Consider the following 227,649-nt stretch of genomic DNA (forward strand, 5'->3'; position numbering starts at 1 on the left):
CTTTTTGTTGTTGTCTTCGTGTCTTTCCGCGGTGTCCCCGCCCCCTCTCCCCCCCCCCGCCCGCGGCCCCCGCCCCCCCCCCCCCCCGCGGTTCCCTTGAGGGGAGACTTATGACGGTCACCGAGACCGAGGTCGTTCTGGAGGCCGAGGGCCTCACCAAGCACTTCCCGGTACGACGGGGCGTCCGCGACCTGCTGTCCCGCGAGCACAAGGTCGTGCACGCGGTCGACGACATCAAGCTCACGCTCCGCCGCGGCCGGGTGACCGCGCTGGTCGGCGAGTCCGGATCGGGCAAGTCGACGGTCGCGCGGCTGATGGCCCAGCTGTACGGGCGCACGGCCGGCGACATCCGGCTGCACGGCGAGACCGTGACGGTGCGCGGCGGCCGCAAGTTCCGGGCGTACGCGCGCCGCGTGCAGATGATCTTCCAGGACCCGTTCGCCTCGCTGAACCCGACGCACACGGTGCGGTACCACCTGACCCGATCGCTGCGCATTCACGGTCGCGAGGGCGAGCTCGAGCAGAACCTCCGCAACCTGCTGGAGCAGGTGCAACTGACGCCCCCGGAGCGCTACCTCGACAAGTTCCCGCACGAGCTGTCCGGTGGCCAACGGCAACGGGTCTCGATCGCCCGCGCGCTCGGCGCCGACCCCGAGGCGCTGCTCGCGGACGAGCCCGTCTCGATGCTCGACGTGTCGATCCGGCTCGGCGTACTGAACCTGTTGCGCGATCTGAAGGAACGGCTCAACCTCGCGATCCTCTACATCACCCATGACATCGCGTCGGCGCGCTACTTCGCCGACGAGACCTTGGTGATGTACGCCGGCCGCCTGGTCGAGGGCGGCGAATCGGAGACCGTCACGCAGAACCCGGCGCATCCGTACACGCAGCTGCTGATCGACAGCGCGCCCGACCCCGACCGACTCGGTGAGCTCAGTACGCCGGAGGACCAGGCCGGCGGCGAACCGCCCAGCCTGATCGCGCCGCCGACCGGCTGCCGGTTCCACCCGCGCTGCGTACACGCGATGCCGAAGTGTTCGACCGAGCTTCCACCCCGCTTCGACCTGCCCGTGCCCGGCCATTGGGCCGCGTGCTGGCTCTACGAGGAAGGGGCCGCACGATGAAGTTCCTTCTGCAACGGCTGGCGTTCTACGTCTTCACGGCCTGGGCCGCGCTGACGATCAACTTCTTCATCCCACGCCTGATCCCGGGCGACCCGGTCACCTCGCTGATCAACAAGTTCCAGGGCCAGATGAGCACCGAGGCGATCAACTCGCTGTACGTGCTGTTCGGCCTGGACAAGAACGCGTCGCTCTGGAGTCAGTACGTCGACTACTGGGGTCAGGTCTTGCACGGGGACCTCGGGCTGTCGTTCACGTTCTTCCCGACGCCGGTCGCCGACATCCTCAAGCAGAGCCTGCCGTGGACGATCGCGCTCGTCGGCATCACGACGTTCGCGAGCTTCATGATCGGTACGTCGCTCGGCGTCGTCGCCGGCTGGCGGCGGGGTTCGATCATGGACGGCTTGTTGCCGGTGACAACCTTCCTGTCGTCGATCCCGTATTTCTGGCTCGGTCTGCTGGCGATCACGCTGCTGGCCGGTCCGGACAGCTTCTTCCCGTCGTCCGGCGGGTACGAGCCCGGCCTGGTGCCCGGCTGGACCGGGTCGTTCATCGGCAGCGCGATCCAGCACAGTCTGCTGCCGGCGCTGACGATCCTGATCTCGTCGGTCAGCGGCTGGATCCTGACCATGCGGAACATGATGGTGACAGTGGCCTCGGAGGACTACATCACCGTCGCGCACGCGAAGGGCCTGTCCGAGCGGCGGGTGATGGTCAGCTACGCCGCCCGCAACGCCCTGCTGCCGAACGTGTCCGGCTTCGCGCTGTCGCTCGGCTTCATCGTCGGCGGCACGCTGCTGGTCGAGATCGTCTTCTCCTACCCGGGCATCGGCTACAACCTGTTCCAGGCGGTCGGCGCCAAGGACTATCCGCTGATGCAGGGCGTCTTCCTGGTCATCACGCTGTCAGTCCTGGTAGCCAACCTGCTGGCCGATGTCGCGTACCTGCTCCTCGACCCGCGTACCCGGAAGGAGGGCTGACCGTGTCCGCACCTACGAGCACCATCACTGCGGTCACGCCGGAAGGACCCGAGGTCGAGGCCGCACCGGCCAAACGCCGCCGGCTCCGGTTCGTCGCCAACCCGAAGGCCGCCACGGGTCTCGTCGTACTCGCGTTCTTCTGCGTGATCGCGATCATCGGCCCGTGGATCGCGCCGTACGATCCGTCGGCTCGCAGCAGCGACCTGATCCAGCCGCCGTCCGGCAAGCACTGGTTCGGTACGACGCACCTCGGCCAGGACATCTTCAGCCAGGTGCTCGTCGGCACGCGTGGAGTGATGTTCGTCGGTCTGCTGGCCGGCCTGGTCGCGACCGCGTTGTCGATCCTGATCGGCGTCAGCGCGGGCTTCCTCGGCGGCGCCGCGGACGACGGCCTGTCCGCCCTGTCGAACGTCTTCCTGGTGATCCCGGCCCTGCCGCTGATCATCATCGTTGCCTCGACCATCCCGTCGGCCGGCGACCTGATGGTTGCTCTGGTCATCGGTTTCACGTCGTGGGCCTGGGGAGCGCGAGTGCTTCGCGCGCAGACGTTGTCGCTGCGCCGGCGGGACTATGTGGAGGCTGCGCGGGCGACGGGTGAGAGCACCTGGCGGCTGATCACGTTCGAGATCATGCCGAACCTGACCGCGATCATCGCGTCCGGTTTCGTCGGTACGGTGATCTTCGCGGTGATGTCCGAGATCACGCTCGCGTTCATCGGCATCTCGACGATCTCCGATTGGAACTGGGGCACGATCCTGTTCTGGGCGCAATCCCAGCAGGCATTGGCCCAAGGCGCGTGGTGGTGGTTCGTCCCGGCCGGTCTCGCGATCGCGGTCCTCGGTACGGCGCTGTCGCTGATCAACTTCGGGATCGACGAATTCGTCAGCCCGCGGTTGCGGTCGAGCGGTCACACCAAGGTGAAGACCAAGGACGGGCATTCGGTGCGGATGCGGGTCGGGTTCACGCCGGTTCTGTCGTCGTCGCGCGAGCCGGTGACGCCCGTCGTACGGCGTCGTGCTGAGGAGGAGGTCGCGTGAAGGCGCCCGTGCTGGAGATCAAGAACTTCCATGTCGACTACGGCCTCGGCTCCGAGGCTGTGCAGGCTGTTCGCGACGTCACGCTGACGCTGCACCGCGGCGAGGTGCTCGGCCTGGCCGGCGAGAGCGGCAGCGGCAAGTCGACGCTGGCGTACGGCGTGACGCGACTGCTGCCGCCGCCCGGCGTGATCAGCGGCGGCTCGGTGATCTACCACCCGCCGACCGGCGACGCGTACGACGTGATGGCGCTGACCGACGCGGAACTGCGGAAGTTCCGCTGGGCCGAGACGTCGATCGTGTTCCAGGGCGCGATGAACTCGCTGAACCCGGTGCACAAGATCTCCACCCAGATGATCGACGTGATCAAGGCGCACGAGCCGCAACTGACTCCTTCGGCACGGGTCGCCCGGGCGCAGGAGATGCTCAAGCTCGTCGGGATCTCGGCCGACCGGATGGACGCGTACCCGCATCAGCTGTCCGGCGGCATGCGGCAGCGTGTGATGATCGGCATGGCGCTCGTCCTCGAGCCCCAGGTCGTGATCATGGACGAGCCGACCACCGCACTCGACGTGGTGATGCAGCGACAGATCCTCGCGCAACTGGTGGAACTGCGCGAACGCCTGGGCTTCTCGGTCCTCTTCATCACCCACGACCTCTCCTTGCTGGTCGAGTTCTCCGACCGGATCGCGATCATGTACGGCGGCCGCATCGTCGAGCAGGCTCGCTCCGTCGACCTTTACAAGGACTCGTTGCACCCGTACAGCGAAGGCCTGCTCAAGTCGTTCCCCGCGCTACGCGGCGAACGCCGGGAGCTCGCCGGAATCCCGGGCTCCCCGCCGGACCTCCGAGGAATGCCCTCAGGGTGTTCGTTCCATCCGCGTTGTCCGCAGGCCTTCGACCGCTGCTCCACGGAGATTCCCGTTCTCGGAATCCCGGCAGCACGCAACGACCCCAACCGATCCGTCGCCTGCTGGCTTCCCGGCCGCGTTCCGATCTCTGTCGAAAGGTGAACATGAGCACAACCTCTGTCTCGGGGGCGGCCGACCTGGTCGCGGGACTTCCGTCCGGATTCCGCTGGGGCGTCGCGACGTCGGCGTACCAGATCGAGGGCGCGATCACCGCGGACGGCCGCACGCCGTCGATCTGGGACACGTACTGCCGGGTTCCCGGTGCGATCGACAACGGCGACACCGGGGATGTTGCCTGCGACCACTATCACCGGATGCCGTCCGATGTTGCCCTGATCAAGGATCTCGGTCTCGACACGTACCGCTTCTCGGTCGCGTGGCCGCGGGTCCAGCCGCACGGCAAGGGTCCGGTGAACCCGGCCGGTCTGGGTTTCTACGACCGGCTGGTCGACGAGCTGCTTGCCCAGGGCATCGATCCGTGGGTCACGCTGTACCACTGGGACCTGCCGCAGGAGCTCGAGGACGCGGGCGGCTGGCCGGTGCGCGACACGGCGTACCGGTTCGCGGAGTACTCGATGCTGGTCTTCGACGCGTTGAAGGACCGGGTCGGCACCTGGACCACGCTGAACGAGCCGTGGTGCTCGGCGATGCTGGGGTACGCGTACGGCGCCCATGCTCCGGGCCGGCGCGAGTACCCGGCCGCGATTGCCGCCGTACATCATCTACTGCTCGGGCACGGGCTCGCGACGTCGCAGATGCGGGAGGCGGCGCCACGACCGCTGGATATCGGCATCACGTTGAACGTCGCGACGGCGTACCCGGCATCGGATGCCGAGCCGGACGTCGACGCGGCCCGGCGTGCGGACGGGATGGGCCGGCGGATCTACCTCGATCCGCTGGTGCACGGCCACTACCCCGCCGATGTCGTCGCCGATCTCGCCCACGAGGGTGTCGAGCTGCCGATCGTGGACGGCGACCTGGAGATCATCTCGGCGCCGATCGATGTGCTCGGCGTGAACTACTACTTCAGTCAGAAGTTCACCGGGTACGCCGAGGACGGCAGCACCGTCGACGCGAGCGGTCTCCCGATCAGCCGCGACGTACCACTCGGCAAACCGCGCACCGCGATGGACTGGGAGATCGTCCCGGAGGGCTTCACGGATCTGCTGCTGAGCATCGCCCGTGACTACCCCGGCCTCCCCATGGTCATCACCGAGAACGGGTCCGCTTTCGAGGACGTCCCCGACGCCAACGGTTTCGTCGACGACACCGACCGTACGGCGTACTTCACCTCCCACCTCACCGCCGTCGCCGACGCCATCGCCCAGGGCGCCGACATCCGCGGCTACCTCGCCTGGTCCCTGATGGACAACTTCGAATGGGCCTACGGCTACGTCAAACGCTTCGGCATCGTCCGCGTCGACTACAACACGCAGCAACGCACCCCCAAGGCCAGCGCCCTGTACCTGAAGGAACTGGCTGCCCGGTATCGCGATCGCTGAAACTGTGGAGTGGCGGCTCGTCATGACGGCCGCCACTCCGCTCCCGGGTCCTAACGGTTCAGGCCGGGGTCGGCGACGAGGGCTAGGAGCTGGGATTTGGTGATCGCACCGGCTGGACGCTCGGAGCCCGGGTAGAGAACTCGGACCGAAGCGAGATCGCCGTCGGACTGCTTGTAGGTTGCGCCCACGACGTACATCGGGCCGCCCTGGTACTTGCGGGAGCCCTCGGCGTATTCGGCGGTGCCGCCGTCAGGGAGCTTGGCAGGGGTGCAAGTGGGCATGGACAGCTGGGCGGCGCAGGTGCTGGCCAGCGGAGCTGCGTCGAGACCGATCTCGACTGTGGCCGTCACGGATGACTTGGTCCACTTGTCGACCACGGTGAGCTCACCCGGCGCATCCTCGACATGATCGGGCTGAAGCCGGCCGCCCAGCTTGCCTGCGGCAACAGTCTCGATCTGTGCGGGTGTCGGCGCGAAGTCCTGTAGCGCTGCCTCTTCGGCTTGCTGCGCACTGGTGAGCGGAGGCAGTTCCAGTGCCGGATCGGTGACGAAGGCAAACAGTTGCGCGTCGGTGATCGCCACCTCCGATACCGGGACCGTGGTGTTGTTCCGGAACACCGGATCGATCGCGACGTACACGAACTCGCCGTCCGGCCGCAGATAACTGAGCTCCAGCATCTTGCCCTGCCGGCCCAGCATCGCCGGACGGCCATTGGGCAGCGTCGCCGGGTGGCAGACGACCGGGTTGGCCGAGTACTCGAAGTAGGAGCCGCAGGTGTTGCCCGCGCTTTTGGCCGAACGCGACAGGCCGATCAGCAGCATGGCCTGGCCCTTCTCCCCCGGGATCTTCCAGCCGACCTTCTGCTGCGTCCCGTGGTGACCGATCTGCGGGTCGACCCCGAACGGCCCGGTGCCGAAGTCGAGGTGTTTCCCGCCAGGGTCGAAATGCTTGGTCAGCAAAACCTTCATCAGTCTGTCGAAACCCTGGATCTTCGCCGCCGCGGCGGCGTCCTGCGCGGCCGCTGCATCGACGGGCATACGGCGACCCGCTGCCGGAGCCTCGTCATGCGCCGCGTCGCGGACCACGCCCGTGACACCGACCGAAGCCGCCGCGACCAGTCCTGCCGCGGCCAGCGCGGTAACGCCGGTGAGCAATCGGTGCCTACGGAGGCGCCGGCGACCTCCCGCGAGGTCGTCGGCCAGAGAGCGCGGCAGCAGCTCGTCCTGCGCCGCGGCGGCCTCGGTGAGTCGATCCTGCAGCACCTTCTCGTCGATCATGCGCGGTTCCCTCCCACAGCCCGGAACTGGGCGATCAGTAGGTCGTTGAGCCGAGCGAGGGCTCGTGAGCTCTGGCTCTTCACGGTGCCGGGGCCACAGTTGAGATCCGCCGCCGTCTCCTCGATCGTCAAGCCGAGGAAGAACCGCAGGACAACCACGCGACGCTGCCCGGCCGGCAACGCGGCGAGCGCCTCCATGAGCGCCCGCCGGTCCTCCGGCGCGATCCCTTCGTCCGCCTCCGGATCCAGCCCGTCGAGTCCGACCTGCTCGCGGCGCCATGGCCGGCGGCTCTCGTCGATGCCCGAATTGACCAGGATCCGGCGGGTGTAGGCGTCGACGTTCCCGCTGCGCTGCACCCGGTTCCAGGCGACGTACAACTTCATCAACGCCGTCTGGACGAGATCCTCGGCCTTGTGCACGTCGCCGCAGAGCAAATAGGCGATCCGGCGCAGCTGGGTACGCCGCTGAGCGACGTACGCACTGAACTCCTCGTCCCGCGATGCTCTCGCCATTCCCCAGTCCCCTCACTCATTCCGTCACCGATGAGTACGGAGCTCCCGCCAGAACTGTTGTCATCCAGTCTGGTCCAGACAAGAATCATCACTCTACGTCACAGCAGGATGGCGTTGGTCGCGGAGCGCTGCCACCGCTCAGCCGGTGTGCAGCCGACGTTCAGCCGAGGCCGGGAGGATTCGGTGGTACCCCGATGCCGACTGTTGCCGCAGACTCGTCCAATGAGCCTTCCCGTGATCCCCGCACCGATATCCGAGACCACCGCCGACGGCACATTCACCATCACAACTGCCTCGGGCATCGACGCACCCCCACCCGAGCTCGCCGGACTCACGGCCCGCTTCACCGAGGACGTTCAACTCGACACAGGCCTCACTCTGACCGGCTCGTCGGGCATCACCGTGACGCTCGGCGCGGCGGACGAGGTCGCGCCCGTCGCCGGCCTTCGAGCTGACGGGGCAGAAGTCGACGAACGCCATGGCGTGGAGATCAGCAGCGAAGGCATCCGCGTATGGGGCCCGACGCCGGAGGCGGTTTATCGCGGTCTCACCACGCTCCGGCAGCTGATCTCTGCGTATCTGAAGGACGGCACCGCAGTCCTGCCTGTTGCCCGGATCGTCGATGGGCCGCGGTTTGGTTGGCGGGGGTTGTCGCTTGATGTGGTGCGGACGTTTCACGGGCCCGAGGACGTACGGCGGGTGATCGACATGCTCGCGTTGTACAAGCTCAATGTGCTGCATCTGCATCTGACGGACGATCAGGGGTGGCGGATTGAGGTGCCGGCGCGGCCGTTGTTGACCGAGGTGGGGGCGGCTGGGGCGATCGGGGATCGGCCGGGTGGTTACTACACGCGGGCGGAGCTTGCCGAGCTCGTGCAGTACGCCGCTGACCGGTACGTGACCGTCGTACCGGAGATCGACATGCCGGGGCACACGTCTGCGGTGTTCAAGGCTTATCCGTCGCTAGGACCCGACGAGATCCGTAGCGTCGACCTGGGCAACGGCGACAGTCTGCAGCTGAACACGCTCGACCCCGGTCGCGACGAGACGTGGGCGTTCGTCCAAGACGTGCTGGATGCTGTAATCCCGCAGTTCCCGCAGACCGCATACGTGCACATCGGTGGTGACGAGACGTGGGGCATGTCCGACGAGGACCACGTGGCGTTCGTCGAGAAGGCGGCCGCGCTCGTCCGCGCCCGCGGTAAGAAGGTTGTCGGGTGGCAAGAGATCGCCCGCGCCGACCTCGACTCCGCGGACGTCGTGCAGTACTGGCTGGACCTCGACGTCGACTCGATGGTCCAGAACCCCGACCTCCCGACGCCGCCCGAGGACCTGCTGCCGATCCTGGTCGAGGGTCTCCGCAAGGCGAAGTACGACGCCCCGAAGGCGCTCGAGCAGGGCACCAAGCTGATCGTCTCCCCGGTCACCTGGCTGTACTTCGACCGCCCGCACGCCGACGCATCCTCGGACCCGGACCAGGAGGAGGCCCGCAAGCGTCTCGGGCTGGAGTTCTACGGCGCCGCCTCGATCGAGCACGGCGTCTCGTGGGACCCCGTCGACAGCCTCCCCGGCGTCGACTCCGCCGACCAGATAGCCGGCATCGAGGCCGCAATCTGGTGCGAGTCGATCATCACCCCCGAGGACCTAGAACTCATGCTCCTGCCCCGCCTCCCCGGCGCAGCCGAGAAGGCGTGGTCCCGGCCGGGCACCGAGTGGGCCGACTACGCGAGCCGCCTCGGCCCGCAGTCCGCGAGCTGGCGCAACCGAGCCTGGACCTGGCTCCAGTCCACCGAAGTCGACTGGGCCTAGCCATCCGGGTCAAGGCGCGGACCTGCACCACTCACCAACCGCAGCCCAGGGCCGGCCCTGACCCGGCGCCAAGCGTGTCCGAGCGGATCCCGGGGTTCTTGGTGAGTGCCGCAGGTCCGACTCGTCCGTCGGTCGATGCCGGATCTGGCCATCCCAATCGGCTGCCCGCGGCTCAGCGCCGCGGGCAGGGCCGGGAGTACGGAGATTGTGATGGGCTGGCGATCCGCCCCCAGCCCGGGGACGTGGGTGGACCGTGGCCGGTCCACCCACTTCGTCAGCAGGTTGCGGTGGGTGCGGCCCAGTCGGCGCGGTCGTTGTAGCCGCCGTCGCCTGCGTCGCCGACGACCAGGTCGAGGACGCGTACGCCGGTCAGGTCCACGTCGAACTGCTTCGGGGTGAAGCGGTCGACGATGCCGCTGTCGAACAGGACCTTGCCGTCGCCGACGATCTGGAACGTAGACGTGCCGCCCGCCGTGTCGACGTTGCTGACCACGTCGTCGATACCCGCCACACCGGTCAGCCGCGAGCACGACTTGCCGAGGTAGTAGCGGATGAGCGACGGAGAGGCGACGCCGATACCGGTCGGGTACGTCGTGCCGGTGAGCTTGATCGGATTACCGCCGCCGACGCTCTCGTCGATGGTCGGCGACATCCACCCACTGGTCGCCGTGATCCAGTCGTGGTGCGACAGCGGCACGGTCCCGCTCGGCGGCGCCGGTGCAATCACGATTGACGACAGCGCGGTCGTCTGCTTTTGCACTCCATACAATACCGTTTGGTATGCCGTCTGCGCGGTGACGCTCGCCGTGCCGGGAGTCGTACCGGCAGGCAGCTTGACCGTGAAGGTGAAGTTCGCCTGCTCGCCACCAGCAAGGACCGCGGGTGCCTTGGACAACGGCTTGACGATCCACCCGTTGCCGCCGGCAACAATGACGGTCGGCTTGAACACCGGCGTCACGCCGTCGTTGCGGACGTTGACCTGAATCGTCAGCTCGTCGCCACCGGCAACTACCGGAGCAGCATCCTCCGGCTGAGGATCCGTCCCGACCTTCGTCACCTGCGGAATCCCGGCCGTCACATGCGGAACCCCCGGTACGCCGCGAGCCGGCTCGAGGCGGAACAGCGCCGTACCGTGCGCCGGAACCGCCGCGCTGATCACGCCGGCGCTCTCGGTCACCTTGTCGGTCCATGCGTTCTTCAGCGTGAACCGCGAGCCCTGCAGACCGACTGCCGACGCGGTCGTGGTCAGAGTCTTCGCGCTGTCGCCCCGGTTCAGCAGTACGACGGCGCGACTGCCGTCAGCGAGCCGCTTGACCCACGTCTCCGTCGTACCAGCCGGGCCGACCCGCACAGCCTGTACGGCGGCCTTGTCCTGGTTGATCGCGACAACGTCGGGATCGGTCAGCATCCCGATCGTCGTCGCGGACAGCTTCCGTACGTCGCTGCCGACGACCAGCGGAGCTGCCGCAACGGCCCACAGCGTGAGCTGGGTCCGGAACTCCTCGTCGGTCATTCCGAGCTCGGGGGCCAGATAGTCCGGGTCACCGAATGCGCCCGGCTTGACGACCTCCGGGTGTCGGGCGTTCGCGTCGTAGTTGCGCAGTACGTCCTTGAACTTGATGTCGCCCTGGAAGCCGACATCGGTGTATGTGCGCCACGACTGCGCGATCGCCGGCGCGTACGACCAGGAGTTGGTCGACTGCTGGGACTCCGGGTAGTTGCCCCAGTCCGGCGACGTGACCGGGTTGCAGAGGTTGAAGATCATCGGCCGGTGGCTCGCGTTGTTCCGCAGCGCCTGGGCGAACTCGGTGTAGACCGTCTTCGGGTCCAGGTTGGCCGCGATGCCACACAGGTAGTCGACCTTGACCGCGTCGAAGCCCCAGGCGGCGAAGGTGTCTGCGTCGTGCTGGTAGTAGCCGCCGCTGCCGAGACCGCATTTGCCCGGGATGTACGGACCGGCGTCGGTGTAGATGCCGGCCTTCAGGCCCTTGCTGTGGATGTAGTCGACGAGCGGCTTCAGACCGTTCGGGAACTTGGCCGGGTTCGGGACCAGGTCACCGGCCGCGCTGCGGGACTGGTCGGCTTGCCAGCCCCCGTCCAGCCAGACGATGTCGTAGCCGGCCTTCGCCAGCCCGCGGCTCACGAGTGAGTCCGCTACGGACTTGATCGTGTCCTCGGTGAAGTCACCGCCGAGACCGTAGTACGTGTTCCAGCCCATGTACGGCGTCGGGCTGAGCACCGTAGCTGGCGCAGTAGCTGCAACTGTGGCCTGAGCCGCCACAGCCGGGGTCGTGGTGGCCGCGAACGCGCCGGCCACCAGTGCCGCCGCGATCACCCCACCCAGGAATCGCCTCATCAGTTGTCCCCTTCAAGAGAAAGCACTGTCGTTGAGCGGAACGGGTCAGTCGAGTGCCTCGACGATCAGGCACTGCGAGTCGGCCGGGCCGTCGAACGCGACCCCGACCTGCAGCAGATAGCTGCCCGGGTGAGTCTCCGATCCCACCCGGTAGTTCTTCGCCGGATCCAGCCCGGCCAGCGGCACCCGCCGCGGCCGGGTCGGCAGCGTGCCACGCACGTTGCCGTCACCGGTCTCCCACAGGAACACCACGGACCGCTCGGTGCCGACGTACTGCACGCCGGCCGCCAGTCCATAGATCTTGCTATCGGCAATCAACTCTCGAAAGCCCTTGTACTGCTCGATATGACGAGTTGCCGTCTTCAACTGCTCGTCGGTCCACCGGGACAAGTCAGCGCCGATCCCGAGTACGCCGGCCATCGCGACATGGAACCGGAAGTCGAGGGACCGCTCGCGGCCGTCATGGGTGCCGATGGCATCTGTCACCCACGAACTCATCAGGTGCGGCGCGAACCCGGTCCGGAATCCCTCCTGAATCCTGCGCCGATCCAGCGGAGCCGTGTTGTCACTCGGCCACAAGGTGTCGACGCGCGAGGCCATCCCCAGATCGACCCGAGCCCCACCACCAGCGCACCCCTCGACGTACACCGACGGGTGCCGGTCCCTCAGCCGATCCAGAATCGCGTAGAGATTCGCCACCACCCGGCCGTCCAGATCGCGGCGTTGGTCCCCGGAGTCCAGCCGTGGCCGATTCGCGTCCCACTTCAGGTACTTGATGTCGTACGTCGACAGCAGCCGGTCCAGCGTGCTCCAGATGAACTCGCGGACATCGTCCCGGCTCAGATCGAGCAGCAACTGGTTCCGCACCAGCACCGGCTCCAAGCGATCCGTCCGCAAGATCCATTCGGGATGGTCCTGGGCCAGCTGTGCCTTCGGACTGACCGACTCCGGCTCGATCCACAAACCGAAATCGAGACCCAGTCCGCCCAGTCGGGTGATGAAACCGTCCAGTCCGGAGGGGAACTTCTGCGGGTCGACCTCCCAGTCACCGAGCCCACCTGTGTCGTCCGACCGCCCGACGAACCATCCGTCGTCCACCACGAACGTCTCGACGCCGATACTCGCGGCGCGCCGCGCCAGCTCGAGCTGATGCTCCGCCCGGATGTCGAACTCGGTCGCGAACCACGAGTTGTACAACACGTGCGGCAGCCGCTTCCGCGACGCCGCACGCTCATAGTCGTGGAAAGCGCGCGCGAGTCCGTCGGCGCCTTCAGCGCTACAGGCCCCGACAGCCTTCGGCGACTCCCACGTCTCCCCCGGCGCGAGCGCGATCCCCTGGCTCGACGACACGCGCCCCGCCTGGATTCGAAGCAGTCCGGTGGTGTCGACGTCCGCCGACATCTCCCACGACCCGGACCATGCAAGCTGTACGCCGTACGCCACATCGCTCTCGGTCGCGAGGAAGGGCGAGTACGAGTGCCCGGTGATCCCCTGCGCACTCCCGATCGTGAACCGGCCCCGCGGCAACGTCACCGAAGCCTGCTGGAACTCGCTGTTCCACTCGCCCCACAGGTACTTGATCGTGTTCCCGCCGGGCACCACGAACCCGGCCGAGTCGTGCCGATGCAACGTCAGCTCGTCGGCGCCGTCGTTCTGCACAGTGACCCACCGCTCCAGCACATCGCCCACCATCCGGTAGTGCAGGACGAGCCGGATGGTGTCGACGAACTCCAGCTCCAACCCGTCGTCCTCACGAGCCTCAACGAAGACAGGACGGAACTCGTCCGTTCCCCAAGGAGCGGAAACGACCAGGTCCACCGGCGCCGTGTACCTGACCCCGCGGACGGCGTACTCCAGCGGCTCGACATCCGCTCTGGGGACGAAGTGTTCTGTGCCGACGATCTCGACGGGTGCCAGACCCTCATGCGGGCCCCAGGCAACCAGCTGCGCCCACTGACCATGCGAGGGGACGCCGACGACGTACGACGTCGTCGTACCGCGGAGCGTCCACGTCCTCACTTCACGGCTCCGATCGCCAGCCCGCCCACGAAGTGCTTCTGGAACCGAAGGAACACTGCCACCGTCGGCACGGCCGCGATCACAGTGCCGGCGGCGATCACGTTCCACGACGACACGAACAGGCCCTGCAGGCCGAGCAGCGCCGGCGTGACCGGCATCTTCTCGCCGGACCGGATCACGGTGATCGACCACAGCAGATCGTTGAAGATCCACGTGAACGACAGCGCACCGAGCGCGGCCAGCGCCGGCCGCGTCAACGGCAGAATCACACTCGAGTAGATGCGCCCCGGTCCGGCGCCGTCGATCGTCGCCGCCTCCTGGATCTCGCGCGGCAGGTCCCGCATGAACCCGTGCAGCACGAACGTGTAGAACCCGAGCCCGAACCCGACATGGACGGCGATCAGCGCGATCAGCGTGTCGTAGTACCCGATCAACTCCACGAACCGGGAGATCGGGATCAGCAGGATCTGCGGCGGCAACAGGTTGCCCATCAACATCAGCAACAGGATCGTCCGCCGGAACGGGATCGAGTAACGCGCCAGCCCGTACGCCGCGATCGACGCCAGCCCGAGGCTGAGCAGCACCGCCGGGATCGTCACGAGCAGACTGTTGATCAGCGCCCGGAACTCATCCGCGTCCTCCCACGCCGACTTGTACGTCGAAAACGTGAACGAATGGGGCAGCGATCCCAGCCCGTTCGCCGCGACGTCGTCGAAGCTGCGGAACGAGATCACGATCACCCACAGGATCGGCGCGACCCACAGGAACGACACGATCGACATCGCCACGTGGTAACCCGTACGGCGAATCACGATTCCTCCCGGAAGGCGCGGATCAGGTAGCCGAGGATCACGGCCAGGGCGAGCAGGAAGATCACCACAGCGAGCGCCGACGCGTAGCCGAGCTGCGTGGACTGGAACGCGGTCGAGTACATGTACGTGCTGAGCAGCTCGGACGAGTGGTACGGCCCGCCCCTCGTCATCGACCAGACGATGTCGAAGGATCGCAGCGAGTCGATCACGATCACCGACAGGACGACGGAGTTCACGCCCTTGAGCTGCGGGATCGTCACGTACCGCGTGCGCTGCCAGGCGGATGCGCCGTCGACCTTCGCCGCTTCGTACAGCGCGGGATCGACCGCTTTCAGGCCGGCCAGGTACAAGACCATCACGTACCCGATCTGTCGCCAGAGCGCCGGCACGATCACGGCGTACAGCGCGGTGTCGGGGTCGGCGAGCCACGGGCGGACGAAGTTGCCCAGGCCAACGGTTCGGAACACCGTGTCGACAAGTCCATCCGGCTGGTAGAACACGCGCCAGATCAGCGCGGTGACAACCAGCGAGAACACGACCGGGGTGAACAGCGCGGCCCGATAGATCCCGACCCCACGGCGCTCGCGCTGCAGCAGCAACGCCATCCCGAAGCCGCCGATCACACTCAAACCACCGAACAACACCAGCCAGATCGCGGTGTTCTTCAACGCGGTCCGGAAGATCGGGTCCGAGACCATGTCGGAGAAGTTGCCGAATCCAACGAACCGCGGAGCCGACAACCCGTCCCAACTCGTCAACGCCAACCAGAACCCCTGCAACGCGGGCCAGAACACCCACACCGCTTCGATCAGGAACGGCACCAGCACGAACGCCAGGATCAACGGCGACACCCGTCGCGGACCTGACCGCTTGGTACGACGCGATCCGGCCGCCGGACCGTTTCCGGTCCGGCTCCGTGGTTCCACAGCTGTAGCGGTCACGCCTTGAAGACCTTCTGGGCTGCGGCTTGCCAGTCGGCGAGGATCTTGTCGATCTGGTCGGGCTTGTCGAGGAACTTGGTGAGGGCGGCGTCGGCGGTGGGCTGCAGTGCATCGCTCGAGTCGCGGTTGAAGAACTGCGTGATCTCCGCGGCGCCCTCGATCATCGCCTTACCCTTCTTCACCAGCGCGGTGTCGGCCGACTTCCCGTCCGGGTTCGCCGGAATCGCCGTACCGGAGGAGCTCTGCACGTAGATGTTCTGCGCCTCCGGCGTCGCCAGCCAGGCGAGGAACTTCTTCGTACCCTCCGGATCCTTCACCTTCTTCGAGGCGAAGTACCCGTCGGTCGGCGCCTCCTCGGCAACCGGTACGGCGGGATCGATGATCGGGAACTGGAAGAAGTCGATGTCGTCCAGCGCGTCCTTGGGAGCAGAGTCCGCGAAGAACGTCCCGATCAGGAACATGCCGGTCTTGCCCGCGAGCAGCGCCGACGTCGCCTCCTGGAACGGGAACGACTTGCCCTTCGGGTCGAAGTACGGCAGCACCTCGCGCCACTTGGTGAAGACCGCCTTCACCTTCGGATCGGTGAAGTCGCCCTCGCCGGCCAGCAGCTTGCGGTGGAACGGCGCGCCGTTGATCCGGATGTTCAGGTAGTCGAACCACGCCGACGCGACCCACGGCGTGTCACCGAGCCCGATCCCGATCGGCGGGATGCCCTTGCTCTGGATCGTCTTGCACACGGCAACGAACTCGGCCCAGGTCTTCGGCGGCGTCACGCCCCACTTGGCGAAGTTCGACTTCCGGTAGAACATGCCCCACCAGTAGTAGCTGGTCGGCACGAAGATCTTCTGCCCCGCGCTGCTCGTCGACAGCGACTGCATCGCCTTCGAGTAGTTGCCCATGCTGTCCCAGACGCTGGTCACGTCGAGCAGCAGGTCCTTCTTCGCGTACGAGTCCGCGACCGACCCGGCGTACCAGGTGTAGACGTCCGGCGGGTTCGCCGACGTCAGGTACGTCGGCAGCTGGGTCCGGAAGATCTCCGCGGCGACCGTGTTCAGCTTGACCTGCGACCCGCCGGTTTTGTTGTACGCGGCAACGAGCTTCTCCATCGCGGCCTTGGCCTGCTCGCTGGAGAGGTTGGACTGCAGCGACAGCTCACCGCTCGCCCCGCTGCTACTGCCCGGACTCTTCGTCGATGTCGCGCACCCCGGTACCAGGGTCGCTGCCCCGAGCAGTCCGAGTCCCTTGAGGAAAGTCCGCCGATCCGATGCCGGTACTGCCAGACCCGTCATGCCCACTCCTGAGTTCTGCTCGACGGTGATGCCAGTCGAGTACGTGGTCCTTGTTGCCGACGATCTTGCGGCGAGCCGTCCCGAGTGTCAATATTAATTCGTAAATTACGAGCAAATCGCTTGACGGGACAGCGGCGTCACGGTCAACTGATGGCTCGTTCATCGTTGGAACGGGCCTGCCTGCGTGCTTGGGTAGGGGTGACGTGAGGAGGCGCGGGTGCGGCTGGCTGGGCGGGTGATCGCGGTGACCGGGGCCGCGTCGGGGATCGGCGCGGCCTGCGTCGAACGGGCGCTGACCGAGGGTGCGCAGGTCGTGCAGGTGGACATCCACCCGTGCAAGGAGCTGCCGGGCAAGGCCGTCAGCGTGGTCGGCGACGTCGCGTCGCCGGACACCTGGGCCGAGGTCCGGTCCCGCGGCCGCGACGAGCTCGGCCCGATCGACGGCCTGGTCAGCAACGCGGTCGTCGTCGACGTGAAGCCGGCCCACGAGCTGTCGCCGGCGTCCTGGCAACGCCAACTCGACGTCAATCTCACCGCGGCCTTCCTCGGTTTCCGGACGCTGTACGACGACCTCGTGGCGAACGCCGGCTCCGTCGTACTGGTCTCGTCGGTGCACGCGATCGCGGGCCTGCCCGGTCATCCGGCGTACGCCGCGACGAAGGGCGCACTGATCTCGCTCGGACGTCAGCTGGCCGTCGAATACGGTCGCTCGATCCGGGTGAACACCGTGCTTCCGGGACCGGTCGTGACGGCGATGTGGGACCGCGTCGATACAGAAGGGCGCGAGCGCAGTGCGCAGGCGACTGCACTCGGGCGGCTCGGCCAGCCGGACGAGGTAGCTCAGGCGGTGGCGTTCCTGCTGTCGTCCGAGGCGTCGTTCGTGACGGCGGCCAGCCTGGTGGTCGACGGCGGATGGTCCGCGGTGAAGGACTCGGCTTGACGTCCTCCTCGCCTTCAGCAGACGAGGATTCCAACTACTACGCGGAGGTAGCGTGTTGAGGTTCACGCTTCGACGAGACCCGTACGGGCGTCTCTCGGCGCGCTCTGACGGCCCGCCCGGCCGCGATGTTGATCGCTGCATTGACGTCCGCGTTTCCCTGGAATCCGCAGGCCTGACATCGGAAGTCCGCTTGGCTCTCGCGATTCTCCCGTGCGCAATGCCCGCAGACGCTACAGGTCTGCGACGTACACACCGCACTTACCTTTTCGACCCGACCCTGCGCCTTGTCTTCGAGACGCTCCACGAGCACGCCCCAGCTATTTGCCAGGATCCCGCGATTCAGTCCGGCCTTGGCCGCACGACCGTTCGGCAGGTACCGGCTTGGACGTTCCACGTCGAGTCTTGGTTTGGGACGCCTGGCCATCTGAGCGACATGCAGATCTTCGACGCGAATGACGTCGAACCGTCGGGCCAAGTCGGTGCTCGTCTTCTCGACCCAGTCCTTGCGGCGGTCCGCCGCACGGGCATGCAGCTTGGCGATCGCAGCCTTGACCCGCAGACGCCGGTTGGAGCCGCGACAACTGCGGGCGAGAGTCTGTTGCAGGCGTTTGAGTCGTTGCTGTTCGCGTTCCGACAGCCCCGGGCACAGCAGGAGCGCACCAGTGGACAGCGCCGCCGAGACCGCGACACCGCGGTCCACGCCGACGACCCTGCCATTACCGGGTGCGGGGATCGGGTCGGGGACGACGGTGAGTGCCAGATGCCAGCGGCCTGCGCGGTCGCGAGTGATCCGGTACGACTTCGACTCCGGCAACGGGCGGGACAGCCGGAACCGGACCCAGCCGACTTTGGGCACGAGCGCGCGTGCCCATTTCCGACCCGATCGGACGAGTCGAGATGCCTGGCCACCGACGATACGGAAGCCCTCATTCAGCCCGGCCTTACGCCAGGTCGGCCGGCGATGCGTCCCTGCATAGAAGTTCCTGACTGCCTGATCGAAGTCCCGCAACGCCTGCTGCTGCACGGTCTGCGACCCGGATCGCAACCAGTCGAACGTCGCCCGCGCCTCGGTCAGCTGGCGAGCCTGGTCGCCGTACCCAGGCGTCGGGCCTCTGTCGCGGTTCCACATCGCCCACTGCTCGAGCGCGAGGTTCCAGACGTACCGCGCGTGCGCGCAATGATCCACCAGCGCAGCCTCCTGCGTTGGCGTCGGATACATCCGGAATCGGGACACGGTGTCCATCCAATCAACAGCAACCGACATTCTTCAGAACCTGAGGAGAGGGAGTCTCAGTTCCTTTCCGGAGCTGGACGACGGGATCACCCCGGGACAAATCTGATGGCAGGGAGAGCAAGGTGACGGGGATTCAGCGCGGGGTGTCGCGCGGGCTGCACGGGCAGATCGTGGAGGTGATGGCCGACCGCATCCTGTCCGGGCAGATCCCGGAGGGCGCGACCATCAACGTGACCGAGCTGCAGTCCGACCTCGGCGTCAGCCTGACCGCGGTCCGTGAGGCGTTGAAGGTGCTGACCGCGAAGGGCCTGGTCGACGCCAGGCAGAAGCGCGGCACGTTCGTCCGGCCGCGGTCGGACTGGAACCTGCTCGACGCGGACATGATCCGCTGGCACTTCAAGGACGCCGACTCCCGGCCCGAGTTGCTCGAGGAGCTGCACGAGGTCCGCGGGATCGTCGAGCCGGCCGCGGCCCGGCTGGCCGCGCTGCGGTCGGACGACTCTGATCTTGCGGCCCTCGACGAGGCACTCGCGGGGATGGAGTCGGCGGACGACAACCTCGCCGCGGCGGCCGCGGACCTCGCGTTCCACCGGGCGTTGCTGGCGGCAACCGGCAACGAACTGCTGACGAAGATGGAAGTGATCATGGAGACCGGGCTCGCCGACCGCGACCGGCTGGTGCACACGGTGAAGCCGTCGGACGATCCGATCCCGAGCCACCGGCTCGTCGTGGACGCGATCCGCGCGCACGACCCCGAGGGCGCCGAGCTCGCGATGCGGGAACTGCTGGCGAAGGCTGCCGAGGACCTCACCGAAGTACGTGGATCGACTCGTCGGCGGCGCCGGTGAAGATCGAAAAGATCGAGACGTTCCTCGTCCCGCCGCGCTGGTTGTTCTGCCGGGTCGAGACCAGCGACGGCGTCGTCGGCTGGGGCGAGCCGGTCGTCGAGGGCCGCGCGGAAGTTGTGCGGGCCGCGATCGACGTACTCGCGGAGTACCTGATCGGCCAGGACCCGCTGCAGATCGAGCGGCACTGGCAGGTGTTGACCAAAGGCGGGTTCTATCGCGGCGGGCCGGTGCTCAGCAGCGCGGTCGCCGGCCTCGACCACGCTTTGTGGGACATCGCCGGGAAGGTGTATGGCGCTCCCGTCGCGGCACTGCTCGGGGGACGAGTCCGTGATCGGGTCCGCGTGTATGCGTGGGTCGGCGGGGACGAGCCGGCCTCGATCGGCGACGCCGTCGCGGAGCAGGTCGCGGCCGGTATGACAGCCGTGAAGATGAATGCCAGCGGTCAGATCCAGACGTCGCCATCGGTTGCCGAGGTCAACGACATCGTCAACCGGCTCGCCGCGGCGCGTGAGGTGCTCGGCGATTCTCGCGACGTCGCCATCGATCTGCACGGGCGCGTCGGCGTTGCCGGCGCGCGGCGGATCCTGCACGCGGTCGAGGGTCTGCAGCCGATGTTCGTCGAGGAGCCCGTGCTGCCCGAGCAGATGGCACATCTGTCCTCGGTGGTGGAGGCCTCGACCATTCCGGTCGCGCTAGGAGAACGGCTGTACCACCGGGCCGAGTTCATGGCCCCGTTGAACGCGGGCGTCGCCGTCGTACAGCCGGACGTGTCCCATGCGGGTGGGATCTCCGAGTTGCGACGGATCGCCGTACTCGCGGATGCGCACGGAGCGATGCTCGCGCCGCATTGTCCGCTCGGGCCGATCTCGCTGGCGGCTTCGTTACAGGTGTCGTTCGCGACACCGAACTTCCTGATCCAGGAGCAGAGCCGCGGTATCCACTACAACCTGTCGAGCGACCTCACGTCGTACGTCGTGGATCCGGCGCCGTTCACCTGGGTCAATGGGCACGCGGAGTGGAATCCCCTGCCCGGCTTGGGGATCACGGTCGACGAGGACGCCGTGCGCGCAGCCGACAAGATCGGTCACTCGTGGCGCAACCCGGTGTGGACCCACGAAGACGGCTCGTTCGCCGAATGGTGACCGAGTACGCCGCCGACCGGCTCGTGACCGTCGACCCGACCGACGGCGGTCGTTGGACGTCCCTACAGCTGGCCGGGCGGGAGTGGCTCTGGCCCGGGCCCGGCCTGGTGACCGGATCGCGGGCCGGCCTGGCCACCTTCATCGACGCCGGCGGCCTCGACGAATGCTTCCCCACGGTCCGCGGCACGCCTGACCATGGCGCCCTGTGGAACCAGTCGTGGGACGGATCCGTCGAGTACGACGGCGCGGTGCTGACCCGGGCCTTCACCCCCGGGACTGACACGCTCACCGTCGACTACCACCTCGAAGCAGTCCCGGGCTATCGGTTCATCTGGGCCGCCCACGCGTTGCTCGACTGTGCTGCAGGGGCCGTCATCTCGCCACCGCCTGGGACTCAATGCAGGCTGTACCCCGAGGCCGCTGCTCTGCTGCCGTGGGCCTGGCCGGATGATGCACGGTGGGTCACAGCCGTGTGGCCGACTCCGTTGGATCTGGCGGCCTTCGGCGACTCCGACGGGACTGCGGTCGGCGCGGTTCTGGTGGACTGTCCAACGGTTTCGGTGCGGGATCGCGGCGCCGAGCTGACGATGACGTTGAGTTGCCCGGGGCAACCAGTCTCTACTGCGTTGTGGCGGAACCAGGGTGGCTTCCCGGCCGATGCGCCGTACCGGAGCCTCGGAGTGGAGCCGATGCTCGGCCGGGTCTTCGACCTCGCGGAGGCGGGGCCTGACGACGCCGTGGTCGTGCCGGCAAGTGGTGAGCTGGCCTGGCGGCTCACGCTGTCCGCCAGGCCGGTGTGATGTCACCCGAGCGGCAGATCGAGTACGACGTTCGGCACCGTCGTGCTGTTGGTGGTGCGGATGCTGTTGATCTCCGTCGCGGTCAGCGCGCGTTTGTAGAGGCGAACCTCGTCGAGCGAGCCGTCGAAATGATGGGCGCCGTCGAGCCGCTGACCGACGTACATCTTGAACGGGCGGCCGGGACTGACCGAGCCGCTCGGTGCGGTGACACTCGCGGCCTGGGCGCCGTCGACCCAGATCGAGAGTGTGCCGGCCTTGCGTTGCAACGCGACGTGGTGCCAGGCGTTGTCGTTGTAGGCCTTCGTCGTCTGCACGGCCGCGGTGTTGCCGCCGGTCGTGATCAGACCGCGGATGCGCCCGTCCGCGGGTTCGGCCCGGAGCCAGAATTGCGAGAACTCGTTGATGTTGTAGCCCCAGAAGATCGCCTGCGGCGTGGTGCTCGCGCCGTACTTGATCCAGGCCATCGCGGTGAAATCGCCCGCGCCGACCGCGAGCGACTCGGCGTACGGGAGCTGGAGCGCATCGTCTACGCCGTCGAAGTCTTTGGCCTGGCCGAACTTGCCCGTGGTTGCGGTGGGTCCGCCGCGCAGGTAGCTGTCGTTGTGCAGGCCGCTGACGTCGGGTGTGGTGGCGCCGAGCGGTGCGTCCGGGTGACCGATGTCGTTCTCGGTGAAGCGGGCGAAGCGGATCTGGTCACGCGCGTCGACCGTACCGCCTTCGTACAGCAGGCCGATCTCGCCGGTGTCGAGGATCGCCATGTCGGAGTACCCGGACCAGTCGCTGGTAATTCGGGTGCCCTGAGCAACGGTCTGCCAGGTCTTTCCCTCGTCGAAGCTGGAGCGGATCGTCATATACCGTCGGCGATCGGGATCCGCCGGGGCCGCGAACAGGATCCGGTTGTACTTGTCGCCCTGATCGGTCGCGCGGAGACGCTGCAACGATCCTTGCACCACAGGCGTTGTCAGCCCGGAGATCGTCGCGAACGGCGCCGCGAACGTCTGCCCACCGTCGTTGCTGACCGCGGCCATCCGGCTCGCTCCCGACGTACCGGCGTTGTTGCGAGCGCCGGCGTACACGCCGCCGTCGACCTTCTCGACCACGCTGATCTCCTGCGGCGTCGCGTCCGACCGGAGATCCGTCGCGCTCTTGTGCCAGGTCTCGCCGTGGTCGTCGCTGTAGACGAGCTGGCCGGCGTTCTGACCCGCGCCGTTGTCGTAGTTCGTGCCTGCGACCAGCCGGCCGGCGTGGGCGCCGCGGGTGAGCTGGATGCCGTGCACCGGACCGGTCGCGTACCAGCCCCAGGCCGGGTCGTCGATCTGGTCGCCGATGTTCTTGGCCTTGCTCCACGTCTTCCCGTCGTCATCACTGAACTGGACGTACGGCGTCCGCGGGCGGCTCGTCGTACCGGGGTCCATCGTGGACAGCAGCACGATCCGGCCGGTCTCGTAGTCCACGATCGGGGCCGGGTTGCCGCGGGTGGCGACCGCCGCGGGGTCAGAGTCGGTGCCGGACAGTACGGTCTGGGTCGCCGGCCAGGTGCGGCCGTCGTCCTCGGAGCGGCGCAGTACCAGGTCGATCTCCTGGGAGTCGGCGCACCATGCACGCCGGGCCTCGGCGAACGCGAGCAGCGTGCCCGCCTTGGTCTTCACGATCGCGGGGATGCGGTAGCAGCCGTAACCGGCGTCCCCTTTGTTGAACAGCACGGTCTGGGTGATGGCGGCCTGCGCCGGAGTTGTCGGGATGCTGAGCGCGACCAGGGCCAGCGCCAACAGCACGGGTTTGAGCTTGGGCATGGGCGGATGCCTCCTGAAAGTAAACAACGGGGCGGTTGTTCACTTGGTAATTTAGCCACAGATCTGGCGCCTGGGCTAGAGCTCATAGGACGTCCTATCCCTGAAGCCATCACCTAAGTTGGAGACCATGGACCTGCTTGCCGAACTCCGCACCCGGAAGCTGCTCGCGATCATCCGCGCCGATGGGGCGGATACTGCGCTCGCCTGCGTCGAGACGCTCGTCGAGGCCGGTGTCACCACGCTCGAGATCTCGCTCACCACGCCCGGCGGCGTGGAGGCGATCGCGAAGGCGCGTTCGCAGTACGACCCGCACATCCTGATCGGCGCCGGCACAGTCGTGACCGCGGCCCAGGCCGACGAGGTCGCCGCGGCTCGCGCCGGCTTCGTCGTCACTCCGGCGATCACGCGTGGCGCTCATCGCGCGGTTGAGCTCGGTCTGCCGCTGCTGTGCGGCGCGCTCACTCCGACCGAGGTCGTCGCCGCGCTGGACCTCGGCGCGACCGCGGTGAAGATCTTCCCGGCGAAGCTCCACGGCCCCGGGTACTTCAGCGAGCTGCTCGCCCCGCTCCCCGACGCGCCGCTCATCGCTGTCGGTGGGGTCGACGCCCAGTCCGCGCCGAAGTATCTGTCCGCCGGGGCACTCGCCGTCGGTGTCGGCTCGCCGCTGCTGGGCGACGCGGGAAACGGCGGTTCGCTGGCCGAGCTCGCGATCCGCGCCAGCACGTTCCGCACCCAACTCGACGTCTGATCACCGCGCGCCCGGACAGCAGACCATACGGTTTGGTATGGCACAGTCGGGGCGGCGGGTCAGCCAACCTCGGAGAACCCAGATGACCGACCTCCTCACCTTCGGCGAGACGATGGTCTCGGTGCGCACTGCTCGCCCGATGCGCCTCGGCGGCGACGCGCACCTGTCCGTCGCCGGCTCCGAGAGCAACGTGGCGATCGGGCTCGCCCGGCTCGGCCACGATACCGCCTGGTTGGGTGCCGTAGGCAACGATGAGCCGGGTCGGCTGATCCAGCGGACCTTGCGCGCCGAGAACGTCGACACGACGTACCTGCGGTTTTCGGACGACTCGTTCACCGGCTTCATCGCGTTCGACCAGCCGTCGCACGACATCACCAGGGTCAGCTACCACCGCCGCGGTTCGGCCGCGTCCACGCTCACCGCTGCGGAAACCACTGCGGCTCTGACCGCGGCGAACCCGAGGCTGCTCCACGTCACCGGCATCACGCCGGCGCTCTCCGACACCGCGCGGGCCGCGACGTTGGCCGCCGTACGCACGGCATCCGCGGCAGGCGCCCAGGTCTCATTGGACGTGAACTACCGGGGCCGCCTCTGGTCTCGTGCCGACGCATCCATTGCGGTCCGGGAACTGCTTCCCCACGTCAACACGGTCTTCACGTCCGACGACGAGCTCGACCTCCTCACCGACGCGAGCAACGCAGTGGCCGATCTGCTCAAGACCGTCGACACCCTTGTAGTGACCGCTGGCGGGAAGGGCGCATGGGCCCATACCAAGAGCGCCGGCTCGGCCGAGGTGCACACCATCCACCGCCCGGCTCTCGCCGTCACCGTGGTCGACAGCATCGGCGCCGGCGACGCCTTCGTCTCCGGCTACCTCTCCGCCACCCTCGACAACCTCTCCACCGAAGCCCGCCTCGAACGAGCCACCACATCCGGCGCCTTCTGCGTCACGGCGTACGGCGACTGGGAATCGCTCCCCACCCGCGAAGACCTCAGCCTCCTGTCCCACACCCAGGGCACCGCCCTGCGCTGAGGTCACGCGCTGTCTGCCGGAGAGCGGCGGAACTGGGAGCGGTACTCGCCCGGCGCCTTCCCGGTATGCCGCCGGAACAGGCGGCTGAACGAGGCGGGGTCCTTGTACCCCACCTCACCGGCGATACGGGACACGGTCTGACCGGTTGTCTCCAGCAGTCGTCCGGCTCGGCGTACCCGAGCCGCCTGCAGATACTCGAGCGGCGTCGTGCCTGTTGTCTCGCCGAACCGGCGGAGCAGAGTCCTGGAACTGACATGAAGCTCAGCAGCCAGTTGCTCCAGGTCATAGGCAGCGTTGAGATGCTGGTCCAGCCAGCGCTTCACGTCGTCCGCGAAGGACGAGCCCGCCGCCGGAAGGATCGCCTGGTCGACGTACGGCGCCTGGGAGGTCCGGGCGTCGTCTACGAGCGCGATCCGGGCCGTGGTCCGCGCGATGGACTCACCGCTGTTCCGGCGGATCAGCGTGAGGGCAAAGTCGTACATCGCGCTGAAGGCGGCGGTCGTAGTCACGCCGCGATCGGTGACCACGAGTTGGTCGGCTCGGACATCTATCTTTGGATAACGGCGCGCCAACTGATCGGCGTACAGCCAGGAGGTGGTGGCCCTGCGGCTGTCCAGCAGACCGGCCTCGGCGAGTAGGAACGCTCCGATGCACAGGGAAACGACCGCGCCGCCACCGGCCGCGAAGGCGCGGATGGCCGCGAGCTCCGGGCGGAGACGTGCCAGGACACCGTCCACATCCACCGCCGCCCCGACCTCGAACCCAGGCACGACCAGCACGTCCGACGGCCGCAGCGGTGCCACATCGATCCGCCCACCTCCGGAGGCAAGCACCCGCCGCCGAGGCGACACGATCCGCACGTCGTACGCCGGTTCGGCCGTCCCACGCGCCTGCGCGACCCGCGTCGCCATCGTCAGCAGATCCGGAACCCCATGCACCTCAGACGCAAAACACCCCGGATACCCAAGCACCGAAACCCGAAGCGCCACCACCTGGCGAGATTAACCACCTCCTTGGCGATCCCGCCAGTAGCCACCCAACCCCCTCCAACGAAACCCTCAACCATGACCACACCCCGCCGCTCGCTGGACGACTCTCTCGATGACTTTGAGCATCGGGTGGTGGAGGTTGGTGGGGTTGCGAAGACGGTGCACGTGACGGGCTCCGGTCCGGCTGTGGTGGTCATGCCGGAGATGCCGGGGATCAGCCCGGATGTGGCGCGGCTTGCGCGGTGGGTGCGGGATGCCGGCTTCACCGTGTTCGTGCCGTCGTTGTTCGGGGTGGACGGCGCCTACCCGACCGCCGAGCACGGCGAGGCGATCATCCGGAGAGCTTGTGTGAGCGCGGAGTTCAGCGCGTTCGCCGGCGGCGGGACGAGCCCGGTGAGCGGATGGCTGCGCGGTCTCGCCCGGATCGCGCTCGACGAAGCCGGTGGGCCCGGTGTCGGCGCAATCGGGCTCTGCTTCACCGGCAACTTCGCTCTCGCCATGGCGCTCGAGCCGGCGGTGATAGCGCCCGTCGTCAACCACCCATCGCTTCCGCTGGACGCCCCGGGCGAGCTCGAACTCTCGGCCGCCGACGCGGACGCACTGGCGGAGCGGTTCCGCCGCGAAGACCTGCAGGTGCTCGCGTACCGATTCCAGGGCGACCGCTGGTGCACCGGCCAACGATTCGCGGCGTACCAGCGACTCCTGGGCGACGCCTTCCTCGGACGCGTCCTCCCCGCGGACGCCGCGAACCCGGACCCACCGCCGTTCTTCCGGGACGTCGTGGGATGCGCGCACAGCGTCGTGACAGCCCACTTCGTCGACGAAGCCGGCCACCCCACGGTCCAGGCCCGCGACGAGATCCTGGCATTCCTCACCGCCAAGCTGCTTGTCCCACGCGAAGGCACCAGCTCGTCTTAGCCCCGACCGGTTCGAGCGGGAGGTACGACAAGAACAGATGGGACGAACTGCCCGAAGTGCGCAGCCTGGCCGAGCTAGATCGACAATGCCGTCACCTGGTTGCTCTCGGCAACCAGGTGACGGTGACCAGGTGAGGGCGGCTCAGGACAGCAGGGCCGGGTCGGACTCCAGTTCGCGTTCGGGGTCGAGGGGGAGCACGATCTTGAAGACCGTTCGGCCGGGCTCGGACTCGACGCGGAGGTCGCCGTGGTGCTTCTTGACGACGATGCGCCACGAGATGTCGAGCCCCAGGCCGGTGCCCTCGCCGATCGGCTTGGTGGTGAAGAACGGCTCGAAGATCCGGCGCCGGATCTCTTCCGGGATCCCGGGGCCGGTGTCGCCGATCTCGACGACCGCGTAGGCGCCGTCCCGGTGGGTCCGGATCGTCAGCGTCCCGGATCCACCCATCGCGCTGACCGCGTTGTCGATGATATTCGTCCACACCTGGTTGAGCTCCGCGGCGTACGCCGGGATCGGCGGCAGCTCGGGATCGAAGTCCTTCACGACCTCGTACCCCTGGAGCTTGCCCGACATCATCACCAGCGTCGACTTCAGCAACTCCCGCAGGTCAACGGTCTGGTACGGCGCGCGGTCGATCTGCGAGTACTGCTTGGCGGCGCCGACGAGTGTCGAGATGCGGGTGACCGAGTCGTCGATCTCGTTCATCAGCGACTCGGTGTCGATCGTGTACATCAACCACCGCACCGCACCCTCGAGGTACTTCGGCCCCACGGCGGTCAGCACGTTCTCCATCCACGGCACGTCCAGCCCGGCCGCGGCCAGCACCGGTGCGATGTCCCAGCTGGCCTGCACGTCGTGGTCGTCCAGCCAGTCCGTCAGTGCGTCCTCGCGGTCGGACAACTCCATCGGCGGGACGTCTTTGTCCTTGTTCTTGTCCAACCGCTCGACCGCGTCGTCCTGCAGAGCGACGATCTGGTGCAGTTTGGTCGCGTCGAGCGTGCCGTCGGCGAGCATCGCCAGCTTCGATCGCATCCCGGAGACCCGCTGCCGCAGTGTGGCCGCGGCCCGGACCGCAGCGGCGGCCGGGTTGTTCAGCTCGTGGGTCAGGCCGGCGGACAACGAGCCGAGGGCGAGCAACCGCTCGCGCTCCCCCAGCGTCTCGTTGGTCCGGCGCATGCCCATGACGAAGCCCTCGATCAGGTGCACCGCCATCGGGAACCAGGTGTTCATCATCGTCGCCATCGTGTCCGCGCCGATGACGAAGAACTCCGCGGGCTGCGTCACCTGCATCGTCGCCGTGTACGACTTGTGGTCAGCTGCACCGAAGAACGCGTTGAACGCCCCGGAGTACACCCCGCGCTGGCTGGTCCGGTTGATCTCGACCAGTTCACCGTGGGACAGCTTGCAGAGCCGGATCTCGCCGGACAGCAGGACGTAGCAGCAGGTCGCCTCGTCACCCTCGTTGAAGACGATGCCGTCGTGCCAACTCTCGACGTAGCCGGCCTCGGACAGCCACTTCAGCTGCTCGTCGGAGAGGCTCTCGAAGAGGAACAGCGTGCGCAGCTCGTCGGGAGTCAGCCGCCGCGGCTCCACAGCTTGATCAGTCATCAGAGCATCTCCAGGTATCGGTGCACCAGTGTCACGGCCATCGCTCCGTCGCCGACCGCCGAGGCAACGCGCTTCACCGACTCGGCCCGCACGTCGCCCGCGGCGAACACGCCGGGCATGCTCGTCTCCAGGTGGTACGGCTCCCGCTCCAGCGGCCAGCCCGGCGGTCTGCCGGGCAGGTCGGGTCCGGTGAGGACGAAGCCTCGATCGTCGCGGAGCAGGTCACCGGGCAGCCAGTCCGTCCGCGGAGCCGCGCCGATGAACACGAACATCCATTCCGTGTCCACCTCGCGCTTCTCCCCGGTCTCGCTGTTGAGCAGGGTGAGATGTTCCAGGTGCTCCGAGCCCATACAGGAAACGACCTGCGTGCAGGTGTGCACCTCGATGTTGTCGATCCCGTCGATCTGGTCGATGAGGTACGACGACATCGTCGCGGTGAGCGATGGTCCTCTTACCAGCATATGCACGCGCTTCGCATGCCTGGAGAAATAGACCGCCGCCTGACCGGCGGAGTTGGCTCCGCCGATGATGTAAACGTCCATGCCGGCGCAGGCCGGACCCTCTGTGGTCGCCGAGCCGTAGTAGATGCCGCGGCCGCACAGCTCGTCCACACCGGGCGCTTGCAGCGTCCGGTACGAGACGCCGGTCGCGAGGATCACCGAGTGTGCGGAGATCTCGCTGCCGTCGGCGAACCTCAGCCGCCGAGCGTTGCCGAGCGTCTCCAGCCCCACAACCTGACGCGTCGTCAGCAGCTCCGCGCCGAAGCGGACTGCCTGGCGCCGGGCCCGGTCCGTCAGCTGCGCACCGGACACTCCGTCCGGGAAGCCGAGGTAGTTCTCGATGCGGCTGGACTGCCCGGCCTGGCCACCGGTCGCCAGCTGCTCGACCAGCACAGTCCGCAGGCCCTCGCTGGCGCCGTACACAGCTGCTCCCAGCCCGGCCGGACCGCCGCCGACCACGACCAGGTCGTAGAAGTCCTTGGCCGGCGCCGTGGACAGCCCGACCTTGTTGGCCAGCTCGGTCTCGGACGGCGCGACCATCACCGTGCCGTCCGGAGTGATCACGACCGGCAGCGTCGAGCCGTCGACCTCGGCCGCGTCGAGGAGACGCTTGGCCTCTTCGTCGTCGACGTTGAGCCAGCGGTACGGCACTGCGTTGCGGGCGAGGAAGTCGCGGGCCGCGAACGACGGCGCCGACCAGCGGTGACCGATCACCCGCGTCTCGTCGCCGGACGGCTCCGGGGTCGACTTCCACAGCTCGAGCATCGCGTCGACCACCGGATACAGCTTCTCTTCCGGCGGGTTCCACGGCTTGAGCAGGTAGTGGTCGAGGTCGACCACGTTGATGGCCTGGATCGCCGCATCGGTGTCGGCGTACGCCGTCAGCAGCACGCGGCGGGCGAGCGGGAACAGATCCATCGCGGCTTCGAGGAACTCGATGCCGGACATCTGGGGCATCCGGTAGTCGGCCAGCAGCAGGGCGACCGGCTCGCCGCGGAGCTTGAGCTCCTTCAGGGCGTCCAGCGCCTGCGCCGGATTCTCCGCCCGGACGATGCGGTTCTCCTCGCCGTACCGACGGCGGAGGTCACGGGCGATTGACCGGGAAACGCCGGGATCGTCGTCCACGGTGAGGATCACCGCGCGGGTCGTTGACGCTGTCATGCCTCCTTCATACCAGCGGAAGGCCATAAACCGGGATCGGTAATCCACAGGCCCACGCCCGGTTCGCGAGGGGCTGATCCGCGAACCGGGCGCGAGGGGCGGCCTACGGGAGGGCGTCGAGGTACGGCGCGTGGTTGTTCTGGAACTCCCAGTTGTAGTAGTGGTCCCAGTTGATCGACCACGTCATCAGCCCGCGGAAGCCCGGTGAAGAGCCGCCGCGGAGGCTGTAGCCGCCGCAGTTCTGGCCCTTCACCAAGCAGTCGAGCGCCTGGTGTACGGCTACCGGGGCGGTGTAGCCGTTACCCGCGCTGACTGCTGCCGGGAGCCCGATACCGATCTGGTCGTCGCGCAGTCCCGGGAATGTCTGGCCGGTGTTCGCCACCGGGAATCCGGCCTTGACCATGTCGGTCATGGCGATGTGGAAGTCGGCGCCGCCCATCGTGTGGTACTGGTTGTCCAGCCCCATCACCGGACCGGAGTTGTAGTCCTGGACGTGCAGGACCGTCAGGGAGTCGCGCAGCGCATGGATGACCGGCAGGTACGAACCGGTCCGGTTGTCGCTGCCACCTGAGCCGCCGTAGAACTGGTAGCCGACCTGCACGAAGAACGTCTCCGGCGCCATCGTCAGCACGAAGCGGGACCCGTACTTCGCCTTCAGCGTCTTCAACGCCGAGATCAGGTTGACGATCACCGGAGTGGTCGGATTGCGGAAGTCGGTGTCACCGGCGTTGAGGTACAGCGAGTGCCCTTCGAAGTCGATGTCGAGCCCGTCCAGGCCGTAGCGGTCGATGATCGAGCTGACGGAGCTGACGAACGCGTCGCGCGCGGCTGTGGTGGTGAGCTGCACCTGCCCGTTCGCACCGCCGATCGAGATCAGCACCTTCTTACCGGCGGCCTGTTTGGCCCGGATCGCTGCGATGAACTCCGCATCGCTCTCCACATTCGGACACTCAGACGCAGGGCACCGGTTGAACCGGATATCCCCCGATGTGACGCTGGTCGGCTCTCCGAAGGCCAGATCGATGATGTCCCACTGGTCCGGTACGTCGGCCATCCGCACGTACCCGGACCCGTTCGCAAAGCTCGCGTGCAGGTAGCCGATCAGCGCATGTTTCGCCAGACCGGTACTGGTGCAGCCTCCCGTCGTACCGCTGGTAGCTGCTGACCTCGGCGACTCACCAACGCTGTTGTACGCCGCCACCGAGTAGCTGTGGCTACTACATGCCTGGAGCCCGCTGATGGTGGCTGTAGTTCCGGTGACGGTCTGGACGACGCTGGTGCCCTCATAAACCCGGTAGCCGGTGACAGTGCCTGTCGCAGCCGGCCAGCTCAACGAGATGGCGGAGTTGGTCGCACTGGTGACAGTCGGCGTACCAGGAGCGCTCGGGGCACCCGGCGTACCGCCAGGCCCGTCCAGACTGAAGTCATCGGCCTGGTACGCCGGTTGCCCGTACCAGCCGTGCACGTAGATCTGCGCGGACGTCTGACTCGCTCCGGTCGTGAAGGAGAGGCTCAGCTGCGTGAAGCTCGCCGCCGACGGCGTCCAGGTGGACGAACCACCTGTGACTCCGAGGTACACGTACGAGCCGCGCACCCAACCCGACAAGGTGTACGCCGTGTTGGGCTGCACCGACACCGTCTGACTGCACTGGGCGTAGTCGGAGCTCGTCACCGCACCGTTCAACGCAAAGCCACCACTGCGAGTCGGACTGCTGACCACCGACCCACCCGAGCAGCTCCATCCACTCAACGACCCGGTCTCGAACCCCGGGTTGCTCAGGATGTTCGCCGCCTGCGCCGGCACCGTGACCCCGGCGAGCAACACCCCAACCACCACAGCAAGCCACCGTGCACGCATGAAACCTCCTCGACGATGGATTTAGTAGAGAGCCTCCATAAATCCACGTCAATGCATCACCCGCGGCGGGAACCCGACGCTGTCGGAATCCGGCCTAGGCTGACCCGGGTGAGCGACATCGACTGGGGCCAGGGGACGTACGAAGCGACGGCGGCCGACCTGTGGCCGGCGGCCCGGGAACTGGTGGACGCGGCGCGGATCAAGCCCGGTGAACATGTGGTCGACGTCGGCGCCGGCACCGGAAACGTCGCCCTGCTCGCCGCTGACCTGGGCGCCCGCGTCACGGCGGTCGAACCGGCCGCCCGTCTCCGTGAGGTCATCCAGGAAACCGCAGGCGCCCGCGACCTGACCGTCGTCGACGGTACGGCGGCGTCGATCCCACTCACCGACGGATCGGCCGACGTCATCCTGTCCAACTTCGCTGTGATCTTCGCGCCCGACCCCGCCGCTGCGATCGCCGAGCTGTCCCGCGTCGCAGCCCCGACCAGCCGCATCCTGCTCACCAGCTGGCTGCCCGGAGTGATGGGCAAACTCGTCGGCGTCGTCGTCAGCGCAGTCCAGGAAGTCACCGGCCAGACCTCCGCGAACGGCGCCACCAACTGGCACGACCCGGCAACTCTGTCCGCCCTCCTGTCCCCGCACGGGTACCAGGTCAGCACAGCCACCCTGGAACTCTCCGTCGTCGCCCCCAGCCCGGAGCACTACTGGGAAACGCGAATCGCGAACCACCCACTAGGCGTCGCGACCTTCCCGCTCCTCGAGCGAGCAGGTCGCCTGGACGAGGTCCGCACCCGCTTCCTGCAGACCCTGGCCGACAACTGGACCGACGCACGCGGCCAGGTCCGCCTCCCTGCGCAGTACCTGCTCGCAACAGCCACCCGCTGAGTGGCAGGTTTTCGCCAGCGGCCAGTTGGAGCCAAAACGGTGTAGTCGGAGCGGCCAATTGGCAGGCTCTTCCGCGTCCGGGCTCGGGGGCGGGCGGCCGGGGCTACAGCCCACGGCCAGGACAACATGCCGTGGAGGCATCACGTGAACCATCCCAACCTGCGCAGGCGTGCCGCACTCTTGGCAGGCGCCGCGCTGATCACCACCGCCTTGGTGGCTCCACCAGGATCAGCAACACCTCCCCCCACCCCGCAGGGCCGGTCGAGCTTCGCCCCCGGCCGGTACGTCGTGACGCTGGCCGACAAGCCGCTGGCGACGTACCAAGGTGGCGTTACCGGGCTCAAGGCCACCAAGCCGGCGGCTGGTCGCAAGGTCGAGGTCAACAGCAGCAATGCGAAGGCGTACCGCTCGTTCCTGACCGGCAAGCACGCACAGGTCGCTGCAGAGGTCGGAGCCAAGGTCGACCACGACTACTCGACCACTCTGAACGGCTTCGCCGCTTCTCTGACCTCCAAGCAGGTCAACGAGCTCAGCAAGACGCCTGGTGTCGTGTCCGTCGTACCTGACCAGCTGCATGTCGCTCTGGACGACCGCAAGCCGACCGACTTCCTCAAGCTGTCCGGCCAGACCGGCGTCTGGAACGCACTCGGCGGTACGGCGACCGCCGGCCAGGGCGTCGTCGTCGGCGTCGTCGACACCGGCATCTGGCCGGAGAGCGCCTCCCTGTCCGGCCCGAAGCTCGGTACGATGCCGCCGACCGCGGCAGACCCCTACCGTCCGTACCTCTCGGGCACGACGACCATCATGGAGAAGGCTGACGGCAGCACCTTCACAGGTAGCTGCGAGGCCGGCGAGGACTTCACCGCCGACCAGTGCAACACCAAGCTGATCAGTGCGAAGTACTTCGGCGACGGCTGGCTCAACCTGGTCCCGCCGGACCAGCGGGCCGACTACGTGTCACCGCGCGACGGTGAGGGTCACGGGACCCACACTGCGACCACCGCGGCCGGCCGGGCCAATGTGGACGTCTCGGTCGGCGGTGTCGGCTTCGGCACGGTCACAGGTGTCGCTCCGGCCGCGAAGATCGCTGTGTACAAGGCGCTCTGGTCCGGCAAGGACGGACAGAACTCCGGCGGCCTCACCTCCGACATCCTCTCCGCCATCGACCAGGCGATCGCGGACGGCGTGGACGTCATCAACTACTCGGTCGGCTCGATCTTCGAGTCCGAGCACACCGATCCGATCCAGCTGGCATTCCTGTCGGCCGCGTCGGCCGGTGTCTTCGTCTCCGCTGCCGCCGGCAACTCCGGTCCGGACGCGTCCACGCTCGACAACACCTCCCCGTGGGTGACCACGGTCGGCGCCAGCACAGTCGCGCCGTACGAAGGGACCGTTCTGCTGGGCAACGGCCAGAAGTACGCCGGCCTCAGTACGACGGTGGCGATGCCGACCGGTAGCAAGCCGCTCGTCAGCCCAGCCGCGGTCAAGAACGCGGGCGTGAGTGACGCAGACGCATTGCTCTGTATGGCGAACACTCTGGACCCGAGCAAGACGGCCGGGAAGATCGTCGCTTGCGAGCGGGGCGTCAACGCCCGGGTGGACAAGTCCACCGAGGTGAAGCGGGCGGGTGGTGTCGGGATGGTGCTGCTCAACCTGTTCCCGCAGGACGTGGTCGGCGACTCCCACGCCGTACCGACCGTGCACCTCAACGCACCGGACGCGCTGTCGGTGAAGTCCTACGCTGCACAGGCCGGCGCAACAGCTGAGCTCGTGCCGGGCAACACAACTGCTACCCAGACGCCGTACCCCCAGATGGCCGACTTCTCGTCGCGCGGTCCTTCTCTGGCGAGCCACGGCAACCTGTTAAAACCCGATCTCGCTGCACCTGGTGTGAACGTGCTGGCTGCGGTCGCACCGCCCACCAACAACGGCCAGAGCTACGCGTTCCTCTCCGGTACGTCGATGGCCGCACCACACGTGGCGGGCCTGGCAGCGCTCTACCTGTCGAAGCACCCGGACTGGTCGCCGATGGCGGTCAAGTCAGCCCTGATGACCACTGCTGGAACTGTGCTCACCTCGAGCGGAGCTGTCGACACCAACCCGTTCGATGCAGGTGCCGGCGAGGTGCAGCCGTCCAAGATGCTGGACCCCGGTCTGGTCTACGACTCGGGTGACGCGGACTGGCTCGGCTACCTGGAGGGCAGTGGGGTCAACACCGGCACCGGCGTCCCTGCGATCAACCCGAGCGACTACAACGCTCCGTCGATCGCGGTCGGTCAGTTGCTGGGCACTCAGACCATCACCCGGCGCGTGACCGCTGTGACTCCGGGCCTGTACCGGGCGACGGTCTCCGTACCCGGGATGAAGGCAGTGGTGACACCGTCGATCCTGAACTTCACGGAGGCCGGTCAGACCAAGACCTTCAAGGTGAAGCTCACTCTGGACACCGGTGACTCCGGTGCGACCACCAACGGTTGGCTGACCTGGCAGGGCGCTGGGAAGACAGTCCGCAGCCCGATCGTCGCCGTACCGACGTCCGTGCTCGCTCCGACCGCAGTGTCCGGGTCGGGCGCTGCCGGCTCGGTGTCGTTCACTGCCACCTCCGGCAAGGCCGGCGCACCGATCCGCTCGTACGGCGTGGTGTCGGCTCCTCTCGTGGCCGGTGCGGTGCCCGCAGGTGCCGCCGACGCCGATCTGCCGGATTACCCGGTGACGGCGACCGCGCAGACGAAGGCGGTGCAGTGGAACATCAAGACGGTGGACCCGGCCGGCAGCATCTGGCTGGTGCTCTACAAGGTCGTGAACGGTCAGAAGCAGTTCCTGTCGTTTGTCGGTGACGGCTCGAACCAGGCGTCTGCCAGTGTGCCCGCGCCTGCTCCCGGCGTCTGGGGTGTGCTCGCGATCACCCTGTCCAACCCGCCAGGTGCCGACACGACGGAGTACACGATGCAGACCAACGTCGTGACCGCGTCGTCGGGCAGCACGCTCAAGGTGTCGCCTCCGGTGGCTCCGGCCGCGTTCAAGCCCTTCCAGGTCACCGCGTCCTGGTCGGGGCTGCCGACCGACAAGCGCTCCACCGGCTTCGTCGAGTTCCCGAACCGGGCCGGGACGGTCGTGACTATCAACTAGATCCAGCGGCGGCGGGCGGCTTGAACGCCCGCTTGGAACCGGGTCTGCGCGCCGAGCGCATCCATCAGCGCGCGGACCCGGCGCTGGGTCGTCCGGGGACTGATCCGCAACCGTCGGCTGATCGTGTCGTCGGTCGCTCCGCCGGCCAGCAACATCAGCACGTCCCGGTCCGGAGCTCGCAGTGCCGCGACTTCACCGGTGGCATCGAGCTCCGGCATCGGCACGGCCAGTCCCCACAGCATCTCGAACGTCGCGATCAGACCGTCGAGCAGACCGGTCGACCGGATCAGCAGATGGCACTCCGCCGGCGCCCGCTTCGTCAGCGCGACCAGCGCCATGTTGTCGTCGCCCAGCACCATCTTCATCGGCATCTGCGGCAGCACCCGGCTCTGCTCACCCGCCGATCGCAGCTCCGGCAGCACCGACATGACCTCCTCGGACTCGAAGACCTCGAACCCGTAGATGGCCCGGTACACCAGACCCTCACCCAGCCGCTCCAGCTCGAGCTTCTGCTGCGACGCCGGCGGCGCGGAGTACGGCCCCCGATCGAGCGCCCGGATCTGCTCCCGGCAACTCCGCTGCATCTCCTCGTACGCCGCCAGCAGCGTCGGCCCGTCCTCGATCAGCTCGACCTGGTCCCCGCTCAGCACCGGATTCGCCCGGGCCGACCGCAACTCGTCCGCCACCGACCGAAGCCGAGCCACCTGAGCATCCAACTCATCCAGCGGGTCTACCACCACCCGGATCACCCCTCACCAACCCAACCCAAACCCCCTCACACTAAACCGCGTCAAGTAATCCCTGACAGCGTTGTCTCAAAGACGACGAACCTGCCCGGACAGCTGGTGTCCGACTCAGGACCCTAAGGACCGCAGCTGAGGCAGGGCCAGGGTTGGCCGCAGCGGGAGCAGAGGCCCCCGGGGGTGGCGACCGGCAGCCAGACTGTCTTGACGGGGTCGGCCGGTGGCGGTGGGGCTGATCTTCTGATGTCTGGTGTGGTGGTGAGCCAGCGGAGGGTCGTGTGGCCGGCTGTGGCGTGGACTTCCAGTAGTGCTTGGACGCCGCCGTCCCAGGTGGAGGTGCTTGGGTGAGGGGCGCGCCAGCGCAGGGCTGCCGTGCCGTCGGACCACTCGACACCTTCGGCGAGGGTGGTGGTTTGGTGGACCAGGTGGAAGAGGCGAGCCTGTCGCTGCAGTGTGTTCACCTCTCCAGACTGCCCAGAGGGGGCTGCGTACAACAGGTGTGGGCTGTGGGCTGTGGGAACAGCCCACAGCCCACATGCCCTTGTTTTTCACGGTTTTTGTCGGCGAGGGCATGTAGCGTCACGGCACGCACCACATGAGCTCGAAGCGCGAACGGGGTGGTCCTGTGACCGAGACATCTACTACTGAGGCAAGCAGTGCCTTCGGGACGCACTTGCGGCAGTCCAGGCAGGCGGCCGGCCTGAGCCTGCGGCAACTGGCAGCCCGCGTTGGGTACGACCACAGCTACCTGTCGCAGGTGGAGCGCGGGCAGCGGCCGGGGTCTGCGGACTTGGCCCGGCTCTGCGACCGTGAGCTCGGCACCGGCGACCAGCTGACCGTCACCTTCGAGCGAAGGCCCTCCCGCACCGAGCGGCCCGGGCAAACAGCCGACCCGTTGGAGCCGGCCCGGCAAGGGCTGGTCGCAGCCGCCGATGTTGCGGACCAGGCGATTGCGCTCGACGACTTCCGCAGCACGCCGCCGGGTGCGCTGCTGCCCGATCTGGTGAGTGAGCTGCAGCTTCTGCAGGCTCGGGGCGGTGACGAGATGCAGACGGTCGAGCTGAGCATCCTCGTCGCAGAGACCCTCACCGGGCTTGGCGAGCGACGTTCGGCGAGGCGCTGGTGGTTGGCCGCGCATGCGTCGGCAGTCGGTGCCGGAGAGGCGCTGGTGTGTGCCAGAGAGGCGATCAGCGGTCTCGCCGAGCGACGTCCGTTGCCGCCCTTGCTGGAGCTGGCCGACAAAGCCTTGGCGCACCATTCACCGACCGCGGTGTCCCATGCGGCGCGGGCGCTCGTCCTGGCCGAGCTTGGGCGGAGCGAGGAGGCGCATCGGGCGCTGCAAGTGCTTGTGGGCATCGGCGACGAGGGCCTCGCCGCGCGACCGGCGGACTGGATGCCCTACCAGCTGCATTGGGCCGAGGGACGGGTGTGCGCGCGATTGGGATATGGGGTCCCGGGCTGCATCCTGCTCGAGCGAGCCAGAGAGCTCTGCCCGGAGCGCTGGATCGGCGAACGCGCCAAGATCGACCTCGCCCTGGCCGAGAGTCTGGCTGTTGCCGGAGAGGTCCCGGCCGGCCTGGCCACGGCTCTGCGGGTCCTGGTCGAGCTGCCCGACGAGTGGCGCGACCTCTGGGTGCACGACGCTGCCGATCGCGTGCTCCGCGTTGTGCCCGAGAGCGAGCGCGGTGCAGTGGAGCTACGCAGACTGCTGGGGACCAAGGGCCGGAGTGTGGGCAGTGGGTCGAGCTGGAGGTGAGCGCAGGGGTAGCGTGCGGTGGGTGACAGGTGAACAGCGGACAACGGCAGTGGCAGACAAGTGGGACTTCGCAGTCGAGCTGCGCAGTGATCCGGCCAGCGCAGAGGCTCGGGCGGCCGTGCTCGCGGATCCGGCGTTCGGGCAGTCGTTCACCGACCACATGGTGGTTGCCAACTGGTCACTGGATCAGGGCTGGCATGACGCCAAGGTGACGGCGTACGCACCGCTGAAGCTGAGCCCGGCGGCTGCTGTCTTCCACTACTCGCAGGAGATCTTCGAGGGACTCAAGGCGTACCGGCACCCGGACGGCTCGGTGTGGGCCTTCCGCCCCGACCGGAACGCAGCCCGGTTCACTGCGAGCGCCGAGCGGCTGGCGTTGCCGCAGGTGCCGGAGGACGAGTTCGTCGCAGCACTGCGCGCGTTGGTGACCGTTGACGAGGCCTGGGTGCCGTCAGCCGAAGCCAGCGAGACCAGTCTGTATCTCCGGCCGTACATGATCGCCACCGAGGCCGCACTCAGCGTCCGGCCGTCGCACGAGGTGCTGTTCGGCGTCATCGCATCACCAGCCGGCCCGTACTTCAACACCGGCCCCAAGCCCGTCTCCATCTGGCTGACGACCTCCACCATCCGAGCGACGCCGGGCGGGACGGGCGCAGCCAAGTGCGGCGGCAACTACGCGTCCAGCCTGGCCGGTCTGGCCGAGGCAGTGGCCAACGGCTGTGAGCAGGTCGCGTTCGTCGATGCGGTCGAGCGCAGGTGGCTCGAAGAGATCGGCAGCATGAACATGTTCTTCGTGTACGCCGATGGCCGCATCGCAACGCCCGAGCTGAACGGTTCGATCCTCGAAGGCGTCACCCGCGCATCCGTGCTCGAGCTCGCCGCCGACCTCGGCCACCCGGTCGAGGAGCGCCGGATCTCCGCCGACGAGTGGCGCGACGGCGTACAGAACGGTGAGATCACCGAGGTCTTCGCCTCCGGCACCGCAGCGGTCATCACGCCGATCGGCCGAGTCGCCTGGCCCGAGGGCGACCTGACCATCGGCGACCACTCCGTCGACTACGGCGTCGGCCCGGTCACCGCGAAGATCCGGTCCACGCTGCTCGACCTGCAGTACGGCCGCACTCCCGACACCCGCGGCTGGCTTACGCGGCTGGCTTGATGCCGTTTGTCCCCGGCGCCGGTTAGGTTGGCACCATGGCCGAGTCCAAGGGCAAGTCGCCGGCGATCGAGCTCGAAGTCGGGGAGCGGACGGTCCGGATCTCCAACCCGGACCGCGTGTACTTCCCTGCCCGCGGCGAGACCAAGCTCGACCTGGTCAACTACTACCTGTCCGTCGGCGACGGCATCGTCAACGCGCTCCGCGAGCGCCCCTGCATGATGCACCGATTCCCCGAGGGCGTCGCGGGCGAGAAGGTCCACCAGAAGCGACTGCCCCACGGTGCGCCGCCCTGGATGGAGACGGTCCGGGTCAAGTTCCCGCGGTACAACCGGACCGCCGACGAGCTGTGCGTCACCGAGATCGCGCATGTCGTCTGGGCGGTGCAGATGTCGACGGTCGAGTTTCACCCGTGGAACTCCCGTCGCGCCGACACCGAGAAGCCCGACGAGTGGCGGATCGACCTCGACCCGATGCCCGACTGCCCCTTCGACCGGGTGCGGCGGGTCGCGCACGTCGCCCACGAAGTGCTCGAGGAGCTCGGTGCGGTCGGCTATCCGAAGACGTCCGGCGGTTCGGGGATCCACATCTACGTTCGCGTCGAGCCGGCGTACGGCTTCTCCGACGTACGGCGTGCGGCGCTCGCGTTCGCCCGTGAGGTCGAGCGGCGTGCGCCGGACGACGTGACCACGACCTGGTGGCGCAAGGACCGCGACCCGAAGAAGCTCTTCGTCGACTACAACCAGAACGCCCGCGACCACACGATCGCGAGTGCGTACTCCGTCCGCGGCAACCCCGAAGGCACCGTGTCGACCCCGATCCGCTGGGACGAGATCGACGACGTGAACCCGAAGGACTTCACCATCGAGACCGTCCCGGCACGGTACGCCGAACTCGGCGACCTGCACGCGGACATCGACGACAACGTCTACTCACTGGACACGCTGATGGAGTGGGCCGAGCGTGACGAACGGGAAGGTGCCGAAGCGCCGCCGGAGGACGAGTAGCAGTCACAGCGGTTCCGCGCTCAGCATCGCCGCCAGCTTGAAGATCGGCAGCGTGATCTGCCGCAGCAACCAGTACGCGATGACCGCACCGGCCACCAGTGCAACCAGCAGACACCCGATCAGAATCGCCACCGCCCGCGTCGCCGAGCCGGGCAGCCAGTTCGTCGCGGACTGCAGTGAGCTCTGGCCAAGACTCCGGGTCTGCTGCAGCGAGTCCTCGTACTGTTTGCGCAGCGCCCGATCCGCGCCGACCGAGGCCGCGATCGCCGCCTGTTTATCGCCCGCCTCGTACGTCGCGAACTCGGCCCGCGTGGCGGTCCACCAACGCTCGAAGCCCGCACTCGAGTCACTCGCTGCGCTGCGTTCCTCGTCCGTGATGGCGGCCTGTACCGCGGCCGCAAAGTCCAGGCGTGCCGCGGCCACACGCTGGTCGGCTTCTCGCAAGTACATCGCGTCGCCGGTGAGCAGGAAGCCGCGTTGGTCGTTGGCCACGCTCTTCGCGTCCAGCGACGCGGAGGCGATCGCGGTGGAGTACGGCACGTCGTCCTTCACCCGGGCCTCGCCCTGGCTCAGATTGACGACGAGCGCGATCGCCACCCCGGTCACAATCACGAGCAGCGCCAGCAACGCACCCAGTCCGGCGCGCACCTTGCGCCCGAGCGGAACTCTGCGTCGTGCGGACTTGATCTCGGCCACGATTCCTCCCCCACCAGATGCTCACATTGTGCACATCCGGTACGCCGAGCGTCAGCGCCTCAGGGGCCAACCAGGCCGTGGTGCAGCAGGCCGCTCAGGGTGGCGATCGCGGTCTCGTCGGTGACCCGTCTGTCCCTTGGCCGACCTCGCTTAGGATCCCGGGGTGCAGACCTTGGACTCAGCCGCCGCCTACGATCGCGCTGTCGAGCTGGCGACGCGGGGGCGGCGACAGATCTTGGGGATCACCGGGGCGCCGGGGGCCGGCAAATCGACGTACGCCGAGCAACTTGCCGCGAAGCTTGCCGGTGACGGCCATCAGGTCGCGCTGGTGCCGATGGACGGCTACCACCTCGCGCAGTCGGTGCTGGAGGAGCTCGGGCTCGCTGACGTGAAGGGTGCACCGCAGACCTTCGACGGCTACGGCTTCGTCGCGTTGCTGAAGAGACTGAAGGAATCGCCGGACGAGCAGATCTGGGCGCCGCGCTTCGACCGCGGCATCGAGGACTCGATCGCCGCGAGCATCGGCGTCGCACCTTCAGTCACCCTGGTTCTCACCGAGGGCAACTACCTGCTCCTCGACGAGCCGCCCTGGACGACCGTCCGCACGCTGCTCGACCAGTGCTGGTACGTCGAAGTGCCTGAGCCGCTGCGCCATGAGCGACTCGAAGCCCGGCATCTCGCCTTCGGCAGATCGCCTGAGGAAGCGCACGAGCGGACCCATGGCTCCGACGAGCGCAACGCCCACCTGATCGCCGCGACCGCATCAGCGGCCGACGCGATCATTCACCCTTGACGCAGACCCGGTCGATGAACGCGGCGACGCCATCCAGGTAGAGCTGCAGACCGAAGTCGAAGTCGGCCTCGTTGTCCTCCTCGAAGCTCCCGACCTCGTCGAACACGCCGGCCTCGACAGTCCGCGCGACCGCCGGATAGACCCGCGGATCCGCGACCCGCCGCAACGTCGAGCCGAACCGCTGAAAGGCATCCGGGTTGTCCGCGTACCCGGCGGCGAGGTCGAACGCCATCCGGATCTGGCCCTGCACGTAGGTGATGAGCCCCATCACCACGCCGACCTTCGCCTCCTCCGGCAGGCCGGTGTCCTTCAGTACGCCGAGCGCGGAGTCGAACCACGCGAGGTTGTTCGGACCGGCAGGCGGCCCCGAAATCGGAACCTTCGCGTACCACCGATGCCGACGGATCGCGGTGAGTACGCCGTCCGCCCAGAACGTCAGCCCGGTCCGCCAGTCGACACCCTCGGGCATCGGGTCCGGACGCTCGAGCGCCGCGTCCGACATGATTACGAGCAGCTCGTCCTTGCTCTTCACGTGCCGGTAGAGCGCCATCGTCGAGTTGCCGAGCCGCTCCGCGACGCGAGCCATGGAGACAGCCGCCAGATCCTCCGCGTCGGCGATCTCGATCGCGGCCCCGACGATGTCGTCAAGCGTCAGCGACGGCTTCGGCCCGCGCCGCGGGGTCTCCCGCAACCGCCACATCGCCGCGATATCGGCCGGCAGCTCATCGTTCTCCACCGGCTCAGTTTAGGGCTTGCTCGGCGATACTGCGTAGATGCTACGCTATTTAGCGTATTCAATACGCAGTAAGGAGGGGACGATGATCATCGAGGCAATCGGGCTTCGGAAGTCGTACGGCGCCAACGACGTACTGACCGGGGTCGACCTGAGCGTCGAGGAGGGGTCGGTGCTCGCCCTGCTCGGTCCGAACGGTGCCGGCAAGACCACTGCGGTGCGCATCCTGACCACGCTGACCAGACCCGACTCCGGTACGGCGAGCGTCGCCGGTTACGACGTACTGCGCGAGCCAGCTCGGGTCCGTGGGGCGATCAGCCTCACCGGGCAGTACTCCGCGGTCGACGAGAACCAGACCGGTCGGGAGAACCTGGTGATGGTCGGACGGCTGATGCATCTGGGCCGGCGCGCTGCACAGCGTCGTACGGCTGAGTTGCTGGAGCAGTTCGGGCTGACTGACGCGATGGACCGGCGAGTGAAGACGTACTCGGGCGGAATGCGGCGCAAGCTCGATCTGGCGATGAGTCTTATCGCCCGGCCCCAGGTGATCTTCCTGGACGAGCCGACGACCGGACTCGATCCGGCGAGTCGATCGGCGATGTGGGACGCGATCGTCAACCTGGTCCGCGACGGTACGACGATCCTGCTCACCACGCAGTACCTGGAGGAGGCGGACCGGCTGGCAGACCGGATCCTGCTGCTGGACCACGGCCGGATCGTCGCGAGCGGTACGGCCGATGCGCTCAAGGCCCAGATCGGCGGCGAGCGGATCGAGTTGCGCTTCGCCGACGAAGTCCAGCTGCTGAAAGCGACCGGTGTACTGGACGGAGTCGCCGACGAGCTGGTGCTGAACGTTCCGTCCGACGGTACGGCGGCGCACCTGCACCACGTGCTCGACGTTCTCCGGGACAACGGACTGGAGCCGGAGCGGGTCTCGTCGCACCGGCCGACGCTCGACGACGTGTTTCTCGCTCTGACGGCCTGAGGGGTTTGCTGATGTCACACCAGGGAGTTATCGCCGCGTGGTCGGACGCCGCGACGATGATCGACCGCAGCGTGCGGCTGGCGCGGCGCAACGTCGACACATTGTTCGCCTCGATCCTGCTGCCGTTGCTGATGATGGCGCTGTTCGTCTATGTGTTCGGCGGCGCGATCAACACCGGCACGGAGTACGTGAACTACGTCGTACCGGGGATCCTGCTGCTCACGACCGGGTACGGCGCTGCGTCGACGGCGATGGTGGTCGCCGACGACATGAACAGCGGGATGATCGACCGACTGCGATCACTGCCGATCCACAGCTTCGCCGTACTGACCGGGCATGTGGTGGCAAGTGTGGCGCGCAACGCGGCGTCGACCGCGATCGTCATCGTCGCCTCGCTCGCCATGGGGTTCCGCCCTGGCGGCGGAGTGGTCGACTGGCTCGCGGCTGTCGGTCTACTACTGCTCTACGTCGTCGCTCTGTCCTGGCTGGCCGCCGGTCTCGGTGTGATCGCCAAGTCGGTGGAGTCGGCCAGCACTCTCAGCTTCTTCATGCTGTTCCTGCCGTACCTGAGTAGTGCGTTCGTACCGCCGGAGTCGATGCCGTCATGGCTGCAGCCGGTCAGCGAGCACCAACCGATCACACCGGTCATCGAAACGATCCGCAGCCTGCTGATCGGGACACCGATGGGCAACAGCGGCCGGCTCGCTCTGGCCTGGTGTTCTGGTCTGCTCCTGTTCTCTGTCGTACTGGCGACCTCGCTGTACCGCAGACGCAACAGCCGCTGAGCGCAGGACTTGTACCGTTCGGCGAACGGCGCGCGCTGAAACTGCCGAGCGTGACCCCTTGGGCGAGTTAACGTCAAAGTCCCCCCCAACGTGTGGTGGTCCCACTCCCCCCGGGACCCACACGGACGAGCGCCCCGATCACTGATCGGGGCGCTTTGTTTTTCCGGATTTTTCTTCGAGGCGGTGTCGAATCCGTCCCTCCCGGTTCGACGTATCAGTAAGAGCGACCAAGGGAGAGGGTCAGAATGAACATCACCACCGACACCCGGAACATGATCATCAACATGCTGGCCGAGGGCAGCCCGGTCTGGTACGTCGCCGGCATGGTCAAGATGCGCAACCACGACGTCTACGCAGTCGGTCGAGAAGCCGGCTATCCGGACAAAGCGCAGCTGCGGCGGGCCGTCTGGGCCGCCCGGAACCGCGCACTGCAAGCAGCCTGACCACCTGTCCCAGGCCGCTCGAGCCGCTGCCTGCCCCTTTGTTCGGGGCGGACAGCGGCTTTCGCTTGTTTAAGGTGTTCGCGTGGATGATGTCAGCGTTGTGGACTACCACACGGCCGGCGAGCCGTTCCGGATCGTGACGTCCGTGGAGATCCCGGGCGCGTCAGTGGCCGAACGCCGGGTCGCGGCGCAGTCGTCCGAAGAGATCGACGCCGTACGGCGGTTGCTGGTAAACGAGCCGCGCGGTCATGCGGATATGTACGGCGGGTTCGTTGTACCGGCTGATGACGACGGCGCTGACTTCGGCGTCGTGTTCTGGCACAAGGACGGGTATTCGACCGCGTGCGGGCACGGGACGATCGCGCTGGCGACGTGGGCGGTCGCTACCGGTCTGGTCCAAGCGCCTGACGTTGTCATCGATGTGCCGTCCGGGCGGGTCACTGCGCGGGTGGATAGTTCAGGCGTTGCCTTCCGCAACGTTCCGTCGTACGTGCTGAAACGTGACGTGCCGGTGTCGACCGCTCGTGGGAATGTCCTGGCGGACATCAGCTACGGCGGTGCGTTCTATGCCTCGGTGCCTGCCTCGTCGGTCGGCTTGTCCGTGACGCCGGAGTGCTACGCGGACCTGATCGCCGTCGGCCGCGAGATCAAGTGGGCGCTGGACCCCGTCGCTGTCCATCCTCACGATCCTCGGCTGAGTGGTCTGTACGGCACGATCCTGTACGACGACCTCGGGACAGTCGACGGGGGTCCACACCAGCGCAATCTCGCAGTTTTTGCTGACGGCGAGGCGGACCGCTCCCCCTGCGGCTCAGGTACGTCGGCCCGCCTGGCCCTCCTGCATGACGAAGGACGCCTCGGACCCGATCAGGTCCTCCGCCACGACTCCATCGTCGGCACGACGTTCCTGGGCCGAGTCGTGGAGCAGACCGAGGCCGGCGTGATCACCGAGGTCACCGGGTCCGCCTATCGCACCGGGACCGCCACCTTCACCCTAGATCCCCGCGACCCGCTGGGCACCGGCTTCACTCTCCGCTGATCTCAGATTGCGACCGTGCACCGGCACCGCGACGGCTAGCATCGGTCGCGGTCCCATCGATCCAGCGGAGGAAAGCCTGATGATCTTCATCACCGCCAAGTTCCGGGTGAAGCCTGAACACGCCGACAACTGGCCGTCCATCACCGCCGACTTCACCACCGCGACCCGCTCAGAGCCGGGTTGCCTGTGGTTCGACTGGTCCCGCTCCCTGGACGACGCGAACGAGTACGTCCTGGTGGAAGCCTTCGCCGACGACGACGCCGCGAGCCACCACGTCACCTCGGCCCACTTCAAGGCGGCCCAGGAACACCTCCCGCCCCACCTCGTCGAGACGCCGCGAATCGTCAACTTCAAGGTCCCCCAGGACGACTGGTCCGAGCTCGGCGAGCTCGCCGTAAAGTAGCCTCTCGACCGCGTAGGGTGATCGAGGTCGGTCACCCTACGAACCGGCAAGAGCTATCGGACCAACGGCTGTCCGAGCGGAAGCGCTTTGCCGCCGGTCGCCTGCGAACCCGAGCTGAAGAACAGGTACACACCCACCGCGGCGAAGACGAACACGACCACGCCGGCCACCTTCAGCACGCCGGCCGATTGCTGCAGCGTGCCGATCAGGACGAGCACCAACGCGATCTCGATCAGGGCGAACAGCACCGTGTACGCAGCGGGCAGCCGGAGGGTCGCCAGGGTCAGCATCTCGATCACCACCAGCCAGGAGATCAGGTACAAGCCCTGTGTATGAAGGGCATCCGCGGCAACGATGCCGAACCAGTTGTGCGTCAGACCCAGGACGAGCATGCCATAGCTCAGCCAGAATCCCGCGAAGATGCCGAACACGCCGGCCACGGCACTCTGACCGACGGCTGCTGCCCAGACGGCCGCGATCGCCAGGCCGAGGCCAGTGGCTGCGACGATGATGGGAAGCGATGCTCCGACTGCCGCCGCAGGCACGTAGCCGACAAGCACGAGACCGAGCGCGACCGATCCCACGATGAAGCTCGGAAGACCGATCAGGGCCGGATCTCCGGTCACCGCTGGGGCCGCCGCAGCAGGTTGGGCGAGTTCCTCTTGAGCGCTGTGGGCGTCGATGGTCGTCATGGCGAACTCCCTCTTTGGGGTGCATCCCCGGCTGTGCTCAGTTTCACCACTTCGCCTCCGGCGGCATGTCTCGATTTGAGAGGCCGCCCGGCCACCGCTCAGCGCAGGTGTCTCAAGATGAGATCCGCACAGGCCCGCGGCGATGTGACCATCCGTTAGGTGCCGGTGCGCGCTCCTCGGTGCCGATCGAGTCACCCGCGTGGCCGACGAGAATGGGAGTACAGATGAAGGCTCTCGTGTACCACGGACCTGGCCGGAAGGCATGGGAAGAGGTTCCGAACCCCGCGATCAAGGACCCGACCGACGCGATCGTCAAGGTCGAGGCCACCACCATCTGCGGTACCGACCTGCACATCCTCAAGGGTGACGTTCCCGCCGTGACGGATGGCCGGATCCTCGGCCACGAAGGCGTCGGGGTGGTCACCGAGGTCGGCTCCGGCTGCAAGAACGTCAAGGTCGGCGACCGGGTGATCATCTCCTGCATCAGCAAGTGCGGGACATGTGACTACTGCAAGGCCGGCCTGACCTCACACTGCAAGACGCTCGGCGGCATCGGCTGGATCTTCGGTCACCTCATCGACGGGACCCAGGCCGAGTACGTCCGCGTGCCGTACGCCGACAACGGCCTGATCCCACTGCCCCAGGGAATCTCTGCCGAAGCAGGAACCATGCTGAGCGACATCCTGCCCACCGGCTACGAGATCGGCGTCCTGAACGGCGCCGTCAAGAGCGGTGACATCGTCGCCGTCATCGGCGCCGGACCGGTCGGGCTCGCCGCGATCATGACCGCCCGTACGGCCGGCGCGGCGACCGTCATCGCCGTCGACACCAACAAGTTCCGGCTCGACCAGTCACGTGATTTCGGGGCGACCGAGACTCTCGAGGTGAGCTCCGGCCAGGACGTCGCAGCCGCGCTGCGGGAACTCACTCCCGACGGGCTGGGCGTCGACGTCGCCATCGAGGCGGTCGGCGTGCCCTCAACCTTCGGCACCGCGCTGGAGTCGGTCCGCCCCGGCGGTCATGTCGCCAATGTCGGCGTACACGGCGAGAGCGTGGAGTTCCCGATCGAGCGGCACTGGATCAACAACCTCACCATCACCACCGGCCTGGTCAACGCCACCACCGCCCCCGAACTCCTCGAAAGCATCAAGACAGGCGCCATCGCCCCCGAGAAGTTCGTCACCCACCGCTTCACCTACGACCAGTTCGACGAGGCCTACAACACCTTCTCCAACGCCGCCGAACAAGAAGCCCTCAAGGTAATCATCACCAACACCCACTAACCCCGAGACAAGACGAAGGCCCGGACCTGATGGTCCGGGCCTTCTGTGGTAGCGGGGGCAGGATTTGAACCTGCGACCTCTGGGTTATGAGCCCAGCGAGCTACCGAGCTGCTCCACCCCGCGCCGTTGTGTCTTTAGTTTAGAGGATCCGGGCTGAGCAACCAAATCGGTTCCCGGAGTGCCGAAATCCCGTGTTCGTCGGAGGCGGATCGGCGTACCTTCCGAGTATGTCCCGACACGTCATCCGTCCGTTCGAGGAGGCGGATCTGGCAGCCGCCGCCAGTCTGCTCGCCCAGCGGCATCGGATGCACCGCAAGCGTCACCCTTTGCTTCCGGCGGACTACGAGGACGAGCGACTTGCTCTCGTCGAGGTGACCGGGGCCTGGGAGACCGAGGGCGCGTCCGGCGCCGTCATGGTCGAGGGTGGGGAAGTCACCGGCTATCTGCTCGCAGCGCCGAAGCCGTCGGCGGTCTGGGGTCCGAACATCTGGGTCGAGGCAGCCGGCCACGCCGTCCGTGAGCCGGAGCACATTCGCGACCTGTACGGCGCTGCCGCGGCCCAGTGGGTCGAGGACCGCCGCATCGCGCACTACGTGCTGGTGCCCGACGACGCCGAGCTGATCGACGCCTGGTTCCGCCTGGCGTTCGGTTCGCAGCACGCGCACGCGGTCCGCCCGGTGCCCGACACTCCGTTGCCCCCGGCACGCGATCTCGCCGTACGCCGTGCTGCCCGCGCGGACATCCCGATGCTCGCGGAGCTCGATCTCGTGCTGCCCCGGCATCAGGGCCTGTCGCCGGTGTTCTCGTCCGGGGGGATCCCCACGCTCGAGGAGGCAGTGGCGGACTGGGAGGAGTCGATCGACGACCAGGACTACGTGACCTTCGTTGCCGAGTTCAACGGTCAGGTCATCGGTTCTTCGATCGGTTGCTCGCTGGACAAGTCGAGCGCGCACAACGGGCTGGCCAAGCCGGACAACGCCGGTTTCCTCGGGTTCGCTGCTGTACTGCCGTCGGCGCGGGGGCTCGGCGCCGGACGCGCGTTGGGCGAGGCCGTGCTGCAGTGGTCGGCCGACACCGGGTACACCTCGGTCGTGACCGACTGGCGGGTGACGAACCTGTTGTCGTCGCGGGCCTGGCCTCGGCTCGGGTTCCGTCAGACGTTCCACCGGCTGCACCGGCTGATCGGTCACTGATTCCTCGTTGTCCACAGGATCGAACTCGCGTGTTCCGGCGCGTGCCGATCGCTGCATCTTCTTGGGCGTAAGGCGTCTCGCAGCAGGCGAGGCGCTCCCTTCCCCAGGAGGCAGTCATGTCGCGTTCACCGCTTCGTTCCCGAGTCGTGCCGTCCGCCCGTCGTATCGTGATCGGGAGCGCGGTCGTCCTGGCCTCACTCGGGCTCTCGGCGACCGTCCCTGCCTCAGCAACTTCGGCGTACTCCACGTCATCTCCATCGATCGAGCAGAGGGCTGGCACCTTGGACGGCTTCGTGATCGAGAACCTTCCCGACGGCATCGGCACGCCGAGCGACTTCGAGTACGAGTGGGAGGACGTGTCCTTCCACAGCCGGGTCTGGGAGACCGGCCCGGATCCGGACGGGGCGCACAAGGTCGATCTCACCGTCAAGACGATCCGCGGCGAGAAGCTCACCGACCTCGAGGCCCTGCACAACTTCCTGGTGGAGTACGAGGAGAAGGAACCGGGATCGTGGCAGCTGACCCCGGTCAAGGTCGGTGGGTACGACGGTCTGTTCTCCGGCGACGAGGTGTTCTACTTCATCGCGCCGGGGGTCGCGGCCGAGGTGACGATCGACCACGACCGCTTCACCGACGAGGACGTGCTCGACACCGCGGCCGGCTTCCATCCGGAGTCCACGACCTGATGCCCTAGGCAACAGACTGGTGGCAACAGACTGGTCCCAACGGAACGGGGCGGCGACGCCGACTGGTGTCGGTGTCGCCGCCCCGGGAAGCTCCCTGCGACTCAGCCTGACGGCGAGCTCGGTGGGCTTGTTGGTGTCGATGCCGGTGGAGACGCCGGTGTCGACGGGCTCCCGGACGGCTTCGCGGTGGGCGTCGGCGTCGGGCTCGTCGTCGCTGCAGCAGCTGCGGCAGCTTTGTCGAGCGCCGCCTTCATCTGGTTGACGTTGTCCTGGTAGCCCGCGAGATCACCCTTCGTCAGGGCAGCCTGCGCCCGGGTGTACGCCGCCTGCGCGTCGGCCAGCGCCTGCTTGACGGTCTGGTTCGGCTGGTTTGCCGGCGGCGTCTTGGTGCCCGGTGGTTGCTCGCCCGTGTCGACGTTGGTGTTGAAGACCTTGCCCAGGGCTTCCTGGAGCGTGGAGCCGTAGGCAACGCGATCACCGAAGGACACCAGGACGTAGCGCAGGACGGGATAGCTACCGGGCCCACTGGTCCGCACCGAGTAGACCGGCTGGACATAGAGCAGACCACCGCCGAGTGGCAACGTCAGCAGGTTGCCGTACTGCGCTCTGGCGCCGCTGCTCGGCTGGTTGATCGGGAGCAGGGCCTGTCTGATGCCTTCGTCGGTCTGGAACTTGTTGTAGACCTGCCCCGGCCCAGGTATCTGCAGGTTGCCGGGCAATCGCAATATTCGGAACTTGCCGTAGTCCGGGGACGTCGCCTCGGAATCGACGGCCATGAAGGCAGTGAGGTTCTCCCGTTCGGCGTTCGGGACGTAGACCGATGTCAGAGAGAACTTCGGATCGGTCTGATCGGGCATCCGCAACGAAAGATAGAAAGGAGGCTGGCTGATATGAGTCGTCGAGTCGCCGCCGGACGTGACCGCGGTCGGGTCGTCCGGGACGCGCCACAGGTCGCTGTTCTGGTACCAGGTGGTGGCGTCGGTGACGTGGTACTTCGCCAGCAGATCGCGCTGCACCTTGAACATGTCCTCCGGGTACCGCAGGTGCGACATCAGGTCAGGCGAGATCGCCGAGCGCGGCTTGACCGTGTTGGGGAAGGCCTTCATCCAGGTCTTCAGGACCGGGTCGGTCTCGTCCCACGCGTACAGCTCGACCGAGCCGTCGTAGGCGTTGACCACGGCCTTGACCGAGTTGCGGATGTAGTTGATCTTCTCGCTCGGCTGCTGCGCGATCGTGCCGCGGCCGGTGGTGGTGTCGCGGGTGCTGACGTCCAGGGCGACCTTCTCGGAGTACGGGTAGTTGTCCGAGGTGGTGTAGCCGTCGACGATCCAGACGACCTGCCCGTCCACGATCGCCGGGTACGGGTCACCGTCCGGTGTCAGCCACGGCGCCGCCTTCTCGACCCGCTCGCGCGGGGTGCGGTCGTAGAGGATCTTCGAGTCGGAGTTCACCCGGCTCGACAGCAGGATGTTCGCATCACGGAACTTGGTTGCGTAGAGCAACTTGTTGCCGAACGACCCGATCGAGACACCACCCTTGCCGTGGTAGGTGTTCAGCGTCGGGTCGCCGCCGCTCTTGCCTTCGGGCGTGTCGAGCTCGACCGGCTGTCCACCTTCTGGGCCACCGACGATCGAGTAGTCCGGCGACTGCTCACCGAAGTAGATCCGTGGCTCGTAGTCTCCGAGCTGACCAGTCGGCGGCAGGTCCTTCTCGGTCCAGACCGGCGTACCGTCGGGAGCCCGTTGGTTGCCGTTCGCTGCGACGACGCCGTAGCCGTGGGTGTAGACGGTGTGGTCGTTGTTCCAGTTGCGCTGACCGGCCGGCAGCCGGTCGACCTGGACCTCGCGGACCGCGATGACGGTGTCGTTGACCTTGCCGCCGATCTTGTACCGGTCGACGTCGAGATCGGTGGGGAACGAGTAGAAACCACGCACCTGCTGGAGCTGCTCGAAGGTCGGCCCGACAACGCTCGGGTCGATCAGCCGAATACCTGGCAACACTTCGGTGTCCTGCACCAGTTCGGCCGGCGTCGCCGTCGTCTTTGCCGGGTAGTCGGTGATCTCGGTCGCGGCGAGCCCGTAGGCATCACGCGTGGCCTCGATGTTCTTGGTGATGTACGGCCCTTCCTTCACCGGCTCGCTCGGCCGCACCCGCAACTGCTGCAGAGCTGCCGGCCAGAGAGCGCCGAGGAGGATCGCCGACAGGATCAACACCACCGTGCCGACACCGGGCAGCAGCCAGGTCCGGCGGACCACATTGGCGAAGAACAGACCGGCACACAGGACCGCTATGACGGCCAGGATCTCTTTGCTGGGCAGGATCGCGTTGTCACCGGTATAGGAGATACCGGTGAACAGCCGACTGTCCGACGTTGTGAGGCCGAAGCGGTCCAGCCAGTAGCTGAAGGCCTTGAGCAGCACGAGCAGACCGAGCAGGACGGAGAACTGCACCTGCGCCGCGCCGGAGGCCTTCTGCCCCTTCGCGGACGGACGGAAGCCGCCGTACAGGTAGTGGGTGATGATCGCGGCGACCAGCGACAGCAGGACGATCGAGTAGCCGAAGCCGAGCAGTACGCGCAGCCACGGGTAGTCGAAGACGAAGAATGCGATGTCCTTGTTGAAGTGTTTGTCGGTGACGCCGAAGGGGCTGCGATTCTTCCAAGCCAGGAAGACCTTCCACTCCCCCGACGCAGCCGAGCCGCCAAAGACCAGCATCAGGGTCGCGACCACGCCGACCGCGATCTTCCCGTGCTGCTGCAGCAGGTCGCCGTACCGCTCGAAGCCCGGGCTGGGCGACGGCGCAAGCGCGACCCGTGGACGGGTGCGGAAGGCGACGATGATGTTCGCGACGACAGCCCCGGCCATCAGCAGACCGACGACCACGAACAGCAGGACCCGGGTCCCGAGCACGGTGCTGAAGACCGAGCCGAGGTCGACCGAGCGGTACCAGAGGCGTTGGGTCCACACATCGGTGAAGACGCTGAAGAGGATCAAGAGGACGATCAGAGTTGCGATCGTCGGCAGCAGGGCCCGGGGACGTCCGCCTGGTCGCCGCGATCTGCGGGCCGGCTCCTCCGGCATGTCGTAGACGCCGTCGCTCATCGTCGCTTCTCCTCGTCGTCACTCATGCCGTCGACCCCAGGACCATCGGCCGGCCGGCTGCCGACCGAAGGCTCGAATGTCAATGACAGTACTTCGCACAGCGTGGGGACCAAGTCGACGCCGGAAAGCACCGCGCTGTCCTCGTCGTGCTCACGGAGCCGGACAGCGCCGAACCGGCCGCCGTCCCGGAGCACCGCTGCGACCATCCGGACCTCGTGCCGGCGCGGATCGCTGCCGGCCAGCTGGGCCAGTTGGGCGTCGGACTCGACGTTGGACAGACCTGCCTCGGCCGACGCCGGGAGCACGATCCGCTCGATCGCCAGCGCGCAGCCGGCGACTCCGTCGGGCCATTCGATCCGGCCGAGCGCATCGGCCAGGTTGTCGTCCTCGAGACCGCCAGGAAGCTCACCCTGGGCGACCGGGGTGAGCGGCTGGGAGGCGTCGTCGGCGCCGAGCTGCGCGGCCAACTGGGGTTCGGCGCGGAGCAGTTCCTCGGTCGGGACCAGCGCGAACAACTGCGCGGGCTGGTCCCAGCCCGCGCTGCTCACGTGCTTCTCGATCTCGATCACCGCGCGGTTGAGCGCGTCAGGAGGCAGCGTGCCTACGGATTCCATGCCGGCAGGTCTTCCCTTCGGGTCACCGGGACGTACGGTTCGCTCATCAGCTGCACGACGGGACATCTCCCTTGCCGCTGCCGACCGCCTGCAGCGCGCTGATCGCACCGGTCAGGGTGCTGATCTTCACAAGCCGGATATCCTTCACGTCGGCGTGCAGCGCGGCTTCGCAGTTCGGCGCCGGGACCAGGAAGACCGTGGCGCCGTCGTTTTTGGCGCCGGCGATCTTCTGCTGGATGCCGCCGATCGCACCGACCTCGCCGAGTGCGTCGATCGTGCCCGTGCCGGCGACGTGCTTGCCGTCCAGCAGCGGGCCCGGGGTCAGCTTGTCGTAGATGGCCAGGGCGAACGCCGTGCCGGCGCTCGGGCCGCCGATGTCCTGGCCGAGGTTGACCGTGACCTTCACCTGCGAGTCGACGCCGATCGTGATCCCGACCATCGGGCGGGTCGCGTCACCGGGAGTCGCGGCGGTCTTCAGCTGGACGGTCTGCTCCTCGGTGCCACGGCGGATCAGGAAAACGACGTTGTCGCCGACCTTGTGCTTGCGGACGAACTCACCAACCTGCGGGACCTGGGTCACCGTCTGGCCGTCGACAGCCAGCACGATGTCGCCGGGCTTCAGCTTGCCCTGGGCCGGCGACTTGTCCGCGACCGTCGACACCTTCGTGTGGAACGGGACCTTCGCCGCCTGCAGCGCGGCCGCGACCGCGCTGTCCTGCGAACCGGTCATCTCGGCGGTGTTCTGCTGCTGGACCTGGTCGGCGCTCTGGTCCGGCGGATAGATGATGTCGCGCGGGAACAGGTCGTGGTGCGGGTCGAGCCAGTTACGCATCGCCTGCGGCAGGGTCAGCTGACGGTCGGGCGAGGTGACGGACACCGTGGTCAGGTCGAGCTGCCCGGTAGTCGGGAACGTCTCGTGCCCGGTGATCTCGATGACGGGCTTGTTCTTCGACGACCCCAGGGTGTCCTTCACCGGACCCGGGCTGAACGAGACGAACGGCACCGGGAACACGGTCACCAGCCCGAGCGAGACGAGAAGCACGACGATCGAGGTGACCAATGTGGCGGTACGACGTGTCACGAACCCTGCCCTGCGATCTTGGTGGAGGCCTGCTGATGATTACGACGACCCAGGCCCCGGCGACGTTCCGGAGTGGCCCGCGGACCGGGCGCGGCGATTGCGGCGTTGAAGCGGCGGAAGTCCTCGACCGAGGCGAACGCGCCGCCGGACCGGCGCCGCTCGCGGCTGCGCCACCCACGCCAGCCCGCCCAGCACATCGCCAGCAGCGTGGCGACCAGCGGGAACGCCAGCCACGCCAAAACCTTCATCCGGCCACCTTCATGCGCCCAGCGTACGGGTCAGTGAGCGCCGACCCACTCGCTGCCACCGTCGATGAAGTGCTGGTGTTTCCAAATCGGGACCTCGGCCTTGAGGTCGTCGATCAGCCGCCGGCACGCGGCAAAGGCGACGTCCCGGTGCGACGCCGCCACCGCGACGATCACGGCGGCGTCACCGATCTTCAGATCCCCGGTCCGGTGAACGGCGGCCAGCGCGGTCACGGCGGGGTCGTCACAGATACGCTCCGCAACCTTCCGCAGGTGGTCCAGCGCGTCGGGATGCGCCTCGTAGGCCAGTTTGTCGACCGGCTTCTCGTGGTCGTGGTTGCGCACAGTGCCGATGAAGATCGCGGTTCCACCCGCTGTCGGGTCAGCAACAGCAGCCAGCACCTCGTCGCTCGACAACGGGCTCTCCCGTATGTCCAGCAGCCTGATCGCGTCGCTCATCCATCCCTCATTCCCGCCGGTCCCCCGGGCTCACTTGCACACCATCGCATCCCCCGTCGCGCAATTCTCCCTCCCGAGCCCCTCTCTCCACACATCCCCTCCCCTCCTTGCCTTGATTCCGGCGTACCGCGGGCTGCGGTGCGTGGTGCGCCGCGCACCCGGAGAGACTGTTGCCTTCCTCACCTACCGGCGAATACGAGCGGTGATGCGTTCGCCGGTGGAGGAACTGATGGACGGAACCAGTACGTTGGAGTTGTACGCCCCACCCGCACAGGAAGGTCCTCCGATGAGCGACGAACCGGACAACCCGGACAACCCGTTCAAGGGAACGCCGTTCGAGGCCATGTTCCAGCAGTTCTCCGGTGCGGCCGGCGCGGGCGGCGCCCCGGACCTGAACGCGATCTTCGCCCAGGTCCAGCAGTTGCTGAGCGGTTCGACCGACGGCAAGCCGGTGAACTGGGACCTGGCCAAGGACATCGCCCGCAAGACCGTCGCCACCGCCGGGGACCGGTCGATGACGACTGCCGACGGCGACCGCGTCGCGGACGCGGTCCGGCTCGCCGAGCACTGGCTGGACGAGGCGACCACGCTGCCCGAGGTGTCTGCCACCTCTGCGGCCTGGAGCCGCGCCGAGTGGGTCGAGAACACGCTGCCGGTCTGGCAGACGGTCGTCGACCCGGTCGCCGAGCACGTCGCGGGTGCGATGGGCAATGCGCTGCCCGCCGAGGCGCAGCAGTTCGCAGGCCCGATGGCCGGGATGCTGCGGCAGCTGGGCGGTTCTGTCTTCGGAGCCCAGGTCGGCCAGGGGCTAGGGGAGCTCGCCAGCGAGGTCGTGAGCTCGTCCGACATCGGGCTGCCGCTCGGCCCGACCGGCCAGGCGATCCTGCTGCCCGACAACGTCGCGAAGTTCGCCGAGGGGCTCGGGCTGACCGACGAGGACGTCCGGCTGTATCTTGCGCTGCGCGAGGTAGCGCACCAGCGCCTGTACGCCGGGGTCCCGTGGCTGCGGCAGCACCTGCTGGCCGCGGTCGCCGACTACGCGGCCGGTATCGAGGTCGACACCGGCAAGATCGAGCGCGCGATGGCCGACATCGACCCGCAGAACCCGGAAGCCATGCAGGAGGCGCTCGCGGGCGGCCTGTTCGAGCCCGAGGATTCCGAGCAGCAGAAGGCCGCGCTCGTCCGGCTCGAGACCACACTCGCGCTGGTCGAGGGCTGGGTGGACGACGTCGTACGCGAGGCCACCAAGGATCGGATGCCTTCGGCGATCCAGCTGTCCGAGACGGTACGGCGTCGTCGGGCGGCGGGCGGTCCGGCCGAGCAGACGTTCGCGACTCTGGTAGGTCTTCAGCTCCGACCGCGCCGGCTGCGCGACGCCGCCAACCTGTGGGCCGCCGTTCGTGACGCTCGCGGAGTCGATGGCCGCGACAACCTGTGGTCCCACCCTGACCTGATGCCGAGCACTGCTGACCTCGATGACCCGATCGGGTTCGCGCAGCACGCGGGCGAGCTCTCCAACATCGACATCTCCGACTTCCTGACCGAGGAAGACCAGCCGACCGACTCCACCTCAGACGACGGCGACGGCGACGGCGACGGCCCCAGCAAGTAGTCGTTCCGGGGTCGCGGGGAGACTTGCGGGGTGCTGCATCGGAATGCGGTTGAGGTCTTAGAGGGCTGGAGTGCGCCCGACGCGGAGCAGGAGGAGCTGCGGGCGCACTACCTGCGGCATCTCGCCGCGCATCCGGATGGGATGTGGCGGAGCTGTCGGCCTGAGCATGTGACGGCTAGTGCGCTAGTGGTTGATGCGGCGGGGCAGAACACGCTGCTGACATTGCACAAGACCGTTGGGCGGTGGCTTCAGCTCGGCGGGCATTGCGAGCCCGGCGACACGACGTTGCCGGGTGCGGCGCTGCGCGAGGCGACGGAGGAGTCGGGCTTGTCGGGTCTGACCATCGGTCGGGAGCCGCTGCAGCTTTCGCGGCATCTGCTTCTTGGTGGAGGATGCGCGGGGGCGTACCACCTCGACGTGCAGTTCCTGGTGACCGCGACGGCCGGCACGGAGTACGTCGTAAGCGAGGAATCGCATGATCTCGCGTGGTTCCCGCTCGACGGGCTCCCCGCAGACACGGATCATTCCGTCCAGGAGCTCGCGGCCCGCGCCCGGCGCCAGCTCTCGCGCGCCTGACGGACCGCAGCACCTGCGATCACCTCAGCAGAACCTGTGGGCCGACCCAAGCGGCCGGCCCACCTCCCCACAGCAGGGCACCAACGTCCCCCAGCCCAGCTATCCCTCCCACCAACCCCGCGATCCCCGCCGCTACACCAGTCCCCGTTCCGCGTCCGGTACTGCAATCGCCCATTGGTAGTTGGTACTGCGATCCCCCGTTGCTACCACGATCCCCGTTGACACTGCGATCCCCGTTGACACTGCGATCCCCGTTGACACTGCGATCCCCGTTGGCACTGCCGCCCCGTCCGCAATCCCCCGTTCACAATGCCCCCGTTACATGCGGTCCCCGTGCCCCACGTGTGCTGCGTCCACCTGTGCTGCGATCCCCGTTCGTACTGCGATCCCCGTTCGTACTGCGATCCCCGTTCGCAATGCCCCCCGTTGCATGCGGTCCCCGTGCCCCACGTGTGCTGCGTCCACCTGTGCTGCGATCCCCGTTGGTACTGCGATCCCCCGTTGGTACTGCGATCCCCCGTTGGTATTGCGCCCCGTTCGCAATGCCCCGTTGTACTGCGATCCCCGTTCGTGCGCCCGTACTGCGTTCACCTGTGCCGCGATCCCTCGTGATCCCCCAGGTCCCCGTGCACCCGCAGGTACAGATGGTCCCCTGCGATCCCCGTCCCCAACGTGTGCTGCGTCCAACTGTGCTGCGGCCCGCCGTGATCCCCCCGGGACCCGTGAGTCCCGCGCAGGTACAGCTGTTCCCCGCGATCCCCTGGCCCCGGTGGTTCAGCTGCATCCCCGCGCCCCCCGGACCCGCGAGTCCCCGCAGGTACAGCTGTTTCCCCTATCCCCGTGATCTGTCGTGCTGTGTTCATCCCCCGTGCGGTCCCCGTTGTACTGCGATCCCCGTTCCCCCGCGCGTGCTGCGTCCAGCTGTGCTGCGATTCCCCGTGATCCCCAGGACCCGCGAGTCCCCGCAGCTACAGCTCTCCCCCGCGATCCCCTGGCCCCGGTGGTTCAGCTGTAGCCCCGCGCCCCCCGGACCCGCGGGTCCCCGCAGGTACAGCTGTTTCCTTTGTCCCCGGTGATCTGTCGTGCTGTGTTCGTCCCCCGTGCGGTCCCCGTTGTACTGCGATCCCCGTTCCGCCGCGTGTGCTGCGTCCACCTGTGCCGCGATCCCCCGTGATCCCCGTGCTGCGCAGGGACAGCTGTCCCCGTGATCCCCCGGGCCCTGGTGGACACAGCTGTGCCCCGTGTCCGCCCGGACCATGAGTCCCCCGCTGGTACAGCTGTTCTTCGTGATCCCGGACCCGGAGGGTACAGCTGTACCCGTGTTCGCCTGGACCCGTGAGTCCCCCGCTGGTACGGCTGTTCCCCGTGATCCCTCCGGGCCCCGGTGGGCACAGCTGTTTCCCCGGTTCCCCCCGACTTCGCGATCCTCACTGGTACAGCTGTTTCCCCGTGTCCCCCCGTGACCTGTCGTGCTGTGTTCATCCCCCGTGCGGTCCCCGTCGTACTGCTTCGCCCATTGCCGAGGCTGGCCGCATCCCCCTGGGTGCGGCCGGCAGTGGGCTGATGTCGGGTGCCGCCCCTGAACGGCATCGGCTATCAGCTGGACTTCCCCCGAAGTCCCCCGCCGCATGATGAAACGAGCCGCCGGCGAGAAGGTGACGGGTCAGACGTGAAGAAGTTTCGAAAGCCTCACGACTTCGGCTCGATCAGCCCGCGCTGGAGTGCCGTCATGATCGCCTGAGCCCGGTTCGACACCTCGAGCTTCTCGTACAGCCGCTCGACATATGTCTTCGCCGTCGACACGCTCACCGACAGCGCCACCGCGATCGCCCGGACCGACAAGCCCTGCCCGAGCAACTCGAGCACCTGCGCCTCACGCGGACTCAGCAGCGCCTGGGCGGAGGGCTGGTCGCGGCGAGCCATTGCGGGCCCGAGCCCGGTCGCCGTGAAGGAGGTCGGCGCGACCGCGGCGTGCCGGATCGCCGCCAGGATCTCGTCCGTCGGCGCAGTCCTCGCGACGAACGCGGACACGCCAGATTCGAGCGCCTCGAACAGCACGCTGTCCTGGCCCTCCGGCGCCAGCAGGACGATGCCGAGCTCGGCATACCGGTTGCGGAGTTCGCGAGCGATCCGCAGACCGTCCTGGTCGGGCGGAGCCACATCGAGTACGACGACGTTCGCGCGGGTCGACAGCACCATGCCGACCGCGTCGGCGCGCTGGCCGGTATCGCCGACGATCTCCAGATCCGGTTCTTGGTCCACCAAACCGGTCAGGCCGTAGCGGACCAAGGTGTGGTCGTCGATCACGACGACCCTCACGAAATCATGCATGGCTCCCCCCGCGGACCAAACTACGCAGCGTGACGCAGTTGCGATAGAGATTGTCGCCTCTGCCGCCTGAAGATCTGGTCGCACCAGACACAACCCCATCAGCCCGGCCGCCACCATCCGAGGACCGTGACCGCGCGCCGACCCGCGACGGGCGCGGACGGATCGGCGTCGACCAGGCCGATCCTCGCCTGCAGCGCGGGCCGGCCGCCGGCCGGGCAGATCAGACCGCCGGGGCAGATGTACGCCGTGAGTTGCACCCCGAAGGTGAAGGCGGGCGAATCATCGGGCAGGTCGATCACCACACCGGAGAGCGTGCCGACTGCAGTGAGGCGCAACGCGCGAACCACCGCACCAGCTCCCACTGCCGGCGTCCCTGGCCCCACGCTGAGATCGAGGACCGCAGCCGGTGCGTATGCCGTGCCCAAAACCGACAACCGACCTGAGACCATCGCGCAAGCGCTTGTATTACTGGGATATGGCCCCTCGACCACACATCCGTCCGCAGCGCGCAGAGCAGGTGGCGTGTAGCTGAGCTCCAGCCGCACCGCATCGAGGTCCTCGGTGTCGCCTTTGACCGGCAGCCCCGCGGTGAGGGCCAGACTCGCTCCAGTGAAGGTCCCCGCATAGACGGCCTGCGCCAGCGATCCCGTGCGGCTCGCGTCGAGCGGCACGGTCTCGGTCCGGTACGACGTTCCGCCCGCGGCGCCGGTCACCGACGCGGTCAACGGCGTACCTGATCCGACGTCGAGCGACACGTCCAGCTTGTCCGTCGACGCGACGTCGCTGTGTCGATGGGTGATCGTCAACGCGGCGGACCGCAGCACCGAGCCGGGCGGGATCGGAGTAGACGGAGCGAAGCCGTTGATCGTGACCGCAGCGGTGTCGTTGGCCACCGAGCTCTTCCAGGTGGCCGCGACGCCGTCGACCGTGGACAGGCGGGACGGTGTCGCGGTCAGCCCGAACTTGCTCACCAGCGAGACCGCGGTCGGCTTCAACGCGCTCGCCCCGGTCGAGTCGACCGAAGACTCGGCCCCGCTGGTGAGTCCTCGGAGGGCGATCGGTGGCTCCGTGGGGGAATAACTGCCGCAGAGCACCGCCTTGCCCGATTTCACGTCGAGACGGCTGTCGCCACCGAAGATGAACTGCACCCCGGCGGTCGCACCGTCGAGCGGACTCGCACACGAGTTGCCCGACAGCGTGCCGCCGACCAGGTTGCCACCGTCGACCGTCCAGACGTTGGCGCCGCTGTCGAGCAAGGGGTTCGACTCGTTGTGGAAGTCGAAGTAGTAGATGCCCGGCTTGAACCACCAGGTGCTCCCGCGGCATGGGCTGTCGCTCTTCATCATGGCGCTCAGCCCGACCGCGTCGTCGTAGTAGCCGGGCAGAAACGCGACAACCGAGCCGGGCGTCGTACACGCCGGCAAGGCTCGCAACGGAGGCACGCCGCTCAGTGGCGACGGGTACGCCGGATCGTCGCCACCGGGGAGCGAGGACAGGTTGCAGAGCGGATTCCCCAACAGGTCCCCGGAGCATCCACCCCGTGCGGACAGTGCGCCGGCGTTCAGCTTCCCGGCAGCCACGTCGACGGAAGAGTTGGACATGACCTTGCCGTGGATCTGCAGGGTGGAGCCGGCCGGCTGTTCGACCGCTAGACCGTCCTCGCCGGGTATCTGTCCGAGCGTAAGCAGTGCGTTGTCCGGCCGATTGCACTCGCTCGCGACCTGGCAGTGCACCACTACCTGCTTCGGGTCTGGCTTGCACGTCACCGTGGCGGAGTCGAGTCCGTTGAAGAGGATGAGCGACAGGGTGTCGGACAGCCCGAAGCATCGCTGCCCGGATTCCCCGTTGTACCTGCTGTTGCGCAGGTTGTTGATCGCGGCCTCCATGGCACCATCGGCCGCGTACGACGCCTCGGTCTGATCCCGGAGACTCGCAGACACCCGTTCCGCGGAGTCGGTCCGGGACAGCAACGCCGAGAGCGCCAGTCCGATCACCGTGATCACCACAAGGACCAGCAGCAACGAGGACCCACGTTCGTCCCGGCGCCTCACGACTGTCTCCGCAGACCGCTCAGAGCGACCGCGTAGTCGCCGGTGGACGGCCTGGACATCACCAGTCGCAAGGTGATGCCCTCTGGAAGCTCAGCAGAGTCACACGCACTCGAGCAGGTGACCGCCAGGCTGCCCGGCTTCACGTTCGACGCAAGCCGTAGATCGGAAGACGGAGTAGTACTCGGACCCAGGCAGCGCGCCCGGTGCAGCTCTCCGGCCTCATTCACGTAGTACGCGACGACCGCCGTACGCCGGACCGCCGGCGTGACAGAGGTGTCCCAGTAATCCGACAGCAGCCGAACTGCGGCGTCCGGCAAGGGACCGCAAACCACGCCCGCGGCCGAGTCGGCGGCGTCGAGCTGCACTGATGGTTCGAACGGCAGCGATCCGTCCACAGCGACCGCTCCGTAGTCGCGCAGGCCCACCGCGGCGACGTCGCGGGCGAAGTACGTCGCGCCGAGCTGGGCATCTTGCACCATGTCCAGCCGATCCGACGTCGCACTCATCTCGCGCAGCGCGTTGACCACGAGATCAGCCAGGCCGACCGTGACGACTCCCATCAGCGTCATGGTGATCAGCAGCTCGATCAGCGTGAAGCCTTGCTCGGTACGTCTCACCCGCACGGCGGATCCCCGAGTCGGCAGGGCTTCCGCAGTACGACGTCCAGCGTCTCGGCCGCACGCCCGTCTGTACTCGCCACTGACACCCGCAGTCGCTGTAGGCCGCGATCCGGCAGGCAGAGCGGCAACCACAGCACACCGGTCCAGTACTGCACCGACCCGCTCACCACGCGAGCCGTGAACCCGGTCGGCGGAGTGAAGCCCGGCACGACGTACGACGAGGCGCAAGGGACGTAGTGACCATCGGCGACGTACTGCTGCAACGCCTCGGCGTAGTTGCCTACCGTCGTCACCGCTGTCGCCTGTTTGCGCTGGGTGTCCGACATCAGCACTGTCGTCGTCAGACCTGCCATCACTGCGACGACCGCAACGCCCATCAGAGCGATCGCGACCACGAGTTCGAGCAGGCTCTCGCCACGTTCCCGCATCAGCCCTGCACCTGCCGGAAGATTCCGTACATCGCGGACACCAGCGCGATCGCCACGAAGCCGACCACACCACCCATGAGGACGATCACCGCTGGCTCGAACAGGCCGATCAGCTTCTTCAGCTTGTAGTCCAGCTCACCCTCGTAATACTGCGCAGTGACCTCGAGCTGGGCGTCCATCGTCCCGGTGTCCTCACCGACCCGGATCATCTGGGCCGCCGTGGCGGGGAACAGCTTGGTGGCCGCGAGCGGCCGGGCCAGCCCCTCGCCCTGCAGCATCGCCTCCATCACGCCCGCGAGCGACCGGCGATAGACGCGGTTCGGCAGCGAGCCGGTCGCGACGCGAAGCGCCTGGGGCAGCTGGACGCCGGCGCTGACCATGGACGAGAGGATCCGGCAGAAGCGTTCGACCAGCGCGAACTGGATGGTCGGCCCGATCACCGGCACTGCGAGGACCAGGCGGTCCCGCAGATACCGGCCGGGCGTCGTGCTCAGCACGTAGACGAGCAACAGCGTCAGCACGCCCAAGCCGATCATCAGCGCCCACCACCAGCCGGTGAGGAAGTTCGTGATCGCGAGCAGGATCCGGGTCGGCAAGGGCAGTCGGGCTCCGAGGCTGGCGAAGAAGGCCTGGAACCGCGGCAGCACGAAACCGGCGAGCACGACCAACGTCACCACCGACATCGCCGCGACGACCGCCGGATAGATCGTGGCCTGCTTGATCCGCCGGCGAGCCTCGAGATCGCGCTCCAGGTAGCGCGCGAGCTGGCCGAGCGCGGTGTCGAGCCGGCCGCTCAGCTCGGCGGACCGGAGGATGCCGCGGTAGAACTCCGGGAAGATCCGCGGATGCCGGTCGAAGCAGTCCGACAGCCGTTCGCCGTCGCGCAGGCCGTCCTCGACCTCGAGCATCATCCGGCGTACCGACGAGTTCTCCGCCTCGCGGCCCAGGCTGTGCACCGACTCCGTCAGCGGGAGCCCGGCCCCCACGAACGCGCCGAGCTGCCGGGTCAGGTGCATCACCTCTTCCCGCTTCACCCGTCGCGCGGTGATCTCCAGCTGCAGCAGGCCCGGCTTCTCGGACAGCCGGATGTTCCGCAACTCGCGCTCGTACAGCGCCAGCTCGGCCTCCTCGCGGCTCTCGGCCCGCGTCGTACCGCGCTTGGTACTCCCGTCGGGCTTGGCCGCGACGTATGCGTATCTCGTCATCGCATCCCCGTCGTATAGATCGACCGGACCACCTCGGCGACCGTGGTGACCCCTGTCTGCGCCAGCCGGGCGCCCTCCTCGTGCAGCGTGCGCATGCCCTCGTAGCAGGCGACCTTGCGGATCTCGGCCAGTGGTGCGCGATCGACGATCAGCTCGCGGATCGGATCGGTCACCGGCAACAGCTCGTACACGCCGGTCCGTTCCAGATAGCCGGTGTGCGCGCAGAAGTTGCACCCCGCGCCGCGGATCAAGCCGGCGACCGGCACCTCGGCGCCGGTACTGCGCAGGAACGCCAGCTCCGTGGCCGGTGGTTCGTAGTACTCGCGGCAGTTCTCGCAGACCTTGCGGATCAGCCGCTGTGAGATCACCGCGCTGACCGACGAGGCGACGAGGAAGTTCTCGATTCCCATGTCCAGCAGGCGATGCAGAGCCGTCGCGGTGTCGGTGGCGTGCACCGACGACAGCACCAGGTGCCCGGTCAGGGCGGACTGTACGGCGATGCGAGCGGTCTCCGCGTCCCGGATCTCTCCTACCAGGATGACGTCGGGGTCCTGCCGCAGGATCGACCGCAGCCCGGTGGCGAAGGTGATCCCGGCCGCCTCGTTGATCTGGATCTGGTTGATCGAGGCGTAGCTGTACTCGACCGGGTCCTCGATCGTCATGATGTTGCGCTCGGGGCTGTCGATCTCGCCGAGCGACCCGTAGAGCGTCGTGGTCTTGCCGCTGCCGGTCGGCCCGGCGCAGATGACCATCCCGTACGGCGTTCGCAGCAACGCGGCGTACCGTTCGGCCAGCTCGGGAGGCATCCCGAGTTGCTCGAGGCGGTACAGCGGCCGGCTCTTGTCGAGAAGCCGCAGGACGACCTTCTCGCCGCCGACGACGGCTGCGGTCGAGACCCGGATGTCGACATCTCGGCCTTCGACCTGCATCCGGATCTGGCCGTCCTGGGAGCGGCGCCGCTCGACGATGTTCAAGTCGGCCAGCACCTTGATCCGGCTGACCACCGCGGGCCCGATCGCGCCGGGCAGGTCGAGCTGGTCGCGCAGCGCCCCGTCCACCCGGAACCGCACCCGGACCCGGTCGTCGTGCGGCTCGATGTGGATGTCGGAGGCCCGGTCGCGCAGGCCCTGGGTGATGATCAGCTGGACCACCTGGACAACGGGCGCGTCCTCGTTCACCACCAGCTCGTCGGGCTCGAGCGCAGTACCGCGGGCCTGGAACAGCTTGAGCGGCTCATCGATCCCGGCCAGGGCACGGAAGCTGTTGTCGATCGCGCGGACGATGTCGGGAGCCGCCGCGAGAGCGAGCCGCACCGGGCGCCCGAGCGCCTCCTGGACCTGCAGACCCAGCGCCGGATCCGCGAGTACGACGAGCACCTCATCCTCGCGGATCGCCAGCGGTAGCGCGGTCAGTCGTCGGGCCGTCTGCTCGTCGATCAGGGCCGTCGCTCCTGCCTGCGGGGTGACGGTCCACAGGTCCACCAGCGGAATGCCGTGCCGCTCGCCCACCTGTGCTGCCCGTCGTCGTTCGGCCGGAAGATCGACGGACACCGGCTGTTTTCCCTCTCCACGGTGCCTCATGCCTGCACCGCCCCGGAGCGAATCCTCGGCCGGAGTTCGATCTCGTTCGGGTGCGAGCTGCGGGAGTAGGCATCCTCCGGCCGGATCTGGCCGGCGACGATCAGTTCCGAGAGGGACTGCTCGAGCGTGATCATGCCTTCGCGCCGACCGGTGACCAGCGCGTTGCGCAACTGATGCGTCTTGCCCTCCTTGATCAGGTTGCGGATCCCGGCGTTCGCGACCATCACCTCGAACGCCGCCACGAGTCCGCCGCCGACCCGCGGGATCAGTCGCTGATGTACGACGCCACTGAGCGCCGCGGCGAGCTGGACCCGTACCTGCGACTGCTGCTCGGGCGGGAACACGTCGATGATCCGGGCCAGCGACTGGGCCGTGTCGTTCGTGTGCAGCGTCGCGAAGACCAGATGACCGGTCTCGGCGATCGTCAGGGCGAACCGGATCGACTCCAGGTCTCTCATCTCACCGACCAGCAGTACGTCGGGGTCCTCGCGCAGCGCGGCCCGCAGGGCATCGGGGAACGACGCCGTGTCGCTGCCGACCTCGCGCTGGTTCACCGCCGAACGGCGATGTTCGTGCACGTACTCGATCGGGTCCTCGATCGTGATGATGTGGCAGGCCCGATCGGTGTTGATCTGGTGGATGACCGAGGCCAGGGTGGTCGACTTGCCGGATCCGGTCGGCCCGGTGACCAGGACCAGGCCCTGGTGCAGCCGGGCGAACGTTTCGACCACCGGCGGCAACCCCAGCTCCGACATGGTCGGAATGCTGCGCGGGATGACGCGAAGTGCGAGCGCGGTGTCGCCGCGCTGGGTGAAGGCGTTCGCGCGGATCCGGGCGTTGTCCCGCCAGGAGAACGAGAAGTCGTGCTCGTACGTCGTCTGCCAGACGTTCGAGCGGTGTGGGTTGAGGATCTCCGCGAGCATCGCGTCGGTGTCCCGCCGGGTCAGCGGGGTCTTGTCCGCCGCCGGTCGCAGGACACCGTGGACACGCAACTGCGGCGCCATCCCGACGGTGAGGAGCAGGTCGGTGCCGCCGGCGTTCCAGAGTTCTTCGAGCAACAGATCCACCCGGCTGCCAGGCACGGGAATTCTCATGACGTCCCTTCGGCATGATCGTCGGACCGGAAACGACGCACCGTGGACGGACCGGGCCTCCTCTGACCGGTCCGTCCCTGCGGGGCGACCTCAGGTGCAGGCGCCGGACGCGGTGACCAGGCCGTTCACGCCGAGGGTGATGGTGTAGCCGTCGCCGGCCGGGCGACTGCGCAGCAGCTGGTTGGTTCCGACGGTGAGCTCCAGCCAGCCGGGATCACCGGCGGGCGGGTAGGTGCCGTTCTTCGCGTAGTACGCCTCGACGGCGACCTCCACGCTCTTCTTGTCGGTCTTGCAGGCGGCCGCGTTGCCGCGGTCCTGGATACCGGAGACCGCGAAGACGACGACCCCGGACAGCACGCCCAGGATGACGATCACGACGAGCAGCTCGATCAGGGTGAAGCCGGACTGGTTTCTGCTGCGGGTCCGAGCCGTGCGGTTGCGGGCACGCCGGACTGTTCGGGCGGCAAGGGCCCGAAGCGGGTAATTCATGCTGCTTTCCTTTACAGATGCTCCGGCAAGCGACGGAGACGGGGTCTTCCAGGCGCGGCAGCCGCGAACGACGACCCGACTCGACCCCTGTAAATCCAGCCGGATCCGCCTCACACATCCCCCCGGATGATGCTTGCTGCCGCGTCAAAGACTCGCCTCTGCGAGCCTCGCGTCACAGCGGGTGAACGCCCGACGTCCCTGGCCACCCGACCGACAGCTGTCGGTCGTTCTACCGACAAGCCCTCAGGAATGGCGCAACAGCGACCTGGTCGCGTCCCAGCCCTCCAGACCGGGATCCAGCCGCGCAATGTCAGCAGCGGATCGCAGCCGATGCCAGCCAGGGCCGATCGCCACCGCGTGCCGGCGTGGCTTGCGCGCTTCCAGGACCGACAGTTCCGTGTCGAACGTTGGCGCGACCTCAGCGACCCAGTCCGCGACCGGCGTCTTGGTCCCGATCGCCGCGAGGGTGCCGTCCTCGGCCGGAGTGACAGCGATGTCGGCGGTGCTGAGGGCGCGGAACAGCTTGCCGATCAGCAGCCCGGGCAGATCCGGTACGTCGTGCGACACCGCAACGACCGCGGCCGCCGGCCCGGCGAGCTCCACTGCGTTCAGGACTGGGCGATCGGGATCCACGGCGTACGTCGGAGTGCCCGGCCACGTCAGCGCACTGACCTCGGCTACCGACTCCTCGTCGCCGCCTGCGACCGCGACCGCCACCTCGACGCGATCCAGGCCTGCGAGTACCTCGTAGGTGTCCTCGGCCAAGGCCAACCGCCACGCTTCAGGATCCCGGCCGGGCGGCGCCCAGGTGCCTGCGGCCGGTACGACGACAACGACAACCCGCCGGTCCCCGGTCACGCTGGGGTGCTCACGTTGTCGTAGCAGGTGCGGGCCTCGTGCACCTCGGGCATGTGGGTTTCGGCCCAGGTTTTGATGGCGGCGATGAGAGGCATCAGAGTGCCGCCCAGGGGCGTGAGTTCGTAGTCGACGCGGACTGGGACGGACGGCGTGACGGAGCGGGTGAGTAGGCCGTCGCGTTCGAGGGAGCGCAGCGTTTGGGTCAGCATCTTCTGGCTGACGCCGGCGATGCGGCGGGACAGGTCGGAGTACCGCTGGGGGCCGTCTGCGAGGGCGGTGAGGATGAGTGTCACCCATTTGTCGCTGATGCGGTCGAGGAGTTGCCGGGCCGGGCAGGTCGCGAGGAATGCGTCGTACTCGCGGGCTGCCTCTTCGCGGAGCTCGGCTGCGGTGCGGGTGGGCATGGCTCTCCTCGTCGTACGGTAGGCACCCTGAAGTGCGTACTTCCCGATAGAGAGTAACTCTCCCACAGTGGGTCCGAACCCACACGCAAGGAGAGAAACGATATGCGCGCACTAGTCGCCCGCCGCCTCGACGGGCCGGACGCGATCGAGCTGATCGAGACCGCCTTACCCGAGCCCGCCGCGGGCCAGGTCCGCATCAAGGTCGCAGCGGCCGCGGTCAACCCGGTGGACGTGGCCATCAGCACGGGAGCCCTCGTGGAGTTCGGGCTCACGGCGGCTCGCGAGCAGTTCGGTCTCGGCTGGGACGTCGCCGGCACCGTGGATGCCGTCGGCCCGAACACGTCAGCACCAGCGCAGACCGTGGTCGGAGTGGCTGACCTGCTAGGTCGGGCTCTCAAGACGCACGCCGAGTACGTCGTACTCGACGCGGACGCCGTGGTGCGAGCACCGGAAGGTGTCGACCTGGCCAGTGCCTCAACGTTCGGCCTGAACGGTTTGACCGCTCTGCAGGCCGTCAACGCGCTGGAGGGACAGACGGTGCTCGTCACCGGAGCCGCAGGAGGCGTCGGCGGGTACGCCGTTGAGCTGGCCAAGCACCGTGGTCTGACAGTGATCGCCAGCGCCCGAGCACACGACGAACAACTGGTAGCAGACCTAGGCGCGGACCATTTCGTCAACCGTGACGACGACCTCGCTGCAGCGGTACGACGAATCGTGCCGGCCGGCGTTGACGGCGTGATCGACGCTGCCGTGGTCGGAATCGCAGCACAAGAGGCAGTGCGCAACGGCGGCCGCCACGTACACCTGCAAGGAGGCCCACGCCCGCCTCACCTCCGCGGCATCACCGTGGAACAACACTTCATCCACACCAACCAGCAGGACCTGAACGAGCTGGTCCGCCTGGTCGAGGCCGGTGTCCTCTCGGCACGGCTTGCCGACACCTATCGCCTCGACGAGGCCGCGATCGCCTACAAGCGCGTCGCTGCAGGCGGCGTACGAGGCCGAGTGGTCCTACTGCCCTAGACCAAGAGCGGAGTGGAGACGGAGTGCTACCTGGACGTCTAGTGACCGGTCGGCAGACAGCCAGCCGTCGCCGAGTAGGGCGGTGACGCGGTCCAGTCGTTGCTGGACGGTGTTGGGGTGGATGTGCAGAGCGGTCGCGGCGCGGGTCGGGCTCTGGCCGGCGGCGAAGTAGGCCTGGAGGGTGCCGATCAGGTCGGTGCCGCGCTGCGTGTCGTAGTCGATGACCTTGCCGAGAACGTGGTGCACATGGCCGCGAACGTCTACATCGGATGCACCGACCAATCCAGCAACGCCGAGATCGTCAGGTGTGGCGGACTCGCCATGGCGCCCTAGGCGGAGCATGGTGCCGACCACCCGGGCGGCCTGGCGGTGGGCTTCGATCAGGGGCTCACCCCAGGAAGCAGGACCGGTCACAGCGATCGTGACGCCGCCACGCTTCGCCACCTCAGCCAGCTCACGGGCCGCGCTACCAGGCGTCGTACGGGCCAACAGCAGCACCAGGTCCCCGCCGTACGGTCCGGACAGCACGAGTCTGTCCTCCAGCGGTGCGGAGAGTCGTGCGCGTACGGCGGTGTGGTCGCCGCGGCAGACTGCTATGACGAGGCGGTCGTGGCGATGGTTCGGTGCGAGCAGCCGGAGTCGATCGGTCAACGTGCGTGGATCGGCGCTCCCACTCAGGACGTCGGCCAGCAGATCGGCTTGTGCGCGTTGGGATTGCTCAGCGGACTGCCGTCGGAAGAGCAGAACCAGTGCGGTGACAACAGCAGCACGTTCGACGATGCGACGGTCTGCACCGGACAGGTCGTCAGCGCCTCCGATCACGAGCGCACCGAGCCGTTCACCCTTGGCAGTCGCCGCGACGACCCAGCAATCACCGATGCGAGTCAAACGACCGGACTCGGACTCCTGCCAGGGCACTGCTTCAGGGACTGCTCCGGCGACCGCAAGTTCGTTGCCAGCGGCATCGACCAGCACGACCCACACGCCGAGCAGCTCGGCCAGTGCGGCGGCGATGGCGTCCACATCGCCGCCGGACAACACGATGTCGGCGAAGCGGTCATGCGCGGCTGCTGCGTGTTCGACACCGGCATGCGCGGCGGACAGTTGGTCCAGCGCAGCAGCTGTCTCGGCGGCCGCGCGTACTTGGACGATCGTTACCGCCGCCAGCGTGGCGAGTGAACCGAGCAGCGACACCTCATCGCGACTGAAAGGCCGTGCTGTCCGGTTTGACGCGAACAGCACGCCGACGAACGCTCCGTCGACGATCAGCGGCGTACCGCAGATCGCCACGAGCCCCTCCTCGCCGACCGCATCGTCGATCGGCATGGTGTGGCGGAAGCGTCGGTCGGACGGGTAGTCCGCGGTCCAGTACGGCTTGTACGTCTCCGCTACCAGTCCGCCGAGTCCAGCACCCAGAGGCAATCGCAGTTGCTGAAACGCAGCCGACACGGAGCCGTCAGTGGCACGCATGTACGTGTCGCCACGCGTCTCGTCGTACAGCGTCAGGTATGCGACGTCCGTCCCGATCAGAGTGCGGGCGCGGTGGACGATCGTGTCGAGTACGCCGCCTGGATCGCGCGCGGACGCCAATTCGCGCGCTACGTCGACCAGTGCGGACAGCTCGGCCTCACGCTTCTTGCTGGCGTCCATGCCGGCCCGGATGCGCAGGGCGAGGTCGCGCGCCACCGCGTCCTCGCCCGCCGCCCGGGCCAGCTCGCTCCCGGGCGCATCCTCGGCCAGCAGCCGCAGAAGCTCCTCCATGGTTCTACAGAGTAGTGAGATCCCGGCGGTGCGTTTCGGAGTACGACGTCACTGCGACCACCGAGATCACTGCACACGCTGCGACGTACACGGCGATCGCATAGCCCGAGTCGTACGCCTTGAGCAGCGCCACCGCGATGAACGGCGCCAGACCGCCCGCGATGATCGACGCGAGCTGGTAGCCGACCGAGACTCCGGAGTACCGCACACGTGTCCCGAACAGCTCGGTGAAGAACGAGGCCTGCGGTCCGTACATAGCACCGTGCAGGATCAGACCGACTGTCACGGCCAGCGTGGCCAACGCGAAGTTGCGGGTGTCGATCAGTGCGATGAAGACGAACACCCAGACACCCACGCCGACAGCACCGATCAGATAGACCGGCCGGCGACCGATGCGGTCCGACAGAGCGCCCCACGCCGGGATCGCGAAGAAGTGGATGGCAGCACCGATCAGTACTGCGTTGAGAGCGAACGACTTGCCCATCCCGAGCTGTTCCTTCGCGTAGGTCGCGATGACGATCGTGAAGATGTAGTAGCTGACGTTCTCCGCCATCCGCGCCCCCATCGCCGTCAGCACCTCGCGTGGGTACCTCGTGAGCACCTCGAGCAACGGCAGCTTGTCCGCAGGCTCCTGCTTGGCGCGGGCCTCCTGGAACACCGGCGACTCCTCGATCCGCAGCCGTACCCACAGACCGACCAGCACGAGCACTGCGGACAGCAGGAACGGAATGCGCCAGCCCCAGGCATTGAAGTCAGCATCCGACTGGAACGCAGCCAGCCCCGCCAGCACGCCGTTCGCGATCAACTGACCCGCCGGCGCACCGGCCTGCGGCCACGACGCCCAGAAACCGCGCCTGGCCGGATCGCCGTGCTCGGACACGATCAGTACGGCGCCACCCCACTCGCCGCCGAGCGCGAAGCCTTGGATGAGCCGCAGTACTGTCAGCAGGATCGGTGCGAGCGAGCCGACCTGTGCGTACGTCGGCAGCAGGCCGATGGCGAAGGTAGCGAACCCCATCATCAGCAGCGACAGCACAAGCAGCTGCTTGCGTCCCAGTCGGTCACCGAAGTGCCCGAACACCACGCCGCCGATCGGCCGCGCGAAGAAGCCGACCGCGAAGGTGGCGAAGCTCAGCAAGGTCCCGCTGAGCTCCTCGCCCTTCGGGAAGAACAGATCGCCGAACACCACCGATGCGGCGACGCCGTAGAGGAAGAAGTCGTACCACTCGACCGTCGTACCGACGAGACTCGCTCCCACCACCCGCACGATCGACGTACGGGTGCGGACCGGTTCTGTAGCTGTCATTGGGCGGGCTCCTGAGTTAGTGGGCGGTCCAGCCGCCGTCGAGTACGAACGAGCTCCCCGTGATGGAGGCGGATGCTGGGCCACACAGCATGGCCACGAGCTCCGCCACTTCGGCCGGTTCGATCAGCCGCTTCACCGCGACCGGTTCGAGCAGGACCTTGTCCAGCACCTCTGCCTCGGACAGGCCGTGCGTCGCGGCCTGGTCCGCCAGCTGCGCGGTGACCAGCGGCGTACGGACGTAGGCCGGGTTGACGCAGTTGCTGGTCACTCCGTGCGCCGCGCCTTCCAGTGCGACGACCTTGCTGAGGCCCTCCAGCCCGTGCTTGGCCGCGACGTACGCCGCCTTGAACGGACTGGCCCGGAGACCGTGGACCGAGCTGATGTTCACCACGCGACCCCAGCCGGCGCCGTACATGTGCGGAAGCGTCTGCCGGATCAGCCGGAACGGCGCCTCGAGCATGAGCCGGATGATGTAGCTGAACCGCTCCGGCGGGAACTGCTCGACCGGTGCGACCTGCTGTACGCCGGCGTTGTTCACCAGGATGTCGACGTCGGCCGGCAGCTCCGACAACCGCTCCAGATCGGACAGGTCGGTCAGAATCGTCTCGACGCCGTCCAGCGCGTCCAGACCGGCCTGGTCGAAGTCCACGCCGATCACGTGGACGCCGTCCGCGGCGAGGCGTTGGGCGCAGGCGGCACCGATGCCTGACGCGGCGCCGGTGACGAGGGCTCGACGGGTCTCCATGGCCGATGACTGTAGAAATCCAGGCCATCGCGCACTATGGGATGGGGCCACACAACCCGCTGGCGTCGCATGGCTCGACACGCCACTTATCCACAACTGTGCCTATCGAACCTGCGGCTGCCGATAGGTGGACCTATGGTTGAAACATGGTCGATATCGAGCACCCGAAGAAGAAGGCCGCGGGCGTCCCCGCGGTGCTCTCGTCGTTCAAGTTCGGTTTCCGGGAGATGGGTCCCGCGCGGACCGGCAAGGTGTTCCTGAAGATGAACCAGGACGGCGGGTTCGACTGCCCGTCCTGCGCCTGGCCGGATCCCGACCACAAACGCAAGCACGCGGCCGAGTTCTGCGAGAACGGCGCGAAGGCGGTGGCCTGGGAGGCGACCCGTAAGCGGGTCCCCCGGGAGTTCTTCGCCGAGCACTCGGTCGAGGCGATGAACGAGATCTCGGAGTTCGAGCTCGGCAAGCTCGGCCGGATCACCGAGCCGATGCTGCTCCGGGCCGGCGCGACCAACTACGAGCCGGTCGGCTGGGACGAGGCGTTCCAGGTCGTCGCGCGGCACCTGAAGGCCCTCGTCGACCCGAACGACGCCGTGTTCTACACCTCCGGCCGGACCAGCAACGAGGCCGCCTTCCTCTACCAGCTCTTCGTCCGCGCCTACGGCACCAACAACCTGCCCGACTGCTCGAACATGTGCCACGAATCCTCGGGTACGGCGCTGTCGAAGGTGATCGGCAGCGGTAAGGGTGCCGTCACGCTGGAGATGCTGGAAGAGGCCGAGCTGATCGTCGTCGTCGGCCAGAACCCGGGCACCAACGCACCGCGGATGCTCAGCCACCTCGAGATCGCCAAGCGCAACGGCGGCGACATCGTCTCGGTCAACCCGCTGCCCGAGCCCGGCCTGATGAACTTCAAGAACCCGCAGGCCGCGCGGGGCTGGATCGGCAAGGGCACGAAGCTCGCCGACCAGCACCTGCAGATCCGGCTCGGCGGCGACCAGGCACTGTTCCTTGCCGTCGGCCACCTTCTGCTCCAGGCCGAGGCGGCCAACCCGGGCACCGTTCTGGACAAGTCGTTCATCGACTCGCACACCAGCGGGTTCGAGCTCTATGCGAAGCACAACACCGAGATCGACTGGCCGGCGGTCGAGCAGGCGACCGGACTGCGGCGCGCCGAGATCGAGGAGCTCACCCAGCGGTTCATCAGGTCCAAGGCGACGGTGATCTGCTGGGCGATGGGCCTGACGCAGCACCGCGAGGCCGTCGCGACGATCAGCGAGATCGTCAACGTCCTTCTCCTGCAGGGCAATATCGGCAAGCCGGGCGCCGGCCCGTGCCCGGTGCGCGGTCACTCCAACGTGCAGGGCGACCGCAGCATGGGCATCTGGGAGAAGATGCCGGACGAGTTCCTGGACAAGCTCGACTCCGAGTTCTCCTTCACCTCGCCGCGCGAGCACGGCATCGACGCGGCGGAGACGGTCAAGCGGCTGCGCGACGGCGCCGTCCGCGTGTTCTTCGGGATGGGCGGGAACTTCGCGTCCGCGACGCCGGACACCGAGGTCGTGCACCGCGGTCTGCGTGCCTGCGATCTGACCGTGCATGTGTCGACGAAGCTCAACCGGTCGCACACGATCACCGGTCGCGAGGCGCTGATCCTGCCGACGCTCGGACGCACTGACCACGACCACACCGCGGCCGGTCCGCAGTCGGTCACCGTCGAGGACTCACAAGGCGCCGTACACCTCTCGACCGGCAACCTGATTCCCCCGGGTCCGGAGATGAAGTCGGAGATCGGCATCATCTGTGGGCTGGCGCGGGCTGTGGTGCCCGACGTCGGCGAGATCCCGTGGGCCGACTTCGCGGACGACTACAGCCTGATCCGGCAGCGGATCGGGCGGGTGGCCGACGGGTACGAGGATTTCGAGGACCGCCTGCGGGCGAACGACGGCGGCTTCCTGCTGGCGCACGCGGCGCGGGACAAGCGCGAGTTCAAGACGTCCGACGCGCGGGCCCAGTTCACCGCCAACGACCTGACCTGGTTGCCGACGGAGCCGGGCCGGCTGCTGCTGCAGACCATGCGCAGTCACGACCAGTTCAACACCACGATCTACGGTCTCCAGGACCGCTACCGCGGCGTCAACGGGACCCGCGAGGTCGTCTTCGTGAACCCGGACGACCTGGCCGAGCTCGGTCTCGAGGACGGCGGGTACGTCGACATCGTGAGCGAGTTCCGTGGGGTCGAACGGCGCGCCTCGCACTACCGGCTGGTGTCCTACCCGACGGCTCGTGGTTGCGTAGCGGCGTACTACCCGGAGACCAACGTGCTGATGTCGGCCGACGACGTCGCGAAGGGCAGCAACACGCCCGTCGCGAAGGGCCTGACGGTCAGGCTGGAGCCAGTCGCTTCCTGAACCACGGCTGGAGTATTGCGAGTGCGACCGCGACAGCTGCGCTTGTCAGCCAGAGCCCTGTCGGGCCGGCGCTCTCCAGGAGTTGGGTGACTGTGAGCGGGGCGATCGTGGTCGCGATTCCCCAGCTCAGTCCGAAGACGGCCAGGTACCGGCCGCGGGCCTGATCGGGCGCCAGACCGGAGGCTTGCGTGAGGTAGCGGGTCAGCAGGAACAGGTCGCCGAGGCTCCAGAGGATCGCGGCAATCACGAAGACCGCCAAGGTGCCGGCGACTGCGCAGACAACCAAGCCGGCGGCGAGCAGGACGTAGCCGATGCTGATGGATCGGAAGTCGTCGAGGTGCTGGACGCGGAGCAGGCGTTGCGCGGCGATCAGGGTGGTCGCGGAGATGGCCAGGATGATTCCGATGCCGGACTTCGGGAGACCCTGTTCGAGCAGCGTCAGCGGCAGACCGATGATGATCTGCATGTAGACGGTGGCGAAGATCGTTCCGCCGGCGAGGAGCAGGAGCAGTCGGCGATCGCGCCATACCGACACCGTCGAGGTGGGCGCTTCCTCTGCGTGCTGCAGGTCGGTTCGAAGGACGAGCGCGACCAGAGCGGCGCAGGACAGACACGTGATCGCGTCGGCAACGAAGAGCCACCGGAGATCCCAATGGCTGAGCGCGGCAGCGAGTAGGCCGGCCAGCACACCCGCAGCAGCCAGCGCGGCGCTGTAGAGACCGTAGGCGGCGGGCCGGTCGGACGGCTCGGTGACGTCGGCGATCATCGCCTGGCTCGGCGGCTCGTAGATCTCGAACGCGAGGCCGAGCAGGATCGTGGCAAGTACTGCCGACCACAACGTGTGGCTCAGCGCGATCCAGAGTTGGGCGATCGCGCAGCCGCTGAGGCCGAGCACGATCGTCAGGCGCCGGCCGAGGCGGTCGGCCAACTGGCCGCCGAGCAGCCGGGACGGGATCGTCGCGGCGCCGAAGACCGCGAGGATCAGGCCGGTCTGACCGAGCGAAGCACCGAACTCGACCGTGAGCACAACGCCCAAGAACGGGAGCGTGAACGCGCCGATCCGGTTCACCGCGCGGGCGACGACCAGGATCCAGACAGTCCGGGACAGCCCACGCCAGGGTCCGGTCAGCGTGGCAGCAGCGCTCATCACAACTCCATGACTGTCTAAACGGATATGATCGGTCACGCGAGAGCCTACGGAGAGGACCCATGACCGGTCAAGTGTCTTTTGATAGTCACGCCAGGAGTGTGCTGGCGGCGTCGGTCGAGTACGTGAACCGGCTGACCCCCGGGTACTCCGGCGGCGTCGCGTACGCCGCGCCCGCCGACGATCCCGCAGTGATCACCGAAGCCGTGGCACAGGCCCTGACCGCGATCGGTCATCCCCCGAAGTCGGTGCCGGTGGACGACGCCCGCCGCCTCAAGCAGTTGGCCGGCCGGATGCGGCTGATCTTCGAAGCCGCCGCAGCCGACGACCTGGACACCGCCGCGACCGAGATCAACGCGCTCCTCGTGGACACCAACGCCCGTCCACAGCTCGACCGCGGCCGGGACCGCCCCTGGAGCCTCCACTTCCACGGCCCCGACGAACAACTAGCCAACGGCTGGGCAGCCGGCTGCGCCGCCGGCCTGGCCCTAGCCGTCGGCAGCGACCTAGCCGGCCGCCTGGGCGTCTGCGCAGCCCCCCAATGCGACCGCGTCTTCGTCGACCTGTCGAAGAACGGTCAACGCCGCTTCTGCTCCCCCCAATGCCAAAGCCGAGTCAAAGCCGCCGCCCACCGCGCCCGCCAGCAGCTGAGCTGACGAGTGTGATCTGCAGCTCGACAGGTAGTGCGCCGCGCGACAGCGTACGCGTGGGACATGCTCACGCTCAGGTGCACTAGAGAGCTACCCGACACCTCCTGTCCGCATGCAGATTCACTGCTGGGCACGCGTGATGATCGGATACGCCGGATCCTCGTTGTCCACCACCAGTTGGGCGCGGTCGGCGGGGTGGATTTCGTTGACGTACCTGCGTTCGCCGGGGATGTATCTGGTCAGGTAGCGGTGCTCGGCGGCTGCAGGCGAGTCCTTCCAGGCCTGGTCGCGGGCGGTGCCTCGGTGGAGGACCGTGTCGAAGCTGACGTGGATGTAGATGCGGAGATCCCAGTGTGCGTCGAGCTCAGGTCGTTGGAGGAAGGCGCCGTCGGCGAGGAGGACGGCGTCGGGAGTGGCGGTCCGGGTTGGTGAGTCGAGGGCGGAGCGCGCGGAGGTTTCGCGGACCCCGACGACGTAGCGACGGTTGCCATCTGGTCCGAGTGGCAGCAGGAGCTGATTGCGGACCGCGTCGTAGTCCCACCCGACTGCGAAGAACCCTTTCCCACTTCGGTCGCTGCGCGCAAGCAAGTTGCAACAACCTGCAACAGGCTTGCGCAACGGCAGGCGCCCCACCCGATGGTTTCGGGTGAGGCGCCTGGGGAGTGGTCAGCCGACCGGGGTCAGTTCGCGTTCCTCGTCCGGGGCCGGGGGGAGCGGCGAGCCGTGCTTGGCGCGCTTGCCGCGTAGCCACTTCGGGGCCCACCAGTTGGTGTCGCCGAGGAGGATCATCACGCTCGGCAGGACGACGGCGCGGATGATCGTCGCGTCGATCAGGATCGCGACCGCCAGACCGACTCCGAGCTGCTTCATGTCCAGCGTGCTCAGCGTCGCGAAGACCGCGAACACCCCGATCATCACCGCCGCCGCGCTGGTCACCACGCCGGCCGACCCGGTGATGCCCTCGGCAACAGCCTGCCTGGTCGGCACGCCCCGCAGTACGGCCTCACGGATCCGGCTGACGACGAACACGTGGTAGTCCATCGACAGACCGAACAGCACCACGAAGAGGAACAGTGGCAGCCAACTGACGACCGCGCCGTTCGACCGGAAGTGCAGCAGCCCTTCGGCCCAGGTGTTCTGGAAGACCGCGGTGACGACGCCGTACGCCGCTCCCGCGCTCAGCAGGTTGAGCCCGATCGCGGTGACCGCGACGACCACCGAGCGGAACGTCACCATCATCACGATCATCGTCAGCAGCAGGACGAACCCGATCACCAGCGGCAGCTTCTCCCGCGTGTGCGCCGCATAGTCGACGTCCGCGGCCACGAACCCGCCGACGGCATACTCGACACCCGGGACCTTGCCGACCGTCTCCGGCATCAGTTCCTTGCGCAGCTTGGTCAGCGAGTCCCGAGCCTGCTGGCTGCCACCCTCGTACGGCGTGGCGACCTCGAGCGTCGTCACCGTGCCGTCTTTGGAGACCCGCGGCTCCTCGAGACCGTCCGCCGCGAACAGCTTGTCGTCTTTCGTGCGCTGCATCAGGTCGGCCAGCGCGGCCTTCACCGCGGGCGCCTGGTTGGCCGGCGCTCGTACGGCGACCTCGTGGCTCGTGCCCGTGCTCGGGAACGCCGCGGTCAGCCGGTCGTACGCCTTCATCACCGACGTCGTCCGGGGCAGGTCCTCGGTGCCCGGGAACTTCAACTGCATCCCCAGCGCCGGCGAGGCAACCGCGAGCAGTGCCGTGACGGCGACGAGCAGCGTGGCGACCGGGTGCTTCAGCGCCGGCTTCAGCACGGTAGGCCAGAACCGCGGCTGACCCTTCGATGCCGTCAACCGCCACAGGAGCGGGATCCGCGGCCGGTCGACCCACCGACCGAGCTTCGCCAGTACGGCGGGGAGCACGGTGAGCGAACCGACGACAGCAACCGCGACGACGAGGATCGAACCGACCGCGAAGGACGAGAAGACCGCATCGCGGGCGAGGAAGAGTCCCGCCATCGAGATGATGACCGCCGTACCCGAGACGACGACCGCATGTCCCGACGTCGCTGCGGCGATCTCGACCGCCTCGACGTGACCGCGACCCTTCGCGCGCTCCTCGCGTTCACGGCGGAGGTAGAAGAGCGAGTAGTCGACGCCGACCGCCATACCGATCAGCAGGATGACGCTGTTGACCGCGTCGACCGCGGGTACGAGCTGTGATGCCGCGGCCGCCAAGCCGATCGCTGCGGCTACGGCAGACAGCGCCAGCAGCAACGGCACCGACGCGGCGATCAGTGCGCCGAACGCGATCAAGAGGATCGCCAGCGTCACCGGCAGGCTGAACATCTCCGCCCGCTTGAAGTCCCTGCCCAGCGTCTCGTTGAGCGCCTTGTCGATGGACAGTCCACCGACCTCTTCGATCCGGAGATCCGGATACTGCTTCTGCACCTGGGCGGTGGTGTCGAGCAACGGCTGCACTCGCGCATCGGCGTCGGCCCCTTCGGCGGCGTCCTTCAGGGTGACCCTGACGATCACCGCCTCCTTCTTCGGCGACGGCATCGGCTGCGCCACTTCCGCGACCCCACCGAGGGCGCGCATGCGCTGGATCACGACGCCGGCGGCCTTGGTCGCCGCGGTCTGGTCGAGCTGTCCGGACGGCGCCGTGATCAGCACGCTCTCCACGTCCGGGTCGTCGAAGTTGCCGGACTTGACGATGTTGTCCGCCCGGGTCACCTCACCGATATCGCCCTCGTTCTTCGACTCCTTGGTGCCGGTGATCGAGCCGAGCGCGAAACACGCGACCACGACGACAACCCACATCGCGATCGCCCGCCACGGATGGGTGGCACTCCAGCGCGCCGCCCGTACCGTGATCTGTCCCCTGGCCATGCTTCCCTGCCCCTCTGCGCCCCCTCGGGCACCCCACCCAGCGGTCCTGGCGTGACGCTGGCTACGGGCAAAAGCCTGACCGGCCGGGACCGGTCCCGGCCATGGAGGAAGCCACCCAGTCGACCCTGGGGGTAGCCCTACCCCACCCTTTCCCGTACGCCGTACGAGCCGGGGTGATCGGAGGTCAGAAGTCCTCGAGGTTGAGCGAGGAGGCGGCTGAAACGCCCTCCAGATACCCCTCGGCGCGCTCGGCCTTCGGATACCGGTGGACGAGGTCCCAGAAGGTGGCGTTGTGGGTCGGCTCGATCAGATGAGCGAGCTCGTGGACCAGCACGTAATCGACGACCCAGGCCGGCATCGACTGCAATCTGGCCGACAAACGGATGGATCTGTCCGCCGGAGTGCAGGATCCCCAGCGTCTGTTTTGGTTCGAAACCCACCTCACAGACGCAGGTTCGGGCACTTCTGGGAGGTGGCGACACGCGAGTTCGTGTGCTCTGGCCAACAATTTTTCGTCCGACACGCGCGACCGGCTGCGCTGCTTCTCGAGCCGCGCCAGCATGGTCTCGACCCAGCGCGCCTCTTCGGCGGCGGACAACCGGTCGGGCATCAGCACGACCACCCGCTCACCGTCCCGGTACGCGCTGACCGTGCGCTTGCGGCGCTTGCTGCGCCGGATATCCACGTACGGCGGGATCGGGCGCGGTGGGGAGTCGGCCATGGCTCAAAAATGTACCCCCCGAATCCGACAACTTTCTTCGGTCCACATCCTGTGCATCGGCGTTTCCGCAGGTCAGGTGCCAGATCTTGAACCTGCCGACCCGCGTTGTTCACATCCTGTTCCCCCGCCCGTCCACAGCGTCGAGCGGCGCGTCCCACAGGTTGCGCACAGAGTTATCCACAGGGGTGGACAACGCGGGCTTGCCTGCACGGCCGTCGCCTCCTAGCGTCATCTGCAACAGGCTCCCGGACCGCCTCCGGGGCCGCTCGGAGGGGAAGCCGAGCTGCTCCGGAGGCGGATCACCGGGAGCCTGTTCCGTGCCGGCGAAAGTTTCGGTAAGGGCTTTCCCCCCGGGATTCAGGCGGCGCGCTGACCGTGAGGTGCGCTTGAGCCTGCGCCAGGAGGCCGTAGGGTGAATCCCGACTGGGCCGCACGGCCTACGGCAGGACGGTCTGCCGTTCAGCATCCAACGACTGCCCGGGGCGAGACCCCGGGCTGGAATTCAAGCAAGGAGAGGGCCCTCATGGCAGAGACCTGGAGCGGCGAGTTCTACTGCGTCAAGTGCAAGGCCAAGCGCACCGCCGACGGCGAGGTCAAGGTCAACGACAAGGGCACGCGCATGGCGAAGGCCAAGTGCCCCGAGTGCGGTACGAACCTGAACCGGATCCTCGGCAAGGCCTGACGCACCACGTCGTAGGGGCGGTGCCCGGCACGCTGGCTGTGCCGGGCACCGCCCCTGGTGCGTCCCGGCTTGGGCGACCGGACAGAATGGAGGTGTGTCGGACCTTCCTCGCAAAGCGCTGAGCCGGACCGCGAAACTTGCCAGCCTCCCCCTCGGTGCCGCCGGGCGGGCGACGGTCGGCCTGGGCAAGCGCATCGGCGGAGCTCCCGCCGAGGCCGTGTTCGCCGAGTTCCAGCGGCGGACGGCCGATCAGCTGTTCGCCGTCCTGGGTGAGCTCAAGGGCGGCGCGATGAAGTTCGGGCAGATGCTCAGCCTGATGGAGTCCGCGATGCCGGAGGAGCTCGCGGCGCCGTACCGGGCGACCCTGACCAAGTTGCAGGACTCCGCCCCGCCGATGCCGGCCTCGACCGTGCACACGATCCTGTCGCGGGAGCTGGGCAAGCGCTGGCGGGACCGGTTCGAGGAGTTCGACGACCTGCCCGCGGCGGCCGCATCGATCGGTCAGGTGCACCGCGGCCGGCTCAAGGACGGCCGCGAGGTCGCGGTCAAACTGCAGTACCCCGGGGCCGCGGAGGCGCTCCGCTCGGACCTCAGGCAGCTGGGGCGGTTCGCGCGGACGATCGGCGCAATGGTCCCCGGTCTCGAGGTGAAGCCGCTGGTCGCGGAGCTCCAGGAGCGGATCGGCGAGGAGCTCGACTACGACCGCGAGGCGCAGGCCCAGCAGCAGTACGCGGACGCGTTCAAGGACCACCCGGAGTTCGTCGTACCGCGGGTCATCAAGCACTCCCCCACGGTCATCGTGTCCGAATGGATCGAAGGCCGCCCGCTGTCGTCGTACATCACCGAGGGCACGAAAGAGGAGCGGGACGCGATCGGGCTGAAGTACGTCCGGTTCATGTTCAGCGGGCCGAAGTACGCCGGTCTGCTGCACTCGGACCCGCATCCGGGGAACTTCCGGGTGATGGCCGACGGGCGGCTCGGCGTGGTCGATTTCGGGTTGTGCGCGCGGCTCCCGGACGGCCTGCCGCCGGCGATCGGGCGGCTGCTGCGGATCTCGCTGATGGGTGACGGCGAGGCGGTCCGGGACGGGCTCAAGGCCGAGGGCTTCATCAAGCCGCGGATGGAGATCGACCCGGAGCAGCTGATGGACTACCTGGCGCCGTTCGCGGAGCCGGCCCGCGAGGAGACGTTCCAGTTCAGCCGGGCCTGGATGCGCGCCCAGGCGAACCGGACCGGTGACTTCCGGTCGCCCAACGCGTCGCTCGCTCTTCGCCTCAACCTGCCCCCGTCGTACCTGCTGATCCACCGCGTCTGGATCGGCGGCATCGCCGTACTGTCGCAGCTCGAGGCGGAGGCCCCGTTCCGCACCGTGCTGGAGGAGCTGCTGCCCGGCTTCACCGACGACTGAGGGCCGGGATCGCGCGCAGCGTCACGGCCAGCAGGACCGCTACGGCCGCCAGGGCCACAGCGGTGATGCCAGCGGCCAGGTGGAGACCGCTGGTGAAGGCGTCGCGCGCCTGGTCCAGCAGGTCCCCCGTGGCGCCCTGGGCGATCGCTTCGCCCAGTGAGTTGCCGCCGCGACCGTCCATGTGGCCGCGGTACGCCGCAGTCACCACACTGCCCAGTACTGCGATGCCGAGCGAGTAGCCGAACTCGTTGCTGGTCTGCGTCAGCGCACCGGCCGAGCCGGCCTTCTCCGGCGGGACCGAGCCGATGACCAGGTTCGTGCCGAGCGTGACGAGCGGCGCCGGGCCGACGCACTGGATCGCGAAGGCGATCGCCAGAACCGTCGTGGACGTCGCCAGCGACGTCATGACCATGCCGACGACCGTGAACGCGATCCCCGCCGGGATCAGCACGCTCGGCCGGATCCGCTGGGCCAGCCGGGGCGCCAACTGGAAGGCGACGGTCGTCGTCAGCATGCCGGGAACCAGTGCGAGCCCAGCGGCCAGCGGAGTCATCCCCTCGACCAGCTGGAAGTACTGCGCCACGAACACCATCACGCCACCGGACAGCATCGAGAAGGCGAGCATGCTCCCGAGCGTCACGCTGAACGTCCGCCGCGTGAACAGCCGTACGTCGACCAGCGGGTCGTCCAGGTGACGCTGCCGCCGTACGAAGATCCAGCCGAACACCACCCCGACCACCAGCGCGCCGATCGACTGCACACCGGCGCCGTGCGACGCGAGGTGCTTCAGACCGTGGATCGCCGGCAGAATCGCCGCCAGCGAGAGCAGCACACTCGGTACGTCGATCCGCCCGGCCCTCTCGTTGCGGTACTCCGGGAGCAGGAACGGCCCTACGACGAGCAGCACGACCATCGCCGGTACGCCGATGAGGAACGCCGAGCCCCACCAGAAGTGGTTCAGCAGGACACCGCCGACGATCGGGCCGACCACCGCGCCGACCGTGAAGCAGCCGGCCCAGACGCCGAGCGCCTTGGCCCGCTGACGCTCGTCCGGGAACAGCGTGGAGATCAGGGACAGCGTGCAGGGCGCGATCGCCGCGCCGGCGATGCCGAGCACCGCGCGAGCCCCGATCAGCATGCCGGGATTGACCGAGTATGCCGCGACGACCGAGGCGATCCCGAACACAGCAGCCGCGAGCAGCAGCAGCCGACGGCGACCGATCCGGTCACCGAGGTTGCCCATCGTGATCATCAGGCCGGCCACCATGAAGCCGTACACGTCCAGGATCCAGAGCTGCTGGCTGCTGGTGGCGCCGAGGGCCTCGGTCACGGCCGGGACCGCGAGCAGCATCACGAACAGGTCCAGCGACACCAGCAACGTGGCGAGGCACAGGACGCCCAGCGCGATCCACTGTCGTCTGCTGGTCGCCACCGTGTCGGCCTCGATGGTCATGATCCGGTCCTTCCGCAGGGGTGTTGTCACTTACTGCGTCGAGTGGACCGGTCTGGTATCGACACCGACCGGGACTATCTTCGAACGATGACGACGTTCGGAAATCTGCCCGAGATCGTTGCGTCGGAGGACTGGCTCGCCGCCCGTCTGGAGCTGCTGAGGCTGGAGAAGGAGGTCACGCGGGCGCGCGACCGCCTGAACGCCGAGCGCCGGCGGCTCCCGATGGTCCGGATGGACAAGCCGTACGTCTTCGAGGGGCCGGACGGCGAGGTCGGGCTGCTGGACCTGTTCGACGGGCGGGACCAGCTGGTGATCCATCACTTCATGTTCGGCCCGGACTGGGACGAGGGGTGCCCGAGCTGCTCGTCGGCCGCCGACGAGATCGGCAACCTGCGCCAGTTGTGGGTGCGCAACACGTCGCTCGTGGCGGTGTCGCGGGCGCCGTACCCGAAGATCGCGGCGTTCAAGGAGCGGCTGGGCTGGACGTTCCCGTGGTTCTCGTCGTACGGGAGCGACTTCAACTACGACTTCCACGCCACGCTGGACGACCGGGTCGCGCCTGTGCTGCTGCACTTCCGCACGCAGGAGCAGCTGGCGAACGAGAAGGGTACGCCGTGGTCAGGCGGGCCCTGGACCGCCGACATGAACGGCGAGGAGCTGCCCGGGATCAGCACGTTCCTGCGGGTCGACGACGAGGTGTTCCACACGTACTCGACGTTCGGACGTGGCATCGAGGACTTTCACAACTGCTACCGGTACCTCGATCTGACCGTTCTCGGCCGTCAGGAGGCGTGGGAGGAGCCGAAGGGACGGGCGGAGCCGCTCGGACTGCACGTCGGCGGGCCCGCGATGCGGGTCCCCGATCAGTACTGATTCACCAGTAGACCGAGTCGAGCTTGCCCTCGATGCTGCGGACGTTCTCCCGGGCACAGCGGTCGCAGTACAGCAGCTTGCGCCCGTCCTCGATCGAGGTCATCCAGGTCAGCGGCACGTCCTCCGACTCCGCCTGCTGACCACACAACGCACAGGTAGCACTCGCCATGGCAATAGTGTGCACTGTGTGCGATGGCTGATTCACGGCGAGGCCGAGGTCTGGGGTAATCGGTGGCTGAGCGTACGGCGCTTGGACGTCCAGCAACCCGACGGGAGGCGGTTCGACTACCACGCCGTACGTCTGAAGGACATCGCCGCCGCCGTCGTGACCCGGGATGAGCAGGTGCTGCTGATGTGGCGGCACCGGTTCCTGACCGACACGTGGGCCTGGGAGCTGCCGATGGGGATTATCGAGGCCGGTGAGAGTCCGGAGGACGCGGCGGCGCGGGAGCTCGAGGAGGAGACCGGGTGGCGGGCCGTCGGGCTGACCGAGCTGATCCGGTCGGAGCCGGCCGCCGGGATCATGGACTCGCGGCACTTCGTGTTCCGGGCCGGTACGGCGGTTCGGATCGGGGAGCCGACCGAGCAGAACGAGTCGGACCGGATCGAGTGGATCCCGCTGGACGACGTACCCGGGATGATCGCGCGGCACGAGATCGTCAGCGGAATCACGCTGGTCGGGCTGCAGCAGCTGCTGATCCAGGAACGCTGAAGGGGCGGCACCCCTGTGGGTGCCGCCCCTCGGTTTCAGCTGGTCAGGCTGGTGATGCTGGGTGGATCAGACGAGGCGGGCGAGTGCGAGGCGCGCACGTGCGCTGGCCCTCTCAGCTCGCCGGCCTGCCCGCTCGGCCTGCTTCTGCGCCTTCTCGATCTGGTGAGCGAGGCGGAAGCGCCGGTTCTGCTCTGCGGCCTTCAGTGAAGCCCGACAGTGAGCACGGGCGAGATCTTCATTGAGTAAATGCATTTCGGTGCTCCTAGAGAAAGTCTGGGTCGTCATCGTTCGGACTCGTTTCGGATGGTTGGGTGTCGTTCAGGCTGCGGTAACGGTGTCGCTCTTGCGGGGACGCCCACGGGGCCGCTTGCGCGGAACCACCACACCTTGGACGAACAGCTCGCCACCCCACACTCCCCACGGCTCGGAACGCTCGAGCGCTCCGGCCAGGCACTCGGCCTTCAGCGGGCAGGTCGTGCAGAGAGACTTTGCGTACTCGACGTCCGCCGGCGATTCGGCGAAGAAGAGTTCTGGCGCGTAGGACCGACAGGGCAGGTCCTGCGACGTTGCCACCTCGGTGAAGACATCGAGGAAGCTAACGCTCATTCCGGTCACCTCCCAGTGACTTTTGGATGCTGGTCTCTTGTCGTCGGGACAACTTCGTTGTCGTTGGCGACGATTACCGGTTGGTAATCGCCAAATCTGTGGACAAACGCTGTGTTGGACAAACAAAAGGGCCGCGGGACCCTTTGGTGGGTTCCGCGGCCTGGAGGTGCCGGCTCTGACGCTTGTCAGACCGGTGGACTCCATGCTCGAGAACCCGAACCGCCGAACTTCACATCGCCGACAGCTCCGCCCTTGATCTGGGCAAAGCCGGAAGCCATGAGGACAACGGTCGCGACGTGCAGTCGCGGCGAGGCACCCTGAATCGGGGCGCACGGCAGCGCTACAGCGTCGCTGAACGGCTTCTTGACCGTGTTGGTGATCATTTCCAGGGCACCTCCTCTCGTTGTGGCGAAGCGGGCGGTTAGCTCGATCGCTATGGTTGTTTGAAGTTTTCGGCCAGGCTTCGACCGCAGAAAGAACAGTACGCCGTCCGCGTCGGAGCCCGCAAACTATTTATCGCCAGTTCGCGAAGTTGGCCGGAAGTTGCCGCTGCGGCGACCGGATCTGGTTGCCACGGCAAGGTTCCGGCACGCTCCGGGACGCCATCCGCACGCTCCGGGATCGTTGCCTCTGTCACCTAACTGCCACGTCTGCCAGGAGCAGAACGCGGCACGTCCTCCAGGGTGCGCCCCGGATCCCGTGCCTGGCAAGAGATTTAGTCCTGCGCTCAAGCGGATGCCGGCGGCCGGGTGTTCCCGCCCTGGCCACCGGGTACCGCAGGGGCGACCTGGGGAGCGAGTGAGGGGTGGCGTGGCGAGGGAACACAGCGAAGCAGTCCCAGGCGGCGAGGCCGGGAAGCCGAGGGAGATTCCGGCTCGCGGGTGGTGGCAGATCCTCCGGCGGGCGTGGGCCGAGGCGAAGGTCGACCAGGTGCCTTTGCTCGCCGCCGGAGTGGCGTTCTTCGCCTTCCTGTCGGTGTTCCCGGCGATCGTCGCCGCCGTCCTTGCGTATGGATTGATCGCCGACCCGGTGCAGATCCGGAACCAGGCCGAGAACCTGGCCGCGGCCATGCCGGCGTCCGGGCGGGATCTTCTGCTCCAACAGATCGACACGCTGACGTCCGCACCGGCCCGGAGCCTCGGCATCGGCGTCGCGATCGCGGTCGCGACGGCGTTGTGGAGTGCATCCGGCGGCGTCGGCTACCTCATCACCGCGGTCAATCTCGCGTACGACGAGGAGGACGGCCGTGGGTTCGTCCGCCGGAAGCTGCTCGCGCTCGGCCTGACCCTGGGCGCCATCGTCTTCGTGTTGCTCGCCGTCACCTTGTTCGCCGCCGGCGCCGCGATCGGAGACGACGTGGCGACGCCGATCAGATACGCCTTGGTGGCGGTTCGCTTCGTTCTCGCGCTGGCGCTGATCAGCGTCGCCTTGGCGGTCATCTATCGAGTGGCACCCGACCGTGACGCACCGAGGCTGCGCTGGGTGTCGGTCGGCGCGACGGTCGCGACCCTCATCTGGCTCATCGCATCGGTCGGCTTCTCGCTGTACGTCCAGACGTTCGGAAACTACGCGAAGACCTACGGCAGCCTGGCGGCAGTGGTTGTCCTGATGCTGTGGTTGTGGCTCACGGCGTACGCGATACTCCTCGGCGCGGAGATCAACGCGGAGTCCGAGCAGCAGACGATCCGCGACAGTACGACCGGCGAGCCGCAGCCGCTGGGACAGCGCGGTGCGGTGAAGGCCGACTCCGTCCCGGATTAGCGGGTGCAGAGGTTGAGGATCTTCTCGCCGTACTTGGCCAGCTTGGTGTGGCCGATGCCGGGGATTTGCCGCAGCGCCTGCGCGTCGCCCGGGCGGGTCTCGGCGATGGCCGTCAGCGTCGCGTCGGTCAGGATCACGAACGCCGGCATGCGCTCGGACTCGGCCTGCTCGGTGCGCCACTCGATCAAGGCGTCGTACAGCTTCTGGTCGATCTTGGACGGGCAGTCCTCGCAGCGGCCCAGCTTGCGGGCGCCGGGGTCGAGCAGGCCGCGGCCACAGACCCGGCACTTCGGAATCGGGCGGCTGGAGCGCGGGGTGCTCGACGGACGCTCCCAGCTGGTCGGCGACGACGGGGTCCACTCGGTCCGCGCCGTACGGACGCCGATCGGATCGAGGAAGCGGGTCGGACCCCGCGTCCCGCGGCCGCCCGGTGAGCGCGACGTCGACCAGCTGACGAACAGCTGCTGCTTCGCCCGCGTCACCCCTACATAGAACAGCCGCCGTTCCTCCTCTATCTGCGCCGGCGTCTGGGCGTAGCTGATCGGCAGCGTCCCCTCGTGGGCGCCGACGATGAAGACGCTCTCCCACTCCAGGCCCTTGGCCGCGTGCAGCGTCGCCAGCGTGACGCCCTCCGCCAGCGGCGCGTGCTGGATCGACGCCCGCCGGTCCAGCTCTGCCATCAGCTCGGCCAGCCCGGCGGACGGGTGCTCGGCCGCGAAGTCCGACGTCATCGTCACCAGCGCACTCAGCGACTCCCACCGGTCCCGGACCGCGCCCGTCCCGGTCGGCGGCTCCTGCGTCCACCCAGCTCCCGCTAGTACGCCGGTGACCGTGGTCACCAGGTCATCCGACAGGTCCCCCGCCTTCGCCTGCCCCCGCAGCAGGACGGCGGCCTGCCGGATCTCGGCCCGCTCGAAGAACCGCTCCGCACCCTTCAGCACGGTCGGGATCTTCCGCTCGGCCAGCGCCTGCTCGAAGTTCTCCGACTGCGCATTGGTCCGGAACAGTACGGCGATGTCGCGCAGCGCCACGCCCTCGTCCCGCAGCTTCAGGACCGCCCGTGCCACCGCGTCCGCCTCCGCGACCTCATCGGAGTACTCGCGGTAGACCGGAGCCGGACCGGCCTCCTTCTGCGATCGCAGCGTCACCCGGCCGGGCAGACCGGTCGGACCGGCCGCGTCGAGGATCTTGTTCGCCACGTCGACGATCTGCGGCGTCGACCGGTAGTCGCGGACCAGCTTGATCACCGTGGCGGACGGATGCCGGGACGCGAAGCGCACGAGGTTCTCCGGCTCGGCGCCGGCCCACGAATAGATCGTCTGCGCCGGATCACCGACCACGCACACGTCCTCACGACCGCCCAGCCACAGGTCGAGCAGGCTCTGCTGCAGCGGCGAGACGTCCTGGTACTCGTCCACGACGAACGTCCGGTACTGCCGCCGGATCTCCGCGGCCACCCGCTCGTCCTCGGCCAGCAGCGCGACCGCACACAGCAGCACGTCCTCCAGGTCGATCCGCCCGCGCTCCAGCTTGACGTCCTCGTACGCCGCGAAGATGCGCGCGATCGTCGGCGGGTCGAACGCAGCCAGCGTGCGGGACGACTTCGGCGCGAGGCGGGCGTAGTCGTCCGGCCGGACGTTGCTCACCTTGGCCCACTCGACCTCACCGGCCAGGTCGCGCAGCGCGGGTGTGTCCACCCGGACCCGGCAGCGGGACGCGGCCTCGGTCAGCAGCGGGAACTTCCGGTCCGCGATCGGCGGCAGCTCCCCGCCGTACACCTTGGGCCAGAAGAAGCGGGCCTGCCGGAGCGCGGCGGAGTGGAACGTGCGGGCCTGGACCCCCTGGACGCCGAGCTGCGCCAGCCGCCCACGCATCTCCCCTGCCGCCCGCTGGGTGAACGTCACCGCGAGCACGCGGACCGGGTCGAACGTCCCGGTCCGCACGCCGTACGCGATCCGGTGGGTGATCGCCCGGGTCTTGCCCGTCCCGGCGCCGGCCATCACCACGACCGGGCCGTGCAACGCGGACGCGACGGCCCGCTGCTCCGGGTCGAGCGCCTCCAGGAGACTCTCGGCAGAAGCAGATGGTGTGAGGTCGCTCACGGGCTGGGACATGCGGGAACAGCACCACCTACGGCGTGGTTCGAATACGTCGAAGGCAACCCTAGATGGCGCGCCCGACAGAAACCCCTCCCACTCCCTTAGGAGTCCGCCGATGTCGGCATTCACGATGTACTCCACGCCTTGGTGCGGCTACTGCCACCGCTTGAAGGGCCAGCTCAAACGAGCGGGCATCGAGTTCACCGAGGTCGACATCGAGCAGGTCCCGGACGCCGCCGAGCTGGTCGAGAAGATCAACAACGGCAACCAGACCGTCCCGACCGTGGTCTTCCCCGACGGCACCGCGATGACGAACCCGTCGCTGGCGCAGGTCACGGAGAAGCTCGCCGCCTGACCACCCCGGCTCAGGTCATATCGCCTGAGTTATGGACTTTACGGTCATGACCGTTATACCTTGCGATGAACTACGTCGCAGGGAGTCCGCCCATGTTCTCGCGCCGTCAATTCGGTCATGCCTTGACGACCTTGGTCGTCGCCGTCGGTCTGCTCACCGCGGGCGGACTGCAGGCCACAGCGGCACCACCGTTACCTGATCCGTTCCCTTCGGAGACCTGGCCGCTGGGGCCGCCGACGAGGCCGTTCGCGCCGGCGGACGACGTCATCAAGGACCTCGGCTCTCCGGTCAGTTCGCTCACCGTCATGGAGGGCGCGGTCGGCCGCACTCCCGACGGACGCGACGTCGTGTACGCCGTGCCTTCCGGTGAGAACGCCCGCCTCAACGTCGTTGACCTGCACACCCGCGAGCTGATCCGCGCCGTACCGCTGCCCGGAGCCGCCGGCGGCTGGGCGATCGTGGTGACGCCGAACGGGGACGTCTACCTCGGCACGTATCCCTACGCGCACCTCTACCGCTACAGCCCGGCCACGGGTGAGGTGACCGACCTGGGCCAGCCGATCCCGGGTGAGTCCCAGATCTACGGCCTCACCGCCGACGCGGAGGGCAACGTGTACGCCGGGACGTACCCGACGGCGCACGCGTTCAAGTACGACCCTTCGAACGGCCAGGTCACCGACTACGGCTCGCTCGACCCGGTGCAGCAGTACGCGCGGTCCACGGTCTACGACCCCGACCACCGCAAGCTGTTCGTCGGCGTCTCGACTCCGAATGCCCGCCTGGTTCGGATCGACGTCGACACCAAGGCGGTCGAGGACATCACTCCCCCGGGCACTACGGCCAAAGACTTCATCGACCTGGACTATGCCGGCGGCAGGGTGTTCGCGAATGCCAGCAACCGGCTGGTGGTGGTCGACGCGGTCACCGGTGAGCAGCTCAAGTACACCGACGCCACGACCGGCCAGCAGGTGATGGACTACCCGATCGCTGCCCGCGGTGTGTCCGCAGCCGGACCCGGTGGCGTCTACTTCACCAACAACACCCTGGCTCTCACGCACTACGACCTGGACACCAATACGGTCGGTCCGGTCTCGCCGCCGCGGACGCTGACGCGTGGCGCATCCATCGGCTACGGCTGGGTGACCGAAAACGGCGTACCGGTTCTCTATGGCCTGGCCGGCAACTACTCCGGTGGGACGTTCCGCTACAACCCGGCCGACGGGACGCTGGCGCAGTGGAGCTCACCGTTCCAGTACGTGCCGTCGCCGCTGATGCACGAGCTGGCCGACCCCGTCACGGGCAAGGTGTTCGTCAACGTCTATCTGAACGGCTCGACCGCCATCTACGACCCGGCGACCGGCAAGTCCACGGTCACCACCCGCCAGGGACAGGTCGAGGGCTGGGCCTGGGACGGCACCGGCAAGATGTACGTCGGCATCTATCCGTACGGCCGCTTGTCGCTCTGGGATCCGGCGCTGCCGGACAGCACGACCAACCCCAAGGAGCTGTTCAGCCTCGTCGACAGCGACCACCAGAACAGGCCGGTGTCGGTGGTCCCCGACGGTAGCCACGTGTACGTCGGAACCACGCCGGCGTACGGCGAGTACGGCGGCGCGCTGACCGTGTACGACGTGCCGACAGGCAGCCACACGGTCTACCGCAACCTGGTGACCGACCAGACGATCGCGTCCATCCTGCCCGCGGGTGCGAACGTGTGGGCCGGCTCCAGCATCGAGGGCGGTCAGGGCACCGACCCGAAGGCGACTGAGGCCCACCTGGTCAAGGTGGACCCGTCGACGGGCGCAGTGCTCGCTGACATCGTCCCGGTGCCGGGGGCGGCCAGCATCAACGAGCTGACCTACGGACCGGACGGCAACATCTGGGGTCTGGCCGACGGCATCGTCTTCGTCGTCAACCCGTCGACCGGTGAGGTACTGCGCCTGTTGCCGGTGTTCAGCGCAGTCACCGGCTCACAGGACGGCGCACTGTCCTGGCGGGACGGCTACCTGTACGGCGTGACCGGCGGCCGGCTGTTCGTCGTGGACAGCCTCAGCGGTCACACCACCGTCCTGCGCGACCACGGCCTCAACCGGCTCACGCAAACGCCGGACGGTACCTACTACACGCTGCTGCGGCCGGACGGCTTCACCAACCCGACCAACCTGGCGTCGTACACCCCACCGGTCGATTCGTGTCCGCAGTCCGACGTCAGGCCGACGGTGTGGACCGGGAACATCGACAGCCACGTGTCGAACCGCTTCCTGACCTACGGCTGCACGCTGACCGACACACTGCCGAGCGCGAAGGCGGACTGGCCGAGTCACGCGGCATACGTCCTCGCGGTCGACCGGAAGCTCCGCCAGCTCGAGCAGGCCGGCTCGGTCGAGCGCTGGGAAGGCGTCCTGATCCGGATCGCCGCTGCCCGGTCGAACGTGGGGCGGTGATCACCAGCTCCCGGTGAGGCTCTCGCCGTACCAGCCTTCGATCAGGCGGCGGGAGATCGAGATCGCACCCGGGAGGGCCATCGCGCCGGCTTCGACCAGCGCGCGGACGTCCTCCCGGGTGAACCACTTGGCCTCGGCGATCTCGTCCTCGTCCACCTCGATGTCAAAGCCCGTCGCCTTCGCGTAGAACCCGAGCATCAGGCTCGCGGGCAGCGGCCACGGCTGGCTGCCCGCGTACTCGATCTCTTCTCCGACGATCACACCGGTCTCTTCGAGAACCTCACGCCGTACGGCGGCCTCGAGCGACTCGCCCGGCTCGACGAAACCGGCCAGCGTGGAGTACCGACCGGCCGGCCAGGCCTCGTTGCGGCCGAGCAGAGCGCGGTCCTGGTCGTCGGTGACGAGAACGATGATGGCCGGGTCGCTGCGCGGGAAGTGGGACAGACCGCAGTTGGGACAGCGCCGGACGTGGCCCGCCTCCACCACCTCGGTGTGCTCGCCGCAGTTCGCGCAGTGGGTGTGGACGGCGTGCCAGTTGGACAGGCCGATCGCGTTGACCGCGATGCCCGCCTCGCGGTCGTTCAGCAGCGCGCCGAGCTCACGCAGGCCGCCGAACGACTCGTCTGCCTCGTCCTTCACCAGCACGCCGAAGACAGCGCGACCCTCCGCGGTCATGCCGGCGCCGGACTCCCTGTCGATACCCAGGAAGATCCGGAGGCCCTCGGGGGCCGCGGACGGTGGGACGAAGCGCAGTCCGGAGCGGTCCTCGTTGACCTGGATCTTGTCACCGGACACGACGACCACCTGGGTGTCATCGGCGGCCCACGCCTTCTCCAGCCAGTCGTCGTCACGGCGGCGGTCGGCGGCGCGGTCCAGGACCGAACGGGACAGTGCTAGCGAACCAGGGGTAATGGAGTAGGCCACGTGCCTCAACCTACCCCGGCACCGCGACGGCACTGTGACGGTGCATCGTGAGAGCATCCCCGCATGAGTATTCACATCGCCGCCGAGAAGGGGCAGATCGCACCGCGGGTGCTGTTCCCGGGGGATCCGCTGCGGGCCAAGTGGATCGCCGAGACCTATCTGGACGACGTGATCTGCTACACCGAGATCCGGAACATGTTCGGGTTCACCGGCACCTACAAGGGTGAGCGGATCTCCGTGCAGGGATCGGGCATGGGCCAGCCGTCCGCGTCCATCTACGCGAACGAGCTGTTCGCGGAGTACGACGTACAGACCCTGATCCGGGTCGGGACGTGCGGGGCGCTGACCGAGGCGGTCCGGGTCCGCGACGTGATCGTGGCGATGTCTGCCAGCACCGACTCGCAGATGAACCGGCTGCGCTTCCACGGCATCGACTACGCGCCGACGGCGGACTACCAGCTGCTCCGCGCGGCGGTGGACGCGGCCGAGGCGGCCGGGCTGAACGTGCATGTCGGCCAGGTGTTCTCCGGCGACCTGTTCTACAACGACCGGGCCGACCTGGTCTCCCGGACCGCGGAGTACGGCGTACTGGGCATCGAGATGGAGGCGTCGGCGCTCTACACGCTGGCGGCGAAGTTCGGTCGCCGGGCGCTCGGCATCATGACGGTGTCGGACCACCTCATCACCAAGGAGGAGACGACCGCCGAGGAGCGCCAGACGACGTTCTCGGAGATGATCACGATCGCCCTCGACGCGGCGATCGAGGTACCGGTCTGAACCCGCGGTACGGCGCCGCCGCACTGGCCTGCGCCGTGATGGCTCTCGGTACGGCGGCGTGCTCGGGCAGCAAGTCCGACGACACCAAGCCGAACACGGCGGCAAGCTCCAGCAGCTCCAGCAGCTCCACCGCGCCGGGCACCACCACCAGCAGCAGTGCGGCGTCGTCGGGTCCGGAGGAGAAGCTGCCGGATCTCACCGCCGCACAGGTCGTCACAGCCTTTGCCGGCAAGGGCTACCAGTGCACCACGGACGAGGCGTACGAGACCTGCGCGCAGGGCGTCACGTCGATCCAGGTGCTGATCGGCAAGCACCCACGCCCACCGGTGATCTCGCTACAGGCGACAGGCGTTGCTGCGGAGGCGGCGACGAAGCTGTCCGACTTCACGCCGCAGGCGCTGGAACTGGCCCACGTGAACCCACGCGGCCAGATCGCCGACTGGCTCAAGCAGCAGCAGAGCAAGGCGTCCGCAACAACCACCGTCGGCGACTGGACCGTCGAGTTCTCCACCGAGGTGGGCTCCGACCAGCCCGGAGCGATCCTCACGCTGACCGACAAGCTCTGCAAGGTCGACTGCGGAGCCGAGTAGTTACGGCGCGACGAGCTTGGGCAGGACCTGCAGGAGCCGATCCGTCAGCAGGTCCGGGGTCTTGTCCGGGTTCGCCGCGTAGCCGACCACGGCCTGCTCGAACAGTCCGTCGACCAGCGCGTACGCCGTGGGCGCGTCGACGGTCGGCGTGGACGCGGTGAGCTCGGCGTACCGCCCGAGGATGCGCCAGATCATCTCCTCGAGCAGCTTGTCGATCGCCTCGACGTCCGGACGCAGCTGCTCCTCGAACATGCTCTGCGCGCGCAGGTCGTACCAGAGCTTGTGCATCGGGGTCTCGTCGACCAGGGTCTGCGTCATCTTCGCCAGGAACCCCGTGACCAGCTCCTCCCCCGAGGTCGCGGTCTCGACGACCTCGTCGTACCGCCGGGCGCACTTGGTCTTGTAGTAGCGCACGCAGTAGCTGATCAGGTCGATCTTGTCGCGGAAGTAGTAGTGCACGACGCCGTGGGTGAACTCGGAGTTGTTCGCGATCTCCCGCAGGCTGGTCCGCGCATACCCGAGCTCGCCGAGGGTCTTCAGCGCGGACTCGGCCAGCGCCACCCGGCGCCGCTCGATCTTGTCGATCCCGGAGACCCGGGCGGGCCGCTCCTCCTCGGCCGCACTCGCCGACGTCACTGCCACCACCACCCCTCCTCATCGGGTCGTTGCGTCAGAGTACCCCGCCCCGGGCCAGGCGCGTCCCGGTGCGGGGAGATTTCTTGACAAGTGTCAAACAAAGTCTTGACGACTGTCAAAAGCCTGGCCAGAGTGTGAAACAGCCAGCCCGACCATGCAGCCAGAGCCAGCCACACTCAGTCACAGCCAGCCTGTCAGCAAAGGAGCTACAGATGGGTTCACTCGATCTCTCCGGCCGCAAGGCCCTCGTCACCGGCGGCGCCCAGGGGCTGGGTGAGGGCATGGCGAAGGCCCTCGCGGCAGCCGGCGCGAAAGTCGTGATCAGCGACCTGCAGAAGGATGCCGGCGAGAAGGTCGCCGACGCGCTGGACAGCGAGTACGGCGCGGGTAACGGCTTCGTCGCGCACGACATCACCGACGACGGCCAGTGGGAGAACGCGGTCGTCGCGGCCAACGACATCCTGGGCGGCCTCGACATCCTGGTGAACAACGCGGGGGTCGAGATCACCAGCCTGCTCACCGAGGTCACCGCCGACGACATCCGCAAGATGCTCGAGGTCAACGTCCTCGGCACCACGCTCGGCGTCAAGTGGGGTCTGCGGACGATGCGTCCCGAGGGCCTGGCCGGTCAGGGCGGCGCGATCATCAACATCGCGTCGGTCGCCGCGACCATCGCGTTCCCGGGGATCGCGGTCTACTCCGCGACCAAGTCCGCGGTCGACCGCCTCACCAAGGTCGCCGCGATGGAGTCCGGCAAGCTCGGGTACGGCGTCCGCGTGAACTGCCTGTACCCCGGTCTGGTCCCGACCGAGATGGGGATGGGCCTGGCCAACGACTGCGCACAGCTCGGACTGTTCGAGTCCCCCGAGGCCGCGGTCGGCGCTGTCATCGCGCTGACCCCGGCCGGCCGGCTCGGCGAAGTCTCCGACATGGCCGACGCGGTCGTCTTCCTGGCATCGGACGAGGCCCGGTTCATCACCGGCATCGGCCTGCCGGTCGACGGCGGAATGGGGATGTGATCGCATGAGCAGCAAGCCTGTCGTCGTCTACGGCGCCTCCGGCTACACCGGACGCCTGGTGTGCGAGTACCTCCGGCAGTACCACGTCCCGTTCGTCGCCGCCGGCCGTGACGAGGCCAAGCTGAAGGCCTCGATGGACGCGCATGTCCCCGGCATCGAGACAGCCGACTACGAGATCGCCACGGTCGACCACGACACCGCCTCGCTGACCGATCTGTTCAAGGGCGCATCCGTGGTCCTGAACACGGTCGGGCCCTTCAGCGAGCTCGGTCCGGCCGCTGTGGAGGCAGCGCTGGCGGCCGGTGCGCACTACACCGACACGACCGGCGAGCAGGACTGGTTGATGACCTGCGACGAGAAGTACGGTCAGCAGTTCGCCGATGCCGGTCTGGTACTGGCACCCGGCATCGCGCAGATGTACACGACCAGCGAGATCGCAGCGCAGCTCTGTCTCGAGCAGCCAGGGCTGGACACCCTGGACATCGCTGTGTTCTGGGGCGGCAGCCCGACGATCGCATCGACGCGCACGATCCTGGTGAACGCAGCGACGTCGAAGGCGCACTACCTGGAGAACAACCAGTACACCGAGTTCCCCACTCAGGGATTGGTGCAGCTGGTCGTTCCCGGACAGCACGAGCTCGCCCTGTCGCTGCCCTGGGGCGGTATGTCGCACCCGGTCTGGTTCAAGCGCGATCCACGTGTCGCCAACTGCAAGGCGCAGGGCGGTGTCTTCAACGCGGCGCTGATGAACGGCGTACCGCAGATCGTTGCCGCAGCGCTCGAGGCGACCAAGGACATGGCGCCGGACGAGCGCAACGAGGCCCTGACAGCGACCGCTCGCCAGGTGATGAACGAGATGCCGCCGCGGGAGAACCCACGGGTCAACAAGACTCTCGACTCGGTGCACGCCTCCGGACCGCTCGGTCGGGCGCACTGTGTCATCCACGGCAACAGCAACTACCAGCAGACCGGCCTGCTCCAGGCGTACGCGGCGTACTCGCTGATGCAGACGCCGCCGAAGCGGGTCGGTTTCGCGAGTGGCTGCCAGGCGTTCGGTCATCGCGAGCTGCTCGGCGTACTGCGGAGCTTCGGGCTGGTGTCCGAGCCGCAGCTGACCGTGCAGCATTAGAGGAGTTCCTGTGCGACTGGTCGACTACCTGGACAAGGGCGCCTCGCTGGGCCCGGATGCGGCCTGCCTCACCACGGACGGCGAGACGCTCTCGTACGCCGAGGTGCAGCAGCTGTCGTACCGGATCGCCGGCGCGCTGGAGGCGACCGGCGTACGGCCGGGTGGGAAGGTCGCGATCCTGTCGGCGAACGACCCGATCGCGTTCAGCTGCGTGTTCGGGATCAGCCGCGCCGGTGCGATCTGGTGCCCGATCAATCCGCGCAACGAGGCCGCGGAGAACCGCGAGCTGCTCGACCAGTTCGACTGCGAAGTACTCATCTACCAGTCGGCGTTCACGCCGCTGGTGGACCGCATCCGGGACTCACTGCCGAAGGTGCACACGTTCGTGTGCCTCGACGGGGAGCCCATTGACTCCGGCCCAGACCCCCACCCCAGCGGCCGGAGAATTGTCGGTTGGGACGCGTTCTGCGGGGGCGCGTCCCAACCGGCACCTGATCTGACCGATCCGGACGACCTCGCGATGATCGTCGGAACCGGCGGTACGACGGGCCGTCCGAAAGGAGTGATGCTCGGCAACGCCAACCTCGAGACGATGACCGCGCTGACCCTGATGGGGTACCCGTTCGGCGAGCGGCCGGTCTACCTCGCGCTCGCGCCGCTGACGCATGCGGCCGGGGTGCTGTGCTTCCCGGTGCTCGCGTCCGGCGGGGAGATCGTGATCATGCGTGTCCCCGACGTCCACGCCTTCCTGGAGCTGATACCGCGACACGGGGTGACGCACACGTTCTTGCCGCCGACGCTGATCTACATGGTGCTGGCGGCGCCGGAGCTGGACTCCACGGACCTGTCGTCGTTGCGGTGCTTCTGGTACGGCGCGGCGCCGATGTCGGTCGCCCGGCTCGAGGAGGCGCTGCAACGGATCGGTCCGGTGATGGCGCAGCTGTTCGGGCAGACCGAGGCGCCGATGATGATCTCGATCTTGCCGCCCGCCGCGCATTTCGATGCCGCAGGCAACATTGCGCGGAGCCGGCTGTCGTCGGCGGGGCGGCCGTCACCGTTGGTCACGGTGGCGATCATGAGCCCGGACGGCGGTCTCCTTCCCTCGGGCGAGCGAGGTGAGATCGTCGTCCGCGGCTCTCTGGTGATGCGGGGGTACTACCGCAATCCGGACGCGACCGCGGCGGCGTCGGCGTACGGCTGGCATCACACCGGTGACATCGGCTACCTGGACGGCGACGGCTACCTGTACATCGTCGACCGGGCGAAGGACATGATCATCACCGGCGGCTTCAACGTGTACTCCACCGAGGTCGAGCAGGCCCTGATGGCTCACACCGACGTCCAGGACTGCGCAGTGGTCGGCCAGCCCGACGAGAAGTGGGGCGAGCGGGTCGTTGCCGTCGTACAGCTCCAGCCGGGCAGTCTGGTCGGGCCGGAGGAGCTGATCGCGTTCGCGAAGGCACGGATCGGCAGCGTGAAGGCACCGAAGCAGGTGCTCGTCTGGCCCGACCTGCCCCGCTCCAAGGTCGGCAAGGTAGTCAAGCCGGAGATCAAGGCCCGCCTAGCTGTTCAGTAGTGGTGGCCGTTGAGTTCGACAGGTTTGTTCAGGGTGGCGGCTGCTTCGGTGAGGAAGTCGGGTGAGAAGTAGTACCAGCGGATCGAGCGCACCTTGCCGTTCTCGGTGGTGAGACGCATCAGGTCGTTCAGAGCGGCGTGGCCGTCGCGGACTATGTGGATTGCCAGGACGGACTCACCCCACAGGTCCACGACGTCGGCCGTGTAGCGGTAGGGCTTGGACGGGTCCAGAGTGTGTTCGATCGAGCCCCGGCGGATGTTGTCGGCACCGTACTCCGTGAGCACGCCGAGGATCTCACTGTCCGCGTCCTCCAGCAGCAGTGCGGTCAGCCGAGGTACGTCGTACGCCGTGAACGCGTCGGCGACCGCATCGAGCAGCCGGCGGTCCGGCGCCCCACGGTTCTTCAACGAGCGCTCCGGGTCGGCCAGACGCCCGCGTCCGCGGTGGAGTGCTGCTTTGACGGCTCCGACCGAGGTATGTAGTACGTCGGCGACCTCGGTGAGCGTGAAACCGAAGAGGTCCTTCAGCGCGAGCGCGGCCCGCTCCTGCGGCGGGAGAAGAGTCACGAGCTCAGCCCAGGCGTCACGGACCTCTGCGGGGTCGGCCGTGTCCGGTGCTGCCTGCTCTGGCGCGTCGACGAGCACGGGCGACTGGCGGCGGTAGCTGTCGACGTACGCGTTGGTGGCGACCCGAAACAACCAGGCGCGCGGATTCGCGATGGGGCTGTGCGCCTGCGCCGCCTGCGTAAACGCGCGCGCCAACGACTCCTGGACGAGGTCCTCGGCGTCGAACGCGTTGCCGGTCAACCGGCGGCAGTACTTGTACAGGTCGGAGCGCAGCGGCTCGAGGCGGTCGAGAAACTCCCGCCGCGCCTGCCTGGTCGCCTTCAGCTCCGGAAGGTCGAGTGCGTCGGTCATGGTCATACCAGTCTGGACGGACGAGGCGGTCCTCAGGATACGGACCCGGTTCTTCGTGAGGTCGAGTGTCTAGTAAGGTAAGCCTTAGCTAACAGGTCCGCCACCTCGAAAGCAGGGTCCGCCCATGACCAGAGCACTGCCCGAGCCGACGTACCGGCGCTTCGTCGCCGGCCTCGGCACCCTCAGCCTCCGGCCGTTCGACCTGACCGAGGACGTGACCACGCTGCACAGCTGGGTCACTCAGCCGTACGCGCGGTACTGGGGCCTCCTGAACGCGTCCGTCGCCGACGTGCACACGGAGTACCTCCGGATCTCGCGGAGCGCGCAGCACCATGCCTTTCTCGGCGAACACGACGGCCGGCCCGCGTTCCTGATGGAGCGCTACGAGCCGGCGTACGACGCGGTCGGCCAGGTGTACGACGTCGCGCCGGGTGACATCGGCATGCATGTGCTGGTCGGACCGGCGGTCACGCCGATCACCGGCTTCACCGCGGCGGTGTTCGAGACGATCATGGACAGCTTGTTCAGCGATCCGCTGGTCGACCGGGTCGTGGTCGAGCCCGACGTACGGAACGTGAAGATCCAGGCGCTGAACGAGCGGATGGGATTCCGCAAGCACAGCGTCGTGCAGCTCCCCGACAAGCAGGCGTGGTTGAGCTTCTGCACGCGCGACCAGTACGCCGACGCCCAGCGAATGAACGAGGCAGGCTGATGATCTCGCACTTGACCCCGGACGTCTGGGCTGTGGTCAACCGCGCCCTGGTGCGGAAGGCGCTGGCCGAGTTCGCGCACGAGCGCATCCTCACACCTGTTGCTGTCGACAACGGGTTCGCGGTCGACGGATATCGGTTCGCGGCTCGGTTGTATCCCTTGAATCATTGGGAGATCGATGCCTCGAGCATCGTCCGGGACGACGGCGGGCCGATCGACGCGCTCGAGTTCATCACCTCGTTCCATCAGCGGTTGGGGATCGGCGCGGAGATGCTGCCGGTGTACCTCGAGGAGATCAGCAGCACGCTGGCGTCGGCGGCGTACAAGCTGTCGAAGCCGGAGCTGACGGCGACGGACCTTGTCACCGCGGACTTCCAGGTGATCGAGTCCGCGATGACCGAGGGGCATCCGTGCTTCGTCGCGAACAACGGGCGGCTCGGGTTCGGGGTGAGCGACTATTTGGCCTATGCACCGGAGACCGGTGCGGCGGTGCAGCTGGTCTGGATCGCTGCCCGGCGGGACCGGACGACTGTTGCGCACAGCAACACACTGACTTATGAGCAGCTGCTCCGCGTCGAGTTGGGTGATGTGGTGCTGAAGCGGTTCGCGGCCGAGATTGTTGCTGTGGGCGCCGATCCTGCGGACTATGTCTACCTGCCGGTGCATCCGTGGCAGTGGGAGAACAAGACGTCGATCACGTTCGCGGCCGACATCGCGCAACGTCACATCATCTACGTTGGGTCGACCGATGACGTCTACCAGCCGCAGCAGTCGATCCGGACATTCTTCAACCGGTCGCAGCCGGCACGATGCTACGTGAAGACGGCGTTGTCGGTGCTCAACATGGGGTTCATGCGCGGGCTGTCGCCGTCGTACATGGCCGCGACACCGGCGATCAACGACTGGGTCCACTCGGTGGTCTCGAACGACCTTGTGCTGAAGCGCTACGGCTTCAGCGTGCTGCGCGAGATCGCAGCGGCCGGGTATCACAACCGGTACTACGAGAACGCGACAGACAAGACATCGCCGTACCGGAAGATGTTGTCGGCACTGTGGCGTGAGAGCCCGATCCCATCGCTGGAGCCCGGGGAGCGGCTCGCGACGATGGCGTCGTTGCTGCACGTCGATCGACACGGTGCGTCGTTGGCCGCCGCGCTCGTGCGGGCGTCGGGTCTCGCGCCGGCGGACTGGCTGCGGGCGTACGTCGACGCGTACCTGATCCCTTTGCTGCACAGCTTCTACGCGTACGAGCTGGTGTTCATGCCGCACGGCGAGAACCTGATCCTGGTACTGCGGGACGCGATCCCGATCCGCGTCATCATGAAGGACATCGCGGAGGAGATCGCCGTACTGAGCCCGTCGACGCCGATCCCGGCGGACGCGGAGCGGGTGCGCGCCGAGGTGCCCGACGACGAGAAGCTGCTATCGATCTTCACCGACGTCTTCGACTGCATCTTCCGGTTCCTTTCGCCGTTGCTGGATCGCGAGGGTCTGCTGACGCCTGACGAGTTCTGGTCGGTGGTCGCGGAGGCGGTGCGCGACTACCAGGCTGCGACACCCGAGGTGGCTGAGGCGTTCGCGAAGTACGACATCTTCACGCCGTCGTTCGCCCTGTCGTGTCTGAACCGGCTGCAGCTCCGCAACAACCAGCAGATGGTCGACCTCACCGACGTCGCCGGCTCCCTCCAGTTCGCCGGCACGCTGGAGAACCCACTCGCCTGTGGATAACGTCAACGGCTCTACGACGAAATCGGTCAAGCTGTCTGCGTGACCACCCTCAAAGCCACGCGGGACGGCCGAAGATACGAAGTAGTCAACGGCCGTCTCCTGATCACCGGCGCCCAGCCACCCGCACACCACGCGGCCGTCATCGCCTTGATGGTCGTCCTGAAACAAGCCTGCCCACCCGACCTGCTCGTCTCAGTCGGCTCACTGGCCTTCCGTCCCACTCCCCACACCACCCTCCGCCCCGACCTCCTGGTCTGCCCCCGCAACTACCACCCCACCGAACCGCCCGTCCTAGCCGTCGAGGTCCTCTCCCCCTCAACCCGCACCACCGACGTAGTCCTCAAACGTGCCCTTTACGAAACCCACCAAGTCCCGTCCTACTGGCTCCTCGACCCCGCCACCCAAGAACTGACCATCCTCACCCTCACCCCCACGGGCTACGCCTGCGACGCCGTAGTCCAAGCCGAAGAAGCCCACCAAGCCACCCAGCCCTTCCAAGTCACCCTCACCCCCGCAACCCTCACCGGATAAGGGCATACAGGGGCATCCCGGGGCAGATCACAGGGCAAGTCGGGGCAACCTGGGGCAGATTGCCGAAACGGCGCCATACACCCAGCGGGAGACACCATGCTGGTCGTGTGACCGAGAAGGAGGCACCATGGGGTACGTGGAAACTCTCGAGCCAGGGACGTTCACGTTGGCCGATCTCGACGCGCTTCCCGATGACGGGATGCGGTACGAATTGGTCGACGGGGTGCTGCTGGTGACACCTGCACCGTTGCCGATCCACCAGACCGCGGTGCTCGAACTGGCCGTCAGACTCAGGAGCGCCTGTCCCGATGATCTGAAGGTCTTCATTGCTCCGACGGACTTCCAGCCGACGCGGCAGCGATCGCTTCAGCCGGACGTACTGGTGTGCCGCCGAGCAGACGTCGGACCCAGGGCCGTCGAGAAGCCGCCGCTTCTGGCGGTTGAGGTCCTGTCCGCCGCAACCCGATCGAAGGACCTGGTATTCAAGAGGCGTCTGTACGAGGAGGCCGGGGTCACCTCCTACTGGATCTTCGACCCGGCCAGCGAAGAACTGACCGTTCTCGAGCTGGTCGATGGGACGTACCACCAGCGTGCCGTCGTCATCGGTAAGGACGTGTTCGAGGCCGAGTTTCCGTTTCCCGTCCGCATCCTGCCGGCTGAACTCCTGGACTAGCCCGCGCGCTTGATCTGCCTCGTATCAGTTGTAGTAGCGGCGGACGCTTGAGCCGATGCGGGTGACGTCGGTGCCGTAGATGTGGATGGAGATCGCCGTGGTGTCGGTCGTGTTGTTGACTCGGTGGATGTCGCCGGGGGGCGCGAAGCCGCTTACGTCGCCGACATGGTTGTCGCTCTGGCCGACGAGCCGGAGGTCCGCGTCGTACAGGTCCTCGTGTTCGACGCCCTGGATCACGCCGAAGGCGCACCAGGTCACGTGGTCGTGGATCCGGGTGAGCTGACCGGGCCGCCAGACCACCGCGATGATCGAGAACGAGCCGTCAGGCTCGACGTGCAGCGTGTGGCTCTCGTAGCGGTCCGGCGATCCGAGGCGCTGCTCGGCTGTGAGTACGTCGGGAGTCGGCAGGTGGCGGCGCAGTTGCTCGGCGACCAGCTGTGCGGTGCCGTGCCAATCGGCGTGCTGGTCGATCGCGGTACGAACGCTCGCGGCGAGGTCGGTCAGTTGGCTGGTGGAATTCGTTGTCGTCGTCATGTCTTGAGCCTGCGCCACCCAACCCATAGCGTCTAATGCCAAGTTTCGTTCTCACCCATAGACGGGTTTGATACATGCTCGATGTCACGAAGTTGCGCGTCATCGACGCGGTCGCGCGCCACGGATCGGTGACCGCCGCCGCACGCGAGCTGCACTATTCGCAGCCGTCGGTCACTCATCACCTGTCCCGCCTGGAGGCCGAGACCGGCGCGCAGTTGGTGCAGCGGGCCGGACGCGGCATCCGCCTGACCGAAGCCGGCCGGATGCTCGCGTCTCGGGCCGCGGAAATCATCGGTCGGATCGACGCCGCCGACGCCGAGCTCGCCGCGCACGTCGGCCTGCGCGTGGGTCGGGTTCGTCTGGCAGGATTCTCGTCGGCGATCGGATCGCTCGTACCGGCAGCCGTTGCGGCGCTGGCCGGCAAGCACCCGGGGCTCGAGGTGAGCCTGACGGACATGCATCCGCCCGAGGCACTCGAGCTCCTGCGAACCGGCGAGATCGACGTCGCGATCGTCTTCCGGTACGACGAGACCGAGCCGGAGCCGAGCGGCGTACGACTGCACCACCTGCTGGACGACCCGTTGTACCTGCTGTCGAACGACCGGCCGGTCACGCTCGCCGAGCTCCAAGACGCGACCTGGATCGCCGGGTGCGATCGTTGCCGCAGTCACCTGACTTCGTTGTGCGCGGTCGAGGGCTACGAACCGCGGATCGGCTACACGTCCGACGACATGGTGGTGATGCAGGCTCTTGTCAGGTCCGGTCTCGGGGTGACGACAATGCCCGGCCTCGCACTACGCAGCCACCAGATCGACGGCATCTTCGCAACCGAGATCCCGGACTCGCGCCGACACGTCTTCGCCGCGACGTACGGCGAACCACCCGACCCACCCGCGATCGCGGCCCTACTAACGGCGCTCGACGAGGCCGCCGCACTATGACCTCATCCGTTGAGGAGACGGACCAGCTCCGCCTTACCCGGAAGGTCCTCCGGGCGGATGATGTCGCCGGTGCGGACGTAGTAGAAGGCGGCGGTCACCTGGTTGAGTGGGATGTTCATCAGCTCTGACCAGGCGACCCGGTAGATGGCTAGTTGGAGTGGGTCAGCGGTCTCGGAGCGGGTGGTTTTCCAGTCGATGACGTCGTACCCGCGGGAGCCGTCTTCGCGGACTACCTGGTAGACGGCGTCGATCCGGCCGCGGATCACGCGGCCGTCGAGGGCCAGGGCGAACGGCGCCTCGATCTCGTACGGCGTGGTTTCGCCGAACGGGCCGTCGCGGAACGCGTCCATCAGGTCGGTGAGGTCGGTGTCGTCGACGATGTCCTCGTCCGCGGCGCCGGGGAGGTCGTCCGGGTCGAGCAGGAGTTGCTGGCCGAAGTAGCTCTCCACCCAGGCGTGGAAGCGGGTCCCGAAACGCGCCGCCCGGTTGGGTTTGCGGGGCATCGGACGGGCCAGCTCGGCGGCCAGACCATCCGGATCCTTCGCCAGTCGCATCACCTGCGTCGCGGACAGCGCGGCCGGCAGCGCGACGTCGTAGGCCTTGCGGCTCCGGCTTTCCCTTGCCTCGGACAACAATCGCTCGATCTCTGAGTCCCACCGCGCGACCGTCGCCTGCTCGTCGAGCAGCAACGACTCCTCGGCCTCGACCGAGGGACCCTCCGTCCGCGACAACTCCACGAGCGCCGCCGCGTCGAGCCGCCGCTGGTACGACTCCAGGTCGTACGCCGTCGGCCACGGCGCTTGCGTCTGCTCCGCGAGCTCGGGGTTCTCCGCGGTCAGCTCCGGCTGCTCGGCCCACTCGATCACGCGCTCACCGGCGTGCTTCTTCAGCATCGAGAGGTACGACGACGGGCCGCGCGGGCGCTTCTGCGTCGGACCCCACCAGTGCCCGGTCGCTACGAGCAACTCCTTCGCCCGCGTGAAGGCGACGTACCCGAGCCGCCGCTCCTCCAGCGCGTTCATGTCCTTGCACTCGTCCGCGAACGACTTCAGCCCCGCGTTCGACAGGTCGTGGATGTCCGGCAGCGTGTCCGCGTCACCGCGCAGCGGCCACGGCAGGACCTTCGCGTTCGTCGTCCACTTGTCCCGGCCGCGATCCGACGGGAACACCTTGGAGACCAGGGTGGGCACGAAGACGACTGGCCACTCCAGACCCTTCGACCGGTGCGTGGTCAGCAGCTTCACCGAGTCGGCCTCACTCGGTACGGCGAGATCGAGGCCGGCGGCGTACTCCTCCTCGGCGGCCAGGTAAGCCAGCAGCCCGTCGAGCGACCCGTCCGACTCGGTCGAGACAAAGTTGCCGACGGCATCCAAGAACGCGGCGAGGTGGTCGCGGCGGCCGGCGTCGACGTGGTCGGGTGTCGCGGTCAGCTCGACATCCAGGCCGATCGTGCTGATCACTCGCCGGACCAGATCGAGCAGCGGCTCACTGGCGTGGGCACGGAGTTCGCGGAGCTCGCTGGAGAGTTCCTTGAACCGGACCAATGCTTCCGGCGCGTACTCCGCCCGGCCCGGATCGTCGACCGCCTCGGCGAGCGAGATGACCTCGGTCGAGTCCATCCCGGCCACGGCAGCGTCCAGAGCGGCGACCAGATCGTCGGCGGCTGGTCGTTCGCCCGCGTCGGCCAGGGCGCGGGCGCGGTTCGCGAGCAGCGCGAGGTCGCGGTGGCCGATCCTGTACCGAGGGCCGGTGAGGATGCGGAGCATCGCGGCGTTCGCGGTGAGGTCGTTGACGGCTTGCAGCGTGGCGACGACGTCGACGACTTCCGGGAGCGCGAGCAATCCGCCGAGACCGACGACCTCGACCGGGACCTTGCGCGCGATCAACGCTTCGTGGACCGCGCTGAGGTCGACGTTCGTGCGCATCAGGATGCCGATGTCTTTCCAGCGGCGGTTCCGGGTGCGATGCGCGGCGACGATCGCGTCGGCCACCCACTCGATCTCCTGCGAGCGCGTCTCGAACAGCCCGACGGTGATCGCGCCCTCCGGAGCGTCCGCCGGCGCCTCGAGCGGGATGACGCCGGGATGCTGTTCGTACAGCTCGGCGGCGTGCTGGTTGGCTGCCGCGAGGATACGACTGCCGCAGCGGCGGTTGATGCTCAACACATACCGCTGGGCGGGCGTGCCGTCGGCCTGCGGGAAGTGCGCCGGGAACTCGTCGAGATTCGCGACCGACGCACCGCGCCATCCGTAGATCGCCTGACACGGGTCACCGACGGCCGTGACCGGGTGGCCTCGACCGTGAGCTGGATCCGGCCCGGCGAACAGAGCCGTCAACATCCGGCGCTGCGAGACCGAAGTGTCCTGATACTCGTCGAGCAGCACGACCTTGTATCGTGCCCGCTCGACGGCCGCGACCTCCGGACACTCCTCCGCCAGCCGCGCGCCCAACGCCATCTGATCGGCGAAGTCGACAACACCACGCTCAGCCTTGTAAGCCTGGTACTCCTCAACCAGCTGCAGGATCTCGCCGCGTTTCAACGCGGTCTCAGCGAGCTTGCGGACCTCCACGGTCTGCTTGCGCGCGGCGGCGACCTCGAGTCGGACAGCCTCGTCGTGGTCGCGGATGTCGTCCGCACGCAGCAGGTGATCCGCAAGCTCGCCATCCAGCGAGAGCAGACTGTTGACCAGAGTCGGCACGTGGTGCGACGCAAACCGGATCGGCCCCGCCGACCGCCGTACGACCCGACCGGCGAGCTGGAAACGCGTCGCATCCGCAAGCACCCGCGAGTCCGGCTCGAGGCCGAGTCGCAGCCCGTGCTCCGCGATCAACGTGCCGGCGAACGCGTGGTACGTCGAGACCACCGGCTCGCCCGGCTCTTCGGGCTCCCAGTTCGGGATATTGCTCCGCAGGTGCGCCGCCAGCAGCGGATGCTGGTCCTTCGGCAAGGTCGATCCGAGGACCCCGGCCTTCGTCAGGTCGTCACGAATCCGTACGTCGAGCTCGTTCGCGGCCTTCTTCGTGAACGTCAGACCGAGCACTTCCTCCGGCTTCACCTGACCCGTGCAGATCAGCCACACCACGCGCGCGGCCATGGCCGTCGTCTTACCGGACCCGGCACCGGCCACGATCACGCCCGGCGCGAGCGGTGCCGTGATCGCGGCCAGCTGCTGGTCGGAGAACGGGATCCCGAGGAGGTCACACAGGTCTGCGGTTGTCTGAAGGTGGGCGGCAGCCATCAGACGATCTCCCGGCCTTCTGGCTGGATCGGACAGAGGGCTCGGGCTTCGCAGCGGCTGCAGCCGTCGTTGCGTTGGGCGGTGAACTGCTCGCTGCGGATCATCGACTCGGCGTCGTCGACGGCTTCGTCGAGCCACGTGCGGCCGTGGTCATCGGCTTCCAACGGGCCCTGATGCTGCACCTTCGGGAAGCCGCCGTTGTCGTCGTGACGCAACTGGACCAGCTCGGCGCCACCGGCGACCGCATCCTCGCCGAGCTTCTTCACCTGGCGGGAGTTGATCGCGCGCTGGTAGATCGCGAGCTGCACATGCCGCGCCAACGCCGGCTTGGTCGGGATCGAACGGCCGGTCTTCAGGTCGACCACGCGCACTGTCCCTTCGGCATCCTTCTCGACCCGGTCCATCCGGCCCTTCACCCGAACGGCGGGCTTGTCCTCGTCAGGCAGCAGGACGTCGAAGTCCACCTCGGTCCCCACCAGCGTCCGGTCCGGCCGCCCCTGGTGCCACGCGACGAACCGTCGCAACGCCTGCTCCGCCTCGGCGCGCTCCCGGTCCGAGATCCACGCGGACTCGAAGTCGAGCTGCGTCCACACTTTGTCGAGCCAGCCGTTGAGCTCGTCGATCGACGGCGGCAACGTCCCGGTCGCCACGGCATCGGCCAACGTATGCAGCACCATGCCGAAGCCGATCGCCGACGTACTCGGTGTCTCTCCACCGGCCCGTCGGGTCAGGAACCATCGCAGCGGACAGTCCACGATCGTCGTCAACGCACTCCCCGACAACGGCACCGGGAGCGATGGATCCGCGATCGGGCGCTCCGACCGGGTCCGCTCACGCACACCCCACCACCGTGAGGGATCGGCGGTCGGCACCAGCTGATACTCACGGTCGTCAACGGCATCGGCCAACTGGGCCAGTCGATCGGCCGCCACCCGCTTCAACGCAGGTGACGACGACGGATCCGCGAGTACGCACCTCAGATCGGCGACCAGCCCCGGCAACGACAACGGGCGCCGCGGCCGTCCCGCGACTAGTTTCAAAGGAATGTCCAGCTCGGCAAGGAATCGGGACGGCTGGTCGCCGTCGGCCTCTGGCGCCTGCACTGCCGTCACGATCAGCCGCTCACGGGCCCGGGTGATCGCGACGTAGAACAACCGTCTCTCCTCGGCCAGCAACGCGCCGGCCGACAACGGATCGATCAGCCCGTCGGGGCCCAACCGGTCCGGCTCGAGCAACGACCCGCGCCGCCGCAGGTCAGGCCACTGCCCCTCCTGCACGGAGGCGACCACGACGAGCCGCCACTGCAAACCCTTCGACCGGTGCGCGGTCATCAGCTGCACACCGGCCTCTCGATAGGTCCCGTCGAACCGGTTGTCCGCCGCGATGTCCAGCGACTCCAGCTCCGACAGGAACGCCGAAACCCCTTTGAACCCGACCTGTTCCTCAGCCCGGCTGGCCGCATCGAACAACGCGCACAACGAATCCAGATCACGGTTCGCCGTCCGCGCCTGCTCGCCGCCGGAATGCGCCTGGCCGCGCAGCCGCCGCAACCAGGGCGACTCGGACCACAGCGACCACATCACCTCGTCCGGCGCGGCGCCCGCGGTCACAATGTTCCTTGCCTTGAGCAACCGCTCGCCCAGCGCCGCGAACCGCGCCTCGGCCGGTGACGCCTCCTCGTCGAGCAACAGCGGGTTCATCAATGCTTCCCGCAACAGCTCGTCCGACGAGCGGGGCAACCGCTGACCGCCCGCAGCATCCCGGTCGCGGCGGCGCAGCACCCGGGCGAGCCGCCGCAACTGCCCAGCGTCCATCGCCCCCAACGGCGACAACGCGAGGGTGCGCACGACGTCGACGGTCAGCGTCTCGGGATCAGCCACCGCCCGCAAAGCCAGCAGCATCGGCCGCACGGCGGGCTCACGCGACAGCGGCAACTCGTCGCCCGCGACATCCACCGGGATCCCGGCCGCGGCGAGCGCACGCCGCAGCGGCGGGATCGAACGGCTGCCGGACCGGACCAGCACAGCCATCTCGTGCCACCCGACGCCGTCCTGCACATGCGCCCGACGCAGCAGATCCGCAATGTGTTCGAGCTCGGCGCCACTCGTCGAGTACAGGTTCGCCTCGACCTTCCCCGGACCGAAAACGCACGACGACGCATCCGGGTTGCGGAACCGCTCGAACGTCTCCCGGTCGAGCGATCCCGGCACGCCGAGCCGGTTGACGACGTTGCGCGATACCCGCTGCAGCGTCGTACCGAAGCGCCGCGTCGTACCCAAAGCGATCTGGGCGGCCTCGGCGCCGTCTCTGGTCCGGAACTCGTCGGCGAAGCGCAGCAGACCACGGACGTCGGCACCGCGGAAGGTGTAGATCGACTGGTCCGGATCGCCCACGACGACAAGGTCCCGGCCGTCCCCCGCGATCGCCTGCAACAGCTCGGTCTGACCCGGATCGGTGTCCTGATACTCGTCCACGAACACCGCTTTGAACTCTGCCCGCAACTTCGCCTGCACCGACGGCTGCTGGGCCAGGATCACCGCGCGGTGAATGAGCTCGGAGTAGTCCAGCACCTGCTCGGCATCGAGAACCTGCAGGTACTCCTCGAAGAAGTCGCCGACCGCGACCCACTCGGCCCGCTCCGCCGACCGGCCGATCGCGGACAGGTCCTCCGGGTCGAGCCCGAGCTGCCGCGCCTTGCCGATCACCGCCTGCACCTCGTCGGTGAACCCGCGCGTCTTCAGCGCCGGATGCAGACTGCCCGGCCAGTGCACCGCACCGACCTCACGGCTGCCCGACAACGCCTCGGTCAGCCGCAACGACTGCTCCGGCCCGGACGGCAACCGCAGCGGTACGTCGAACGCGTCGGCCGGGGTGAACCGTCGAAGCAGCGCATAGCAGAAGGAATGGAAGGTCATCGACGGCATCACCCGGGTCGTCCGCCCGAGCCGGCCGGTGATGCGATCGCGGAGCTCGGTCGCCGCCTTCCGCCCGAACGTCAGCACGAGCACCTCGTCCGGACTCAGCCCGCGATTGCGCACCCGGTCGACGACGGCCTCGACCAACGTCGTCGTCTTCCCGGTCCCCGGACCGGCGAGGACCAGCAACGGGCCGCCGGGATGATTCACGACCGCCTGCTGATCAGCGTCCAGGACAGGCGCCGCCGCGCTTCGTCCTTCGGCCCGGACCAATCGATACCGGGACCCCTGTCTGCTGACCATCGCCCCATCTCAACAGACCCCACCGACAATCTGCGACGAGCCACCCCGAGCCCCGGCACGATAGCCGGAAACCGGACAACGAGAACCACAGCAACGTAGCCGGCCCATAACTTTCCGCACCCGCCGCGCATCGAGTACCTCGGAAGCAACACCAACCATGAGGAGCACCGAATGAGGACGATGCGACGCACTGCCGCCCTCCTGGGGGCGGCTGTTCTGCTGGCAGGTCTGGGGACCGCCACTGCCTCCGCGGCGAAGCTGGGTAAACCGGCGACGGCGACCCCGAAGATCCAGTCGATCTGTTCGCTGGACCTCGGCTCGATCACCGCGAACGGCAACTATGTCGACCAGGTGGTGTCCGCCGCGAGCCCGCCGGTCGCGAGCGAACGCCGGGTCGGTCCGCAGGTCGCCCAGCCGGGCGAGACGCGGGCGAGCGCGACGTGGGAGTTCAAGCCCGAACCCGAGGGCGGCAGCTCGGACAGCGGCTACGCGCTGTACGGCGACACGCTCTACAGCACTGTCATCAACAACGTGCCGGGCGGCCCGTGGTGGGGCCGCGGGCTCGCGATGGAAGACATGGGCGCCTACACCTCGATCGCACGGGCGGCGTACCCGAAGGGCGACTCGCCGACGCGGCAGTACTTCTACGCGCTGCGCAACGACGGATCGCTGGCGCGCTGGAAGCTCGACAAGACAGGGTTCCACCCGCTCGGCACGTACGCCGGCTTCTCGGCCGTGAAGACGATGACGCTGATCAGCACGACGTCGACGTACGACACCTTCCTGGCCACGACCAAGGCCGGCGCGCTGTACACGATCCACATCCCGACCACGTCGCCGCTGACGCCGGTCGTGAAGGTCGTCCGGTCGTCGACCTGGCAGGGCTTCGAGGCGATCGTCGCGGAGAAGTGCGGCACGCAGTCCACGCTGCTCGCCGCGATCGACACCGACACCGGATCGGCGTACCTGTACGCCATTGGCCACGCCAACGGTACGGCCACCGTCATCCAGAGCCTGGGCAAGGTCCCGGGCACCTTCAACGACCCGGTCTACTTCCTGCGCACCTCGCAGGCAGGCACTCCGCTGAACGGCGAGTGACGGGCTAGTGCTGTGGATCCCAACGGGCGTCGCGCAGGTTCACGCGTCCGTTGGTGATCCGCACCCCGTCCGACCGCAGGCGATGGAGCTGCTCGTCGCCGACCTCTTCAGCCGGTACGCCGGACGCGCGGATCACCCGCCACCACGGCACGCTGGCGCCGTACTCGCGCATGATCGCGCCGACCTGACGCGGCCCGCCCTGTCCGACGTACTCGGCGATATCGCCGTACGTCGCGACGCTGCCCTCCGGAATCGACTCGACCGCCTGCAGAACGGCCTCGACGTACTGCTCCCTGTCCACGGATCCAAATCTAGGTGAGAGGCGCGAGCGCCTTCGCGAGTGGCTCAAGGACCGACGGGTGCGCGTCCAGCGGCAGGTTCATGATCACCAGGTCGACGCCGGCCTCGCCGTACGCCGCTGCCTCGGCGACCGCCTTGTCGAGTGGGCTGTCCGGGTCGATGCGGACGTTCACCGAGCAGGTGATCTCGTTGACGTCGCGGCCGGCCTCCTCGCAGCGCTGGACCAGGACGTCCTTGAGGGACTTCCACTCCTCCGGGTTCGGGACGATCACGTTCCACTGCTGGGCCCACCGGGCGACCGCGCGGAGCGTCCGCTTCGGGCCCTTGCCGCCGATGGTGATCGGCGGGTGCGGGGTCTGCACCGGCTTGGGGTTGCAGTAGGCGTCGGTGAGCTTGATGTACTTGCCGTCGAAGTTCGCGACCTTCTCGGTGAGCAGCGCGATCATCGCCTCGGTGCCCTCGTCGAAACGGTCGAAGCGCTCCTTCAACGGATACAGGTCGATGCCGTACGCCGCGGTCTCCATCTCGTTCCAGCCGGCGCCGATGCCGAGCTCGAGCCGGCCGTTGCTGATGATGTCCGTGGTCGCCGCCATGTTCGCGAGGACGGCGGGATGCCGGTAGATCATTCCGGTCACCTGGCAGCCGACGCGGATCCGCGACGTCGCCTGCGCCAGCGCGGCGAGCGTCGTCCAGGCCTCCAGGTTCGGGCCCTGCATGTCACCGGTGAGCGGGTAGAAATGATCCCAGTGCCAGGCGGACTCGAAGATCTCGAACTGGTCCGCCGCGACCCACACGTCCCGCATCTGCTGCCAGGTGGTGTGTTCCGGCCTGGTCTTGATCGCGAACCGCATCCCGCGCCTCCCTAAAAGGGGAACCGTTTCCCGGATGCGACATTACCAACTAGCCGACGCACAGGGACGTGATCGGGCGGCTCTGCTGAAGGACCGTCACCACCGTGAAGACCTCGGAGACGACCGCGGCCACCGCGGTCCAGAACAGGATCAGCACGAGCGTCTGCCGGCTGCGCCCGAACCACCGCAGCAGCAAGAACAGTGCCACCGCCCCGACCGCCACGCCGGTGAAGCTGAGCACGAAAGCACCCGTCGGCAGCGGCAGCGTGCCGTCGCAGGCAGCATGCCGGCGGCGGGACAACTCGGTCTCGGCGTTGGCGCTCGTCAGTGACATCAGCACGCCGGCCACGATCAGGCCGAACACCACCCCCTGGTGCCGGCGGGCCGGACGGCCGTCCGCCTCCTCCCCCATGGGAGGCGTCTAGTCGAGGCCGAGGCGCGCGCGAACCTCCGGGCGCCGCAACGGTGGGACGGTCTGCGGCGGGGTCCGGCGGGCCGGCATCTCCTGCAGCAGTTGTTCGGTGATCTTCGCGACCTCGGTGGCCGCGCGCTCGATCGGGCCGCGCGTGGTCGCACTCAGCGAGCCGACGCCGGTCACCTTTCGCACGTACTGCAGCGCCGCGGCGTAGATCTCGTCAGAGGTCGCGGACGGCTCGAGTCCCCGGAGCACGGTGATGTTTCTGCACATGCCACGACATTACGTGCCCCGAGGGACAAGCACCTCAAAAACCACCCGCCCCTCGATCCGCTCAGGGCGGGGAATAAGGAAGGGCCCCTCCCGCTCTGGGCGGGGAATGAGGAAGCCCTCGCGCTCGGAGCGGGAACGAGGAAGGCCCTCGCGCTCGGGGCAGGGAGTGGGGAAGGGCCCCTCGCGCTCGGGGCGGGGAACGAGGAAAGGGCTCTCGCGGTCGGGGTGGGGACGGGAAGCCTACGAGGTATTGACTTTCCTAACGGTATTAGGTTTTCCTCAAGGTATGAGCACTACTGCGCCGGATCGGCGGATGCGCCGTCGGCAGGAGACGATGGGTGAGATTCTCGATGTCGCCGTCGAACTGATGGAGGTGGAGGGCGTTGCGGCGCTGAGTTTGTCCGCGATTGCCCGTCGGCTGGGTATGCAGCCGCCGTCGCTCTACCAGTACTTCCCGTCGAAGATGGCGATCTACGACGCGCTCTTCGAGCGTGGCGCCCGGCAGCTCAGGGACGCGCATCGCGCCTCCCTGGCGACGGCCACCACGCCCGATCCGTTCGCGAACGACCTGATCGCGGTCAGCGCGTTCTGCCGCTGGTGCATGGAGCACCAGATCTACTCGCAGATCTTGTTCTGGCGGACGATCCCCGGCTTCGAGCCGAGCCCGGAGGCGTTCGCCCCGGCCCAGGAAACCCTGCAGGACCTCCGGGACCACCTCGCGGCGGCGGTGGACGCCGGCCGCCTGCACCCGGACGCCACGAGCGAGGAGGGCATCGCCCTCTACACCTCCTTGACCGCCGGCCTGCTCTCGCAACAGATCGCGAACGAGCCGGATGCGTCGTTCGACGACGGACGCTTCATCAGGCTGCTGCCCGTCGTCCTCGAGATGTTCTACCAACGCTATGCACCAATCAGGGGGACAACATGACCGCAGTACTCGCGGAACAGATCGGGCGGGCCGACCGCCCGCGGTGCCGGGCTCACCGGGACGCCGAGCTCCAGGCGTGGCACGACTTGCTCGCGACAATCGAGGGGGACGAGTGGCATCGCCGTACGGTCTGCGACGAGTGGGACGTCGCGGACATCGCCGGCCACCTCATCGGGCAGGCCGAGGACGTGCTGCGGCCGTTGTCGTTCCCGCGCCGGTTCCGCAAGGGGAAGCGGGTCTATCCCGGCATCCCCCGGTTCGACGCACACATGAGGGTGCAGGCCGACGAGCACCGCGGTACGCCGCCGGCCGAACTCCGCGAGCAGTTCGACCAGTTGTGGGCGAGGGCGAGCGAACGGATCTCGCGCAATCCCGAGTTGATGCGGCGGATGACGATGCAGGTCGACGACGTGCCGCGGATGTCGCTGGGCTACGTGCGGGACATCCTGCTCGCCCGTGACCTGTGGATGCACCGCGACGACGTGTGCCAGGCCCTCGGACGCCCGTTCGACGCGGGACCGTACGCCGTGGAGATGATCGCCCAGGTCGTCTACGACCTCGAAGCCGCCGGACCCTTCTGGGGTGACCGCCCGGCCGTCGTCCTGGAGCTCACCGGGCAGGGAGGTGGGACCTACCGGCTCGGGAGGGAGCAGCCGGTAGGCACCGCCTCGATCGACGCGGTCGCGTACATGCGAACGCTGTCCGGTCGCGACGACAACCCTGTGCTCACAGGCGATCCGGCCGCCGTCGAGGCAGTGGCCACTTGCCGGATGGACTTCTAGAAACTGAGGGGGCCGGAGGCCGGCCCCCTCAGCACGCCTAGTAGGACGGCTGGCTCGGGTCGATCTGGTCGACCCAGGCGACCACGCCGCCGCCGACGTGGACGGCGTCGGAGAAGCCCGCACCCTTGGCGATGGCGAGGACCTCGGCCGAGCGGACGCCGGACTTGCAGTGGAAGACCAACTGCTTGTCCTGTGGCAGCTTCTCCAGCGCGACACCGGTCTGGAAGTCGGCCTTCGGGATCAGCACCGAGCCCGGGATCCGGTTGATCTCGTACTCGTTCGGCTCGCGGACGTCGATCAGCACGAAGTCCTTCTCGCCGTTGTCCTTGAGCTTGATCCACTCGCTCAGCTGCTTCACCGAGATCGTCGAGCCGACGGCCGCGTCGGCCGCCTCCTCGGTGATCGCGCCGCAGAAGCTCTCGTAGTCGATCAGCTCGGTGACGGTCGGGTTCTCACCGCAGATCGCGCAGTTCGGGTCCTTGCGGACCTTCAGCGAACGCCAGTTGAGGTCGAGCGCCTCGTAGATGTTCAGCCGGCCGAGCGACGGGTCGCCGATGCCGGTGAGCAGCTTAATCGCCTCGGTCACCTGCGCCGCGCCGACGGACGCGCACAGCACGCCGAGGACGCCGCCTTCGGCGCAGGACGGAACCATGCCGGGTGGCGGGGGCTCCGGGTAGAGGCAGCGGTAGCACGGGCCGTTGTCGGCCCAGAAGACGCTGACCTGGCCGTCGAAGCGGAAGATCGAACCCCAGACGTACGGCTTGTGCAGCAGTACGGCGGCGTCGTTGACCAGGTAGCGGGTGGCGAAGTTGTCGGTGCCGTCCACGATCAGGTCGTACTGCTCGAAGATCTCGAACACATTGTCGTTGTCCAGCCGGGTCTCGTGCAGGACGACGTTCGTGTACGGGTTGGCCTCGAGGATGGACTCCTTGGCCGACTGGGCCTTGGACTTGCCCACGTCGGACTGGCCGTGGATGATCTGGCGCTGCAGGTTGGACTCGTCGACGGTGTCGAACTCGACGATGCCGAGGGTGCCGACACCGGCGGCAGCCAGGTACAGCAGCGCGGGGCTGCCGAGGCCGCCGGCGCCGATCACCAGCACCTTGGCGTTCTTCAGCCGCTTCTGCCCGGCCATCCCGACCTCGGGGATGATCAGGTGCCGCGAGTACCGCCGCACCTCGTCGATCGTGAGCTCGTCGGCCGGTTCGACCAGCGGTGGCAGTGACACGTTGTCGGCTCCTCAGGAAGACGTCGGACGGGATCTCCGGTTTTCAACCATCTCTCCCACCCCCAATGTTCCCGCACATCCCAAGCGACCCCTCGCGGAGTCCACATCCCGGGCCGGGTGTCTCAGGAACGAGACGTGCCGGGCGCCCCCAGGGTGCCCGGCACGTCGGTGTACTAGTCGTTGTCGATGATCGTTCCTGTGAGGGTCATCGGGACCTTCAGCTCGGCGCCGTCGACCTGCTGGACGACCGCGCTGAACGTTTCCGCCGGTTCCTTGACCTTGTCGTCGAGGATCTTCACGGACAGCTCGCCGGTGGTCTGCCCCGGCTCGACGTACCCGTCGATGGAGCGGTCGACCGGGCCGGTGCCGTCGTCGTTGGCGGACGTGTAGTCCTTGCGGATCACCGCCGTACCGTCCTTGAGCACTCCGCTGAACGACACGTACTTGTCGCTCGGAGCGGACAGCTTGACTCCGAAGTTGACCACGCCGGTCTTCTCGGGCGTCTTCAGGTTGCTCAGGGTCAGCGTCGGCGTCGGGTCGTCGTCCAGGACCAGACCGTGGCCGAAGGAGTCGTTCAGCAGGGCGTCGTACGGCGCGGACAGCACCAGGCTGAACGGCAGGTCGTAGCTGTCCCGCGTGTTCCCCGTGATCGGCACAGTCACCTTTTGCCGCACCTGTCCCGGCTTGAACACCAGCTGCCGGCCGACGTCCCCGACGCTCTCGCCGAGGTCGCCGTTCGTTTCGACGTACACGCTGACCGGCCGGACACTCGGCCGCGACATGGTCACCCAGAAGTCGACCGCGTGCGTGCCCTGGTCGCCTTCCTTCACAGTGACGCTCGACGCGGACAGCTTCGGCAGCAGCGCCGCAGGCACCGGCAGGCCCAGGCCCGGCGACGAGAAGGCCAGATCGCTCACGTACGCCGACCCGCTGGCCGTCCTGTCCGTACGCAGCTCCACCGCACGCACATCGCGCAGGTCGATGCCCTTCAACGACGACAACGGGATGCGGACCGTCCGGAGCAGGTTCTTCGGCAGACCGCTGTCGTTGCCGCCCGGCATCCGCACCAGCGCGTCACTGACCGCAGACACGGGTACGACGGCCGCCCGCCCGTGTCCGTCGACGACGTGAACGCTCAGGTCGGTCTTGGGTGCGGCGGCCGGGTCCGGTGCGGCGCGGAACGTCAGCGCGGCAACCCGCCGTACGTCGCGCTCCCCTGCCGGCACATTGACTCGCACTACACCGTTTGTCCCGGTCCACTTCAGCTTGGTGACCGCAGTGGTCGGCGTCTTGGCCGCGAACCACGCTGCACCCCAGTGCGGCGCGTTGGACCAGTCATCCGTCGCCATACAGGTCGGCGTCGAGGCTCGGAGAGCAGTAGTGGTCACGCCGGCGCAGACTGTCGCCGACACCTTCCCAGTGACCGCTCCGGCCGGCAATGACTTGTCGAGAGGATTCAGAACCCGTCCCTGCGACACCACTCGTACGACGGCCTTGCCCGCGGACGCTGCTCGCGAGTCCGATCCGTCGAACTGCGGCAGGAACTGCTTCTCATGCCCCAACTGCAAGCGGAAGAACCCAGCGACGTACGCCGTACCGACGGCCTGCTGTTCCTTCGGCGTCAAGCGGCCCGGGTACTTCGCACCGCACGGTGACGCCTTCTCGTCGCCGAACCAGTCGTCGTTCGACGGCGCGACGGACTGCCCCGGCGTCCACTCGGTGTTGAAGAAGTTGTGGTTGGCGCCCAGGACCGTGACGGTCGAGCGCGATGCGGTGTCGCCTCCGACGGAGTACCGGGTGTCGTCGTAGAACTTCTGTCCCTGCAGGTCGGACACGTCACCGTCGCAGTACGGCAGTACGACGCTCATCGCCACACCTGGAACGGTTGCACGCGCGAAGTCGGTCGGCGCGAGCGGTAGCACCGCACGGATGCCGTACTGACCGCCGCGGTCAGCGTTGAGCACCGCGGCGCGCGCGACACCCTCACCGCCTCGCGAGTGACCCATCAGGCCCACGTTCCGCAGGTCGATCTTGCCGACGAACCTGGTGCCGAACGGTCCGCCGCCGATCGTCGACCACTTCCGCCACAACGCGAGATGGTCGAGGATCAGCTCGGCCCGCGCCTGCGCGCCCGCGTCGTACGCATCGCTGTCCCAAGCGTTGATGGCATTGGCGCTGATCGACACGACCTGGTAGCCGTTACTGGCCAGCGCTTTCGCCGGTCCGTCGTACCCGCGGTAGCTCGGGATCGCCTTCATACCCGGCGGGCACGGCCAGGGCTTGTCGTCGTCGGACGGGTGGGTTGGTTCGCCGTAGCAGACCTCGTGCCGGCCGTGCAGGAAGACAACCAGTGGCCGCGGACCGACCGCACCACGCGGCGAGTACACCTTGCCGAGCAGCTCCGAGCGGTGGCCGAGGCCTGGCAGGTAGATGGCCTCGTTGCCGAGGTTGTACTCCGCTGTGTCGACCTTGTACTTCCCCAGTGCGCCAGGGTCTGCCGGCAACAGCGGACCACGCTGCGCCTTCAACCAGTAGGCGTCGGTCGGGCCGGCCGCGGCGATGCCTCGACTCAGGCCGGACTGCTTACCCAGGTCGCCAGACCAGACCAGGCGTACGTCGTGGGCCTTCAGCACGGCCGGGTCAGCGCTGACCAGTGTCAGCGACTTGCGGTCCGGCGACTGATTCGCGACGCCCAGTGGTTTGCCGTCAACCTCCAGCAGCGGAAGGGACGCGCGCATCGGCGCGGGTGTGTCCAGGTGCAGCGTGAGCTGGTAGCCGCCGGTCACCGGCCGCACGTCCCATTGATTGCCTTTAGCAACTGATGGGAGTGTTGGCGGTGCGGCGGTGGCGGTGAGTGTCCCCACACCCAGCAGTGCGACCATCCCCAGCGACAGACTTCGGGCGGTTCTGCCGATCACTCGCACAGTGGTCCTCTCGTTTGTTCGACAAGTCATCTGTAGTACTTGTCAGGCGAGAGGAAAGTTGACCGGACCCGTCGCTCAGTCGTGTCTCAGTCGGGCGTCGGATTCGACTCGATCAATTGGCGGAAAGCCCGAGCGACCTCGGCCGGATGCTCCATCTGCGCGACGTGCCCGGACTGCGGCAGATAGAGCAGTCGTGCGTTCGGAAACGTGCGCTGGGCCTTGGTGCGGATCCTTGCGTCGACCAGTCGGTCCCTGCCGCCGTAGATCAAGAGGACCGGGCACTCCACCTTGGCGGCGTCTGCCCACAGCGACCGGCGCGGCCTGGCCAGCGACGACCGCAGGATGCTCCGTGCGCCGTCCAGCGTCGCCTGCCGGCCCCACGGGTCGGTGTCGCGCCGGTGCAACTCCGCCTCGTACGCCGCCCGTACCTCGGGCGCCAGCGACCGCGGATCGCCGAACACCATTGCCAGCGAGGCCTGGAACCGCCGCTCGAACGGCAGCCGCGCCGACCTCTCCAGTACGGCGGGACCGAGCCGGGGCGTAGCCAGCGCCGTGAACCACAACGCGCTGGCCGATACCCGCGGATGCGGCAGCGCCGGCGAGACCAACGTCAACGAGGCCACCAGATCAGGACGCAGCGCAGCCAGCGCGACCGACGACGCGCCGCCCATCGAGTTCCCGAACACGTGCACCGGCTGGTCGTACTCACGCTCCAGCAGCTCGACCAGGACCGCGGCCTGCTCCGAGATCCCGGCTGCGCCCGACAGCGGCGTACGGCCGAATCCGGGGAGGTCGGGGGCGATGCCGCGGATCGTGTCGTTGAGCATCAGGCCCAGGGCGGTCCAGTTCAGTGACGATCCGCCGAGGCCGTGCACGAACAGGGCGGGCGGGAGGTCCGGCGCCGCGCCAGGCAGGTCCCTGACCAGCAGATCCACCCCCGCGACCGGCACCCGCCGCTCCGGCCACCGCTTCAGCTCCGGGGGCACGCCGTCCCCGGTTACTGGCCCGTAACTATCCACGGCACCCATGTTAGAACGCCCCGTAGGTGGAGACTGGGACGCATGGCGGGCGCGCAGCAGCAGCTGACGACCGAGGTGGACGGGCAGACCATGAAGCTCACCAACCTCGGCAAGGTGCTGTATCCACAGACCGGGTTCACCAAGGCCGAAGTGATCGACTACTACCACCAGGTGGCCGAGCTCCTGCTCCCCCACCTGAGCGATCGGCCCTTGACCCGCAAACGGTGGCCCGACGGCACCGAGGCGGCGTACTTCTTCGAGAAGAACGCACCCCGCGGTACGCCAGACTGGGTGCGCACCGAGACGCTGCCTACACCGGGGAGCTCGACCGGTCGCGACGAGGCCGAGTTCGTGGTGTGTGACGACGTACAGACCGTGGTGTGGCTGGCGAACCTGGCCGCACTCGAGCTGCACGTGCCGCAGTGGCGGATCGGTCTCTCGGACGGCGGCAAGGACCCGAAGGCCGACCTGATCGTGTTCGACCTCGACCCCGGCCCGGGCGCGACGATTGTCGAGTGCTGCGATGTGGCACTGGCACTCCGGGAGCTGTTGGGGCATTTCGGCCTCGAGGGCTGGCCGAAGACGTCCGGGAACAAAGGCATGCACCTGTACGTGCCGATCGAGCCTGCGTCGTCCCGGCTGACCAGTGCGTTCGCCAAACAGCTGGCAGAGCAGTTGGCGGAGGCACTGCCGGAGAATGTGACCGCCAACATGACCAAGGCGCTCCGGCCTGGCAAGGTATTCATCGACTGGAGTCAGAACGCCAGCGCGAAGACCACGCTGGCGCCGTACTCGCTCCGCGGCTCCGACGAGCCACGGGTCTCCACACCGATCGACTGGGACGAGGTGGCGTCGGCCACGTCACCGGACGACCTCCGGTTCCTCCCGCACGACGTACTGGCCCGGATCGAAGAGTACGGCGACGTGCTCGAGGGCCTGTACGACGATCCGCAGCCGCTACCTACCTGAGCCAGGAGGCGACATGTCAGAGACCGACTTCGAAGGTCCGGACTACGACCCGGCCTTCGATGCCGAGTACGACACCGAGCAGGACCCACTGGACGAGGTCGTCGAGGAGGACGTGCCCGCCGACGCCAACCCCGCGGACGTGGAGGAACAACGCCGTGAGGTCGGTGACGACGAGGAAGAGGACTACCGCTGACAGCTCCCGCGGCGAAACAGCGATCGGACAGCGATGGGACATGGTTCGGCGGGGAAGCTACTGGTCAGGAGGACTGCTGGGTAGGATTCGGTGAACACCACCTGAAGGAGCGCCACCGTGTCGACCACTCCGGAGACAGCACCCAAGCGTGGGAGCCGCCTGCCCCGGCTGGCTCGGCGCGCGCAATTGCTCGAGGCGGCCCAGGAGGTGTTCGTCGCGAACGGCTACCACGCCGCCGCGATGGACGACATCGCCGACCGGGCCGGCGTCTCCAAGCCGGTCCTGTACCAGCACTTCCCCGGCAAGCTCGAGCTCTACCTGGCGCTGCTGGACACCTCCTGCGACGCGATCGTCGCCTCCGTGCAGGACGCGCTGAAGTCGACCGAGGACAACAAGCTCCGGGTCGCGGCGACCATGCACGCGTTCTACGACTACGTGGCGAACGCGCAGGGCGCCTTCCGGCTGGTGTTCGAGTCCGACCTGACCAACGAGCCCGCTGTGCGCGAGCGGGTCGACCGGGTCACCCAGGCCTGCGCCGAGGCGGTGTCCGAGGTGATCAGCGCGGACGCCGGCCTGAGCCGTGAGCAGTCGATGGTGCTGGCCGTCAGCCTGGTCGGGATGGCGCAGGTCAGCGCGCGGTACTGGCTGGGTGAGGGCAACCCCTCGATCCCCCAGGAGCACGCCGCCGACCTGGTCGCTTCGCTCGCCTGGCGCGGCATCCGGGGCTTCCCCCGGACCGACAGCTGAGGACCGGTCCGGAGTTCTGCTCTGGGCGGACGGGTGAGAGCCCGGCGGCGGCAGCGGATAGGCTCGAAAGCGTTACCGGCGAGAGCCGCCGGTCGGAACGTGCCCGGAGGGTTTCGTGGAGGTCAAGATCGGCGTCCAGCACGCCAATCGTGAGTTGGTGCTGGAGAGCGAGCAGAGCCCGGAAGAGGTCCAGGAACTGGTGGCTGAGGCCCTCGCCGGCAAGACCGGTCTGCTGCAGCTGACGGACGAGAAGGGCCGCCGGGTGCTGATCCCGGCCGACCGGCTGGCGTACGTCGAGATCGGTGAGGTGTCGACCCGCAAGGTCGGGTTCGGCGCGATCTGATCGCGGTCCGGACACAGTCGAGCGTGTCCGGGTTGCGGAGGGCGGTCGAAGGGGCACGATGGCGGTAAGACCTGCCGCGTGATTGGTCTGGTTGTCACGGGGCACCAGGTACGTGCAGGTCCGCCATCCCTCACAAGGAGGAACCGTGTACTGGGTCTGGATGATCATCGTCAGTCTCATCGCGGGCATCATCTTCGGGCCGTTGGCCCGGCTGGTGCTCCCCGGCAAGCAGAACATCAGCCTCGGCTGGACCATCCTCGGCGGCGGAATCGGCGCCTTCATCGGTGGTCTGATCGCCTACTTCCTCGGCGTCAAGGACACATCGGGCCCGGACTGGATCCAGTACCTGATCCAGATCATCTGCGCCGCGATCGTGATCGCGATCATCTCGTCGCGCAACAGCAAGGCCAGAACCGCCTAGTCCAGGCGCAACCCAACGGCCGCCGCCCCACCAGGGGCAGGCGGCCGTTGCCGTGTCAGGCCTGCAGGCCCAGGGCTGTCATCCGGGCCGTGTGGGCCTCGGTCAAACGAGTGAACATGCGGCCGATGGCGGCCAGGTCGAGGCCGGGGCGGTCGACGCTGCCGGCCAGCAGCGCGGTCAGGGAGTCGCGGTCGGCAGCGATGCGCTGGGCCTGGCTGAGAGCTTCACCGACCAGCCGGCGGCCCCAGAGCGCGAGCCGGCCGCCCACCTTCGGGTCCTCCTCGATGGCGGCGCGGACGCGGTCGACGACGAACTCGGCCTGGCCCGAGTCGCCGAAGACGTCCAGCACCAGGGCCCGGGTCTCCGCGTCGACGAACGAGGCGATCTCCCGGTAGAAGTCGTTCGCCAGGCCGTCCCCGACGTACGCCTTGACCAGGCCCTCGAGCCAGTCCGACGGCGCGGTGTGGTCGTGGAACGCGTCCAGCGGCGTCACGAACGGCTGCATCGCGTCCATCGGGTCCACGCCGAGCTCCACCAGCCGGTCCCGGAGTCGCTGGAAGTGGCCGAACTCGGTGGTCGCCAGCGCCGCCAGCTCCGCCTTGTCGTTCAGGTTCGACGCCAGTTTCGCGTCCTCGGCCATCCGCTCGAACGCCGTCAACTCGCCGTACGCGAGCACTCCCAGCAGATCCACCGCCGCGGCCCGGTAGGCGGGATCATCAAAGGCCGTCTGCTCCATGCGCCGCACCCTATCTCTCCGCCCCTTCCAGTGGTGGGTGCCGCGGCAGCGTTCGAGTGGCGCAAACCACACGAAGCGGCGTTGACAGGTTGAGCGGTTACACTGGTGGGCGATTCGCCGGTGACGCGCCCAGATGGGCAAGCTGGTGCGAGGTGCTTGCACAGTGTCCCCGCGCCTCAGGTAACAAGGCGCCCGGCCCCTGAGCAATCTGTCCGCACAAGCATGTGAGAGGCGATCAGCCTGACCACCTTCCGAGAGCTCGGCGTGCTGCCCGAGATCTGCGACGCGCTCGACCGCGTCAACATCGTGGAGCCGTTTCCGATCCAGGAAATGACACTCCCCGTCGCCCTGATGGGCACCGACCTGATCGGCCAGGCCCGGACCGGGACCGGCAAGACGCTCGGCTTCGGGATCCCGTTGCTGCAGCGCACGATCTCCCCCGGCGAGCCCGACTACGAGGAGCTCGCCGCTCCCGGCAAACCGCAGGCGCTGGTCGTCACCCCGACCCGCGAGCTGACCATCCAGGTCGCCAAGGACCTGATGACCGCGTCCACCGTGCGTACGGTGCGCGTGCTGACCATCTACGGCGGCGTCGCGTACGAGCCGCAGCTGGACGCGCTGAAGAACGGCGTCGACGTCGTCGTCGGTACGCCGGGACGCCTGCTCGACCTGGCGAACCGCGGCGTTCTCGACCTCGGCCACATCAAGGTGCTCGTTCTCGACGAGGCCGACGAGATGCTCGACCTGGGCTTCCTGCCCGACGTGGAACGCATTCTGCGCAAGACCCCCGAGCTGCGGCAGACGATGTTGTTCTCGGCAACGATGCCGTCGGCCGTCATCGGGCTGGCCCGGACCCACATGCGGCACCCGCTGAACATCCGGGCCGAGTCGCACGAGGACACCCAGATGGTGCCGACCACGGCACAGTTCGTCTACCGGGCGCACGATCTGGACAAGCCCGAGGTGGTGGCGCGGATCCTGCAGGCCGAGGACCGCGGCCGGGTGATGATCTTCTGCCGGACCAAGCGCGAGGCGTCCCGGCTCACCGACGACCTGCAGGACCGCGGGTTCAAGGCGGCTGCGATCCACGGTGACCTGAACCAGCAGGCGCGCGAGCGGGCGCTGACCCGGTTCCGCGGCGACAAGATCGACGTACTGGTCTGTACTGACGTCGCGGCGCGCGGGATCGATGTCGAGGGCGTCACGCACGTCATCAACAACACCTGCCCCGAGGACGAGAAGACCTACATCCACCGGATCGGGCGGACCGGGCGCGCGGGTGCGAGCGGCATCGCCGTCACCTTCGTCGACTGGCCGGACGTGACCCGGTGGAAGGTGATCAACAAGGCGCTCGACCTGCCGTACGAGGACCCGCAGGAGATCTACTCCACGTCCCCGGAGCTGTACCACGACCTGGGCATCCCGTCGGACGCCAAGGGCCGGATCCGCGCACCGCAGGCACGCGAGGCCCGTGAGTCGCGCGAGGACGCACCGCGTGGTCGTCGCGGCGGTACGTCGGAACGGTCCGAGGGTCGCGCCGGGGGCCGCTCCGACAGCAAGTCCGAGGGTCGCTCGGAGAGGTCCGAGGGTCGTTCCGACGGCGATGGAGCTCGCTCGGGGCGGAAGCGGAACCGGTCACGGAAGCGCACCCGGGCCGGGCAGCCGGTCGAGGAGCTCGCCGACGTCACCACCAGGACCGAGGTCCCGCCGGCCACCGAAGCCGTGCAGGACGAGGACCGCAAGCCCCGCAAACGCGCCCGCACCCGCAAGTCGGCCGAGGCCCCGCAGACGCAGCCCGTCGAGTCGGCTCAGGCACAGGACGCCCCGCAGGCGCAGCCCGTCGAGTCGGCGGCTGAGGTCGAGCTGACCGACGCACCGACCGAGAAAAAGCCGGCCAAGCGGACCCGCACCCGCAAGAGCGCCGAAGCGAAGCCGGAAGCCGATGTGACGGCAGCCGAGCCGACTGCTGACATGGCGGCGGACGCGGGCGACAAGCCTGTGAAGCGGACCCGAACACGGAAGGCCGCGGCAGCGAAGGTAGCTGAGCCGACGACCGAGGCGAACGCCGCAGAAGCGGAGGCGGGCGACAAGCCGGTCAAGCGGACGCGGACCCGAAAGGCCGCCGCGGCGAAGACGACTGAAGCGACTACTGAGAACGACGCCGGGGAGAAGCCGGTTAAGCGGGTTCGGAAGGCGGCTGCGAAGAAGGCTGCTGGGCCGGCGACGACGCCGATCTTCAGTGCGCCGGAGTAACTGTTTCCGAACGGTGATCTGAGCCTGCAACACCCAGCCCCGCGTGGGCCGTCCTAGGGCGGTAACCACGAGAGAGGGGCTGGGTGATGGGGCGGATCAGAGCGGTAACAGCCGTGCTGGCCACAGCGGGGATCGTGCTGCTGTCCGGCTGTGGAGCCAGCGGCAACGACAGCGGGACGAGCGACGCCGCGCCCGCGCAGAAGCAGGGCGCCGAGGCAAGCGACGGCAACGCGAGCCAGGCGAAGCCGCAGGTCCCCGCGCAGCCACCGGCCGGGAAGTCCCAGGCGAGTGGCACCGACGACCCGACGCTCACGCGGGCGATCATCAAGACCGGTTCGCTGACGGTCGAGGGTGACGACGTCTCGGACATGCGCCAGAAGGCGGTCCTCGCGATCGCCGGCCTGGACGGTCAGGTCTCGTCCGAGGACACCGGCAGCGACCCCGACGGCAAGGTCACCCGGGCCAACCTCGTCCTCAAGGTCCCGACCAAGTCGTTCGAGACCGCGATCCAGCGGCTCTCCGACCTGGGCAAACGCCTGCAGATCCACCAGGAGTCCACCGACGTCACCGAGCAGGTCGTCGACGTCGCGAGCCGGATCGAGTCCCAGCGCGCCAGCCTGGAGCGGATGCGCGCACTGATGACCAAGGCGAACACGATCGCCGAGATCGTCTCGGTCGAGAGCGAACTCACCCGGCGCGAGTCCGACCTGGAAGCGCTCCTGGCCAAGCAGAAGAACCTGTCCCTGCAGACCGATCTCGCGACGCTGACGTTGACGCTGACCGAGAAGGGCAAGCCGCCGGTGCAGACCGAACCCACGCAGGACAAGGGTTTCCTGGCCGGTCTGAAGGGCGGCTGGCACGCGTTCACCGCCGTCTTCTCGGCGCTCGCGACCGCGGTCGGCGCGATGCTGCCGTTCCTCGTGCTGCTCGCGATCATCGCCGTACCGCTGTGGCGGTTCCGGCACCGGCTGCAGCGCAAGCAGCCAACCGCGGGTCAGTGAAGCAGGGTGCCGGCCAACGCCCGGTAGGCCTTCGCACCGGGCGAGGCCGGCGCCGTAGTGAGGATCGTCTCGCCGATCGCCGGCGCCTCTGCGAAGCGGATCGACTTCGGGATCGGCGGCTGCAGTACGTCGAGCGAGTACGTGTCCGCGATCGTGTCCAGCACCGCGCGGGCATGCGTCGTGCGTGCGTCGTACAGCGTCGGGAGCACGCCGAGGACATGCAGGCCGGGGTTGGTCAGCCGCTGGACGTCGTACACGGTGTCAAGTAGTTGCCCTACGCCACGATGTGCCAAGGTCTCGCACTGCAAGGGAATCAGCACGTCGGACGCCGCCGACAGCCCGTTCACGGTGAGCAGGCCGAGCGTCGGCGGGCAGTCCACGATGATCCAGTCGTACGACGAAACCAGCGGCCGCAAGGCGGTCCGTAGTACCTGCTCCGGGCTGGTCTCGCGGGCGAGCTGCACCTCGGCGTGTGCCAGCTCGATCGTGGCCGGCACCAGGTCCGGCGCGTCGTCGAACTCGACCAGTACGTCGCGTGCCTTCACGCCGCCGCGCAGCACGTGGTGGATCGACTTGTCGAGGTCCTCGGGATCGATGCCGACCGAGAACGTCAGGCACGCCTGCGGGTCCAGGTCGACGAGCAGCACCCGTTGGCCGAGCTCGCCCAGGGCTGCACCGAGGGTGGCGACGGTGGTCGTCTTGGCCACGCCGCCCTTCTGATTGGCAACCGCGAGAGTGCGAGGCACCCGGCCATTGTGCCGCACTGCGGAACGGCCTCCTACAGGGGCGGACCAACGCAGCGGTTACCCTCTTGACTTGTGAGTACGCCGCGTACGCTGACGCTGCCCGACGGGGTGCACCCCGAGACGCTTGAGACCGATCGTGGCTCGTTCGCCACGCTCACCGCGGTGCCGCAGATCGGTACGCCGCTCGGCACTGTCCTGCTCGTGCCGGGGTGGACCGGGAGCAAAGAGGACTTCACTCCGCTGGTCGATCACCTCTGCCGGTACGGGTGGCGGACTGTGGCAGTCGACCAGCGCGGTCAGTACGAGACGGCCGGGCCGGCGGACAAGTCGGCGTACTCGCTGGCTGAGCTCGGCGCGGACGTGGTGGCGATGAGCAAGGCACTCGGCGGCTACAGCCAGCTGGTCGGGCACTCGTTCGGTGGACTGGTTGCACGAGAGGCCGTGCTGACCGACCCGTCCGTGTTCTCCACGATCACGCTGCTCTGCTCCGGGCCGGCCGCGTTCACCGATGAGCAGACGCTGCAGAGCCTGCAGATGCTCGCGTTCGGGCTGGAGAACCTGCCGATCGAGCAGGTGTACGACCTGAAGCTCGGACACGACCGCGAGGCTCCGGGGTACGTCGCTCCGCCGGACGACGTCGCCGCCTTCCTCCGGGCGCGCTTCACCGGCAACGTGCCGATCAGCCTCGCCGAGATCACTCGGCGGCTGACGGACGCGGAGGACAAGACCGATCAGCTCGCCAAGTCCGGCGTACGCACACAGGTCCTGTACGGCGAGACCGACGACGGCTGGCCGATCCCTGTGCAGGAGGCGATGGCCGCGGCGCTCGGCGTCAAGGCGGAGGTCGTCCCCGACGCCGGTCACTCACCGGCCATCGATCAGCCGGCCGCCACCGCCCGCCTGCTGGTCGACTTCTTCCACGACTACCCGAGCCTGGCCACCCAGGCCTAGCTGACCGGTCGAACGTCGGGGCGAAGGTCCAGCAGGTCCAGGCCGACCGGAGCGAGGGCGGCCTTCACCTTTTCGGTGTAGACGAGCAGCGAGATCGGTGCGCGGGCGCCGTCCATCCCGGCACCGCCGTACTGGTACGCACCGAGGTCCTTACGCGGGAGGATCTTGTCCAGTTCAGTCCGGACGCGATCGCTGTCGGCGTTGCTCATCAGGACGGGGGCGACGCAGAGGTTCCCGCTGTAGACCTTCTCGAACGCCGCCCGGAGCGCCGTGACATCGCCGTGCGCTACGCCGAGCATCATCACGACCGGGGCATTGCGTGAGGTGCCGTTCGGGTAGTAGGTGGTCGGGCCGTACACCTGGCCGGCGTTCGCGGCGAGGAACGACTTCACCGCGGGCGAGGCGATGTTGCTCGGCTTCGACGGCCAACCACCTGCCGGTGCGGCGCACGGAAGTTTCGGAAGCGGCGTTGGCGCAGGCGTGATCGGAGCCGACTGCTGCTGTACGTCGATAGCGCCGTCGCGCCAGATGCCGCTGACCGTCGCGCTCCCGGTCCGGACGCCCTTGATCGTCGTCATGCCGGTGATCTGGTCGAGGTCCAAGCCGTTGAGCTTGACCGCGAAGGGGTCGGGGCAACTCGGTGCCGGCTCCTTACCAGGCGGGTAGCCGATGCCCGCTACCGCGAGCGGCGCGCAGAAGACCGGCGTCTTGCCCGGGACCGCGATGATCTGGCCGCTCACCTGCACCTTGTCGCCGGGCTTGACCAGCAGCTCGTCGTTCGCCTGTTGGTTGCTTGGGGCAAACGACTGCGGCGGGCTCTGCGGCCGGTCCGGCTGGTTCGGGAGTACGGCGATGATGCCTGCGGCAACGACCGCCACACTTGCGGCCGCGAGCGCCGGCACCCAGCGGCGCGGCTTGCGGCCGCCGCTCAGCATGTACTCGAGATCGGGCTCGGGCGGCGCCTCCTGATCGGCCCGCCACCGAGCGCCCGCCCGCGTCAGCAGGTCGTCGATCTCGTCGGTCGGCTTCATTCTGTGACCTCCAGCAAGGTGCGGAGCCGGGAGCGGGCGTCCGAGAGGGTCGACTTGACGGTGCCTTCGGAGCAGCCCATCACGGCTGCCGTGTCGGCGATCGACAGGTCGGCGAAGTAGTAACAGTCGACCGCGAGCCGCTGCCGCTCGGACAGCGACATGATCGCGTGGTCGACATCCATCCGCGCGTCAAGATCCGGACGGGACACCGGGGCGGCGTCGGGCGCATCGATCAGCGACAAGGACGGGCCTGTGCGCATCCGGCGTACCGCTTTGCGGGCCTGGTCCGCGGTGATCGCGAGCAGCCAGGCCGACGGCGTGCCGCGGCTCGCGTCGTACTGCGAGCGCTTGGACCACGCCCGCGCGAGCGCCTCCTGCACGATGTCGTCCCGATCCGCCCCAACCGCCAACCGCGCCGCCAGGCGAGCCATCGCGCCCAGATGCGGCCGCACCCACCGCGCGAACCCCGGCCCGTCCCCCGGAGGCACCGTCACACCGGCCACAGGCTCACCCGTCATCGTCGGCATACCTTCTCTACCCCCGAATCACCCGCCCGGTTGGGTCCTTACCCGCATTCCAACGACCCCACCACCCCGAGGTCACCACCCACCCCGCTTCTGTAACCCACCCGACTTATCCACAGATCCCCAAACCCACCCCACAGCCCCCACCCAATTCCCTACGGTCAAAGAAAGCCAACCACACCAAGGGGGAACCAGATGCCATCCGGGCCGGATCATCCGCCCGACCTCGCTGCCCTCCGCCGAGCCTTCGAGGCCGGCCGCCCACTCGACTGGGGCGACGACCCGCTCGCCCCGGCCGACATGGCCAGGCGCTACGGCACGAAGGCGACCAGAAAGAGCATCGAACTGCTCCGGCAAACAGCTCAGATCGAACCACGAGTCACCGCCCAGTTCCTCGCCTCGATTCCCACCGGCAGCTCGCCGTACCAGCTCAGCCGCCGGGTGAAATCGCCGGAGTCGCTGGCCCGCAAGCTCCGGACCTGGTCCGACGCGAACAACCGGAACCCGGTCGAGGACCTTCTCCGGTACACGGTGCTGACCGAATCGCCCGACGAGCTTGTCGCGTCGACGCGCAGTACGACCGAGGCGCTGACAGCTCAGGGGTGGCGGGTTCTGTACGCGATGCATTCCTACACGGACGGCTCGCGGTACAAAGGCATTCACGCCCACTTCCGCACGCCGGACATCGATCGACTCGAGGTGCAATGGCACTCCGTCAGGTCCGCGGCGGGCAAGGAGCTCACCACCCGCTGGTACGAGGTCGAACGCAGTCTCACCACCTCGGACGACGAGCGGACCGCCGCACGGCAGAAGTGCGTGGAAGCATCCGCTCAGCTCCGGACGCCGCCCGGGATCGATGCCCTCACGGAGCTGGGCGGAAGGCGCGTCAAGGTTCACAACTACAGTGACTCCAGACAAATGGTGACCGACCGACGACCCGCCGCGACCGGACCGGGAAGACGACCGAGGACAGATCAGGACCGAGGCGAGGGGATCGCGCGATGAAGCTCTACCTGGTGAAAGAGGACGACCGGCTGGTGTGGGTGGCCGCCTTGGCGCACGAGCACATGTACTCGTACGTCGCGAACACCGGGAAGTTCCACGACAACAATGCCCTGCGCAACGACTACTACATGGAGCGCTGGTTCACCTACGAGGCGATCGGTCCAGCTGACGCGCGCCGGTTGATCAGCCAGGGCGTCGGCACCCTCGACGAGGACGAACACAGCGACTCCCTCGCCGCCTGGCGCGCCGACCCGAGCCCCATCGACCCCGCCGACGTACTCTCCATCGCCGCCGGGTACACCGAGTAGTCGCGGGCTGCCGGCATCGACAGAACGGGACTTCACTATGACGCGGTTGTTCTTGGTCAAGGATGGCGACAAGGAGCTGTGGGTGGCGGCGTTGGTGGACGAGGATGTGTGGACGTACGTCGGGAACACCGGGAAGTTCCACTACAACGAGGGTGCTCGGCACGACTACTACTTTCTGAACGAGCTGCAGTACGTCGATATCGGGATCGCCGAGGCCAAACGGCTGATCCGGGCCGGGGTGGGGACGGTCGACGAAGCGGAGTTGCCGGGACCGGTGCAGCGGTGGCGTGAAGATCCGAAGGGCATGGATCCCGAGGTCGTCTTCGCCTCGATGGCCGCCGACCTCGCTTAGTCGCGGGCTACGAAGAGGCTGGGGCGTAGAGCTGGGTGATGACGGATTCGATGGTGGGTTCGGCTACGGAGAGGTCGACCAGGGGGTAGTTGGCGGCGATCTGGGCCAGGAGGGGGGCGGCGCTGGTGGTGGGTGGGAATGTCAGGTGCTGGCGGGGGCCGTCGACCTTGGTGACGGTGGCGCCTTCTACGGCGATGGGTGGGAGCGAGGTTGCGAGGTCGACGACCAGGGTGCGGGGGGCGGACTGGCTGGACCTCAGGCCGTCGAGGGTGCCGTCGAAGATCTGGTGGCCGTGGTCGATGACCATGACCCTGGTGCAGAGGGCCTCGATGTCGTCGAGGTCGTGGGTGGTGAGGATGATCGTCGTACGCCGGTCCGCGTTGATCTCGGCGAGGAACTCGCGGAGCCGGGCCTTGCTGATCACGTCCAGGCCGATGGTGGGCTCGTCGAGGTAGACGATCTCGGGATCGTGCAGCAGAGCGGCCGCGATGTCGCCGCGCATCCGCTGCCCCAGCGACAGTTGGCGAACGGGTACGTCGAGCAGATCGCCGAGATCCAGCAGCTCCACGAAGGTCGCCAGGTTCTCGCGGTGACGAGCCATCGGGACGCCGTACATCTTCTGCAGGACCGCGAACGAATCCTTCAACGGCAGGTCCCACCACAACGTCGTACGCTGCCCGAACACCACGCCGATCCGCTTCGCCAGCTTCAACCGGTTCCGTGACGGATCCACGCCGGCAACCCGGATCGAGCCGCCCGACGGCACCAGGATCCCGGTCAGCATCTTGATCGTGGTGGACTTCCCGGCGCCGTTCGGGCCGATGTAGCCCATCACCTCCCCCGGCTCGACGGTGAACGACATCCCGTCGACCGCGCGCACCTCACGTCTCGTACGCCGCAACCCGGCGCGTGACGTGACCGTGAAGGCCCGCGACACATCCGACAACTCGATGACAGACATCTCAGCTCCCTGTACTGCGATAGCGACGAAGACCGCCGCGCCAGGCCAGCGACGCGAGCGCGACCATGACGACCGCGACCAGCGGTGACAGCAATCCGATCCAGGACGGCAGCCCCAGCGGGGCCGGCTTACCCAGCAGGAACAGCACCGGGTAGTAGTTGACAAAGGCAAGCGGTACGACGAACGTCACGGCCCGCACGATCTCCTTCCCGAAAACCGCCAGCGGGTACTGCGTCAGCGTCTGCCCGCCGTAGGTGAACGAGTTGGCCAGCTCCGCGGAATCCACCGACACGAACTGGAACGCGGCGCCGAGCACGAAGATCGCGCCGAAGATCACCGATCCGGCCACGATCGACACCGCCAACATGAGGCCGCGGGCAACTGTCCAGTCGACGTCGAGCCGGCTGAACGCGAACACCATCACGACCAGCGCCTGCACCGGCCGGCCGAGCCGCCGCAGCGCGAACCCGTCGGCCGCGGTCTGCAGGAAAGCAGGCACCGGCCGGATCAGGTACGCGTCGAACGTCCCGGTCCGGATCCGCTCCCCGACCCGCTCGATCGACCCGGTGAACAGGTCCGCGATCCCCAGCGTCATCGAGGCCGTTGCGTAGAGCAACGCCATCTCCGCCAGCGAGAACCCGCCGAACGACGAGATGTGGCTGAACATCAGCACGATCGCGACGAAGTCCATCACCGTCAGCACCATCGAGCTGAACAGCATCAGGAAGAACGACGCCGGGTACGCCATCGAGGACCGCACCCACATCATGATCAGCATCCAGTACTGCGAAGGCGCCTGGAGCACGCGCTCAACCACCCTGGATCACCACCTTGCGGGTCGCCACCGACGTCACCAGCAGCGCGAACAGGAACAGCACCGCGATCCAGCCCAGCTGGAAGAGCAGCGCCGGACCCGCCCCGCCGGGGTTCCGGCCGAGCCAGATGTCGATCGGCACCTGCATCGTCGCCGCCCACGGCGTCGCCCGGGCAACCTCTCCGATCCAGCCCGGGAACACCACCAGCGGCAGCACCATCCCCGAGAAGAAGGTCGCCAGCACCAGGGCGAGCTGCTCCATACCCCGCGTGTCGGTGATCCAGAACCCGGACAGCGCGACCAGGTAACGGATCGCGAAGCTGATCAGGATTGCCAGGAACACACCGGCCGCGACCGCGAGCCACGCCGCCGGCGTCGCCGGGAACTTGAGGTCGAAGACCAGCGCTCCGACCAGCAACGGCACCCCGCCACGCGCCAGCAACTGGAACAGCGCCCGCCCGAGGTCGACCGACAGCCACCACAGCAGAAGATGCGTCGGCCGGTACAGATCCACGGCGATCTCACCGCTGCGGACCCGCTCCCCGAGTTCACTCGTCGTCGTGGCGCCCCAGATCCCGACCGACATCAGCAGTCCCTGCTGCAGCCACACGAACGTCAGCGCGTCGTCGACGTCGTACCCGCCCAGGCCGGGGCGCTCGTGCCACAGCGTCAGGTAGATGCCGCACAGGATGAATCCGAACACCGAGTTCGTGAACGTGCCGGACACGGTGGCGATCCGGTACGTCGCGAACCGCCGGAAGGAACGCACTGCGATCGCCCAATACACGCCCATTACAGACCTCCTCTCGCACTTGCGGTGATGTCCGAGAGCACAGCGGCACGCCAAACCGCCCCGGATCCGTCAGGACCCGGGGGTACGGACACCACTGTGAAGGCATGGTTGAACCACGCCGATTGTCAAGGCAGGGAAGGGACCCTACGCCGCGGTCCGCGGAGGCGTCAACACAAATAACCGGTCCGGGTGCGAGACCCCTCAGACTCGCACCCGGACCGGTGGCCGCAGGTTAAACCGTGTCGGTCTTGAGCAGATGAGCCAGGTGGGTGGCGAACGGACCCGGGTGGCTCGAGTAACCGCCGTGCCCGCCGGGGAACAGCACCACGGGCCAGCCGAGGTGGTTCGCGATGGTCTCGATCGGCCGCCCCGGCAGGTGCGCGTGCGAGTCCAGCCCGGCCGCCGGGACGATCCGGTCCGCGACCCGCTTCAGCGCATCCAGGTCGGGCTCGTAGCGGGTGAACGGCAACAGCTTGTGCTCGTAGAAGTTGGCCGCGTTCGCCTGCATCCGCTCGGCGAGCTCGCGGTACTCCGGCAACAGGTCCTCCAGCGGCGGCATCGCGTCGCCGTCCATCCCGGTGCCCATCATGAAGACGACGTCGGCAGCGGTCAGCCCGTCCGTGCGGTAGGTCTCGTACACCTCGCCGAAGAACGCCCGCGCGTCGTCCGCGTCCGGCAGCACCTCGGTGCACGGCGGCTCGTGCGCGACGAGCATGCGGACCCGGTCCGGGAACCGCGTGATCAACTCGAGGCCGGTGATCGCGCCGGAGCTGCTGCCGAAGACGTACGCCGGCTCGTGGCCAGCGACCGCGTCGATCAGCGCGAGCGCATCCTCGGCCGATTGCCGGACACGTTCGTCCGTCGCGTCACCGTCGTACCGACTGCGGGAGTTGCCCCGCGGGTCGTACGTCACGACCGTGTACTCCGCCGCGAGCTGCCCGACCATCCCCGAGAACACGCCGGCATCGGCTCCGTCGCCGGCGATCAGCAGCAGCACCGGCCCCGAGCCGGCGACCTCGTAATGCAGCGTTGCCCCCGGCACCGACAGCTTGTTCACAGTCTTCGCACCCATCACGCGAACCCCTTTCATCCACCCTCAGGGTCCACCGCACCGCTGGCACCACACGCACACGTCACTGACACGACGAGTCAGCCGGCGTCTTCCATCGGGAGTTGGTTGCCTTCGTCGAGGCCGGACCAGGGGTCGCGGGGTGGGGATTCGCGGCGGCCTTGGGGGCAGATCCTGGCGAAGTCGCACCAGCCGCAGAGCGCGGACGGCTCGGGTGGGAAGGCCTCGTCGGCCTCGGCGGGGGTCAGGCCTTCGCGCCACCGGGCCTCGGCGGCTGCGGCGTCGTCGGCCATGGACTCGGCGCGGCGCTGGTGGCGGCCGAGGGACGCCTCGTCGTGGTCGGCCGCGGCGACGGTGTTGGTCGGGAGATGGTGGAGCTCGACGCGAGTGCAGGGTTTGTGCAGGACGCGGCGGGCTCCGAGGACGTAGAGAGCCATCGCCAACGACGACCGCGCATCGACAGCGGTCAGCGGCCGCCGACCGGTCTTGTAGTCGACGATCGCCAGCTCGGTCCCGCCGCTGCCGTCGCGGGCCGGGCGTTCGTCGATCCGGTCGACCCGTCCGCGCAACGACGCCCGCTCGGTGGTGAAGGCAACAGTGCGCTCCACTCCGCGCGGCTCGTAGTACGGGTCGGTGTCGCGCAGATAGCCGAGGACCATCTCGGTCGAGCGATCGCGCCAGTCCAGTGACTGCTGCTCGTCGCGGAACCCCTCGCTGCGCCAGCTCGATCGCATCTTCGCGACGACCTCGTCCGGCGTACGACGGGCCGCCGGCCAGCGCCCGAAGAAGTCGGCGAGCACTTCGTGGACGATCGCACCGACGGTGTTGTGCGCCCAGGGCGGACCCTTCGGCGGGCGCGGGGTCTCGAGGTAGGTGTAGCGGTACCTGCGCTTGCAGTCCGCGAACGTCAGCAGCTTGGTCGGCGTCGCGACGAACAGCCGCGTCGGCATCCCGGGAAGCATGTCGTTCACGTCAGCCCGCCTTGATGAAGTCCGCGACAGCGTCGGCCACGAGCTGTACGGCGATCGCGCTCAGCAGCAGACCGGCGATCCGGGTGACGAGCAGGACGCCGTTCTCGCCGAGGATCCGCATGATGATGCCGGAGAACCGCAGCGTCAGCCACATCACGATGTGGATCGCGACGATGCCGACCGAGATCGCCACCACGTCCGGCAGCGATCCGTTCGCGCGCTGCACGAACACCATCGTCGCGACGATCGCACCCGGTCCGGCGAGCAGCGGCGTGCCGAGTGGGACGAAGGCGATGTTCACGTTCTTGGTCTGGACCGGGTCCTCGGCCGTGTCGGTCAGCAACTGCAGCGCGATCAGCAGGAGCAGCAGACCGCCGGCACACTGCAGCGCGGGCAGCGTGATGCCGAGGTGCTGCAGGATCTGCTGACCGAACGCCGCGAACACCACGATCACGCCGAACGCGACCAGCACCGCCTGCCACGCGGCCTTCTTCCGCGCCGCGCGGGACTGACCGGCGGTGAGCGAGATGAATACCGGCACGGTGCCCGGCGGGTCCATGATCACGAACAGCGTGACGAAGACCGAGCTGAACAGACCCGCGTTGATGACGCTGTTCACGGAAGGTAGGCCTCGGGAACCTGTGCACCGGAGGCCGCCGCGTTGTTCTTCGCTGTCTCGAGGAGCCGCTCCAACTGCTCCGGCTCGGTGCTGTTGACGCCCAGCTCGTGGTCGATCTTCCCGGCGCCGTGATGATCGCTGGAGCCGGTGTAGAAGATGCCCAGGTTGCGGGCGATCGCGCGCAACGCGGTCCGGGATTCGGGCGAGTGGTCCTGGTGGTCGACCTCGATACCGGCCAGGCCGTGGTCCGTGACCAGCTTGGCCAGGTTCTCCTCGGTCATCACCTTGTAGCTGGACCGGCCCCACGGATGCGCGATCACGGGCACTCCGCCGGCCTCGCGGACCAGATCGATCGCGTGGCCGGGCTCGAGGGCGTAGTGCGAGACGTGTCCGGCGCGGCCGTCGGCCAGATACAGGTCGAAGGCCTCGGTGCGGTTCGCGACCGTGCCGTTGGCGACCAGCGCGTCGGCGACGTGCGGCCGACCGACCGACGGCGTACCGGTCGCCTGGGCCAGCACTTCCTCGACGGTCAGCGGTACGCCGATGCTGTTCAACCGGGCCACGATCGTCGGGATCCGCTCGGTGCGGCCGTCGCGGATCACCTGCAGGTCCTTCGCCAACGGCGGGTAGGACGGGTCGGGCAGGTACGCGAGCAGGTGGACGCTGATCCCGGTGAGTTTGCACGAGATCTCGAGCCCCGGCACGAACCCGATCCCCAGCTCCTCCGCGGCCTGCCGGGCCTCGACCCAGCCGTCGGCCGTGTCGTGGTCGGTGAGCGCGATCACATCGAGCCCCGCCTGCTGCGCGTGCGTCATCAGAACGGGCACCGGATCGGTGCCGTCCGAGCGGTTCGAGTGGGTGTGCAGGTCGATGCGCACGAGGTCTACGGGTCCCTTCGCCGGTCAGTTGTCACCGCTGATGCTATAGGCGTTCACCGATGAGCCCTGGCACTTATGCACAGAACACCAGCGTCCCGTGCGCGATCTGGCCCGAGTGATAGCGGCGTCCAGGTGCGTGCATCGGGGTGCTTGGGCAGTGGCCTCGATGCGGAGCATCGTGGGCGCTGGCCAAGTGCCGCGAGGTGCGTGCCTGGGCGTCGGTAGCGCCGGGCCAGATCGCGCACGGGACGCTAACCTTCGGGTGCATGGAGCGCGTCGACTGTGTGGGAGCCCTCGTGTACGACGAGGAGCGCCGGCTGCTCGTGGTGAAGCGGGCGCACGAGCCGGGCCGGGGGCTGTGGTCGATTCCGGGCGGCCGGGTCGAACCAGGTGAGGACGACCCCACGGCCGTCGCCCGCGAGGTCGCCGAGGAGACCGGTCTGACCGTCGAGGTCGGGGACCTGGTAGGCGAGGTCGAACGGCCCGGTCCCCAGGGAAAGCTCTATGTGATCCGCGACTACGAGGCCACGGCTGTCGGCGGAACGCTCACCGCGGGTGACGATGCCTCGGACGTTCGCTACGTCACGCGGTCCGAGTTCCTGGCGTTGTCCACCGCAACGCTGCTCGTTTCCACGCTGGACCAGTGGAACGCGCTACCCGGCTGATCAGTAAATGCTGAGCGCCGGCTTCGCGTGAGGGCCAGACTGACCGGATGGACGACGCTGAGCTGGTGCGGGCGATCGAGGACAACGCAGCCGACTTGCTGATGGCGATGGGCGCTGCGGGTGGCGGCGAGCAGCGGGACGACGCCGTCGCGCGGTGGACGATCGGAGGGTCGCCCATCGATTACCACAACGCGGTCGTGGCGGCGTCCGACGTACGTGCGGCCGCGGAATCCCTGGCTTTGCTGAGGAAACACGAGGTGCCGGGCTGTTGGCATGCCGGTCCGTCGATGCCCATCCCGCGTGAAGCGATCGAGGCGGCAGGCTTTGTGGCGGCCGGCGCGGAGCCGGGGATGGCGGTGCGGATCGACGAGCTGGTTCCGGCCGAGGTGCCCGGGTTGTCGCTGAGGCGGGTTGGTGATGACGACGCTTTGGCGGTGTGGGAGGCGACGCTCGGCCGCGGATTCGGCGAAGGTGAGCGCGAGGCCCGATGGGTGGCGTCGGTCTACCAGAGGCTCGGGTACGACGACCCTTGGCAGCACTACATCGGGTGGCTCGACGGTGAGCCGGTCGCCACCGCGACAGTCTTCCTCGGAGCGGGCGTGGCCGGCTTGTACTTCGTGATGACTGTTCCAGAGGTACGCCGCCGCGGGATCGGGGCAGCGATCACGTACGGCGCACTTCGCGACGCGAGCGCGGAGTACGCCGTACTGGGATCGTCGCCGGCCGGGCGGTCGGTGTACGAGCGGCTCGGGTTCCGGGAGTACTGCACGATCGAGCTCTACGAGTGGACCCCGACGGGCTGAGGAGCCTCGACGGTACGGCGCTCGCGGAGCAGGAGGGACGCGTCGAAGAGCATCACGAGCGCGGTCAGGCCGTGGATGCCGAGCGCGGTGGCGACCGTGCCGCCGTGGCTCAGGACCGTGATCATGTCCACGATCGGGACGAGTGTGCTGATCGCCATCAGTACGCCAGTGGCGCGGCGCTGCTTGAGCGCGAACAGCGCGAGCAGGGTCAGGCCGAGAACGATGTCGCGGATGCCCTTCGCGACGAAGAAGCCGCCGGCGGCGGCCGTGATGCCGTACCCGGCTCCGGCGGCGGGCCCGTCGAACAGGAACCGCGTGCCGAAGGTGAGCGGGAAGAGGCCGAGCAGAACGGTCAGGACGGTTGTGAAGCGGCGCATGGGATGCTCCTTGCTCTAGCGTTGCTAACTTTCCTAGCAACGCTAACACTGCCGTTGCTAGATTGTCTAGCAGTGCTAGGATTCAGTGCATGCCGACCCAGACACGCCGCGAGCGGGCTCGCGAGGAGCGCCGTACGCTGATCCTGCGCGCCGCCCGCGACCTCGCCGAGTCCGAGGGCTGGGACGCCGTCACCACCCGCCGGCTGGCCGAAGCCGTCGACTACAGCCAGCCCGTCCTCTACGGCCACTTCAAGAACATGGACGCGATCGCCGACGCGGTCGCCCTGGAAGGCATCGCGGAGCTGACCGAGGTCTTCCGCGCCGCGCGCTCGAGCGCGACGGACGACACGGCCGGACTGCGCGCGCTTGCGTACGCCTATCTCGAGTACGCCGACCAGCACCCGGCCGTCTACGAGGCGATGTTCGTCCGCCGGACCGACCTGCAGTTCGGTGCGGCCGACACTCCACCCGCGCTCACGGACGCCTTCAACCAGATCCGCGCCGCGGTCGAGCCGTTCGCGACTGACGACCCGGAAAGCCTCACCGAGGTCTTCTGGAGCGCCCTTCACGGCATCGCCACCCTCACGCACGGCCGCCGCCTCCGCCCCACCCACCGCCAGGCGCGCCTCCAAACCCTCGTCAGCCGTTTCATCGGAAACAAATAGCCGTCCGCTGCCGAAAAACTTCCGGGAATCAAGCGTCGGCGACGTTGTCCACAGGGCCCACGGCGAGAGCGCGCGGAATCCGTCATCCTGGGGCGGGTGGAGTGGTGGTGGAGCGGGCCGTTGCGCGACAAGGGGATCGACGAGTTGATCCACGAGCAAGGGCAGATCGTCTCGCGAGCCCAGCTGCTCGCTGCTGCCTGGCCGGAGCACCGCATTCGCAGACCGCTACGGAACCGACGCTGGCGGACCGTTCATCCCGGCGTCTACGTCACCCACACCGGACCGATCGGATACGGTGAACGCTTGCTGGCCGCGCTGCTGTACGCCGGACCGGAGGCAGCGTGGAGCCACTACACCGCCGCGGAGCAACTCGGTCTGCTGAAACCGGACGCCCATCGACCCGTCTTCGTCACTGTTCCGGAGCGCCGGAAGGTCCGGCCGCGGCCCGGGATCGTCGTGCACCGCGACCAGCACTGGGCCGATCGACTCGCGCCGGTCGCCCCACCCCGGCGCACCCCAGCGGACGCCGTCCTCGACATCGTTGGTATCAGTTCATCGCTCGACCACGCCGCCGCGGTGATCGCCGAGGCGTGCCAGAGCGGCCGGGTGGTTCCGGCGGACATTCTGAGCTCGCTGGCCGATCGCCCGCGGCTGCGGCACCGCGGCAAGCTGCGGCCGATCATCGCCGATGTGGTTGCCGGATCACACTCGCTGCTCGAGATCCGCTACCTGCGGGACGTCGAACGCCGGCACAGCCTGCCGCGCGGGCAACGGCAACGCGCGGTGGACGGCGAGTTCACCGACGTCTTCTACGCCGGATTCAATCTGGTGGTGGAGCTCGATGGGCGCCTGCATCTCGTGCCGCGGCAACGGTGGCGGGACCTCGACCGGGACAACCGCGCAACATTGCGCGCCGAGGCGACGCTGCGCTACGGCTGGTTCGACGTCACCAATCGCCCGTGCGAGGCCGCCGTACAGGTCCTTCGAGTGCTCCGCCGGACGAATCCGTTCCTCACCGCCGGCCCATGCTCCCCAACCTGTCCCGTCGTGGATCTCCGGAACATTTCTGCCAGGTAGTGCGGGAAAAGTTCCGCGAAGGTGCCTAGCTGTTCCACTGCAGGATGGCAGGCGAGCCTCGTTCCCAGCCGAGGGTCGAGAGCGTGGCGGTGTTGAGGACGAAGTGACGGCCTTCGGTGACGTCGAGTTCCAGCCAACGTGCGGTTAGGCCGCGCAGTGCGTGTGAGTGGCCGAAGACCAGGACATCTCCCGGCACGGCGGCCATGCGGGCGACCACCCGGTCCAGGCGCGCGGTGATCTCGGCAGGCGTTTCGCCGTTGGGTACCGGATCGTCCCATACCGTCCAGCCCGGGACGGTCTTGCGGATCTCCGCGGTGGTGATGCCTTCGTAGTCGCCGTAGTTCCACTCGACCAGGTCGTCGTCTACCTCGGCGTCGGGGTAGCCGGCTAGTTCCGCCGTACGCCGCGCGCGCTGCCGCGGTGAGGTCAGCACCAGGTCGAACGACTCCCCCGCGAGGCGCTCCTTCAGACCCGCCGCGACACGCTCGCCCTCGGGTGTCAGCGGGAGATCGGTGACGGACGTGTGCCGACCCGATCTGCTCCATTCGGTCTCGCCGTGCCGAACCAGGAAGACCCGGTCGTCCCGCTCCTGTGTGGTCACGCTTGCATCCTCGCAGACCGTCGGCCGACGACGCGTGAGCCCTTGACCGTTTGAACGATCCAGGGCAGGGTATCGAAACTGTAAGCGCTTCCACTTTCTCCCAGTTTCCTCCCAGGAGTGAGCACCGTGGCATCCGGACCCACCGGCCGGCCGGCGACGATCTACGACGTCGCCGCCCTCGCGAAGCTGTCGATCGCGACGGTTTCGCGTGTCCTGCAAGGGACCGGACCGGTTTCGGCGAAGGCACGGGCCCGGGTGGACCAGGCGGCTCAGGAGCTCAACTACGTACCGTTGCGGGCCGCGCGGAGTCTCGCCGTACAACGGCACGAGGCACACGGGCTCGTGCTGCCGGACCTCGCCGGTCCGTTCTACGGGGATCTGCTGATGGGGTACGAGCGCTGGGTCGGCGAGCACGGTCAGAGCGTGATCATCACCGTGACGCACGGCAACCCGGATCCGCGGCGCAGTGTGATGGATCTGGCCGGCCGGGTCGACGGGATAGTTGTCCACGGCAACGCTCTCGAACTGCCGACGATCCAGGCGCTGCAGAAGGCCGGGGTGCCGTTGGTGCTGATCGCCCATCCTCCCCTCCGCAGCTGCGACTCGGTCCGCACCGAGTCGGCGGGAAGCGCTCAGGCACTGACCACACGACTGCTGGACCACGGCCGCACCAACCTGCGCTTCGTCGGCGACCCGTCCAGCGGGTACGACGTCACCGAGCGGTACGCCGGATTCGCGAAGGCGCTCGAGGCCCGCGGGCTGCAGGTGCCGAAGCCGGTCCAGGTTCCGCTGACAGAGGAGTCCGGGCGGGCGGTCGCCGAGCAGTTGCTACAGGCAAGCGGTTCGCGGCCCGACGGGCTGGTGTGTGCGAACGACGAGTTGGCGTTGGCCGCGATGAGTGTGTTGGCGGCCAACGGGGTCGGGGTCCCCGACGACGTTGTGGTGACGGGATGGGACGACGTGATGGCGGCTCGGTACGTGTCGCCTGGGTTGACGACGGTGCGGCAGCCGATGGCCGAACTGGGGCGGTTGGCGGCGCAGCGCCTGCACGAACGGGTGACCGGAGAACGGTCGCGCGCACGGAACGACGTACTGGCGACACAACTCGTGCTGCGGGACAGCTGCGGCACGAACCGGGGCCTGACCGGGGCGGAGGGGCGGGGCCGCATGAGACAAGTAATCGAGTGAGGAGACAACAGATGTTCACCCACAGCATCCGCCGCCGGCTGGTGATCGGCAGCGCTGCGCTCACCGCCACCGCGCTGGCGCTCGCCGGTTGCGGCCGGTCGAGCGACTCCCCCGACGCGGGCTCACAGGCTACGACGACCGTCAGCCAAGGACCCGCGACCGGGAACCTGACGATCTGGGCGATGGGCACCGAGGGCGAGAACCTGCCCAAACTGATGGAGCAGTTCAAACAGGCCAACCCGGGCGTGAACGTGACCGTCACGCCGATCCCGTGGGACGCGGCGCACAGCAAGTTCACCACCGCGATCACCGCGAACACGCTGCCGGACGCCGCGATGGTCGGCACAACCTGGATGGGTGAGTTCGCCGACCTCGGCGCGCTCGACCCGACGCCGCAGGGCTTCGACAACTCGGGCTTCTACCCGGGTGCGCTGGACACGACGAAGGTCGGCGGGACGCAGTACGGCGTTCCCTGGTACGTCGAGACGCGGCTGGTGTTCTATCGCAAGGATCTCGCCGCGAAGGCCGGTTTCAGCACTCCCCCGACCGACTGGGACGGGCTGAAGGCGATGGCGAAGGCGATGAAGGACAAGGCCGGCGCGAAGTACGGGATCAACCTGCAGCCGGGCGGTACCGGGTCCTGGCAGACCGTGATGCCGTTCGCGTGGTCGGCCGGGGCGAACATCACCAGTGACGACCAGAAGTCCTTCACGTTCGACACGCCCGAGATGCAGGAGGGGCTCAAGTACTACCAGAGCTTCTTCACCGACAAGCTCGCCGGGACGGACCTGCCGCCGAACCAGACCGAGGCGCAGTTCGTGAACGGGCAGGTGCCGATGTTCATCTCCGGTCCGTGGATGGCCGGGTCCGTGGCGAAGGCGGGCGGGGACGCGATCAAGCCGAACATCGGCGTGTTCCAGTTGCCGAAGAACAAGACCGCGACGTCGTTCGTCGGTGGGTCGGACTTCGTCGTGTTCAAGTCGTCGAAGAACAAGGACAGCGCCTGGAAGCTGGTCAAGTGGCTGTCGGACGCGAAGACGCAGGCGTCGTGGTTCAAGATGTCGTCGGACCTGCCGGCGGTGAAGAGCGCGTGGCAGGACCCGAGCATCGCGTCCGACCCGCTGCTGCCGGTCTTCGGCAAGCAACTCGACGACGCGAAGGCACCGCCGGCCATCGTCAACTGGGAGCAGATCGCCGCCCAGTTCGACTCCGAAATCGAAAAGATGATCAAGGCCGGCCAGTCCCCCGCAGACACCGCAAAAGCCATCCAGACAAAAGCAACGCAGATCGGCGCCGGCGGTAGCTGATGAGCTCCAAAGAAACCGCTCGCCCGCCGGGCCTGCGGCCCGGCGGGCGAGCGGGAGAAGAAGCCGGAGCGACGGCAGAGCCGGGAGCCCGGCCGGAGGCCGGAGCAGGTGGCCCAGGAGCCCGGCCGGAGGCCGGAGCGGGTGGCTCGGTGGGCCGGCCGGAGGCCCGGGCCGGGCGCTCGCGGGCGGATGGAGCGGGCGGCCGCGCCGCCCCTCGCCGGGCCGGGCGGCTCGATCGCCAGACCGCCGCGGCTTGGGTGCTGATCCTGCCGTTTGTGTTGTTGTTCTTGGCGTTTACGGCTGGGCCGGTGCTTGGGTCGTTGGGGATGAGTTTTACTGATATCCGGCAGCGGGATCTGCGGACGCCGTTCGCGGTGAACGGGGTCGGGTTCGGGAACTACGTCAAGGCGTTCCAGGACGAGACGTTCCGCAAGGCGGCGTTCAACACGGCGTACTTCGTCGTGATCGGCGTGCCGCTCACGCTGGTGGTGGCGCTGGCGGCCGCGGTGCTGCTGGACCGCGGGGTCAAGCGGTTCCAGGCGCTGTTCAAGGTCGGGTACTACCTGCCCGTGGTGACGTCGATCGTCGCGATCGCGGTGATCTGGCGGTTCGTGCTGGCGCCCGACTCGGGCTTGCTCAACACCGCGCTCGGCTGGGTCGGGATCGACGGGCCCAACTGGCTGGCGTCGAAGACCTGGGCGATGCCGTCGCTGATCGCGATGGCGGTCTGGCGGAACTTCGGCTCCGCGATGATCATCTTCCTGGCCGGCCTGCAAGGTATCCCGCAGTCGGTCGAGGAAGCCGGCCAGATCGACGGTGCGGGCTCCTGGCAACGATTCCGGTACCTGATCATGCCGTTGCTCAGGCCAACGATCCTGTTCACCAGCGTGACCACCGGGATCGGCTACCTGCAGTTCTTCGAGGAACCGTTCGTGATGACCCAGGGCGGCCCGTTGAACAGCACGATCTCGGTCTCGATGTACACCTACAACCAGTTCGGCTTCGGCAACTACGGGCTGGCCACGGCGATGGCGTACATCCTGTTCGTCGTGATCGCGGTGATCACGTTCATCCAGTTCCGGCTGCTGAGGGAGAAGTGATGCGCCGTACCTGGTGGATCTACCTGATCGGAGTGCTCGGCCTGGTGGCCGTGGCCGCACCGTTCCTCTGGATGGTGCTCGGCAGCTTCAAGACGCAGGGCGAACTGCTCCGTGTCCCGCCGACGTGGTGGCCGCAGGACGCGACCACGCAGAACTACAACGACCTGTTCAGCAAGGCGAACTTCCCGCGGTACTTCGTCAACTCGACACTGGTCGCGCTGATCGTGACCGCCGGGAACCTGACCTTCTGCTCGATGATCGGGTACGCGCTGGCCAAGCTGCGGTTCAAGGGCCGCAACGCGCTGTTCGTGCTGGTGATGGCCACGCTGATGATCCCGGGCATGGTCACGTTCGTCCCGTTGTTCGTGCTCGTCACCAACGCCGGGCTGGCGAACAGCTACCCCGGCCTGATCCTGCCGTTCCTGGTCTCGCCGTTCGGCGTGTTCCTGATGCGGCAGTTCTTCCTCGGGCTGCCGGACGACCTGATGGACGCCGGTCGCGTCGACGGCAGCGGCGAGCTGGGCATCTTCGCCCGGATCATGCTGCCGCTGACCAGGCCCGCACTGGCCACGCTCGGCATCCTCACCTTCCTCGGCTCCTGGAACAACTTCCTCTGGCCGCTGGTGATCGCCCAGACCGAGGACAAGTACACCCTTCCCGTTGCCCTGGCGCTGTACTCGACCGGACAGAACGCGCAGAACTACGGCCTGCTGATGGCCGGCGCGGTCGTCGTCGTACTGCCGGTGCTGGTCATGTTCCTCGCCTTCCAGCGGCACGTGACCAAGGGCATCGCCATTACCGGACTCAAATAGGAGAACTCTGATGACCGCCACCATCAGTCGCCGGACCTTACTCGCATCGACCGGAGCGCTTGCGCTTACCGGAGCCGCCTCACCCGCCTTCGGAGGAACGCCCGATCCCGCCGCATTGCTCAAAGGCGGATGGAAGCCGAGCCGCGAAGACAAGGCCCTCGTCGGGCGGTGGGCCCGTGACACCTGGCGCAGCCTCGTCGCGATGACCGACGAGCACACCGGCCTGCCGGCCGACAACATCGGCGAGTCCGTGACCAGCCCGGTGCGGAGCAACTACACCTCGCCCACCAACATCGGCGGCTACTTGTGGAGCACGGTCGTCGCCAAGCACCTCGGGATCATCTCGCCGCAGGAGTCGTTGCGGCGGATCACGCAGACGCTGACGACGATGAAGAACGCCGTACATCACGAGCCGAGTGGGATGTACTTCAACTGGTACGACGAAGCGACCGGTGACGTGCGCTACGTCGATCCGGACGGCACCAAGCCGATCACGCCGTTCGTCTCGAGTGTCGACAACGCCTGGTTCGCCTGCGCGCTGATGGTCGTCCGCAACGCCGAGCCGCGAGCTCGCGCCCTGGCGGACTCGGTGCTCGGCCGGATGAACTTCAAGTTCTACTACAACCCCGACGCCCGGCCCGGCGGCCTGATGCGCGGCGGATTCTTTGAGACCCCGCCGCCGGACGAGGAGACCGACAAGGGCAACCACGCCGGCGTCGGCCCGGATGTCTACTACCGCAAGTTCCACTACGACACCTGCAACACCGAGGCGCGGATCGCCGGCTACATGGGCTTCGCACTCGGTCAGGTCCCGCACACGCAGTACTTCGCGACGTACCGCACCTTCCCGGACACCTGCGACTGGTCGTGGGTGGAGCAGAAGCCGAAGGGGGTGCACCGGACGTACCTCGGACTCGACGTCTTCGAAGGCACCTACTCGTACCGCGGCATGCGGATCGTCCCGTCGTGGGGTGGCGACATGTTCGAGTCGCTGATGCCCGACCTGTTCGTCCCGGAGGCGACCTGGGCGCCGCGCAGCTGGGGCATCAACCACCCGCTCACGGTCCGAGCGCAGATCGAGCACGGCCTCGACGATGCTCGCTATGGCTACTGGGGCTTCTCGCCGGCATCGAACCCGAAGGGTGGGTACTCCGTCTACGGCGTCGAGCCGCTCGGGATGGACCCTGGCGGCTACCCGTCCGACCTCGAAGGCACCAACTACGACGGCGGCTTCGAGGGCTGTCGTGAGGGCACCAACCCGAACCCGACGTACGGCGACGGCGTCGTCACGCCGCATGCTGCGTTCCTCGCCATGGCGTACGCCCCGCGGCAGGCGATCGACAACCTGAGCAAGATCGAGACGACCCTGCACGCGTACGGCGGCGGTGGCTTCTACGACTCGGTCGCGGTGAAGTCCGGGCTGATCGCGAAGCGGTACCTGTCCCTCGACCAGGCCATGGTGATGGGTGCCATCGGCAACGTGTTCGGCAACGACCTGATCCGGCGGAGCTTCGGCAGCCGGACGGTGGAGAGCCGGATCCGGCCGCTGATCGGGATGGAACAGTTCGAATCCGGCCTCGAATAGGAGACCTCCTTCATGCAGAACGACGCCCAGCGATCGGCACGGACGGACTGGGACGAGCGGATCGCGCTCCGCAGCGACGAGGAGCGCGAGTTCGCCTTCCCGGACCTCGACCCACCCAAGGAGGTCCGTGCGGTCGGCGGTGTCGGTCAGGTGACGATCGACTGGACTCCGGTCGACGGTGCCGCCGGGTACTTGATTCTCCGGGGCACGGGTGAGCGCGGTCCGCTGCAGCCGGTCGACCACCACAGCGGCGACGTGCTGTCGGTCCCGTCGCCGCCGTACGTCGACACGACCGTCACCGCGGGAACGCCGTACCGCTATGCGGTGGCGAGCGTTCCCGAGGTGACGGTGCTGAAGGGGAGGCCGAGCCAGACCGTCGGCGCGGTGCCTCTGGTTGCCGATGGCATCGTTCCGACGGTCGACGTGAGCGTGGATGTGGTTGCTGCTGGCACCGAGTTGGCCAAGCCGTGGGTGCCGATGATCGGCAGCGAACGACTCAGCCAGCTGCTCTGCACCGACCGGACCGGCGGGCACGAGATCGGGGTGGAACTCGAGGACGCGCTGCGCAGGATGCACGACGAGATCGGCGTACGCACGGTTCGCGCGCACGCGATCTTTCACGACGACACGCATGTGATCACCGAGTCCGGCTACGACTTCTCGGTCGTGGACACGATCTACGACAAGCTGCTCGCGATCGGGCTGCGGCCGGTGGTCGAGCTCGGCTTCATGCCCCGGGAGCTGGCGGCCGACCCGTCGAAGACGGTCTTCGAGTACGGCGCGATCATCTCGCCGCCGGCGTCGTACGACGCGTGGTACGACCTGGTCCGCGCACTGGTCCAGCATCTCGTCGACAGGTACGGCCTGGACGAAGTGCTGACCTGGGACTTCGAGGTCTGGAACGAGGCGAACCTCGAGGTCTTCTGGTCCGGCACGAAGACCGAATGGCTGCAGCTCTACGACGTATCCGCGGCGGCCGTGAAGTCGGTCGATCCCCGGCTCGCGGTCGGCGGCCCGTCCTCCGCCGCGGCCGGCTGGGTCGACGACCTGCTCGACCATACCAAACGGTATGGTACGCCGATCGACTTCGTCTCCACGCACACCTACGGCTCACCGCCGCTCGACGTACGGGCGTCGTTGGAGCGGCACGGGTACGGCGACCTGCGGATCCTGTGGACCGAGTGGGGCGTGACGCCGACGCACTTCAACCCGATCAACGACTCGGTCTTCTCCGGGGTGTTCCTGCTCCGCGGGATGAAGTCGGCGGCCGGCCGGATCGACGCACTCTCGTACTGGGTCGCGTCGGATCACTTCGAAGAGCTCGGTCGTCCACCGCGGCTGCTGCACGGTGGTTTCGGCCTGCAAACCGTTGGCGGGTTGGCGAAACCGCGCTACCACGCGATGACTCTCCTGAGCCGGCTCGGCCCGGTCGAGCTCCCCGTCACCCTCACCGGCGACGGCGCCGACAGCCTCATCGAGGCCTGGGCGTCCCGCGATCGCGACCGCGTCGCCGTCCTGCTGTGGAACCTCACGCTTGATCAGACGAAGGCGAACGGCGCATCGGAGCTGTCGAGAAACATCCGTCTAGAGCTACCCGGCGTTGATCCGTCCTGGCAGGCGACCGCGACCACGCTGGAGATCGGCGTAGCCGATGTAGCGACGGCGGCGAAGGATCTGCCGGACTGGCCGCCAGACGACCAGCTCGCCGAGCTGGCCGAGCAGACCAAGCTCGTCAGTACTCCACTGGAGTTGCACGACGGAACGGTCGAACTGTCCCTCCCGATGCCTTCCGCAGTTCTCGTGGAGCTGCAGAACCCCTTGCTTTCCCCACCCCACCGCCCCGGTCAGGCTCATCGAGGTTGACCGCCTCCTGGATCCACCGCTCCACCCCCGCGATGTGCACCGTCGCCCAGGACCTGGCCACCTCCGGCTCGCGTCCCTCGATCGCATCGAGGATGGCGCGATGCTCGGCCAGCGTCCGGGTGACGGCATCGCTCTGCGTCAGTCCCCGCCAGATCCGCGCCCGGTACGTCGGTTGCCGCAGACTGTCGATGATCGAGGCCAAGGCGCGATTGCCGCTGCCCAGCGCCACCACCTTGTGGAACTCCACGTCGCTGGTCAGCAGATCCTCGACCGCCGGCTCCGGCCCCAGCTCGTCGAGCATCTTGCGAAGTGCCGCGATGTCGTCGTCCGCCATCCGCAACGCCGCCCGGGCCGCCGCGGCCGGCTCGAGAATCCGCCGTACCTCGAAGAACTCCAGCACCGACGCGTCCTGATGCAGGTCGAGGACGAAACCCATCGTCTCCATCAGCAGCGACGGATCGAGACTGGTGACGAACGTGCCGTCGCCCTGCCGGACCTCCAGCACCCGGATCAGCGCGAGCGCCTTCACCGCCTCGCGCAACGAGTTCCGGGACAGGCCGAGCCGGGCGGCCAGGTCGGCCTCCCGCGGCAAGCGATCGCCGGGCCGCAGCTCCCCGGCCACGATCATCTGCTTGATCCGATCGATCGCCTCGTCGGTGACGCGCATCGCCTCACCTCCTGAATCTGCTGAGACATCCGATGTTCCTGCACCATACATCGGATGTCTAGGGCGGAATTGCCGGTTCAGGTCGTGAATTATGGCCCTGAGGTGTTGACTGCGCCGAATGCCTCCGACTATAGATCGGATGAATCAGTACGTTTCTTGAATTTCAAGCACTGTCCCTGGAGGTCAGCGATGAAAGCAACACCGGCGCGGACACGCCGCTGGGTCACCGCCGCTCTGTCGGTCCTGGCCCTGACCGCCGTGACCGCCTGCGGGGGCAACAACGGCAGTAGCGGCAGTAGTTCGGGATCGGCCGACAAGGCAGACCTGACCTGGGCGTTCTGGGTCGCCGGCAGCGAGGATCAGGCAGCCTGGCAGAAGGTCGCCGACCAGGCCCATACCGATCACGCCGGGATCACCGTCAAGCTCCAAGGCGCTCCCTGGGACAGTTACTGGTCGAAGATCGGGACCACGCTCGCCGGCGGCAAAGCACCTTGCATCATCGGTATGCAGAGTCTGCGGATGGCGTCCTACGCCAATGCGATGCTGCCGTTGGACGACCTGATGAAGAAGTACGGCCTGAAGGCCGAGGACTTCGACAAGCCGATCATGGACGGCCTGAAGGCGGACGGGAAACAGATCGCGATCCCGTACGACTCGGGCCCGATGGTGATCTTCTACAACAAGGACATGTTCAAGGCCGCCGGCGTAGCTGACCCCAAGCCGGGCTGGACGATGGACGAGTTCAAGGCCGCCGCGAAGAAGCTGACCGCCGCCGGCAAGACCGGCCTGGTGACGACCCCCGGCGACCTCGGCACGATGTCCTGGGTGCGGACGATGACCGGCGCCGAGCCGCTGGCCGACGGCAAGCTCAACTTGACCGACTCGAAGTTCGAGCAGGGTTTCTCGCAGTACGCCGACTTCGTCAAGACCGACAAGATCGCCCCGCAGGTGCCGGGCGGCAACCCGGACTTCGAGACCCAGCAGTTCACCGGCGGCAAGGCGGCGATGCAGCTGAACGGGCCGTGGTCGCTGATCGACACCAAGGGCAAGGTCAAGTTCGACCTCGGGATCGCGCCGATCCCGGCCGGTCCGGACGGCTCCAAGACCTACACCGCCGGCTCGGGCTTCGGTATCGCCCGGTCCTGCAAGACGCCCGACGCGGCCTTCCAGGCCATCATGTCGATGACCAGTGAGAAGCCGCTGACCGTGCTGGCCCAGGCCGGCCGCGCGTACCCGGCCCGTACCGTGGCGCACCCGGTCTGGTTCACCGCCGCGAACATCCCGGGCGCGAAGGAGACGATCGACTACGCCTCCGAGCACTCGATCCCGCTGGTCACCTCGAAGAACTGGGTCCAGGTGGCCGACCTGCTCAACCGGTTCGGGACGCAGGCGCTGAACGGCGAGATCCCGCCGGACCAGGCGCTGAAGACCATCCAGGACCAGGCGGGCGCTGGTTCCTGATGGCAACCGACACAACCGTCGCTCCCCCGGGCGCACCTGTAGGTGCCGCCCGGGCGGGGCGCCGGCCCGCGTTGCGACGGGACGGTCGGTACGCGTCGGTCTTCCTGGCTCCGAGCCTCGGCGGGCTGGCCCTGTTCACGTTGTTCCCGACCGCGATGGCGCTCGGCATCAGCCTGTTCGACTGGCCGGTGTTCGGCACCCGCTCGTTCCTCGGCCTCGGCAACTACTCGCACCTGCTGCACGACGCGGTCTTCCGCCGGGTCGTGCTCAACACCGTGCTGTTCGTGGTGCTGTACGTGCCGCTGAACGTGGTCGTCTCGCTCGGGCTCGCGGTCTGGCTCGGCCCGCAGATCAAGGGCCGGCAGATCTTCCGGGTGCTGTTCTTCATCCCGGTGATGACGCCGATGGTCGCCAACGTGATGGTCTGGCGGCTGCTGTTCCAGCCCGGTGGGCTGATCGACGGCGGCCTGCAGAGCTGGTTCGGCATCGACGCGCCGAACTTCCTCGGCTCGTCGACCTGGGCGATGCCGGCCATCGTGGCGATGTCGATCTGGCAGGGCTTCGGGTACAACTTCCTGGTCTTCTCGGCCGCGCTCGACCAGGTGCCGCAGTCACAGCTGGAGTCCGCGCAGATCGACGGCGCCGGGCCGTTGCAGCGGTTCCGCTACATCACCTGGCCGATGATCACCCCGTCGATGTTCTTCGCCACCACGATGACGCTGATCACGTCGTTCCAGGTGTTCGCGCAGCCGTTCATCCTGACCCAGGGCGGCCCGGGCGTGGCCACCCAGACCATCGTCATGTACGTCTACAACCAGGGCTGGCAGTTCCTCACGATGGGGCTGGCCTCGGCGGCCGGCTGGGTGCTGTTCGTGATCATCATGGGCATCACCGCGATCCAGTTCCTCGGCCAGAAGCGGTGGGTGAACTATGACGTCTGAGACCAACAGCGCCGTCCGCAAGGTCCGCAGCGGCGTCTCGCACACCCTGCTGATCATCGTCGCGATCGTCTTCCTCGGGCCGTTGGTGTACGCCGTGTCGACGTCGCTGAAACCCGCCGACGAGGTGTTCACACCGACACCGCACCTGTTCGGCTCCGAGATCCGCTGGAAGAACTACGCGGACGCCTTCACGTTCGCGCCGTTCGACCGCTACTTCCTGAACAGCCTGTTCGTGGCGGTGGCCGGCACGCTGGTGGTGGTCGCTGCCTCGAGCATGTCGGCGTACGCCTTCGCGCGGCTGAAATTCAGGGGCCGTGAGCAACTGTTCGTGCTGTTCCTCGGCACGCTGATGGTGCCGCAGGAAGTGCTGATCGTGCCGATGTACTGGCTGATGCAGTCGCTCGGCTGGGTGGACAGCTACTGGGCCCTGATCCTGCCCTGGGCGTTCACCGCGTTCGGCACGTTCCTGCTGCGGCAGTTCTTCCTCACCGTCCCGGCCGAGCTCGAGGAGGCGGCCCGGGTGGACGGCTGCGGTCCGTTCGGCTCGTTCTTCCGGATCATGCTCCCGCTCGCGCGGCCGGCCATCGCCGTACTCACCGTCTTCACCTTCATCAGCTTCTGGGGCAGCTTCCTATGGCCGTTGATCATCATCAACAGCGTCGAGGACAAGGGCACGGTGCCGTTGGGCCTGGCGCAGTTCGTCGGCCAGCAGGGCACCCAGTGGAACCTGATGATGGCGGCGTCGGTGATGGCGATGATCCCGACCGTCCTGCTCGTCGTCCTGCTGCAGAAACACCTCGTCCGCGGTCTGCTCGTCACCGGACTCGGCGGCCGTTGAACCCCGCCCCCTCCCCTTCTTTCCTTCCTTCATTAGGAGTTCTGATGACTGATACGCCTCCCGCGGCTTCTGTCGAGAAGTTCCGCGACTGGCGGTTCGGCCTGTTCGTCCACTGGGGCCTGTACTCGCTGCCGGCCCGGCACGAGTGGGTGAAGAACCGTGAACGGCTGACCGACGAGGACTACCAGCCGTACTTCGACCACTTCGAGCCTGACCTCTACGACCCGCGCAAGTGGGCCGCTGCCGCCCGTGGCGCCGGGATGAAGTACGCCGTACTCACGACCAAGCATCACGAAGGCTTCTGCCTGTGGGACTCCGAGGTGTCCGACTACACGGTCGCGCACACCGCCTGGGGTGCGGGCAAGGATCTCGTGAAGCAGTTCGTCGAGGCGTGCCGGGCCGAAGGGCTCGGGGTCGGGTTCTACCACTCGCTGATCGACTGGCACCACCCGGAGTTCCCGATCGACGTCCTCCACCCGCAGCGGTACGACGAGGAAGCGCAGGCGAAGGCGGCGGGACGGGACGTCCAGGTGTACGCCGACTACCTGCACGCGCAGACGCGTGAACTGCTGACGAACTACGGGCCGATCGACATCATGTGGTTCGACTTCTCGTACCCGAACCGCAACCGCGAGGACGGTCTTCCCGGTCCGGGCAACGGCAAGGGTAAGGACGAGTGGCGGTCCGTCGAGCTGATGGCGATGGTGCGGGAGCTGCAGCCGGACATCCTGATCAACGACCGGCTGGACATCCCTGGGGACTTCGTGACGCCGGAGCAGTACCAGCCGGACGGTCCGATGGAGCGCGACGGCGTACCGGTGCTGTGGGAGGCGTGCCAGACGCTCAACGGCAGCTGGGGGTACGACCGGGACAACCTGGACTGGAAGTCACCGGAGACGCTGGTGAAGATGCTGGTCGACTCGGTCTCCAAGGACGGCAACCTGCTGCTGAACGTCGGTCCGACCGGGCGCGGCGAGTTCGACCCGCGCGCGCTGGCGACGCTGGCGTCGATCGGTGAGTGGATGCGGTTGCACGAGCGGTCGATCCGCGGTGCGCGACCCTCGGAGTACACGCCGCCCACCGACGCCCGCTACACACAGAAGGGCAACCGCCTCTACCTGCACCTGTTCTCCTGGCCGATGGGCCACGTCCACCTCCCTGGCCTGGGCGGGAAGGTCAAATACGCCCAACTCCTGAACGACGCCTCCGAGATCAAGCGCATGCCCAACGACCCCAATCAAACCGCCCAGAACACCCGCATGGGCGGCGTCTCCCCCGACACGCTAACCCTCAAACTCCCCATCCAACGCCCGAACGTCGAGGTCCCGGTAATCGAACTCTTCCTCTGAACCTCAGGAAGCCGGGGTGGGGCGGCCAGGCTGTTCTCCGCCCCGGCTTTCCAGGTAGCTGTTCTTGGGGACCATTACCTTGCGCCGGAAGAGGCAGACTACGGTGCCGTCTTGTTTGTAGCCCTTGGTTTCTACGTGGACTATGCCGCGGTCGTCCTTCGACTTGGACTCCCACTTGTCCAGGACTACGGTCTCGCCGTAGATGGTGTCGCCGTGGAAGGTGGGGGCGACGTGGCGGAGTGACTCGATCTCGAGGTTCGCGATCGCCTTGCCGCTCACGTCGGGGACGGACATGCCGAGCAGGATCGAGTAGATGTAGTTGCCCACCACAACGTTCTTGCCGAACTGGGTGGTCTCCTCGGCGTAGTGCGTGTCCAGGTGCAGCGGATGATGGTTCATCGTCAGCAGGCAGAACAGGTGGTCGTCGTACTCCGTCACCGTCTTGCCCGGCCAGTGCTTGTAGACGGCACCGACCTCGAACTCCTCGTAGCTGCGCCCGAACTGCATCGCGGTTCCTCCTCGGTCCTGGATTCCCCATGCTGCCGGGTCCAGGCGCATCCGGACCGTGGTCTGGCTCTCACCGAGGCGAGAGATACGTCACCCGATCAGTCCTGGGTGGGCTGCTGCACCGGGTGGTCGGGCATGACCGGGTGAACCTCACCCTTCAGCGCCAGCTTCGCCAGGTGGTTCCGGGCCTCTTCAGCGAACTTGAAGTCGCACAGTACGTCGTAGGTCGTCGCCACCACCGCGGTCCGCGAGGTGAAGTCACGCCGGCCCGCGGACTGCGCGTAGCTCAGGCCACCGAACACCAACCCGAAGAACGCACCGAGCACCACACCGGTGAGCAGCGCCGCGAGCCAGTTGCCTGTCGTGAACAGCCCCAGCAGCAGACCGACGAACAGACCGAACCAGGCGCCGCTGGCCAGACCCGCGGTCAGCGCGCGGCCCCACGTCAGCCGGCCGGTGATCTTCTCCACCTGGCGCAGGTTGTTGCCGACGATGGTCGTGTGCTGCACCGGGAACTTCTCGTCCGAGAGATAGTCGACAGCTCGCTGCGCCTCCCGGTAGGTGTCGTACGTCCCGATCGTCAGACCGGTCGGTCTGGGGTCCATCGAGGGCATGCCCTGCGCGGTCATCGTCGTTCCTCTCCACGTGCGTCCACCCCCCATCATTGCCGACAGCTGGTTACCGCGTCTTGATAGCCTCGCCGTGATGGCCGGGCGACGGTGGGACATGGGCGCGACACGCCGAGTAGGACGGGCCTTCGCCCGCCACGGTGGCGCTGACGGCCGTACGCCGGACGAGGTCGTCACCGGCAAGCTCGAGGGCGCCCTGATCGACTGGGGTCTCTACCGCGACGGTGTACGCGACGAGCGGGTCAATTCGTACACCGACGCGCTGGACCGGGCCCGGCACGGCCAGGGGTTCGTCTGGATCGGCTTGTTCGAGCCGACCGAACACCAGCTCGCCATCATCGGCCAGGAGTTCGGTCTGCACCCGCTGGCGCTCGAGGACGCGTCGGAGGCACACCAGCGCCCGAAACTCGAGCGGTACGCCGACACGCTGTTCGCGGTCTTCAAGACGGTCACGTACGTCCCGCACCGGGATCTCACCGCTACGAGCGAGGTGGTAGCGACCGGCGAGGTCATGGTCTTCTGCGGCGCCGGGTTCGTCGTCACGGTCCGGCACGGTGAGCACAGCGAGCTGACCGGACTGCGCCAGGAGCTGGAGAAGGAGCCGAAGCGGCTGGCCGCCGGTCCGGGCGCAGTACTGCACGCGATCGCCGACCACGTCGTCGACCGGTACCTGGAGGTCGCGGACGCCGTACAGGCCGACATCGACTCGATCGAGACCGGCATGTTCACGCCGCGTGGCTGGCGGAACATCGACAAGGTCTATCAGCTGAAGCGCGAGGTCCTGGAGCTCAAGCGGGCCGTGGCACCGCTGACCGGTCCGATGCGCGCACTGTCGACGCTGCGGAACCCGCTGATCGCCGAGGAGACCAGGAACTACTTCCGCGACGTCGACGACCACCTGCAACGAGTGAAGGAGCAGGTGATCTCGTTCGACGAGCTGCTCAGCTCGATCCTGCAGGCCGGGCTGGCGCAGCTGCAGGTGGCCGAGAACGAGGATATGAGGCGGATCTCGGCCTGGGTCGCCATCCTTGCGGTGCCGACGATGATCGCCGGGATCTACGGCATGAACTTCGACTACATGCCCGAACTGCGCCTGAAGTACGCGTACTTCGTCGTCCTCGGCGTCATGGCATCCGCGTGTGTCGTCCTTTACCGCTTGTTCAAGCGGAACCACTGGCTGTGATGCAGGTGTTCTCTACCGTCCGATAGGCGACTTGGCAACCTTTTGCCATGGCCGGGAGTACCTGCGGATTGGAATGTTCAAACGGTTGTGGACCAATCCGCCGCCTTGATTGAATTCTGCCGTCGCGTTCGGTCAGGAATCGAGCACGTTCTGCGACCAAGGGGAGGGACTTGCGGTGCTTCGAATCCATTTCACGCCACGGGACCTCGCCCGCGTCACCGTCGCGACCAAGCCGGCGCCCCTCTGGGAGGTACTGCTCAGCCTGCACATGCTGCAGCACTCGGACGGCCGGCTGATCTTCGAGGACTGGCGCCGCCAGGTGCGGGCCAGAGTCGCGCCGGACCAGATGCGGCTGCTGCTGGAGCTCACGCCCTCGAAGGGCTACTCTCCCGACTTCCTGACGCCCGCGGAGTCCGCACCGGACTTCGACTCCGCGCTGGAGCAGGCGCTGGCGACGCCGCGGCAACAACTCCGCAGCCAGCTTGACCTGCTAGGGACGTACCGGCCGGCGTCGCCGTGGACCAGGGAGCTGGCGCAGGGCGGCCGGATGTCGATGCACAAGCTCGGCCGGGCCATCCGCACGTACCACGACGCGGCCATCGCGCCGTACTGGAAGTCGATCGGCACGCATGTGTCCGCGGACCACGCCCATCGTGGGGAGGCGCTGGCCCGGCACGGGGTGGACCGGCTGCTGTCGTCGCTGCATCCGCGGGTCCGGTGGGTCGCGCCGGTCCTGCAGGTGCTGGACATGAACGACCGCGATCTGTATCTCGATGGCAGGGGAATCGAGTTGCAGCCCTCGGCGTTCTGCTGGCAGGTACCGACCAAGCTGCGGGACCCGGACCTCAAACCGATCCTGGTGTACCCGATCCAGCATGCGCCGGGGATCCTGCGGCAGGCGTCGGCGGAGTCTGCCGAGTCTGCGCTGTCGAGTGACCCGCTGGGCTCACTGCTCGGCTCGACCCGCGCGGCCGCCCTGGAGGCGACCGTCAGCGGCTGTACGACGACGGAGCTGGCGAAACGCTGCAGCATCTCCCCAGCCGCAGCCAGCCACCAAGCGACCGTACTGCGGGAGGCCGGCCTCATCACCACCCGCCGAGCCGGCGCTTCGGTACGCCACGAGATCACCCAGCTGGGCATCTGGCTGCTGTCCGGCTACGGCTCCGGCCACTCCCGGCCTCCGGCGCGGACGCCCGTCTAGCCCCCACATCCCCTGCCCCGCCGCACGCTGGGCCGACCGGCACCGCCCCGCCTGTCGACCCAGCGTGCGTCCGTCAGAGCTTGTAGTCCTCGAGCAGGCGGCGGCCGATGATCATGCGCTGGATATCGGCTGTGCCTTCTCCGATCAGGAGCATGGGCGCTTCGCGGTAGAGGCGCTCGATCTCGTACTCCTTGGAGAACCCGTACCCGCCGTGGATGCGGAACGAGTCCTCCACCACCTGCGCGCAGTACTCACTCGCCAGGTACTTCGCCACGCCGGCCTCGAAGTCGTTGCGCGAGCCGCTGTCCTTCTTCCGGGCCGCCTTCACCATCAGCTCGTGTGCCGCCTCGACCTTGACCGCCATGTCGGCCAGCCGGAACAGCACCGCCTGGTGATCGGCGATCTTCTTGCCGAACGTCTCCCGCTGCTGCGCGTACGAGATGCCCAGCTCGAACGCCCGCCGCGCGACACCGCAACCACGCGCCGCGACGTTCACCCGGCCGACCTCGACGCCGTCCATCATCTGGTAGAAGCCCTTGCCCGGTACGCCGCCGAGGATCTGCGCGCCGTCGATCCGGTAGCCGTCGAAGACCAGCTCGGTGGTGTCGACGCCCTTGTAGCCCATCTTCTCGATCTTGCCCGGCACGGTCAGGCCCTTGTCGACCTCGCCGAACCCGGGCTCCTTCTCGACCAGGAACGTCGTCATGTTCTTGTAGACAGAGTCCTGCTGCTCGTCGGTCTTCACCAGGACGGCGACGAGGTTCGACGAGCCGCCGTTGGTCAGCCACATCTTCTGGCCGTTGATCACGTAGCCGTCGCCCTCGCGCGTGGCCTTGGTCTTGATCGCCGCGACGTCGGAACCGCAGCCCGGTTCGGACATCGAGAACGCGCCGCGCACCTCGCCGGTCGCCATCCGCGGCAGGTATTTCTGCTTCTGCTCGTCGGTGCCGTGCTGCAGCAGCATGTACGCGACGATGAAGTGCGTGTTGATGATGCCGGAGACGCTCATCCAGCCGCGCGCGATCTCCTCGACGCACAGTGCGTAGGTGAGCAGCGATTCGCCCAGGCCGCCGTACTCCTCGGGGATCATCAGCCCGAACAGGCCGAGCTCCTTGAGGCCCTCGACGATCTCGGTCGGGTACTCGTCGCGGTGCTCGAGCTCGGTGGCGACCGGGAGGATCTCCGCCTCGACGAACGCCCGGACCGTCTTCAGGATCTCTTCCTGAATGTCCGTGAGCCCCTCGGTCTGCTGCAACCTGCTCATGCTGCGCCTCCTTCGACCGGCTTACCCGCGAGTATCGCGGTAATCAGCATCCCGGCACGAGGGTGACACCCGCTGTGACATCGACCACCTGGCGGAGGTCGCGTGGCTCACTCGTTGTTGTCGTGGCCCGGGCGTGGGAGCGCCTGCCCGATGGACTGGAACAGAGCAGCGATCTGCGGGGTCGCCTGCCAGCGGTGGCGCTGCTGCGCCTCGAACAGCCGCTGCCGGGCTGCGTAGAAGTTCCGGGCGGCCGCACCCATGTCGCCGTGGTCGATCGCCTCGGCAGCCCGGTCCAGCTGCTGCGCCGCGTCGCGAGGTGCCTTGCTGTGGCTGCCCTGCTGCGTCGCACGGACCTGTGCGGCGAGTGTGCGCAGGTTTTGCACCAGTGCCGCCTGTGGGTTCTGCTGCGTCGGCTTCGGAGTCGGCTTGGGCGTGGGCTTCTTCGACGGAGTCTTCGAAGGCGTCGGCTCGGGCTTCGGCGTGGTCTTGGGTGCGCTGGTCGCCTTCACCACGGGCGCTGACGGCGTACCGCTGGCCTGTGCCGGCGGATCGGTTGTTACACCGGATCGGAGCAGCAGCGCGGCTACTACACCCGCTACGACGACAGCGGCTGCAACACCGATCTTTGCCAGTGGGAGCGTACGTCGCGGTGCTCGGTGTCCGCTGGCGGCAGCCTGGTCGTCGTCGTCCTCCCACCTGCCGACGCCGAGGACGTCCTCTGCTGCAGGCGGTGTGAACGCCAGCACCTGGGTCTGGTTGGCCGGTGCGAGGAGTGCAGCCACGTCGGCGGCCGACGACGGGCGGTCTGCCGGGTTCTTCGCCAGCAGGTGCGTGACGAGGTTCGACAGCTCCGGCGGTACGTCGGTGCGCGTGATCGGCGGCGGGGGTGCGTCGAGGTGCTGGCGCATCACCACGTCGACGGTCGGCCCGGTGAACGGCGGCGTACCGGTCAGGAGCTCGTGCAGGACGCAGCCGAACGAGTACCAGTCGCTGGCGGGCGTGGCCGGTTCGCCACGGACCTGCTCCGGCGACACGTACGACGCCGTACCGAGCAGGACGCCCAGTCCGGTCGTCTCGTTGCCGGCGCGCTTGGCGATGCCGAAGTCGGTCATCTTGAGCGTGCCGTCGGGTGCCAGCAGGAGGTTGCCCGGCTTCACGTCGCGGTGGACGATCCCGGCCTCGTGCGCCGCGTCCAGCGCGCGGGCGCCCTGGGTGGCGATGTCCGTGACCAGATCGGCTGTCGGGAGCCCCGCAGTACGCATGAGCTTCTGGAGGTCGGGGCCCTGGACCAGCTCCATCACCAGGAACACGTGGTCGCCGGCAGCGCCTACGTCGTACGTCGCAACCACGTTCGGATGGGACAGCCGCGCCGCGGCCTGCGCCTCCGCCTGGAAGCGCTGCACCGCGTCCATGGGGTCGCCGTCGAGGCTCCTGAGGAGCTTGACCGCCACCTGCCGGGCGAGCACGGTGTCCTCGGCCTGCCAGACCTCACCTGCACCGCCCCTGCCGAGCAGGGTCACCAATCGGTACCGACCTGCCAGTACCTCGCCGTTCACAAACCACACCTTCCGCAGTGGACCGCAACACCTTAGGCGGGAAGCGCGGGATGATCGAGTCCGCGGCCGAATCCTTGAGAAAGCCTTCCGGAACCTCTGCAGGCTGCGATCGGAGTACTACGGTGTGTCGCATGAAGCGATCGATACCCGCCCTGATCGCGGCCACCCTCGTCGCCGCGACGCTGACCACCTCGACGGCGTCCGCAACGCCCGTCCGGCACCCGAAGCCGGTCGTGACGTGCGAGTTCACGCCCACACCCGAGAACCCGGCCGCCAAGCCGGTGCGGATCCCGTCCGCGAAGGCGCGCGCGAAGGGCACGGTCGACGTGTTCTTCGTGACGAACTACGGACCGTTCGTCGTCCGGATGGACCGCGCCAACGCGCCGTGCGGTGTGCACAACTTCGTGCACCTGGTGAAGAGCCGGTTCTACGACTCGACGCAGTGCTTCCGGCTGACGAACTCGGCGCGGCTCGGCGTACTGCAGTGCGGCGACATCTACCGCCAGGAGGAAGGCGGACCGGGGTACAAGTTCCCGGACGAGGTGACCGGCAAGGAGACGTACCCGCGCGGCACTGTTGCTTATGGCAACCAGGGCCCGGGCACCAACGGCTCCGAGTTCTTCGTCGTGCACTCGTTCGCGAACATCGCGCCGAACTACACCGTCCTCGGCCACGTGATCGCCGGCATGTCGACGCTCGACCGCATGGTCGCCGCCGGCATCGCCGATCCCGACCAGGACGGGCCGCCGGTCGAGCCGATCCGCATCTACAAGGTCTGGAGCCGCTGAGGGGAGGGTAATTCGCCGCCTCCCGGCCTTACCGTGGCGACGTGGGCACCCGCGGACGACCGAGACATCCCGACGTACTGACGCCTGCCGAGTGGCGGGTGGTGCACATGGTGCGCCACGGCATGTCGAACCGCGAGATCGCGCAGCGTCGCGGGGTCAGCGTCGATGCGGTCAAGTTCCATGTCGCGAACGCCTTGCTGAAGCTCGGCCTGCACCGCCGGGCCGAGCTTCGCAGCTGGCGCGGTGTGCCCGCCGACAGTGCCCTACAAGGACAAGGAGGAGGCGTCGAGATGATGCAACTGGGCGCAATTGGACAGATCTCCCGCTCGGTCACCGATATCGAGAAAGCGGTGGCGTTCTACGGCGACGTACTAGGGCTCCCTCACCTCTACACCTTCGGAGACCTGGCCTTCTTCGACTGCGGCGGCACCCGCCTGTTCCTCAGCACCACCGAAACCGCCGGCGAACCGTCGATCATCTACTTCCGCGTCGACAACATCCAGACGGCGTACGACGAACTCTCCGCGCGCGGCGTCGACTTCGAGCAGGCGCCGCACCTGATCCACAAGCACGACAACGGCATCGAAGAATGGATGGCCTTCTTCCCCGACCCCGACGGCCACCTACTCGCGATCATGGCCCAGGTCGGGCCCTAGTCCGCCGGGGGTTGCCAGATGTCGGTGCGGGTGAGGCCGGCGGCGCGGCCCTTGGCGGAGATGACCAGGGCCATCTTGCGGGAGGCCTCGTCGATCATTTCGTCGCCGAGCATCACTGCGCCGCGGGCGCCGCCTGCGGCCGACGTGTAGTGGTCGTACGCGTCGAGGATGTTCTCGGCGTGGTCGTAGTCCTCCTGGCGGGGCGAGTAGACCTCATTCGCCGCGGCGATCTGGTCTGGGTGGAGGACCCACTTGCCGTCGAAGCCAAGGGCGGCCGAGCGGCCCGCTACGCGGCGGAAGCCGTCGACGTCCTTGATCTGCAGGTACGGGCCGTCGATCGCCTGCTTGCCGTGCGCCCGCGCGGCCATCAGGATCTGCATCAGGATGTAGTGGTAGGCGTCGCCGACGTCGTACCCGGGCGGCTGCTCGCCGACTACCAGCGACTTCATGTTGATCGACGCCATGAAGTCGGCCGGGCCGAAGATGATCGTCTCGACCCGCGGCGAGGCCTGCGCGATCGCGTTCACGTTGGTCAGGCCGAGCGCGTTCTCGATCTGCGCCTCGATGCCGATCCGGCCCGGCTCGTACCCGTGCACCTTCTCCAACTGGGTGAGCAGCAGGTCGAGCGCGACCACCTGCTCGGCGGTCTGCACCTTCGGCAGCATGATGCAGTCGAGGTTCGCGCCGGCGCCGGCGACGACCTCGATCACATCGGCGTAGGTCCACTCGGTGGTCCAGTCGTTCACCCGGACCACGCGGAGCTTCGTACCCCAGCCGCCCTCGTTCAGGGCGGCGACGATGTTCTTCCGGGCGTCCGCCTTCGCGATCGGCGCGACCGAGTCCTCGAGGTCCAGGAACACCTGGTCCGCATCCAGCCCCTTCGCCTTGGCCAGGAACCGCGGGTTGGACCCGGGCGTGGCCAGACATGACCGCCGACTGCGTAGAACCTGCTCGGACATCGGACCTCCACTCGGTTACCCACCGGTCACCGGCAGCGTACGGCGAAACGCACGCGACCTGCCCGGTGACATCGCTCACTGTGACACTCTTGGCCCGTGGAGAACGCGGACGCTGTGACGGAGATCGCCGGAGTGATGAAGAAGGCCGGTCTCGTCTGGCTGTCCTGGAACGGCGGACGCCCCGCCCCGGCGTGGTTCGCGACCGTCGACGGACAGTACGTCGTACTCGCGGATGCAGCCGAGAGCGCAGAGCAGCCACTGCCCGGACTCGCCACGGCCGGGACGGCGGAGGTCGTCGTACCTGCCAAACCGGCAACCAACCGCCTGGCGGCCTGGAACGCGACCGTACGGCGGCTGGAGCCCGGGACCGACGAGTGGACGGCGGCAGCCCAGGTACTGCGGACCGAGCGCCTCAACGCGGCCGGACTGGACACGCAGCTCGAGCGCTGGCAGACCGAGGCCGACATCCTCGTCCTGGAGCCGACCGGCGAGATCACCGAGGCACCGGGACGCTACGACGCCACTCCTCGCGCCGAGGCCCCGATCCGGACCAGTGCGACCACCCGCGGCAAGCCACCCAGGACTCTGCACCGCCCGATCCGCCGCCGCCCCAAGCTGAGTTAGCGGAGCCCGAAGGCCCGTTGGACGGTCTGGCTCACGCTGTTGCCGGCGTCGTCGCGCGCGGTCACCCGAAGGCTCACGTACGTGGCTGACGGCGGCGCGCCCACTTTGCCTCGCCAACCGGCACCGGACCGCTGCAGCCGAACAGGCCGCCAGCTCGCTCCGTCGTCGTACGACAGCTCCAGCGTCGCCGCGCTGACCTTGCCCGTGTCCATCGCTCCCGGCAGGTGCGAAGCCGTTACACCGAGCTCGGCGTCGCGCTTCGCTCGACCCGACAGGTCCGTCGCGATCGAGTAGTCGAGCTGGAGCAGCGGCAGCGTCTCCAGGTTCGCGAAGTCGGCCTGCCCGGACGTGAATCCCCACTCGGTGTGGGTGCTCGGCGAGTACGGACGGTTCGGCAGGTCCCGCTTGGTGTCCGCGACGAGCCGGTAGGGCAGCGGCTCCGGAGCGACCTCGACCGAGAGCATGTCGGCGCCTTCACCGATCAGCGTGTCGCCCTGGTAGAAGGCCGTCGTGACCGGAGCCCCGACGTCGTACACGATGCCCTGGTGCGGGCCCGAGTCGGCGAAGCCAGGCAGGCTGAAGACGCTCATGATGTCCCCGGTGCGTGAAGGCGGCGTCGACAGCGCGCTGTCACTGAGTAGCCGCGGACGCTGGATGCCACCGAACCAGGTCTCCTGCGTGGTGCTGCGTGCGCGGTACGACAACGACGAGCCTTGCTGGGTCAGGTCCGGTACCGCGGCCTGACTGACCCACTTCACCTTCGGGGCGGCCGTGACCCAGACCGTGTGGTCACCCTGTGCCGGAACAGTCGTAGCTGCGGCACCCACGGCCCACGTCAGGTCGGCCGACAGGTCGAAGCGGATGTCGAGCGCGTCCCCGGGCTTCGTGTCGCGGAAGGTCTCGTCGATACGCGCGAGGTCCCGGGCGGTCGGCCGGTACCCCGGGTCCTTCGGAACCGCCCCGTCGTGGTGCTGGACCAGGTCGTACAGGTACTCCGGGTACGGGTGCGAGACGAGCGGGAGCACCTTGGGCCTGTGCGACAGCAACTGCTGACCCTCGTCGGTGTTCAGCGACGCCACCGGCAGTGCAGGCGCCTCCTCCTGCGGCAGATCGGCCCACGCGTCCAGCGGCCCGTAGCCGTCGTTCAGGATCAGCAGCAGTTTCGCACCGCCCTCGGCCGCGGCCGTGGCCTGCGCCGTCGGAGATACGGAGTCGTTGCGCTGGGCAACCACGATCTTGCCGCGGACGTTGTACTTCGCGACGTCCGAGCCGACGTACACCACCGGGTAGGCACCGGCGCCGGCCGGCAGCTTCGGCGACCAGCTCTGTACGACGCTGTCGAACGAGCCCACCGTGAGCGCGGGCTGCACCTGGCGCCAGCGGGTGCCGAACGTATAGGAGCCCTGTGTCACCTTGCGGGTCGGCGTCGCCCACAGGGAGTCGTAGATCCACCACTCGAGCTGATACGTATCGACAAAGCGATGCAGATCGCCGTAACTGCGGTACTGGTCGACACGGACGTACGTGTTGTCGGTGGGCCGTGGTGTAACTGCGGCGACCTTACGAAGTCCGGCCGCGTCGAACGTCAGCGTCTGGTCCTGGGCGACGTCGACCTCCGGCTGGCTGATGACTGCGCGTCCCAGCGAGTGCGGCCCGTCCAGACCGGGTACGTCGGCGTACATCCACCCGGCGTACGTGCTCGGGCGAACGTCGACGTCGAGACTGCCGTTCACCTCGTACACCTTCGGCACAACGTCCCGCTTGATGTCCTTGAGCACGACGACACCGGAGAGCGGGGTGCCGTGCCGGTCCTTCGCCCGGAGCGACAGCTTGACGTGCTGACTCTGCTTGCTGACGCCGACCGAGGTGTGAGCTAGCACTGCCCCGTTCGCATCGGTTGCCGTCAGCATCGAGCTGTAGCCCGCGTCCTCGGCGGCGACGTCGAGGTGACTCACCACCCCCGCAGTCGCGGTGCTATGAGCCGGCACCGTCAACTGCGGAGTCGTCAGCGTGAAGAGGCCGGCGGGAATGCCCTGGTTCGTGAGCGACAGGTTCAGCGTTACCGGCTCGGCACCGTTGTTGGTGTAGGTGACATCCTTCTGCACCAGTCCACTCGCCGGGTACGGCCACTTCACTGCGGCAAAGGCAGAGCCTGACGAGTACAGCGTGCTGCGCACCGCGGCAGCCACGTCCAGCCGACCGGTGCCGGCAGAGAACGGGCTGTACTGCACGGTCGTCTTGGTCGTGCTGACCAGCGCGTCCTTCAGTTGCTGCCCGGTCCAGTCAGGGTGTGCCTCGGCCAGCAGGGCCGCCGCACCGGCGACGTGCGGCGTAGCCATCGACGTGCCGCTCATCGCGACGTACGGCCCCTCTCCTTCCGGCGAGTACTGCGACCGTGCGGCGAGCACATCGACACCAGGCGCGGTCAGGTCGGGCTTGAGTGCGCTGTCGCCGAGCCGGGGACCGCGACTGGAGAACGAGGCGAGCCGGTCGGCCCCGTCCACCGCACCGACGGTCAGGGCCGCGTCCGCGGCACCCGGCGCCGAGACGCTGTACGGGCCTGGGCCGGAGTTGCCCGCGGCAATCACGAACAACGCACCGGTCTCCGCGCTCAGCGAGTTCACCGCCTGGCTCATCGGGTCCGTGCCGTCGGTCGGACCGGAGCCGAGGCTCATGCTGACCACCTTGGCGTGCTGGTCACGCACCGCCCATTCCATCCCGGCGAGGATCCAGGAGTCCTGGCCGCTGCCGTCGTCGTCCAGCACCTTGCCGATATGCAGGCCGGCCCCGGGAGCGACGCCCCGCTCCTTGCCGCCGGAGGCCGCACCGGTGCCCGCGATGGTCGAGGCGACATGTGTTCCGTGACCGTTGCGGTCGGTGACGTCCTTGCCCGGCACGAAGCTGTGCGACGCGACGATCCGCCCACCGAAATCCGGATGTGCGGCGTCGATCCCGGTGTCGAGTACGGCGACGTCGACGCCCTGGCCGGTGTTACCGCCCTGCCACACCTGCGGTGCGCCGATCTGTGCGGTGGTGTCCGACAGCGCCGCCTTGGACTTGCCGTCCAGCCAGATCTTCGCGACCCCGGTGCGGGCCGCCGAGCCGCCACCGGTGAACGACGTCCAGAAGGACGCGGCCTGGTCGTGGTCCGCGGTCAATGCCACGCCCTTGATGCTGGTCAGCGCGAGGGTCTGGCGAGCGCCTGCCAGTGCGGCCTGCTTCCGCCCCGGGGCGTACGAGACGATGAGGGGCGTGCCGTCGCTGTGCGCGTCGTCGTAGCCGTCGGCGAGGAGTTCGGTGACGTTGAAGAGGCGCTCGTCGAGAACACCGGACGCCAGGTACGGCAGAGCGGCGTCCGGGTAGACGAACAGGTCGTTGCCGACAGTCATGATGTGCGCACCGGCAGGTGTGCCGTTCGGCTTGCTGGCTGTCGCGGCCGGACGGCCGTCGACAGTCGTCACGGTGACCTTGTCGCCGGTGATCAGCGTGACCGTGCGCGGCGTCGTACCGGCGACGTCCGGCTGGGCCGCACCGGCCTGCGGCATCGTGACGGCGGTCAGCGCCAGCACGGCCGCGCCGAGGGCGGTCAGCCCACGCCGGCAGGATGAGGGGAAGGGCACGGAAGCTCCAAGCTCGGGGGGAGGTCCAACGATCTCCGCATTACATGTGGCTCCCCGGCCCTGCTGCTACGGATCCGGCTGGCGCAAAGTGGTCACGACCAATCCGGCCAGCGCTCGATCACAGCCAGCCACGGTCGCGTGCGTGCCACCCCAGTTGTAGCCGGGAGCGTGAGTGGGTCTGTTCCATCAGCTGCTGGACCCGTCGGGCGACAGTGCGGCGGCTGATGCCGAGGCGGGCGCCGGCTGCGTCGTCGGTCAGACCTGCGACCAGTAGGGACAGCAGGTGCCGGTCGTCGGCCGACATCGCCTCCTCGGCCTCCAGACCGTTCGTGTCTGTCACCGAGAGCGGGCTGGCGCGGTTCCACACGGTCTCGAACAGCGCGACGAGCGCATCGAGCAGACTGCACGGATGCACCAGCAGAGCGGCGTCTTGCGCAGGTGTAGCCCAGTCCAGTGGGAGCAACGCGAGCTCCCGGTCTGCTACGGCGAGCTTGGTCGGCAACATGTCCGCAATACGTGCCTGCTCCCCCGCCCGCACGTGACTGACCGCGCTGGCCGCCAGTACGGCGTCACCAAGCGCCGAGCTGTCATAGACCACCCGATACGTCACGCCAGCGCCCTGCCTCGCCAACTGGGTGCTGTTGACCTCAGCGGACGCGACGTACGGCGGTGCGACCAGCTCACGCATCTCGACCCGAGCCGTCCGCTGCACCCGATCGAACGCCAGCCCCACGGCGGGCTCACCAGTCACGATCTCGATGAGCTCCTCGGTCCGCCGCGCGCCTCCCTGCCTGGTCGCTTCGGCAGCCAGCCGGTACGCCGCCTTGCGGATCCGCTCGAACTCCTCCTCCTGCCGCTGCACCAACTGCTCCACGGCAAGCTCCGGCGGCACCGGAACGATCAGCTCGCCGGGAGCCGGCGTACGGTGCACGAACCCTTCGGCCTGCAGTACTTCGACCGCTCGCTGAACCTCCTCCACCGGCCACCCGAGCCGCGCGGCCAGCTCCACCGGTGAAGCAGCGCCCCACCGGATCAGATCCAGGTACGCCGCCTCGCTCTCGGTGCCGAGCCCGGTCGATCCTTGCATGTCAGTCCCCACTTCGCCGTCGCCCGAGGTAAGAAGTCTACGAAGCGTCCTCAGCTGAGACGTCCGCTCCGCGGGTTAGCCTTCGGACATGACCGGATCACCGTCACGTGTGTACGTCGCCCGGTTGGCGGGGTTGCCGGTCTACGACCCGAACGGGGACCAGGTCGGCAAGGTCCGCGACGTGGTGGCAATGATGCGCCAGGGCGACCAACCGCCCCGCGTCCTCGGCCTGGTCGTCGAGGTGTTCACCCGGCGCCGCATCTTCCTCCCGATGACCCGTGTCACCTCTGTGGACGTCGGCCACGTCATCACGACCGGCCTGCTCAACGTACGGCGCTTCGAGCAGCGCGCGACCGAAGTACTCGTGTTGGGAGAGCTGCTCGACCGGACTGTCACCATCGCGGACACGGGTGCGACCGCGGTGGTGTTCGACATGGCGATGGAGCAGTGGCGGACCCGCGACTGGCTGCTGACCAAGGTGGCGGTGCGGGAGGGTTCCAAGCGGTTCCGGCGGCGCGGACAGACCTACGTGCTCGACTGGAGAGACGTCTCGGGCTTCACCCAGGACGAGGAGGGCCAGGGCGCCACGCACATCCTGGCCGCGTTCGACTCGATGCGAGCCGCGGACCTGGCCGGCGTATTGCACGATCTGTCCGCCAAGCGGCGCAAGGAGATCGCAGCCGCGCTGAACGACGAGCGACTGGCCGATGTGCTCGAGGAGCTGCCTGAGGACATCCAGGTCGAGATCCTCGACGGTCTGGACACCGAGCGGGCCGCCGACGTACTGGAGGAGATGTCTCCGGACGACGCGGCCGACCTGATCGCGGAGCTGCCGACCGAGACCGCCGAGCGCCTGCTGACGCTGATGGAACCGGACGAAGCAGAGGACGTACGACGGCTGCTGACCTACGAGGAGCACACCGCCGGTGGCCTGATGACGTCCGAGCCGGTCATCCTGCCGGTGGACGCCACGGTGGCCGATGCGCTCGCACATGTGCGCAACGCGGATCTCAGTCCGGCACTGGCCGCGATGATCTACGTCTGCCGTCCACCGCTGGAGACGCCGACCGGACGGTTCATCGGGATCGGCCACATCCAACGCCTGCTGCGTGAGCCGCCGTCCGAGCTGGTGTCCGCAGTACTGGACACGGACCTCGACGGGCTGCGTCCGGACGACAGCCTGCAGACAGTCAGCAAGTACCTGGCGACCTACAACCTGGTCGCGGCGCCGGTGCTGGACGACGACGGTCGCCTGCTCGGTGCGGTGACCGTCGACGACGTACTGGATCACCTGCTCCCGGACGACTGGCGGGAAAACGACCACACAGATCAGACCGACCATCCGGAGCACGGCGAGCAGCAGGAGGAGGACCACGATGCCTCGTGACGACCGCCGGTCCTCGGACGAGCGCCGGCTGTTCCGCGGTACGACGACGCGGCTCGACATACCGCGGGACTGGCGGCGGACGTTCGTACCGCGGCCGACGTACGACGCGGACGCGTTCGGGCGGCTGTCCGAGCGGATCGCCCGCTTCCTCGGCACCGGGCAGTTCCTGGTCTACATGACCGCGACGATCCTGTTCTGGGTCGGCTGGAACATCTTCGCCCCGGTGAGCGTGCGGTTCGACCAGTACCCGTTCATCTTCCTCACGCTGGCGCTCAGCCTGCAGGCGTCGTACGCCGCTCCGCTGATCCTGCTCGCCCAGAACCGGCAAGAGGCCCGCGACCGGGTGCAGTACGAGCGCGACCGCGACGTCGACGCCCGGACCCGTGCGGACATGGAGTTCCTGGCCCGTGAGATGGCGTCGCTGCGGATGGCCGTCGGCGAGGTCGCCACCCGTGACTTCCTCCGCTCCGAGCTCCGATCGCTGCTCGCCGACCTGGACCTCAAGAGCCGCGAGGACGACCGGGTTTGACCCCGAGCTACCCTCACTATCAGGTGAGGAAGGACGTGGGATGAAGACTCGATTCGCGCCTGACCGCGGGCTGTCCAGCCGGATGCTGATCACCAGCTTCCTGCTCGGTCTGCTGTATGTCGGTTTCGTCGCTTTGCTGATCGCGCTGACGAAGAGCGCCGTGCTGGCGGTCGTCATCGCGGGCGGTGCGCTGTTCGTGCAGTACTGGTTCTCCGACCGGATCGCGTTGTACGCGATGCACGGCCGGATCGTCACGCCGGAGGAGGCTCCGGAGCTGCACGGCACGATCGACCGGCTCTGCGCGCTGGCCGACATGCCGAAGCCGCGCGTCGCGATCGCCGACGTCGACCTGCCCAACGCCTTCGCGACCGGCCGCAACCCCAAGAACGCGGTGGTCTGCGTGACCACCGGCATCATGCGCCGGCTCGACCAGGACGAGCTCGAAGGCGTGCTGTCGCACGAGCTTTCCCACGTCGCACACCGCGATGTCGCCGTGATGACGATCGCGTCGTTCCTCGGCGTACTGGCCGGCCTCATCACGCGCTTCGGCCTGTACGGCGGCCTGGGCCGCAACCGCGACCAGAACACGGCAGTCATCGTGCTCACGGTCATCGCGGTGTCGATCGCCGTCTACGCGATCTCGTTCCTGCTGACCCGCGCACTGTCGCGGTACCGCGAACTGGCAGCTGACCGCGCCGGCGCGATGCTGACCGGACGACCGTCCGCTTTGGCATCGGCGTTGACGAAGATCAGCGGGGACATCGCGCGGATACCGTCACGCGACCTGCGCCAGGCGGAGCCGTTCAACGCGTTCTTCTTCGCCCCGGCGATCTCCGGCAAGGCCGGCGCCAGCCTGTCGTCGCTGTTCTCGACTCACCCGTCGCTCGAGAAGCGCCTCGACCGCCTCGGTGTCCTGTCCCGCCAGCTGGGCGAGCAAGCTTAGCCACATGGGTCTTCTCGACATCCTGCTCGGCCGGAGTAAAGCCGTCCCGCCGAACCTCGACCAGTTGTTCTCCGTTCCGTCGGCCGCGATCACCTTGGAGACCGCGGCCGGCTACCGTCCGACCGGCAGCGGCTCGGTCTGCTTCAAGGCAGCCGAAGGTGGCGGCTTCTCGGCCCTGCGGGACGAGGTCGACAAGCTGCTCGCGCTCGACAACGGCAAGCTCACCAGTACGACGGACTCGTACGGCTTCACGTGGCTGGTCCGGCAGACGGCGCCCGACGACCTGGAGACCCTGGTCACCGACCTGCACGCGGTCAACACGTCGCTCGTCGACGCGGGCTTCGGCTCCGCGCTGCTGTGCACGTTGGTCGCCTTCAGCAACGGCACCCAGTCGGTGGGCCTTGTCTATCTCTACAAGCGCGGCACCTGGTACCCGTTCGTCCCGGCCGGCACCGACCGCCGCGACAACGCCACCGAACTCCAGATCAAGTCCGTCATCGGCGCCGACCTCAACTTCGAACAGGACCTCTCCCGCTGGTTCCCGATCTACGGCGCCCCCGGCCTGTGAAGTAAGGATTGCCTTGCCGGGCCTACGTCACATGGACTGGGGTCGGGTGACCTGGGGTGAGCACGTAGCCTTGGGGCATGGCTCCCACTGCTGATCAGGTCACCACGGCGCTCGGTGGCGTGCTGGATCCGGAGATCAAGAAGCCGATCACGGATTTGGGCATGGTCGAGTCCGTCGTCGTCCGTGACGACGGCGTGGTCGCCGTGCGTGTTCTGCTGACCGTCGCGGGCTGTCCGATGAAGGACACGCTCCGCCGCGACGTCACCGCCGCGGTGAGCAAACTCGACGGCGTCACCGGGGTCGAGATCGACCTCGGTGTGATGTCGGCCGAGCAGCGGGCGGCCCTGCAGACGCAGTTGCGCGGTGGTGTGGCCGAGAAGGAGATCCCGTTCGCGCGGCCGGATTCGCTGACCAAGGTGTTCGCGATCGCGTCCGGCAAGGGCGGGGTCGGCAAGTCCTCGGTCACGGTCAACCTGGCGGTCGCGATGGCGCGGCAGGGCCTGTCGGTCGGCGTACTGGACGCGGACATCTACGGGCACTCGGTGCCGGCGATGTTCGGCGTCGCCGACGAGCGGCCGACCGCGGTGGACGACATGATCATGCCGGTGCCCGCGCACGGCGTGAAGGTGATCTCGATCGGCATGCTGAAGCCGAAGCGCGACCAGGTCGTCGCGTGGCGCGGGCCGATCCTGGACCGGGCGCTCGTGCAGATGCTGGCCGATGTGTACTGGGGCGACCTCGACGTACTGCTCCTCGACCTGCCGCCAGGCACCGGTGACATCGCGATCTCGGTCGGCCAGCGGCTGACCAGCGCCGAGGTGATCGTGGTGACGACGCCGCAGGAAGCCGCCGCGGAGGTCGCCGAGCGCGCCGGGACGATGGCGCAGATGGTCCACCAGCGAGTGGCCGGCGTGATCGAGAACATGTCGTACCTGCCCTGCCCGCACTGCGGTCCTGAGCACCGCATCGAGATCTTCGGCTCCGGCGGCGGCACTCGCGTCGCGGAGACGCTCTCCGCCCGCCTCGGGTACAAGATCCCGCTCCTCGGCGAGATCCCGCTGGACGAGCGGCTCCGCTCCGGCGGCGACCTCGGCCAGCCGCTGACGGCGGCGGACCCCGACACCGCCGCAGCGCAGGTCCTCGACCAGATCGCCGCGACGCTCGGCGGTCGCCCGCGCGGCCTGCTCGGTCGCCAGCTCGGCCTCTCCCCCGCCGGACGATAATCCGGCGGAAGGTGGCCGTCGGGTGGTGTTGACTTGGCCGGGTGCCGATTCCTGCTGAGCATCCGGTTCTGACCGACGGGGTGGTGACGCTTCGCGCGCCCCGACTCGACGACATCGAAGGCCAGACCGAGCGCAACCTCGAGGGCGGCCAGTACCGCACCGCCGAGGATGCCCGGCGCTGGATCAGCTTCGGCATCACCGAGGCCTGGAAGCGGCACGAGCGGCTGATGTTCGTGATCGAGTACCAGGGCCGGTACGCCGGAACCGTCGCCCTCGAGCCCGATGTGGACGAGAACGCTCGCGTGCACTACGGCCTTTCAGCGTGGGCCAGAGGTGCCGGCGTGATGAGCCGGGCGGTGCGACTGATCCTGGAGTTCGGCTTCTCCACCTGCGGATTCCACGTCATTCACTGGTGGGCGCGGGTCGGGAACTGGCCGTCGCGCCGGGTCGCCTGGGCGACCGGTTTCCGGCTGGGTGAGACGATCCCGGACATGGCGGAGGAAGGCGGCGAGCGGGTCGACGCGTGGACCGGATGGATCGGGCCGGACGACGAGCGAAAGCCACGCCACCCGTGGTTCGAGCATCCGATCCTGGAGACGCCGCGGTTGCGACTGCGGACCTGGCGCGAGGACGAGATCCCGCGCATCACGACAGCACGGACGAATCAGGCGACCGCGCACTTCCTGCCGTTCATCCCGCAGCCGTTCACCGCGGAGGACGCACGCTTCTGGCTGAAGGACATGGCCGAGCAGGCCGCCGCGGGGCGCCGGTTCAACTGGTGCGTGGCGGACGCCGAGACCGACCAGGGGCTGGGGAATCTCACCATGTTCGGCATCCACCGCGGCGAGGTCCGCGACGCCGAGCTCGGGTACTGGATGCACCCCGATGCCCAGGGCCGTGGCGTGATGACCGAAGCGATCCAGCGAGTGGCGCAGTGGTACTTCGACGCGGAGGGTTTCGGCGGACGCCGGCTCTTCATCCGGACGGCAGGCACGAACGCGTCGGCCCGCCGTACCGCAGAGAAGGCCGGCTTCCGCCACGTCGGCACCGAACGCGCCGCCTTCCACATCTCCAGCCACGTCGACGACAAGGTCACCTACGACCTACTCGCCACCGACTGACCAGATCGGGCGGAGCGGTTCGAGGCCTTCTTCGACGTACTGCGCGACGGGCCGGACTCCGCCGTCGACGTACCACTGCTCCAACGCCGCGAAGTAGCCGAAGACCAAGGCATTCGCGGCGACACGGGACTGGGTCTCGGTGAGCTGTCCGCCGGCCATCATCGGCGCGATGCGCTGGCTGGCGCGGTCGAGTGAGGCGCAGAACGCTGTGCGGACCGAGGGCTCCTTGAAGAAGTACCTGATCCGGCGCCACGGGATCGGCTCCGAGCCCTCGGGCGCCGCCTCGTAGTTGCGGACGATCTGGATCATGCTGCCGACCGGGTCGTCGACGTCGAGGAGCTCCTCGAGCGCCTCCTGGCTCATCGTGTCGAACTCGTCGGCAACGATCAGCCCCTCCTTGGTGCCGAAGTACCGGTAGACCGACGACGGCGACACCTCGGCCGCGGCGGCGATCTCCTCGATCGTCACCGCGTCGAACCCGCGCTCGTCGAACAGGTCGAGCGCGCGCTCCTGGATCGTCCGCCGAGCCTTGACACGCCATCGTTCCCGCAGACCGGTAGCCATACCGCCACCGTACGAGAGAGTCACACGCTTCAGCAAGTCACTGTCTAAACCTGTTGACGACCGTCGTCCGACGTTCGTACAGTCACTTGCATGAGACAGTCACTTTCTGAAAAGCGAACAGCCCTCATCGCGGTGGGGCTTTCGGTCCTGCTGGCGGTGGTCGCGATCGTCGACCAGGCGGGGAGCCGCAGCCTGCTCGACCACGCCACGTCGGCGTATGCGTCGCACGGCAAGCAAGCGTCTGCCGCTGCGCTCTACGGCCTGCTGTACGGCGTTGCCGTTCTCGACGTCCTGCTCTGGCTGGCGGTCGCCGCCCTGGCCCGCTCACACCGCCTGATCGCGGCCGTCCTGGGCGTCGTCGCCACACTGATCACGGCGTCCCTGGGCCTGACGCTCCTGCTCGCGTCGGAGTACGGCGTGCACCCCTACACGTCGCTCTGGGGAGTCCTCGCGCTCCTGCCCGCGGCAGCCGGTGCTGTCGCGACTGTCCTGCTCTTCCGCCGGAAGTGATCCTCAGGTGGATTCGGGGTCGTAGGGCGGGCGCTGGCCGGCTGGGAGGCGCTCGGGCGCGGAGTCGGTGAACTCGGTGACCGGCTTCTCGTCCTCGTCCATCGGGTCCAGCAGGTGCTTGCGGACGAAGTTCTTCGGGTTCAGGTCCTGGAGTTCCAGGTCGGCGAACTCCGGGCCGAGCTCGCTGCGCAGATCGTTCTGCGCGTTGTTCACCATCTGACGGACCTGCCGCAGCAGGCGTCCCGCCGTCCGCGCGAACTCCGGCAGCCGGTCCGGTCCGAAGACGAGCACGGCGACGATCGCGATCACGACCAGCTCGAGTGGCCCGATGCCGAACATGGCCCCACCTCACTTCTTTCCGCGGACGCCGACCAGCCTATATCGAGCCCGGTCATGGGTGATCAGCCGATCTGCTGGGCGAGGGTCAGGGTCACCGTGCGGGACCGCCCGCCGCGCTCGTACGCGAGCTGCACGGCCTCACCCGGCTGGTGAGTGCGGATCGCGACGATCAGCACCTCGGCGCTGTCCACCGGCTCGTTGTTGATCGACGTGATCACGTCGCCGACCCGCAATCCGGCCCGCTCGGCCGGCGATTTGGCGGCCACCGCGCTGACCCGGCCGCCGCCCTCGAACGACATGTCCACGCTCGCCCCGATGACGGGGTACGACGCCTTGCCGTTCGCGATCAGCTGCTGCGCCGTCCGCCGGGCCTGATCGATCGGGATCGCGAATCCGAGCCCGATGCTGCCGCTCTGCCCCTCGCCGGCGCCCGGAACGGTCGCGATCGCGGAGTTCACGCCGATCACGCGCGCGTTCATGTCGACGAGCGGGCCGCCGGAGTTGCCCGGGTTGATCGCCGCGTCGGTCTGCAGCGCGCTGATGTACGACGACGCCTGGCCGGTGTCGTCGCCGGTCGTCACCGGCCGGTTCTTGGCCGAGATGATGCCCGAGGTGACCGTGCCGGCCAGGCCGAGGGGCGAACCGATCGCCACCACGTCCTGCCCGACGACCGCCTGGTCGGAGCGGCCGAATTGCACCGACGGCGCGTCGATGCCGACGACCTGCACGACGGCCAGGTCGTACGCCGGTGAGCGGCCGACGAGCCGCGCGGTCGCGGTCTTGTTGCCATTCGTCACGACCTGGATCGAGCCGCCGGTCGCTGCGGCCGCGACGACGTGGTTGTTGGTCAGGATGTGCCCGACGTTGTCGATCACGAAGCCGGAGCCGGTCGCCTCGGAGTTGTCCGCGCCGTCGACCTTCAGCTGGACGACGCTCGGCAGCAACGCGGCAGCGACCGCGGAGACCGAGCCGGTGCGGATCTTCGGATCGGCGCCGGTGCCGACCGGCGGGTTGGGCTGATTGGCGATCGGCGCATTGTTGCCGCCGCCGAGCGCGACGACGACGGTCGCCGCGCCGGCCCCTGCGATCACACCGATGATGACCGCGACCAGAGCCGCGATCGTGACGATGCGGTTCACCTTCGGTGGCTCGGCCGTGTACGAGCGGGCCTGCTGCGCGTGCCAGTCGGCGGGCGGCGGCGGGACGTACGTCGGCCGGTACTGCGGCTGCTCGGTCGGCCAGGCCTGCCCCGGGTACAGCGGCGTGAAGCGGGGCTCCTGCGGCTCCGGCTGCCCGAAGCTGCGCTGGGTGGTGGACCGGCCGCCATTCGTCAGGCCGCCGTTCGTCAGGCTGCCGTTCGTCGGGCCGCCGCCGTTGGTCTGCCGGTACGCAGCGTCCGAGCCGGGCGTGCGCAGCGGCATCGCTCCGGCTCCGAGCGGCGGCGGGGTCAACGCGCTCAACGGGGACTGCTGCGGCGCGGAGGCAGGGGCTGCGGAAGGAGGACCGGCGGACGGCTCAGGAGTGGTGGGCGTGGCCGCGGTGGGGTCCGCAGTCGCCGGGTTAGGAACTGTCGGCTCGGCGTCGTCGCTCGTCACGGTCCCCGCCTCACGTCGTCGTCGTGGTCATCGGTCGGAGGCCCTGCCGGGGGTAACCGGAGGACCGTCCATATTCGATTATCCCAGCTTCGGCGAGAGTGCACCCATCGGAGTGAGCCAGGTTGCGATTTTGGCCAGCCCGGTGCCCAGCCGTTCGATCGCCGTCAGCTTGATCGGCACGTCGTGCCCGAACGCCCGGACCACCTGTCCGAGCTGGTCCGGCGGCAGGTCCCCGATCAGCGTGTAGACGATCCCGCCGGACGACCAGACCACGTATGACGGCATTCCGTACCGCTGGTAGACACCCGGGCTGTCGGTGGTGCTGAAGCCCGTGACCGCGGCCGGGTCGAGCGTGCCGCGCTGCTCGAACACCGAGACGTTGAACAGCCCGTCGGAGTACGAGAACTGCAGGGAGCCGTTGGCGGTGTCCCGGTGGACGTCGTACAGCTTGAGCGATGCGGGCAGCTCCGGGGCGCAGACCCAGCCCTGGGAGCGCAGGTTGTCGACCTTGCCCATGCCGACGGCCTCGACGCCGCTGGGCAGCATCGGCGGCAGGTGGCCGAGGAACTCGGAGTTCTCGATCTCCAGCTCGGTGAAGACCGTGGCCCGGACCATCGTCTTGCCGTCCTCGCTGAACAGCTGACGCTGCAGGAGGAGTCCGGTCGTCTTGTCGATCCAGAACCGCGCAGCCAGCGTCTGGTCGTCCCGGAGGGCCTCGACGAGGACCGCGGTCCGTCCGATCAGGTCGGTGCAGCACTTGTCGACCAGCTGGTAGGTCGCCTGCAACAACGCCAGCGGTCCGCCGTCGACCGCGACGCCGGCGGTCGTGGCGCGCTGGACGAACGCCTTCGCACCCGGAGCGGCCGACGAACCGAGCACGCTGATCTCGGAGCCCTGCGATGCCGCATGGGTGATGTCGAACATCGCGGAGCTCGCGCCCTGCGGTCCCCAGGCCGTGATGATCTGCGTGCCGTGGTACGAGATCCGGTTCGGTGCGGCGGCTGCGCGCTGCAGCCAGCTCACCGCGGTCGGCGAGTCCGCCTTCGACAGTGTCGGTACGGCCGGTACGGCCGGTACGGCGGCAGCGGACGCGGGCAGGCCGAATCCGATCAGTGCTGTGCTGACCAGGACGGCGAGCCGGGACAGGCTCACCGGTCAGCGCCCTGTCAGGGCCACCGGCTGGAGCGTCGAGGTGAGCCCGGCGTACCCAGAACCGTTGTAGGAGTTCAGCACGGCGACCGGGTCGGCGAACGGCGCACCGCCACTGGTGGTCGCGTGATCGGACGAGAAGCTCGCGACCGGTGGCTGCAGGGCCGGCGGCTGCTCCGAACGGGCCGGGTCGCCGACGACGAACGCAGTACCGAGCAGGGAGGCGACTGCGGCGGCCGAGCCGGCTGCGCCCAGCACGCCGGTGCGGCGGCGGGACCGAGTGCCGCGAGCGGCTCCCGGGCGCGTGCCACCGGTCCGACCGGCTGGGAACGCGGAGCGCTGCGGGAACAGGCTGACGGCCGGTGTGAGCACCGGGCGCACCTCTTCGCGTGGCTCGGTCGAGAACGACGAGACGCCCATCAGGCGCTGCATGAGGTCGGTCGACGGGTCCTGTGAGTCCAGGCCGGCCATCCGTGCCTTCAGCCGGCGCTGTGCGTCCACCTCGGCGCGACAGGTGTCGCAGCCGACCAGGTGGCTCAGAACCTTGTCGCGGGAATCGTGGTCGAGCTCACCGTCGACCACAGCGCTCAGCTTGTCGAGCGGATGCTGCAGGCTCATCGGAGGTCGCCTCCGTCACTCAACAGGCCGCCGTCGGCCGGTGGACCGCCGACCCGGGTCTGGCCGGACCGCGGGGCCCGGTGCTCCAAATGCTTGCGCAGCATCGACCGGCCGCGGTGGATGCGGCTGCGGACCGTGCCGAGCTTCACGTCCAGGACGTCCGCGATCTCGTCGTACGTCATGCCCTCGATGTCGCACAGCACGACGGCGGCGCGGAAGTCCTCGGGCAGCGCGTCGAGCGCGTCCTGCACGTCGTGGTCGAACAGGTCGGAGTCCAGCTTCTCGGCCGGGCCCTCGCCCTTGGCCGGCAACCGGTCGTGAGCGTCCTCGGGCAGTCCGTCGAAGCGGATCCGCTGCTTGCGGCGGGCGCCGTCCAGGAACAGGTTCGTGGTGATCCGGTACAGCCAGCCCTCGAAGGTGCCCGGCGTGTACGACGACAGCGAGCGGAAGACCCGGACGAACACTTCCTGGGTCAGGTCCTCGGCGTCGTGCTTGTTACCGGTCAGACGGTAGGCGAGCCGGTAGACCCGGGCGGAGTGGGTGCGGACGATCTCGTCCCACGAGGGCAGCACCTCCGGCGCCACCTGCGGCGCGGGCGCGGTCCTGGTGTCGGCGGGTTTCACCGCGACGCCTCCCTGGGTCCTCTCGGCAATAAGCGTGAAGGCCATGGTGCCGCGGTCACCGTCCTCTGCGCACGTCGGGAAGACCCGGGTTGAACCCTGAGTCGCTCGTACGACGGCTCAACGCGGCGCCCCGACCGGAAGTTCCCGACCAGACCTCTCACTGGACAAGACGCGCTGGAGGCCATTTCGGTTGAATCACTTCTCTTCTATGACCGCGATGGGGTCGCCGTCGCGGACTACTTCGCCCTCGGTGACCTTCAGTTGGGTGATGGTGCCGGCCACCTCGGCCAGCACCGGGATCTCCATCTTCATCGACTCCAGGATGACCAGAGTGTCGTCCGGACCCACCGTGTCCCCGGCCTTGGCGGTGACCTTCAGCACATTGGCCACCAGCTCGGCCAGCACGGTGTGACTCATGGCTCGATCCTAGGCGGGACGCAAGGGTTCGGCGTAGGTGCCCCTCGGGCAGCAGACCAGGGCACCTACGCCGAGTCGGTGGGGAACTACAGCGCGGCTACCGCGCCGCCTCCGGTGCGAGCCGGACCGCGTTGAACAGCGCCGGGTTCTTCGTCTCCGCGACCCCCTTGCCCCAGGTCAGCCATCCGCGCCGCCCGGTGCCGTCGTTCTCGTTGATCACGACGGTCGTCGACAGCAGCCGGTCCTTGGCCGCGAACCCGAGCGTGCTCCACGGGATCGCGATCTCGTACGTCGTGGTGTGCGCAGCCTCGTCGCGCACGACCTTGGCCTGCACACCGGGCGGCACACCGGTCTGGGTCGTCGGTGTCCAGCGCCAGGTGTCCACCGGACCGGCATCGGTCAGAGCAGCGCCGATCTCCTGGGTCTGGGTGGTCTCGCCCGGCGCACCTGCCGTCATCCCGAGCTGCAGACCGTCACCGCCCCAGATGTTGCCGGCCCGGTTCGGCTGCGAGAACACGTCATCAGTGACCTTGGCGGACAGGTACAGGTTGTTGTCGTCGTGATTGAGCCACAGCGAACCGGACAGGTCGCTCGGCCCACCCCAGCCGGTCACCGGCGGCGTACCAGTCCCTTCCAACGCAATCGCAGGCTGCCGCGCAACCGCCGGGTCGATGACGCCGTCCAGCTGCACCGTGTGCCGCTTGGCGACAGTCGGCGCGCTGACCGGCAGCAGCGTCCCGGACGCCTTGATATCCGCCTCGCCCGTACGCCGCAGGCTCGCGGACCAGGTTGAGGGACCGGACAGGCTGATCGGCACGTCAACCTCTAGCGTGGCATTCGCACCGATCGTGCAGCCCGCCAGCAAGGTCCCGGACGCCGTACCGGACACCCAGTCCAGTCCGGCCACCGGAAGCGCCTGCGACGAGGCGTTGGTGACACGGAACCGCAGCAGGTCCTTCCCACTCCCATTGACCACGTGCGAACCAGTCACCGACAGCGGCGGAGTCGCAGTGCCCGTCGCGGACACCAGTGCGACTGGTCGGCCGTCGACAGTGACCTTGGCCGAGTACGTGCGTGCTCCGGTCGAGTCCTGTCCCGGGTAGGTGACCGGTGCGGTGGCTGTCGCGCCTGCTGCCACGGAACCCGTGGTCTCGGCGCCGCCCGCGGACACAGTGAACGCATGGGTGACCGCGTCCGGGTTGGTGAAGGTCAGAGTGCCGGTGGCGGGGTCACCCGCGATCTCCGGGTTTACGGAGAGCGAGAAGCGGCTCGACGGGAGCATCGGTCCGCTGATCGCACCACGCAGGTAGACCGGGTCCGGCCCGGCAGTCACCCAGACATGTCCGCCTGCATCAGCAGTCAGGGCAGTCGTCACGCCGTACAGGTTTGTCACCTCGACGGTCGACCCCGCGGGCGCAGTCGCCGCCACGACTCCGGGTGTGGCCGACCAGACCGCGTGGACGGACTGTCCGCCGCCGGCGTCGAAGGCGACGTCGTATCCGTTCGTGCCGAAGCGGGTCTGGCCGATCAACGGGAGCTCGTCGATCTGACGAGCCAGGACCGCGGTAGCGACGTACGACGGCTTCGGAACGAGCGCGCCGCGGGTGTCGAGCCGGTTGCGCACCAGGCCGAACCGGTTCTCGACGTTCGACGGGTCAGTGCCCGAGTCCATGAAGTTGTACGAGCTGTAGCGCGCCACACCGTTGCCGTACGCAAGCAGGTTGCCGCGCACGAGGTCACGCGCCTGAGCAGGCTCCGACACCGCACTGGGGTTGGTACCCGTGGCCCAGCCCTGCTCGCTGATGTAGATCGGCTTGGTCGAGCCGTGCGCCGCCATGATGCTGCGGATGGTGTTGACGTAGGTGACCGACGCTTCCGGGTCCAGCGGTTGCACATACGGGTGGATGGTCACCGCGTCGACGTAGTCCAGCCCACCGAGGTCGGCGAACTTGGTGAACCAGCCCTGCCAGTCGTTGATGACCGCCAGCGACGGACCGGTCAGCTTCACGTCCGGGTGCTTCGCCCGTACCGCCGCGCTCACCATCTTGAGCAGTGCGACGTAGTTCTCCGGGCTGGCTTTCGCGGCGCCGTTCGGGTCGCGCAGGTTCCATTCGTTCCACAGCTCGTACGTCGTGTGCTCGGTGCCCCACTGGTCCACGGCGGCAACGGCGTACCGCGTGAAAGCCTCGCGCTGCTCGTCGGTCGACGGGGCCTCGTCCGGGTAGTAGAGCGTGTTGCCGTAGTCGAGGATGTTCAGGAAGTCGACGTTGTTGGCATCCAGCGCGGCCTTGTAGTCCTTGTATCGCTGTGGGAACTGGATGACGCCCTTGGTGGTCTCCGCCGCGGCCCAGAACGCCTCATCGCGGTCGGTGGAGATACCGCCGTTCGCCATCAGCGGCACAGCCTCCAGACCGGGATTGGCGGTGCTACCGAATCCGAGCGCCCCCGCGACACCGATCCGGGTGTCGGTCGACGTGGAGAAGTCGTGCGGAGTCAGTACGGCGAAGTCGGTGCCGCCCAGCGTGGTCGTGCCGGCGGACCCGACTGCCGTGAGGTCGGTCTGGTACCAGCCCGGCGTACTGATCGACAGCGGCAGCTGTCCGTTGAGCGAGGCGGCCGATGCGGAGCCCTTGGCGACTTCGGTGCCGCCGGCGTCGCGGACCGTCCAGGTGACTGTGGTGGCGTCGGTGCTGAAGCCCAGCTTCACCTGCTGCCCGACGGTGAAGGTGTTGCCGACCGTGGTCGGCGTGATGGTCAGGGTCGGCGCCGCCGTGGTCGCAGCGCCGGCAGGTGACTGGAGTACGGCGGCCAGCAGCAAGCCGGCCGTGAGAAGACTGACTGCGCCGGAGCGGCGACGGGTCATCAAGAGCTCCTCCCAGGGGAAGCGAAAGCGGTTTCGCAAATCACACCCTGATACGCACCGCGCCCGCTGTCAACGGCTCGCAGCTGACTACGATGTGCATATGGCCGATTCCGTGATCACCCTGTCCGACGTGGCCGCTGCGGCCGGGGTGTCGCTCTCGACGGCCTCCAAGGCGCTGAACGGCACCGACCGGATCTCCGAAGCCACCCGGGAACACGTTCGCGTCACCGCGGATCGACTGGGCTTCCGCCATAACGCACTGGCTCGCTCGTTCGCCCGCGGCCGCAGTCAGACCATCGGCGTCCTCACGCACCGCGCGTCGAACCCGTTCACCCGCGTCGTGCTGGCCACCGCCGCGACCGAGCTCGGCGCCAAGGAGCGGGCGATCCTGCTGTACGACGCCCGGATGGAGGAGCAGCACGACGTCACCGAGAGCATCCTGCAACTCCGGGCCCGCCGGATCGACGGCGTGATCGTGATCGGGACGAGCACGTCCTTCCGGACCCCGTCGTTCACCAGCCGGTTCGACGTCCCGGTGATCAACGCCTTCACGGTCCCCGAGGATCCGCAGGACACCACGATCACCGCCGACGACTACGCCATCGGGCGGCTCGCGATCAGCCATCTGCTGTCGACCGGCCGGCGCCGGATCGCGCACCTGACCGCGGAGCCGCACGACATGGCCGCGCAGCGGCGTGCCGAGGGCGCAGGGCAACTGCTCGCCGAGGCCGGATTCCAGTGGGCGGCACCGGTCCGGTTCGGGCGCTGGCGCGAGGAGTGGGGCGAGCAGGCCGCGACCGAGCTGCTGGCCGAGGTCCCCGACGTGGACGCGATCTTCTGCGGCAGCGATGCGATCGGCCGAGGTGTGGAGCGGGTCGTCCGGGCCGCCGGCCGGCAGGTGCCCGGCGACATCGCACTGATCGGCGTGGACAACTGGGAGAGCCTGATGCACGACCAGCGCGGCACCCGGCACCTGACCACGATCGACGTCGGCCTCGAGGAGATCGGCCGCCGGGTCGCCAACCGACTCCTGGAGGGCGACCTCGAGCCAGGCACGCAGTACGTCGAACCTCATGTGGTCATCGCGGACACCGCCTGATCGTGGATCGAGTACTGCGGCCTGAAGCCCAGGAGCTCCCTGGCCCTAGTTGTGTCGACCAGCGACTCACGCCCCTGCACAGGTCGCCGCAGCGGGACGCTCGGCGCGAACTCGCGCAGTAGCTCATCGGTCTTCCGGTCGATGAGGATGTCGTCGGCCGCCAGACCGAGCACATGCGCACCGGGAGCCGTCGACTCGAGTGCGGCGATGATCGCTCGCACACCGTCCCGCAGGTCCAGGTAGGCCCAGCCTTCCCGGGCCATCACCGATGGGTCGTTCTCTGCCCTGGCCGCGAATTTGACCAGTTCCTCGCGAGTCTTCACCAGCGGGAAGCGCAGTGCGATCACGTTGGTCCCCCAACGTCGCCAGGCCATCCGTGCGCTCTGCTCGTCGACACTTTTGGACAAGGAATACGCATCGGCGATGTCCGCCTCCACCTCCTCGTCGAGCGGGTAGTACGCAGGCTCCACGTCGTTCACGTTCATCGGTACGCCGAACGCGTTGATGCTGCTCGCGATCACGACCCGCTCGATCCCCTGCTGCCCGGCCTGCGCCAGCACGTTGAAGGTCGCCGCAACGTTGTTCTCGAACACCTCCTCCGGCGTACCCAGACTGGGATGCGGAATCGCGGCCAGATGCAGCACTGCGTCCACACCGTCGAGTGCAGCCGTTACATCCTCGGCCGACCGCGCATCGCCGACCAGAGGACGGTCCGCGGTGCTGCTGTGGTCGTAGCGCAACGACAGGCCGGTCACGTCGTACCCGGCGGCTTGCAGGCCGTCGACTGCGGCACGGCCGATCGAACCGTCCGCACCGGTGACCAGAACACGCTTCACGCCTTGATTCCCCCAGACAGGCCCACACCACGTAGAAATGCTCGCTGGAAAACCAGGAAGAGCAGCACCGGGATCAGCAGGGCCAGGAACAGACCCGCCAACTGGATGTTGAGCTCCGTCACCTTGGCGATCTTGGGCAACGCCACCGAGACCGGCTGCAGATCCGGATTCGTCAGCACCAGCAGAGGCCACAGGTAGTCCTTCCAGGAAGAGATGATGCTGAGCAGCGCGACCACTCCGAGGATCGGCCGGGACAGCGGGAGCACGAGCGAGGTGAACACGCGGATCGATCCGGCGCCGTCGATGCGGGCCGCTTCGAAGTACTCGCGCGGGATACCGTCGAAGAACCGCTTCACGATCAGGACGTTGAACGCACTGGCGGCTGGTGGCAGCCAGACCGCCCAGAACGTGTTGGTCAGATTGGCGTGTACCACCGGCACTTTCAGCACCGTCAGGTACAGCGGGACCAGCGAGACGATGTGCGGCACGAACAGCGTGGCCAGGATGCCCGCGGACAGCAGTACGCCCCACCGCGGGCGGAGCACGCTCAGCACGTAGCCGGCCGTCGTACAGACGATCAGCGACGCCAGCGCCGTCCCTGCCGCGATCATGGCGGTGTTGCCGAGGTAGTAGCCGATATGCGCCTGCTGCCACGCAGTGGAGAGGTTGCCCCACTGCACCTGGCCGGACGGGAACCAGGCGAGTGGTGAACGGATGCTGTCCTGTGTCGGCGAGATCGCTGCCTTGAGCAACCAAAGCAGCGGACCGAGCCCGGCGATCAGCAGGCCGATCAGTACGACGACCTGTCCGACGACGAACGGCACCCGGACCCGGGTGAGCCGGCGGTCGGCATCCGACAGCGCACCCCGCTCGCCGCTCACTCCGTACTCCAGCCACGCGTCGCGAACTGGAAGACAGCCGACAGTACGGCGAGGGCCAGCGCCAGCAGCACGCTCAATGCGGTAGCAGCGCCGTAGTCACCGTTGACGAAGGCGTAGTTGTAGATGAGCAGCAGAATCGTCATGGTCGACCCCTGCGGTCCGCCGCCGGTGAACAACAGCGGCTCGGTGAACAGTTGCATCGTGCCGATCACCTGCAAGAGCAGCATCAGCAGCAGGACACCGCGCAGATGCGGCAACATCACATGCCACACCCGCCGTACGACGCCTGCTCCGTCCAGCTCGGCCGCCTCGTAGAGATCCGCGCGTACCGAGGTCAGTGCGGCCAGGTAGATGATCACTGCATTGCCCGCACCGGCCCACGTCGCTTCCAGCACGATCGAGGGCATCGCGGACGACGGACTGTCCAGCCAGGGGTACGGTCCGAGCCCGACGGTGCCGAGGATGGTGTTGAACATCCCGCTCGGCGACGGGTCGTAGAAGAACCGCCAGAGCAGGATGGCGACCACGGGCGGCGTGATGACCGGCAGGTACGCCAGCGTCGAGTACAGCCAGGACCTGCCCCGCAACTCAGACAGGAACATCGCCAACAGCACCGGCACCGGGAAGCCGAACAGCAAAGCCAGCAAGGTGAACCAGATCGTGTTCAGCGCTGCCTGACCGACACCAGGGTCCGACAACACGTACCGGAAGTTCTCCAGCCCGACCCACTTGACCGGATCGATCAGGTTGGTCTGCTGGAGGCTCATCACCAGGCCCTTGACGATCGGGCCCCAGGAGAACACCACGAAGACCAGGAGCACCGGCAGTGCGAACAGCACCGCCGGTACTCCGTTGCGCAGACGGCGGAGCAAGTCAGCGCCCGAGCTTGGCATTCACAGTGCCGGCCGCCTTGGTCAGCAGCGCCGGGATGTCGGCCTTCGCGTTGCCCAGCACGGTCTGCACGACCGGGTCGAGCGCGGCGTACACCTCCTGAGCCTTCACCGGCGGCTCAGGGATGATCTTCTGGTCCGCCGCCACCTTGGTGTACGGCGCGAACTGGTCCAGCGGCACGTTGACGTACGGCTTGATCCAGCCCTGGTACGTCGCCCACTGGTCAGCCGCGACCACCGGAAGGCCCGGGGTTCCGACCGGCAGCTTCCCGGCCACGCCGGCCTTGGCACTGGTCACCGCGGCGTCCTGGTTCACGTACTTGTTCAGGTAGTTGAACTTGATCCACTTGATCGCGGCCGTCTTCTCGGCGTCGGTCGCGTTCGGGCTGACGATCTGGACGCTACCGCCACTGAGCGTGCCGTGGTCCCCGCCCTGCTGCGGCATCGGGCCGATACCGAAGGCCGACGACTTCAGGCCGTTCACGTTGACCAGAGTGCGGTACGCGTCCGGCGCGGACATGAACATGCCGATCTTGCCGGCCGCGAACGCCTTCGAGATGCCGTCGATGTCGTAGAGCACGGCCTGTCCCATGGACTTGTCGACCCACTTCATGTCGTGCAGCAACTGCAGCGCGTCCTTCGACGGCGCGGCGTTGAACGACGCCTGGCTGCCGTCCTCGTTCTCGATCGAACCGCCGAAGGCGTAGGTCTGGGTGGTGAACATCCAGCCGCCGGTGTTGTTCGTGGTCATCTGCGCGTAGCCGGCCTGCCCGGTCTTCTGCGCGATCTGCTTCGCGTACTGCCGGACCTCGTCCCAGGTCGTCGGCGGCTTGTTCGGGTCGAGACCGGCCTTGGTGAACAGCTCCCGGTTGTAGACCAGGCCGACGGAGTACGCCGCGGTCGGGACCGCGAACACGTTGCCGGACTGGTCTTGGGCGATCTTGAGCACGTTCGGGTTCAGCTCGCTCATCAGGCCGTCGTCCTTGAGCACCTTGGTCAGGTCGGCGACCTGCTTGCGGGCGATCAGGCCCTGCGGCTCGGTGAACGGCACGTTGAGCACGTCCGGCAGCTGTCCGCCGGCCGCCTGCGCCTGGAACGTCGTCGCGTCCCAGATCGTCTCGACCGGGTTCAGCTTGATGTCGGGGTTCGCCTTCTCGAAGTCGGCGACCCGCTTGTCGAACGACGCGCGGTTGGCGGCGTCGGAACTACTAGGACGGTCACCGACCGTGATCGTCACCTGTCCGTCGGAGCCGGTGGAGCCGGTCGAGGACGGCGCACTGGAGCAGGCCACCAGCAAGAACGGCACTGAAAGCCCTGCCGCACAACGGATTGCGAATCTGTTCATCAAAGCTCCTCTGCGGGGATGGCGATCGGCGAGCCGACCGTTCCGCAGAGTAGCGCAAGCGCTTTCGCAAATACTAGACCTCAGCGAAACTGGTTTCGCATCTGTTAGTTCAGGCGTCAGCGGCGGGCGCGGTACGCCGCCACGCGTGTCCGGCTCGAGCATTTCGGCGTACAGAATTTGCGCGGGCGGCGCTCCGCCGGATTCGCGAAGACCCGCTCGCAGTCGACCGCCGCGCACACACCGAGCGCCTCGAACCCATGGCCGGCCACGAACGTCGCCAGCCCTAGCGCGGTCGTCGCCGCGAGCCACTCGGCCCACGAGGCGTCCGGCTCCGCGACGTGCAGATGCCACGGCGACCCGTCGTGATCCGAGAGGTACGGACGGACGGCGTACTCCGCGAACAACCCGTTGATCGCCTCCGCCCCACCGTCGTGGAAGACCGGCCGCACTTGCTCCCGTACTGCGCGGACAGCGGTCAGGTCCTCCTCGGTCACTTCGACCGGGTCGGACTCGCCGTGCTCGAGCAGGAACGCACGCAGCGCGGCCGGCGAGGTCAGCCGTTCGGGGTCGCGGGTCCGCGTGTTCACCAGGTCGACGGCGAGCCGGATCAGCCGATCCGGGGACTGAATTTCCACTGGACTCCTCCCGTAACGCGTTTGTTAGTGTAACGCGTAACGGATATGTTCGCGTTACAGGAGGCTCGGCGTGCCCAGCTACTACCTGGCGGCGACGCTGGCCCGGTTCGCCGACGAGATGGTCGCGTTCACGCTCGTACTGCTCGTGCTGGATCGCACCGACAGCCCGACGCTCGCCGGCATCACCGGCGCCGCCTATGCGCTGCCGGCCATCGTCACCGGCCCGTTGCTCGGAGCGTGGCTCGACCGGACGGCGTACCGGCGCAGCGCGCTCGCCGTCAATCAGGCGACGCTGGCCCTGGTCATGCTCGGTCTGCTCGCGACGGTCGGGCACACCGCGAGTTGGCTCGCCCCCGTGCTCGCAGCGATCGCGGGCGCGACGCTGCCGCTGGTGAGTGGCGGATTCACCAGCATGCTGCCGAGCCTGTTCCGGCCCGAGCGGCTCGCGCGGGCGAACTCGTTCGAGTCGGTGAGCTTCAGCGCGGCGACCATCGCCGGACCGGCGACCGCGGCCACCATCGCCGCAGCGGTGTCGGTCGATGCCGCGGTGGTGGTGATCGTGGTTGCGGCGGCGTGCAGCATGGTCGCTATCAGTCGCCTGCCTGCCCTCCCACCGGTCGGCGGTGGTGGCGAGACCTTCTTCAGCTCGGTGGTAGGCGGTCTGGTCCATCTCGCCCGGACGCCGCGGCTGCGAGCCTCGACTGTCACCACAACCCTGCTGATGGGCCTCACCGGCATCCTGCTGATCGCACTGCCGCTGCACATGCCCGCACTGGGCATGCCGAAGTCCGCGGCGGGCTACCTGTGGACGGCAGTCGAGATCGGCAGCGTCACCACGGCACTGCTCCTGAGCCGCCTGCAGTCGCGCTGGCGTCCGGAGTACGTCGTGATGCTGTCGGTCGCCGCCTACGGCGTGATGCTGACCACCTGGTCACTCGCCCCGACCTTCGCCGTACTCCTGCTGCTAGCGGTCGCGGCCGGTCTGGCCGAGGGCCCTGCGCTGCCGGCCATGTTCGCGGCCCGGCAGCAGTACAGCCCGCACGCGCTGCAGGGCCGCGTCAGCACCTCGGCCGCGAGCCTCCGGGTCGGGAGTTCAGCGCTCGGCCAGGCGACCGCCGGCGTACTCGTACCGGCGATCGGCACCCACGCGGCCCTGGTGACGGTCGGACTGGGTCTGGTGGGCGCGTCTGCGGTCGGTGCGGTCGCGGGGCTCAGCCGAGGATGACGGAACGGGTCAAGCTCCGCGGCTGGTCCGGGTTCAGTCCGAGAGCGAGCGACTTGGCCACTGCGACCCGCTGGGCCACGACGAGCGAAGCCAGCGGGTCCAGGTCGTGGTGTACGACGGTGGCGCCGGTCGCGGCGACGTCGTCGAGCAGACCCGCCGGCGGCTCACCGAAGATCCACACGCCACGCCCGGGCTGCGCGATCGCGATCGGACCGTGCCGGTAGTCCATCGCCGGGTACGCCTCGGTCCACGCCGACGCGGCCTCACGCTGCTTCAGCGCAGCCTCGTGGGCCAGGCCGACCGTCCAGCGCGTGCCGAGGTACGTGACCTGCTCGAGCTTGGCGAGGTCGTCAACGTCGATGGTCAATGCGGTCTGAGCGTCCGCAGCGGCCTTGGTGAGGTCCTGCCCAAGTGACGCGCGCAGCAGCGCGAGCGTGGTGGTGGCGAACCGGGTCTGCACAACGGACTGCTCATCAGCGAAGTCCAGCATGATGGTGTGATCGGCCAGCTCGACGATCGGCGAGCCGGGCGTGGCCGTGATCGCGATCGTCGGCAGGTCGGTCGCACGGATCAGATCGAGTACTTCGGTCGTCGTACCGGACCGGCTGATCACCACGATGGCGTCGTACGCACGATCGGCCGGGAACTCCGAGCCGGCGAACGCGTCGGTCTCGCCCTGGCCCAGGTCCTCGCGCAGCGCGGCGTACGCCATCGCCATGAACCAGGAAGTGCCGCAGCCGACCGCCGCGACCCGCTCGCCGGCCTTCGGAAGTGCACCGCCGTACTGCGCGAAACCGTCCGCGACCTGTCGCCAGAGGTCCGGCTGAGTGGCGATCTCAGTGCTCACAAATGGCGTCTGCGTCATGTCGTCTCCGCACTTGTCATGGTCGAAACTGCTCGAACGTGATCGAATGGTGCCAACCAGCCGCCACCCGGCTGACCGATTGTGTGAAGGAGGAGCCCCGGGTGAAGCGTTATGAACGCCTCAACACCTTGCTCGAGTCGCTCGCCGAGAAGGGCGCCATCGACGTCGACGAGCTCGCCGAGCAGTTGCACGTCTCGGCGGCCACGATCAGGCGCGACCTGGACCATCTCGGCAAGCAGCAGCTCCTCACCAGGACCCGCGGCGGCGCGGTGGCCAACGCGGTGTCGTACGACCTGCCGTTGCGCTACAAGACTGCGCGTTTCGCGTCCGAGAAGCAGCGGATCGCGCAAGCGGCCGCCACGTTGGTGCGTCGCGGCATGGTGATCGGGATGAACGGCGGTACGACGATCTCCGAGGTGGCGCGCACGCTCGCGACCCGCCCGGAGCTGTCCGCGGAGCACGGCGAGCCCGCGTTCACGCTCGTCACCAACGCGCTGAACATCGCCAACGAGCTGATCGTCCGGCCGCACGTGAAGATGGTGCTGACCGGCGGCGTGGCCCGGCCGCAGTCCTACGAGATGATCGGCCCGCTGTCGCACCGGATCCTGTCCGACCTGTCCCTGGACATCGCCTTCATCGGCGTCGACGGGATCGACGAGACCGGCGCCACCGCCCATCACGAGGGCGAGGCGAACATCAACCAGCTGATCGTCAGCCGCGCCGCGAAGGTGGTCGTGGTGGCCGACTCGTCCAAGCTCGGGCAGCGGGCCTTCGCCCGGATCTGCGAGCTGAGCGAGATCGACACGCTCGTCACCGACGCCCAGGCCGACGAGAGCCAGCTGACCGTCTTCAAGGAAGCCGGCATCGACGTCATCCGCGCCTGACCGCACTTCTCACCACCTCCCCTCACATCCTTCAGATGACGATCATATCTGATTGGGGGGCCGTTGTTATGAGCAAGAGTGCGCAGCCTCCGCGCGTGCAGCACGGAAAGCGGACCTCCAACCGCTAGGCTCTGGTTCAGCATGGGTATCGCAGCCGCAGAACACTCCGCCGACCACTGGGAGGACGCCATCGCCACCGGCATCGACCCGACGTCCTGGGCGTACGCCGAGGACTACACCGGCGAGGACGAAGTCGTCACCGGTGCGCGGGCGAGCGCCGCGGACAGCGGTGTCGCCCCGATCGGCCCTGGCGCCGCGGCCGCCCTGAGCATGCTCGCCGCCGGTGCGGGCGCGAAGGCGGTCGTGGAGATCGGCACCGGGACCGGCGTCTCCGGCCTCGCCCTGCTGCGCGGGATGCGCGCCGACGGGACACTCACGACCGTCGACATCGACGCGGAGAACCAGCGCCTGGCCCGCAAGACCTTCCTGGACGCCGGCGTCGCCTCCAACCGCTTCCGGCTGATCGCCGGCGCCGGGCTCGACGTCGTCACCCGCCTCACCGACGGGCACTACGACCTGGTCTTCTGCGACGCGGACCGCCGCGAGAACACGGCGTACCTGCACGAAGCGCTCCGCCTGCTCCGCCCCGGCGGCGTCGTCGCCTTCGCCGGCGTCCTCACCGGCGGCCGGGTAGCCGACCCCGCCCACCGCGACCCCGACACCATGGCCCTCCGAGACCTCATCCGAGCCGTCCGCGACGACGACAACCTGGTCTCAGCCCTCCTCCCCACCTCCGAAGGCCTCCTCACCGCCGCCAAACGCATCAACTGACGGTGACTTTCAGTGGCTGCACGCCACTGAAAGTAGCGAAAACAGGCCAGAAATAAACTAAGAAAACCAACAAACATACTAAGATGCGAAGAAGTTAGTATGTTTGTCGGTTTCTTTGGAGGATTCGGTGCGCTCGTTCGCAGACCTGGACCGAGTGATAGGTCAGGTCCCGGCCGACATCGTCATGCGTCTCCGGTCGATCGACACCGGCCGCGGCAGTGAGGCGCTCTATCGGCATCAACTTCCTGCGCTCCTGACCGAGCTTGCCAATCGTGCCCGGATCCAGAGCATCACCGCCTCGTCGGCCATCGAGGGTGTCGTGGTGCCGGACGTCGCGCGCGCGGAGCGCATCATCGACGGTAAGGCCGGGATTCTTCGGAACCGGAGTGAGCAGGAGTTGGCGGGGTACCGCAAGGCGCTCGACTATCTCTTCCAGGAAGATTGGCACCCGCTCAACATCGGTCTCTTGCTGCACTTTCACAGGCTGCTCTGGTCCGAGACCGCATATCCAGGTGGCCAGCTCAAGACCGACGACAATCTGGTCGTCGATCGCTCACCCGACGGCAGTACGACGGTCAGATTCGTACCGGTCCCGGCGGCGAAGACCGCAGAATGTCTGACCGAACTCGTCGGCCGCTATCGGGACGCCCAAGCAGACGGCAGACATCACCCGGTTCTTCTGGTCGGTCTGTTCGTGCTGGATCTGCTCGTCATCCATCCGTTCGCTGATGGCAACGGCCGGGTCGCTCGCGCACTGACGAATGCCCTCCTCATCGACGGCGGGTACGAGGTCTGCCGGTGGGTGTCACTCGAGCAGCTCATCGCCGACTCGGCCGACGAGTACTACGCGGCGCTTCTCCGCTCGACCGACGACCGGCACGACGATCAGGCCGACCCCTGGCCCTGGCTGTCGTACTTCGTGAACGTGCTCGCGTCGGCGTACCAGGTCTTCGCGCGCAGAGCCGCAGCAGATCGCAGCGGAGGGACGAAACAGGACCGGGTCAGGACTCACGTGCTGAAGCATGCTGCGCCGGTGTTCCGGCTGGCTGACGTCCGGACAGCTCTGCCGGGGATCAGCGACCAGACCATCCGGCTCGTCCTCGAGGAGCTGAAGAACGAGCAAAAGGTCAGTCCCGAGGGAACCGGCCGCGGCGCTGTCTGGCGGCGCATCCCGGACTAGCCGGTTAGGCGGGTTAGTTCGGTGGTTAGTTCGTGCCATGAGGTGGAGAGGGGGTCTATCAGTTCGTAGTGGGCGCAGTGGGGGACGCGGACCAGGCGGGCGGTGGGGTGGGCGGCGAAGTAGGACTCGGTGATGCTGAGGGGGACTCTGGTGTCGTCCATGCCGTGGATGAGGGTTACCGAGGCGATCGGGGCGGGCAGGTGGACGGGGTCGAGGTCGTTGCGGACTCCGCTGCCTATGAAGGCCTGTACGGCGCCTTCGTCGAGGTCCAGGCGGTCTGCCATCAACAGGTCGGCTACCGGGGCCAGGGCGATCAGGCCGCGGAGGCGGACGGGGTTGGTGGTGGCGGCTAGCCAGAGGGCCAGTTGGCCGCCGGCGGAGTGGCCTACGAGGATGTAGCCGGCGTGTACGTCGACCAGATCCGGCAGGGCGTCCACCGCCGCACGGATGTCTGACGTCGTCGCATCGGGGTCGCCCGGGACGCGGCGGTACTCCAAGGAGACGACCGGCCAGCCAAGGTCGGAGAGGGCTTCGCCGAGGGGACGGGCGTGCTTGCGATCGTAGTCGGGCCGCCAGAAACCGCCGTGGATGAAGACGATCAGCGGGCGGTACTCCTTCGCGTGCCAGTAGTCGATCACCTGGTCCGCGTGATCGCCGTACCGCAACTGCTCGTCCGGCTCGCGCGCTTCGCGCGTCAGGACGGATCGGTCCTCGGTCATTCAGACCTCCCGAGATAGCGCAGGGCGTTCGCCGTCAGCAGCTTGTGCTGCTGCTCCGCGGTCAGGAAGCCGGCCTTCCGTACCACCTCCCCGACCGGCCGTTCACCCAATGGATAGGGATAGTCACTGCCGACCAGAACGCGGTCTTCCCCCAAGGTATCGACAAGTAGCCGCAAAGGCGCTGATTCGAACACCACCGTGTCGACCAGGATCCGGTCCAGGTACGCCGCCGGTGGGTGCTGCGAGCAACCACGGACGATGTCGCCGCGCCGGTGCCAGGCGTTCTCCAGCCGCCCCATCCAGAACGCGAAACTGCCACCCCCGTGGGCGAAACAGATCTTCAACGACGGCGGCAACCGGTCGAACGCCCCGCCCAGGATCATCGCCAGCAACGACAGATGCGTCTCGGCGGGCATCCCGGTCAGCCAGCGCGCCATCCAGCGGTCCAGCCGCGGGCCGCCCGGCATGTCCCACGGATGCACGAGCACCGGCGTACCGGTCTCCGCACAATGGTTGAGGAAGGCAACGATCCCGGCGTCGTCGAGATCCTTGTCGCCGACGTGGTTCCCGATCTCGACCCCGGCATGGCCGGCGGCGCGGGCGCGATCCAGCTCCGCGCAGGCCAGGTCCGGATCCTGCAACGGCACCTGGCAGAACGGCACGAACCGCTCGTCGCCCGCCAGTGTCTCCAGCGTGAGGTCGTTGAAGATCTCCGCGAGCTTCACCGCCTGCGCCGCCGGACGCTCGTACCCGAAGAACACCGGCGTCGGTGACACCACCTGCAGATCGATGCCGTCGGCATCCATATCGGCACGCCGTACGCCGCGATCCCAGGCCTGCGGTCCGATCGGGCGGAACTCCGTCTCGCCGATCATGATCATCGCGGCCCGTTCGGAGTCGATCCGCAGCCACGGCCAGCCGTCGCCGCCACACGCCACCGCAAGATCCGGCCAGCCGTGCGGAACCAGATGGGTGTGGACGTCGACCGTCACTTACCCGGGTGCAGCGTGCCGCAGTTGGGGCAGGTACGCGCGTCCTCGCTCTCGTAGAACGCCTTGAACACCGGAGGCAGGTCGGCGACGATATCGGTCACCTGCAGCTCGACCTCGTGCACGATCCCGTTGCAGTTGGCGCAGTACCAGCGGAACTTCTCCAGCGTGCCGGGCTCCCGGACCCGCTCGATCACCAGGCCGATCGAGTCCGCGTCGCGCTGCGGAGAGTGCGGCATGCTGCGCGGCAGCACCCACATCTCCCCCTCGTTGATGTCCACCCGGCCGGGGCCGTCCTCGGTCATCACGTCGACATGCATCGTGCCCTTGATCTGGTAGAAGAACTCCTCGTACGGGTCGACGTGGAAGTCGGTGCGCTGGTTCGGCCCGCCGACGACCATCGTGATGAAGTCGTCCCCGGTCGGGAACATCTGCTTGTTGCCGACCGGGGGCTTCAGCAGATGCTTGTTCTCCTCGATCCACTGCGGAAAGTTCGTCGACTCCAGATTCGCCATGTCTCACTCCTCCTGCGGGCGGTGTCCTTGTGGGATGGCCGCAACAGCGGATATCTCGATCAGCAGCTGGGGATGCGGCAGCTGATGTACTGCGACAGTCGTCCGAGCCGGTCCCGACTCGTCGAAAAACTCACCATAGACCTCGTTGTACCCGCCGAAGTCGTTCATCGACACCAGGTACGTCGTCACGCTGACCAGGTCCTCGAGCCCGGCTCCGACCGCGCCGAGAACGTCCCGGATGTTCTCCAGCACCGCCCGCGTCTGCACGCGGATGTCCAGCGCCACGGTCCCCAGCGGGTCCACGGACGCGCCGGCGATCGAGTTGTCCGGCCGCCGACTCGATGTACCCGACACGAACGCGAAGCCCTGGGACACCTTCACGTGCGGAAACCGCCCCCGCGGCACCGCCTTCCCCGGCACAACGGTCATGACAGCTCCACACAGACATTCGTCGTCTCGGTGTAGAAGTCCACCGAATGCCGTCCGCCTTCTCGCCCGACCCCTGACAACTTCACGCCGCCGAAGGGCGTACGGAGGTCGCGGAGGAACCAGGTGTTGACCCAGCACAACCCCACCTCAAGCGCTGCTCCGGCGCGGTGCGCGCGGCCGACATCGCGGGTCCAGACTGTCGCTGCGAGGCCGTAGTCGCTGTCGTTGGCCAGCGCGAAGGCCTCGTCCTCGGTGTCGAACGGCGCGACGTGACAGATCGGGCCGAAGATCTCCTCGCGATTGGTCCGAGCGTCGGGCCCCAGACCGGTGACCACGGTCGGTTGGACGTAGCAACCGCCGTCGCGAGCGTCGCCGAACGTCGGTACGCCGCCGCCGGTCACCACGTCGGCGCCTTCGAGCCGGGCGAGGTCGTAGTACGAGAGAACCTTGTCGCGGTGTTGCTTGGAGATCAGCGGCATGTTCATCGTGGCCTCGTCGGCGGGCCAGCCGTAGGTCAGCTCGGCGGCGCGCACCGCCAGCCGTTCGGTGAACTCGTCGAACACAGATCGCTGGACGTACAGACGTTCGGTGCACAAACACACCTGCCCGCCGTTGGTGAAGACCGAGCGGACCGAGCCCTCGACGGCGGCGTCGAGGTCGGCGTCGGCGAAGATCAGGCCGGCGTTCTTCCCGCCGAGCTCGAACGACACCGCCTTCACGCGATCGGCGGCCACCTTGGCGATCGCCGTACCGGTGGCCGACTCGCCGGTGAACGTGATCGCGTCGACCCCGGGGTGCCGGGTCAGGTACTCCCCCGCCGACGACGGCCCGAAGCCGTGGACCAGGTTGAACACCCCGGCCGGTACGCCGGCGTCGGCCATGACCTCGGCCAGTACGGTCGCCGACGACGGCGTCTCCTCGGACGGCTTCACCACCACCGCGTTGCCACAGGCAAGCGCCGGCGCGACCTTCCACGTCAGCAGGAGCAGCGGCAGGTTCCACGGTACGACGATCGCCACCACACCGACCGGCTTGCGTACGGCATAGTTCAACGCCCGTCGCCCATCCGGCAGCACGGTCGTGTACGACTCGGTCGGGATCGTCGTCGCGAAATCCGCGAACGCCCGGAAGTTGGCTGCCCCGCGCGGGATGTCGAGCGTCCGCGCCTGGCTGATCGACTTCCCGGTGTCGCCCACCTCCGCCGCGACCAGGTCCTCGAACCGCCGCTCCAACTCGTCCGCGACCCGACGCAGTACGGCGGCCCGTTCCTGCTCGCTCATCCGCCCCCACGGCCCGTGCAGGGCCGCCCGCGCCGCCTCCACCGCGGCGTCCACGGTCGACTCGTCGGCCTCACACACGTCGAAGATCTGCTCGCCCGTCACCGGCGAAACCTTCGCGAACCGCGACGTGCTGTCGACGAAATCACCGTCGACGAAATGCCGGAGCAGCCCGACCGACGCGGGCTGTCCAGTCAGCAACTCGGGTGACCAGAGACTCATGCGCCGGCACCTCCCAGGGCTTCCATACCAAACCGTATGGAATGGTCGCCGGGCGAGCACGGCCCGCTCATCGGCGTTTCCTAGTCCGGGCGAGAGTCGTGACGATGCCGAGCGCGGCCAGGACGCCTGCACCGAGGGCCTGCTGCTGGCGTCGGACCCGTTGCTGGACCTCGGCGTACGGCGTGGTGGAGAACGAGACCAGTTCGTAGCGGGAGACATACGTCCCGGGCAGGAGTCGCTCCAACCCGTGCTCCACACGCTTCTGCAGGCGGAAGACCGGCGAGGCGACCTTGTCCCGCATTTCGACGAAATTGGCGAGTGCCATCTCGGCGATCGCTTCGGTGTTCTCGCGCCGGCGGGCCTCGAAGAGGGGAAGCGCCCGCGCCCACGAACCGCCGGTGTCATCGAGGCAGCGGTCGAGTTCGACCACGTCCTCGAAGGCACAGTTGGCACCCTGGCCGTAGAACGGCACGATCGCGTGCGCGGCATCGCCGACCAACGCGGTCCGCCCGTGTGCCTGCCACGGCAGCGTGTGCACGGTCCCGAGCACGCCGACGGGATTGTTCAGGTATTCGTCAACCAAGTTCGGTGCCAACGGCAACAGATCGGGGTAGTTGGTCCTGAAGTGGTCCTCGATCCCGGACGGCGACGTGAGCGCGTCGAACGACCCGGCCGGCCAGAACAGCGTGCAGGTGAAGGACTTGTCCGGGTTCGGCAGCGCGATCATCATCGACGTCCCGCGCGGCCAGATGTGCAACGCGCCCGGATCGACCGCGAACTCCCCGGAAGCGGCCGGAATCGACAGCTCCTTGTACCCGTAGTCGAGGAAGTCGACGTTCTCCGCAACGATGCCCTCGGCAAGCAACTGCTCGCGGACCGCGGACCCGGCGCCATCGGCCCCGAGGACGACGTCGGCAGTCACCGAGACCTTCCCGGCCGGCGTCGCGAACACCATCCGGCCGGCAGCGGAATCCAGCTCCACCAGCCGATGCTCGAACTCGACCGAGACACCCTCGGCGGCCGAAGCCGCGGTCAGCAGTGCGTTGTTCAACGTACCGCGGCTGATCGAGTTGATCGCGCGATCCCCCGACGCCGAGTACGCCTGGAAGTCCAGCGGCCCAGTCACCGGATGAATCATCCGGCCCTTCATCGGCAGCGCATCCGCCATCACCTCGTCGACCAGCCCGATCCGCCGCAACGCATCCAGACCGCGTTCGGAGATCGCCAGGTTGATCGACCGGCCACGCTCGACCTGCGCAACCCGTGGGTCAGGCCGACGCTCGTACAGCGTCACCGTCAGCCCTCGCCGCGCAAGGAAGCACGCGAGCAACGAACCCGTCAGACCGGCACCGACGATCGCGACCCTCATGCCATTACCTCGGCCAGCGCCGCGGCAGCCCGCCAGCAGTCGTGGTACGTCGAGTACAGCGGCACCGGCGCCAATCGCAGTACGTCGGGCTCCCGCGCGTCCGCGATCACGCCGTACTCGAACCGCAGGCGCCGCGACAGCTCACCGGCCCGCATCCCCGTGACCCGCAACGACAACTGGGCGCCCCGCCGCGCGGGATCCGTCGGCGTGATCACCTGCAACGGCACGTCCGCCAGAAGTTTCTCCAAGTACGCCGTCAATCGCAGACTCCGCTCCCGCAATACGTCGATGCCGATCTTGTCGAAGAGCTCGAGCGACGTCCGGACCGGACCCATCGAGAAGATCGGTGGGTTCGACACCTGCCAGGCGTCGGCGCTCGCGGGCGGCCGCGACTCGGGCGTCATCTCGAACCGGGTCGCCGCCTCCGTGCTCCACCAACCCTCGAACCGCGGCAGGTCCGTGCCGAGGTGACGTTCATGCACGAACGCAGCAGCCAGAGCGCCGGGCCCGGAGTTGAGGTACTTGTAGGAGCACCAAGCCGCGAAATCCACGTCCCAGTCGTGCAAGGCCAAAGGCACGTTCCCGGCCGCGTGCGCGAGGTCCCAGCCGACGACCGCGCCGGCTGCATGACCGGCCTTGGTGATCATGGGGATGTCCATCAACTCGCCGGTCAGGTAGTTCACGCCACCAAGCAGGACGAGCGCCACGTCGCCACCGAGTTGCTCGACGACATCCGCCGTACGCAGAGCGTCCTCGCCCGGTCGCGGACGGAGTCTGATCACGGCGTCCTCGGGGTCGTACCCGTGGAACGCGACCTGCGACCGTACGGCGTAGCTGTCGGAGGGGAACGCGGCATCCTCGATGACGATCCGATGCCGGGAAGGCGTCGGCCGGTAGAACGACACCATCAACAGGTGCAGGTTGACGGTCAGCGAGTTCATCACCACGGTCTCGCTCGGCAACGCCCCGACGAGCCGCGACGCGGGACCGGTCAGCAACTCGTGGTACGGCAACCAGGGTCTGGCGGCGTCCAGATGGCCCTCGACCCCGAGCGCGGCCCACGCGTCGAGGTCCTCGAGCAGCTCGGCGCGCGTCGCCTTCGGTCGCAGGCCGAGAGAGTTGCCGGCGAAGTACGCCACCTCGGGGTAGTCGCCGCCCTGGGCGGGCGGCACGTCGAAGAGATCCCGGTGCCCGGCGTCGGTGGCATCGAGAGCCAGAGCGTCAGCCTCGGTCGTCACCCCTGGGCAACCTCGTCAGCCTGGTCGGCAGCGGCCGCTTTGGGCGCCTCGATCACCTGGCCCTTGCCGAGCACCGTCACGCCGCCCTTGGACACGATGAATCCGCGTTCCCGGTCGTAGTCCGGGTCGACGCCGATCTCGACGCCGTCCGGAACCACGATGTTCTTGTCCAGGATGACGTTCTTGAGGACGACGTCCTTGCCGATCTTGCAGTTGTCCATGATCACGCAGCGCTGGATGTCCGCACCCGCGCTGACGATCACGTTCGAACCGAGCACCGAGTGGTCCACGTGCGCGCCGGTGACGATCGAGCCCTGGCAGACGATCGACTCGCCGACGGTCGCGTCGTCGGTGAACTTCGCGCCGGGCAGCTGCGGGTGCGAGGTGAAGATCGGCCAGTCGGAGTTGTACAGGTTGAACACCGGCTGGATCGAGACCAGGTCCATGTGCGCCTCGTGGTACGAGTCCAGCGACCCGACGTCGCGCCAGTACGACCGGTCCCGATCGAGAGCGCCCGGTACGTCGTTCTCCTGGAAGTCGTACACGCCGGCCTTGCCCTCGGCAACGAGCATCGGGACGATGTCGCCGCCCATGTCGTGCCGCGAGGCCGGGTTGGCGGCGTCCTTGCGCAGCGCCTCGACCAGGACGTCGCGGGTGAAGACGTAGTTGCCCATCGAGGCGAACGTCTCGTCCGGCGAGTCCGGCAGCCCCGGCGGATCGGCGGGCTTCTCCAGGAACTCGTCGATCACGTGCCCGTCCGCACCGGTCTTGATCACGCCGAACTCGCTGGCCTCGACCCGCGGGACCCGGATGCCGGCCACGGTCACGCCGTTCCCGCGCTCGATATGCGCGGCGACCATCTGCGACGCGTCCATCCGGTACACGTGGTCGGCGCCGAAGACCACGATGTACTCCGGGTCCGCGTCGTTGATCAGGTTCATCGACTGGTAGATCGCATCCGCGCTGCCCTGGTACCACTGCGGGCCGAGCCGCTGCTGGGCCGGCACACAGGTCACGTAGTTGCCGAGGAAGGTCGACATCCGCCAGGTCAGCGTGACGTGCCGGTCGAGCGAATGCGATTTGTACTGGGTGAGCACACAGAGATTTCGATAGCCGGCGTTGACCAAATTCGACAGGACGAAGTCGATCAGCCGATAACTGCCGCCGAACGGCACGGCCGGTTTGGCCCGGTCCGCCGTCAGCGGCATCAGCCGCTTCCCCTCACCACCGGCCAGCACGATTCCGAGAACTCTGGGCGCCTTTGCCATGTCCGCACCTTAGCTCCGGATACCCACCGGCATAAGCGCTTGCGAGTGTCGCGACACTGTAAAGATGCCGATCCTCGTCGTACCGACCACTGCCGTTCACCGATCGTTCCTCGCGGCCTGGGACGAGCTCGGTCCAGATGGGGAGCGGTGGATGGGTGCGCGATCGATCGCCGCCGACGACGAGGAGTGGACCCGGCAGCAGGCGGCCGACCCGGCGGAGTTCCACCGGCTGGTCGAGGCGATCAAGGCCGAGGCGGACCCCGCGACCGAGCTGCCGCCGGGGATCGTGCACCAGACCGTGCTGTGGTTCGTCGACGGCATCGAGTTCCTCGGCCGGCTGTCGATCCGGCACTGGCTCACCCCGGCCCTGCTCGAGGTGGCCGGCCACATCGGGTACTGCGTCCGCCCGTCCGCGCGGCGCAAGGGGTACGCGACCCAGATGCTGACCCAGTCGCTGCCGATCGCCGCCGCGCTGGACATCGAGCCGGCGCTCGTCACCTGCGACACCGGGAACGTCGCTTCACGCAAGGTGATCGAGGCAGCCGGCGGCGAATTGGAAGACGAACGACACGGAAAGCTGAGGTTCTGGGTGCCGACACACGTGGCCTGATGACCTATGGTCGGAGCTTATGAAGGTCGCCATCCTGACGCGTGAGTACCCACCGGATGTGTACGGCGGGGCGGGGGTGCATGTGGACTTCCTGGTCCGCGAGCTCCGCCGGCTGATCGACGTGGACGTGCAGTGCATGGGCGAGCCCAGGCCGGGCGCGATCGCGCACTCCGAGGACGACCCGCGGATGCCGGGGGCGAACGCGGCGCTGCGCATCCTGTCCACGGATCTCACGATGACAGCCGCCGTCGGCGACGCGCAGCTCGTGCACTCGCACACCTGGTACGCGAACATGGCCGGTCACTGGGCGAAGCTGCTGTACGGCGTACCGCATGTGGTGACCGCGCACTCGCTGGAGCCGCGTCGCCCGTGGAAGGCCGAGCAGCTCGGCGGCGGGTACCGGCTGTCCAGCTGGGCCGAGAAGACGGCGTACGAGGCGGCCGACGCGGTCGTCGCGGTGAGCCGCGGGATGCGGGACGACGTACTCGACTGCTACCCCTCGATCGACCCGGCGAAGGTGCACGTGATCTCGAACGGGATCGACGCAGACTTCTACCACCCGGATCCATCGACCCACGTGCTCGAGCGGCTCGGGGTGGATCTGAATCGTCCGTACGTGACGTTCGTCGGCCGGATCACCCGGCAGAAGGGCGTGCCGCACCTGCTCCGCGCCGGCCTGCGCCTCGACCCGTCCGTGCAGCTCGTGCTACTGGCCGGTGCCGCCGACACGGTCGAGCTGAAGGCCGAGACCGACGCGCTGATCGACGACCTCAAGATGGCTCGGGACGGCGTGTTCGTGGTCTCCGAGATGCTGCCGCGCGAGGACGTCCGGCAGGTTCTCACGCACGCACTGGCGTTCTGCTGCCCGTCGATCTACGAGCCGCTGGGCATCGTCAATCTGGAGGCGATGGCCTGCGAGACCGCCGTCGTCGCTAGTGCGGTCGGCGGTATCCCCGAGGTCGTCGACGACGGCGTGACAGGCATCCTGGTCCCGTACGACGAGGACGACATCGACGCGTTCGAACGCGGCCTCGCGGACGGCATCAACGAGCTCGTCGACAACCCGGCGAAGGCCGAGTCGATGGGCAAGGCCGGGCGTGAGCGGGCCGTGTCGCAGTTCGGCTGGGACGCCGTCGCCGACCGGACGGTCCAGCTGTACACGAGCCTGCTCGGGTAGGAGAAAGCCCACCCTCGGTACGGGGCTTCGCACCATTCTTCGAGTGGCGCGGCGGCGGTTGGCTTGAGGTATGACTTCTCGCCTGACTTCTCGCCTGACACGGAGCGTCGCCGCCACCCTGGCGACCGCTGCTCTGCTCACGTTCCCGCTGTCCGCGTTCGGCGCCGTCAGTCAGCCGACGCTGTCCGAGGCTGCCGTCTCCAGCGTGCATGCCCGGCGCGGATCGGTGATCTCGGCGGTACCAGTCGCGCAGTTGACCGCGGCTCAGCTGAACGCCGTGTCCGCCGACTTCCCCGGCACACCACCTGCGGCGTACGGCGTCACGGCGTACCGCTTGATCTATCGGACGATCGACCACGACGGGCGGCCGACGACCGCGAGCGGCATCGTCGTACTGCCGGACGGGCGTCGCGGTGCGCTGACCGTCGCGGAATACCTGCACGGGACCAACCCCACGAAGGCCGCGGCGGCCTCGGTGGACGACACCTCGACCGATCGGCTGGTGACCGCTCTGTTCGCTGGTCAGGGGCTGGTCGGTGTCGCGCCGGACTACCTCGGACTCGGGCTCGGTCCGGGCAAGCCGCCGTACCTCGACACCAAGACCGAGACGACCTCGTCGGGTGATCTGTTGCTCGCCGCACGGACCTTCGCGGCCAAGCACGGGATCGCACTGAAGCGGGACGTGCTGGTGACCGGCTTCTCGCAGGGCGGACGCGCGTCGATGGCCTTCGGCCGGGCGTTGAGCCGCGGTGAGGTCGGCTCGTTCCGCCTGGGCGCGATCCAGGCCGTCGCCGGTCCGTACGACCTGCTCGGCAGCGAGTTGCCGGCGATCTTCACGGGTGGCGTGCTGCCCCCGACGGCGACCTTCTACCTCGGCTACCTGATCACCGCATGGAACCGGACCGTCGGGTTGTACGACGATCCGCGCGAGGTGTTCCAGGCGCCGTACGCCGCCACGGTGGAAGGGCTGTTCGACGGCACGCACTCCGATGAGGACATCGTTGCCGCGCTCCCGGACACGCCGCAGAAGCTGTTCACGCCGGCGTTCATCAAGCAGCTGCAGCACCCGACCGGCAAGCTGCTCCGGGCGATCCGTGCAGCCGACCAGGTGTGTCGCGACTGGAATCCGCGGGTGCCGGTGCATCTCTACAGCGGCACGAAGGACACCGACGTGGTGGCTGCCAACGCCGACGCCTGTGCTGCTTCTTTGCGAGCACGCGGGGCCGACGTGACGGTCCACTCGATGGGTCCGGTCGATCACACAGGTACGGCGTTCGCGGCGTACCCAGGAATCATCCGCGCGTTCAGCCGGTGGGCTTGAGCCGGTTTAGTCCTTCGGGCTCGGCTGGTTCTGCTGCGGCTGCTCGTCGTTCGACGCGATCAGGCTGCCGAGCAGGGCCAGCGACTCGGCGTCGCGCGATCCCGGTACGGCGTGGAAGATCACCAGCGTCATGCTGTCGGTGCCGCCGATCGTGAGCTTGTCCGAGCGAAGGGCGAGCTCGCCGACGGCGGGATGCGTCAACTGACTGAGCCGGCTCTTACGCGGGCGGACGTCGTGGCGCGCCCAGAGCTGGCGGAAGCGTTCGCTGCGGACGGACAGATCGCCGACCAGTTCCTTCAGGCGCGGGTCGTCCACGTTCGGGCCGAGCTCCGTGCGGAGGATCGCGACACCCTCCTCGGTCAGGTCGTCCCAGTCGCGGCGAAGCTCACGCTCGCGGGGATCGAGCAGTACTGCGCTGAGCAGGTTGACCCCGACCTGGTAGTTCGGGGAGAGCGCCGCGCAGAGTGGGTTGACGGCCAGACAGTCGGTGTACTTGTTCTGCACGTACGCCGGATTGTTGGGCAGCCCGTCGATCAGCTCCAGGATGCTTTCCGGGACCTTCTCGCCGGTCCGTCGGGGAGCCGGCCGTTCCTGGGCGAGACCCCGCAGGTAGGCGGTTGCGTCGGCATCCAGCCGCAGTACTTCGGCGAGCGCATCGAGAACCTGCACGGACGGATTGCGGTCGCGGCCTTGTTCGAGGCGGAGGTAGTAGTCCGAGCTGATGCCGGCGAGCATCGCGACCTCCTCGCGCCGCAGCCCGGGAACGCGCCGCAGGCCGATGCTCCGGATGCCGACCTCCTCGGGCTTGACCTGCTCGCGCCTGGCCCGGAGGTAGTCGCCCAGCGCGTTCGTACTCTCCATGACTCCCACGGTAGTCCGGACCACGTCCAGGTGCCTGGGTCCTGTCACTACCAGGAACAGCAGGGCACTCCCTGTTCTCAGTGCTGCGGGCAACAGTTGAAGCATGACGAACTCAACCATCACCCTCGCCGAGGACCTCACCATCACCCGCATGGGGTACGGCGCGATGCAGCTCGCGGGCCCCAACGTCTTCGGCCCGCCGAAGGACCGCGACCAGGCGATCGCCGTACTGCGGGAAGCGGTCGACCTCGGCGTCACGCACATCGACACCAGCGACTTCTACGGCCCGGTCGTCGTGAACGAGCTCATCAAGGAGGCGCTCTACCCGTACCCGGCCGGCCTCCACCTGGTGACCAAGGTCGGCGCGCGGCGCGGCGACGACGGCTCGTGGAACATCACCCAGGACCCCGAGGACCTGAAGGCGCAGGTCCACGAGAACCTCGAGCACCTGGGCCTCGACGTACTCGATGTGGTCAACCTCCGCACGCCCGCCCACGACGGCGGCAGCGAGGAGTCGATCGCCAAGGCCTTCACGGCCCTCGCCGAACTCCAGCAGGAGGGCCTGATCAGGCACCTCGGCCTGAGCGGCGTCACGATCCCCCAGATTCGCGAGGCCCAGGCGATCGCGCCGATCGTCACGGTCCAGAACCTGTACAACCTGGTCCGCCGCGACGACGACGCCGTGGTCGACTACGCCGCCGACCACAACATCGCATTCGCGTCGTTCTTCCCGCTGGGCGGTTTCACCCCACTGCAGTCAGAAACCCTCGCCAAGGCAGCCACGCGCCTGGACGCCACCCCGCAACAGGTCGCGCTCGCTTGGCTCCTGCAGCGCTCGTCGACCAGCGTGGTCATCCCGGGTACGTCGTCGCTCGCCCACCTGCGGGAAAACATCGCGGCCCGCGACCTGGACCTGCCGGCCGACGCCGTCGCAGAACTCGACGCCATCGGCCGGAGCTAGCTCAGCCGATCCCCGCGGTGGGTTGCTCGCCTGCCAGCCAGGTGGTGAGGAGGCGGGCACCGGCGCCGGTCGCGCCGACGGAGTATTCGAACCGGTCGGCCGGGGACTCGGCGATCGACGAGAGGTCGAGATGAGCCCAGGGGATGTCGCCGGCGAAGGCCTTCAGGAACAGGGCGGCGGTGATGGAGCCGGGGCCTTTCGAGCTGTTGACCGAGTCCGCGATCGGGGTCGCGATCAGGTCCTCGTACTCCGGCGGGAGCGGCATCCGCCAGACCTCCTCGCCCGAGATCCGGCCGGCGTCGGCGAGGTTGTCGGCCAGCGCGTCGTCGGTGGCGAACATCCCGCCGTACAGCATCGCGCCGAGCGACACCTTGATCGCGCCGGTCAGCGTGGCGACGTCGACCAGCACGTCCGGCTTCAGCTCCTTCACGGCGTACGCGAGGCCGTCGGCCATCACCAGCCGGCCCTCGGCGTCGGTGTTCTTGACCTCGGTGGTCCGGCCGCCGTAGTGCCGGATCACGTCGTCCGGGCGGTACGACGAGCCGGACGGCATGTTCTCCGCGGAGCAGACGAGCCCCGTCACCCGGACGTTCGCGCCGAGTTCACGCAGCGCCGACATCGTCGCGATCACCGAACCGCCGCCGGTCATGTCGCGCTTCATCGACACCATGCCCTCGCGCGGCTTCAGCGACAGGCCGCCGGTGTCGTAGGTGATGCCCTTGCCGACCAGCACGACGTACGGCGTCTTCTTGGTCGCGCCCGCCGGGACGTAGTCGAGCCGGATGAACCGCGGCGGCCGGGTCGAGCCCTGACCGACCGCGAGGATGCCGCCGAAGCCTTCCTCGGCAAGCTGCTTCTCGTCCCAGACCGTCACCTCGAGACCGGTCGCGGCGGCCACCTCGGTAGCCCGCGCGGCCATCCACGCCGGGTCCTTCTCGTTGGACGGCGTGATCGCCAGCTGCCGCGCGAGCCAGCCGGTCCGGCCGACGACGATGCCGCGGTCGACGGCCGGCTGGCGCGCATCCGCCGTACCGTCGGTCAGGGTGACCTTGCCGACCGCCGGCTTGCCCGGGTCGACCGTCTTCAGCGTGTACGAGAACGAGCCGAGAACCACGCCCTCCGCGAACGCCTGCAGCGCCGCGTCATCGATGCCCTCGGCAACAACCGTGGTGAGCTCGTCCTTGCCGCGGCCGAACCGCGCGATCGCCGCACCGGCGTGTCGCAGGTCCTTCGGACTGCCGTCGCCGGCTCCGACCAGCACGATCTCGGTCACCTCGCCGGCCAGCAGCGGGTACGCCGCGACCGCGCCGGCGGACGCGCTGAAGCCGGTCTCCTGCTGCACTTCGAGCAACCGGTCGAGGTCGACGCCGAGTCGCTCGCCGGCCTCCTTCGCGGCGGCCGGCAGACCGCTGTCGTCACCGACGACGATCACCCAGGTCGGCGAACCGTGCACCGGCAGACCGGGCTGCCAGGCGACGCCCGGAAGGCTGGGGAAAGGGGACGAACTGCTGCTGCGGCGAGCCACTAGGAGGACCTCACTGAAGTTTGATCAAAGTAGGGTGCAACCGTAACGACCCCGGCCGGTGCCGGAAACGGCACCCACCGGGGTCGCAGGATTTGTCAGAGGTGCGTGGGATTCGGAGCCGGCCCCAAGGCACCCCGGGGAGAACCCGGTCAGCCGACGACAGCCTTGAGCGCGTTCCCGAGCTCGGTCGCTTCGTCCGCGTTGAGCTCGACGACGAGCCGGCCGCCGCCCTCGAGCGGAACCCGCATCACGATCCCCCGGCCCTCCTTGGTGACCTCGAGCGGACCATCGCCCGTCCGCGGCTTCATCGCCGCCATGCGCGCACCCCTTCCCAGTGTCGGTGTTGAGCGACGACACCGCGCGGGGACCGTCGCCGGCGCCGTTGCGGTGATGCGCCGTCGGCGCGTATCGCAGTGTGTATCAGACCCCATTATTCCCGATCCCAGGCCAGAGCCGTGCACCATACGGCAGACTCGAGTCTTGTGCACGCCCGTTCAGCCCTCTTCGACCTGTACGGCGACCACCTGCGCGCGCGTGGCGCGCGCGCCCCGGTCGCGGCCCTGGTCCAGCTGCTCGCGCCGCTCGGCGTCCATCCGCCGGCGGTGCGCACCGCCGTGTCGCGGATGGTCCGGCAGGGCTGGCTGGAGCCGGTCCGGATCGAAGGACAGCCCGGGTACGCGCTGACGTCCCGGGCGCGTCGCAGGCTCGACGACGCCGCCGCCCGGATCTACCGGACCGCACCGGACGGCACGCCCGTGGTCACCGGTTCCGAAGGCCCCGGCGACTGGGACCGGCACTGGCATCTCGGCATCCTGCGCGAGGTCCCGAACGCCCGCCGCCGCGAGCAGCTGGCGAGCCAACTCGCCTTCCTGGGTTGGGCTCCGCTGTCCGACGGCGCCTGGGTCGGACTGCGCAACGACGCCGAGGTCGACCAGATTCTCGGCATGGAAGGGATCGCCGCGGACCGGTTCCGCGCGCCGGTCGACGACGGCGCCGTCGAGTTCGCCCGGCGGGTCTGGAAACTCGACGAGCTCGGCGCGTCGTACGACGCCTGGCTGATCGAGGCGAAGGCGCTGGTCGACGAGGCCGGGCGGGAGTCGGCCAACGGCAACGGCGACGAGCACGCGTTCGCCGTACGGTCGGAACTGGTGCACGAGTGGCGCAAGTTCCTGTTCCGCGATCCGGGGCTGCCGGACGAGCTGCTGCCCGCCGACTGGGCCGGGACCAGGGCGGCCGAGTTCTTCGATTTCCACGCCGAACGACTGGGCCCCGCGGCCGGGCGTTTCGTCGACAACTGCCTGACACTGCACTGAAATTCTCACCGACAGTCAAGGAGCTGACCACGATGAGTGACTCCGTTGTCTACGCCGTCTCCGACGGCGTGGCCACCATCACCCTGAACCGGCCGGACGCGATGAACTCGCTCGACACGCCGACGAAGGTTCTGCTCCGGGACACGATCCAGACCGCCGCCGAGGATCCGGCCGTCCGCGTCGTCGTACTGACCGGGACCGGGCGGGCGTTCTGCGTCGGACAGGACCTCAAGGAGCACATCGGGCTGCTGCAGGCCAACGACCAGGCTGCGCTGTGGAGCACAGTGCCGGACCACTACGCGCCGATCGCGCTGGCCCTGGCCGAGATGCCCAAGCCGGTCGTTGCGGCGGTCAACGGCGTGGCGGCGGGCGCCGGCGCGTCGATGGCGTTCGCGTGCGACTTCCGCGTCGTCGCCGACACTGCGGGGTTCAACCTCGCCTTCACCGGGATCGCGCTGTCCTGCGACACCGGCATCTCGTGGACGCTCCCCCGGCTCATCGGGCGGGCGAAGGCGCTCGAGTTGCTCTACTTCCCCCGCACGATTCCCGCGGCCGAGTCGCTGGAGCTCGGCCTGGCGAGTTCCGTCGTACCGGCTGCTGAGCTGGAGGACGCGGTCGCAGAGCTCGCTGGGAAGCTCGCCAAGGGTCCGACGGTCGCTTACGGCGCCGTCCGGCAGTCGGTGAACTACTCGGCGACGCACACGCTGGCCGAATCGCTGGCCTTCGAGGCGGGACAGATGCGGCTGACCGGCGAGACCGAGGACCACCACAACGCGGTCGCCTCGTTCGTCGCGAAGGAGAAGCCCAGCTTCAACGGCAGGTGAGCAAGGTCTTGTAATCGTTTACGTAAGCGATTACAACCTGAGCTGTGAGGAAACTGCTGCTGCCTGCCCTGACCGCCGCCACGCTGGTCGGGAGCTTCGTCGTGCCCGGGTCCGCTGCTGGGCCTACTGGGCCTGCTGGGCCCGCTGGGTCCCCTGCGCCCGCTGTCGAGCCTGGGGTCATCAAGTCCGCCGCTGTGCGGTCCGCAACGCTCGGCGAGGACATCAACTACAACGTCTACCTGCCGGCCGGGTACGACGCATCCACCCGCCGGTACCCGGTCGTCTACCTGCTGCACGGGCGCGGGGACTCGATGAGCGCCTGGACGCAGGTGAAGAGCCGGCTCGACGAGCTGATCGGGGACGCTGAGATCCCGCCGACGATCGCGATCATGCCCGACGCGCCGTGGAGCAGCCGGGCCAGCTGGTACGTCGACTCCGCCTACAAGGGCAGCCCAGACGGTCAGACACAGCCGGGGCGGCCCGTGGAGACCGCGTTCTTCCGGGATTTCGTGCCGCAGATCGATGCGACGTACCGGACGATCGCGGACCGCAGCGGGCGGGCGATCGCCGGCTACTCGATGGGCGGTGCCGGTGCGCTGCGGTACTCGCTGGCGCATCCGGACGTCTTCGGCGCGGCGATCGCGCTGAGTCCGGCGGTGTACTTCCCGTTGCCGCCGGCCGATTCGAGCACCCGCGATTTCGGTGCCTTCGGCAAGGGTAAGGATCCGTTCGTCGAGGCGACGTACCTGAAGCTGAACTGGCCGGCCGGGCTGAAGTCGTTCTCGGCGACCGGGCTGAAGTCGCACCTGTATATCGCGGTCGGCGACGACGAGTACAAGAACCCGAAGGCGATCGATGCCACCCACGACCTCGACTTCGAGGCACACGTCGTGTTCAACCAGGCCTCGCGGGTGCCCAACCTGACGTCGGAGTTCCGCGTCGTCGACGGGGGGCACGACTGGGACGTGTGGGGACCGACATTCGCCGAAGGCGCGAAGTACATCTTCCGGTACATCGGCAAGCCGCCGGCCGTCCCGATGCGGGCCGCGATGACAGGTACGGCGGGCGACGATCGCGCCGGCGGGATCGCGACTGATGCCTCTGGCAACGTTTATCAGGCGGTCGCGGCGGCCGGCTCGCTCGACGGGCAGCCGTACGCGGGTGGGACGGATGTCGCGCTGATCAAGTACCGGGCGGACGGTTCGCGGGAGTGGACGCGGTCACTTGGGACCAGCGGGACCGAACGCGCGTACGGCGTTGCTGTGGACGCCGAAGGGCGCGTTGTGGTGACCGGGTACACGAACGGCGATCTGGACGGCACACATGCCGGAAACGCTACGGACGATGGGTTCGTGGCGCAGTACGACGCCGATGGGAATCGACGGTGGCTGACGCAGTTCGGCGTACCGGGGGTGGCGGATCGCAGCTATTCGGTGACGGTGTCAGGGACCGACGTCTATGTGGGCGGCTACACGAAGGGCGCGTTGGACGGGGCGAACCAGGGCGACAAGGATGTGTTCGTCGCTCGGCTTGACGGTGACGGGCGACTGGTGTGGTTGCGGCAGACCGGAAGTGCCGGCGAGGACAAGGGGATGGCCGTCGCGGTCTCGGACGGTTCCGTGTACCTGGGCGGAATGATGGCCGGCGACGGTGGCGTCGACGGCCTCCTCGCTCGCTACTCAACTGACGGCTCCCCGATGTGGGTGAAGCAGCTCGGCACTTCCGCGGCGGACGAGGTGTGGGCACTCACCGCAGACCCTCACGGCGGCGTCTACCTCGCCGGTTACACGGCGGGCGACTTCGCCGGAACACTCAACGGCGACAAGGATTTCCTGATCGCCCGCGCCGATTCCGACGGCAACTTGACCTGGCGCGACCAGCTCGGCACGTCCACCAACGACAAGGCCGCCGCTGTGGCTGTCGACCCCGTCGGCAATGTCTACGTGGCAGGCTTCACCGACGGCTCGTTGGAGACGCCGCTCGGCAAGTTCGACGGCGTGCTGACGAAGTACTCTCCTGACCACACCCGCAGTTGGACCCGCCAGTTCGGTACTGCTGACGACGATGCCGCGGACGCCTTCGCCGAAGCCAATCTGTACCTCACCGTTACGCCGACAGGCACGCAGTTGAGCGGGCTGTCCGGAACGGATGTGTTCCGAACAGCCTTCACTCCCGATGGCACGAACACGTTGCCATAGAACGTTTGGTGGGCTCCCAGACCGCGTTCCGGCCGGGCGAGTCACGGCCGGACAACCACCTGACAGTCGGGGAGCCCGCTGAACACCTCATCACGTTCAGTGCCCGGTGCACAACTCGTTCAGCCGTTTGTGTTTGCGTTTCGCCAAAGAGCCTTTTGCAGATGCAGAAGGCAGCTGCACGTGCACGAGATTCAGCGGGCTATACAGGTTTTCAAGTGGTCGTTCACGATGCCTGTCGCCTGCATCAACGCGTACGCCGTGGTGGGTCCGACGAAGACGAAACCCTTCTTCTTCAGGGCCTTCGACATCGCCACGGACTCGGGTGTCGTGGCCGGCACGTCGGCGAGCGTCCTGGGCGCCTTGTGCTCGGCCGGCTTGAACGACCAGAGCAGCTCGGTGAACTCGCCGTCGTCGAGCTCCAGCAGCGCGCGGGCGTTGTTGATCGTCGCGTTGATCTTCAGCCGGTTGCGAACGATGCCGGGGTCGGCCATCAGCCGCTCGAAGTCCGCGTCGTCGAACTTCGCGATCGTCTCCGGGTCGAAGTGCGCGAACGCCGTACGGAAGTTCTCCCGCTTGCGAAGGATCGTGATCCACGACAGACCAGACTGAAACCCCTCAAGCGTCATCCGCTCGAACAGCCCGACATCGCTACGGATCTCCTTACCCCACTCAGTGTCGTGATACTCCACATACTCCGGCGCCGAAGTAGCCCAACCACACCGCGCCTGCCCATCCGGGCCGATCACCGTCATGCCTGGACCTCTCGCAGCAGTCGGCGCAACGAGACGCGCATCATCAGCTCGAACGCCGGTCGCGCGACGATCCACCCGAGCCGACCGAGCGGCGGGTCGACGTCCTCTTCCCAGGTGAAGACGCTGCCGCTGGAGACGGGCGCGATCGTGAACGTGCCCGTCCCGCGGACGATCTTGCCGAGATGCTTCACCGTGCACTCGCGCGGCGGATCCCAGTGTGTGATGACCATGTCGTCAGTGAACCCGATGCCACCGACAGAAGTTCGCGCCGCGACCCCGCCACCGACGCCGATCCCGTCGTTCTCAGTCCCCCAGACGCGGGTAAGCAGCATCCAGCGGGACTGGCGATCCCAATCCATCACGACGTCCCACGCGGCCTCCGGCGACAGCCGCAGCACGACCGACGCCTCCGCGTGACAACTCCCCGACTCGTCCATTAACTGGGCCGCTGATAAGCGCCCTCATCGTCCTGATCAGCCGGCGGCCAAAACCGCCACCCCTCCCCCTCACCCTGCTGCCCATCACCCTGCTGCGCACTGGACTGCTGCGGCGCGGACAGCTGCTGTGCGGCCTGCTGCTGGGCGGCCTCCTGCTCGCGCACGACATACTGCGAGTCCTGCGCCCGCGTCCAGTCCGTCACCGGAGCAGCCTGCCCACCCACCGCCTGCTCCCCATCCGCCGCCTGCTGCGGGTAGGACTGCTGCTGCTGAGGCGCGGGCAACTGCTGCTCCTGCACCACGTACTGCGAGTCCTGCGCCTGCATCCAGGGCGTTGCCGCAGCGGCCTGCTCGCCCGGCGCCTGCTGGCCGCCAGCGGACTGCTGTGGGACCGCTGCCTGCGTCCAGTGCGTCACGGGAGCGGCCTGCTCGGCCTGGGACTGCTGCACGTCGGCCGACTGCTGCGGGAGCACCTGCGGCTGTGGCTCAGGCGCCTGGGTCCAGTGCACCGCGGGAGAGGGCTGCTCGGCTGCGGCTGGTTGTGTGTTGGCTGACTGCTGGCTGGAGGCTTGGAGCGGCGGCTGCTGTGCTGACTGCTGCGCACGGGCCGATGGAGCCTCTTCCTCCGGCGACTGCCGGGCGGCAACCTGCGGCGACTGCTGAGCGGCAGCCTGCGGCGCCGGCCGATCCGGCCACTGCTCGGCGGCAGGCTGGGGCGACTGCTGGGCGGCAGCCTGGGGTGACTGTCGATCCGGCGACTGCTCGCTGGACGCCTGTGGCGGCTGCTCATTTTGCGGCTGCTGCTCTGGAGGTGCTGAGTGGCGTGTGGCGGGAGTGCGGCGGGGAGTGACCGGCTGGGACTGTGCCTCTAGGAGGGCGCGAGCCTCGGCTTGGAGCCGTTCGTACTCGTCGGCGGCTGCTTCGTGCCTCGTCCGCGGGAGCTCCGAAGTCTCCGGCTCGTCGTCCGCACCCTCGGCAGCTGCCCCATACGCCGCGCCGTACGCCGAGCTAGACGCCGCCTGAGACTCAGCCCCGAAAGCTGCCCCAGAACCGACTCCAGGCTCAGCCCCAGATCCAGCCCCAGACTCAGCCCCGGAACCGGCCCCAGATCCAGCCCCAGATCCAGCCCCAGATCCAGCCCCAGATCCAGCCCCAGACTCAACGCCGGACTCAACGCCGGACTCAACGCCGGACTCAACGCCGGACTCAACGCCAGATCCAGCCCCGTACTGAGCCCCAGATCCAGCGCCAGACTCAGCTTGCGGCTCAGTAGTTGGTGGCGGCTCGGTGGGAGATGCCGGCGTGGCGACCTCCGGGGCCTCCGCGGTGGAGTCGGCCGGCTCGTCGTTCGCGGGCTTACTCACCGGAAAGTCGCCGCCGACGAGGATGGGCTGATGCGGACCGGTGTCTTCGAACTCGGATGCGTCGTACGGCGACTTCGACGAGAAGCCGGCGCCGTCCGGCGCCTCTACGATCGGCGCGACCGCGCGCTCCAGGTCCGCGATTCGGCGGTCGCGCTCAGCGACCTCTTTTGCGACTCGTTCGAGGAGTGTGTCGACCTCGTCCATCCGGTAGCCGCGCACCCCGACCGCGAACCGCGCCGACTCGATATCCGTCGACGTCAGCGCCTGCCGTGCGGGCACAGTCATGTCGGGCCTGTCGTCGTACGCCGTGCTCATGGCACCCCAACGACCCGAGGCGACTACCGCGACAGCCCCGATCAACACCACGACGACCAGCCCGAAGAACCACATCACGGGTCCGATCGTGCCATGCCGTCCGAGTCAACCGAACCATCACCCGGGATTTCAGCTCCCGTCGGACCCCAGCCGGCGCGCCTTCGCGGACGTGCTCTCCACGTCCTCCGCAGCCACCTCGGCGGCTTCCTGGGCCGCGGCGTCGGCCAGCTCCCCCGCCTTCATGATGTAGCTGATCGCCTCGTCCACGTCGTCGGTGACCGTGAACATCTCCAGATCGGCGGCCGAGATCTTCCCGTCCTCGAGCATCGTGTTCCGCAGCCACTCGACCAGCCCGCCCCAGTACGCCGTACCGAACAGCACGACCGGGAACGACGTGACCTTCCGCGTCTGCGCCAGGGTGAGCGCCTCGAACAGCTCGTCCAGCGTGCCGAACCCGCCCGGCATCACCACGAATCCCTGGGCGTACTTCACGAACATCGTCTTGCGGGTGAAGAAGTACCGGAAGTTCATCCCGATGTCGACCCACTCGTTCAGGCCGTTCTCGAAGGGCAGCTCGATACCGAGCCCGACCGAGACACCGCCGGCCTCGGACGCGCCCTTGTTCGCAGCCTCCATGACACCCGGTCCGCCGCCGGTGATCACGGCGTACCCGGCCGCGACCAGCTTCCGCCCGAACTCCTCGGCCGCGGCGTACATGGGGTCGTCGGGCTTGGTCCGCGCCGAGCCGAAGACGCTGATCGCGGCGCCGAGCTCGGCCAGCATGCCGAACCCCTCGATGAACTCCGACTGGATCCGCAGCACCCGCCACGGGTCGGTGTGCACCCAGTCCGACGGTCCGCGGCTGTCCAGCAGCCGCTGCTCGGAGGTGGAGTGCTGCACCTGCTTGCGCCGCATCATGATCGGCCCGCGCTGCTGCTGGCCGACCGGACGGTCGGGGTGGATCGATGGTTCTGACATGCGTCCAGATTATGGCCTGACCGGTAACCCGGGCGGCTCAGGCGCGGCCCGTCAACCAACTCCTCAACCGCTGTTCACACAGCTCGATCTCGGCCTCGGGCACGAATTCGTCCTGCTTGTGCGCGTACAGCGGGTCGCCGGGCCCGTAGTTCACCGCCGGCACGCCGAGCAGCGTGAACCGGGCCACGTCCGTCCACCCGAACTTCGGCTGCGGCTCTCCCCCGACCACCTGCAGGAACGCCGCCGCGGCCGGCCGCTCGAGCCCCGGCAGCCCGCCCGGAGCCGAGTCCGTCACCACGACGTCGTACCCCTCGAACACCTCGCGCAGGTGTGCCTCGGCCTCGGCCTCGGACCGGCTGGGCGCGAAGCGGTAGTTGATCGCCACCGTGCACAGATCCGGTACGACGTTCCCCGCGACGCCGCCGGTGATCGCGACCGCGTTCAGCCCTTCGCGGTACACGAGCCCGTCGATCGGCACCCGCCGCGGTTCGTACGCCGCAAGCCGCGCGAGCACGCCGCCCGCAGCGTGGATCGCGTTCGACCCCATCCACGACCGGGCCGAGTGCGCACGCTCGCCGCGCGTGGTGACCTCGATCCGCATCGTGCCCTGGCAGCCGGCCTCGACGACGGCATTCGACGGCTCCATCACGACCGCGAACACGCCCTCGAGCAGCTCGGGGTTGGAGCGGGTCAGCTTGAAGAGACCGTTGCGCTCGGCCTCGATCTCCTCGCAGTCGTAGAAGACATAGGTGACGTCCCGGACCGGCTCGTCGAGGCTCGCCGCAAGCCGGAGCGCGACCGCGACGCCGCCCTTCATGTCGCAGGCGCCGAGACCGTGGATCAGCCCGTCGGCGCGACGCGCCGGGAGGTTGTCGTTGAGCGGGACGGTGTCGAGATGACCGGCGATCACGACCCGCTCGTCGCGCCCGAGGTCGGTCCGCGCGACCACGGTGTTGCCGTGCCGGAACACCTTGAGATGCCCGTACGCCGACAAGGCCTTCTCGACCTTGTCCGCGAGCTTCTCCTCGGTCCCGCTGACCGACGAACTGTTCACCAGCGCCTCGGTCAGGTCTGGACCGGACGCGGTCAGGTCGAGCTTGGTCATGAGGCCTCCCCACGGAGTCGCGGCATCAGTGCTGTCATGAAGACTCCTCCGGCGGCAGGAACACGCAGAACTCGTTGCCCTCGGGGTCGGCGCAGACGTTCCAGCCGATCTCGTCGTCCTTGGGCCGCAGCAGTGTCGCACCCGCGTCGAGCACCGGCTGCAGCGCGGGCGCGGTGACATCCCAGTGCACCCGGTTCTTCACCGTCTTGGGCTCGGGCACCGGCACGAAAACCCAGTACCGGAACGGCAGGCCGGGCACGTTCTCGAGCCAGCAGTACGGCGTACCCGGCCGGCTCATGAAGTCGCCGCCGACAACGTCCGCCCACCAGCGCGCCTGCTTTTCCGGCTCGGCCGAGTCGACGATCAACTCCATCAGCCGGTACGCCGGGACCGTGCCGCGGACGAACCCGCAGAACTCCCCGCCCTCTGGGTCCGTCATCACGGTCCACTGCTGCTCTTCGGTGGCCGGGGTCAGGACCTTCGCACCCTCGCGCTCGAGATCCTCGATCGCGCCGGTGATGAGGTCGAGGTGCACCCGGTTCTTGACCGTCTTCGTCTCCGGGACCTTGCACATCCAGATCGTCTTCTCCGGGACGTCGCCGACGAGCACGTTCGGGTTGTCGGCGGGCGCGGTCAAGCCGATCACCCGGCCCCAGAACGCGGCCATCTCACTGGGCGACGTGACGTCGACACACAGGTCTTTGAAACGCGCGATGGTCATGACCGACAGGCTATCCGGCGTGCCGTTTGCGGTAGTGACGGTTCACCCGCTCCCGGTTACCGCAGGACGCCGAACACCAGGTCTGCCGCGGATCGTCCTGCAGGAAGTACTTCACGCACCGAGCCGCCGGACACGCCCGCAACCGCCCCCGATCCGGTCCGGTCAGAAACTCGATCGTCGAGCGCCCGACCGCGGCGATGAGGTCGTCGGTCCGGCCCGCCCACCGCAGTACCGGCTCACCACCCGCCGGCCACTCGAGCTCCCTCACCCCTAAGCGCTCGGCCGCGCGGTTCACCGCCCGCACTGCCACGTCCGCATCCATCAACCGGTCCGCATCCGCCTTGCTCGGCGCACCTGGCGCCACCGCCCGCGCGAACAGCGCGCGCACCGCCCGCCGGGCCTCCACCAACGCCCGCCACAGCGCCTCATCCATGCCGACTCCCCGGCTTTCCGGAAGGAATTCGCCGCCAGCTGCGAGTTTTGTTCCGGAAATCGCATCGGCCGCCGGTTCGGTACCGGCCGGCGGTCGCCCGAGCACCTCCGTTACCAGGTGCTGGTGATCGGCCAGCCACGCGGCTGCCTCCGCGGGGGTGGCCAGCAGATCCGCGACGCCGCCACGGCCGTCGTGCTTGATGGTCGCGGCGAGGGCGAAGGCCAGCGTGCTCATCCACCGATCCTAATGGGAAATCTGGTTGCTGCCATGTGAATACTTCGCCTAGGGTCTCGAAGCGTGACCGACCTCCGCACCCGGCTGCGCGCCGTACCGACGCTGACCGGCATCCCACCGGCCTGGGATCCCGCACTTGCTCCCGAGACCCCGCATCCGTTGTTCGTCGAGTGGCTGCTGAGCGCGATCGACGAGCAGGTGCCCGAGCCGTGCGCGATGACCCTGTCCACGGTCCGCGCCGACGGCCGGCCGAACGGGCGCGTCCTGATCCTCAAGGAGGTGACGGACGGCGGCTGGCAATTCGCGTCGACGTCGACCAGCCGGAAGGGCGATGAGCTCGCCACCTCGCCGTACGCCGCTCTCACGTTCTACTGGATCCCTCTGGGGCGGCAGGTCCGCGTGCTCGGGACGGTAGAGGCCGCTTCGCCGGAGGATTCGGCACGGGACTTCTTGATGCGGCCCGAGGCGGCGCGGGCGGAGGCGCTGGTCGGGCGGCAGAGCGCCGTACTCGCGGATCCCGCGGACATCGACGTGGCGGTGAAGGAGCAAGCGGAGCGGATCGCCGCGGAGCCCGGGCTGGTCGCGCCGAACTGGACGCTGTACACGTTGCGCGCGGAAGAGGTCGAGTTCTGGCAGGCCGATCGGGATCGCCGGCATACGCGCCTGCGGTACCAGCTCGAGGACCAGTGGACGAAGGAGCTGTTGTGGCCCTGAACGAAGTACGCGCCACCGCCGACCAGTTGCTCGCCCTCGTCGCGGACCTGGACGACGCGAGCGCCCGCGGCGATTCGAATCTGCCCGGTTGGTCCCGCGGCCATGTCATCACGCACCTCGCGAACTTCTCCGGGGCGATGACCCGTCAGGTCGACGAGGCGCTCGAAGGCCGCGTGATCGAGATGTACGACGGCGGCCGGCCCGCTCGCGACGCTGCCATCGAAGCCGGCGCCGACCGTTCCGCGGCCGACCTCCGGACCCACCTCACCCAGGCCGTCACCACGCTGCTCGCGTCCTGGGACAGGGTCAGCCCCACCGACTGGCCCCTCCCCATCCTCCACCGCAACAGCAACCTGTCCGCCGGCCTGCAAGCCACCTGGCGAGAACTAACCATCCACACCGCGGACCTCAACTTGGGCATCACTCCCGCAAGCTGGTCCTCATCGTTCTGTCTGCACCTGCTGGACTTCCTCCGTCCCCGCACCCCCGACGGCATCCACCTGATCCTCCAAGCCGACGACACCACCTGGGAGACCGGCACCGGCGACACAGTCACACTGTCCGGCGCCCTCACCGACCTAACCGCCTGGTACGCCGGCCGCCCCACCCCAGGCCCAATCACCGGCCCCAAGCCACAACTCCTCCCCTGGCCATAGGAACCCCACCCAGCCCCCGCCCCGCCGCTCCGTGCGCGGCGGGGCGGAAACGTCCGGTTGCTAGCTGACGGTGAAGTCGTCTACCTGGATCCAGGTGTCCAGGTTGGGGGCGTTGAAGCCGGCGTAGACGGTGACCTCGTGGGTGTTGGCAGGGATCTTGACCGTGACCTCGTGGTGGACGTAGCCGGTGCCGGCGCCGTACGTGGTGCTGGCCAGCTCGGTCGTACCGGCGCGGACGCCGAAACGGCCTTGGTCTGCTGGCAGGTTGGCGGAGGCGTTGATCCACGAGCCGAAGGTGTACGTCGCACCCGGTGTGACCGGGACCGTCTGGTACAGGTCGCTGAAACCCGTGCAGGTACAGCGGATCCAGCCGTTGTTGGCGCCCGAATGCGCGAAGCCGAGCCCGCGGTCGACCCCATTCGCCGCAGTACCTTCGAACAGCCAAGCAGGCTTCCCGCCGCCAGTGCCCTCGAACCCACCATCTGCCAACTGCGAGACGTACCGGACCGCGAGCTCAGACACCGTCGTGTAGGAGCGCGTCCCGCCTGGCAACCCGATCACCCGCATCCCATCGGTCTCCTGCACCGGGAACGTGATCGTGTACGTCGCGTTCGCCCCGGCCGACGCATCACCTGGGTACGCCGGTGAGACGGTCTGCGAGCCGACCTCGACCCATTCGCCGTTCTGCTTGACCTGCACGCGCGGCCGCCCGGTGAAGTAACCGCCCTCCGCCGACACCGCGCCCGACGTGAACTCGACGTTGTTGACCTTGTGCCGGGCAGGCCACTCATACCCCCACCACGACGCGCCCTTGACCTCGTCGTCGAAGTCCGATTCGCTGCCCGTCTTCGCCCCGTCGTTCATCAGCGCCAGACTGCCCGACTGAGTCGACTTGGAGATCGCAACCGCGCCGGTCGTCGGCGCCGCGAGGTTGTCGGACCCGGGGAGGTTCGAGGCCGGCGTATCGACCGACGGCGTGAGCACCAGCTTGCGCAGGTTGAAGTTGTAGACCGACGTACCGATCCCGCCGCCTCCGCACGGGCACACGTTCGCCTGGATGTACATCGTGTTGCCGTCCGGCTGGACGAACTTCGACGGGATCGTCACGCCGTATCCGCCGTACTTCGACGTCGACCACGGGTATCCGCCGAAGTCCTTACTCATGAAGTGTTTCCACGGACCCCACGGCGTCGGCGACTCATAGAACTCGAAGGTGTACTCCGTCCAGGACGTGTACACGTACCGCTTCTGTTTCGCGAGGTACGTGACGCCGCCCTGGCTGATCACGCTTAGGTTGGACGCATTCGTGCCGTACGTCTGCGCATACAACCGCCGAGTGTCGGTCAGCACCGGTTTGCGATCCGCGATCTTCGACGACCATCCAGCGCCCGTGTAGAACTTCCACGCGCCGCGGTCCTGCACCTTGTTCTTAGGGACCCGTGCCAGGAACACACTCTGCGGATCGGCAACCGTGTCGTCGAACGAGTCCCGCCAGTTCCCATCCAGCCCGTACGCGTACACGTAGCCGTCCGGCGCCAGCGCACCACCCTTGCCGAAGTCCGCGAACCAGATCGTCGTGAAGACATGATCCGAGAACATCGGCTTCGTCTTGTCCCAGGTCCACGTCTTCCCGTGATCCGTCGACTTCAGGATCGTCGCAGCCGGTACGTCGTTGAAGTCCAGCGCGAGGTCCTGCACCGCCAGGTACAACGTGTCGCCGACGCACACCATCCCGGTCGGCTTGCGGTTGTACCCGGCGCCGCTCCAGACCGACCCGACCTGATCGCCCTTGGAGATCGTTGCCCCGGACAAGTTCCCCGGCGTGCCGTTGATCTCGCTGACCGCGATATCGGCGAAGTCGCCATCAGTACTGAACCCCTTGCCGTCACCGTTGGCGGCGTACAGCTTGTCGTTGCCCGCCCAGCAGGACGGCCAGAGGTCACCGTCGCTCTTGCTAGGCACGCCCTTCGACTCCACCTGCGCGGTGCCGACCGATCCCGAGCCCGAGCCCGAGCCCGAGCCCGAGCCCGAGCCCGCCATACCATACGGTTTGGTATGTTCGATTGAAGCCGCCGTACCATACGGTTTGGTATGGCTGGTCAAGGCGGTGGACTGGGTGAGGAGGGTCGCCGTTCCGAAGACCAGCGGCAAGACGGCGAGCAGTGCCCCACGTTTCATAGCGGTTCCTTCACTTGAGGCCGGTCGTCTTCATCGCGTCGACCAGGCGGCGCTGGCCCGCGACGAACACCACGACCGTCGGGATGGCCGCGATCACGGCGGCCGCGAGAATGAGGTTCCAGGCCGAGGCGTACTGCCCCTGCATGCCGGAGACGCCGAGCTGGATGACGCGCAGATCCGGGTTCCGGGTGATGGTGAGCGGCCAGAGGAAGGCGTTCCAGTTGGCCAGGAAGAACAGCACCGACAGCGACGCGAGCACCGGCCGGCTGAGTGGCAGGATGACGCTCCAGTACCGCCGCCAGTAGCCACAACCGTCCAGATCGGCCGCTTCCTCGAGTTCACGCGGGATGTTCAGGTAGTACTGCCGGAGCAGGAAGATGCCGAACGCGTGGAAGATGCTCGGCACGATCAACCCGGCGTAGCTGTCGAGCAGACCTAGTTGCTTTGCCACTAGAAACAACGGAACTAGTATCACCGGCAGCGACACCAGCAGCGTCGACATGATCCCGGAGAAGATGATCCCGCGCCCCGGGAACCGCAGCCGGGCCAGCGCGTACGCCGCCATGCTGTGGAAGAACAGCGCGATCACGGTGACCGTCACCGACACGATCGCGGAGTTCAGCATGAACCGCGGCATCGGGATCTTCAGCAGCACGTACTGCAGGTTGTCCAACGTCCACGTCGACGGCCAGCCGAAGTTGAACACGTCCTCGGCCGGCTTCAACGCACTGATCAGGATCCAGATCAGCGGAGCGACCGCGATGATCGCGAGGACATGCGCCAGGATCGGGAGGACTCTAATCCTCGTCAAAACGTCCTCCTCGGGTGACGCCGAACATCAGTCCGGTACAGATGACGAGAATCGCCACGACCACGGTGGTCAGCGCGGCGGCGTACCCCATGTTGTTGAAGGTGAAGGCCTGCTCGTAGATATAGAGCACGACCGTGCTGGTCGCCCGCGCCGGACCGCCTTTGGTGAGCACGAAGACCAGGTCGAACGCCTGGAGACCAGTGACCGCACCGATGGTCGAGTTGACCACGACGAAGAAGCTGGTCGGCCGGAGCAGCGGCCAGATCACGTACCGGAATCGTTGCCAGGAGCCCGCACCGTCGATCTGGGCGGCGTCCTCGAGCTCCTTCGGCACATCCTTCAGGCCGGCCAGGAACACCAGCATCTGGTATCCCATCAGGAACCACACGCTGATCACGACATAGGTGCCGAGCGCAAGGGACGGCGTACCGAGGAAGGACACGTCACCGAGGCCGAACGGCGCCAGAATCTTCGAGAGCGCTCCGCGCTTGTCGACCAGCAGGAACTGCCAGATCAGGCCGACCACGACCAGGCTGACGACGTTCGGCAGGAAGAACGCCGAGCGGACCCAGCCGATGCCCTTGAAATGGTTGCGGACCAGCATTGCCAGCGCGAAGCTCACCACGAACGCGATCGGCACGAACGTGACCACGTAGATCGCGGTGACCTTCAGCGAGGCCC

Annotated in this window: 215 protein-coding genes, 1 tRNA gene and 2 pseudogenes (1 of these 218 running past the window's edge); 103 read left to right on the plus strand and 115 right to left on the minus strand. The window is 67.9% G+C overall.

Annotated features, from left to right (window positions below; all coding sequences use genetic code 11):
• Positions 1-110: 110 nt before the first annotated feature.
• Genes AB0J62_RS00985 through AB0J62_RS01005 form a run of 5 tightly spaced genes read left to right on the plus strand, consistent with a single transcriptional unit; the run spans position 111 to position 5,548 of the window.
• Positions 111-1,124, plus strand: coding sequence for an ABC transporter ATP-binding protein (locus AB0J62_RS00985; RefSeq protein WP_363862617.1), 1,014 nt, complete (start codon positions 111-113; stop codon positions 1,122-1,124).
• Positions 1,121-2,101, plus strand: a complete 981-nt coding sequence (locus AB0J62_RS00990) for an ABC transporter permease (protein WP_363862620.1) — start codon at positions 1,121-1,123, stop codon at positions 2,099-2,101. Before AB0J62_RS00985 ends, AB0J62_RS00990 begins: the two co-directional genes overlap by 4 nt.
• Positions 2,102-2,103: 2 nt before the next feature.
• Positions 2,104-3,138, plus strand: coding sequence for an ABC transporter permease (locus AB0J62_RS00995; protein WP_363862623.1), 1,035 nt, complete (start codon positions 2,104-2,106; stop codon positions 3,136-3,138).
• Positions 3,135-4,148, plus strand: coding sequence for an ABC transporter ATP-binding protein (locus AB0J62_RS01000; RefSeq protein ID WP_363862626.1), 1,014 nt, complete (start codon positions 3,135-3,137; stop codon positions 4,146-4,148). Before AB0J62_RS00995 ends, AB0J62_RS01000 begins: the two co-directional genes overlap by 4 nt.
• 2 nt (positions 4,149-4,150) lie before the next feature.
• Complete coding sequence (locus tag AB0J62_RS01005; RefSeq protein WP_363862629.1) at positions 4,151-5,548, plus strand: GH1 family beta-glucosidase; 1,398 nt, start codon at positions 4,151-4,153, stop codon at positions 5,546-5,548.
• A gap of 50 nt (positions 5,549-5,598) precedes the next feature.
• Here AB0J62_RS01005 and AB0J62_RS01010 read toward each other — a convergent pair whose 3' ends face one another.
• Both AB0J62_RS01010 and AB0J62_RS01015 read right to left on the minus strand, forming a co-directional pair.
• On the minus strand, positions 5,599-6,825 hold the full coding sequence (locus tag AB0J62_RS01010) for a hypothetical protein (RefSeq protein WP_363862632.1): 1,227 nt from the start codon (positions 6,823-6,825) through the stop codon (positions 5,599-5,601).
• Positions 6,822-7,337: a SigE family RNA polymerase sigma factor gene (locus AB0J62_RS01015; RefSeq protein WP_363862635.1), complete on the minus strand. Its 516-nt coding sequence runs from the start codon at positions 7,335-7,337 to the stop codon at positions 6,822-6,824. Before AB0J62_RS01015 ends, AB0J62_RS01010 begins: the two co-directional genes overlap by 4 nt.
• 222 nt (positions 7,338-7,559) lie before the next feature.
• On the opposite strand from AB0J62_RS01015, the gene AB0J62_RS01020 reads away from it, so the two are divergent.
• Positions 7,560-9,146, plus strand: coding sequence for a family 20 glycosylhydrolase (locus AB0J62_RS01020; protein ID WP_363862638.1), 1,587 nt, complete (start codon positions 7,560-7,562; stop codon positions 9,144-9,146).
• Positions 9,147-9,420: 274 nt separating this feature from the next.
• On the opposite strand, the gene AB0J62_RS01025 is transcribed toward AB0J62_RS01020, so the two are convergent.
• From AB0J62_RS01025 to AB0J62_RS01045, 5 genes are read right to left on the minus strand one after another with little or no spacing between them, the layout of a single operon-like run.
• The gene (locus tag AB0J62_RS01025; RefSeq protein ID WP_363862641.1) at positions 9,421-11,502 is read right to left on the minus strand and encodes an NPCBM/NEW2 domain-containing protein; all 2,082 of its coding nucleotides are present in this window, start codon (positions 11,500-11,502) and stop codon (positions 9,421-9,423) included.
• 45 nt (positions 11,503-11,547) lie between these two features.
• Positions 11,548-13,521: an alpha-galactosidase gene (locus tag AB0J62_RS01030; protein ID WP_363862644.1), complete on the minus strand. Its 1,974-nt coding sequence runs from the start codon at positions 13,519-13,521 to the stop codon at positions 11,548-11,550.
• Positions 13,518-14,333 (minus strand): carbohydrate ABC transporter permease, encoded by an 816-nt coding sequence (locus tag AB0J62_RS01035; protein WP_242000190.1) that lies wholly within the window; start codon positions 14,331-14,333, stop codon positions 13,518-13,520. The genes AB0J62_RS01030 and AB0J62_RS01035 overlap by 4 nt, the downstream gene beginning before the upstream one ends.
• Complete coding sequence (locus AB0J62_RS01040) at positions 14,330-15,274, minus strand: sugar ABC transporter permease (RefSeq protein WP_363862648.1); 945 nt, start codon at positions 15,272-15,274, stop codon at positions 14,330-14,332. Before AB0J62_RS01040 ends, AB0J62_RS01035 begins: the two co-directional genes overlap by 4 nt.
• Positions 15,271-16,563: a substrate-binding domain-containing protein gene (locus AB0J62_RS01045; protein WP_363862651.1), complete on the minus strand. Its 1,293-nt coding sequence runs from the start codon at positions 16,561-16,563 to the stop codon at positions 15,271-15,273. The genes AB0J62_RS01040 and AB0J62_RS01045 overlap by 4 nt, the downstream gene beginning before the upstream one ends.
• 217 nt (positions 16,564-16,780) lie before the next feature.
• On the opposite strand from AB0J62_RS01045, the gene AB0J62_RS01050 reads away from it, so the two are divergent.
• Entirely contained in the window at positions 16,781-17,503 is a 723-nt protein-coding gene (locus AB0J62_RS01050) for an SDR family NAD(P)-dependent oxidoreductase (RefSeq protein ID WP_363862654.1), read from the plus strand.
• Positions 17,504-17,540: 37 nt separating this feature from the next.
• On the opposite strand, the gene AB0J62_RS01055 is transcribed toward AB0J62_RS01050, so the two are convergent.
• A complete protein-coding gene (locus tag AB0J62_RS01055) occupies positions 17,541-18,746 on the minus strand; it encodes a transposase (RefSeq protein ID WP_363862657.1) in 1,206 nt (401 codons plus the stop codon).
• Between the two features lie 113 nt (positions 18,747-18,859).
• Here AB0J62_RS01055 and AB0J62_RS01060 point away from each other — a divergent pair, with 113 nt between their 5' ends.
• From AB0J62_RS01060 to AB0J62_RS01070, 3 genes are read left to right on the plus strand one after another with little or no spacing between them, the layout of a single operon-like run.
• Positions 18,860-19,585, plus strand: coding sequence for an FCD domain-containing protein (locus AB0J62_RS01060; RefSeq protein WP_363862660.1), 726 nt, complete (start codon positions 18,860-18,862; stop codon positions 19,583-19,585).
• The gene (gene dgoD, locus AB0J62_RS01065; protein WP_363862663.1) at positions 19,582-20,727 is read left to right on the plus strand and encodes a galactonate dehydratase; all 1,146 of its coding nucleotides are present in this window, start codon (positions 19,582-19,584) and stop codon (positions 20,725-20,727) included. The genes AB0J62_RS01060 and dgoD overlap by 4 nt, the downstream gene beginning before the upstream one ends.
• Positions 20,721-21,527 (plus strand): hypothetical protein, encoded by an 807-nt coding sequence (locus AB0J62_RS01070; RefSeq protein ID WP_363862666.1) that lies wholly within the window; start codon positions 20,721-20,723, stop codon positions 21,525-21,527. The genes dgoD and AB0J62_RS01070 overlap by 7 nt, the downstream gene beginning before the upstream one ends.
• A 2-nt stretch (positions 21,528-21,529) precedes the next feature.
• Here AB0J62_RS01070 and AB0J62_RS01075 read toward each other — a convergent pair whose 3' ends face one another.
• A complete protein-coding gene (locus AB0J62_RS01075; protein ID WP_363862669.1) occupies positions 21,530-23,320 on the minus strand; it encodes a sialidase family protein in 1,791 nt (596 codons plus the stop codon).
• 127 nt (positions 23,321-23,447) lie between these two features.
• On the opposite strand from AB0J62_RS01075, the gene AB0J62_RS01080 reads away from it, so the two are divergent.
• Together AB0J62_RS01080 and AB0J62_RS01085 are read left to right on the plus strand one after the other, a co-directional pair.
• Complete coding sequence (locus tag AB0J62_RS01080) at positions 23,448-24,068, plus strand: bifunctional 4-hydroxy-2-oxoglutarate aldolase/2-dehydro-3-deoxy-phosphogluconate aldolase (RefSeq protein ID WP_363862672.1); 621 nt, start codon at positions 23,448-23,450, stop codon at positions 24,066-24,068.
• An 82-nt stretch (positions 24,069-24,150) separates the two neighbouring features.
• Entirely contained in the window at positions 24,151-25,101 is a 951-nt protein-coding gene (locus AB0J62_RS01085) for a sugar kinase (protein ID WP_363862675.1), read from the plus strand.
• A 2-nt stretch (positions 25,102-25,103) separates the two neighbouring features.
• On the opposite strand, the gene AB0J62_RS01090 is transcribed toward AB0J62_RS01085, so the two are convergent.
• Positions 25,104-26,039, minus strand: coding sequence for a helix-turn-helix domain-containing protein (locus AB0J62_RS01090; RefSeq protein WP_363862678.1), 936 nt, complete (start codon positions 26,037-26,039; stop codon positions 25,104-25,106).
• 126 nt (positions 26,040-26,165) lie between these two features.
• On the opposite strand from AB0J62_RS01090, the gene AB0J62_RS01095 reads away from it, so the two are divergent.
• On the plus strand, positions 26,166-27,008 hold the full coding sequence (locus AB0J62_RS01095; RefSeq protein WP_363862681.1) for a dienelactone hydrolase family protein: 843 nt from the start codon (positions 26,166-26,168) through the stop codon (positions 27,006-27,008).
• Positions 27,009-27,149: 141 nt separating this feature from the next.
• Here the strand turns inward: AB0J62_RS01095 and AB0J62_RS01100 are convergent, their stop codons facing one another.
• From AB0J62_RS01100 to AB0J62_RS01110, 3 genes are all read right to left on the minus strand, one after another.
• Positions 27,150-28,616, minus strand: a complete 1,467-nt coding sequence (locus tag AB0J62_RS01100; protein ID WP_363862684.1) for an ATP-binding protein — start codon at positions 28,614-28,616, stop codon at positions 27,150-27,152.
• Positions 28,616-30,277 carry an FAD-dependent oxidoreductase gene (locus AB0J62_RS01105; protein ID WP_363862687.1) on the minus strand — a complete coding sequence of 554 codons (1,662 nt, stop codon included), beginning with the start codon at positions 30,275-30,277 and terminating at the stop codon, positions 28,616-28,618. Before AB0J62_RS01105 ends, AB0J62_RS01100 begins: the two co-directional genes overlap by 1 nt.
• Positions 30,278-30,380: 103 nt before the next feature.
• Positions 30,381-32,135, minus strand: a complete 1,755-nt coding sequence (locus AB0J62_RS01110) for a glycosyl hydrolase family 18 protein (protein WP_363862690.1) — start codon at positions 32,133-32,135, stop codon at positions 30,381-30,383.
• Positions 32,136-32,243: 108 nt separating this feature from the next.
• On the opposite strand from AB0J62_RS01110, the gene AB0J62_RS01115 reads away from it, so the two are divergent.
• The gene (locus AB0J62_RS01115) at positions 32,244-33,020 is read left to right on the plus strand and encodes a methyltransferase domain-containing protein (protein ID WP_363862693.1); all 777 of its coding nucleotides are present in this window, start codon (positions 32,244-32,246) and stop codon (positions 33,018-33,020) included.
• Between the two features lie 144 nt (positions 33,021-33,164).
• On the plus strand, positions 33,165-36,149 hold the full coding sequence (locus tag AB0J62_RS01120) for a S8 family serine peptidase (protein WP_363862696.1): 2,985 nt from the start codon (positions 33,165-33,167) through the stop codon (positions 36,147-36,149).
• Here AB0J62_RS01120 and AB0J62_RS01125 read toward each other — a convergent pair.
• Complete coding sequence (locus AB0J62_RS01125; protein ID WP_363862699.1) at positions 36,146-36,853, minus strand: hypothetical protein; 708 nt, start codon at positions 36,851-36,853, stop codon at positions 36,146-36,148. The two genes, AB0J62_RS01120 and AB0J62_RS01125, sit on opposite strands and share 4 nt — an antisense overlap.
• A 664-nt stretch (positions 36,854-37,517) precedes the next feature.
• Here AB0J62_RS01125 and AB0J62_RS01130 point away from each other — a divergent pair.
• Genes AB0J62_RS01130 through ligD (AB0J62_RS01140) form a run of 3 tightly spaced genes read left to right on the plus strand, consistent with a single transcriptional unit; the run spans position 37,518 to position 40,811 of the window.
• Complete coding sequence (locus AB0J62_RS01130) at positions 37,518-38,648, plus strand: helix-turn-helix transcriptional regulator (RefSeq protein WP_363862702.1); 1,131 nt, start codon at positions 37,518-37,520, stop codon at positions 38,646-38,648.
• A gap of 13 nt (positions 38,649-38,661) precedes the next feature.
• Complete coding sequence (locus AB0J62_RS01135; RefSeq protein WP_363862705.1) at positions 38,662-39,807, plus strand: branched-chain amino acid aminotransferase; 1,146 nt, start codon at positions 38,662-38,664, stop codon at positions 39,805-39,807.
• A gap of 35 nt (positions 39,808-39,842) precedes the next feature.
• Entirely contained in the window at positions 39,843-40,811 is a 969-nt protein-coding gene (ligD, locus tag AB0J62_RS01140; RefSeq protein WP_363862708.1) for a non-homologous end-joining DNA ligase, read from the plus strand.
• A 3-nt stretch (positions 40,812-40,814) separates the two neighbouring features.
• On the opposite strand, the gene AB0J62_RS01145 is transcribed toward ligD (AB0J62_RS01140), so the two are convergent.
• The gene (locus tag AB0J62_RS01145) at positions 40,815-41,507 is read right to left on the minus strand and encodes a hypothetical protein (RefSeq protein ID WP_363862711.1); all 693 of its coding nucleotides are present in this window, start codon (positions 41,505-41,507) and stop codon (positions 40,815-40,817) included.
• A gap of 163 nt (positions 41,508-41,670) precedes the next feature.
• Between AB0J62_RS01145 and AB0J62_RS01150 the strand changes: the two genes are divergently transcribed.
• A complete protein-coding gene (locus tag AB0J62_RS01150) occupies positions 41,671-42,300 on the plus strand; it encodes a nucleoside/nucleotide kinase family protein (protein ID WP_363862714.1) in 630 nt (209 codons plus the stop codon).
• On the opposite strand, the gene AB0J62_RS01155 is transcribed toward AB0J62_RS01150, so the two are convergent.
• Entirely contained in the window at positions 42,287-43,036 is a 750-nt protein-coding gene (locus AB0J62_RS01155; RefSeq protein WP_363862717.1) for a TetR/AcrR family transcriptional regulator, read from the minus strand. The genes AB0J62_RS01150 and AB0J62_RS01155 overlap by 14 nt on opposite strands.
• Before the next feature lie 82 nt (positions 43,037-43,118).
• Between AB0J62_RS01155 and AB0J62_RS01160 the strand changes: the two genes are divergently transcribed.
• From AB0J62_RS01160 to AB0J62_RS01180, 5 genes are all read left to right on the plus strand, one after another.
• Complete coding sequence (locus AB0J62_RS01160) at positions 43,119-44,018, plus strand: ATP-binding cassette domain-containing protein (RefSeq protein ID WP_363862720.1); 900 nt, start codon at positions 43,119-43,121, stop codon at positions 44,016-44,018.
• An 11-nt stretch (positions 44,019-44,029) separates the two neighbouring features.
• Positions 44,030-44,803 (plus strand): ABC transporter permease, encoded by a 774-nt coding sequence (locus AB0J62_RS01165; protein WP_363862723.1) that lies wholly within the window; start codon positions 44,030-44,032, stop codon positions 44,801-44,803.
• A gap of 245 nt (positions 44,804-45,048) precedes the next feature.
• Complete coding sequence (locus tag AB0J62_RS01170) at positions 45,049-45,246, plus strand: hypothetical protein (protein ID WP_134108795.1); 198 nt, start codon at positions 45,049-45,051, stop codon at positions 45,244-45,246.
• An 82-nt stretch (positions 45,247-45,328) separates the two neighbouring features.
• Positions 45,329-46,285, plus strand: coding sequence for a proline racemase family protein (locus AB0J62_RS01175; protein ID WP_363862728.1), 957 nt, complete (start codon positions 45,329-45,331; stop codon positions 46,283-46,285).
• Positions 46,286-46,364: 79 nt separating this feature from the next.
• Positions 46,365-46,688, plus strand: a complete 324-nt coding sequence (locus AB0J62_RS01180) for a putative quinol monooxygenase (RefSeq protein ID WP_363862731.1) — start codon at positions 46,365-46,367, stop codon at positions 46,686-46,688.
• A gap of 53 nt (positions 46,689-46,741) precedes the next feature.
• Here AB0J62_RS01180 and AB0J62_RS01185 read toward each other — a convergent pair whose 3' ends face one another.
• A complete protein-coding gene (locus AB0J62_RS01185; RefSeq protein WP_363862734.1) occupies positions 46,742-47,380 on the minus strand; it encodes a GPR1/FUN34/YaaH family transporter in 639 nt (212 codons plus the stop codon).
• A 224-nt stretch (positions 47,381-47,604) separates the two neighbouring features.
• Here AB0J62_RS01185 and AB0J62_RS01190 point away from each other — a divergent pair, with 224 nt between their 5' ends.
• The gene (locus tag AB0J62_RS01190) at positions 47,605-48,663 is read left to right on the plus strand and encodes a zinc-dependent alcohol dehydrogenase family protein (RefSeq protein ID WP_363862737.1); all 1,059 of its coding nucleotides are present in this window, start codon (positions 47,605-47,607) and stop codon (positions 48,661-48,663) included.
• Between the two features lie 46 nt (positions 48,664-48,709).
• Here AB0J62_RS01190 and AB0J62_RS01195 read toward each other — a convergent pair.
• Positions 48,710-48,786 (minus strand) — tRNA-Met (locus AB0J62_RS01195).
• Between the two features lie 104 nt (positions 48,787-48,890).
• Between AB0J62_RS01195 and AB0J62_RS01200 the strand changes: the two genes are divergently transcribed.
• Together AB0J62_RS01200 and AB0J62_RS01205 are read left to right on the plus strand one after the other, a co-directional pair.
• Positions 48,891-49,856: a GNAT family N-acetyltransferase gene (locus tag AB0J62_RS01200; protein ID WP_363862740.1), complete on the plus strand. Its 966-nt coding sequence runs from the start codon at positions 48,891-48,893 to the stop codon at positions 49,854-49,856.
• A 116-nt stretch (positions 49,857-49,972) separates the two neighbouring features.
• Positions 49,973-50,542, plus strand: a complete 570-nt coding sequence (locus tag AB0J62_RS01205) for a hypothetical protein (RefSeq protein WP_363862743.1) — start codon at positions 49,973-49,975, stop codon at positions 50,540-50,542.
• 101 nt (positions 50,543-50,643) lie between these two features.
• Here the strand turns inward: AB0J62_RS01205 and AB0J62_RS01210 are convergent, their stop codons facing one another.
• From AB0J62_RS01210 to AB0J62_RS01230, 5 genes are read right to left on the minus strand one after another with little or no spacing between them, the layout of a single operon-like run.
• A complete protein-coding gene (locus AB0J62_RS01210) occupies positions 50,644-53,643 on the minus strand; it encodes a UPF0182 family protein (protein ID WP_363862746.1) in 3,000 nt (999 codons plus the stop codon).
• On the minus strand, positions 53,640-54,257 hold the full coding sequence (locus tag AB0J62_RS01215; protein WP_363862749.1) for a PPA1309 family protein: 618 nt from the start codon (positions 54,255-54,257) through the stop codon (positions 53,640-53,642). Before AB0J62_RS01215 ends, AB0J62_RS01210 begins: the two co-directional genes overlap by 4 nt.
• A gap of 46 nt (positions 54,258-54,303) precedes the next feature.
• A complete protein-coding gene (locus tag AB0J62_RS01220) occupies positions 54,304-55,338 on the minus strand; it encodes a PDZ domain-containing protein (RefSeq protein ID WP_363862752.1) in 1,035 nt (344 codons plus the stop codon).
• On the minus strand, positions 55,335-55,586 hold the full coding sequence (locus AB0J62_RS01225; RefSeq protein ID WP_363862755.1) for a hypothetical protein: 252 nt from the start codon (positions 55,584-55,586) through the stop codon (positions 55,335-55,337). Before AB0J62_RS01225 ends, AB0J62_RS01220 begins: the two co-directional genes overlap by 4 nt.
• Before the next feature lie 30 nt (positions 55,587-55,616).
• Positions 55,617-56,042: a molybdenum cofactor biosynthesis protein MoaE gene (locus AB0J62_RS01230; RefSeq protein WP_363862758.1), complete on the minus strand. Its 426-nt coding sequence runs from the start codon at positions 56,040-56,042 to the stop codon at positions 55,617-55,619.
• Positions 56,043-56,328: 286 nt separating this feature from the next.
• On the opposite strand from AB0J62_RS01230, the gene AB0J62_RS01235 reads away from it, so the two are divergent.
• Complete coding sequence (locus tag AB0J62_RS01235; protein WP_363862760.1) at positions 56,329-57,654, plus strand: zinc-dependent metalloprotease; 1,326 nt, start codon at positions 56,329-56,331, stop codon at positions 57,652-57,654.
• A 30-nt stretch (positions 57,655-57,684) separates the two neighbouring features.
• Entirely contained in the window at positions 57,685-58,230 is a 546-nt protein-coding gene (locus AB0J62_RS01240) for an NUDIX domain-containing protein (protein ID WP_363862763.1), read from the plus strand.
• 1,689 nt (positions 58,231-59,919) lie between these two features.
• Here the strand turns inward: AB0J62_RS01240 and AB0J62_RS01245 are convergent.
• The 10 genes from AB0J62_RS01245 to AB0J62_RS01290 form a co-directional block, all read right to left on the minus strand.
• Entirely contained in the window at positions 59,920-60,561 is a 642-nt protein-coding gene (locus AB0J62_RS01245) for a response regulator transcription factor (RefSeq protein ID WP_363862766.1), read from the minus strand.
• Between the two features lie 98 nt (positions 60,562-60,659).
• Positions 60,660-62,612: a hypothetical protein gene (locus AB0J62_RS01250; RefSeq protein WP_363862769.1), complete on the minus strand. Its 1,953-nt coding sequence runs from the start codon at positions 62,610-62,612 to the stop codon at positions 60,660-60,662.
• The gene (locus AB0J62_RS01255; RefSeq protein WP_363862772.1) at positions 62,609-63,235 is read right to left on the minus strand and encodes a prepilin-type N-terminal cleavage/methylation domain-containing protein; all 627 of its coding nucleotides are present in this window, start codon (positions 63,233-63,235) and stop codon (positions 62,609-62,611) included. Before AB0J62_RS01255 ends, AB0J62_RS01250 begins: the two co-directional genes overlap by 4 nt.
• Complete coding sequence (locus AB0J62_RS01260) at positions 63,226-63,660, minus strand: type II secretion system protein (protein WP_363862775.1); 435 nt, start codon at positions 63,658-63,660, stop codon at positions 63,226-63,228. Before AB0J62_RS01260 ends, AB0J62_RS01255 begins: the two co-directional genes overlap by 10 nt.
• Entirely contained in the window at positions 63,660-64,865 is a 1,206-nt protein-coding gene (locus tag AB0J62_RS01265; protein WP_363862778.1) for a type II secretion system F family protein, read from the minus strand. The genes AB0J62_RS01260 and AB0J62_RS01265 overlap by 1 nt, the downstream gene beginning before the upstream one ends.
• Positions 64,862-66,415 (minus strand): GspE/PulE family protein, encoded by a 1,554-nt coding sequence (locus AB0J62_RS01270; RefSeq protein ID WP_363862781.1) that lies wholly within the window; start codon positions 66,413-66,415, stop codon positions 64,862-64,864. Before AB0J62_RS01270 ends, AB0J62_RS01265 begins: the two co-directional genes overlap by 4 nt.
• Before the next feature lie 26 nt (positions 66,416-66,441).
• Positions 66,442-67,539, minus strand: coding sequence for a type IV pilus twitching motility protein PilT (locus AB0J62_RS01275; RefSeq protein WP_363862784.1), 1,098 nt, complete (start codon positions 67,537-67,539; stop codon positions 66,442-66,444).
• Positions 67,540-67,629: 90 nt separating this feature from the next.
• Positions 67,630-68,028 (minus strand): prepilin-type N-terminal cleavage/methylation domain-containing protein, encoded by a 399-nt coding sequence (locus AB0J62_RS01280; protein ID WP_363862787.1) that lies wholly within the window; start codon positions 68,026-68,028, stop codon positions 67,630-67,632.
• A 243-nt stretch (positions 68,029-68,271) separates the two neighbouring features.
• The gene (locus tag AB0J62_RS01285; RefSeq protein ID WP_363862790.1) at positions 68,272-68,886 is read right to left on the minus strand and encodes a DUF2064 domain-containing protein; all 615 of its coding nucleotides are present in this window, start codon (positions 68,884-68,886) and stop codon (positions 68,272-68,274) included.
• Complete coding sequence (locus tag AB0J62_RS01290) at positions 68,883-69,290, minus strand: helix-turn-helix domain-containing protein (protein ID WP_363862793.1); 408 nt, start codon at positions 69,288-69,290, stop codon at positions 68,883-68,885. The genes AB0J62_RS01285 and AB0J62_RS01290 overlap by 4 nt, the downstream gene beginning before the upstream one ends.
• A gap of 102 nt (positions 69,291-69,392) precedes the next feature.
• Here AB0J62_RS01290 and AB0J62_RS01295 point away from each other — a divergent pair, with 102 nt between their 5' ends.
• Positions 69,393-70,313, plus strand: a complete 921-nt coding sequence (locus tag AB0J62_RS01295; RefSeq protein WP_363862796.1) for an NADP-dependent oxidoreductase — start codon at positions 69,393-69,395, stop codon at positions 70,311-70,313.
• Here AB0J62_RS01295 and AB0J62_RS01300 read toward each other — a convergent pair.
• From AB0J62_RS01300 to AB0J62_RS01310, 3 genes are read right to left on the minus strand one after another with little or no spacing between them, the layout of a single operon-like run.
• Positions 70,302-72,074 carry a GAF domain-containing protein gene (locus tag AB0J62_RS01300; RefSeq protein WP_363862799.1) on the minus strand — a complete coding sequence of 591 codons (1,773 nt, stop codon included), beginning with the start codon at positions 72,072-72,074 and terminating at the stop codon, positions 70,302-70,304. The two genes, AB0J62_RS01295 and AB0J62_RS01300, sit on opposite strands and share 12 nt — an antisense overlap.
• A gap of 4 nt (positions 72,075-72,078) precedes the next feature.
• Positions 72,079-73,380, minus strand: coding sequence for an MFS transporter (locus AB0J62_RS01305; protein ID WP_363862802.1), 1,302 nt, complete (start codon positions 73,378-73,380; stop codon positions 72,079-72,081).
• A gap of 16 nt (positions 73,381-73,396) precedes the next feature.
• Complete coding sequence (locus AB0J62_RS01310) at positions 73,397-74,125, minus strand: SDR family NAD(P)-dependent oxidoreductase (RefSeq protein ID WP_363862805.1); 729 nt, start codon at positions 74,123-74,125, stop codon at positions 73,397-73,399.
• Positions 74,126-74,271: 146 nt separating this feature from the next.
• Here AB0J62_RS01310 and AB0J62_RS01315 point away from each other — a divergent pair, with 146 nt between their 5' ends.
• Positions 74,272-76,533, plus strand: coding sequence for an FdhF/YdeP family oxidoreductase (locus AB0J62_RS01315; protein ID WP_363862808.1), 2,262 nt, complete (start codon positions 74,272-74,274; stop codon positions 76,531-76,533).
• On the opposite strand, the gene AB0J62_RS01320 is transcribed toward AB0J62_RS01315, so the two are convergent.
• Positions 76,508-77,680 (minus strand): MFS transporter, encoded by a 1,173-nt coding sequence (locus AB0J62_RS01320; RefSeq protein ID WP_363862811.1) that lies wholly within the window; start codon positions 77,678-77,680, stop codon positions 76,508-76,510. The genes AB0J62_RS01315 and AB0J62_RS01320 overlap by 26 nt on opposite strands.
• Positions 77,681-77,742: 62 nt before the next feature.
• Here AB0J62_RS01320 and AB0J62_RS01325 point away from each other — a divergent pair, with 62 nt between their 5' ends.
• Entirely contained in the window at positions 77,743-78,336 is a 594-nt protein-coding gene (locus AB0J62_RS01325) for a CGNR zinc finger domain-containing protein (RefSeq protein ID WP_363862814.1), read from the plus strand.
• Between the two features lie 114 nt (positions 78,337-78,450).
• Here AB0J62_RS01325 and AB0J62_RS01330 read toward each other — a convergent pair whose 3' ends face one another.
• From AB0J62_RS01330 to AB0J62_RS01340, 3 genes are all read right to left on the minus strand, one after another.
• Entirely contained in the window at positions 78,451-78,918 is a 468-nt protein-coding gene (locus AB0J62_RS01330; RefSeq protein WP_363862817.1) for a uridine kinase, read from the minus strand.
• 78 nt (positions 78,919-78,996) lie between these two features.
• Positions 78,997-81,201 (minus strand): MMPL family transporter, encoded by a 2,205-nt coding sequence (locus AB0J62_RS01335; protein WP_363862820.1) that lies wholly within the window; start codon positions 81,199-81,201, stop codon positions 78,997-78,999.
• Positions 81,202-81,385: 184 nt separating this feature from the next.
• The gene (locus AB0J62_RS01340; RefSeq protein ID WP_363862823.1) at positions 81,386-81,922 is read right to left on the minus strand and encodes a YgjP-like metallopeptidase domain-containing protein; all 537 of its coding nucleotides are present in this window, start codon (positions 81,920-81,922) and stop codon (positions 81,386-81,388) included.
• A 523-nt stretch (positions 81,923-82,445) separates the two neighbouring features.
• Here AB0J62_RS01340 and AB0J62_RS01345 point away from each other — a divergent pair.
• Together AB0J62_RS01345 and AB0J62_RS01350 are read left to right on the plus strand one after the other, a co-directional pair.
• The gene (locus tag AB0J62_RS01345) at positions 82,446-82,604 is read left to right on the plus strand and encodes a DUF5679 domain-containing protein (protein WP_012922897.1); all 159 of its coding nucleotides are present in this window, start codon (positions 82,446-82,448) and stop codon (positions 82,602-82,604) included.
• Positions 82,605-82,698: 94 nt separating this feature from the next.
• Positions 82,699-84,012, plus strand: a complete 1,314-nt coding sequence (locus AB0J62_RS01350) for an AarF/ABC1/UbiB kinase family protein (RefSeq protein ID WP_363862826.1) — start codon at positions 82,699-82,701, stop codon at positions 84,010-84,012.
• On the opposite strand, the gene AB0J62_RS01355 is transcribed toward AB0J62_RS01350, so the two are convergent.
• Positions 83,999-85,465, minus strand: a complete 1,467-nt coding sequence (locus AB0J62_RS01355; RefSeq protein ID WP_363862829.1) for an MFS transporter — start codon at positions 85,463-85,465, stop codon at positions 83,999-84,001. The genes AB0J62_RS01350 and AB0J62_RS01355 overlap by 14 nt on opposite strands.
• 87 nt (positions 85,466-85,552) lie before the next feature.
• Here AB0J62_RS01355 and AB0J62_RS01360 point away from each other — a divergent pair, with 87 nt between their 5' ends.
• The gene (locus tag AB0J62_RS01360) at positions 85,553-86,338 is read left to right on the plus strand and encodes a DUF899 domain-containing protein (RefSeq protein ID WP_363862832.1); all 786 of its coding nucleotides are present in this window, start codon (positions 85,553-85,555) and stop codon (positions 86,336-86,338) included.
• A gap of 1 nt (position 86,339) precedes the next feature.
• Here AB0J62_RS01360 and AB0J62_RS01365 read toward each other — a convergent pair whose 3' ends face one another.
• A complete protein-coding gene (locus tag AB0J62_RS01365; protein ID WP_166679645.1) occupies positions 86,340-86,507 on the minus strand; it encodes a hypothetical protein in 168 nt (55 codons plus the stop codon).
• Between the two features lie 18 nt (positions 86,508-86,525).
• Between AB0J62_RS01365 and AB0J62_RS01370 the strand changes: the two genes are divergently transcribed.
• Positions 86,526-87,050, plus strand: a complete 525-nt coding sequence (locus tag AB0J62_RS01370) for an NUDIX hydrolase (protein WP_363862836.1) — start codon at positions 86,526-86,528, stop codon at positions 87,048-87,050.
• 318 nt (positions 87,051-87,368) lie between these two features.
• Here the strand turns inward: AB0J62_RS01370 and AB0J62_RS01375 are convergent, their stop codons facing one another.
• Positions 87,369-87,656, minus strand: coding sequence for a WhiB family transcriptional regulator (locus tag AB0J62_RS01375; protein WP_131285495.1), 288 nt, complete (start codon positions 87,654-87,656; stop codon positions 87,369-87,371).
• 185 nt (positions 87,657-87,841) lie between these two features.
• On the minus strand, positions 87,842-88,039 hold the full coding sequence (locus tag AB0J62_RS01380; RefSeq protein ID WP_363862839.1) for a hypothetical protein: 198 nt from the start codon (positions 88,037-88,039) through the stop codon (positions 87,842-87,844).
• Between the two features lie 427 nt (positions 88,040-88,466).
• Between AB0J62_RS01380 and AB0J62_RS01385 the strand changes: the two genes are divergently transcribed.
• Positions 88,467-89,417, plus strand: a complete 951-nt coding sequence (locus AB0J62_RS01385; protein WP_363862842.1) for a YihY/virulence factor BrkB family protein — start codon at positions 88,467-88,469, stop codon at positions 89,415-89,417.
• Here the strand turns inward: AB0J62_RS01385 and AB0J62_RS01390 are convergent.
• Positions 89,414-91,531 (minus strand): ATP-dependent DNA helicase UvrD2, encoded by a 2,118-nt coding sequence (locus AB0J62_RS01390; protein WP_363862845.1) that lies wholly within the window; start codon positions 91,529-91,531, stop codon positions 89,414-89,416. The two genes, AB0J62_RS01385 and AB0J62_RS01390, sit on opposite strands and share 4 nt — an antisense overlap.
• A 100-nt stretch (positions 91,532-91,631) precedes the next feature.
• Between AB0J62_RS01390 and AB0J62_RS01395 the strand changes: the two genes are divergently transcribed.
• Together AB0J62_RS01395 and AB0J62_RS01400 are read left to right on the plus strand one after the other, a co-directional pair.
• Positions 91,632-91,871, plus strand: coding sequence for a mycoredoxin (locus AB0J62_RS01395; RefSeq protein WP_363862848.1), 240 nt, complete (start codon positions 91,632-91,634; stop codon positions 91,869-91,871).
• Between the two features lie 122 nt (positions 91,872-91,993).
• Positions 91,994-94,315, plus strand: a complete 2,322-nt coding sequence (locus AB0J62_RS01400) for a hypothetical protein (RefSeq protein ID WP_363862851.1) — start codon at positions 91,994-91,996, stop codon at positions 94,313-94,315.
• Here the strand turns inward: AB0J62_RS01400 and nudC are convergent, their stop codons facing one another.
• Positions 94,316-95,239, minus strand: coding sequence for an NAD(+) diphosphatase (gene nudC, locus AB0J62_RS01405; RefSeq protein WP_363862855.1), 924 nt, complete (start codon positions 95,237-95,239; stop codon positions 94,316-94,318).
• 63 nt (positions 95,240-95,302) lie between these two features.
• Here nudC and deoD point away from each other — a divergent pair, with 63 nt between their 5' ends.
• Both deoD and AB0J62_RS01415 read left to right on the plus strand, forming a co-directional pair.
• On the plus strand, positions 95,303-96,016 hold the full coding sequence (gene deoD / locus AB0J62_RS01410; RefSeq protein WP_130439886.1) for a purine-nucleoside phosphorylase: 714 nt from the start codon (positions 95,303-95,305) through the stop codon (positions 96,014-96,016).
• A 38-nt stretch (positions 96,017-96,054) separates the two neighbouring features.
• A complete protein-coding gene (locus AB0J62_RS01415) occupies positions 96,055-96,606 on the plus strand; it encodes a hypothetical protein (protein WP_363862859.1) in 552 nt (183 codons plus the stop codon).
• On the opposite strand, the gene AB0J62_RS01420 is transcribed toward AB0J62_RS01415, so the two are convergent.
• Entirely contained in the window at positions 96,607-97,248 is a 642-nt protein-coding gene (locus AB0J62_RS01420) for a TetR/AcrR family transcriptional regulator (RefSeq protein ID WP_363862862.1), read from the minus strand.
• Between the two features lie 206 nt (positions 97,249-97,454).
• Between AB0J62_RS01420 and AB0J62_RS01425 the strand changes: the two genes are divergently transcribed.
• The 3 genes from AB0J62_RS01425 to AB0J62_RS01435 are packed head-to-tail and all read left to right on the plus strand — an operon-like array spanning position 97,455 to position 100,966.
• On the plus strand, positions 97,455-98,261 hold the full coding sequence (locus AB0J62_RS01425; protein WP_363862865.1) for an SDR family oxidoreductase: 807 nt from the start codon (positions 97,455-97,457) through the stop codon (positions 98,259-98,261).
• A 4-nt stretch (positions 98,262-98,265) separates the two neighbouring features.
• Positions 98,266-99,390: a DUF5938 domain-containing protein gene (locus AB0J62_RS01430; protein WP_363862868.1), complete on the plus strand. Its 1,125-nt coding sequence runs from the start codon at positions 98,266-98,268 to the stop codon at positions 99,388-99,390.
• 10 nt (positions 99,391-99,400) lie between these two features.
• Positions 99,401-100,966, plus strand: a complete 1,566-nt coding sequence (locus AB0J62_RS01435; protein ID WP_363862871.1) for a long-chain fatty acid--CoA ligase — start codon at positions 99,401-99,403, stop codon at positions 100,964-100,966.
• Here the strand turns inward: AB0J62_RS01435 and AB0J62_RS01440 are convergent.
• Positions 100,960-101,883, minus strand: coding sequence for a sigma-70 family RNA polymerase sigma factor (locus AB0J62_RS01440; protein ID WP_363862874.1), 924 nt, complete (start codon positions 101,881-101,883; stop codon positions 100,960-100,962). The genes AB0J62_RS01435 and AB0J62_RS01440 overlap by 7 nt on opposite strands.
• Positions 101,884-102,007: 124 nt before the next feature.
• On the opposite strand from AB0J62_RS01440, the gene AB0J62_RS01445 reads away from it, so the two are divergent.
• The 4 genes from AB0J62_RS01445 (at position 102,008) to AB0J62_RS01460 (ending at position 105,526) form a co-directional block, all read left to right on the plus strand.
• Positions 102,008-102,595 carry a GNAT family N-acetyltransferase gene (locus AB0J62_RS01445; RefSeq protein WP_363862877.1) on the plus strand — a complete coding sequence of 196 codons (588 nt, stop codon included), beginning with the start codon at positions 102,008-102,010 and terminating at the stop codon, positions 102,593-102,595.
• A complete protein-coding gene (locus tag AB0J62_RS01450; protein WP_363862880.1) occupies positions 102,595-104,322 on the plus strand; it encodes an IucA/IucC family siderophore biosynthesis protein in 1,728 nt (575 codons plus the stop codon). Before AB0J62_RS01445 ends, AB0J62_RS01450 begins: the two co-directional genes overlap by 1 nt.
• Before the next feature lie 39 nt (positions 104,323-104,361).
• Positions 104,362-104,853 (plus strand): Uma2 family endonuclease, encoded by a 492-nt coding sequence (locus AB0J62_RS01455; protein ID WP_363862883.1) that lies wholly within the window; start codon positions 104,362-104,364, stop codon positions 104,851-104,853.
• A 127-nt stretch (positions 104,854-104,980) separates the two neighbouring features.
• The gene (locus tag AB0J62_RS01460; RefSeq protein ID WP_363862886.1) at positions 104,981-105,526 is read left to right on the plus strand and encodes a Uma2 family endonuclease; all 546 of its coding nucleotides are present in this window, start codon (positions 104,981-104,983) and stop codon (positions 105,524-105,526) included.
• Positions 105,527-105,550: 24 nt separating this feature from the next.
• Here AB0J62_RS01460 and AB0J62_RS01465 read toward each other — a convergent pair whose 3' ends face one another.
• Positions 105,551-106,060, minus strand: coding sequence for a cysteine dioxygenase family protein (locus tag AB0J62_RS01465; protein ID WP_363862889.1), 510 nt, complete (start codon positions 106,058-106,060; stop codon positions 105,551-105,553).
• A gap of 74 nt (positions 106,061-106,134) precedes the next feature.
• Here AB0J62_RS01465 and AB0J62_RS01470 point away from each other — a divergent pair, with 74 nt between their 5' ends.
• Complete coding sequence (locus AB0J62_RS01470; protein WP_363862892.1) at positions 106,135-107,001, plus strand: LysR family transcriptional regulator; 867 nt, start codon at positions 106,135-106,137, stop codon at positions 106,999-107,001.
• Between the two features lie 2 nt (positions 107,002-107,003).
• Here AB0J62_RS01470 and AB0J62_RS01475 read toward each other — a convergent pair whose 3' ends face one another.
• Positions 107,004-110,240 (minus strand): ATP-dependent DNA helicase, encoded by a 3,237-nt coding sequence (locus AB0J62_RS01475; RefSeq protein ID WP_363862895.1) that lies wholly within the window; start codon positions 110,238-110,240, stop codon positions 107,004-107,006.
• Positions 110,240-113,458 carry an ATP-dependent DNA helicase gene (locus AB0J62_RS01480; protein WP_363862898.1) on the minus strand — a complete coding sequence of 1,073 codons (3,219 nt, stop codon included), beginning with the start codon at positions 113,456-113,458 and terminating at the stop codon, positions 110,240-110,242. Before AB0J62_RS01480 ends, AB0J62_RS01475 begins: the two co-directional genes overlap by 1 nt.
• 171 nt (positions 113,459-113,629) lie before the next feature.
• On the opposite strand from AB0J62_RS01480, the gene AB0J62_RS01485 reads away from it, so the two are divergent.
• Positions 113,630-114,556 carry a hypothetical protein gene (locus tag AB0J62_RS01485; RefSeq protein ID WP_363862901.1) on the plus strand — a complete coding sequence of 309 codons (927 nt, stop codon included), beginning with the start codon at positions 113,630-113,632 and terminating at the stop codon, positions 114,554-114,556.
• A 4-nt stretch (positions 114,557-114,560) separates the two neighbouring features.
• Here the strand turns inward: AB0J62_RS01485 and AB0J62_RS01490 are convergent, their stop codons facing one another.
• Genes AB0J62_RS01490 through AB0J62_RS01505 form a run of 4 tightly spaced genes read right to left on the minus strand, consistent with a single transcriptional unit; the run spans position 114,561 to position 116,395 of the window.
• A complete protein-coding gene (locus tag AB0J62_RS01490) occupies positions 114,561-114,857 on the minus strand; it encodes an MGMT family protein (protein ID WP_363862904.1) in 297 nt (98 codons plus the stop codon).
• A 10-nt stretch (positions 114,858-114,867) separates the two neighbouring features.
• Positions 114,868-115,707, minus strand: a complete 840-nt coding sequence (locus tag AB0J62_RS01495) for a TIGR03560 family F420-dependent LLM class oxidoreductase (RefSeq protein WP_363862907.1) — start codon at positions 115,705-115,707, stop codon at positions 114,868-114,870.
• Positions 115,708-115,756: 49 nt separating this feature from the next.
• A complete protein-coding gene (locus AB0J62_RS01500; protein ID WP_363862910.1) occupies positions 115,757-116,119 on the minus strand; it encodes a hypothetical protein in 363 nt (120 codons plus the stop codon).
• A 9-nt stretch (positions 116,120-116,128) separates the two neighbouring features.
• Positions 116,129-116,395 (minus strand): DUF2277 domain-containing protein, encoded by a 267-nt coding sequence (locus tag AB0J62_RS01505; protein WP_363862913.1) that lies wholly within the window; start codon positions 116,393-116,395, stop codon positions 116,129-116,131.
• Positions 116,396-116,681: 286 nt separating this feature from the next.
• Here AB0J62_RS01505 and AB0J62_RS01510 point away from each other — a divergent pair, with 286 nt between their 5' ends.
• On the plus strand, positions 116,682-117,323 hold the full coding sequence (locus AB0J62_RS01510) for a TetR/AcrR family transcriptional regulator (RefSeq protein WP_363862916.1): 642 nt from the start codon (positions 116,682-116,684) through the stop codon (positions 117,321-117,323).
• On the plus strand, positions 117,320-118,105 hold the full coding sequence (locus AB0J62_RS01515; protein WP_363862919.1) for a maleylpyruvate isomerase family mycothiol-dependent enzyme: 786 nt from the start codon (positions 117,320-117,322) through the stop codon (positions 118,103-118,105). The genes AB0J62_RS01510 and AB0J62_RS01515 overlap by 4 nt, the downstream gene beginning before the upstream one ends.
• A gap of 37 nt (positions 118,106-118,142) precedes the next feature.
• Here the strand turns inward: AB0J62_RS01515 and moeZ are convergent, their stop codons facing one another.
• The 3 genes from moeZ to AB0J62_RS01530 all read right to left on the minus strand — a co-directional run bounded on the left by moeZ (position 118,143) and on the right by AB0J62_RS01530 (position 123,276).
• Positions 118,143-119,333 (minus strand): adenylyltransferase/sulfurtransferase MoeZ, encoded by a 1,191-nt coding sequence (gene moeZ / locus AB0J62_RS01520; protein ID WP_134108677.1) that lies wholly within the window; start codon positions 119,331-119,333, stop codon positions 118,143-118,145.
• Positions 119,334-119,506: 173 nt separating this feature from the next.
• The gene (locus AB0J62_RS01525) at positions 119,507-122,251 is read right to left on the minus strand and encodes a Calx-beta domain-containing protein (protein ID WP_363862923.1); all 2,745 of its coding nucleotides are present in this window, start codon (positions 122,249-122,251) and stop codon (positions 119,507-119,509) included.
• A gap of 92 nt (positions 122,252-122,343) precedes the next feature.
• Positions 122,344-123,276, minus strand: a complete 933-nt coding sequence (locus AB0J62_RS01530) for an alpha/beta fold hydrolase (protein ID WP_363862926.1) — start codon at positions 123,274-123,276, stop codon at positions 122,344-122,346.
• A gap of 42 nt (positions 123,277-123,318) precedes the next feature.
• Here AB0J62_RS01530 and ligD (AB0J62_RS01535) point away from each other — a divergent pair, with 42 nt between their 5' ends.
• The 5 genes from ligD (AB0J62_RS01535) to AB0J62_RS01555 all read left to right on the plus strand — a co-directional run bounded on the left by ligD (AB0J62_RS01535) (position 123,319) and on the right by AB0J62_RS01555 (position 125,949).
• On the plus strand, positions 123,319-124,245 hold the full coding sequence (gene ligD / locus AB0J62_RS01535) for a non-homologous end-joining DNA ligase (protein WP_363862929.1): 927 nt from the start codon (positions 123,319-123,321) through the stop codon (positions 124,243-124,245).
• 13 nt (positions 124,246-124,258) lie between these two features.
• Complete coding sequence (locus tag AB0J62_RS01540) at positions 124,259-124,438, plus strand: hypothetical protein (protein WP_363862932.1); 180 nt, start codon at positions 124,259-124,261, stop codon at positions 124,436-124,438.
• 117 nt (positions 124,439-124,555) lie between these two features.
• On the plus strand, positions 124,556-125,185 hold the full coding sequence (locus tag AB0J62_RS01545; RefSeq protein WP_134108667.1) for a TetR/AcrR family transcriptional regulator: 630 nt from the start codon (positions 124,556-124,558) through the stop codon (positions 125,183-125,185).
• A 115-nt stretch (positions 125,186-125,300) separates the two neighbouring features.
• A complete protein-coding gene (locus AB0J62_RS01550) occupies positions 125,301-125,528 on the plus strand; it encodes a DUF3107 domain-containing protein (RefSeq protein WP_130439935.1) in 228 nt (75 codons plus the stop codon).
• Between the two features lie 145 nt (positions 125,529-125,673).
• A complete protein-coding gene (locus AB0J62_RS01555; RefSeq protein ID WP_363862936.1) occupies positions 125,674-125,949 on the plus strand; it encodes a GlsB/YeaQ/YmgE family stress response membrane protein in 276 nt (91 codons plus the stop codon).
• A 55-nt stretch (positions 125,950-126,004) separates the two neighbouring features.
• Here the strand turns inward: AB0J62_RS01555 and AB0J62_RS01560 are convergent, their stop codons facing one another.
• Positions 126,005-126,685 (minus strand): ferritin-like fold-containing protein, encoded by a 681-nt coding sequence (locus tag AB0J62_RS01560; protein ID WP_134108663.1) that lies wholly within the window; start codon positions 126,683-126,685, stop codon positions 126,005-126,007.
• A gap of 264 nt (positions 126,686-126,949) precedes the next feature.
• On the opposite strand from AB0J62_RS01560, the gene AB0J62_RS01565 reads away from it, so the two are divergent.
• Both AB0J62_RS01565 and AB0J62_RS01570 read left to right on the plus strand, forming a co-directional pair.
• The gene (locus AB0J62_RS01565) at positions 126,950-128,938 is read left to right on the plus strand and encodes a DEAD/DEAH box helicase (RefSeq protein ID WP_363862939.1); all 1,989 of its coding nucleotides are present in this window, start codon (positions 126,950-126,952) and stop codon (positions 128,936-128,938) included.
• 86 nt (positions 128,939-129,024) lie between these two features.
• Positions 129,025-129,939 (plus strand): DUF4349 domain-containing protein, encoded by a 915-nt coding sequence (locus AB0J62_RS01570; RefSeq protein WP_363862942.1) that lies wholly within the window; start codon positions 129,025-129,027, stop codon positions 129,937-129,939.
• Here AB0J62_RS01570 and AB0J62_RS01575 read toward each other — a convergent pair.
• A complete protein-coding gene (locus AB0J62_RS01575; protein ID WP_363862945.1) occupies positions 129,933-130,685 on the minus strand; it encodes a ParA family protein in 753 nt (250 codons plus the stop codon). The genes AB0J62_RS01570 and AB0J62_RS01575 overlap by 7 nt on opposite strands.
• A 72-nt stretch (positions 130,686-130,757) precedes the next feature.
• Here AB0J62_RS01575 and AB0J62_RS01580 point away from each other — a divergent pair, with 72 nt between their 5' ends.
• On the plus strand, positions 130,758-131,636 hold the full coding sequence (locus AB0J62_RS01580; RefSeq protein ID WP_363862948.1) for an alpha/beta hydrolase: 879 nt from the start codon (positions 130,758-130,760) through the stop codon (positions 131,634-131,636).
• Here AB0J62_RS01580 and AB0J62_RS01585 read toward each other — a convergent pair.
• Both AB0J62_RS01585 and AB0J62_RS01590 read right to left on the minus strand, forming a co-directional pair.
• A complete protein-coding gene (locus AB0J62_RS01585) occupies positions 131,633-132,667 on the minus strand; it encodes a hypothetical protein (RefSeq protein WP_363862951.1) in 1,035 nt (344 codons plus the stop codon). The two genes, AB0J62_RS01580 and AB0J62_RS01585, sit on opposite strands and share 4 nt — an antisense overlap.
• A complete protein-coding gene (locus tag AB0J62_RS01590) occupies positions 132,664-133,185 on the minus strand; it encodes an RNA polymerase sigma factor (RefSeq protein ID WP_363862954.1) in 522 nt (173 codons plus the stop codon). The genes AB0J62_RS01585 and AB0J62_RS01590 overlap by 4 nt, the downstream gene beginning before the upstream one ends.
• Positions 133,186-133,386: 201 nt before the next feature.
• Between AB0J62_RS01590 and AB0J62_RS01595 the strand changes: the two genes are divergently transcribed.
• Genes AB0J62_RS01595 through AB0J62_RS01605 form a run of 3 tightly spaced genes read left to right on the plus strand, consistent with a single transcriptional unit; the run spans position 133,387 to position 134,856 of the window.
• A complete protein-coding gene (locus AB0J62_RS01595) occupies positions 133,387-134,196 on the plus strand; it encodes a hypothetical protein (RefSeq protein WP_363862957.1) in 810 nt (269 codons plus the stop codon).
• Positions 134,193-134,504, plus strand: a complete 312-nt coding sequence (locus AB0J62_RS01600) for a hypothetical protein (RefSeq protein WP_363862960.1) — start codon at positions 134,193-134,195, stop codon at positions 134,502-134,504. Before AB0J62_RS01595 ends, AB0J62_RS01600 begins: the two co-directional genes overlap by 4 nt.
• Positions 134,505-134,541: 37 nt before the next feature.
• Positions 134,542-134,856, plus strand: coding sequence for a hypothetical protein (locus tag AB0J62_RS01605; RefSeq protein WP_363862963.1), 315 nt, complete (start codon positions 134,542-134,544; stop codon positions 134,854-134,856).
• Positions 134,857-134,863: 7 nt separating this feature from the next.
• On the opposite strand, the gene AB0J62_RS01610 is transcribed toward AB0J62_RS01605, so the two are convergent.
• From AB0J62_RS01610 to AB0J62_RS01640, 7 genes are all read right to left on the minus strand, one after another.
• On the minus strand, positions 134,864-135,817 hold the full coding sequence (locus AB0J62_RS01610) for an ATP-binding cassette domain-containing protein (RefSeq protein ID WP_363862966.1): 954 nt from the start codon (positions 135,815-135,817) through the stop codon (positions 134,864-134,866).
• Position 135,818: 1 nt separating this feature from the next.
• A complete protein-coding gene (locus AB0J62_RS01615) occupies positions 135,819-136,634 on the minus strand; it encodes an ABC transporter permease (RefSeq protein WP_363862969.1) in 816 nt (271 codons plus the stop codon).
• On the minus strand, positions 136,627-137,424 hold the full coding sequence (locus tag AB0J62_RS01620; RefSeq protein ID WP_363862972.1) for an ABC-2 family transporter protein: 798 nt from the start codon (positions 137,422-137,424) through the stop codon (positions 136,627-136,629). Before AB0J62_RS01620 ends, AB0J62_RS01615 begins: the two co-directional genes overlap by 8 nt.
• Positions 137,425-137,656: 232 nt before the next feature.
• Positions 137,657-138,496, minus strand: a complete 840-nt coding sequence (locus AB0J62_RS01625; RefSeq protein WP_363862975.1) for an alpha/beta hydrolase — start codon at positions 138,494-138,496, stop codon at positions 137,657-137,659.
• A gap of 77 nt (positions 138,497-138,573) precedes the next feature.
• Entirely contained in the window at positions 138,574-139,455 is an 882-nt protein-coding gene (locus AB0J62_RS01630) for a PD-(D/E)XK nuclease family protein (RefSeq protein WP_363865128.1), read from the minus strand.
• A gap of 10 nt (positions 139,456-139,465) precedes the next feature.
• On the minus strand, positions 139,466-140,083 hold the full coding sequence (locus tag AB0J62_RS01635; RefSeq protein WP_350862031.1) for a MarC family protein: 618 nt from the start codon (positions 140,081-140,083) through the stop codon (positions 139,466-139,468).
• Positions 140,080-140,961, minus strand: a complete 882-nt coding sequence (locus tag AB0J62_RS01640) for a PHP domain-containing protein (RefSeq protein ID WP_363862979.1) — start codon at positions 140,959-140,961, stop codon at positions 140,080-140,082. The genes AB0J62_RS01635 and AB0J62_RS01640 overlap by 4 nt, the downstream gene beginning before the upstream one ends.
• A 266-nt stretch (positions 140,962-141,227) precedes the next feature.
• Between AB0J62_RS01640 and AB0J62_RS01645 the strand changes: the two genes are divergently transcribed.
• On the plus strand, positions 141,228-141,626 hold the full coding sequence (locus AB0J62_RS01645; protein WP_363862982.1) for an NUDIX domain-containing protein: 399 nt from the start codon (positions 141,228-141,230) through the stop codon (positions 141,624-141,626).
• A gap of 47 nt (positions 141,627-141,673) precedes the next feature.
• A complete protein-coding gene (locus tag AB0J62_RS01650) occupies positions 141,674-142,429 on the plus strand; it encodes a GNAT family N-acetyltransferase (protein WP_363862985.1) in 756 nt (251 codons plus the stop codon).
• Here the strand turns inward: AB0J62_RS01650 and AB0J62_RS01655 are convergent.
• Positions 142,405-142,806 carry a DUF4267 domain-containing protein gene (locus AB0J62_RS01655; protein WP_363862988.1) on the minus strand — a complete coding sequence of 134 codons (402 nt, stop codon included), beginning with the start codon at positions 142,804-142,806 and terminating at the stop codon, positions 142,405-142,407. The genes AB0J62_RS01650 and AB0J62_RS01655 overlap by 25 nt on opposite strands.
• Before the next feature lie 89 nt (positions 142,807-142,895).
• Between AB0J62_RS01655 and AB0J62_RS01660 the strand changes: the two genes are divergently transcribed.
• Positions 142,896-143,471: a TetR/AcrR family transcriptional regulator gene (locus tag AB0J62_RS01660; protein WP_363862991.1), complete on the plus strand. Its 576-nt coding sequence runs from the start codon at positions 142,896-142,898 to the stop codon at positions 143,469-143,471.
• Between the two features lie 96 nt (positions 143,472-143,567).
• Complete coding sequence (locus AB0J62_RS01665) at positions 143,568-144,548, plus strand: hypothetical protein (RefSeq protein WP_363862994.1); 981 nt, start codon at positions 143,568-143,570, stop codon at positions 144,546-144,548.
• Between the two features lie 25 nt (positions 144,549-144,573).
• On the opposite strand, the gene AB0J62_RS01670 is transcribed toward AB0J62_RS01665, so the two are convergent.
• Positions 144,574-145,149, minus strand: coding sequence for a histidine phosphatase family protein (locus AB0J62_RS01670; protein ID WP_363862997.1), 576 nt, complete (start codon positions 145,147-145,149; stop codon positions 144,574-144,576).
• A gap of 126 nt (positions 145,150-145,275) precedes the next feature.
• Here AB0J62_RS01670 and AB0J62_RS01675 point away from each other — a divergent pair, with 126 nt between their 5' ends.
• The 6 genes from AB0J62_RS01675 to AB0J62_RS01700 all read left to right on the plus strand — a co-directional run bounded on the left by AB0J62_RS01675 (position 145,276) and on the right by AB0J62_RS01700 (position 153,004).
• On the plus strand, positions 145,276-146,337 hold the full coding sequence (locus AB0J62_RS01675) for a LacI family DNA-binding transcriptional regulator (RefSeq protein ID WP_363863000.1): 1,062 nt from the start codon (positions 145,276-145,278) through the stop codon (positions 146,335-146,337).
• Between the two features lie 11 nt (positions 146,338-146,348).
• Positions 146,349-147,644 (plus strand): sugar ABC transporter substrate-binding protein, encoded by a 1,296-nt coding sequence (locus AB0J62_RS01680; protein ID WP_363863003.1) that lies wholly within the window; start codon positions 146,349-146,351, stop codon positions 147,642-147,644.
• A gap of 326 nt (positions 147,645-147,970) precedes the next feature.
• Positions 147,971-148,744, plus strand: a complete 774-nt coding sequence (locus AB0J62_RS01685; RefSeq protein ID WP_363863006.1) for a sugar ABC transporter permease — start codon at positions 147,971-147,973, stop codon at positions 148,742-148,744.
• On the plus strand, positions 148,744-149,556 hold the full coding sequence (locus AB0J62_RS01690; protein ID WP_363863009.1) for a carbohydrate ABC transporter permease: 813 nt from the start codon (positions 148,744-148,746) through the stop codon (positions 149,554-149,556). The genes AB0J62_RS01685 and AB0J62_RS01690 overlap by 1 nt, the downstream gene beginning before the upstream one ends.
• 10 nt (positions 149,557-149,566) lie before the next feature.
• Entirely contained in the window at positions 149,567-151,141 is a 1,575-nt protein-coding gene (locus AB0J62_RS01695; protein ID WP_363863012.1) for a glucoamylase family protein, read from the plus strand.
• Positions 151,142-151,153: 12 nt separating this feature from the next.
• A complete protein-coding gene (locus tag AB0J62_RS01700) occupies positions 151,154-153,004 on the plus strand; it encodes a xylan 1,4-beta-xylosidase (RefSeq protein WP_363863015.1) in 1,851 nt (616 codons plus the stop codon).
• A 40-nt stretch (positions 153,005-153,044) separates the two neighbouring features.
• On the opposite strand, the pseudogene AB0J62_RS01705 reads toward AB0J62_RS01700, so the two are convergent.
• Positions 153,045-153,722 (minus strand): annotated as a pseudogene (locus AB0J62_RS01705) (FadR/GntR family transcriptional regulator); the annotation flags it as partial.
• A gap of 138 nt (positions 153,723-153,860) precedes the next feature.
• Between AB0J62_RS01705 and AB0J62_RS01710 the strand changes: the two are divergent.
• The 4 genes from AB0J62_RS01710 to AB0J62_RS01725 are packed head-to-tail and all read left to right on the plus strand — an operon-like array spanning position 153,861 to position 158,260.
• Positions 153,861-155,132: a sugar ABC transporter substrate-binding protein gene (locus AB0J62_RS01710; RefSeq protein ID WP_363863018.1), complete on the plus strand. Its 1,272-nt coding sequence runs from the start codon at positions 153,861-153,863 to the stop codon at positions 155,130-155,132.
• Entirely contained in the window at positions 155,132-156,073 is a 942-nt protein-coding gene (locus AB0J62_RS01715) for a sugar ABC transporter permease (protein WP_363863021.1), read from the plus strand. Before AB0J62_RS01710 ends, AB0J62_RS01715 begins: the two co-directional genes overlap by 1 nt.
• Positions 156,063-156,911, plus strand: coding sequence for a carbohydrate ABC transporter permease (locus AB0J62_RS01720; RefSeq protein ID WP_363863024.1), 849 nt, complete (start codon positions 156,063-156,065; stop codon positions 156,909-156,911). The genes AB0J62_RS01715 and AB0J62_RS01720 overlap by 11 nt, the downstream gene beginning before the upstream one ends.
• A 44-nt stretch (positions 156,912-156,955) precedes the next feature.
• Positions 156,956-158,260 carry an alpha-L-fucosidase gene (locus tag AB0J62_RS01725; protein ID WP_363863027.1) on the plus strand — a complete coding sequence of 435 codons (1,305 nt, stop codon included), beginning with the start codon at positions 156,956-156,958 and terminating at the stop codon, positions 158,258-158,260.
• A gap of 3 nt (positions 158,261-158,263) precedes the next feature.
• Here the strand turns inward: AB0J62_RS01725 and AB0J62_RS01730 are convergent, their stop codons facing one another.
• Positions 158,264-158,818 carry a MaoC family dehydratase gene (locus tag AB0J62_RS01730; protein WP_363863030.1) on the minus strand — a complete coding sequence of 185 codons (555 nt, stop codon included), beginning with the start codon at positions 158,816-158,818 and terminating at the stop codon, positions 158,264-158,266.
• Positions 158,819-158,865: 47 nt separating this feature from the next.
• Positions 158,866-159,396, minus strand: a complete 531-nt coding sequence (locus AB0J62_RS01735) for a general stress protein (RefSeq protein ID WP_363863032.1) — start codon at positions 159,394-159,396, stop codon at positions 158,866-158,868.
• A 76-nt stretch (positions 159,397-159,472) separates the two neighbouring features.
• Between AB0J62_RS01735 and AB0J62_RS01740 the strand changes: the two genes are divergently transcribed.
• Positions 159,473-160,579, plus strand: a complete 1,107-nt coding sequence (locus tag AB0J62_RS01740) for a magnesium and cobalt transport protein CorA (protein ID WP_363863035.1) — start codon at positions 159,473-159,475, stop codon at positions 160,577-160,579.
• Positions 160,580-160,754: 175 nt separating this feature from the next.
• A complete protein-coding gene (locus tag AB0J62_RS01745) occupies positions 160,755-161,780 on the plus strand; it encodes a winged helix-turn-helix domain-containing protein (protein WP_363863038.1) in 1,026 nt (341 codons plus the stop codon).
• 73 nt (positions 161,781-161,853) lie between these two features.
• Here the strand turns inward: AB0J62_RS01745 and AB0J62_RS01750 are convergent, their stop codons facing one another.
• Positions 161,854-163,044, minus strand: a complete 1,191-nt coding sequence (locus tag AB0J62_RS01750; RefSeq protein ID WP_363863042.1) for an acyl-CoA dehydrogenase family protein — start codon at positions 163,042-163,044, stop codon at positions 161,854-161,856.
• 107 nt (positions 163,045-163,151) lie between these two features.
• A complete protein-coding gene (locus tag AB0J62_RS01755) occupies positions 163,152-164,600 on the minus strand; it encodes a serine/threonine-protein kinase (RefSeq protein ID WP_363863045.1) in 1,449 nt (482 codons plus the stop codon).
• Positions 164,601-164,731: 131 nt separating this feature from the next.
• On the opposite strand from AB0J62_RS01755, the gene AB0J62_RS01760 reads away from it, so the two are divergent.
• Together AB0J62_RS01760 and AB0J62_RS01765 are read left to right on the plus strand one after the other, a co-directional pair.
• Positions 164,732-165,388 (plus strand): peptidylprolyl isomerase, encoded by a 657-nt coding sequence (locus AB0J62_RS01760; protein ID WP_363863048.1) that lies wholly within the window; start codon positions 164,732-164,734, stop codon positions 165,386-165,388.
• Positions 165,389-165,429: 41 nt separating this feature from the next.
• Positions 165,430-166,044 carry a VOC family protein gene (locus AB0J62_RS01765; RefSeq protein WP_363863051.1) on the plus strand — a complete coding sequence of 205 codons (615 nt, stop codon included), beginning with the start codon at positions 165,430-165,432 and terminating at the stop codon, positions 166,042-166,044.
• Here the strand turns inward: AB0J62_RS01765 and AB0J62_RS01770 are convergent.
• Entirely contained in the window at positions 166,041-167,003 is a 963-nt protein-coding gene (locus AB0J62_RS01770; protein WP_363863054.1) for a CoA ester lyase, read from the minus strand. The two genes, AB0J62_RS01765 and AB0J62_RS01770, sit on opposite strands and share 4 nt — an antisense overlap.
• A 96-nt stretch (positions 167,004-167,099) precedes the next feature.
• On the opposite strand from AB0J62_RS01770, the gene AB0J62_RS01775 reads away from it, so the two are divergent.
• Complete coding sequence (locus AB0J62_RS01775) at positions 167,100-167,627, plus strand: hypothetical protein (protein ID WP_363863057.1); 528 nt, start codon at positions 167,100-167,102, stop codon at positions 167,625-167,627.
• On the opposite strand, the gene AB0J62_RS01780 is transcribed toward AB0J62_RS01775, so the two are convergent.
• Positions 167,624-171,247: a S8 family serine peptidase gene (locus AB0J62_RS01780; protein WP_363863060.1), complete on the minus strand. Its 3,624-nt coding sequence runs from the start codon at positions 171,245-171,247 to the stop codon at positions 167,624-167,626. The genes AB0J62_RS01775 and AB0J62_RS01780 overlap by 4 nt on opposite strands.
• A gap of 118 nt (positions 171,248-171,365) precedes the next feature.
• On the minus strand, positions 171,366-172,334 hold the full coding sequence (locus AB0J62_RS01785) for a transcriptional regulator TrmB (RefSeq protein ID WP_363863063.1): 969 nt from the start codon (positions 172,332-172,334) through the stop codon (positions 171,366-171,368).
• Positions 172,335-172,422: 88 nt separating this feature from the next.
• Between AB0J62_RS01785 and AB0J62_RS01790 the strand changes: the two genes are divergently transcribed.
• The 6 genes from AB0J62_RS01790 to AB0J62_RS01815 all read left to right on the plus strand — a co-directional run bounded on the left by AB0J62_RS01790 (position 172,423) and on the right by AB0J62_RS01815 (position 178,105).
• Positions 172,423-173,721 (plus strand): CBS domain-containing protein, encoded by a 1,299-nt coding sequence (locus AB0J62_RS01790; RefSeq protein WP_363863066.1) that lies wholly within the window; start codon positions 172,423-172,425, stop codon positions 173,719-173,721.
• Entirely contained in the window at positions 173,711-174,250 is a 540-nt protein-coding gene (locus AB0J62_RS01795; protein WP_363863069.1) for a DUF1003 domain-containing protein, read from the plus strand. Before AB0J62_RS01790 ends, AB0J62_RS01795 begins: the two co-directional genes overlap by 11 nt.
• Before the next feature lie 40 nt (positions 174,251-174,290).
• Positions 174,291-175,193 (plus strand): zinc metalloprotease HtpX, encoded by a 903-nt coding sequence (htpX, locus tag AB0J62_RS01800; protein ID WP_363863072.1) that lies wholly within the window; start codon positions 174,291-174,293, stop codon positions 175,191-175,193.
• Between the two features lie 4 nt (positions 175,194-175,197).
• On the plus strand, positions 175,198-175,761 hold the full coding sequence (locus tag AB0J62_RS01805; protein ID WP_134108568.1) for a hypothetical protein: 564 nt from the start codon (positions 175,198-175,200) through the stop codon (positions 175,759-175,761).
• A gap of 77 nt (positions 175,762-175,838) precedes the next feature.
• Positions 175,839-176,984 carry a P-loop NTPase gene (locus AB0J62_RS01810; RefSeq protein ID WP_363863076.1) on the plus strand — a complete coding sequence of 382 codons (1,146 nt, stop codon included), beginning with the start codon at positions 175,839-175,841 and terminating at the stop codon, positions 176,982-176,984.
• A 41-nt stretch (positions 176,985-177,025) separates the two neighbouring features.
• Positions 177,026-178,105 carry a GNAT family N-acetyltransferase gene (locus tag AB0J62_RS01815; RefSeq protein ID WP_363863079.1) on the plus strand — a complete coding sequence of 360 codons (1,080 nt, stop codon included), beginning with the start codon at positions 177,026-177,028 and terminating at the stop codon, positions 178,103-178,105.
• Here the strand turns inward: AB0J62_RS01815 and AB0J62_RS01820 are convergent.
• Entirely contained in the window at positions 178,088-178,669 is a 582-nt protein-coding gene (locus AB0J62_RS01820) for a TetR family transcriptional regulator (protein WP_363863082.1), read from the minus strand. The genes AB0J62_RS01815 and AB0J62_RS01820 overlap by 18 nt on opposite strands.
• 90 nt (positions 178,670-178,759) lie before the next feature.
• On the opposite strand from AB0J62_RS01820, the gene AB0J62_RS01825 reads away from it, so the two are divergent.
• The gene (locus AB0J62_RS01825) at positions 178,760-179,179 is read left to right on the plus strand and encodes a hypothetical protein (protein WP_363863085.1); all 420 of its coding nucleotides are present in this window, start codon (positions 178,760-178,762) and stop codon (positions 179,177-179,179) included.
• Between the two features lie 3 nt (positions 179,180-179,182).
• Here the strand turns inward: AB0J62_RS01825 and AB0J62_RS01830 are convergent, their stop codons facing one another.
• The 7 genes from AB0J62_RS01830 to AB0J62_RS01860 all read right to left on the minus strand — a co-directional run bounded on the left by AB0J62_RS01830 (position 179,183) and on the right by AB0J62_RS01860 (position 186,783).
• On the minus strand, positions 179,183-179,518 hold the full coding sequence (locus tag AB0J62_RS01830) for a sec-independent translocase (protein WP_363863088.1): 336 nt from the start codon (positions 179,516-179,518) through the stop codon (positions 179,183-179,185).
• A 62-nt stretch (positions 179,519-179,580) separates the two neighbouring features.
• Complete coding sequence (locus tag AB0J62_RS01835; RefSeq protein WP_363863091.1) at positions 179,581-180,978, minus strand: trypsin-like peptidase domain-containing protein; 1,398 nt, start codon at positions 180,976-180,978, stop codon at positions 179,581-179,583.
• A 213-nt stretch (positions 180,979-181,191) separates the two neighbouring features.
• Positions 181,192-182,265, minus strand: a complete 1,074-nt coding sequence (locus AB0J62_RS01840) for a sigma-E factor regulatory protein RseB domain-containing protein (protein ID WP_363863094.1) — start codon at positions 182,263-182,265, stop codon at positions 181,192-181,194.
• Between the two features lie 3 nt (positions 182,266-182,268).
• Complete coding sequence (locus tag AB0J62_RS01845) at positions 182,269-182,880, minus strand: zf-HC2 domain-containing protein (RefSeq protein ID WP_363863097.1); 612 nt, start codon at positions 182,878-182,880, stop codon at positions 182,269-182,271.
• The gene (gene sigE / locus AB0J62_RS01850) at positions 182,877-183,548 is read right to left on the minus strand and encodes an RNA polymerase sigma factor SigE (RefSeq protein ID WP_363863100.1); all 672 of its coding nucleotides are present in this window, start codon (positions 183,546-183,548) and stop codon (positions 182,877-182,879) included. The genes AB0J62_RS01845 and sigE overlap by 4 nt, the downstream gene beginning before the upstream one ends.
• A gap of 150 nt (positions 183,549-183,698) precedes the next feature.
• Complete coding sequence (locus AB0J62_RS01855) at positions 183,699-183,920, minus strand: biotin/lipoyl-binding carrier protein (protein WP_363863103.1); 222 nt, start codon at positions 183,918-183,920, stop codon at positions 183,699-183,701.
• Positions 183,921-184,017: 97 nt separating this feature from the next.
• On the minus strand, positions 184,018-186,783 hold the full coding sequence (locus tag AB0J62_RS01860) for a sugar-binding protein (protein ID WP_363863106.1): 2,766 nt from the start codon (positions 186,781-186,783) through the stop codon (positions 184,018-184,020).
• A gap of 100 nt (positions 186,784-186,883) precedes the next feature.
• Here AB0J62_RS01860 and AB0J62_RS01865 point away from each other — a divergent pair, with 100 nt between their 5' ends.
• Positions 186,884-187,882, plus strand: a complete 999-nt coding sequence (locus AB0J62_RS01865) for a LacI family DNA-binding transcriptional regulator (protein WP_363863109.1) — start codon at positions 186,884-186,886, stop codon at positions 187,880-187,882.
• On the opposite strand, the gene AB0J62_RS01870 is transcribed toward AB0J62_RS01865, so the two are convergent.
• The 5 genes from AB0J62_RS01870 to AB0J62_RS01890 form a co-directional block, all read right to left on the minus strand.
• Positions 187,855-188,718: an NAD(P)-dependent oxidoreductase gene (locus AB0J62_RS01870; protein WP_363863112.1), complete on the minus strand. Its 864-nt coding sequence runs from the start codon at positions 188,716-188,718 to the stop codon at positions 187,855-187,857. The genes AB0J62_RS01865 and AB0J62_RS01870 overlap by 28 nt on opposite strands.
• Positions 188,715-189,599: a carbohydrate ABC transporter permease gene (locus AB0J62_RS01875; protein WP_363863115.1), complete on the minus strand. Its 885-nt coding sequence runs from the start codon at positions 189,597-189,599 to the stop codon at positions 188,715-188,717. The genes AB0J62_RS01870 and AB0J62_RS01875 overlap by 4 nt, the downstream gene beginning before the upstream one ends.
• Complete coding sequence (locus AB0J62_RS01880; protein ID WP_363863118.1) at positions 189,596-190,438, minus strand: sugar ABC transporter permease; 843 nt, start codon at positions 190,436-190,438, stop codon at positions 189,596-189,598. Before AB0J62_RS01880 ends, AB0J62_RS01875 begins: the two co-directional genes overlap by 4 nt.
• 34 nt (positions 190,439-190,472) lie before the next feature.
• The gene (locus AB0J62_RS01885; protein WP_363863121.1) at positions 190,473-191,834 is read right to left on the minus strand and encodes an extracellular solute-binding protein; all 1,362 of its coding nucleotides are present in this window, start codon (positions 191,832-191,834) and stop codon (positions 190,473-190,475) included.
• A gap of 116 nt (positions 191,835-191,950) precedes the next feature.
• Positions 191,951-192,469 (minus strand): CGNR zinc finger domain-containing protein, encoded by a 519-nt coding sequence (locus AB0J62_RS01890; RefSeq protein ID WP_363863124.1) that lies wholly within the window; start codon positions 192,467-192,469, stop codon positions 191,951-191,953.
• Positions 192,470-192,539: 70 nt separating this feature from the next.
• Between AB0J62_RS01890 and AB0J62_RS01895 the strand changes: the two genes are divergently transcribed.
• Positions 192,540-193,694, plus strand: coding sequence for an MFS transporter (locus AB0J62_RS01895; protein ID WP_363863127.1), 1,155 nt, complete (start codon positions 192,540-192,542; stop codon positions 193,692-193,694).
• Here the strand turns inward: AB0J62_RS01895 and AB0J62_RS01900 are convergent.
• Positions 193,681-194,541 carry an SIS domain-containing protein gene (locus AB0J62_RS01900; RefSeq protein ID WP_363863130.1) on the minus strand — a complete coding sequence of 287 codons (861 nt, stop codon included), beginning with the start codon at positions 194,539-194,541 and terminating at the stop codon, positions 193,681-193,683. The two genes, AB0J62_RS01895 and AB0J62_RS01900, sit on opposite strands and share 14 nt — an antisense overlap.
• Before the next feature lie 119 nt (positions 194,542-194,660).
• Between AB0J62_RS01900 and AB0J62_RS01905 the strand changes: the two genes are divergently transcribed.
• The 3 genes from AB0J62_RS01905 to AB0J62_RS01915 all read left to right on the plus strand — a co-directional run bounded on the left by AB0J62_RS01905 (position 194,661) and on the right by AB0J62_RS01915 (position 197,454).
• A complete protein-coding gene (locus AB0J62_RS01905) occupies positions 194,661-195,443 on the plus strand; it encodes a DeoR/GlpR family DNA-binding transcription regulator (protein WP_134108530.1) in 783 nt (260 codons plus the stop codon).
• Between the two features lie 141 nt (positions 195,444-195,584).
• Positions 195,585-196,274 carry an O-methyltransferase gene (locus AB0J62_RS01910; protein WP_363863134.1) on the plus strand — a complete coding sequence of 230 codons (690 nt, stop codon included), beginning with the start codon at positions 195,585-195,587 and terminating at the stop codon, positions 196,272-196,274.
• A 127-nt stretch (positions 196,275-196,401) separates the two neighbouring features.
• On the plus strand, positions 196,402-197,454 hold the full coding sequence (locus tag AB0J62_RS01915) for a Fic family protein (protein ID WP_363863137.1): 1,053 nt from the start codon (positions 196,402-196,404) through the stop codon (positions 197,452-197,454).
• Here the strand turns inward: AB0J62_RS01915 and AB0J62_RS01920 are convergent.
• From AB0J62_RS01920 to glgC, 8 genes are all read right to left on the minus strand, one after another.
• Positions 197,451-198,173, minus strand: a complete 723-nt coding sequence (locus AB0J62_RS01920; RefSeq protein WP_363863140.1) for an alpha/beta hydrolase — start codon at positions 198,171-198,173, stop codon at positions 197,451-197,453. The two genes, AB0J62_RS01915 and AB0J62_RS01920, sit on opposite strands and share 4 nt — an antisense overlap.
• Complete coding sequence (locus AB0J62_RS01925; RefSeq protein WP_363863143.1) at positions 198,170-199,165, minus strand: amidohydrolase family protein; 996 nt, start codon at positions 199,163-199,165, stop codon at positions 198,170-198,172. The genes AB0J62_RS01920 and AB0J62_RS01925 overlap by 4 nt, the downstream gene beginning before the upstream one ends.
• Positions 199,162-199,677, minus strand: a complete 516-nt coding sequence (locus AB0J62_RS01930; protein ID WP_363863146.1) for a 3-hydroxyanthranilate 3,4-dioxygenase — start codon at positions 199,675-199,677, stop codon at positions 199,162-199,164. Before AB0J62_RS01930 ends, AB0J62_RS01925 begins: the two co-directional genes overlap by 4 nt.
• Before the next feature lie 3 nt (positions 199,678-199,680).
• Positions 199,681-200,106, minus strand: a complete 426-nt coding sequence (locus AB0J62_RS01935; protein ID WP_363863149.1) for a RidA family protein — start codon at positions 200,104-200,106, stop codon at positions 199,681-199,683.
• Positions 200,103-201,605, minus strand: coding sequence for a 2-hydroxymuconic semialdehyde dehydrogenase (locus AB0J62_RS01940; RefSeq protein WP_363863152.1), 1,503 nt, complete (start codon positions 201,603-201,605; stop codon positions 200,103-200,105). Before AB0J62_RS01940 ends, AB0J62_RS01935 begins: the two co-directional genes overlap by 4 nt.
• A 67-nt stretch (positions 201,606-201,672) precedes the next feature.
• A complete protein-coding gene (locus AB0J62_RS01945) occupies positions 201,673-202,974 on the minus strand; it encodes an NAD(P)/FAD-dependent oxidoreductase (RefSeq protein WP_363863155.1) in 1,302 nt (433 codons plus the stop codon).
• A complete protein-coding gene (gene kynU, locus AB0J62_RS01950) occupies positions 202,971-204,212 on the minus strand; it encodes a kynureninase (protein WP_363863158.1) in 1,242 nt (413 codons plus the stop codon). The genes AB0J62_RS01945 and kynU overlap by 4 nt, the downstream gene beginning before the upstream one ends.
• Positions 204,209-205,480: a glucose-1-phosphate adenylyltransferase gene (gene glgC / locus AB0J62_RS01955; protein WP_363863161.1), complete on the minus strand. Its 1,272-nt coding sequence runs from the start codon at positions 205,478-205,480 to the stop codon at positions 204,209-204,211. The genes kynU and glgC overlap by 4 nt, the downstream gene beginning before the upstream one ends.
• Before the next feature lie 64 nt (positions 205,481-205,544).
• Between glgC and AB0J62_RS01960 the strand changes: the two genes are divergently transcribed.
• The 3 genes from AB0J62_RS01960 (at position 205,545) to AB0J62_RS01970 (ending at position 208,588) form a co-directional block, all read left to right on the plus strand.
• Positions 205,545-206,090 carry a GNAT family N-acetyltransferase gene (locus AB0J62_RS01960; protein WP_363863164.1) on the plus strand — a complete coding sequence of 182 codons (546 nt, stop codon included), beginning with the start codon at positions 205,545-205,547 and terminating at the stop codon, positions 206,088-206,090.
• A gap of 19 nt (positions 206,091-206,109) precedes the next feature.
• Positions 206,110-207,267, plus strand: a complete 1,158-nt coding sequence (gene glgA, locus AB0J62_RS01965; RefSeq protein ID WP_363863167.1) for a glycogen synthase — start codon at positions 206,110-206,112, stop codon at positions 207,265-207,267.
• Positions 207,268-207,337: 70 nt separating this feature from the next.
• Entirely contained in the window at positions 207,338-208,588 is a 1,251-nt protein-coding gene (locus tag AB0J62_RS01970; RefSeq protein ID WP_363863170.1) for a hypothetical protein, read from the plus strand.
• A gap of 6 nt (positions 208,589-208,594) precedes the next feature.
• Here the strand turns inward: AB0J62_RS01970 and AB0J62_RS01975 are convergent, their stop codons facing one another.
• Entirely contained in the window at positions 208,595-209,449 is an 855-nt protein-coding gene (locus AB0J62_RS01975) for a helix-turn-helix transcriptional regulator (protein WP_363863173.1), read from the minus strand.
• A 103-nt stretch (positions 209,450-209,552) separates the two neighbouring features.
• Between AB0J62_RS01975 and AB0J62_RS01980 the strand changes: the two genes are divergently transcribed.
• Positions 209,553-210,410, plus strand: a complete 858-nt coding sequence (locus AB0J62_RS01980) for an oxidoreductase (RefSeq protein ID WP_363863176.1) — start codon at positions 209,553-209,555, stop codon at positions 210,408-210,410.
• A 1-nt stretch (position 210,411) separates the two neighbouring features.
• On the opposite strand, the gene AB0J62_RS01985 is transcribed toward AB0J62_RS01980, so the two are convergent.
• Positions 210,412-211,935, minus strand: coding sequence for a leucyl aminopeptidase family protein (locus AB0J62_RS01985; protein ID WP_363863179.1), 1,524 nt, complete (start codon positions 211,933-211,935; stop codon positions 210,412-210,414).
• A gap of 149 nt (positions 211,936-212,084) precedes the next feature.
• Positions 212,085-212,252, minus strand: coding sequence for a DUF3117 domain-containing protein (locus AB0J62_RS01990; RefSeq protein WP_012923066.1), 168 nt, complete (start codon positions 212,250-212,252; stop codon positions 212,085-212,087).
• 165 nt (positions 212,253-212,417) lie between these two features.
• Here AB0J62_RS01990 and AB0J62_RS01995 point away from each other — a divergent pair, with 165 nt between their 5' ends.
• Genes AB0J62_RS01995 through AB0J62_RS02005 form a run of 3 tightly spaced genes read left to right on the plus strand, consistent with a single transcriptional unit; the run spans position 212,418 to position 216,270 of the window.
• On the plus strand, positions 212,418-213,248 hold the full coding sequence (locus AB0J62_RS01995) for a PaaX family transcriptional regulator C-terminal domain-containing protein (protein ID WP_363863182.1): 831 nt from the start codon (positions 212,418-212,420) through the stop codon (positions 213,246-213,248).
• Positions 213,249-213,280: 32 nt separating this feature from the next.
• On the plus strand, positions 213,281-214,072 hold the full coding sequence (locus AB0J62_RS02000) for an enoyl-CoA hydratase-related protein (RefSeq protein ID WP_363863185.1): 792 nt from the start codon (positions 213,281-213,283) through the stop codon (positions 214,070-214,072).
• Positions 214,073-214,116: 44 nt separating this feature from the next.
• On the plus strand, positions 214,117-216,270 hold the full coding sequence (locus tag AB0J62_RS02005; RefSeq protein ID WP_363863188.1) for an alpha/beta hydrolase-fold protein: 2,154 nt from the start codon (positions 214,117-214,119) through the stop codon (positions 216,268-216,270).
• A gap of 191 nt (positions 216,271-216,461) precedes the next feature.
• Here the strand turns inward: AB0J62_RS02005 and AB0J62_RS02010 are convergent, their stop codons facing one another.
• The 8 genes and pseudogenes from AB0J62_RS02010 to AB0J62_RS02045 form a co-directional block, all read right to left on the minus strand.
• Positions 216,462-217,022, minus strand: coding sequence for a DNA-3-methyladenine glycosylase I (locus AB0J62_RS02010; protein WP_363863191.1), 561 nt, complete (start codon positions 217,020-217,022; stop codon positions 216,462-216,464).
• Positions 217,019-217,459 carry an SRPBCC family protein gene (locus AB0J62_RS02015; RefSeq protein WP_363863194.1) on the minus strand — a complete coding sequence of 147 codons (441 nt, stop codon included), beginning with the start codon at positions 217,457-217,459 and terminating at the stop codon, positions 217,019-217,021. Before AB0J62_RS02015 ends, AB0J62_RS02010 begins: the two co-directional genes overlap by 4 nt.
• The gene (locus tag AB0J62_RS02020) at positions 217,459-217,968 is read right to left on the minus strand and encodes a hypothetical protein (protein WP_363865157.1); all 510 of its coding nucleotides are present in this window, start codon (positions 217,966-217,968) and stop codon (positions 217,459-217,461) included. The genes AB0J62_RS02015 and AB0J62_RS02020 overlap by 1 nt, the downstream gene beginning before the upstream one ends.
• Positions 217,969-218,997: 1,029 nt before the next feature.
• Positions 218,998-219,213: pseudogene (locus tag AB0J62_RS02025) on the minus strand (DivIVA domain-containing protein); the annotation flags it as partial.
• A 54-nt stretch (positions 219,214-219,267) separates the two neighbouring features.
• On the minus strand, positions 219,268-220,116 hold the full coding sequence (locus AB0J62_RS02030; RefSeq protein ID WP_363863196.1) for a TIGR00730 family Rossman fold protein: 849 nt from the start codon (positions 220,114-220,116) through the stop codon (positions 219,268-219,270).
• 37 nt (positions 220,117-220,153) lie between these two features.
• On the minus strand, positions 220,154-221,221 hold the full coding sequence (gene dapE / locus AB0J62_RS02035) for a succinyl-diaminopimelate desuccinylase (protein WP_363863198.1): 1,068 nt from the start codon (positions 221,219-221,221) through the stop codon (positions 220,154-220,156).
• Positions 221,222-221,255: 34 nt separating this feature from the next.
• The gene (locus AB0J62_RS02040; protein ID WP_363863201.1) at positions 221,256-221,942 is read right to left on the minus strand and encodes a VOC family protein; all 687 of its coding nucleotides are present in this window, start codon (positions 221,940-221,942) and stop codon (positions 221,256-221,258) included.
• A gap of 10 nt (positions 221,943-221,952) precedes the next feature.
• On the minus strand, positions 221,953-222,609 hold the full coding sequence (locus tag AB0J62_RS02045; protein WP_363863203.1) for an ABATE domain-containing protein: 657 nt from the start codon (positions 222,607-222,609) through the stop codon (positions 221,953-221,955).
• A 63-nt stretch (positions 222,610-222,672) separates the two neighbouring features.
• Here AB0J62_RS02045 and AB0J62_RS02050 point away from each other — a divergent pair, with 63 nt between their 5' ends.
• A complete protein-coding gene (locus AB0J62_RS02050) occupies positions 222,673-223,323 on the plus strand; it encodes a pyridoxal 5'-phosphate synthase (protein WP_363863206.1) in 651 nt (216 codons plus the stop codon).
• Positions 223,314-223,979 carry a maleylpyruvate isomerase family mycothiol-dependent enzyme gene (locus tag AB0J62_RS02055; protein ID WP_363863209.1) on the plus strand — a complete coding sequence of 222 codons (666 nt, stop codon included), beginning with the start codon at positions 223,314-223,316 and terminating at the stop codon, positions 223,977-223,979. Before AB0J62_RS02050 ends, AB0J62_RS02055 begins: the two co-directional genes overlap by 10 nt.
• A gap of 60 nt (positions 223,980-224,039) precedes the next feature.
• Here the strand turns inward: AB0J62_RS02055 and AB0J62_RS02060 are convergent, their stop codons facing one another.
• The 3 genes from AB0J62_RS02060 to AB0J62_RS02070 form a co-directional block, all read right to left on the minus strand.
• Entirely contained in the window at positions 224,040-225,941 is a 1,902-nt protein-coding gene (locus AB0J62_RS02060) for a DUF4185 domain-containing protein (protein WP_363863211.1), read from the minus strand.
• A 226-nt stretch (positions 225,942-226,167) separates the two neighbouring features.
• Positions 226,168-226,968 (minus strand): carbohydrate ABC transporter permease, encoded by an 801-nt coding sequence (locus AB0J62_RS02065; RefSeq protein ID WP_363863214.1) that lies wholly within the window; start codon positions 226,966-226,968, stop codon positions 226,168-226,170.
• Positions 226,955-227,649, minus strand: partial view of a sugar ABC transporter permease gene (locus AB0J62_RS02070; protein WP_363863217.1) — the 3' portion only. 193 nt of this gene lie beyond the right edge of the window; the window shows 695 of its 888 coding nt (coding positions 194-888); its start codon lies off the right edge, out of view — the gene reads right to left on this strand; the stop codon is at positions 226,955-226,957. Before AB0J62_RS02070 ends, AB0J62_RS02065 begins: the two co-directional genes overlap by 14 nt.

This window comes from Kribbella sp. NPDC049584, from assembly GCF_040675555.1.
Taxonomy (GTDB): Bacteria; Actinomycetota; Actinomycetes; order Propionibacteriales; family Kribbellaceae; genus Kribbella.

Excerpts from the sequence above, each read along its gene's own strand:
- AB0J62_RS01075 (WP_363862669.1), bottom strand. The coding sequence starts at position 23,320 with ATGCCCAAGCTCAAACCCGTGCTGTTGGCGCTGGCCCTGGTCGCGCTC.
- AB0J62_RS01740 (WP_363863035.1), top strand. The coding sequence starts at position 159,473 with ATGGCCGGGCGACGGTGGGACATGGGCGCGACACGCCGAGTAGGACGG.
- AB0J62_RS01605 (WP_363862963.1), top strand. The coding sequence starts at position 134,542 with ATGACGCGGTTGTTCTTGGTCAAGGATGGCGACAAGGAGCTGTGGGTG.
- AB0J62_RS01095 (WP_363862681.1), top strand. The coding sequence starts at position 26,166 with ATGACCACACCCCGCCGCTCGCTGGACGACTCTCTCGATGACTTTGAG.
- ligD (WP_363862929.1), top strand. The coding sequence starts at position 123,319 with ATGGCGGGCGCGCAGCAGCAGCTGACGACCGAGGTGGACGGGCAGACC.
- AB0J62_RS01980 (WP_363863176.1), top strand. The coding sequence starts at position 209,553 with ATGACGAACTCAACCATCACCCTCGCCGAGGACCTCACCATCACCCGC.
- AB0J62_RS01465 (WP_363862889.1), bottom strand. The coding sequence starts at position 106,060 with ATGACGACGACAACGAATTCCACCAGCCAACTGACCGACCTCGCCGCG.
- AB0J62_RS01735 (WP_363863032.1), bottom strand. The coding sequence starts at position 159,396 with ATGACCGCGCAGGGCATGCCCTCGATGGACCCCAGACCGACCGGTCTG.
- htpX (WP_363863072.1), top strand. The coding sequence starts at position 174,291 with ATGAAGACTCGATTCGCGCCTGACCGCGGGCTGTCCAGCCGGATGCTG.
- glgA (WP_363863167.1), top strand. The coding sequence starts at position 206,110 with ATGAAGGTCGCCATCCTGACGCGTGAGTACCCACCGGATGTGTACGGC.
- AB0J62_RS01700 (WP_363863015.1), top strand. The coding sequence starts at position 151,154 with ATGCAGAACGACGCCCAGCGATCGGCACGGACGGACTGGGACGAGCGG.
- AB0J62_RS01585 (WP_363862951.1), bottom strand. The coding sequence starts at position 132,667 with ATGAAGCCGACCGACGAGATCGACGACCTGCTGACGCGGGCGGGCGCT.
- AB0J62_RS01500 (WP_363862910.1), bottom strand. The coding sequence starts at position 116,119 with ATGGGGGAGGAGGCGGACGGCCGTCCGGCCCGCCGGCACCAGGGGGTG.
- AB0J62_RS01825 (WP_363863085.1), top strand. The coding sequence starts at position 178,760 with ATGAGACAGTCACTTTCTGAAAAGCGAACAGCCCTCATCGCGGTGGGG.
- AB0J62_RS01460 (WP_363862886.1), top strand. The coding sequence starts at position 104,981 with ATGGGGTACGTGGAAACTCTCGAGCCAGGGACGTTCACGTTGGCCGAT.
- AB0J62_RS01990 (WP_012923066.1), bottom strand. The coding sequence starts at position 212,252 with ATGGCGGCGATGAAGCCGCGGACGGGCGATGGTCCGCTCGAGGTCACC.
- AB0J62_RS01020 (WP_363862638.1), top strand. The coding sequence starts at position 7,560 with ATGAGCCTTCCCGTGATCCCCGCACCGATATCCGAGACCACCGCCGAC.
- AB0J62_RS01515 (WP_363862919.1), top strand. The coding sequence starts at position 117,320 with ATGACCGCAGTACTCGCGGAACAGATCGGGCGGGCCGACCGCCCGCGG.
- AB0J62_RS01720 (WP_363863024.1), top strand. The coding sequence starts at position 156,063 with ATGACGTCTGAGACCAACAGCGCCGTCCGCAAGGTCCGCAGCGGCGTC.
- AB0J62_RS01860 (WP_363863106.1), bottom strand. The coding sequence starts at position 186,783 with ATGACCCGTCGCCGCTCCGGCGCAGTCAGTCTTCTCACGGCCGGCTTG.
- AB0J62_RS01625 (WP_363862975.1), bottom strand. The coding sequence starts at position 138,496 with ATGGGTGCGAAGACTGTGAACAAGCTGTCGGTGCCGGGGGCAACGCTG.
- AB0J62_RS01910 (WP_363863134.1), top strand. The coding sequence starts at position 195,585 with ATGGGTATCGCAGCCGCAGAACACTCCGCCGACCACTGGGAGGACGCC.
- AB0J62_RS01055 (WP_363862657.1), bottom strand. The coding sequence starts at position 18,746 with ATGGACACCGTGTCCCGATTCCGGATGTATCCGACGCCAACGCAGGAG.
- AB0J62_RS01355 (WP_363862829.1), bottom strand. The coding sequence starts at position 85,465 with ATGACCATCGAGGCCGACACGGTGGCGACCAGCAGACGACAGTGGATC.
- AB0J62_RS01845 (WP_363863097.1), bottom strand. The coding sequence starts at position 182,880 with ATGAGCCTGCAGCATCCGCTCGACAAGCTGAGCGCTGTGGTCGACGGT.
- AB0J62_RS01610 (WP_363862966.1), bottom strand. The coding sequence starts at position 135,817 with ATGTCTGTCATCGAGTTGTCGGATGTGTCGCGGGCCTTCACGGTCACG.
- AB0J62_RS01205 (WP_363862743.1), top strand. The coding sequence starts at position 49,973 with ATGTCGCGTTCACCGCTTCGTTCCCGAGTCGTGCCGTCCGCCCGTCGT.
- AB0J62_RS01185 (WP_363862734.1), bottom strand. The coding sequence starts at position 47,380 with ATGACGACCATCGACGCCCACAGCGCTCAAGAGGAACTCGCCCAACCT.
- AB0J62_RS01960 (WP_363863164.1), top strand. The coding sequence starts at position 205,545 with ATGCCGATCCTCGTCGTACCGACCACTGCCGTTCACCGATCGTTCCTC.
- AB0J62_RS01810 (WP_363863076.1), top strand. The coding sequence starts at position 175,839 with ATGGCTCCCACTGCTGATCAGGTCACCACGGCGCTCGGTGGCGTGCTG.
- AB0J62_RS01365 (WP_166679645.1), bottom strand. The coding sequence starts at position 86,507 with ATGGCGAGTGCTACCTGTGCGTTGTGTGGTCAGCAGGCGGAGTCGGAG.
- AB0J62_RS01260 (WP_363862775.1), bottom strand. The coding sequence starts at position 63,660 with ATGCGGGAACGTGGCGAGAGCCTGCTCGAACTCGTGGTCGCGATCGCT.
- AB0J62_RS01275 (WP_363862784.1), bottom strand. The coding sequence starts at position 67,539 with ATGAGAATTCCCGTGCCTGGCAGCCGGGTGGATCTGTTGCTCGAAGAA.
- AB0J62_RS00985 (WP_363862617.1), top strand. The coding sequence starts at position 111 with ATGACGGTCACCGAGACCGAGGTCGTTCTGGAGGCCGAGGGCCTCACC.
- AB0J62_RS01445 (WP_363862877.1), top strand. The coding sequence starts at position 102,008 with ATGACCAGAGCACTGCCCGAGCCGACGTACCGGCGCTTCGTCGCCGGC.
- AB0J62_RS02045 (WP_363863203.1), bottom strand. The coding sequence starts at position 222,609 with ATGAGCACGCTGGCCTTCGCCCTCGCCGCGACCATCAAGCACGACGGC.
- AB0J62_RS01695 (WP_363863012.1), top strand. The coding sequence starts at position 149,567 with ATGACCGCCACCATCAGTCGCCGGACCTTACTCGCATCGACCGGAGCG.
- AB0J62_RS01100 (WP_363862684.1), bottom strand. The coding sequence starts at position 28,616 with ATGACTGATCAAGCTGTGGAGCCGCGGCGGCTGACTCCCGACGAGCTG.
- glgC (WP_363863161.1), bottom strand. The coding sequence starts at position 205,480 with ATGGCAAAGGCGCCCAGAGTTCTCGGAATCGTGCTGGCCGGTGGTGAG.
- AB0J62_RS01340 (WP_363862823.1), bottom strand. The coding sequence starts at position 81,922 with ATGGCCGACTCCCCACCGCGCCCGATCCCGCCGTACGTGGATATCCGG.
- AB0J62_RS01570 (WP_363862942.1), top strand. The coding sequence starts at position 129,025 with ATGGGGCGGATCAGAGCGGTAACAGCCGTGCTGGCCACAGCGGGGATC.
- AB0J62_RS01475 (WP_363862895.1), bottom strand. The coding sequence starts at position 110,240 with ATGGCTGCCGCCCACCTTCAGACAACCGCAGACCTGTGTGACCTCCTC.
- AB0J62_RS01940 (WP_363863152.1), bottom strand. The coding sequence starts at position 201,605 with ATGAGTCTCTGGTCACCCGAGTTGCTGACTGGACAGCCCGCGTCGGTC.
- AB0J62_RS01510 (WP_363862916.1), top strand. The coding sequence starts at position 116,682 with ATGAGCACTACTGCGCCGGATCGGCGGATGCGCCGTCGGCAGGAGACG.
- AB0J62_RS01760 (WP_363863048.1), top strand. The coding sequence starts at position 164,732 with ATGAAGCGATCGATACCCGCCCTGATCGCGGCCACCCTCGTCGCCGCG.
- AB0J62_RS01480 (WP_363862898.1), bottom strand. The coding sequence starts at position 113,458 with ATGGTCAGCAGACAGGGGTCCCGGTATCGATTGGTCCGGGCCGAAGGA.
- AB0J62_RS01650 (WP_363862985.1), top strand. The coding sequence starts at position 141,674 with ATGGACGACGCTGAGCTGGTGCGGGCGATCGAGGACAACGCAGCCGAC.
- AB0J62_RS01750 (WP_363863042.1), bottom strand. The coding sequence starts at position 163,044 with ATGAGCAGGTTGCAGCAGACCGAGGGGCTCACGGACATTCAGGAAGAG.
- AB0J62_RS02010 (WP_363863191.1), bottom strand. The coding sequence starts at position 217,022 with ATGACGGTGATCGGCCCGGATGGGCAGGCGCGGTGTGGTTGGGCTACT.
- AB0J62_RS01920 (WP_363863140.1), bottom strand. The coding sequence starts at position 198,173 with ATGACCGAGGACCGATCCGTCCTGACGCGCGAAGCGCGCGAGCCGGAC.
- AB0J62_RS02030 (WP_363863196.1), bottom strand. The coding sequence starts at position 220,116 with ATGTCAGAACCATCGATCCACCCCGACCGTCCGGTCGGCCAGCAGCAG.
- AB0J62_RS01560 (WP_134108663.1), bottom strand. The coding sequence starts at position 126,685 with ATGGAGCAGACGGCCTTTGATGATCCCGCCTACCGGGCCGCGGCGGTG.
- AB0J62_RS01930 (WP_363863146.1), bottom strand. The coding sequence starts at position 199,677 with ATGGCGAATCTGGAGTCGACGAACTTTCCGCAGTGGATCGAGGAGAAC.
- AB0J62_RS01395 (WP_363862848.1), top strand. The coding sequence starts at position 91,632 with ATGTCGGCATTCACGATGTACTCCACGCCTTGGTGCGGCTACTGCCAC.
- AB0J62_RS01830 (WP_363863088.1), bottom strand. The coding sequence starts at position 179,518 with ATGTTCGGCATCGGGCCACTCGAGCTGGTCGTGATCGCGATCGTCGCC.
- AB0J62_RS01390 (WP_363862845.1), bottom strand. The coding sequence starts at position 91,531 with ATGTCCCAGCCCGTGAGCGACCTCACACCATCTGCTTCTGCCGAGAGT.
- AB0J62_RS01655 (WP_363862988.1), bottom strand. The coding sequence starts at position 142,806 with ATGCGCCGCTTCACAACCGTCCTGACCGTTCTGCTCGGCCTCTTCCCG.
- dapE (WP_363863198.1), bottom strand. The coding sequence starts at position 221,221 with ATGACCAAGCTCGACCTGACCGCGTCCGGTCCAGACCTGACCGAGGCG.
- AB0J62_RS00990 (WP_363862620.1), top strand. The coding sequence starts at position 1,121 with ATGAAGTTCCTTCTGCAACGGCTGGCGTTCTACGTCTTCACGGCCTGG.
- AB0J62_RS01335 (WP_363862820.1), bottom strand. The coding sequence starts at position 81,201 with ATGGCCAGGGGACAGATCACGGTACGGGCGGCGCGCTGGAGTGCCACC.
- AB0J62_RS01660 (WP_363862991.1), top strand. The coding sequence starts at position 142,896 with ATGCCGACCCAGACACGCCGCGAGCGGGCTCGCGAGGAGCGCCGTACG.
- AB0J62_RS01165 (WP_363862723.1), top strand. The coding sequence starts at position 44,030 with ATGTCACACCAGGGAGTTATCGCCGCGTGGTCGGACGCCGCGACGATG.
- AB0J62_RS01080 (WP_363862672.1), top strand. The coding sequence starts at position 23,448 with ATGGACCTGCTTGCCGAACTCCGCACCCGGAAGCTGCTCGCGATCATC.
- AB0J62_RS01290 (WP_363862793.1), bottom strand. The coding sequence starts at position 69,290 with ATGCCCACCCGCACCGCAGCCGAGCTCCGCGAAGAGGCAGCCCGCGAG.
- AB0J62_RS01345 (WP_012922897.1), top strand. The coding sequence starts at position 82,446 with ATGGCAGAGACCTGGAGCGGCGAGTTCTACTGCGTCAAGTGCAAGGCC.
- AB0J62_RS01715 (WP_363863021.1), top strand. The coding sequence starts at position 155,132 with ATGGCAACCGACACAACCGTCGCTCCCCCGGGCGCACCTGTAGGTGCC.
- AB0J62_RS01440 (WP_363862874.1), bottom strand. The coding sequence starts at position 101,883 with ATGACCGACGCACTCGACCTTCCGGAGCTGAAGGCGACCAGGCAGGCG.
- sigE (WP_363863100.1), bottom strand. The coding sequence starts at position 183,548 with ATGGCCTTCACGCTTATTGCCGAGAGGACCCAGGGAGGCGTCGCGGTG.
- AB0J62_RS01540 (WP_363862932.1), top strand. The coding sequence starts at position 124,259 with ATGTCAGAGACCGACTTCGAAGGTCCGGACTACGACCCGGCCTTCGAT.
- AB0J62_RS01595 (WP_363862957.1), top strand. The coding sequence starts at position 133,387 with ATGCCATCCGGGCCGGATCATCCGCCCGACCTCGCTGCCCTCCGCCGA.
- AB0J62_RS01425 (WP_363862865.1), top strand. The coding sequence starts at position 97,455 with ATGGGTTCACTCGATCTCTCCGGCCGCAAGGCCCTCGTCACCGGCGGC.
- AB0J62_RS01970 (WP_363863170.1), top strand. The coding sequence starts at position 207,338 with ATGACTTCTCGCCTGACTTCTCGCCTGACACGGAGCGTCGCCGCCACC.
- AB0J62_RS01010 (WP_363862632.1), bottom strand. The coding sequence starts at position 6,825 with ATGATCGACGAGAAGGTGCTGCAGGATCGACTCACCGAGGCCGCCGCG.
- AB0J62_RS01300 (WP_363862799.1), bottom strand. The coding sequence starts at position 72,074 with ATGGAGGAGCTTCTGCGGCTGCTGGCCGAGGATGCGCCCGGGAGCGAG.
- AB0J62_RS01630 (WP_363865128.1), bottom strand. The coding sequence starts at position 139,455 with ATGCTTCCCGGGATGCCGACGCGGCTGTTCGTCGCGACGCCGACCAAG.
- AB0J62_RS01450 (WP_363862880.1), top strand. The coding sequence starts at position 102,595 with ATGATCTCGCACTTGACCCCGGACGTCTGGGCTGTGGTCAACCGCGCC.
- AB0J62_RS01235 (WP_363862760.1), top strand. The coding sequence starts at position 56,329 with ATGAGCGACGAACCGGACAACCCGGACAACCCGTTCAAGGGAACGCCG.
- AB0J62_RS01710 (WP_363863018.1), top strand. The coding sequence starts at position 153,861 with ATGAAAGCAACACCGGCGCGGACACGCCGCTGGGTCACCGCCGCTCTG.
- AB0J62_RS01645 (WP_363862982.1), top strand. The coding sequence starts at position 141,228 with ATGGAGCGCGTCGACTGTGTGGGAGCCCTCGTGTACGACGAGGAGCGC.
- AB0J62_RS02000 (WP_363863185.1), top strand. The coding sequence starts at position 213,281 with ATGAGTGACTCCGTTGTCTACGCCGTCTCCGACGGCGTGGCCACCATC.
- AB0J62_RS01190 (WP_363862737.1), top strand. The coding sequence starts at position 47,605 with ATGAAGGCTCTCGTGTACCACGGACCTGGCCGGAAGGCATGGGAAGAG.
- AB0J62_RS01245 (WP_363862766.1), bottom strand. The coding sequence starts at position 60,561 with ATGCATGATTTCGTGAGGGTCGTCGTGATCGACGACCACACCTTGGTC.
- AB0J62_RS01820 (WP_363863082.1), bottom strand. The coding sequence starts at position 178,669 with ATGGCTACCGGTCTGCGGGAACGATGGCGTGTCAAGGCTCGGCGGACG.
- AB0J62_RS01070 (WP_363862666.1), top strand. The coding sequence starts at position 20,721 with ATGGTGACCGAGTACGCCGCCGACCGGCTCGTGACCGTCGACCCGACC.
- AB0J62_RS01790 (WP_363863066.1), top strand. The coding sequence starts at position 172,423 with ATGACCGGATCACCGTCACGTGTGTACGTCGCCCGGTTGGCGGGGTTG.
- AB0J62_RS01305 (WP_363862802.1), bottom strand. The coding sequence starts at position 73,380 with ATGACAGCTACAGAACCGGTCCGCACCCGTACGTCGATCGTGCGGGTG.
- AB0J62_RS01430 (WP_363862868.1), top strand. The coding sequence starts at position 98,266 with ATGAGCAGCAAGCCTGTCGTCGTCTACGGCGCCTCCGGCTACACCGGA.
- AB0J62_RS01600 (WP_363862960.1), top strand. The coding sequence starts at position 134,193 with ATGAAGCTCTACCTGGTGAAAGAGGACGACCGGCTGGTGTGGGTGGCC.
- AB0J62_RS01730 (WP_363863030.1), bottom strand. The coding sequence starts at position 158,818 with ATGCGCCTGGACCCGGCAGCATGGGGAATCCAGGACCGAGGAGGAACC.
- AB0J62_RS01935 (WP_363863149.1), bottom strand. The coding sequence starts at position 200,106 with ATGACCGTTGTGCCGGGGAAGGCGGTGCCGCGGGGGCGGTTTCCGCAC.
- AB0J62_RS01725 (WP_363863027.1), top strand. The coding sequence starts at position 156,956 with ATGACTGATACGCCTCCCGCGGCTTCTGTCGAGAAGTTCCGCGACTGG.
- AB0J62_RS01225 (WP_363862755.1), bottom strand. The coding sequence starts at position 55,586 with ATGAAGGTTTTGGCGTGGCTGGCGTTCCCGCTGGTCGCCACGCTGCTG.
- AB0J62_RS01320 (WP_363862811.1), bottom strand. The coding sequence starts at position 77,680 with ATGAGCGCTGCTGCCACGCTGACCGGACCCTGGCGTGGGCTGTCCCGG.
- AB0J62_RS01415 (WP_363862859.1), top strand. The coding sequence starts at position 96,055 with ATGGCTCTCGGTACGGCGGCGTGCTCGGGCAGCAAGTCCGACGACACC.
- AB0J62_RS01375 (WP_131285495.1), bottom strand. The coding sequence starts at position 87,656 with ATGAGCGTTAGCTTCCTCGATGTCTTCACCGAGGTGGCAACGTCGCAG.
- AB0J62_RS01265 (WP_363862778.1), bottom strand. The coding sequence starts at position 64,865 with ATGACGAGATACGCATACGTCGCGGCCAAGCCCGACGGGAGTACCAAG.
- AB0J62_RS01975 (WP_363863173.1), bottom strand. The coding sequence starts at position 209,449 with ATGGAGAGTACGAACGCGCTGGGCGACTACCTCCGGGCCAGGCGCGAG.
- AB0J62_RS01855 (WP_363863103.1), bottom strand. The coding sequence starts at position 183,920 with ATGAGTCACACCGTGCTGGCCGAGCTGGTGGCCAATGTGCTGAAGGTC.
- AB0J62_RS01885 (WP_363863121.1), bottom strand. The coding sequence starts at position 191,834 with ATGAACAGATTCGCAATCCGTTGTGCGGCAGGGCTTTCAGTGCCGTTC.
- AB0J62_RS01360 (WP_363862832.1), top strand. The coding sequence starts at position 85,553 with ATGACGACGTTCGGAAATCTGCCCGAGATCGTTGCGTCGGAGGACTGG.
- AB0J62_RS01690 (WP_363863009.1), top strand. The coding sequence starts at position 148,744 with ATGCGCCGTACCTGGTGGATCTACCTGATCGGAGTGCTCGGCCTGGTG.
- AB0J62_RS01085 (WP_363862675.1), top strand. The coding sequence starts at position 24,151 with ATGACCGACCTCCTCACCTTCGGCGAGACGATGGTCTCGGTGCGCACT.
- AB0J62_RS01680 (WP_363863003.1), top strand. The coding sequence starts at position 146,349 with ATGTTCACCCACAGCATCCGCCGCCGGCTGGTGATCGGCAGCGCTGCG.
- AB0J62_RS01025 (WP_363862641.1), bottom strand. The coding sequence starts at position 11,502 with ATGAGGCGATTCCTGGGTGGGGTGATCGCGGCGGCACTGGTGGCCGGC.
- AB0J62_RS01170 (WP_134108795.1), top strand. The coding sequence starts at position 45,049 with ATGAACATCACCACCGACACCCGGAACATGATCATCAACATGCTGGCC.
- AB0J62_RS01945 (WP_363863155.1), bottom strand. The coding sequence starts at position 202,974 with ATGAGGGTCGCGATCGTCGGTGCCGGTCTGACGGGTTCGTTGCTCGCG.
- AB0J62_RS01105 (WP_363862687.1), bottom strand. The coding sequence starts at position 30,277 with ATGACAGCGTCAACGACCCGCGCGGTGATCCTCACCGTGGACGACGAT.
- AB0J62_RS01770 (WP_363863054.1), bottom strand. The coding sequence starts at position 167,003 with ATGTCCGAGCAGGTTCTACGCAGTCGGCGGTCATGTCTGGCCACGCCC.
- AB0J62_RS01160 (WP_363862720.1), top strand. The coding sequence starts at position 43,119 with ATGATCATCGAGGCAATCGGGCTTCGGAAGTCGTACGGCGCCAACGAC.
- AB0J62_RS01590 (WP_363862954.1), bottom strand. The coding sequence starts at position 133,185 with ATGACGGGTGAGCCTGTGGCCGGTGTGACGGTGCCTCCGGGGGACGGG.
- AB0J62_RS01180 (WP_363862731.1), top strand. The coding sequence starts at position 46,365 with ATGATCTTCATCACCGCCAAGTTCCGGGTGAAGCCTGAACACGCCGAC.
- AB0J62_RS01015 (WP_363862635.1), bottom strand. The coding sequence starts at position 7,337 with ATGGCGAGAGCATCGCGGGACGAGGAGTTCAGTGCGTACGTCGCTCAG.
- AB0J62_RS02015 (WP_363863194.1), bottom strand. The coding sequence starts at position 217,459 with ATGGACGAGTCGGGGAGTTGTCACGCGGAGGCGTCGGTCGTGCTGCGG.
- AB0J62_RS01495 (WP_363862907.1), bottom strand. The coding sequence starts at position 115,707 with ATGCGGTTCGCGATCAAGACCAGGCCGGAACACACCACCTGGCAGCAG.
- deoD (WP_130439886.1), top strand. The coding sequence starts at position 95,303 with ATGAGTATTCACATCGCCGCCGAGAAGGGGCAGATCGCACCGCGGGTG.
- AB0J62_RS01280 (WP_363862787.1), bottom strand. The coding sequence starts at position 68,028 with ATGAATTACCCGCTTCGGGCCCTTGCCGCCCGAACAGTCCGGCGTGCC.
- AB0J62_RS01865 (WP_363863109.1), top strand. The coding sequence starts at position 186,884 with ATGGCCGATTCCGTGATCACCCTGTCCGACGTGGCCGCTGCGGCCGGG.
- AB0J62_RS01210 (WP_363862746.1), bottom strand. The coding sequence starts at position 53,643 with ATGAGCGACGGCGTCTACGACATGCCGGAGGAGCCGGCCCGCAGATCG.
- AB0J62_RS01230 (WP_363862758.1), bottom strand. The coding sequence starts at position 56,042 with ATGAGCGACGCGATCAGGCTGCTGGACATACGGGAGAGCCCGTTGTCG.
- AB0J62_RS01805 (WP_134108568.1), top strand. The coding sequence starts at position 175,198 with ATGGGTCTTCTCGACATCCTGCTCGGCCGGAGTAAAGCCGTCCCGCCG.
- AB0J62_RS01295 (WP_363862796.1), top strand. The coding sequence starts at position 69,393 with ATGCGCGCACTAGTCGCCCGCCGCCTCGACGGGCCGGACGCGATCGAG.
- AB0J62_RS01505 (WP_363862913.1), bottom strand. The coding sequence starts at position 116,395 with ATGTGCAGAAACATCACCGTGCTCCGGGGACTCGAGCCGTCCGCGACC.
- AB0J62_RS01045 (WP_363862651.1), bottom strand. The coding sequence starts at position 16,563 with ATGACGGGTCTGGCAGTACCGGCATCGGATCGGCGGACTTTCCTCAAG.
- AB0J62_RS01200 (WP_363862740.1), top strand. The coding sequence starts at position 48,891 with ATGTCCCGACACGTCATCCGTCCGTTCGAGGAGGCGGATCTGGCAGCC.
- AB0J62_RS01110 (WP_363862690.1), bottom strand. The coding sequence starts at position 32,135 with ATGCGTGCACGGTGGCTTGCTGTGGTGGTTGGGGTGTTGCTCGCCGGG.
- AB0J62_RS01325 (WP_363862814.1), top strand. The coding sequence starts at position 77,743 with ATGACCGGTCAAGTGTCTTTTGATAGTCACGCCAGGAGTGTGCTGGCG.
- AB0J62_RS01310 (WP_363862805.1), bottom strand. The coding sequence starts at position 74,125 with ATGGAGACCCGTCGAGCCCTCGTCACCGGCGCCGCGTCAGGCATCGGT.
- AB0J62_RS02040 (WP_363863201.1), bottom strand. The coding sequence starts at position 221,942 with ATGACCATCGCGCGTTTCAAAGACCTGTGTGTCGACGTCACGTCGCCC.
- ligD (WP_363862708.1), top strand. The coding sequence starts at position 39,843 with ATGGCCGAGTCCAAGGGCAAGTCGCCGGCGATCGAGCTCGAAGTCGGG.
- AB0J62_RS01795 (WP_363863069.1), top strand. The coding sequence starts at position 173,711 with ATGCCTCGTGACGACCGCCGGTCCTCGGACGAGCGCCGGCTGTTCCGC.
- AB0J62_RS01215 (WP_363862749.1), bottom strand. The coding sequence starts at position 54,257 with ATGGAATCCGTAGGCACGCTGCCTCCTGACGCGCTCAACCGCGCGGTG.
- AB0J62_RS01470 (WP_363862892.1), top strand. The coding sequence starts at position 106,135 with ATGCTCGATGTCACGAAGTTGCGCGTCATCGACGCGGTCGCGCGCCAC.
- AB0J62_RS01685 (WP_363863006.1), top strand. The coding sequence starts at position 147,971 with ATGAGTTTTACTGATATCCGGCAGCGGGATCTGCGGACGCCGTTCGCG.
- AB0J62_RS01315 (WP_363862808.1), top strand. The coding sequence starts at position 74,272 with ATGGTCGATATCGAGCACCCGAAGAAGAAGGCCGCGGGCGTCCCCGCG.
- AB0J62_RS01785 (WP_363863063.1), bottom strand. The coding sequence starts at position 172,334 with ATGCAAGGATCGACCGGGCTCGGCACCGAGAGCGAGGCGGCGTACCTG.
- AB0J62_RS01380 (WP_363862839.1), bottom strand. The coding sequence starts at position 88,039 with ATGATCACCAACACGGTCAAGAAGCCGTTCAGCGACGCTGTAGCGCTG.
- AB0J62_RS01005 (WP_363862629.1), top strand. The coding sequence starts at position 4,151 with ATGAGCACAACCTCTGTCTCGGGGGCGGCCGACCTGGTCGCGGGACTT.
- AB0J62_RS01620 (WP_363862972.1), bottom strand. The coding sequence starts at position 137,424 with ATGGGCGTGTATTGGGCGATCGCAGTGCGTTCCTTCCGGCGGTTCGCG.
- AB0J62_RS01485 (WP_363862901.1), top strand. The coding sequence starts at position 113,630 with ATGAGGACGATGCGACGCACTGCCGCCCTCCTGGGGGCGGCTGTTCTG.